This is a genomic window from Nonomuraea sp. NPDC049624, assembly GCF_040675255.1.
GTDB lineage: Bacteria > Actinomycetota > Actinomycetes > Streptosporangiales > Streptosporangiaceae > Nonomuraea.
The window spans coordinates 667138-888306 of record NZ_JBFAOR010000004.1 but is presented as its reverse complement, the minus strand read 5'-3'; the positions used below and the strand labels follow the sequence as shown (position 1 = coordinate 888306).

The window sequence follows — 221169 nt, the reverse complement described above, 5'->3', positions numbered from 1 at the left end:
GGCGTGGGCAAGGCCGCCAGGGCGCCCGTGCGGAAGGAGGGACCACCCGCGTGAGCATCCCGCACGAACCGGGCACGCTGACCACGGCCACCATCCTGTTCACCGACGTGGTCAGCTCCACAGCCATGCGGATCAGGCTGGGCGAGGAACGCGCCAACGTCGTCTTCCGCCGGCTCTACCAGCTCCTGCACTCGGTGGTGACGGCCAGCGGCTCGACGTTCACCAAGAGCCTGGGCGACGGGCTGATGGCGGTGTTCGGCTCGGCCACGGCCGGGCTCGACGCGGTCATCGCCGTCGAGCAGGCCGTCGCGGCCGAGAACGAGCGGGCGCTGGAGAAGATCTCGATCAGGGCCGCGCTGGCGGCGGGCGACGTGTGCTGGGGCGCCGACGACGTCAGCGGGCTGCCCACGGTGGAGGCGGCCCGCCTGGTCGCGGTGGCCGAGGGCGGCCAGGTGCTCTGCACCGACCTGGTGCGCCGCCTGGCCCAGGGCCGCAGCCGGCACGAGTTCAAGGACCTGGGCCGGCTGCCGGGCAAGGGCCTGCGGGAGCCGATGCACACCTACGAGCTCCACTGGCAGAGCGCCGACAACCAGCATGCCGGCGGGCTGGCGCCCTGGCTGGACAGCGGGCACGTGCTGCCGTTCGTCGGCCGGGACGAGGAGCTGCGGGCGCTGGAGGAGGAGCTGGGTGCGGCCGAGTTCGGCAGCGGGCTGGTGATCCTGCAGGGCGATCCGGGGGTCGGCAAGACCCGGCTGGCCTCGGTCGTGGCGCGGCGGGCGCTCAAGCGGCAGTTCACCGTGCTGGCGGGGCGGTGCACCGATCCGGCGCGGCAGGCCTACGAGCCGATCGCCGGGGCGGTCGAGCGGCTGGCCCGCACCTCGCCGGCGCTGTTGTTGCGGGCCGGGGTCGACCAGCAGTGCGGGCAGCTCGTCCGGCTGGCGCCCTCGCTGGCCGCTCCCCCGCTGTCGCTGGCCGTGCCGCCCGCCACCGAGCCGGTCTCCGAGCGTTACCACCTGATGGCCGCGGCCCGTACGCTCATCGAGCGCCTGGCCACCGTGCGGCCGGTGCTGCTGGTGATCGACGACCTGCAGTGGGCGACGCTGGAGTCGCTGCAGATGTTGCACTCCCTGATGTGGGACGCCGACTCGCTGCCGCTGCTGATCCTGGCCACCTCGCGCCCGGTGCCCGTCGAGTCGGCGATGCCCGAGCTGCACAAGCTGACCGCCGACGGCCGCCTGGTGCAGGTCTCCTCCTTCGGCATGGACGAGGTCAGCCGGGCCCTGTCGGAGGTGCGCAGCGACGGCGACCCCGAGCTGCTGTACCGGATCACCGGCGGGAACGCGTTCCTGGTCACCGAGGTGGCCAGGGAGCTGGCCGCGGGCGCCGACCTCGACGCGCTGACCGTCCCCGACTCGGTCACCCGCATGGTCCGGGCGCGTCTGGCGCAGCTCCACCCCGACGCCCGCGACCTGGTCAGCCTGCTGGCCGTGGGCGAGCGCATGGAGTCGGCCGCGCTGCGCCTGGGCCTCGGCCTGGACGAGGCGCGCTTCGTGGCGGCCGTCGAGGAGGCCATGGGCGCGGGCCTGGTGACCATGGCCGACGGCGGCCAGTGCCAGTTCTCCCACGAGCTGACCCGTACCGCCCTGTACGCCACGCTGTCGGCCCCCCGCGCCGGGCTGCTGCACGGCCGGGTCGCCGACGCCCTGTGCCAGGCCGACCCGCAGGCCATGGAGTCGCGCCCGTACGTCGTGGCCACCCACCTGCTGGCCGCCGCCGAGCACGGCCGCGACCCGCGCCGGACGGCCGAGGCCGCCGAGGCGGGCGTGCAGGCGGCCCGCCACGCGCTGGCCGGGCTGGCCCACCGGGAGGCGGTCACCTGGTACCAGCGGGTGCTCGGCCTGCTGGCGGACTTCCCGGGCGCCTCCCCCGAACGGCGCGCCGAGCTGCTGATGGACTGCGGCCGGGCGATGTGGCTGGCCGGGCACCCGGAGGCGCGGGAGACCCTGCACCAGGCCGCCGAGCTGGCCAGGGAGTGCGGGCGCGACGACCTGATCGTGGTGGCCGCGCTCGGCGGCGACCGCGGCTTCTCCAGCATCTCCGCCGCGCCCGACCAGCGCCGCATCGCGCTGCTGACCGAGGCGCGCAAGCTGGTCGACTCGACCGACCTCAGCACCCGGGCGCTGCTGGCCGCCCTGCTGGCCTCCGAGCTGATCTGGGCGCCCGACGGCGAGCGGCGCTTCGCGCTGAGCGACGAGGCGGTCGCGCTGGCCCGCAAGTCGGGCGACCCGCGCACGCTGGCCAGCGTGCTCGGCATGCGCAGCCTGACGATCATCCCGGCCGACCCGCTGCACCAGCGCCACCGCGACGGCGACGAGATGCTGGAGGCGGCCCGCCGCACGGGCGACGACCTGGCGCTGTTCCACGCCTACGTGCAGCGCACCCCGCCGGTGCTGGACAGCGGCGACACCGCGCGTGCCGCGACGCTGCTCGACCAGGCCGACGAGCTGGCCCGCCGGCTGGCCCAGCCGCAGCTCAACTGGCTGATCGGCTACTCCAGGGCGGGCCTGACGCTCATGCAGGGCGACCTGGCCCAGGCCGAGACCGAGGCGCTGTCGGCCATGCGGCTCGGCACCGAGATCGGCCGCCGCCTGGAGGCCGTGGCCATCTACTCCGAGCAGATCTCCGAGATCCGCCGGCTGCAGGGGCGGCTGTGGGAGCTGGGCGACCGGCTGCGCCGCGCCGCCCAGGCGCCCCGGGTCGACCCGGTGCACGCCGTGCTGCGCTACCTGTGCGAGATGGGCGCCGAGGAGGCCGGGCCGCTGCTCGACCGCATCCTGGCCGACCGCGGCGGCGTGCCGCCGCGCAACATGGCCCACCGGCCGGCCCTGGACAACCTGGCCGTGGCCGCGGCGCATCTGCGCCGTCCCGAGCTGGCCGAACGGCTGTACGCGTCGCTGGCCGCCGACGGCGAGACGTTCGGCCACGGCACGGTCGCCCACCACTGCGGCCACCACTACCTGGCCCACCTGTGCGTGACGATGGGCGACCCGGCGCGGGCGAGCGAGCACTTCGAGGCCGCCGCCGAGGTGCACGAACGCAGCGGGGTGCCGCTCATGCTGGCCGAGTCGCTGCTCGACTGGGCCGACCTGCTCGACACCGCCGACGTCGGCGGCCCGCGGCCGGCCGCGCTGCGCGAGTGGTGCGCCTCCCTGCTGCCGGGCCGCGGCGCGCTCCTGCTCGACCGCCGGCTGTCCGCGCACCCCGTTTAACCTGCGGCGACATCGGGCAACCCGGCACGGGGGGCGCGACGAAGGGGTACGGGGTGCACGGATGGCCGGGGGATTTCCACCGATCGGGGCGTACGCGTTCCTGTCGGACTGTCACACGGCGGCGCTGGTCGCGCCCGGCGGGGCCGTGGAGTGGATGTGCGCGCCGCGCTTCGACGGCCCGAGCGTGTTCGCGCGCATCCTCGACCGGGGGCTCGGCGGGGCATGGGAGTTCGACGTGGCCGGCGCGCGGGTCGAGGAGCGCGGCTACGTCGAGGAGACGCTGGTGCTGCGCACCCGCTGGGTCGGCCGCGACTGCGAGGTCGTGGTGCACGACTTCTTCGCCACGTCGCCGCCGGGGACGGGCGGCAGCGGCGTGGTGCCCGTCCGGCTGCTGGTGCGGTGGGCCAGGTGCGAGCGGGGGCGGGCGGTGGTGCGCTCGCGGGTGCTGGCCAGGCCCGACTACGCCACCCGCGAGGCCCGCTGGACGCCGCGCGACGGCGTGCTGGCCGAGGAGTCCGGCCTGCTGCTGACCGGCATGGCAGGGGTGACGGAAGAGGTGACCGAGGGGCCGACGGCACGGCCCATGGCCGAGGCCACGCTCGGCGAGGGCGAGTCGTGGGCGGTCGCGCTCGACTACGCGGGGCAGGGGCACGCGCCCGTCCGCGATCCGGAGCGGCTGCTGGCGGAGACCGTGCGGTCGTGGCGGTCCTGGTCGTCGCGGTCGGCCTACGACGGGGTGGGGGCGCGGCAGGTGCGGCACAGCGCGGTCGTGCTGCGCGGGCTGCTGTTCGACGAGAGCGGCGGGCTGCTCGCGGCGCCCACGACGTCGCTGCCGGAGTGGCTGGGCGGGCAGCGCAACTGGGACTACCGCTACGTGTGGCACCGCGACGCCGCGCTCATGGTGCTGGCGCTGCTGCGGCTCGGCCATCGCGAGGAGGCGGGCCGCTACCTGACGTTCCTGCTCGGGCAGTGCGCGATCCACGAGGGCGACCTGCCGCCGGTGTTCGGCATCGGCGGCGGGCCGGTCGCCGGCGAGACCGTCCTCGGCCATCTGGAGGGGTACGCGGGCTCGCGTCCGGTGCGGATCGGCAACGGCGCCGCCGGTCAGCACCAGCTCGACGGCTACGGCCACGTCCTGGACGCGGCCATGGCCTACCACGGCGTGACCGGCGAGCTGCACGGCGGCCCGGTGTTGTGGCGGCTGGTGGAGCGGGCCCGCGAGCGGTGGCGGGAGCCGGACGCCGGCATCTGGGAGGTGCGCGGCGGCGAACGCCACTGGACCTACTCCAAGCTGTACGCCTGGGTCTGCTTCGACCGTGCGGTCCGGCTGGCGGAGGCGACCGGCGAGCCCGGCCTGCCGCTGGCGCAGTGGCGGGCCGAGCGCGAGGCCGTCCGCGCCGAGCTGCTCGAACGCGGCTACAACGCCTCCGTCGGCGCCTTCACCCAGTCCTACGGGTCCGACCAGGCCGACGGCTCGCTGCTGCGGCTGCCGCTGCTCGGCTTCCTGGACGGCGACGACCCCCGCGTGCTCGGCACCCTCGACCACATCCAGGCCCGCCTGGGCGAGGGCGGCGCGCTCGTGCACCGCTACGACCCCGAGACCACCCGCGACGGCGTGGACGGGCCGGAGGGCGCGTTCCTGATGTGCTCGTTCGAGATGGTCTCGGCGCTGGTGCTGGCCGGGCGGACGGCCGAGGCCCGCGACCGGTTCGAGACGCTGTGCGCGCGGGCCGAGCCGCTCGGGCTGTTCGCCGAGGAGATGACCGGCGACGGGCACATGACGGGCAACTATCCGCAGGCGTTCACGCATCTGGCGCTGATCGAGGCGGCGCTCAACCTCGACGCCTCCGGCACCGTCGAGGCCCTGCACGACTGGGCCGAACGCGGCGGCTGACCCGGGGCCTGCCGGGGCTCCCGGGAGCCTTCGTGAGGGCGGCTGCTAGGGTGCGGCGGGTGAGCGGTCGCGCGGTACTCGTCACGGGAGCGTCCAGAGGCATCGGCAGGGCGGTGGCGATGGCGTTCGCCGCCCAGGGTGACCGGGTCGCGGTCCACCATCGCGACTCGGCGCGGGCGGCCGCTGACGTGCTCGGCGAGCTGCCGGGCACGGGGCACGTCGTCGTCCAGGCCGATCTGGCCGACCCCGAGGGCGTGCGGCGCATGGCCGACGAGGCGGCGGGGGCGCTAAGCGGGCTCGACGTCCTGGTCAACAACGCGGGCGTCTACCATCTCCACCCCATCACCACGACGTCGTACGAGGAGTGGCAGGCCGCCTGGCGCCAGGCGTTCGAGGTGAACCTGATGGGCCCGGCCAACCTGGCCTGGTGCGCCCTGCGCCACATGCGCGCCGGCGGCCGCATCGTGAACGTCAGCTCCCGGGGCGCCTTCCGCGGCGAGCCCGACGCCCCCGGCTACGGGGCCAGCAAGGCCGGCCTGAACGCGATGAGCCAGTCGCTGGCCGTGGCCCTCGCCCCGCACGGCATCGCGGTCGCCGCCGTGGCCCCCGGTTTCGTGGCGACGGACATGACCACCGAGCACCTCAAGCCGCCCGCGGGGGACGCGATCCGCGCGCAGAGCCCGTTCGGCCGGGTCGGGGAGGCCGACGAGATCGCCGCCGCCGTGCTCTACCTGGCCTCGCCGGCGGCCGAATGGGCCAGCGGCACCGTCCTCGACCTCAACGGCGCCTCCTACCTTCGTTAACGCCCGGAAATATCGGAAACCCCCCATTTTTCGGCCTGGCCGGGTAGCTTGCCGCACGGAGATTCCCGAGGACCGAGAGGACGACCGGTTTCGATGAAAACGCGCAAGCACATCGCACGGCTCATCGTCGGCGCGGGCACGCTGGCGGCGGTGCTCACCGTGAACAGCGGGGTGGCCCAGGCCGCCGGACCGTACCCGTACGCGGGGGCGGACGACGTCGGCCGCCGGCTGACGGTGTGCGCGGACGATCTGATGGTCCGCGACTTCGTCGGCACCCTGCACCGGGGCCAGACCTTCACCGTCAAGGGCTTCGACGGCGCTTACAAGGAATGGGTGTACGGCTTCGCCTACGGCAACGTCAACGCCAACGGCGTGGTCGAGAACGGCTGGTTCTGCGACGCCTGACGGCACCCCGTACACCCCGGCCCGTGACCAGGAACGCCCTGGTCACGGGCCTTTTCGCGGCGCCGGTCCGTACGGCGCGGTAGCGCGGCACTACATCCGTCGTCGTAGAGGCGGCCGGCATTTGATCCCTCGGGGGTAGCGGCAGATGAGTCCGCCGGTGGGACGCCACGAAGCCCCGGCCGGACGACGATTACCAGACATGAGATCCCGAGTCAGGTACCTCCAGGGCGCCGCGCTGCCGACGACCGGGCTGCTCGCTGGCGCGTTCGGACACGGCGCGGCCGACGTGGTGCCCACGTTCGCAGCCGTGCCGCCGGACGTGCGCCTGACCTTCCACACCACGATGACGAAGGTCGACGAGCCGGTCATGCGGAGCGCGATGGCCCTGGCCGTCCTGACCACGGCCGCCTTCGTGCTGGTCGTCGTCGCCGCGGTCGCCGCCCGTCCCTCGACCTCGTCCCGTTAGGAGAACCGTCATGTTCCTGCGTATCGCGCTCGCCGCGCAGACCGTCGCCCTGCTGCTGCAGGCCGTCACCGCCGGGCTGCTGCTGAGCACGCCGGGCGGCCGGGCCGCCCACAGCGCCACGGCGCTGGCCGTCGCGGCCGCCGTGCTGCTGTACCTGGTCGCCGCGGTGATGACCAAGCAGCGGGCGGCCATCCTGCCCGCCGTCGGCATGCTGGTGGCGACGCTCGTGCAGATGGCGCTGGGCATGGCGCACGTGAAGGGCGTGCACGTGCCGCTCGGCGTGCTGATGTTCGGCGGCAGCATGGTGCAGACCACGCGGGTCTGGTCCGCCGGCCGTCTCCGGACGACGTCGGCATGAACCGCATGACCGGCGGGACGGGCATGACGGGCATGACCAGGCGGCAGGCGCTGCGGCTGCTCGGCGTGGGCGCGGCGCTGGGCGTCTCGGGCTGCTCGCTGCTGACCCGCACCCCGCTGCCCCAGCTGATGACCAGCGACGCGCCGCTGCCCGCGCCGTACGCCGTGCCGCTTCCGCGGCCCACGGTGGCCAGACCGGCCAGGACGGACGCGGGCGCCGACTACTACGAACTCCTCCAGCGCCCGGCCGAGGTGGAGATCCTGCCCGGCCTGCGCACCCCGGTCTGGGGGTACGACGGGCAGTTCCCCGGCCCCACCATCCGGGCGCGCTCGGGCCGCCGGACCGTCGTGCGCGTCGGCAACCGCCTGCCCGCTCCGACGGTCACCCACCTGCACGGCGGGCACACCCCGCCCGAGTCCGACGGCTTCCCCACCGACCTGGTGCAGCCGGGCGCGCACCGCGACTACGTCTTCCCGCTGGAGCAGCGCGCGGCCACGCTGTGGTACCACGACCACCGCATGGACTACACCGGCCCGCAGGTCTGGCGCGGCCTGGCCGGCTTCTTCATCGTCGACGACGACGAGCAGGACAGGCTGCCGCTCCCGTCGGGCGAGCGGGACGTGCCGCTGCTGATCTGCGACCGCGCCTTCCAGGCCGACGGGACGATGCCCTACCCCGGCAGGCAGGACGGCCCCGGCGCCCGCGAGGCGTTCATGGGCGGCGTGCTGGGGGACGTCATCCTGGTCAACGGCGCGCCCTGGCCCCGGCTCGGCGTGGACCGCGCCCGTCACCGGCTGCGGCTGCTCAACGCCTCCAACGCCCGCACGTACGAGCTGGCCCTGTCGCCCGGCGGCGCCCTGACCCAGATCGGCAGCGACGGCGGCCTGCTGGCGGCGCCGCGCCCGCTCCAGCGCGTACGGCTGGCGCCCGGGGAACGCGCGGACGTGATCGTGGACTTCGCCGCCTACCGGGTCGGCGACCACGTCGAGCTGCGCAACCTGCTCGGGGAAGGGCCGCAGGCCCGGGTGATGCGGTTCACCGTCGAGCGCGACGCCCGCGACGACTCGGCGATCCCCAAGGTCCTGTCCACCGTCGAACGCCTCGACCCGGCCGCGGCCGCGGTGACCCGCGACTTCGAGTTCAGCAGCGGCGACCTGCGCGGCCACACCGGCTGGCTGATCAACGGCAAGCCCTTCGACGTGCGCCGCGTCGATGCCCGGCCCAAGCTCGGCCAGGTCGAGATCTGGCGGGTGACCAGCGACGTCGCCCACCCCGTGCACCTGCATCTGGCGCCCTTCCAGGTGCTCTCGGTCGGCGGCGAACGGCCGGACGGCCCGCCGGAGTGGAAGGACACCGTCGAGCTGCGGGAGGCGCAGACCGTGGAGATCATCACCCGGTTCACCGGCTACCGGGGCCGGTACGTCCTGCACTGCCACAACCTCGAACACGAGGACATGGCCATGATGAGCACCTTCGAGGTGGTCTGACCCCGGGCCGCGATGGAACGCCGTCACTCCCCCGCCAGCACCTCCGCGCCGAACTTCACGAAATAGGCGGCGGTCTCGGCGTCGGCCGGGTAGTACGACTCGATCGAGATCTCGTCCAGCGTGATGTCCATCGGGGTGCCGAACGTGGTGGTGGTCGAGAACAGCCGCAGTTCGGCCGTACCGAACCGGAAGATCATCGGGACGGTGACCTCCGGCTCGACCGGCCGGCCCGCCTCCTCCAGGCCCGGCGTGGAACCCGGGGCGAGCAGTTCCTCGTAGATCGCGTGCAGCTCGGCGTCGGGGGCGACGGCGAGCTGGCGCGAGATCCGGGCCCGCAGGACCGCCCGCACCTCGGCCAGGTTGACGATCCGGGGAGCGAGCCCGCGGCGCTCCAGCCCCAGCCGGACGATGTTGACCGGCGGCCGCAGCAGGTCGGGCGCGACGTCCACGAGGAACGCGTCGACGGCCCGGTTGCTCATCACGATGTTCCACCGGCGGTCGAGGACCACCGCCGGGTACGGCTCGTGGGCGCGCAGCACCCGCGCGACCGCCTCCCCGGCCGTCCCCAGCGCGTCCCCGGTGAGCGGGTGCTCGGCGTACCGGGGGGCGAATCCGGCGGCGAGCAGCAGCCGGTTGCGCTCCCGCAGCGGCACGTCGAGCTGGTCGGCCAGCCGCAGGATCATCTCGGCGCTCGGGTTGGACTTACCGGTCTCCACCAGGCTCACGTGCCGGGCGGAGACGTCGGCGGCGATCGCCAGATCGAGCTGGCTGAGCCGCCGGCGATGCCGCCATTGCCGCAACATGTCCCCGACAGTCCGCATGGCCGCCGAGACTACTGGACGTCCGCCATGAAATCCCTTTTCATCGACATCCTCGGCGGAGCCGACCAGGGTGTTCCCATGACGAACGACAACAAGGCCATCGTGCGGCGCGCGCTGACGGAACTGATCGGGACGGGCGACGTCGACGCGCTCGCGCCCCTGCTGAGCGACGACTTCCGCCATCACCGGCCCGGTTCGGCGGCCTCGACCAAGACCGAATGGCTCGGCGCCGTGCGCGCCGCGCTCGTCCCGCTGGCCGGCATGCGCGTGGAGATCGACCACGTGCTGGCCGACGGCGACCACGTCGTGATGCACTCGCGCCGTCAGGCGCCGGACGGCGGCCCGGAGATCGTGGTCGTGGACATCTGGCGCCTGGACGGCGGCCGCATCGCCGAGGCCTGGGAGATCATCGAACCGCTGTCCCAGGCCGCCGCCAACCTGACCTGGTGGGATCCGCCCGTCCGCTGACGTGCGCCGCGCACCGGCCGGTACGACGAACAACGCCCGCCGTGAGGTACCCAGCCGGAACGTGTCCATGGGGGCATTGCACGTGCTCAGAGCGGTCGACATCGACCCCGCCCAGGTCCAGCGCGACCTGGACCGGCAGCCGTCCGGCGCGGAAGGCGGGGCCGGCGGGGAACGGGGGGAAGGCGGGGCCGGCGGGGACTCGGTGGTGCACTTCAGCGACGCCGCCGCCGGCCAGGTCCTGGGGGCGCTGGGCGCCGAGTCCCGCCTGGTCCGCCGGGCCGTGACGGCGGCCCTGGCCGGCTACGTGCACCTGCGCGCCCAGACGTCGGCCGCCGGCGATCCGGCGCAGGCGCTGGCCGAGGCGGTGCGGCAGCAGCTGCAGCCGCTCATCGAGCGCATCGAACGGCTGGAGCAGAACCTGGGCTCCACGTCCGGGCCCCGGTGACCAGGGCCGGGGACACGCCGATCCGCCGCCGCCGACCCCCGGCACGCCTGGCCCGCGTCCTGATCAGCTCCGTGGCCGTCGCCGTCATCTGGCTGCTGATCCTGCTGCCGCTGCTAGCCGACGGCCGGTGAGGCGGGCGCGCTAGCCCTGGAGCCGCATGAGCTGCCACTGCGCGAACGAACTGACCTCCTCGTCCTTCACCCTGGCGGCGAGGCGCAGCAGCGCCGCGTCGTCCTCGGCCATGCGCGTCGCGGTCGCCGCGGCGAACAGCCGGGCCACCGGGTCGGCCCCCTCCAGCGCGGCGACGACCTCGCCCGGGTCGGGGTCCTCGGTGTCGGCGGCGACCAGCCCGGCCGCGAGCCGTCCGACCTCGGGATCGGCCAGCCGGGACAGCCCCGCCATGAGCTGTTCGGTCGAGGCCATCGCCAGGAAGTGCAGGACCTTCCACCGGATGGCGGTGTCGGAGGTCCGGCTCAGGGCGAGGGTCTGGGCGATGACGCCGGCGTGCCGCTCGTCGGCGGCGAGCAGCACGAACTCGACGGCGAAGAACCGCACCTGGGTCCGCGGATGGGCCAGCAGGGCGGGGACCTCGTCCAGCAGCGGCTCGGCCGGCTCGCCCAGCTCCGACAGCAGCCAGGCGCCGGTCTGCACGGCGTCGTCGTCGCCGCTGCGCAGCAGGATGCGCAGGTTCTCGACGGGATAGCCGTCGAACAGCTCGTTGAGCAGGTCGTTGGCGACCTGGCCGCGGACCTCGTCGTCGGCGGGGCGGGCGAGGATGCGCGCCATCAGGTCGTCGCCCGTCTGTGTCTGCATGTGGTGCTATTTCCCCTCGTTGGCCTTGCGCTCAAGGTCGCGCAGGAGCTGCTGCTCCTGTTCCAGCCGGGCGGCGTGCCCGGAGTCCCTGCCGAGCCGGGCCTCGTTCATCTTCCGCGTCAGGATGCTGTTCTTGACGTCGGCCGCCGCCTGCTTCGCCTGCTCCGGTGTCATCTTGCTGACGTCGTTGCTGCTGGGCAACCTGCCGTGCATGCGCTGCGCGGCGTTGTCGAAGCTCGCCGAGGCGTTCGGGTCGTAGCCGCCGCCCTTCCCGCCCTTCCCGCCCTTGCCGCCCTTCCCGCCGCCCCTGCGCCGCATCTGGAGCATGCCGTCGCGGGCGTGCGGCCGCTTCTCCATCTCCTTCATGATGCGGCGCATGGTCTCGGTCACCCGGCCGCTCAGCACCGGGGCCAGGCCCCTGGCGGTGCCCTCGGCGCCTTCGAGCGCCACCTTGCCCACGGCGTGGCGGGTCATCTGCATGCGCGCGAGAGCGATCATGCCGCCCGCGGCGCCGCCGAACAGCAGCGCCTGGGTGGCGGCGGTCAGTCCGTACGCGGCCTGCGTGCCCACGGCCAGCTTGACCGCGCTGACCACGTTCGCGGTGCCGTCGAGGACGGCCGGCGCGACCCTCGCCGCCGAGGCGGCCTGGGAGATGTGGCCGCCGCCGTCGCCGACCTGGTTCCAGTGGCCGGCCAGGTGCGTGGCCGAGTCGCCCTGGTAGGACTGCGACGCGTTGCGTACCGACTCGTCGGCCGCGGCGCCCTGGGCCGACGACGCGGCGAGGACGACCCGCCAGTCGTCGGCCTCAAGCCGCCACTCGTCCTCGTTGTCGTTCGGCCAGGGGAAACCGATGAGGTTGAGGAAACCCGCCACGTGCGGGTCGAGGGTCACCGCCACCCGGGGCTCTCGAAGCTCTCGACGGTGGCGCTCTCCGCCGCCCGGGTGTTCCTCGCGACCATGCGCAGCCCCTCGCCGGTCTCGGCGATCTGCCCGCCGATGCCCGTCAGCGCGTCGAGCGAGGTCTGCAGGCATTCGTTGTAGGTGGCGATGATGGTGGCGAACAGCCCCTCGCCGCCGAAGGTCCGGGCGCCGCTCCCCCGCTGCCGCAGCCGCGTGACCGCGGCCTCGTAGTTCGCCCCATGGCCGGTGACGTATGCGCCGTCACGGCTCACCGCCCCCGCGGCGATCTCAAATCCCGTCATGCCCAGAAAGCATATCCAGTCAAATCCGGCACAGACGTTTACCTCTACACTGAACGTTCACGTGACTGACTGTCGGAGGTTCGACATGCGTTCACCCGCGCCTGAGGACGACGCCGAGTACCTGCACCAGTACGTCGCCCAGAGCCGCCGCGCCATCCGGGCGCTGCACGACGCGCGGGCGTCCATCGGCCGGGTGGAGGGCCGCGCGGAGAGCGACGACGGGCTGGTCGAGGCGGTCGCCGACGGCAACGGCGTCCCCACCCGCCTGCGCATCGACCCGCGGGCGCTGCGCCTGGACGAGGCCGCGCTCGGCAGGAAGACCGCCGAGGTGCTGCGGGCCGCGCAGGACGACGCCGCGCGCCAAGCGCGGGAGATCGCCGACGGGGTGCGGGACGCCACCGCCGCCGTGCCCGCGCCACTGGACGAGACCTTCGTGCGCGCGCGGGTCGAGCAGGCACTCAACGACCTTTACTAGGAGGCCGAGCGTGTTCGGGCCGGAGATCGACCCCGCCAACATCAGCGAACGCGAGCTGGACGAGGCCGCCCGCCGGGGCGAGCGCATGCTGGCCTGGCTGGAGTCGGCGCAGGAGGAGTTGCGGGCCGTCATCGGCGCCGGCGAGGGCCCGTCGGGCCACGTGCGGGTGACCGTCGACGCCGACGGGCGCGTCCTCGACGTCCGCTACGACCAGCGCGCCCTGCGGCTGGGCGCCCAGGACCTGGCCGAGGAGACGCTGGCGGCGGTACGGGCGGCGGCCGCGGACGTGCAGCGGCGCACGTATGACCTCATGCGCGAGGCCGTCCCCGGCTACGACCCCGACCGGACGCAGGCCGAGCTGGAACGGCTGCTCGGCGCCGAGTGGGCGTGACCTTCCCAGGCGCGCCCGGGAAGGTCACTGAGCGGCCGCCCGGCCTCCGGCGCGCGAGCGCCAGAGCAGCCACACGAAGTACGGCGTGCCGAGCAACGCGGTGACCAGCCCGGCCGGCACCTGGGCGGGCGCGATCACCGTACGGCCCAGCGTGTCGGCCAGGCTGACCAGCACCGCACCGAGCACCGCGGCGGCGGGCAGGAGCCGCACGTGCCGGCCGCCGACGAGCGCGCGGGCGGCGTGCGGGGCGACGAGCCCGACGAACCCCACCACGCCCACGGCCGAGACCGCCGTGGAGGTGACGAGCACGGCGCCGCCCAGCGCGAGCAGCCGCACGGGTTCCAGCGGCACCCCGAGCACCCGGGGCGTGTCCTCGTCGAGCGCGAGCAGGTCGAGGTCGCGCCGCAGCCACGCAGCGAGCGGCAGGAAGAGCGCGAGCGCCACGGCGACCGGCAGCAGCTGGGCCGGAACCCGCCCGTAGGTGGAGCCGGAGAGCCAGGTGAGCGCCTTGGCGGTGTTCCACGGGTCGGACCTGACGATGATCAGCACGGTGACCGCGTTGAACAGCGCGTGCGCGCCGACGCCCATGAGCACGAGCCGGTCCGAGCTGAGCCCGCCGCGCCAGGCCAGCAGGTGGACCAGGGCGAAGGCGGCGAGCGCGCCGAGCCCGGCCGCGCCGGACACCGCGGCGATCCCGGCCGCGGGTACGAGGGTGAGCGTCGCGACGGCCGCCGCGCCCGCCCCCGCGGTGACGCCCAGCACACCCGGCTCGGCCAGCGGGTTGCGGGAGACGGCCTGGAAGGCCGCGCCGGAGACAGCCAGCGCGGCGCCGGCCAGGACCGCCGCGGCGACGCGCGGCCAGCGCTGGTCGAGCACGTACGTCAGCGCCCTGCCGGTGCTGCCCCGCAGCCAGTTGGCGACGTCGCCGAGCAGCAACCAGGTGTCGCCGCCGAGCAGGCCCAGCACGACGGACACGATCAGCAGCGCCGTCCCGGACAGCAGGATCACCGCGAAGGCGGCGCGGCCGGGGCCGGCGGTGCGGACGGTCGGCGGCCGCCGGGCCGGCCCGGCGTCACGGTGCCGGCGGGCCAGCCACATGAGCACGCCCGCGCCCAGCATCGCGGTCACCACGCCCGGCGGCACGTCCACGCCCGCCTGCGCGCCGAGCACGAAGCGCAGCGCGATGTCGGCGGCCAGCAGGACGACCACGCCGGCCAGCGCCGAGAGCGGCACCAGCACGCGGTGCCGGCCCAGCTCGGGCAGCCGCCGGGCCAGCAGCCGGACGACGACCGGCGCGCACAGGCCGACGAACCCGACGGGCCCGGCCACGGTGACCGCGGCGGCCGAGAGCATGACCGCGAGCACGACGACGGTCAGCCGCAGCCGCCGGACGTCCACGCCCAGCACCGAGGCGGTGTCGTCGCCCAGGCCGAGGATGTCGAGGCGGGAGCCGAGCGCGACGGCCGCCCCGATCGCGACCACGATGACCGGGGCCATCTGGGTGACGCCGCCGAGGTCGCTCTGCACGAGCGAGCCGCTGCCCCAGGCGAACAGGCCGGTGTTCTCCTCCTGGAAGAGGATCATGAGCAGGGTGGTCACCGACTGCAGGGCCAGCGCGGTCGCGGAGCCGGCCAGGATCAGCCGCGTCGTGCCGGTCCTGCCGCCCGCCGACAGGGCGAGCACCAGGGCGGCGGCGGCCAGGCCGCCGAGGAAGGACAGGCCGCCGGACAGGAAGGCCGGCAGGCTCAGGCCGAAGGTGGCGGCCAGCACGACCGCCAGGTACGCGCCGTTGCTGACGGCGAGGGTGTCGGGCGAGGCCAGCGGGTTGCGTGCGACCGACTGCAGCAGCGCGCCCGCCGCGCCGAGCGCGACGCCGACGCTGACCGCCGCCAGCAGCCGCGGCAGCCGGGAGGCGACCAGCACGTTCATCGCCTGCTCGTCGAGGGCGAACAGGTCGGTGTCGGAGGTGCCCTGCGTCAGGTGGAGCGCGGCGAGGGCCGCGACGGCGGCCAAGGTCACGAGGAAGGCCCCCGCGACGCCGAGCCTGCGCAGCGGCGTCGCGGGGGCCTCGACTGCGGTGATCACCCGGCGTACGCCTTCACCAGGGCGTCGGCGAACTGCCGGCACGACAGGGGGCCGCCGAAGGTCCAGATGCCGTCGGGCAGCTTGGTGATCTGGTTCCGCTTGACGAAGCTCAGCGACTTCCACAGGGAGTTGCCCGCCAGGCCGGCGAAGACGTCCACGCCGTCGGAGGCGTTGTAGAACAAGCGCAGGTTCTCGTCCTTGACCGCGGTCATGCCCTCGACGTCGGTGCTGCCGAGGCCCCACTGCGCGTCGACCTGGCCGGTCCAGGCGTTGGTGAGGCCGAGCCGCTCGGCCACGTCGGAGACCAGGGCGCCCTTGCCGAACGGGCGGATGGAGATCTTGCTGCCGTCCTTCCAGCCGTCGGCCATCATGAACTTCTGCCCGGCCGAGCCGGAGGCGGCGATCTTGGCCCTGCCGGCGGCCATGGCGGCGTCGAAGTCGGCCATCACCCTGGCCGCCTGCTCCGTCCTGCCGACGGCGGTGGCGAGCAGGGTGAGGTCGTCGCGCATGCGGGTGAGGTTCGCGGCGGCGTCGCTGCCCTTGGCGACGATGACCGGGGCGATCTTCTCCAGCTGGCCGATGAGGGCGGAGTCGTCGGACTCCATGACGACGAGGTCCGGCTGGAGGGCGGCGACGGAGTCGACGCTGGGCTCCTGGCGGGTGCCGACGTCCTTGACGGAGGCGTCGAGCGGGGCCGCGGTGACCCACGTGCCGTAACCCTTGACGTCGGCCGCGCCGACCGGCTGGACCCCGAGGGCGACCAGCATCTCGACCTCCCCCCATTCCAGGCCGACGACGCGGGTCGCGGGCCTGTCGAGGGTGACCTGCTTGCCGCGGGCGTCGGTCACCGTGATCGGGGCCGCGGCGCCCGCCGACGGCTCCTGGGGCGTTGGGGCGGCGGGAGGCTCCGTTGTGCCGCAGGCGGTCAGCAGCATGGCGGCCATGACCGCCAGGAGGGAACGCATGGGGATCTTTCAGCCTTTCATCGCCAGGTGGCGGCCCAGCGGCCTGGTGCGGACCAGTCCGGTGCGGGAATCGATCGTGGCCTCGACGCGGATGCCGTAGGCCTCGGTGAGCAGGTCCTCAGTGAGCACCTCGGGCGGCGCGCCGTCGGCGCGGACCCGGCCGCCCTGGAGCAGCACGATTCGGTCGGCGATCTCGGCGGCCTGGTTGAGGTCGTGCAGGACGACGCCGACGGCCACACCGTGCCGGTCGGCCAGGTCGCGCACGAGTTCCAGCAGCTCGACCTGGTAGCGCAGGTCGAGGAAGGTGGTGGGCTCGTCGAGCAGGAGCACGCCGGCGTCCTGGGCCAGGCAGGTGGCCAGCCACACGCGCTGCATCTCGCCGCCGGACAGCTCGTCGACGGCGCGTGCGGCCATGGCGCGCACGCCGGTCAGCTCCATGGCGTGCTCGATCGCCGCCTCGCCGCCGGGGTCGCCCGCGCGCCAGCGGCCGCGGTGGGGGTGGCGGCCGTAGCCGACCACGTCCTTGACGCGTACGCCGGTCGGGGTGGGACGGCTCTGCGCCAGCAGCGTCACCCGGCGGGCGAAGTCGCGGGCGGACAGGGCCAGGGCGTCGGCGCCGCCGGCCAGCCGGACCTCGCCGGAGTCGGGGCGGTGCAGCCGGGCGAGGGCGCGCAGCAGGGTGGACTTGCCGCTGCCGTTCGGGCCGACCAGGGTGGTGACGGCGCCGGCGGCCAGGCTGATGCAGGCGCCGTCGATGACCGGGCGGCCCGCGTAACCGAGACACAGGTCGGTGCCGGCGAGCGCGGGATCGGTGAGCGTCGAGCCGGTGAGCGCGGGGCCGGAGGGGTCCGGGAGCAAGGGGGCGGTCGTCATGGCGGGCTCACGCGTCCTCGGAGCGGCCCTGACGCCAGTAGCCCATGAAGGCCACGGCCTTGCGGTCCATGCCGCGCTCGGAGACCAGGTGGCGGCGCAGCCGCTTGATCACGGCCGCCTCGCCGGCCAGCCAGGCGTAACAGGGGCCGTCGCCGGTCTCGGGGATCTCCCAGAGGATCTCGGCGTCGGCGTCGACGTCGATCTCCTCCGGTTCGGCGCCCGCCGCGCCCGCGGGCAGGAGCCTGGCGGCGGCCTCCGCGACGGCGGGCTCCAGGCGGGCGCCCCACGGGGCGTCGCCGCGGGCGAGCCAGGTGACCCGCACGCCCGGCGCGCCGGCGACCGGAAGGACGTCCTCCTCGTGCGGCACCTCCAGCAGGGCCTCGCCGGTGACATGGGCGGGCAGCCGCTCCAGGATGCCGACGATCGCCGGGACGGCGGTCTCGTCACCGGCGAGCAGCACGGTGCCGAAGCCGGCGGGCGGACGGAACTCCAGGCCGCCGTGGAAGCCGTCGTACAGGCCGTTCGGGCCGAAGATCGCCGCCTGCGAGCCCGGCTCGGCGGCGGCGATCCAGCGGGCGGCCGGTCCGGCGGGCCCGGCGCAGTCGTCGTGCAGGACGACGTCGATGTCGACCTCGGCGGACTCGGGGCGGACCGCGCGGACGGTGTAGGTGCGCAGCGGGTTGCGCTCGTCGCCCTGGGCGTACCACTGCTTGAACCAGTCGGCGCCGCGCGGGAAGCGCGTCACGCCCGCGCCGGGGGTCGGCAGGACCAGCTTGACGCGCTGGTCGTACCCGTTGTCCGCGAACTCGTGCAGGTCATCCCCGGTGAAGGTCACGCGGAGGAACGACGGGCTCAGCCGCCGTAGGCCCCGAACCTGGACGTCGAAGGCACGAAAAGGATCAACCACCACAGAGCTCCTTAGTTAGGTAAGGCTAACCTACATTGGATCTCCTGGCGGGCAAACCCCGCATCCCCCGACTGAGCGGGCCCAACGCCTTTACAACGTAGATCACAAACTGGCCGGAAAATTCTCGGCCGGAGTTGTCGGATCCCGGCCGCGTCGTTCGTAGCCAGGGTGAACAGTCGTCCAGAGGGACTGTCACGACCAGCCGCTCACGACCAGGGAGACGCCGACCGATGCAGCACCACCACCCGCAGGCCAGGATCCACCGCATGTTCGAGCTCACCGAGCCGATCGCCACCGCCACCTTCTCCGGGGTGGCCAACGAGGCGTTCCTCGCCGTCGGCATGCGCAACTACTGGGACGGCTACTTCGCCGGCCGCGCCGCACCGCTGGGCCTGGCGCCGGCCGAGGTGGTCCACGCGGTCTTCTACAACTTCGCCGACGGCGAGGTGGCCCGCCACATCCCCTGGGTGTGGGGCAAGATCACCCCGCAGGAGGCGATCGCCGTGCGCGAACAGGGCAGCACCGCCGCCCTGCGGCAGCTGATCGGAGAGCTCGCCGGCTCGCCCGGTCTGGCGCGGGCCGCCGACCTCGCCACCCGGGCGGGGCTCAGCGCGCCGACCGCGGGCCGGCCCCTGTACGCCGGGCTGCGGGCGCTCGACGTGCCCGAGGAGCCGGTGGCCAGGCTCTGGCACGCGGCGACGCTGCTGCGGGAGCACCGGGGCGACGGCCACAACGCCGCCCTTGTCGCCCATGGCATCGGCGGCACCGAGGCCCACGTCCTCGTGGCCCTCTCCCTCGGGATGCGGGCGGAGGAGTTCGGCCGGATCCACCACCTGCCCAAGGCCCGGCTGACCGCCGTGGTCGACGGGCTGCGCGACCGCGGCCTCGTGGACGCCGCCGGCGGGTTCACCGACGCCGGCCGGGAGACCAAGCAGCGGATCGAGGCGCTCACCGACGAGCTGGCCGCCCCGGCGTACGACGTGCTCAGCGCGGACGAGCTGGACGAACTGGCCGCGGAGCTCGAACCGATCGCCGCCGCGGCATCGGCGTCCGGCAACTGAAAGAGCCGGCCACGACAGACCTCGCGGTCCACCGGACGGGTGAAAGCCTTCCCCGACGCCCTCTTCGGCGCGCTCACCACCGTCACGGGCCACGCGGCATGGTGGAACCCGGCGTCCGGTCCGTCAGGCATCCGGCCTCACGGGTTCTGGAGGGTGACTTCCGGGTTGGCGGCGGACGGACCGTCCAGCAGGGGCTGCTGCTCGCCGCGGAGGTGCCGGCCGAAGAAGGCGCCGACGTACGACGTGGTGATCTCGCCCGACCGCTTGCCCGACAGGGGCGCGGCAGGATCGACGATCCCGACCTGGGCCCCCAGGATGGGCAGGTCGATGAAGGTGAAGTGGCCGGAGTCGGCCACGGTGAGCCAGCGCTTCCAGCCGTCCAGGCGGGGCCAGTCCCGCGTCCAGGTGGTGTCGGCGGCGCCGGGTGAGTGCTGGACCTTGGTGCCGAGCATGAGGAACGGCCGCCCGCCGAGGCCGGAGGCCGCGACCGGGGCGAAGAACGAGCCGTCCAGGTTCACCCCGGCGCGGACCCGCCGGTCGGCGGCCATGACGCCGGCCGCGGCGTTGCCGCCGAGCGAGTGGCCCGCCGCGCCGATCCGGCGCGGGTCGATCATCTGCCGGTGCCGCCAGGCGGGCGCGGACCGTGCGGGACGGGTCAGCCGGTCGATCACGAAGGACAGGTCGGCCGCCCGGTTGACCGCGGCCTTGGCCATCAGCGCCTTCTCCGCCTCGTCGGAGGGGGCGCTCTCCACCGTCTCGCACGCGACGCAGGTCAGGGTACGGCCGCCGGGGAAGGACGTGCCGAACGACTCGTAGGCGTGATCCACGAGGGCCACGACGTACCCCTTGGAGGCGAGGTCCTCGGCGAGCGTGGTCAGGGTGGCCCGGTTGAGGGTGAACCCCGGGGAGAGCACCACCAAGGGGTGCCGGCCGCCGACGGGACGGGCGTCCAGCTGCGCGTTGGTGCTGACGCCGGCGAGTTGCTCGGGCTTGAAGACGGCGTCGAGCCGCTGCCCCTTGAGCAGCAGCCGCGCCTCCTCGACGGTCATGTACGGCGCGGCGCTCCCGCCGGTGCGCGCCGGGAAGTACACCGAGACCATCAGCTCGCGCGCGGCCGCGGGCATCCACGGGTCGCGGCGGCGGGCGTCGACGAGGTGCAGGGTGTCGCGCCCCACTTCGTACCGGCCCGTGGGCTGCGGGATCGCGACGCGTACGTCGGAGGCGCCCGCGGTGGAGACAGCGGCGGCGGCGGGCGCCGCCGCCGCGGCCGGGAGGGCCAGCGTCAGGGCGAGAAGGAGGGGTGCGGGGTTACGGCGGGTTCTGATCATGCACAGAACTGTAGAAATGACGCCACCACCCCTCACATGCCCGAAAGACAGGCTCGGACCCTTACTTTTGTCAGGGGTCAGGACACATTTGTCAGGCGTCAGGACCGAGCAGGCCGGTCAGCCGGCTTGCAGCGGGCCGTGCGCCTCGATCGAGAGGTCCTGCCAGTCGGCCCAGGTCTGGAGCCGGTCGGCGTAGGCCTGCTGGATCAGCGGATGGAAGCCCTTGCCGAACAGCACCCGCACCGGCGGGTTGGCGGAGTCGACGAGTTTCAGGAGCGCCTGCGCCGCGGCGGCCGGGTCTCCCGCGGGCATCTTCCCCGCCATCGCGCCGAGACGCTCGCGGAGACCGTCGTAGGCCGGGTCGGTCGTGGCCATGTGGCCGTTGGCGAGCGGGTCGGGGTTGTTGCCGTTCCGGGTGGCGAAGCCGCCGGGCTCGACGATGGTCACCTTGACGCCGAACTCGGCGACCTCGCCGGCGAGCGCCTCGTTCAGGCCCTCCAGGGCCCACTTGGAGGCGTGGTAGGCGCCGCCGAGCGGCATGGCGATGACCCCGGCGGCCGAGGACAGCTGGACGATGTGCCCCGAGCGCTGCTCGCGCAGGTACGGCAGCGCGGCCTGGACCACCCACACCGCGCCGAACAGGTTGGTCTCCAGCTGGTCGCGCAGCTCCTGCTCGGTCAGCTCCTCGACCGCGCCGACCTGGGCGTAGCCCGCGTTGTTCACGATGACGTCGAGCCGGCCGAAGTGCTCCTTCGCCCGCCGCACGCTCTCGAAGACCGCTGCCCTGTCGGTCACGTCCATCTCCAGCGGGAGCACCGCGTCGCCATGGGCGTCCACCAGGTCCTTCAGGCTCGCGGTGCTCCGGGCGGTGGCGGCGACCCGGTCACCGCGCGACAGGGCGGCCGCCACGAAGTTGCGGCCCAGGCCGCGGGACGAGCCGGTGACGAACCAGACCTTCTGCATGCTGTGCTCCTTTCAGCTGTTACACCCCCTGGACGAGACAGCCCGGCACGGATGTGAGCTCGGCCGAGTGTGACGTGCGACACTTTGTCGCCTTTGTCCGGCCACGGTGATACCAATGGTCGCCGTGACCCGCACCGAGGAGTTCCAGGAGCTACGGCCGCTGCTGTTCGCGATCGCCTACCGGATCCTGGGCAGCGTGAGCGAAGCCGAGGACGCCGTCCAGGAGACCTGGCTGCGCTACGAGGGCGCCGCGGCCCGGCCCGACTCGCCCAAGGCGTTCCTGTCGGCGACGGTCACCCGGATCTCGATCGACGTGCTGCGCTCGGCCCGCGTCCGGCGCGAGACCTACGTCGGGCCGTGGTTCCCCGAACCGCTGCTGACCGACCCCTACCAGGACCCGGAGCGGTCGGCGGAGCTGGCCGACTCGGTGTCGATGGCGGCGCTGATCCTGCTGGAGCGGCTGAGCCCGCTGGAGCGTGCGGTCTTCGTGCTGCGCGAGGTGTTCGCCTTCAGCTACCGGGAGATCGCCGCCGCCGTGGAGCGGTCGGAGGCGGCCTGCCGCCAGCTCGCGGTGCAGGCGCGCCGCCACATGGACGCGGGCCGCCCCCGCTTCCTGGCCGATCGCCGGTCGCGGGACCAGCTCGCCGGGCGCTTCTTCGGCGCGCTCAGGGAGGGGGACCTCGAAGGGCTGCGGGAACTGCTGGCCGCCGACGTCCGGCTGGTCAACGACGGCGGCGGCAAGATCGGCAGTACGCTGCCCGTCCTCGGCCTGGCGAAGGTGGCCCGGGTGCTGTCCGTCGCCGTCGCGCCGTTCGCCCGGATCGGCGCGGTGCTGGAGGCGCACGAGGTGAACGGCCAGCCGGGCGCGATCATCCGCGACCGCGCCGGCCGGATCGTCAGCATCTGGACGCTCGACATCCTGGACGGACGCATCCAGACCATCCGCTCGATCGTCAACCCCGACAAGCTCCGGCATCTCGGTCCCATCGCCGACGCCCACGCGGTCATCCGCGAGAAGAAGCAGCAGGCACGCGCGGCGGCGCGGGGCGGTGTGCCGGTCACCGGCGTGCCGGACGAGCCCCGGTGACCGGCGGCCTGCCGGCGCAGCGGTCCGCCGGACCGCTGCGCCCGGTGTTCTAGTCGGTGAGCAGGATGTCGTCCAGGCACAGCGTGTACGGCGCGTCCGCGCCGCCCACCTGGAACAACACCTGAGCCTCCGCGTCCGGCGCCTTGGCCGTGGCCGCGTAGGTGAACTTCTTCGGGCTGCCGCCGACGTCGGGGTAGCCGTCCACGATCGCGGCGGGCTTCGTGCCGCCGCCCTGGACCAGCGACCTGATCCTCGTCGTCTTCGTGGCGGTCGCCTCGAAGCTCAACTGGTAGGTCTGGCCGGCCCGGACCTCGATGCCGCTCTGCCCGACCATCGCGGCCCACACGTTGTCACCGCCCGCCGGGACCTGGGCGCACAGCCGCCCGCCCGTCACCTTGATCGGGGTGTTCTTGGACGCCCACCACCCCTTGACCCCGTTGTCCAGGGAGCCGTTCACCACGACGTCGCCGGCGGGCGCAGCGGCGTACGCGGGTGTGGCCGCCGCGGCCATCGCCACGAAGGCGCCCACGGCGATGAGACGCATCGGAAGAGAATTCGTGATCGTGGGTCTTAGGGGGGCGACATCAGCGTCAACCTAGAGCCAATTCCCGGTCATTTGGTTGGGCCAAGTCGCCCCGGACGGCCGTCCCGTCCTGGCGCTCGGGCGGACCCCACCGGCAGGTCAGCGCCGCCGGGCGCAGCGTGAATCATCGGGTGCTCCGGAAGCTCCGGGCCCAGCGGCGCAGCTCGGTGACGGCCTCGTCGCGGGTGAGGGGACCGCGTTCCAGGTGAACCTCTTGGAGGTGCCGGATCGCGGCCCCCACCATCGGGGAGGGCGGGAGGCCGAGCAGCCGCATCACGATCCTGCCGTCGAGCACGACGGGGACGTCGTCACGCCTGGCGTACCGCTCACGGTCGGCGGCGGCGCGGGCGTCGGCCTCCTCCCTGCCGCGGCAGGCGGCCTCCCACGCGTCGTAGCCGGGGGCGCCCAGGGCGTCCAGGCCGGCCCGGCGCCACCCCTCCGGGTCGCGTTCCCGTCCGAGGCCGACGGCGTCGAAGAGGTCGGCCGCGCCGCCTCTGACCGCTCCGAGGCGCGCGAGCACGGCGTTGATCGGCCAGTCGTCGCGCGGCGGTCCGACCCGGATCGACGCGTACGCGGGCCCCAGCTCCGACGGCCGTTCTCCCACAGGGCGGCAGCCTGGCTGCCGTCGCCACCCCAGAAGTCGGCCTCCACGTAGGCGAGGCGGCCGCCGCGGGACCATTCCTCCAGTCTCCCGGCGAACCCCGGGGACATGAGCGTGAACGGCCCGCTCTCCCGCCGCGCGCCGGTCAGCTCGTCGCAGATCTCGTCGGTCACCGGCAGCAGCCCTAAGCGTTGCCCGAGAGGCGCCACCACAGCCTGCGGCACTTCGCCCGCCAGGCAGCGGAGACGGTCGAACTCACCGACGACACCGTGGAGCACGTACGACATGCCCGCACCCTAGATCACCGCCTTCGTGATCCACGTCGCGCACGCCGCCGTGGCCCGGCCCGTCTAGGGTGGGCGCATGGCCGAACGGCGTCCCTTGATCGCGCGCAGGCTGCGGCCGTGACACTGGGTCGCCGTCGACGCGTTCGCCGCCGTCGCCCTGACGATCGGGTTCTCGGTGCCGCCGGTGCTGGTGCCGGAGTCCGCCCGGGTGCCGCTCTTCGTGGCCGTGCCGGGGTCCGCCCAGGTGCCACTCTTCGTGGCCGTGCCGGTGATCGCGCTGGCCTGCCTGCCGACGGCGGTGCGGCGCCGGTGGCCGGTGCCGGTGTGCGCGGTGGTCCTGGTGGCGGCGGTGTGCGCGCCGTTCGCCGGATGGCACGAGGCGTTCGTGCCCTTGGCCGTCGCGCTGCGCGCGGTGGCGCTGCTGCAGGCGCGCCGGACCGCGGTGACGGCGCTGGCGGCCGCGCTGGCGGTGACCGCCGCCGGCGCCGCGATCGGCGCCCCCTCCTGGACGGAGGCCGCCTCGGCGTGCGGGCGGCCACGGGCTGGCCGGGCTGGAAGAGCGGGTGATCCTGCACGGCGGCACGTTCTCGGCGGGACCGGAGCCCGGCGGCGGCTTCGCCGTCCGCGCGAGACTGCCCTTGCCGACCGGTTCCGGGAAGGACGAGAGGTGAGCACGTTCACGGTACTGGTCGCCGACGACCAGGCGTTGCTGCGCGCGGGCCTGCGCAGGCTGATCGACACCGCCCCCGGCCTGACCACCGCCGGCGAGGCCGGCACCGGGCAGCAGGCCGTGGAACTGGCCCGCGACCTGCGCCCCGACCTGGTGCTCATGGACGTCCGCATGCCCGGCCTCGACGGGATCAGGGCCACCGAGCTGATCCGGGCCGACCCGGCGACCGCCGGGACACGGGTGCTGATGCTGACCACGTTCGATCTCGACGAGTACGTCTACAGGGCGTTGCGCGCCGGAGCCAGCGGATTCCTGCTCAAGGACACCGGCCCCGGCGACCTGCTGGAGGCGCTGCGCATCGTCGGGGAAGGGCAGGCGCTGCTGGCCCCGTCGGTCACCACGCGGCTCATCGCGGAGTTCGCCCGGCGCGAGCCCGCCGCGATCCCGGCCGGGCTGGGGGCGGGGCTGGCGGCGGGGCTGGCCCAGGTGTCCGGACGGGAGCGGGAGGTGCTGGTGCTGGTGGCCCGGGGGCTGACCAACCCGCAGATCGCCGAGCGGCTCGGCATCGGGCAGGCGACGGTCAAGACCCATGTCCGCAGCCTGCTGGCCAAGCTCGCCGCGCACGACCGGGCGCAGCTCGTCATCGCCGCCTACGAAGGCGGCGTGGTCACGGCCGGTGGGCGGGCGGCGCCGTCAGCGGCGGTAGGAGACCTCGGGGAAGGCGGCTGACGGGCCGCGCAGCAACGCCTGCGGACGGCCGCGCAGCGTCTGCTCGAAGAAGGCCAGCGGATAGGCGCGCTGGAAGGCCAGCGCCCGCTCGGCCGGGATCGTCCCCACGACCTCCTCCAGTTGCTCCTTCCCCAGCCCCAGCGGCCCGGCCGACAGGGGGATGAGCAGGACGTCGTCGCCGAAGGAGTTGTGCGCCGCCCCCTTGAGCGTCACGTTGAGCCGCCAGCCCCGCAACCCGTCCCAGAAGGCACGCAGGGTCGGATTGGTGGCCATGCCGCCCTTCCCGTCGGTGTCGACCACCATGTAGGGCCGGTCGAGGCCGGACTTCGCCACCTTGCCGAAGACGGCGCCGTCCAGGCCGAGGCCGGCCTTGATCCGCGCGTCGGCGTACATGGCGGAGGAGGTGGCCGCGCCGCCGAGCGAATGCCCGAACATGCCGATCCGCGCCCGGTCGAAGAGCGGCTTCCCGGCACGGCCGGGCACCTTCTCCTCCAGGGCGGGCAGGCTGTCCAGGACGAAACGCACGTCGGCCACCCGGACGTCCACCGCCTTGGCGAAGTCGGTCACCTCGGGCCCCGCCTCCACCCGTCCGCCGGGGAACTCCACCACCGCCGCGTCATAGGGATGATCGACGGTGACCACCGCGTATCCCCGGCTGGCCAGCTCCTCGGCGACGCCGGTCCCGTACGCGCGCGAGGCGTTGGCGCCCGGCGAGTACAGGACGACCGGCAGCTCGCCCAGGCTCGTGTCGGCGGGCGCGCCCTCGTGGCCGTCGGTCCTGTCCAGCAGCACCGAGCCCGGCTCCAGGTCGTTCATCTTCAGGTACCGGTCCGCCGCCGCCCGCGGCATCCAGGGGGCGACCGGATGGGCCTGCACGTCCCGGGCCGGGTACCACAGGCTGACCATCAGCTCCCGCCTCCTGCCCGAGCCGCTCCAGGGATCCGCGCGTGACTGATCCACCAGGTGGACCGAGACGGTGCCCACCGGATGCGGGCCCGTCGGCTTCGGAATCGTCAGGCGCTGCGGCGGGGTGGAGCCGCAGCCGGCCAGCGCGACAGTGAGAGCGGTGATGATGAGTGCACGTTTCACCCTTTTCACGGTGCCAAGCCCGCACGGCCACCACCTCTGGCCTGAGAAGGACCTCCAGCTCAACCCAGAAGGGTAGAGCTCGACGGAACTCGTCTCCAGGGATGACACCCCGCCAGCTGCCGGCGGGGCAGCAGCCACTTCACGGGGCTCATGCCCGTCGCCGCCCGCAGGTCGCGGTGAAGACCGCGGACACTCATACCGGCATGGACGCCCGGCTCCTCGACGGTGAGCGAACGGTCGAGGCGCTCCAGGGCCCAGTGCAGCCGGACGCGATCCCGTCGTCGCTCACCTCGACGGCGTGTTCCACGACCTGAGCCTGGCCGCCAAGCAGCTCAAGGGCCGGATCACCATCTCCGGCGAGAAGCCGACGGGTTGAGATCCAAGTGGGATGGCCCCCGCATTGGCCCTCAAAATGAGAGAAGGGGCTTCGGATGATCTCCGAAACCCCTCCACCTGCACCTTACGAGTGGGCGATACTGGGATCGAACCAGTGACCTCTTCGGTGTGAACGAAGCGCTCTCCCGCTGAGCTAATCGCCCGCCCTGTCGGCGCCTTGCGGTGCTGACGGGGAAAACCATACCGCACTCTCGGGGTGGTGGCGAAACGGAGCGACCGTGGGGCGATCTTCGGGAGCGCCCGGCGCGAGGGATTCGAGCGAAAGGCGGCGGTTGCCCATCGGCGTGGTGGGTCGGTGTCATACCATCGACGTGTCCCGGAAGACACCGATCGCGATCTTTTCGGTAGAAACGTTCTTGGTCGAGCCCGTCGGGGCAGGCTCTACAACAGCAAAACCCTTGCAAATACGACCCGATTGATGCCGTTTAGCCAGGTAGATGCCTAAATGTCCAGCTGTGATGTGCGTTACAGAAGGCCCTTGAGGCGGAATCTTTCCTACAGGTTTCTTCGTTCCGCGTCATAGCTCAGGACGAAGTCCGTCAGAGCAGTGAAAGCCCCGAAGAGGGGACCTACGACGAAAAGGTTTGGCTGACGATGAACAGCACCACCGTCTCCGCCGAGCTTGGCCTTCGGCTAGTGGTCCCCGACCGTACTACCGTCCCCCTGCTCGCCGGACTGAGCTACACAGCCGACGATCCGTATGCCATCCGCATGGCCTTCCACGTAGGGAACGACGAGCCGGTCGAGTGGATCTTTGCTCGTGAACTGCTGACCGTAGGCATCGTGCGGCGGGTCGGCGACGGCGACGTGCAGGTATGGCCCGCACGCGCCGATGGCGAGCGCACCCTGCACATCAGCCTCACCTCGCCGTTCGGGCAGGCGCTGTTCGAAGTGCCGCTGGCCCCCCTCACGGAGTTCCTCCACCGCACGTACGAGAAGGTGCCCGCGGGGCGCGAGACCGACTTCATGGACCTGGACGCCGAGCTCACCAACATGCTCTGGCCGTCCTGAACCGTCGCACCCGAGGCCCCGGCGTCCACCCCGACGCCGGGGCCTCGGCATGTGCGGCGTCAGGACGGGAGGGGCGGCAGGGGCGGGAGGGTGGTCGCGGCCTGGCGCATGCGTTCGATCTCGATGCTCTGACCGGAGTAGACGTCCCTGGCCAGCAGGCGCATGCGGTAGTCGCGGCCGCCGGCCAGCTCCTCCTCCGCCATCTTCACCGCGCCCTGGTGGTGCCGGGTCATCAGGCTCAGGAACAGCCGGTCGAAGGCGGCCCCCTTGGCCGCGCGCAGGGCGTTCAGCTGCTGTTCGGTGGCCATGCCGTAGCCGGCCGCCGCGCCGTGGTCGTGGCCGGCGGGGGCCGGGCGGCCGAGTTCGGCGAGCCAGACGGTCATGGACCTGATCTCGGGGGTCTGGGCGGCGGTGATCGAGCGGGCGAGCGCGCGGATGACCGGGGTGGTCGTACGGGCCTCGACCAGGGCGGTCATCTCCAGGGCCTGCCGGTGGTGGGGGATCATCGCCTCGGCGAAGCGCACGTCGGCGGCGACGGTGGGGGCGGGGCTCGGGCCGACGCGCTCCCCGGGGGTCGCCGTCCTGGCGGGGGCTCCGGGGCTGGCGGGCACCAGGACGGGGGCCTCCGTCCCGACGGCCGGGATGTCCGGGGCAGGCGGCTGAGAACAGGCCGAAAGCGCAAATGTCATCACAACTGTGATGGAGATCGTACGCGGCCACCAACGTGCTGGCATAACTTCCATAGTGGGCCACGAGCGATAAAGGGGACGCGTGTTGATCTTCGCCAAGTTGCGCGGAGCGGTGTTGTGTGCGGCGTTGTTGCTGACTTCGGCGGCGTGCGCGGCGGAAGCGCCGCCGGCCGCTGATCCGCGGCCGCCCTCCTCGGAGGGAAGCGGCACGGCGTCGGGCACGGCGTCGGGCTCTGGCGAGGTGCTGACCAGCGCCAACGTCAAGCACGTGGCGAACGTCCCGCGCTCCGGCCCGTTCGCCGGGGACGACAACTTCAACACCGACCTGGCCTTTCAGGGCGATTACGCGTTCGTCGGGAACTTCGCCGGGTTCACGATCTATGACATCAGCGACCCGGCCAAGCCCAAGACGGTGAGCCAGGTGTCCTGCCCGGCGCAGCAGAACGACGTCAGCGTGCACGGCGACCTGCTGATCCTCTCGGTCGACGAGCCGCGCGACAGCGCGGGCTGCGACTCCAACGAGGAGACCCGCAACTGGGAGGGTCTGCGCCTGTTCGACATCAGCGACAAGAAGCGCCCGCGCTACGTCGGCGCGGTGCTGACGGACTGCGGCTCCCACACCCACACCATGGTCCCCACCGACGACAAGCTGTACGTCTACGTCTCCTCCCCCGGCCCCGAGCCGGACTCGCGGACCTGCTCGCCGCCGCACCAGAACATCCAGATCGTGGAGATCCCGCTGGACGACCCCAAGTCCGCCAAGGTCGTGGCGCAGCCGGACATCTTCCCCCAGCAGCAGAACACCGAGATGTTCGCGGGCTGCCACGACATCACCGCCTACCCGGAGAAGAAGCTCGCCGCGGCGGCCTGCTTCGGCGACGGCGTGCTGCTCGACATCTCCGACCCGGTCAAACCACGGGTGATCCAGCAGATCCGGGACACCGAGAACTTCCAGATCTGGCATTCGGCGACGTTCAACAACGACGCGACGAAGGTCGTGTTCGGGGACGAGCTGGGCGGCGGCAGCCAGGCGACCTGCGACGCCGGCACGCCGCGCACCAAGGGCGCCGACGCGGTGTACGACCTGGTGAACGGCAAGCTGGAGCGCCGTGGCTACTTCAAGATCCCGCGCAACCAGGAGCCGGACGAGAACTGCGTGGCCCACAACGGCTCGCTGATCCCGGTGAAGGGCAAGGACGTCATGGTCCAGTCGTGGTACCAGGGCGGGGTGTCGATCTGGGACTTCACCGACTCGGCCAACCCCAAGGAGATCGGCTTCTTCGAGCGGCGTCCGTACCCGGAGGGCGGCATCGCCGGCTCGTGGTCGGCCTACTACTACAACGGCTACATCTACTCCAGCGACATGCGCGAGGGCCTGGACGTGCTGCGCATCGACGACCCGATCACGGATCCGGCCAAGCAGGTGAAGATGGACGAGTTCAACGTCCAGACGCAGAAGTCGTACTGAGCGGATGAGGGGACAGGGCCCCGGAGGCGGGGCCCTGTCGCCGGCGGGTCAGGGGTTGAGGTCGGCGGCGGCGCGCTCGGCGAAGATCCGCATCGCCTTGGCGGTGATCGGGCCGGGCGCGGTGGGCAGCTCGGTCCGGTCGACCAGCCTGATCGGCTGGATGTCGCGGGTGGTGGAGGTGAGGAACGCCTCCTCGGCCTCGTACAGCGCCTGCAGCGGGACGTCGGTCTCCTCGCCGCCGCACCATTCGAGCACCAGCGCGCGGGTGACGCCGGCCAGGCAGCCGGAGGCGAGCGTGGGGGTGATCAGGCGGCCGTCGCGCACGATGAAGATGTTGGAGCCGGTGCCCTCGCACAGGTCGCCCGCGAGGTTGCCGAAGATCGCCTCCCCGGCGCCCTGGTTCTTGGCGTGCAGCAGGGCCTTGGCGTTGTCGCCGTAGGAGGTGCTCTTGACGCCGGACAGCGCGCCGCGCTCGTTGCGCGGCCACGGGACGACGGCCACGTGGGCGGTCTCGGGGAACGGCTTCTGCTCGTCGACGATGACGATCGAGGTGGTGCCCTGGTTGCCCCGGTCGGAGCCGAGCGGGCCAGGACCGCTGGTGTAGGTGATGCGGATGCGGCCGAGCGGCCAGGCGGGGGCGGCCGCCAGCAGCTTGCCGACGCCTTCGGCGATGGCCTCGACGTCGGGCTCGGGCAGGTCCATGCGCTGGGCCGAGAGGGTGAGCCGGTCGAGGTGCCGGGTGAGCGCGAACGACTCGCCGTCGACGATCTTGATCGTCTCGAAGACGCCGTCGCCGACCATGAGCCCGTGGTCGAACACGGAGACGGTGGCCTGCGCGGGGTCGATCAGTTCCCCGTTGACCCAGACAGGGATGTTCATGCGTTTCCTCCTGAGGATGCCAGTGAGATGAGCCTGGACGCCTTCAGCTCGGTCTCGGACCATTCACGCGCGGGGTCGCTGCCCCACGTGATGCCCGCGCCGGTGCCGAAGCGGATCTCGCCTGCTGAGATCCAGAATGTTCGGATGCCCACGGCCAGCGCCGCCCTGCCCCGGTCGGCGTCGACCCAGCCCACGGCACCACAGTAGGGCCCACGGGGGACCGGTTCGAGCTCATTGATGATGCGCAGAGCGGACGACTTGGGCGCGCCCGTGACAGATCCGGGCGGGAAAGTGGCGGCGAACAGCTCCGGCCAGCCGGCTCCGGGCGCGAGCCTGGCCCGCACGGTGGAGACGAGGTGGACGAGACCCGGATGCTCCTCGACCGCGCACAGGGAGGGCACCTCGACCGAGCCGACCGCCGCGACCCGGCCCAGGTCGTTGCGGACCAGGTCGACGATCATGACGTTCTCGGCGTAGTCCTTCTCCAGCAGGTCGGCGGCGGTGACGCCGGTGCCCTTGATGGGGCCGGACTCCACGACGTCGCCCTCGCGCGACAGGTAGAGCTCCGGCGAGGCCGACACCACGCTCAGCCCGGGCACGTCGACGACGGCGGCGTACGGGGCCGGGTTGCCCTCGGCCAGCCGCACGGCCAGCGCCAGCGGGTCGGCGCCGGGCGGGACGGGTGCGGACAGGACGCGGCAGAGGTTGGCCTGGTAGACCTCGCCCCGCTCGATGTGGTCGCGGATCGCGCGCACGCCGCGTTCGTAGGCGGCGCGGTCGAGCGAGGTACGCCACTGGCCCGGATGTGGACCGTGCCAAGGGCTCCTGGGCGAGGGCAGCGCGGACGGGCGCACGCGGTCGAAGCGGGCGCAGGTCGCCGTGCCCTCGTAGTCGACGACGACGGCCCACCAGCCCTCGCCGTCGAGGGCGGCGAGGTCGGTCGTCACGTCGCGGAGTCCGGTGGCGAGATGACCGTTTAAGTGGGCGAAACCGTCGTACACATCTCCCATTGTCCCAGCATTTCGACCAGTTCCAGCGCGGAGGGCAGGGGAACCTCGGGAAGGGCCGCGTACACCGTGCGGACGGGGGTGGCCTCGCGCAGCGGTTTGAGCACCAGGTTCGGCGGCACCGCCCGCGCGGCCAGCTCGGGCACCAGCGTCACGCCGAACCCGGCGGCGACGAACCCGAACTTGCCCGACCATTCGGCCACCCGCAGCCCGCCGCGCGGCGTGAACCCGGCGGCGGCGCACGCGGCCACCAGCGGCGTCGGCTGCCCGCGCGGCGCGGCCTCGATCCAGCTCTCCTCGGCCAGGTCGCGCAGGTCCACGTCGGGCTCGGCGGCCAGCGGGTGGCCGGCAGGCAGCGCGACGAGCAGCCGGTCCTGGCAGAGCCGGACGAGCCGGGCGTCCTCGGCGGGCAGCCCGGCCGGGTAGTCGCTGATCACGGCCACGTCGAGGGCCCCGGCGTGGAGGCGTTCCATGAGCCGCGGGGTCAGCGCCTCCGTCATCCGCAGCTCGACGCCGGGGTGGGCGGCCAGGAAGCGCTTCAGCGTGGAGGGCATGAGGTCGACGTTGGCGGTGGCGAACGCGCCCACGCGCAGGGTGCCGCCGCGCCCGGCGTGGATGGCGGCCAGTTCCTCGCCGGCGCGGGCCAGCCGGTCGAGCACGGCGACGGCGTGCCGGTGCAGGGCGGTGCCGGCGGGGGTCAGGCGCACGCCGCGCGCCAGGCGTTCGAACAGGGGGCCGCCGCCGGCCCGTTCCAGCGCGGCGATGCGCCGGGAGACCGCCGACTGGGTGTAGCCGAGCAGCTCGGCGGCGGCGGTGAAGGAGCCGCTCCTGGCCACCTCGTCGAAGAGGCGGAGGGCTTGGAGGTCGAAGGCATTCGTCTCATGCATGGCTGCCATGCAATCTAGTCGGTGGTGGAATACCTCGCATCCCTGTTGACTGTTCCCGTGATTGCATTTCTCGGACAGGGACGCATGGGCGTCCCCATGGCTCGGCGACTCGTGGAGGCCGGGCACAAGGTGACGACGTGGCGGCGTGGGACCGGCGTGACGGCCGCCGAGGCGGTGGACGGCGCCGAGCTGGTGATCACCATGCTCAGCGATCCGGCGGCGGTGCGCGAGGTGCTGACGGCCGCGCTGCCCGGCCTTCGGCCCGGTGCGACGGTGGTGGAGATGTCCACGATCGGCCCGGAGGCGGTGCGCGAGCTGCGCGAGCTGCTGCCGGCGTCGGTGGCGCTGGTGGACGCGCCGGTGCTGGGCAGCGTGGGCCCGGCGGCGGACGGCTCGCTGGTGGTGCTGGCCGGTGGCGACGTGTCGGGCTGCCGCGAGGTGTTGTCGGTCTTCGGCGGCGTGCGCGAGACCGGGCCGCTGGGGTCCGGCGCGGCGATGAAGATCGCCGTCATGAGCGCGATCGTGCCCGCGCAGGTGCTGGTCGCAGAGACGCTGGCGTACGGGGCGGCGCACGGCGTGGACCGTGACGCGCTGCTCGACGTGCTGGCCGGCACGCCGCTCGGCCAGGTCGCCGAACGGCTGCGCACGCCCGCCGCCGAGACCCGGTACTCGCTCGGCCTGGCCGCCAAGGACCTGGAGCTGGCCGCGTGGGAGGGCGCGTCGATGGCGACGGCCGCCCGGCGGCGCCTGCAGGAGGCGCGGGCGGCCGGGCTGGGCGAGCGCGACCTGACGGCGGTGGCCGAGCACGTCGGCGGCGGCCCCGACACCGACACCGACACCGGCAGCGGCATCACGCCCGCCGCGCGCGCGGTGCCGCTGAACCTGTCCACGATCCCGGCCACGAACGGCGCGTACTCGCACGCCGTGCGGGTCGGCGACATGCTCTACGTGTCCGGCCAGGCCGCCTTCGACGAGCAGGGGCACGTGGTCGCCCCTGGCTCGCTGAAGGACCAGGCCGAGCACATCTTCGCGGTCACCACGCGCATCCTGGCCGACCAGGGCGCGACCTGGCAGGACGTCGCCTTCATCCGCACGTACCTGACGGACATGGACGACATCCTCCAGCTCAGGGACGTGCGCAGCCGGTACGTCACCGGCACTCCCCCGGCCAGCACGACCGTCGAGGTGTCGAAGTTGTTCCGGCCGGGGCTGGTGATGGAGATGGACCTGATCGTCGCACTCCCCCGCTGAGCGCGGGAGGCTAGTCGAGCGGCCCGGTGACCGACTCCACCGCGGCCACGACGCCGCCCTCGGCCACCAGCCGCACGGCGGATTCGATCTCCGGGGCGAGGAAGCGGTCGGGGCCCGGCGCGGGCACGTTCTCGCGCAGCGCCCTGACCACGGCCGCGGTCGCCGGCGCGGGCTCCAGGGGGGCGCGCAGGTCGAGCGCGCGGGCCGCGGTGAGCACCTCGACGGCCAGCACCCGCGTCAGCCCGTCGACCGACCTGCGCAGCTTGCGCGCCGCCGACCAGCCCATGGAGACGTGGTCCTCCTGCATGGCCGAGCTGGGGATGGAGTCGACGCTGGCGGGCACGGCCAGCCGCTTCAGCTCCGAGACGATCGCGGCCTGGGTGTACTGGGCGATCATGTGGCCGGAGTCGACGCCGGGGTCGTCGGCCAGGAACGCGGGCAGGCCGTGGTTGCGGGCCACGTCGAGGAAGCGGTCGGTGCGGCGTTCGGACATCGAGGCCAGGTCGGCGGCCACGACGGCGAGGAAGTCGAGCACGTAGCCCACGGGCGCGCCGTGGAAGTTGCCGTTGGACTCCACCCGGCCGTCGTCGAGCACGGCCGGGTTGTCCACGGCGCTGGCCAGCTCCCAGCCGGCCACGGTGGCGGCGTGCGCGATCGTGTCGCGGGCGGCGCCGGCGACCTGCGGGGCGCAGCGCAGCGAGTACGCGTCCTGGACGCGGGTGCACGCCTGCGGGTCGCGGTGGCTGGCCATGACGCCGGAGCCGGCCAGGATCCTGGTCATGTTGGCGGCGGACCTGGCCAGGCCGGGATGCGGGCGCAGGGCCTGGAGCTCCGGCATGAAGACGCGGTCGGTGCCGAGCAGCGCCTCCACGCTCATCGCCGCGCTGATGTCGGCGGTCCTGACCAGCCTGGTGAGGTCGGCGATGGCCAGGATGAGCATGCCGAGCATGCCGTCGGTGCCGTTGATCAGCGCCAGGCCCTCCTTGGCGGCCAGTTCGACCGGCTCGATGCCGGCCTGCTTGAGCGCCTCCCCGGCCGGCTGGAGCTGCCCCGCGGCGTCGCGGACGACGCCCTCGCCCATCAGCGTCAGGGCCACGTGGGCCAGCGGCGCGAGGTCGCCGGAGCAGCCGAGGCTGCCGTACTCGTGCACGACCGGCGTGATGCCGGCGGTCAGCAGCGCGGCCAGGGTCTTGGCGGTGCCCGGCCTGATGCCGGTGTGGCCGGTGGCCAAGGTGTGCAGGCGCAGCAGCATGAGCGCGCGCACCACCTCGGTCTCCACCTCCGGGCCGCTGCCCGCCGCGTGCGAGCGCACCAGCGAGCGCTGGAGCTGGGCGCGCAGCGCGGGGTCGATGTGCCGGGTGGCCAGGGCGCCGAACCCGGTGGAGACGCCGTAGGCGGGCACGGGGCTCTCGGCAAGTTCGTCCACCCGCTGGCGGGCGGCCGCCATGGCGGCCACCGCGTCGTCGGTGAGCTGCACGGCGGCGCCGTGGCGGGCCACCTTGATGACGTCGTCGAAGCTCAAAGGCTCGGGGCCGACGTTCACGACTCCGTTGTCGCGCATGATCGTCTCTCTCGCTTTAGGTAACCGGCGTACCCGATGTTAGCTCCTTACTCGGGAAGATCGCCGCCAGCCCCTCCCTGCCCTCGTCGGTGAGCACCACCGCGCGCGGCACCGATCCGCGCCGGTACCAGCCGCGTTCCAGCAGGACGTCGGTGATCGCGGCGCCGAGGGCGCCGCCGAGATGCGACCGGCGCTCGGTCCAGTCGAGGCATTCCGGGGCGAAGCGCCGCCTGGCTCTGCGGGCGCCCTCGACGTCCACGCCCATGCCCGTCAGCAGCCGCTCGCCGTCGGAGGTGAGGTCCTGGCGGTCGTAGAAGCCGCCGTCCCTGAGCCGGTCGAGCAGGGCGACGCCGGCGCGTCCGGCCAGGTGGTCGTAGCAGGTGCGGGCCTCCTCCAGCAGGCGCGCCTGCCGGGACTGCCGCAGGGAGCGCACCGGCGGGCGGGCGCTCACCCTGGCCAGGGTCTCCAGCACCTCGGCGATCTCGTGCCCGGCCAGCCGGTAGTAGCGGTGACGGCCCTGCCGGACGACGTCGACCAGGCTGCCGTCGAGCAGCCGGGCCAGATGGGCGCTGGCGGTCGCGGCGCTCACCCCGGCGACTCTGGCCAGCTCGCCGGCGGCCAGGGCCCGGCCGCCGAGCAGCGCCGTGAGCATGGCGGCCCTGGTGGGGTCGGCGATGAGGGCGGCGACGGGCGCGATGTCGGCGTCACGGGCGATGTGCTCCATGCCCACGACGCTAACGCACCGACATTTCGCCCGGGGACGAAGTGTCAGCCGCTCCCCAGGGCCTTCCTGATGATCTCGCGGGCCCGGTCCATCAGCGCGAGGGGCGTGCCGATCAGCACGTTCTTCGTGGCCGACTCCACGCCGGGACGCGGCCGCAGCGGCCCGACCGCCTCGGCCGCCCGCACCGCCGCCGCCATGGCCCGGCGTTCCACGACGGAGGTGCTGTTGCGGAGCTGGGCGAACTCGTAGCGCTCCTCGCTGCGGGCGTGCATGGTGACCGCCGTGCGCAGCTCGGCCAGCTTCTCCCAGAACGCCGGGTCGTCCACGCCCGCCCGGTCGATCTCGACGAGCAGCCGCTTGGCCCGGTTCTCCTCGGCCAGCCGGTCGGCCACCACGCCGGGGCCGCCGTCCACCTTCCTGCGCGCGTAGGGGTGGACGATCTCCTCCTCGGCGGTCTCGTGCACGGCCAGCAGACGGATCAGCCGCTCGAACGCCTCCTCCACCCGTTCCGGCGGCGCCTGCTCCACCTCGTCGAACAGGTCCCTGATCTGGCCGTGCTGGGCCATCAGCACGTCGATGACATCGTGTTCAGCCACGTCCAGCGGCCTACCCGGGCGCCGGTCGGGCACGCTCCTCCTTACCGAACGCGGATCGTTCGGCGACGCAACGCGGAGGTTGCCCCACCAGGCCGCGGGTAGGCGCAGCGACATGGCCTTCGACCCACTTCAGGAGCGGGGCATCCCGCTGGACGAGCAGCTGCGCGACTGGCGGGAGCTCAACGTCTCGCCCATCGATCCCGACCACGCCGACCCGTACACCCGGTGCCGGATCATCACGATGAACGGCATCGAGACCGAGGCGGTCCTGTTCAGCCACCAGCTCGCCCGCCACTGCACCGACCTGGAGCTGAAGCGGCAGCTCGCCCGGGTGCGCTACATCGAGGCGCAGCAGCAGAAGGCGGTCAACTGGCTGCTGCCCGGCGTCTCGTCGGTGCTGGAGACCACCATCGCCTACGAGCAGGTCGCGGTGGACCTGACGGCGTGGGTGGCGCGCATGGAGCCGGACCCGTACCTGACGCAGGCGTACCAGTTCGGGGTGCTGGAGGACTTCGACCACCTCTACCGGTACGCCAACCTCTACGAGATGATCGAGCACCGCAAGGCCGAGAAGATCGTGGACGGGGTCACCGAGGTCATGCCGGGACGGCCGACGTACCTGCACCACCGGGACCCGGTCGACAACGTGCGCGAGCCGTACGACCGGCACCGCACCGAGCCGCTGTCGAAACTGCACGCCCTGACCGTCATGGCGGCCGAGCAGCAGACCATGAACTTCTACATGAACGTCGGGCCGCTGGCCATGGAGCCGATCGCCCGGCAGCTCTACCAGGAGATCGCCATGGTGGAGGAGGAGCACGTCACCCACTACGAGTCGCTGGTCGACCCGGGCGAGAGCTGGTGGGAGATGCTGCTCAACCACGAGTACAACGAGTGCTACCTCTACCACTCGTTCATGGAGACCGAGTCCGACCCCAGGGTGAAGGCCGTCTGGGAGCTGCACCTGAACATGGAGATCGAGCACCTGCGGCTGGCCTGCGAGCTGTTCAAGCGGTTCGACGGGCGTGATCCCGACCAGGTGCTGGCTCCCGAGCTGCCGCCGCCGGTGACGTTCGAGCCGAACAAGGCGTACCTGCGGGAGCTGCTGGCCACCCAGATCGACTGCACCACGCTGGGCACCGGGTACGTCCAGGAGGCCCACGAGCGGTTCACGCGCATGCAGGAGGCGGTCATGGGCGGGGAGAAGCCGCCGTCGGAGCGGGTCATCGACGACAACCGGGCGGTGTCGGGGCGGGAGTACCGGCTGGAGACGGAGGGGCCGCATCCCGCGGGCATGCAGCTGGGCCGCTGACCGGGGCGCCTGGCTCGTGCCCTGCTCCGGGGCGGGGCGCGGCTGGGCCGGACCCGGGACGACCTGCGCGGAAGCGGTCCGGTTTGGGGACTCGGCGATGATTCGCTAGAGTTCTCTCGTCGCCCGGCACGAGCGGGGCGCACGCGGAAGTGGCTCAGTGGTAGAGCATCACCTTGCCAAGGTGAGGGTCGCGGGTTCGAATCCCGTCTTCCGCTCGGAGCTTCCGGCTCGGTGGCGTGGCCGAGAGGCGAGGCAGCGGCCTGCAAAGCCGTCCACACGGGTTCAAATCCCGTCGCCACCTCTACGAAGGACGATTAGCTCAGCGGGAGAGCGCTTCCCTGACACGGAAGAGGTCACTGGTTCAATCCCAGTATCGTCCACCATCTCTCATCAGCCAGGTCGGCGGGTCGCCGACCTGGCTGTCGCTTTTTCACGGCCCTTCCCCGGCGCGAGGGCCTGGTGTTTTCGCGGCCCTCCTCCGGCGCGCGGGCCTGGCGTTTGTAGCAAGCGTTTGGTTCGATCAGGACATGGACGTTCAGGAGATCGCCGACCGCCTGGAGATCACCGGCCTGCTGGGCCGTTACTCGCTGGCCGTCGACTCCGGCGAGTGGGATCTGCTCGACGAGGTGTTCAGCCCGGAGGCGGTCATCGACTACCGGTCCGCGGGCGGGATCAGGGGCGGGCTGGCGGAGGTCAAGAGCTGGCTCGCCGAGGTGCTGCCGCACTGGCCGGGACGCCTGCACCTGATCGGAGCCGCACGGATCGTCCTGGCCGGGGACGAGGCGCGGGTCAGCGCGCCGTTCACCGACACCCTCGCCCCCACACGGGACATGGTCGCGGCCGACGCCAAGGGGTTCCTGCACGGCGGCGGCTGGTACCACCACCGCATGCGGCGCACCTCGGATGGCTGGCGCAGCCAGGAGCTGGTGGAGGAACAGAGCTGGCGCACAGCCCGCTGACCCGCCCCGAGACGCCCAGCGCCGGGACGGCTTCCTTGCCCCACGGCGTCAGTGTGGCTGTTTGGTGTGGGTCGTGGTGAAGGCGAGGAGGGGGATGGCGGTCTGCTGGGGGTCCTCCAGGATGGGGGTGTGGCCGAGGCCGGGCAGGAACTCGATCTCGGCTCCCGGCACGACGCGGTAATCGGACGCGGACGAGGAGCGCCATCGTCGGTCGTCCGCGCCGAAGATCACCAGCAGCGGCTTGCCCAAAGGCGCCAGCCGGTCAGGGAGGGGCCGTTCGTGCAGGTATTCGCGGGTGCCCTGCATGGTGGCTGCGAGCGTGTGGAGGGTCATGCAACGCACCTCGTCCAGCAGCTCGTCCGGGGGCCGGTAGCCGGGAAGGCTGAAGCCAGGGCTCGCGAACAGGCGGATCTGCTCGTCGGTCGGCGGCCACTGCGAGGGGGCGAACGCGGCCGACGCCGGGGCGATGAAGGCGTCCAGACCAGGGCCGGTGTTGATCAGGACGAGCGCCGTCACCAGGCCGGGACGCCGTTCGGCCAGGGCGGTGGCGACCGCGCCGCCGCTGGAGTGGCCCGCGACCACGGCCTCCCGCACGCCGAGCAGGTCCAGCGCCTCGCCGACCCGGCGTGCCTGGTCGGGGGTGGTGTAGCCGCGGTCGTCCGGTTTGGCGGAGCGGCCGTGGCCGAGCAGGTCGATCCGGATGACGCGATGCGAGCCCGTGAGCAGGGGGACCAACTGGTCCCAGGAGCGGGCCGAGGACGCCGAGCCGTGGATGAGGAGGAGGGCGGGGGCGTCGCGGGGGCCGTCCTGACAGACGTGGAGGTCGCCGTCGTCCAGGGAGAGGATCGTGCTCTCGGTGGCGTCGCCGTGGGAACTGGTCATGGGGCCACTGTGGCGGCCGCCCCTCGCCGGAGGATTGGACGAATGTTCCCCCGGGCCGCTGCCGGGGCTACACGCTCGCTGTCATCGAGAACCAGATGGAGCCGGCAGCGGCCAGCAGCAGGCACACCGCTCCGATCGCCGCGCCCGCCGAAACCGCGAAGATCCGTACGGGCCTGGGCTTCCGTGCCGTGAACGCATACCCGAGGGCGAGGCCGGCGCCAGGGAACACCGCGGCCGCGATGCCGCATTTGACCAGGAGCTCTGTGGACATCCAGTCCAACTGCCAGATGCTCCAGGCCACCAGCCCGTAGCCGGTGAGGGCTGCTGCGCATACCAGGGCCAGCCCGAGGGTGCCGTACTTGCGCGCACTGGGATCAAGGGGGGACGTCACGGGGTGATGATCGCACGGCGTCGCCGCCATCGGTCGACGCACGGGCGGGACCGGCGGGCGGATGGCGGGTGGTGCGTGGCCGGAGGACGATGGGAGGCCGAAGGCGCTGGGAGGCTCGTTAGGCCGCGAGCGGGGGGCTCCGCGGGTGAGCGCTCGGGCCGGGGGCGGAGACGGCAGGTCCACACCCCCCGACACGGAGAAGGCCCAGGCGGAGGGGCGGGGTGGGTGGGACGTAACAGGGCCACGCACCTGCGATGCGGAGAAGGGCAGCGCGGACGCGCCGGGTGGGGAAAGGGTCATGGGCGTGGCAGGGGGCAGTGGGTGGCGTCTGTGGCGTAGGCGAGGAGGAGGTCGCGGGCCGTTTCCGTGTCGAACGGCTGCACCGCGTCCAGCAGGTGCAGCCCCAGCCCGTCCTCCAGCGCCACCAGGTTCCGGGCGATCGTCATGGCGTCCCGGGTCAGCGTGAAGACGCCGGTCGCCGACCCCGCCTCCAGGATCGCGGCGTACAGGGCCACCTGCCGCTCGTACAGCCGGATGTGCTGGGCCGCGTACGCCGGGTCGCGCCGGGCGTGCGCCCCCAGCTCGTACAGCAGCACGCACAGCTCGTCGCCGGGACCGGCGGGCAGGCCGCTGCCGATGGTGATGACCAGGCGCCGCCGCAGGTCGGGCTCGCGGGCGGCGGCGGTCTCGCGGGCGGCGCAGAACCGGTCGACGGCCTCGCGCTGCACCTCCTGCAACAGGCCGGCCATGCTCGGGAAGTAGTACAGCACCGACCCCGCCGACATGCCGGCGACCTCGGCGACGTCGCGCAGCCGCAGGTCGAGGATGCCGCGTTCGAGCACCGCCCGGCGGGCGGCGGAGACGAGTTCGGCCCGCTTCTCCCGGGCCCGGCTTGGTCGCGCCATGGCCGCGATTCTTCATAGACGCTTCAAAAAACGCAAGCCATCCTTGACGAACGCCGCCGATAGTTCTTTGATACTCGCTCAAGGAACCCCCCAAGGAGGCGTCGTGGCATCAACGGCCGCCCATCCACACCTGCACCGGGGACTCAAGCTCCTCGGCACCCTCCTCCTCACCCTGTCCGCCATCACCCCCGCGTCCTCGGTCTTCATCATCGCCCCCGGCGTGATCTCCCAGGCCGGCAGCGGCGCGATCCTCAGCTACCTGGCCGGCGCCGTCGTGGGCGTGTTCATGGCCTTCGTCTACGCCGAGCTGGGCTCGGCGTTCCCGCTCACCGGCGGCGAGTACGCCATCACCGCCCGCACGCTCGGCCGGCTGCCCGGGTTCGTGGTGCTCGGGCTGATCCTCATCACGCAGCTGCTCATCATCGCCGTCATCGCGCTGGGCGTGGGCGCGTACCTGTCGGTCGTCCTCCCGGGGCTGGACGGGCCGCTGGTGGCGGCCGTGACGTGCCTGCTCACCACCGTCGTGGCGGTCTTCGACATCAAGCTGAACGCCTGGGTGACCGGGGTGTTCCTGGCCATCGAGATGATCGCGCTGCTGGTCGTGGCGGCGCTCGGCCTGTTCGGTCCGCAGCGTTCGCCGGTCGAGCTGATCACCCATCCGGTGGTCGCCGGGGACGGCGGCGCGCTGGTGCCCGCCTCGCTGGGCCTGATCGGCGCGGCGACCGCGGTGGCGATCTTCTCCTACAACGGGTACGGCTCGGCGGTCTACTTCGGCGAGGAGGTGCACGACGCGCCGAAGAGCATCGCGCGGACGGTGCTGTGGGCGCTGGGCGTCACCGTGGCGGCCGAGCTGGTGCCGGTGACGGCGGTGCTGGTGGGCGCGCCGTCGCTGGAGGGCCTGTTCGGCGCGGAGAACATGATGCAGTACTTCGTCACCGCCCGCGCCGGTTCCGTGGCCAACACGGTGATCTCGCTGGCCGTCGCGCTGGCCATCCTCAACGCCGTGCTGGCCATCATCCTCATCACCTCGCGCATGTTGTTCAGCACCGGACGCGACCGCGCCTGGCCGGCGCCGGTCAGCCGCCTGCTGTCGTCGATCCACGCCCGGTACGGCTCGCCGTGGGTGGCCACGGTGCTGACCGGCGTGGTCAGCGCGGCCTGCTGCTTCATCGACGAGCGCTTCCTGCTGGTGGTGACCGGCACCTCGATCGTGGCCGTGTACGCGGCGCTGTGCCTGGGGGCGATCGCCGGGCGGCGCAACGGCACGACCGGCCACGCGGCGTACCGGATGCCGTGGTTCCCGCTCGCGCCGGTGCTGGCGCTGGCCGCGCTGGCGTACGTGATCTACTTGAACGCGCTGGACCCGGTGATCGGCCGGCCCAGCCTGTACGTCACCGCCGGGATCGCGGTGGTGTCGGCGGCGTACTATCTGGTGGTGCTGCGGCGGCGCGGCGGGTGGGATCTGGCTGAACCATGAGAGTGATCATCTTCGGGGCGACCGGCATGGTCGGGCGCGGCGTGCTCAGGGAGTGCCTGCTCGACGAGCGCGTGACGGCCGTGCTCACGGTCGGCCGGTCGCCCACGGGGACGGTCCACCCGAAGCTGCGCGAGCTCACCCACGCCGACCTGTCCGACCTGTCGGACATCGAGGACGAGTTGTCCGGCTACGACGCGTGCTTCTTCTGCCTCGGCGTGTCCTCGGCCGGCATGAGCGAGCGGGACTACCGGCGGGTCACCTACGACTACACGCTGGCGGCCGGCACCACGCTGGCCCGGCTCAGCCCGTCCTCGACCTTCGTCTACGTCTCCGGGGCCGGCACCGACGCGCACGGCCGCGCGATGTGGGCCAGGGTGAAGGGCGCGACCGAGAACGCGCTGCTCGCGCTGCCGTTCCACGCCTACATGTTCCGTCCCGGCTACATCCAGCCGATGCACGGCGTGACCTCGCGCACCCGCTGGTACCGGCTGGCCTACGTCGTGGCCGCGCCGCTCTACCCGCTGCTGCGGCGGCTGTTCCCGGCGTCGGTGACGACGACCGAGCGCATCGGCCAGGCGATGATCACCGTGGCCGAGCGCGGCGCGCCCGAGCGCATCCTCGGCCCGGCGGCGATCAACGCCCTGTGACGGCGGCCCGCGGCGCCGGTCGCACGGCCCCCGGCATCAGCGGCACCGCCAGCAGCGAGGCGAGCGCGCCCAGCCCCCACACCGCCTCCCACGAGGCGAGGCCGAGCACCACCGGGACGAGCAGCGGGGTCAGGAAGCCCGAGGCGAAGCAGGCGGTGCCCTCCAGGCCCAGCGCGGTGCCCGCCCTGGCCGCGCCCGCCATGGCGGCGATCTCGGTGTAGGCGATGCCGTGCCAGGAGTTGGCCAGCAGGCCGCCGATCGCCAGGGCGGCGACCGTGAGCGGCGTGGGCGCCGAGGTGAGCACCGCGGCGGCGGCCATCGCGACCCCGGACAGCGTCCCGATGGCCCGGATCCAGGTGCGCCGACCGCCGCGGCGGTCGGTGCGCCGGCCGGTCCAGATGCGCGCCGCGCCGCCGCCGAGCTGGGCGAGGAGCACGGTGAGGGCGGCCAGGCCGGCGTCGGCGCCCTTGACGTCGTGCAGGAAGATCGCGGTGAAGGACAGCACGGCGAACTGCGGCACGGTGAGCAGCCCGCTGGCCAGCGCCACCCGCCACACGTCCCAGCGGCGCAGCGGCGAGGGGCCGGGCTCCGGGGCCGCGGCTGCCGCGGCGGGCGCCGGCTCGTGCAGCCAGCGCCAGGTGGCCGCCGCCGCCAGCAGGCAGAACACCGCCGGTACGGCGTAGACGGCGCGGAAGCCGTACCGCTCGGCGAGCCAGGGCAGCAGGGCGACCCCGAGCGCGCCGCCGACGGGGATGGCCGTCTGGCGGACGCTCATGGCCAGCCCCCGCTCGCCGTCGGCGAACCAGGTCATGACGGCCCGCCCGGAGGCGCCGTTCACGCTGCCGCCCAGCGCTCCGGCGGCCAGCAGGCACGCCGCCAGCAGGGCCACCCCGGCGTGCTCGGCCGGCGTGACGGCGGCGGCCATCACCGCCAGCAGCGCGCCCGTGGCGGTCAGCCCGGCGAGCAGCACCCGGCGGTCGCCCCACCGGTCGGTCAGCATGCCCCACGCGATGTCGGAGGCGGCCACGCCCAGCCCCAGGCAGGACAGGACCAGGCCGAGCGAGCCCAGCGACAGGTGGTAGCCCGAGCGCATGGAGACCGCGGTCAGCGGGATGCCGGAGAACATGGCCGAGAAGCTGGCCTGGGCCCCGACGCCCACGGACAGCACGACCCATCGGTGCCGCAGGCCGAACCGGCGCGTCCCGCCGCGGACGGTGACGAGTGTCGCCACGAATGCCTCCAAAGTAACCGGATTCAATGGTTAGCAACCTTGGCAGCGCCGAAAGTAACTTGTCAACGCGGTTACTATGGTTGCCGTGGACTTCACCTTCGTCAGCGGCAACCTCGGCCTCGACCTCGCCGGCACCATCGGCCACCGCCGGGGCGCGCGCATCGACCTGCTGCCCTCCCCCGCCGACCTGGCCCGCTGGACGGTCGCCGCCGGGCTCCTCGACGAGCCGCCCGAGACCGGCGACGACGACCTGGCGCGGGCGACGGCCCTGCGCGAGGCGATCTACCGGCTGGCCACGGCCGCCCGCGACGGCAGCCCGTACGGACAGGCCGACCGCGACCTGCTCAACGAGACCGCCCGGCGGCCGCCCGCGGACGTCGCGCTCGAAGAGCGCGGCCTGCGGCGCGGCGGCGGCCTGCCCGGCGCGCTGTCCACGACGGCGCGCGCGGCGATCGAGCTGCTCGGCGGCCCGCAGGCGGAGCTGATCCGCGAGTGCGAGGCCGCCCCCTGCACCCGCCTGTACGTCGACGCCTCCCACCGCCGCACCCGCCGCTGGTGCGACATGCGCGGCTGCGGCAACCGCGCCAAGGCGGCGGCCTTCCGCGCCCGCGCGGGCGCCTGACCGGGATGATGGAATAACGGCGGAGGCCGGGACGCTACGGTACCTGTCAAAGATTCAACAGTCATGGATGGTGACTAAAGTGCAGTTCGGAATCTTCAGCGTGGGCGACGTGACCACCGACCCCACCACCGGCAGGACCCCGACCGAGCACGAGCGGATCAAGGCGATGGTGGCGATCGCGCTCAAGGCCGAGGAGGTCGGCCTCGACGTGTTCGCGACGGGCGAGCACCACAACCCGCCGTTCGTGCCGTCCTCGCCGACCACCATGCTCGGCTACATCGCGGCCAGGACCGAGCGGCTGATCCTGTCCACCGCCACGACGTTGATCACGACCAACGACCCGGTCAAGATCGCCGAGGACTTCGCCATGCTCCAGCACCTGGCAGACGGCCGGGTGGACCTCATGCTGGGCCGTGGCAACACCGGGCCGGTCTACCCGTGGTTCGGGCAGGACATCCGCCAGGGCATCCCGCTGGCCGTGGAGAACTACGCGCTGCTGCACCAGCTGTGGCGCGAGGACGTCGTCGACTGGGAGGGCCGCTTCCGCACCCCGCTGCAGGGGTTCACCAGCACGCCGCGCCCGCTGGACGGGGTGCCGCCGTTCGTGTGGCACGGCTCGATCCGCAGCCCGGAGATCGCCGAGCAGGCCGCCTACTACGGTGACGGCTTCTTCGCCAACAACATCTTCTGGCCCAAGGAGCACTTCATCCGCCTGATCAACCTCTACCGCCGGCGCTACGCCCACTACGGGCACGGCACGCCCGAGCAGGCGATCGTCGGCCTGGGCGGCCAGGTGTTCATGCGCAAGAACTCCCAGGACGCGGTCCGCGAGTTCCGCCCCTACTTCGACAACGCCCCCGTGTACGGCCACGGGCCGTCGCTGGAGGAGTTCACCGCCGAGACCCCGCTCACCGTGGGCAGCCCGCAGCAGGTCATCGACCGCACGCTGGAGTTCCGCGAGTTCTTCGGCGACTACCAGCGCCAGCTGTTCCTCATGGACCACGCCGGCCTGCCGCTGAAGACCGTGCTGGAGCAGCTCGACATCCTGGGCGAGGAGGTCGTGCCGGTGCTGCGCAAGGAGATGGCCAAGGACCGCCCGGCCGGCGTCCCGGACGCGCCGGCGCACGCCGCGCTGGTCCAGGCCCGTACGTCCCAGGCCGTCGAGGTCTGACCCCTCCAGGGAAGGAGATCCCCCCATGAAGCTCGTCGTCGTCACGGCCGGCCTGACCCAGCCGTCCTCCACCCGCCTGCTCGCCGACCGGCTGGCCGAGGCCACCCGGCGGCGGCTGGACGGCGCGGCCGAGGCGCGTGTGGCCGAGGTGCGCGTGGTCGAGCTGCGCGACCTGGCCGTGGACATCGCCAACAACCTGGTGACCGGTTTCCCCGGCGCCCGGCTGCGCGAGGTCGTCGAGGCCGTGACGGAGGCCGACGGGCTCATCGCGGTCACGCCGACCTTCAGCGGCTCCTACAGCGGGCTGTTCAAGTCGTTCTTCGACGTCCTGGACAACACGGCCCTGGCGGGCACGCCCGTGCTGATCGCCGCCACGGGCGGCACCGCCCGCCACTCGCTCGTGCTGGAGCACGCGATGCGCCCGCTGTTCGCCTACCTGCGGGCCGTGGTCGTGCCGACCGCCGTCTACGCCGCCTCTGAGGACTGGGGCGGCGGCGGCGACTCCTTCACCGACGGGCTCGGCGAGCGCATCGACCGGGCCGCCGGTGAGCTGGCCGGCCTGCTGGCGGGCCGCGCTCCCCGCCCGGCCCCGGCCGAGGCCGCGGCCGAGGACGAAGACGAGGACGAGGTCGTCCCGTTCGCGGAGCAGCTCGCGGCTTTGCGCCCACTGCGCTAGTTTGCAGCGGTGCTGACCGCTATGTGCCTCTCGCTGTCCCTTGCCGTGACCTGCGTCTCCCCCGCAGACCTCAACAACCCTCACAAGAAGGACATCGCCATGCAGCTGGTGTCCAGCGCGGAGAACTCCTCGCTGGACTGGAAGGCCCAGTACGGCTACATCGAGGACATCAAGGACGAACGCGGCTACACCGCGGGCATCATCGGCTTCTGCTCCGGCACCGGCGACATGCTGGAGCTGGTCGAGCTCTACACCAGGCGCAAGCCCTCGAACGTGCTGGCCAAGTACCTGCCCGCGCTGCGCAAGGTCAACGGCACCGACTCCCACAAGGGCCTCGGCAGGCCGTTCGTCAAGGACTGGAAGAAGGCCGCGGCCGACCCCGTCTTCCGGCGGGCCCAGGACCACGAGCGCGACCGCGTCTACTTCGACCCGGCCGTCCGCCGGGCCAAGAAGGACGGCCTGCGGGCGCTCGGCCAGTTCGCCTACTACGACGCCATGGTCATGCACGGCCCCGGCTCCGACAAGCTGAGCTTCGGCGGCATCAGGAAGGCCGCGCTGGCCAAGGCCGCCTCCCCCGCCCGCGGCGGCGACGAGGTGGCCTACCTCAACGCGTTCCTCGACGCCAGGAAGGCGGCGATGAAGGCCGAGGACGCCCACGACGACACCACCCGGGTCGACACCATGCAGCGCGTCTTCCTCAGGAAGGGCAACCTCGACCTCAGGCCGCCGCTGACCTGGAAGGTGTACGGCGACAAGTACACGATCAAGCACTGATCCGGCGATCAGGGTAGGTTGGTGCACAAGCCGAACAAACGGGGTTAATCATGTCCAACGGTGCCCGTCATGGTCTGGGAGTGGTCGCCGGGCTGCTCCTTCCTCCGCTGATCGCGGCCTGCCTCATGTACGGCATCGGCGAGCTCGGCCTGACCATGGCCACGCGGTACACGGTCTCCTGGCTCGGGCTGGCCGTGATCGCGGTGGCCGGGGCCGGTCTGGCGGTCCTGGCCGGCTCGCGTCTGTCGCCGATCGCCTCGCTGCTCGGCGGCCTGGCCTACACCGCGCTGGGCCTGGTGCCCGCGGTGGAGCTGGGCGCCGGCATCCGCGTCATCCCCGGCGGGCTGGTCACCGGCAGCCTGGGGGCGGGCCTGCAGACCACGATCTACACCGGGGTCATGCTGTTCCTCGGCGTGGCGCTGCTGGTCGTGTCGGCCTTCCCGTCGCGGTGGCGGTCCCCGGCGCGGCCGTCTGCCTACACCGCCTACACCTCCGACTACGGCGCGGCGGGCTCGCCGTACCTGCCGCAGGGCACGCCGCACGACGTCACCAGGCCGATGCACCGCGAGTGAGCCCGGCCGGGCCTGGCAGAATGCGGCCATGCGCGACTCGAAGATCGTCGACTTCCTGGCCGAGCTGGCCGACAAGGTGCCCGCCCCGGGCGGCGGCGCCACCGCCGCCCTGCACGCGGCCCAGTCCGCGGCGCTGCTCGGCATGGTGGCCCGCTACACCACCGGCGAGCGGTACGCCGACCACGCCCAAGCCGTAGCCGCGGTGATCGAGGAGACCGACGCCCTGCGGGCGCGGGCGCTGCGGCTGGCCGAGGAGGACGCGGCCGCCTTCACCGCGGTCGCCGACGCCTACCGGCTGCCCAAGGGCGAGGAGCGCAGCGTCTCCATCGCCCGTGCCCTGGCCGGCGCGGCCGAGCCCCCGGCCCTGGTGGTGGCGGCCGCCATACGCCTGGTCGAGCTCTGCGAGCTGCTGCTGCCGATCGGCAACCGCAACGTCGTCACCGACGTCGCCGCCGCCGCCGAGGCCGCCCGCGCGGCGCTCACCACCGCCCGGGTGAACGTCGAGGTCAACCTGCGGGGCATCAAGGACGAGCAGGTCCGCGAGGAGCTGACGGCCCGCCTGGCGGGCGTCGAGGCGGCCGTCGTCACGGCCGACCGGATCACCGCCGGGGTACGCGAGGAGATCGCCCGATGAGGACGCTGACCGGCCGCGACCTGGCCACCGCGATCAAGGCCCAGACGCAGGCCGAGGCCGCCGCCGGGCGGCAGCCCAGACTGGCCGTCGTGGTGGCCACGGCCGACGAGGCCAGCCTGTGGTACGTCCGCTCGATCGCCAAGGCCGCCGCGGGCGTCGGCGTCGCCTGCGACATCGTCGACCTCGGCGCCGAGGCCGACCCCGGCAGGATCCACGAGACGCTGGCCGGGCTCAGCGCCGACGACGCCGTCCACGGGGTCATGCTCCAGACGCCGCTGCCGGCCGGGGCCTCGGCGCAGGAGCTGGCCTCCGCCATCGACCCGCGCAAGGACGTCGACGGCGCGAACCCGCTCTCGCTCGGCCGCCTGGCCGCCGGGCTGCCCGCGTTCCCGCCCGCCACGGCGGCGGCCGTCATGGCCCTGCTCGACCACTACGAGGTGCCGCTCGAAGGGCGGCGGGCGGTGGTCGTCGGCCGCTCGACCGTGGTCGGCAAGCCGCTGGCCCACCTGCTGCTCGACCGGCACGCCACGGTCACCGTCTGCCATTCGCGCACCCGCGACCTGGCCGCCGTCACCGCCGGGGCCGAGATCCTCGTGGCCGCCGTCGGCCGCGCCGGGCTGATCGGCGCCGCGCACGTCGCGCCGGGCGCGGTGGTGATCGACGTGGGCACCAACCCGACCGACGACGGCGGGCTCACCGGCGACGTCGACTTCGCGGCGGTCTCGCGGGTGGCCGGCGCGCTGACCCCGGTGCCCGGCGGCGTCGGCCCGGTGACGACCGCGCTGCTGCTGCGCCACACCGCCCGCGCGGCGAACCTGCCCTGAGCCCCGACATCCGAGAGTGGAGACCATCGATGGGTGACGTCCTGATCGTGCAGAACAGCAGGAGCGGCGGCCCGAGCCGGCTCGGCGACTGGCTGGAGGAGGCCGGGCTGCGGCTCGACGTGGTGCTCGCGCACGAGGGCGCCCCGCTGCCCGACCGGCTGGACCGGCACGACGCCATGATCATGCTCGGCGGCGGCTACCTGCCCTCCGAGGACGACCGGGCCCCGTGGCTGGCCCCCGCCCGCCGGCTGATGGGCCAGGCGCTGGCGGACGGCGTGCCGCTGTTCGGCATCTGCCTGGGCGGCCAGATGCTGGCCGAGGTGGCCGGCGGCGAGGTGACCGGCGACACCGGCGCGCCGGAGAACGGCAGCCTGCCGGTCACCATCCGGCCCGAGGCGGCCGCGGACCCGCTGTTCCAGGGCCTGCCGCCGGTGGTGCCCGCGATCGAGCACCACAAGGACGCCGTCACCCGGCTGCCGGCCGGCGCGGTGTGGCTGGCCGAGACGCGCGCCTGCCCCTACCAGGCGTTCCGGGTGGGCGAGCGGGCGTGGGGGGTGCAGTTCCATCCCGAGGTGCTGCCCGCGCGCGTGCGCGAGTGGACGCCCGACGGCTTCGACCCCGAGCAGGTCTACGCGGGCGCGGTGGCCGACGAGCCCGTCTCCACGCCGATCTGGCGCGAGGTGGCGACGCGCTTCGCCAAGATCGTCCACGCCTGACCTACCGCCTTCGCAGTCTGAGGCGCTCTGCGGCCCGGCGTGCCCGACGGCCGGGGCGGGTGGGGCGGGCGGTGGCCGGGGCGTGGGAGGAATGGCCCTAATGTGGGGGGAATGCGGGTAGACAGACTTCACCCCTGGCCGGCCGACGCGGCCGAGGCGGAGGCCGTCCAGGACCGGCTGCGCGGCCGCGTCGAGCTCGCCGGGCCCACGGCCTTCCCCCTGGTGGCCGGCCTCGACGTGCACTACCACGGCGACGACGAGGTGACGGCGGCGGTGGTCGTCCTGGACGCGGCGAGCCTGGAACCGGTCGAGCGGGCGGTGGCCCACGGCCGGGCCGCCTTCCCGTACGTGCCCGGCCTGTTCGCCTTCCGCGAGCTGCCCACCCTGGTGGAGGCGCTCGAACGCCTCGCCGTCACCCCTGACCTGCTGGTCTGCGACGGCCACGGCCTGGCCCACCCGCGCGGTTTCGGCCTGGCCTGCCACCTGGGCGTGCTGACCGGCCTGCCCGCGCTCGGCGTGGCCAAGACGCCGTTCGTGGGCGAGCACGAGCCGCCCGGCCGGGAGCGCGGCGACTGGACGCCGATCGTCCACGAGGGCGTCACCGTGGGCAGGGCGCTGCGCACGCGGCGGGACACGAAACCGGTCTACGTCTCCCAGGGCCACCGCATCGGCCTGGACACCGCCACGTCCCAGACCCTGCTGCTCACGCCGCGCTACCGCCTCCCCGAGCCGGTGCGCCAAGCCGACCACCTGGCCCGTCACCCCGGCGGCAGCTGACCGCCCCGACAGCCGGGTCCCGCCGGAGAGCCGACGTAACGGTCAGCGCCGCCAGGCCCAGACGACGAGCCACACGCTGAGCCCGAAGATCGTCATGCCCAGCGGCACGTGCGCGGCCACCGCCCCCGACCCGCCGAGCATCGACTGCAGGAACCCGAGCAGCAGCACCCCCAGGCTGACCAGCGCGGGCCAGCCCGCGCCGCGCCCCGGCCGCCACAGCAGCACGGCCGCGACGAGCTGGAGCAGCCCGAGCAGGTGGACGGCGCCCGCCCCGGCCCCGTGCAGGCCCGCGCCCGCCCCGCTCATCAGCTGCCCCGCCGTGACGGCCTGCAGCAGCACCGACAACATGCTGAGCGTGGCGAGGGCCTTGAACGCGGTCGCATACCCGCTCCCCTTGACGACCTGGGTGACCACTGGACTCTCCTTCGACCTCGGGTGGACGCCCTCAAGGATCGCGCCGCCGCCGGAGCCGGGCATCCGCCGCCCGTCGTCATCCGCACTACGCCTCACGGCGTACGCTCACGCCGGTTCGTGCGCTCCCGAGGAGGCCAGCGGGGGCAGGATCGCCTGGGCGTCCGCGCCGCCGAACCAGAGCCCGATCACGAACGCGGCCGTCGCCTCCAGCTGGACCGCCCGGTCGAGGCCGCCGCCGTCCAGCGGGGTGCAGCCCAGGTCGCGGACCAGGCCCCGGACCAGGTCGAGCGCCCGGGCGTCGTCGCCGCACAGGGGCACCGCCAGCGGGCGGCCGCCGAACACGGGCGGCGTCATCCGCCACACGTCCACGTGGCACAGGTTGAACGCCTTCACCACGTGCCCGCCCGTGAGGTCGGCGATCCGGCGGGCGAGCGGACGCGTGACGTCGTACCTGTCGGGGGCGGCGCCGTTCGTCACGTCGATGATCGGCTTGCCGCGCAGGGCCGGGCCGGCGGCGGCCAGCACGTCGTCCAGTCCCGCCTCCCGGACGCCCACCATCACGACCTCGCCGGACGCGGCCGCCTCCGCCCAGCTCCCCGACCGCGCCCCCGGGCGGCCGGCCTGGGCGTTCATGCTCTCCGCGCGGGCACGGGCGCGCTCGGGGTCGCGTCCGCTGACCGTCACCTCGTGCCCGGCCCTGATCCACTGCGTGCCGAGCGCGTCGGCCATGCCGCCGGCGCCCAGGATCCCGATCTTCATGTCGTCCTCCGTGTTGCGAAAGGGCTTTACTAGGACAAGGACTCTAGAAATCCCGTCACGCACCGATCGGTGCCTATCGGAGGCATTACGTGTTCCTCGCCGACTGCCAGGCCAGACTGGCCTTCGACCTGATCGCCAACACCTGGAACGCGGTCGTCGTCTGGTCGCTGCGCCACGGGCCGCGCCGTCCAGGTGAGCTGCGCGCGCAGATCGGCGGGATCAGCCCCAAGGTGCTCACCGAGACGCTGCGCCGCCTGGAGTTCAACGGGCTGGTCACCCGCCGGGCCTACGCCGAGGCCCCGCCCCGCGTCGAGTACGCCCTGACCGACCTGGGACGCTCCCTGCTCGGCCCGATCGAGGCGTTCGGCGCATGGGCCCACGACCACGCCGAGGACGTCATGGACGCCCAGGACCGGTGGACGGGCTCGCAGTCCCCCGCTTCATGAGGATTCTTTAACGCAGCGTTACTGAGTAATTACTCTGGGTAGCAAGTCGGTGGTTGATTCCACCATTCCCAGGAGGTACTCATGCCTGACGTCCAACGCCGCCGCGCCGCCGTCATCGCAGGCGCGCTCGCCGCGGCCCTCACCGCCACGCTGTTCGCGGCGCCCGCGTACGCCGTCGTCGATCCCGCCACCGCGGTTCCGTGCGCGGCCGAGGCCGCCGCGGGCCTGGCCGCACTGGTGGACCCGGCGGCCCCCCAGGCGCCGACCGAGATCCCCGCGGCGGGCTGCCTGCATCCCTGACCGGCCGGCCACCGCGCGGGCGGTGCGGCGAGCCACGCCGCACCCCCGCCACCGGCCCTCCCCCACCGACAGCTCCGACAGTGCCGACCAGCTCCGACCAGCTCCGACCAGCTCCGACAGCGCAATCCCCGTGCCCGACCAGCAGCAGTCGAGGAGTCCCCATTGAAGTTCCGAATCCTGACCAGCGCAGCGGTCCTCGCTCTGGCGGCGGCGGCCGCCGTTCCCCCAATCGCCCTCGGGTCAGGGGGCCGAAACGATCCGGGGAACATCAATGTCCAGGCCATCGTCGACCGGGTCAACATCTTCACGTCGTAGTGAGGCCACCACAGTTGACCGTGGCCGAGTCCGAGTCCGCTCCCCGGCCACGGAGCACGCTGGAGCGCGTCGGCTACGTCATGTTCCTCAGCCGGTGGATACAGGCGCCGCTCTACCTCGGGCTGATCGTCGCCCAGGTCGTCTACGTGTGGCGGTTCATGGTCGAACTCGCCCACCTGGTCGAACTCGGGTTCGGCGGCAACCCTCCGGAGACCACGATCATGCTGATCGTCCTCGGGCTCGTCGACGTCGTGATGGTCTCGAACCTGCTGATCATGGTCATCATCGGCGGCTACGAGACCTTCGTCTCGCGGCTGCGCATCGACGGTCACCCCGATCAGCCGGAGTGGTTGTCCCATGTCAACGCAAACGTCCTCAAAGTCAAGCTGGCCATGGCGATCATCGGGATCTCGGGGGTGCACCTCCTGCAGATCTTCATCAACGCCGCCCGGCCGGCCATCACCGACAGGGAACTCGTATGGAAAACACTGATCCATCTCACCTTCGTGGTCTCGGCGCTGGCCCTGGCCGTGATGGATCGGATCATGGCGGGCGGGCGGCACGTCCAGCAGGCGCACCGGGACCGGCAGCCCGGCGGCGTCGCGCAGGAGCGGGTCGCCGCCGCCTAGCGATCGCCCTGGCGGCCGGCGCGGGGCTGCTGGCCGGCGTGTGCTGGGCTGCGCCGGCGGCGTACGCCTCGGCGCCTGCCCAGGGGCCGCGGCCGCTCATCGGCGACGTGGTCGTCTTCAACGACGAGATCGTCGAGCCGGTGTCGCTCCCGGTGAGCACCTGCGGCGGCCTGCTGCCGGTGCTCAGCGGCGCGCCCGCCGGGTGCGAGGGCACGTCCCGGGTGTCGGACGACGACGCCTGAGCCCCCCGGCGCCCGCCCGCGGGGGCGGGCGGGCGCCGGACCCCGGCCGGGTCAGCCATGGAGGCGTTCGAGAACCCCGGCCGGGTCAGCCATGGAGGCGTTCGAGAACGTCGGCCGGGTCAGCCGTACAGGCGTTCGAGCACCTCGGCCACGCCGTCCTCGTCGTTGGAGGACGTCCGGTGCCCGGCCGCGGCCAGCACCAGCGGGTGCGCGTTGGCCATCGCGTAACCGGCCCCGGCGAAGGCCAGCACGGCCAGGTCGTTGGGCATGTCGCCGAACGCCACCACCTCGGCGGGCTCGACCCCGCGTGCCAGGCACAGCTCGGCCAGCATGCCCGCCTTGGTCACGCCCAGGGCGCTGACCTCCAGGAGCCCCGGCACCCCGGAGTGGGTCACCTCGGCCAGCTCCCCCACGGCCGCCGCCGCGGCGGCCGACATCTCGTCGAGGGTGTGCGCGGGCGAGAGCACCAGCAGCTTGACGATCGGCTCGCCCGCCTCGCACGCCGAGACCACCTCCCGGTAGTGCTCCGCGTCGTGCTCGACCCGTCTGGTGTAGCCGGCCTCGGTGAGCACGCCCGTTCCGGTCTCGACGGCGAAGGCCGCCCCGGGCAGGGCCGCGGCCAGGCTGTCGGCGACCTCCCTGGCGGCCTGCGGCTCGATCGTGCGGCTGGCGACGATCTCCGCGGCGGCCAGGTCGTACAGCAGGGCGCCGTTGCTGCAGATCGCCAGGCCGGTCAGGCCCGCCTGGCCGGCGATGGCGCGGATGGAGCGCGGCGGGCGGGCCGTGACGAAGACGATCTCCGCTCCGGCGGAGCGGGCCAGGCCCAGGGCCCACCGGGTACGCGGGGAGACGACCCCGGCGGAGGTCAGGAGGGTGCCGTCGAGGTCGGTGGCCACGATGCGGGGCGGGGTGGCGGAGGTCACGTCCCCACCGTAGATCCCGGCCGGGAGGGGCTCGGGGGGTAGGGTGCCCTCGTGTCTACCAATTCGGGGCGTTTCGCCCGGTCCGGGCCGCGTCCGGACGACCGGGTCGCCTCCGCCTTCCGGTTCGCGTCGGAGCTGGTCGCCTGGGTCGCGACGCCGTGGGCGCTGCTTCCCGGTTCGGTGTGGCTGGCCGTGTTGTCGGTCGTGGTGCTGATCGGTCTGCCGACGGTGTTCGCCACGCCCGGCGACAAGCGGAGCGTGCTGGTCGCCGTGCCCGGGTTCGTGACGGTCGGGCTGGTCGCCCTCCAGCTCGTCGTGGGGGTGGCGGCGGCGTGGGTGGCCTGGCACGCGGTCGTGGCGGCGGCGGTCACGGTGCTGGCGGTGGTCACCGTGGTGCTGGAACTGCCGCGCTGGCGCTGGCTGCTGACGGGCTGAGCGGCCGCGCGGCCGGAGGCTCCCTAAAAAGGCGCATCTCGCCGGAGGGTCCCGCAGAGGCGCGTCTCGCCGGAGGGTTCCTCAGAGGCGCATCTCGGTGGGGAGGCGGGTGGCGGCGTGGAGGAGCTCCAGGCCGAGCAGGTCCCCCGAGGCGCCGTAGTCGAGGACGACGTCCTCCGAGACGGTCTGCCGTACCGCCTCACCTGGCACGATTTCGTGCTTCATCGCGATATAGGCGATGTCTTCTTCCTTGTTCCAGCTGACGTACACGGTCCGGGTGAGCTGGCGGTCCGGCGCGGCGTCGTCCGGCTGGAGCAGGCCCTCCTTGGCCTCGTGCGAGCCGGCCAGCGCCGCCCGTACCATGGCCAGCGCCACCTCGACCGCCTCCAGCGAGTCGCGCCCGGTCGCCCGGCGCTCGTGCTCCCACCCGGCCAGCCCGTCGATCCGGTACGGGCACGCCCACTCCCCCGCCTCCTCGTACGGCATGCCGACGGCGACGGTCACCTCGCGCGGCGGGACGGTCTCCAGCACCAGCACCCGCTGGGCGATCTCGTACATGCCGCATCATCTACCCAGACGCCCGCTTCCGGAAGACCCGCGGCCCGAGCCATATCATCCGGGGCCGATGCGTTCCGGCTCCGGCGGCGGCGGGTTAGTGTGCGTTAGGGTCGCAAGGGGGCCTAGATGAACGAGTCGTTCGGCACACGCCTGCGTGCCAGGCTGGACAAATTCGGCCCGCTCTGTGTGGGCATCGATCCGAGCCCGGCGTTGCTCGACGCCTGGGGCCTCGACGACTCACCGGGCGGCCTCGAGCGCTTCAGCCGCACGGTGGCCGACACGATCAGCGACGTGGCCGCCGTGGTCAAGCCGCAGTCGGCCTTCTACGAGCGCTGGGGCAGCCGTGGCGTCGCCGTCCTGGAACGCACCATCGCCGATCTGCGCGAGGCCGGCACGCTGGTGCTGCTCGACGCCAAGCGCGGCGACGTCGACACCACGATGGCCGCCTACGCCGAGGCCTACCTCGACCGGGGCAGCCCGCTGGCCGCCGACGCGGTGACGCTCAGCCCCTACCTGGGGTTCGGCTCACTGGAGGTGGCGATCACCTCGGCGGTGGCCAACGACGCCGGCGTGTTCGTGCTGGCCCGCACCTCCAACCCGGCGGCGGCCGGGCTGCAGCAGCGGGTGGCCGACCTGGTGATCGCCGGGGCCGCCGCGGCCAACGCGGGCCACGAGCCGTTCGGGCCGGTGGGAGTGGTCATGGGGGCCACGCTGCCCGCGCTCGACCACTCCCTGGCCGACCTCAACGGCCCGATCCTGGCACCGGGGCTCGGCGCGCAGGGCGCCTCCCCCGCCGACGTGGCCCGGCTGTTCGCCCCGGTACGCGGCTCCGTCGTGCCGTCGGTCTCCCGGGCCGTGCTGGCCGACCCGCGTCGGCTGCGGTCGAGGACCCTGCAGTACCGGGACGAGTGCGTCATGTACCTGACGTACTGAGCCGGTCGACGGCGGCCAGCACCGCCCGTACCGACGCGGTGAGCACGGAGGTGTCCTGGCCGGCGCCCCAGCCGATCATGCCACCCACGCGGGCCTCCACGTACGCGACGGCGCTGCTGCCCGTCCCCGCGTCCACGGCGTGCTCGGCGTAGTGCAGGACGTCTACCTCGACGCCGTCCGCGGCCAGCGCGGCGGTCAGCGCGGAAAGCGGCCCGTTGCCGGTGCCGCGCAGCACCCGCCCCGACTCCAGGACGCCCTCGAACTCGTGCGTGCCCGGCGCGGTCTCGGCCGTGCGCCAGGAGGCGAACCCGGCGCGCTCGCCGGGCGCGATGTAGGTGGCGTGGAACAGCGCCCACAACTCGTCGGCGGTGATCTCCTCGCCGCTGTCGTCCGTGGCCCGCTGCACCGTCGCGGCGAAGTCGATCTGCAGGCGGCGCGGCAGGTCGAGGCCGTGGCGGGCGCCCAGCAGGTAGGCGATGCCGCCCTTGCCCGACTGGCTGTTGACCCGGATGACCGCCTGGTAGCCGCGCCCCACGTCGGCCGGGTCGATGGGCAGGTACGGCACCTCCCAGGGCGCCTGCTCCGGCGGCATGCCCAGCTCGGCGGCCCGCGCGGCGTGGTGGGCCAGGCCCTTGCGGATGGCGTCCTGGTGGGTGCCGGAGAAGGCGGTGTGGACCAGGTCGCCGGCGTAGGGGTGGCGGTCGTGCACGGGCAGGCGGTTGCAGTGCTCGACGACGCGCCGGATCTCGTCGATGGCGGAGAAGTCGATCATCGGGTCGACGCCCTGGGAGTGCAGGTTGAGCGCGAGGGTCACCAGGTCGACGTTGCCGGTGCGCTCGCCGTTGCCGAACAGGCAGCCCTCCACCCGCTGCGCCCCGGCGAGCACGGCCAGCTCCGCGCAGGCCACGCCGGTGCCGCGGTCGTTGTGCGGGTGCACCGACAGGATCACCGCGTCGCGGCGGTCGAGGTGGCGGTGCATGTACTCGATCTGGTCGGCGTACACGTTGGGGGTGGCGATCTCGACGGTCGCGGGCAGGTTGTGGATCACCGGGCGGTCCGGGGAGGCGTCCCAGAGGGCGGTCAGGTCGTTGCAGATCTCCAGCACGTAGTCGGGCTCGGTGAGGTTGAACACCTCGGGCGAGAACTCGAAGCGCACCGGCAGCCCGTCGGCCAGGCGGGCGATCTGGCCGGCCGCGTCCAGGACGAGCTTGCGCAGGGCGTCGCGGTCGTGGCCGAGCACCACGTCCCGCCAGGTGGGCGCGGTCGCGGTGTAGAGGTGCACGACCACGTCGGGCAGGCCGCGGATCGACTCGAAGGTGCGCTCGATCAGGTCCTGCCGGGCGGCGGTGAAGGCCACCACGGTCACGTCCTCGGGCACCGCGCCGGGCTCGGCCAGCTCCCTGAGGAAGTCGAAGTCGAGCCGGCTGGCCGAGGGGTAGCCGACCTCGATCTCCTTGAAGCCCATGCGCACCTGGAGGTCGAACAGGCGGCGCTTGCGCGCCGGGTCCATCGGCTCGGCCAGCGCCTGGTTGCCGTCGCGCAGGTCGACCGGCACCCAGAGGGGGGCGGCGGTGATGCGGCGCGAGGGCCAGTCGCGCTCGCCGGTCACGGGCACCTCGACCCGCTCGTGGGCGGGCCGGTAGCGGTGGGAGGGCATCGCGCTGGGGCGCTGCCGGTTCCATTCGTACACGTCTTCGTTCCTTCTTCGGCGGTCGGACGACCGGCGGCACCTCGCACACCGCGGCGGGGTGCCGGTCCGGTCAGGCCCCGCCGCGGCGGCCGAGAAGAAGGAGACCGTACGACGACATGGCGGCTACACTAACCACAACACAGGTCCTCAGACAACCTGAGAGGTACGCATGCCGCTCGGCGCCCTCCGCCGCAGCCCCCTGGTCGACCAGGCCGTCCAGCACCTGCGCGAGCAGATCACCGAAGGCCACTGGCCGGTCGGCACCCGGCTGCCCGGCGAGAATGCCCTGGCCAAGACGCTCGGGGTGGGCCGGTCCACGGTCCGGGAGGCGCTGCGGGCGCTGGCCGGGGCGGGGCTGGTGCGGGCGCGTCAGGGCTCGGGGGTGTTCGTCATCGCCGCGGAGCCGGCCGAGGACTGGCCCGCGCGGCTGCGGCGGGCCGCGATCACCGACGTGTACGAGGTCCGCATGATGGTCGAGACGCAGGCGGCCAGGCTGGCGGCGGCCCGGCGTACCGACGAGGACGTCGCGGCGATGGAGGCGGCGCTGCGGGCCCGCGAACGGGCGGCGGGCGAGGACGACGCGGCGTTCGTCGACGCCGACATCGCGCTGCACGCGGCGGTCGTAGCGGCGGCGGGCAACCCGGTGCTCACGGACCTGTTCGCCGAGTTCGCGCCGGCGTTGCGGGAGGGGCTGATCGACATGGTGGGCCTGCTGGAGCTGCGCGGGCACGACCGCAACCCGGGGCACGACGCGCACGCCGCGCTGGTGGCGGCGGTCCGCGACGGCGACGCGGCGGCGGCCGGCGACCTGCTGCAGGCCGAGCTGGAGCAGACCCTCGCCCGGCTGCACGGCAAACCCGGCGCCTGACGACCGCCGAGGCGGGCGGTCCCGCCGACCGGTCCTGGCGGCCGGTCCTGGCGGGGTCAGGCGGGCGGGTCAGGCGGGCGGGTCAGGCGGGTGGGTCAAGCGGGCGGAGTGGTCGGGTGGGTCAGGCGGTGGGGCCGGCGTCGGGGCGGATGACGTCCTCGCCCTCCTCGTCCTCCTCGGGCGGCTCCTCCGGGACGGGCTCCTCCAGCTCGTCGGGCGGGTCCGCGGACAGGGGGCGGCGGGTCCTGGGCGATCCGGAGGCGGACCGCTCGGCGACCACGTCGCTCTCCCCCTCCACGCCTCCCACCGCCGCGGGCAGGTCGTCGGGCTTTCGGCTCATGGCCCCCACCTGCCCGTGACGGCGTCCCTTGACGCCCGGCCGGACGTCAAGGGACGGGCTAGGACAGCTCCCGCAACGCGTCCTCGATCTCGGCCCGGACCGGCATCGACGTGCTGGCCCCCGCCCGCTGCACCGACAGCGCCGCCGCCACCGAGGCGAAGCGCAGCGCCTCGGCCGGCGCCAGCCCCTCGGCCCGCGCGACCGCCAGCGCGCCGACGAACGTGTCACCGGCGGCCGTGGTGTCCACCGCCTTCACCTCGATCGCGGGCACCCGCAGCCGCTCGCCCGAGCGCGCGCCGTAGAGCGCGCCCCGCGAGCCCAGCGTGATGACGGCCTCCTCGACGCGTTCGAGGAGCGCGTCGAGGGCGGCGTCGGGGTCGGCCTGGCCGGTGATGTCGGCGGCCTCGTGCTCGTTGGGGACGATCATGGTGACCGCGTCGAGCAGCTCGTCGGGCAGCGGCTGCGCGGGCGCCGGCGTCAGGACGGCGGGCACCCCGGAGACCCGGGCCGCCTCCGCGGCGGCCACGACGGCCTCCATGGGCAGTTCGAGCTGGAGCAGCAGGGCCCGCGACCCGGCGATCGTGGCCAGATCGCTGCCGGACGGCCCGGTCACGGTGCCGTTCGCGCCGGGCACGACGATGATGGAGTTGCCGCCGGCGTCGTCGACCACGATGTGCGCGATGCCGCTGGGGCCGGGCACCTGGCGCAGGCCGCGGACGTCCACGCCGGCCTCGGCCAGGGTGGAGCGCATCTCGGCCCCGAAGGCGTCGTCGCCGACCGCGCCGAGGAAGGCCACCTGCGCGCCGGCGCGGGCCGCGGCGATGGCCTGGTTGGCGCCCTTGCCGCCGGGCACGGTCCGGAACCGGTGACCGGTGACCGTCTCGCCCCGCTTGGGGGCCTGGGATACGTACGCGACGAGGTCCATGTTGGCGCTGCCGAAAACCGAGATCATGCGGCCATCATCTCCTGAGTACGTCGCGCCAGCTCGCCGAGCCCCACCCCGTCGAAGCCGGTCAGGCTGCTGGCCAGGCTGTCGCGCATGATCCAGCGGTCGGGTACGCCGCCGTTCAGCGCGCCCGCCACGGACCCGGCCGTGGCCCCGGCCGAGTCGGTGTCCCAGCCGCCGGCGACCGCGCCCGCGATCGTGGCGGTGAAGTCGCCCGCGCCGTGGATCAGCGTGGCGGCGACCAGCGCGGCGTTGTTGATCGTGTGCACCCAGTGCAGCGTGCCATGCCGCTGGTGCAGCAGGTCGATGACACGCTCGAAGTCCGGCTCGCGGGCGGCGTCGGCGACGGCCAGGCTGACCGCCGCGTGCAGGCGGGAGTCGCGCGGCACGACCGACAGGCCCGCCTCGACCACCTCCCGCGCCGATCCGGCGACCAGGGAGGCGGCGCACATGGCCGCCACGAACATCGCGCCGTAGATCCCGTTGGCGGTGTGGGTCAGCCGGGCGTCGCGCCAGGCCAGCTCGGCGGCCGTGGCGGGGTCGCCGGGGTTGGCCCAGCCGTAGACGTCCGTCCTGATGAAGGCGCCGATCCACTCGCGGAACGGGTTGCGGCGGGTGGCCGTCTCCGGCGGCTCGAAGCCGTCGAGCAGGTTGCGGTAGGCGACCCGCTCGGCGGTGAACGTGCGGCCGGCCGGCAGCTCGTCCAGCCACAGCTTGGCGACGTCCTCGGTGGTGAAGCCGCGGCCGTGGCGCTCCAGGACGGACAGCGCCAGCAGCGGGTAGTTGAGGTCGTCGTCCTCGGGGATGCCGTCGATGTTCTCGGCCAGCGAGTTGACCGCGCTGCGCCGGTTCCACGGCCACCTGCGCGCGATCTCCTCCGGCAGGCCCTCGGCGGTGAACCAGCCGGTGATCGGCCAGTTGCCGGTGGCCTCGGCGATCTGCCTGATGCCGGCGCGCGGGATCTTCTCCACCGGCTTGCCCAGCACGCAGCCGGCCGCCCGGCCCTGCCAGGCGCCCAGCAGCCGCGCCGGGTCCGCCTTCGCCGCCGTCCCGGCCGACGGCCAGTCGGGGCAGGCGGCGACGATGGCGTCCAGCTCGGAGGGCTCGGCCAGGGGCGAGGGGATCGCGGCCAGCTCGTCCAGCAGGCTCTCGGCCAGGGGGCGCAGCCGGGCCGCGGCGGCCTCGGAGGCCCCGGCGCGCGGCGGCGCGTCGTGGCCGCCCGCCGCGTGCCACCGCGCGGCCAGCTCGCGCAGACGCGGCAGGTCGCCCCTGCCGTCCTCGACGGCCTGGCGCAGCTCGTGGCCGACCAGGTCCTCCGGCTGGACCCAGGTGAGCCTGATCATCGAGCGTCCAGCTCGGCGAAGGCGGCCTCGTGGGCGCGCCGCCGCGCCAGGTCGTCGGCGTGCACCCGGCGCGCCACCTCGGCGATCGCCAGGCCGGGCGCCACCAGGTCGGTACGGCTGGCCGCCCCCACCTGCTCCACCCACTGCGCGGGCACCGCGGACAGCCCCCCGAGGGCGCCCGCGATCGCTCCGCCCATGGAGGCGATCGAGTCGGCGTCGCGGCCGTAGTTCACGCCGCCGAGCACGGTGTCGCGGACGTCACCCTTGGCCGCGACCAGGAAGCCCAGCGCCAGCGGCAGCTCCTCGATGCTGTGCACCCGGCTCGGCCGGCGCGCGCCGAGCCCCTGGTCGCGGTAGGTGTCGGCGACCGTGTCGAAGGGCCGTACGGCGGCGCGCAGCACCTCGAAGGAGCCGTCCCAGTGGCCGACGCCGGCCGCGGCCTCGCAGACCGCCTCGATGGCGGCGCGGGTGCCGTCCTTGGCCAGGCGCAGGCAGGCGGCGACCACGGAGTCGACCGTGGCGCCCGGCCGCATGGCCTCGGCGACGGCGGCGGCCATCACGCCGGCGGCCTCGCGTCCGTAGCTGGACTGGTGGGCCCCGGTCAGGTCGACGGCCTCGGCGTAGGCGGCGTCGGGGTCGGCGGCGTTGACGATGCCGACGGGCGCGACGTACATGGCCGCGCCGCAGTTGACGATGTTGCCGACGCCGGCCTCGCGCGGGTCGACGTGCCCGTAGTGCAGGCGGGCCACGATCCACTTCTCGGCGAGGAAGATCCGCTGCAGCGGCAGCGCCTCGGCCTCCAGCTCGGGGATCCACCGCCGCTCGCCCATCAGCTCCGGCACGAAGTGGTCGGCCATCGCGTACGCGCCCAGGTGCCCGCCGACCTTCTCGTACACGCGGATCAGGGCGTGCGTCATCAGGGTGTCGTCGGTGATGTGCCCGTCGCCCTTGTGGTAGGGCGCGATCGGCCGGGCGTTGCGCCAGTCCTCGTTGTACGGCGGCACGATGCCCTCGACCCGGCCCCCGTACCGCTCCACGATCTGTTCGGGAGTCCAGCCCTCGGTGGCGCCGCCCAGCGCGTCACCGACCGCCGCCCCCGCCACGCAGCCAGTGGCCCTGTCCTCAAGCGGCGTCATGCGATTCCTTTCGTCAGTTCGATCAGATCCTTGCCCGCCAGCTCCGGCAGGCAGCAGCCCGCCAGCGTGCGGGCCGGCGCGAGCCACCCCTCCGGGATCGCGCCGTACCCACTGGCGGCCCCCGCCAGCGCCCCGGTCAGCGCGGGCGCCGAGTCGGCGAGCGCCGGCAGGCAGGCGGCGGCCGGGACGGCGCGGGCCAGGTCGCCCCCCGCCGCCTCGGCCAGCGCCAGGGCGACGGGCACCGTCTGTGCGGCGCCGACGCCGTAGCTGTAGACGTGGTCGAGCAGCGCGGCGTCCAGCGCGGGCACCGCGCCGAACGGGTCGCCCGCCTTCCGCGCCGCGGCCAGCGCCACCCGGGCGTTGTGCCCGATGGCGGTGTCGCCGGGCAGGACGGCGAGCGCCGCCTCCACGGCCTGACCCACCGAGCCCGACGCGACCGCCGCGGCCACGGCGGCGGCCATGGCCTGGGCGCCGAGCAGGCCGTCGCCGGCGTTGGTCACCTGGGCGTCCTCGGTCGGGTCCTGGCCCAGGGCGCCGAACGCGACCGCCCGTACGGCGGCGGCGTCGTCGAAGTGGTGGGGGTTGTCGTGCCCGGAGGCCGGCGGGTCGACGCCCCTGGCCAGGTTGTCCAGCGCGGTGGCCACCGAGATGCGCGCCCGGACGCCGGTCAGCTCCCGGAACGCCGCGGCCCGCGGCCGGTCGATCGTCAGCAGCGTCCAGGCCAGCCATTCGGCGTCGTCGGACGGCCCGACCGCCAGCGGCGCGATCGGCTGGTTGAGCGCGAACGGCACCGGCAGCGTGGTGACCCGGTGCTCCTCGGCGAAGGCGTCCAGCTCGCGGTGCAGGCGCCGGCTCCAGGGCGCGTGCAGGGCGGCGCGGTGCCTGGCCGCGGGCCAGCCGGCGGCGTCGCCCACGGCGAGCCCGATGAAGGCCCCCCTGATTCTGTCCCCCGACATGATGATCTACAGTCCTTCCGCCAGTTCGTCGGCGACGTCCAGCACGTGTCTTCCGGCCACGACGGGCAGGCATTTCCCGCTCACCGGGCCGATCCGGGCGGCCCATCGTCCGGGCACGCCCTGTTCTCCCTGGATCGCGCCGGCGACCGCGCCGGCGATGGCGCCGATCGTGTCGGCGTCCCGGCCCAGGCTGACCCCGAACGTCACCGTGGCCTCCACCTCGCCGCCGCCCGCCAGGACGGCGCCCAGCGCCAGCGCGACGGCCTCGGGCGCGAGGTCGGTCCAGGGGTAGTGCCGGACCACGACGGCCTCGTGCAGCGCCTCGATCAGGGCCAGGTCGTCGTCCGCGCCCGTGGCGAGCACGTCGCGCGCCCTGACGACCGCGCGGGCCGTCCAGGAGTCGGCGGGGATCACCGACAGCGCGGCGGCCACGGCCGCGGCGGGCGTGCCGCCCGCCATGGCGGCGGCCACGGCCGCGGCGACCGCGCGGCCGCCGAGTATGCCCTCGCCCGACCCGCTGACCAGCCCGTCCTGTTCGATCAGGCGGGCCGCCTCGGCCGGGTCGCCGGGGCAGAAGATCCCGTACGGCGCCGCCCGCATGGCCAGCCCGTCGGACCAGCCGTGCTGGTGGACGCGCCCGGTCAGCGGCGGCTCCAGCCCCCGGCGGAGCGCTTCGATGGTGCCCAGCTCGGAGAAGCCGGCGCCGCGCATCGGCCCGGCCACCGACGGGATGATCTCCTGCCGGTACGCCCGCGCGACGTCGGCCGCGGTCAGGGCGTGCCCGTGCCGGACGAGCAGCGAGGCGGCGAAGATGGCGTACTCGGTGTCGTCGGTGCCGCCGCCCTCGATCTCGGTGAGCCGGCCCCACCGCCGCCGGATCTCCGACGGCGACAGGTTCTCGGCGGGGGCGCCGAGGGCGTCGCCGGCCGCCAGGCCGAGCAGGCACCCCCGGGCCCTCAGGCGATGAGTCACTGCTGGTACCGCTCCAAGACCTGGTTGCCGTCCTCGACGAGCCGCTTGGCCGCGTCGTCGATGGTGATCTTATTGGCGAAGTACTCCTGGAGGACCGGCGTGGCGACCTTGCTCTTCCACTCGTCGAAGCCGTTCACCTTCAGGAACGGGGCCACGACCAGGTTCTTGGCGGAGGCGGTGGCGACGTCCCAGCCGTTGTCCTGGGTGGTCATCGCCGGGTCGGCGGCGGCCGTCTGCGAGGTCGGCAGCAGCCAGTCGCCCTTGGCGAGCTTGGCCTGGTTGGCGCCGTTGAGGAAGAAGGAGATGAACTTCATGGCCTCGTCGGGGTGCTTGCTGTCCTGGGCGATCGACAGCGTCTGCGAGACCGCGCCCTGCTGGGCGCTGGTGCCCTTCGGCGCGGGCAGCGTCACCCAGTCGAAGTCGTCCGGGGCCTGCTCGGCGACCTGCTGGCGCAGGTAGACGCCGGCCGGCAGCAGCGCGAACTTGCCCTTGTAGAAGGCGGGCAGCGGGTCGGCGGTGCCCTGGCCGAGCGCGGCCGGGTCGGCGGACTTGTCCTTGTAGAGCTGGTCGTGGATGCGCTGGAGCACCTCGCGCTCCTCCGGCCCGACCTTGACCGTGGTCTTGCCGTCTGCGGTCTGGAAGAACGTGCCGCCGAAGTTGAGCGCCAGGTTGAGCGTCTTGTTGACCGGCGACTTCATCGGCCAGGCCACGCCGAACGTGCCGCCCTTGGTCATCTTCTTGGCGGCCTCGGAGAACTCGTCCCAGGTCCACGGGTTGTCCGCGGTGGGGACGCGCACCTTGGCGGCGTCCAGGAGCTTCTTGTTGGCGATGATGACCTGCGACTCCTGCAGGAACGGCACGCCGTAGATGCCCTGCTCGCCCTTGCCGCCGTTGAAGGTGACGGTGTCCCAGGCGGACTGCGGGATGTCGCTCTTGAGGTCGGCGGGCAGCTTGCTCGTCAGGTCGAGCAGGTAGCCGTCGGAGGCGAACCCGGCCAGCGCCGGCGAGTCGTTGTGGATCACGTCGGGCGCGGTGCCGCCGGCGAACTGGGTGACGAGCTGGTCGTTGACGTTGTCCCAGCTGCCCTGCACGTAGGTGACCTGGGTCTTGGGGTTGGCCTTGTTCCACTCCTCGACGAGCTGCTTGTTGGCCGCGACGGACTCCTTCTGCCAGGCCAGGCTGAGGAAGTTGAGCTTCACCGGCTCGCCGGAGGAGGCGGCCTCTCCGCCGCCCCCTCCTCCGCTGCCGCCACACGCGGCGGCGAACGCGACGACGGCCGCCGCCGCCAATGCGGACTTGATTCGCATATGAGCCTCCTACTAGCCCTTCACGGCGCCGGCCATCAGGCCGGACTTCAGTCGCCGCTGAATGATTGCGAAGAAGATCAGGCTCGGGATCGTCGCCATGAGCGACGCCGCGGCCAGCGGGCCGAGCCTGGCCACCCCCTCGGGGCCGGTGAACCGCACCAGCGTGAGCGGGAGTGTCATCACGTCGGGGTCCTGGAGGATCACGAGCGCGAACAGGAACTCGTTCCACGACGAGATGAACGAGAACAGCAGCGTGGCCACCACGCCGGGCGCGAGCAGCGGCGCCACCACGCTGGCGATCGAGCGCAGCCGCGTCGCGCCGTCGACGGCCGCGGCCTCCTCCAGCTCGCGCGGCACGGCCCGCACGTAGCCCTGGAGCATCCACAGCGCGAACGGCAGCGTGAACGTCACGTGCACGACGACGAGCCCCGGCAGGGTGTTCACCAGCTCCAGATCCCGCAGGATCATGAAGAGCGGGATGATGATCAGGATGAACGGGAAGACCTGGCTGACCAGCACCCACCCGATCGCGACCTTGTTGAGCAGGCTGCGGTAACGGGCCATGGCGTACGAGGCCGGCAGCGAGATCAGCACGGTGATCACGCTGCTGAACAGCGCCACGACCAGGCTGCGGCCGGCCGCGCCGATCAGGTCCTGCTCGCCGAAGGCGTCGGAGAAGTTGGACAGGGTCGGCTCGCGCGGGATCCACGTCGGGTCGGCCAGCGCCATCTCCTGGGGCGTCTTCAGCGCCGTCGACAGCAGCCAGAACAGCGGGAAGGCCAGGAAGACGATGTAGGCGACCAGCGCGAGGTACTGCGGGGCGCGTCTCATCGGGCCTCCCTCATCTGGCGCCACAGGTACAGGCCGAGCACGGCGAGCACGACGATCGCCATGGCCAGGCCGAGCATCGAGGCGTATCCGGCCATCCGGTAGCGGAAGGCCTCCTCGTAGGCGAACAACATCGGCAGCCGGGTCTGGCCGCCGGGCCCGCCCTGGGTGAGCACGTAGACCAGGCCGAACTGGTTGATGTTCCACACGAAGTCGAGCGAGGTGATCGACACGATCACCGGCCGCAGCTGCGGGAGCGTGATGCTCCAGAACCGCCGCCAGCGGCCCGCGCCGTCGACCTCGCCGGCCTCGTAGAGCTCCCTGGGGATGCCCTGGAGCCCGGCGAGCAGGACCACGGTGGTCTGCGGCATGCCGGTCCAGACGCCCACCACGATGATCGCGGGCAGCGCGAGCGAGAAGTCGGCCAGCCAGTTGACGTGCGTGCCGAGCAGGCTGTTCAGGATGCCCGCGTCGGGGTGGTAGACGAGCTTCCACATCAGGCCGATGACCACCGGCGGCATCGCCCACGGCACCACCGCGAGCACCCGGGCCAGGGTCCTGAAGCGCAGGTTCTGGTTGAGCAGCACCGCCAGGCCGAGCGCGGCCAGGAACTGCAGCACGGTCACCGAGACCGACCAGATCGCGCCGATCCGGAAGGAGGCCCAGAAGTCGTCGTCGGTGAGCAGCCGGCCGAAGTTCTCCAGGCCGACGAAGCTGGTCTCGTGGACGCGCGTGTTGCGGGCGTCGGTGAAGGCCAGGCCGATGCCGTACAGCAGCGGGCCGACGCTGAACAGCGCGACGGGCACCAGCGCGGGCAGCATGAGCAGCCACATCTCGCGGTTCCTGCGCGACTTGGGACGCCGCCGGGAAGGCGGGCGCCGGGGCGGTGCCGCCGTCGTCACGGTCGCGGTCACGTCCTGCCTCCCTCATGTCCGTAGGTCTCGCCCGCCGTCGAGGCCCGCACCACCAGGCGCGGCGGGACGGTGATCACGCGCGGCGCGGCGTCGTCGCCGTTCAGCCGGTCGAGCAGCAGCTCGGCGGCGACTTTGCCGCGTTCGGCCGAGCCGAGCGAGACGCTCGACAGCGACGGCCAGGACGCGGCGGCCAGGTCGGTGTCGTCCATGCCGACCACCGCCACGTCCTCGGGCACCCGGCGGCCGGCGGCGCGCAGCACGTCGAGGGCGCCGAGCGCGATCAGGTCGTTGGCGCACATCAGCGCGTCGACGTCGGGCGCCCGGTCCAGCAGCTCGGCCACCGCGCGGCCCCCCTGCGCGCGGTAGAAGTCGCCGATCTGGACCAGGTCGTCGTCGTAGGGCAGGCCGAGCTGCTCCAGCGCCTCGCGGTAGGCCGCGCCGCGCGAGGCGCCCGGCCAGGTGTCGGGCGGGCCGTTGACCAGCGCGATGCGCCGGCGGCCGAGCGCGTACAGGTGGTCCACGGCGAGCTTGACGCCGGTGCGCGAGTCGGCCCGTACGTTGTCCACCGGCGTGCCCTCCGGCACCGTGCCGATGATCACGACGGGCGCCCTGGCCGCGGCCAGCATCTGCAGGTGGGCGTCGGTGACCCGGAGCGGGCTCATGATCAGCCCGTCCACGTACCGCTCGCCCAGGCTGTGCAGCACGTCGATCTCGTCGGCCACGACGGCGTCGGTCGAGTGCAGGACGAGCCGGTAGCCGGCCGCCTTGAGCACCGGCTGGATCTGGCGCAGCATCGCCAGGTAGGCGGGGTTGCCGACGTCGGCCATGGCGAAGGCGACCTGGTGGGTGCGCCGGGACTTGAGCGACCTGGCCACGGCGTTGCGCACGTAGCCCAGCTCGTCGGCGGCGGCCATCACCTTGCGCACGGTCTCCTGCCTGGTCGGCAGGCCGTTGAGGACCCGCGAGACGGAGGCGATCGAGACACCGGCGCGCTCGGCGATCGTGGTGATCGTGGGTCCGTCGGCCAAGGCTGTCCTTCCAAGAACGTAAACGTTTACGGGAAAGTGTCTGTAAACGTTTACCGTGTTTCGCACATGAAACCGGGCCCTCACTTCAGGGTCAAGTCACGATCCCATAACGCCAGGTCAGCGGGCATATGGGTGCAACAAGAGCGCCCGCTCCCCCGGATTCGGGAAGCGGGCGCGTCAGTGGCGGCTCAGGGCCCGGGGACACCCGAGCGGCCACACGGAACGTCCGGCCGCTACGCGGGACGTTCTGTCGCTACGCGGGACGTTCTGCCGGGACGGGGGCGGGCGGCGACTGCCGGGTGAGCAGGCGGATGCCCGGGGCGCCGCTGAGCGCGACGACGGCGGCCAGGACGGCCGGGATGATCAGGGCGACCGGCAGCGACTTCGTGGCCTCGGCCACGTACCCGAGGACCGCCGGGCCGAGCAGCAGCCCGCTGTAGCCGAAGGCCGTCACCATGGCCAGGGCGCGGCCCACTGGACCGCCCGCCGCGCCCACGGCGCTGAACAGCACCGGCACGACCGTGGCCAGCCCCACGCCGGCCAGCGCCCAGCCGGTCCACGCGCACACCACGCGCAGCGGCCCGCCGAGCGCCGGGGCGGCGAGCACCAGGACGTACCCGAGGGTGGCGAAGCCGCCGGCGAGCTGGATCGTGCGCACGGAGCCGAGCCTGGCCCTGATCGGGTCGCCGAGCAGGCGGACGGTCGTCATCGCGACCGAGAAGATCGTGTAGGCCAGCGGCGCGTCGGCCGGGTCGGTGTGCAGCACCCAGCGGGCGTGCAGGGCGGCCCAGTCGATGGCCGCGCCCTCGCTCAGGTGCCCGGCGAAGGCCGCCACCCCGAGCAGCGCGATCAGCGCCCACTTCAGCGTGCCGCCGCCCTCGCCGCCCTCCGCCTGCTCGCCGGCCTGCCGGGCGGCGTCGGGCAGCAGCAGGCGGCAGGCCAGCAGGTACAGGAACGGGACGACGAGCGCCCCCGCCACCAGCAGCGCCTGCGGGTCGACCGACGCCCGCAGCGCGAGGGACGTCAGCACGCCGCCGGCCGCCCCGCCCAGGCTCCACGTGCCGTGGAAGGCCGAGATGATGGGCCGTCCGTAGACCCGCTCGACCTCGACGGAGTGGGCGTTGATGGCGACCTCGACCACCCCCAGCCCCATCCCGAACGCCAGCGCGAGCGCCATCAGCGGCCCGTACGAGGGGGCCAGCGCGGGCCCGAGGAGCAGCACGGCCGACAGCGGCCCGCCGATCCAGGACACCCGCCGGCTCGACCACCTGTCCACCAGCCGCCCGGCCACCAGCATCGACACCAGCGCGCCGCCGGAGATCAGCAACAGGACGGTGCCCAGCCTGGCGGCGCCGAGGCCGAGGCGGTCGTTCAACGAGGGCAGGCCGGCCGCCCACAGGCCCATCACGAATCCACTGAGGGAAAAGAGACCGAAGACTCCGACACGTGCACGTCTGGCATCAATGAGGCTTTTGTTCACGCCTAGAGCATAAGCTGGGAGTTGTGAAAAGTGCTACGACGAGCGGCGAACTTCGCGCGCACAACCGGGTCCGGCTGCTGCGCGCGGTGCACGACTGCGCGGCGACCCGTACCAGGTCGCAGCTCACCCGGGACCTCAACCTGGCCAGGGGCACGGCGTCGGTGCTCGTCGCCGGCCTGGCCGAGGACGCCCTGCTGCACGAGGAGCCCGCCTCCGGGCACACCGCCGGGCACACCAGGGGACGCCCCACCCAGGTGCCCGGCCCCCACCCGCAGGGCCCGCTGGCCCTGGCCGCCGACGTGCGCGAGGACGCCTGGGAGCTGGCGGCGTGCGAGCTGGGCGGACGGGTGAGCGTGCTGGAGGTCCAGCCGCACGACGGCACCCCGGAGGGCGCCCTGGCCTCGCTCGGCCAGGCGGTGGCCGACCACCTGTCGCGGCGGGTGATCGGCCTCGGGGTGGCCCTCGCCGGCCCCGTCCGGCACGACGGGCTGGTGGACATCGCCCACCTGGGCTGGCGGTCGGTGGACGTGCCCCGGCTGCTGGGCCTCGCCTGGCGCCCGGCCGGCCCCGACCCCGTCCTGGTGGGCAACGACACGGGCCTGGCCGCCCTGGCCGAGGCCCGGCGCGGACGGCTGCGCGGCGTGCGGGTGGGCCTGCACCTGCACGTGGACTTCGACCTCGGCGGCGTCCTCGTCGTGGACGGCCGGCCGCTGGACGGCGCGAGCGGGCCGGGCGCCGAGTTCGGCCACATGCCGCTGGGCGGCGGCGACCGGCCGTGCGCGTGCGGCGCGACCGGCTGCTGGGGCCAGGAGGTGGGCGCGAACGCGCTGCTGCGCCACGTGGGCCTGGCCCACGGCGGCGGCCGGGGCCGCGCGCAGGCGGAGGAGGTGCTGGCCGGCAGCCCGGAGGCGGTCGAGGCCGGGGCCCGCGCGCTCGGGCTGGGCATCGCCGCCCTGGTCAACGCGCACGACCCCGAGGTCGTCACGCTCTCCGGGCACGGCGTCGCGCTGCTGGAGCGCGCGGGCGAGGCCCTGGCGGACTCCTGCCGGCCCGCGCTGATGGCCATCCGGCGGGAGCGTCCGCCCCGGATCGAGGCCGCCGCGCTGGGCTGGCGCGCCGCCCTGCTGGGGGCCATGGAGTCGGTGTTCGACGCCTTCCTGACCCCCGAAGGGCTGGAGAGATGGCGCGAAAGGGGCCCCGACCAGGGCGCCGACACGCCCGGATCACGAAATGTGACGCATTCCACCCTGAAGAGGAAAATCTTGCAATAACTTCCGGCAGCACGAGCCCCGACCAGGCGATCTTGCGCCCCCTCCCCCGGCGCTGTACGGATGGAAGGGCCCGGCGCGCTCACGATCATCGACGGGGGGTGGGAACGCGTGGATCTCGAACTCGCGCTCCGCATGACCGAGGCCGCTCTGAAGCAGGCCGTCCGGGAGGGCGCGCTGGTCTCGGTGGCGGTCGTGGACGCGGGCGGACATCTGGTGTCTTTCCAGCGTATGGCGGGTGCGGAGATCGCCGGGCCGGTGCTCGCGCCGGGCAAGGCGTACACGTCGGTGGCCCTTCGCGCGGCCACCGCGGACCTCGCCGCGCTGGTGGCGCCGGGCGGGGAGCTCTTCGGTCTGGCGGGTGAGCGATTCGTCTGTTTCGGGGGTGGCATCCCCCTCTGGGCGGACAACGGCGAAGGGGAACGGGTGGCCGGCGGCGTGGGGGTCAGCGGCGGCACGATCAGCCAGGACGTGGCGTGCGCCGAAGCGGCCGCCCTGGTGTGGCGGACTCGTTGAGCGGGCGCTTTCCGCAACACGAACCGCTGGTATCCGCCATGATTAGCCACTGCACCACGGGAAACAGTTTCCCGAACCCAACTCCCCGAGGAGAGAACGAGATGGCACTTCCCACTCTCACCCCCGAGCAGCGTCAGGCGGCTCTGGCGAAGGCGGCCGAGGCCCGCGCGGCCCGCACGGCCCTGCTCGCCAAGGTCAAGGCGGGAGAGCTGACCTTCGCCCAGCTCCTGGAGCGCGACGACGACATCGCCAAGAAGATCAAGGTGTCCCAGGCCCTGCGCGCCGTCAAGGGCGTCGGCCCGGCCAAGGCCACCGCGCTGATGGAGGAGGCCGGCGTCGACGAGAAGCGCCGTCTCGGCGGCCTCGGCGCCCAGCAGCGCAAGAAGCTGGTCGACGCGCTCGGCTAGGACCGGGCGGCCGGGTCCGCGCGCGCTGTCGCGCGGACCGGCCGGCGACCCCTCGTAGGGCCAGGAGGGGCCGGAGAGCGGCGCACGCTCCACGGCGGGCCCGGCCGAGGGGTCAACCTCAGGCAGCCGGCCTCAGGCAGTCGCAGGCGAGGGTCAGGACCTCGGGCAATGACAGGCGGAGGTCAGGACCTCAGGTAGGCCAGCACGGCGAGCACGCGGCGATGCTGGTCGCTGTCCTCGGCGTAGAGGCCCAGCTTGTTGAAGATGCTCCTGATGTGCTTCTCCACGGCGCCGTCGCTGATGACGAGCTGCCGCCCGATGGCCGGGTTGGACTTGCCCTCGGCCATCAGCCCGAGCACCTCGCGCTCGCGCGGCGTGAGCTGCGCCAGCGGGTCGTCCTTGCGTCTGCGGACCATCAACTGGGACACCACCTGCGGATCGAACACGGTGCCTCCCGCCGCCACCCGCCGCAGGCCCTCCAGGAACTCGTCGACGTCGACGACCCGGTCCTTCAGCAGGTAGCCCACCGCGCCACGGGCGTCGGCGAGCAGGTCGTCGGCGTAGGAGACCTCGACGTACTGCGACAGGATGAGCACCGGGGCGCCGGGCACCCGGCGCCGGGCCTCGACCGCCGCCCGCAGCCCCTCGTCCGTGAACGACGGCGGCATGCGCACGTCGACCACCGACACGTCGGGTCTGTGCTCGACGATCGCCTCCACGAGGGCGTCGCCGTCACCCACGGTGGCGACCACCTCGCAGCCGAACTCCTCCAGCAGCCTGACCAGGCCCTCCCTGATCAGGACCGCGTCATCGGCCACGACTACGCGCACGGCACCTCCGCCACGATCACCGTCGGCCCGCCGTCCGGCGACCTGACGGTGAGCTCCCCGTCGACGGCCCGGAGCCGGTCGGCCAGACCGGCCAGGCCGTGTCCCTTGGCGACGTGTGCGCCGCCGACACCATCATCCCCGATCGTGAGCATGAGGACGTCACCGATGCGGAGCAGCTGAACCGTGCAGATGGTCGCGCGGCTGTGTTTGGCCACGTTGGTCAGGGTTTCCGCGCAGACGAAGTAGATCGCGTTCTCGATCGCCGCCTGGAAGCGGCCCACGATCTGCACGTCGAGGTCGACCGGCACCGTGCAGCGGCCGGCGAGGGCGGCGAGGGCGGGCGCGAGGCCGCGGTCGGACAGGATGGGCGGCGCGATGCCGCGCGAGAGGGCACGCAGCTCGTCGAGCGTCTCGCGGGTGGCGCTGATCGCCGAGCTGATCGTGGCCGAGGCGGCCTCGGGGTCCTTGGCGAGCTGCCGCTGCGCCCTGGACAGCTCCATGGCCAGGGAGACCAGGCGCTGCTGCGGGCCGTCATGGATGTCGCGCTCCAGCTTGCGCAGCGCGTTGGCCTCGGCGGAGACGGCCGCCGCCCGGCCCTCGGCCAGGTCGTCGATGCGCTCCTGCAGCTCGGCGACCCCGGTCAGCAGCGCCCGGCCGAGCCCGGCCCGCACCAGCGCGGCCCCGCGCACCACGAACGGCAGGACGAACGTGAAGACCAGGCCGAGCGAGACGTAGAAGATCGTGTTCACCAGGTAGCCGGAGCCCAGCCCGAGCAGCTCGGGCAGCTCCGCGTTGCCGGGGATGCGCGAGGTGACCACGCCGTAGAGCGGATAGGTCAGCCCGAGGATCGGGATCGCCCAGAACACCACGGTCAGCACGAACGACAGGATGGCGAAGGGGAAGTTCAGGATGCCGTGCAGCAGGTCGAGCCACGACTGGCCGTTGGTCAGCGGGTTGACGATGCGGCGGAAGCGGCCCGCCCCCTCGGGCGCCGGACGGTAACGCGGCCGCACCGGCGGGCGCTTGAGCACGTCGGAGAGCCAGCCGCGCTCGGCGTCGGCGAAACCCCTCGCGACCAGGAGCGTGCCGGCCAGCAGCGGCACGCCGATCCACACGATCGCGGTGCCGACGCCCGCCGCGAAACCGGCGACCATGGTCACGAAGCCGATGACGGCCGTCGGGAAACCGACCAGCGTGTAGCGGGTGTCGAGAAGGACACGCCTCATCAGGGAGCGCATGCAATGAAGGCTAAGTCCCCCGGCGGGCCGGTACGAGCAGGTACGCAGGCGTCCGAGGGTAGGGCTGGCCCTACCCTCCATGGTGGTGTGATCTTGACCTGAAGACGGCGGTCCGCGGCAGTGTGCCCGAGCGTCCGGGACGGAAGCCTTGAGTCATCCGCTCCCCCGCTCGAAACGAGGCTCCCCCATGACCGTCCTGCTCGACCGTCCCGCCCCGGTACGGGCGCCGCGCGCGACGGCCAGGGACCCGTTCATCGACCTGCTGCGCGTGCTCGGCATGGCGCTCATCGTGCTGCAGCACTGGACGATCCCCGTCCTGTCCTACGAGGGCGGCCGGCTGACCACGGGCAACGCGCTGTCCACGCCGGGGGTGTGGGTGGTGACGTGGCTCAGCCAGGTCATGCCGCTGGTCTTCTTCGCCGGCGGCGCGGCCAACGCGATCAGCCGCGGCCGCTCGGCCAAGAGCGACCAGCAGTGGCTGGCCGGGCGGTTGCGCAGGCTCGCCTGGCCGTTGCTGCCGCTGGCGGCGGTGTGGATCCCGCTGCCCCACGTGCTGCTCACGCTGGGGGTGCCGGAGCAGCCGCTGGCGGTGGGCGCCAAGCTGACCGGGCAGCTGCTGTGGTTCCTGGCCGTGTACCTGATCGCGGTCACGGTCACGCCGTACGCGCTGCGCCTGCACCGCAGGTTCGGCGTGCTCGTCCCCGTCGCGCTGGCTGCCGGGGCGGCGCTGACGGACGTCGTGCGCTTCTCGACCGGCCTGGAGGCGGCCGGCTATGTGAACATCGTCTTCGTGTGGCTGGCCGTCCACCAGATCGGCTTCTTCTACGCCGAGGGCCGGGTGCGGATGGCCGCGTTGCTGGCGGCCGGCGGATTCGGCGTGGCGGCGCTGCTGGTCGGGTTCGGCCCCTACCCCGGCAGCATGATCGGCCTGCCCGGCGCCGAGGTGTCCAACATGGCCCCGCCCACGCTGGCCATCATGGCCGTCGGCGTCGGCCAGATCGGCCTGGCCGTGCTGCTGCGCCCCTGGCTGGTCCGGCTGCCCCTGCGCCGCGTCCTGGACTGGGCCGGCCCGCGGATCATGACGGTCTACCTGTGGCACATGCCCGCGCTGTTCGCCGTGACCGGCGTGGTCGTGGTGCTGCTGGGCGTGGAGACGCCGGAGCCGGGCAGCCTGTTCTGGTTCGCCGGGTGGCCGGTGTGGTTCGGGATGTTGTGCCTGGTCATGTGGGGGCTGGTGCGGGCGTTCGCGAGGTTCGAGACGCCGCCGTCGCTGCCGTACGGGACCGCCGGCCGCGGGGTCATGCTGGTGGCCGCGGGGCTGGTCGGGGCCGGGATCCTGACGCTGACCGTGGGCGGCTTCGCGCCGGGCGGCGGCCCGTTCCTGGCGGTGCTCGCGGTGCTCGGCGGCCTGCTGCTGACGGCGCCGAAGGCCCGCGCGTAACACCGGCGAAACGCGTCCCGGCCACAATCGGGCGGCATGACGACGATCCGCGACCTGACCGAGGCCGACCTGCCCGCCGTGACCGCCATCTACGCCCATTACGTCACCGGCGGCGTGGCCACGTTCGACGAGACCCCGCCGGGGGCCGAGGAGTGGCGGGCCAAGGCGGCGGCGCTCGCGGCGGCGGGGCTGCCGTTCCTGGTGGCTCAGGACGACAGCGCGGACAGCGGGGCGGACGGCGGGCCGGTCTCCGGCGCGATCACCGGCTACGCCTACCTCAGCCAGTACCGGCCCAAGCCCGCCTACCGCCACAGCCTGGAGGACTCGATCTACCTCGCGCCCGGCTCCACCGGCCGCGGGCTCGGCCGCCTGCTGCTGGGCGAGCTGGTCCGGCGGGCCTCGGCGACCGACGCGCGCACCCTGATCGCGGTGATCGCCGACGGCGGCGACCCCGCCTCGCTGCGGCTGCACGCCGCCTTCGGGTTCCAGGAGGCGGGACGGCTGAGCAACGTGGGGTTCAAGCACGGCCGCTGGATCGACACCGTGCTGATGCAACTCGACCTCCGCTAGGGGCGGCGGGTTCGACCACCCGGCAAACTTCGGCAGGATAGATACGTGAGCCTTCTCGTTGACCGCCTGCCGGAAGACATCGACGCCGACCCCGACGTCATATTCGACGCGTTCGTCGCCTGGAACGCCGAACGGGGGCTCACGCTCTATCCCGCCCAGGAGGAGGCCCTCATCGAGGTCGTCTCCGGCAGCAACCTGATCCTGGCCACGCCGACCGGCTCGGGCAAGTCGCTGGTCGCCGCCGGGGCCCACTTCGCCGCGCTGACCAGAGACGTCCGCACGTTCTACACCGCGCCGATCAAGGCGCTGGTGTCGGAGAAGTTCTTCGACCTGTGCGCCGTCTTCGGCACCGCCAACGTCGGCATGATGACCGGCGACGCCAGCGTCAACCCGGGCGCGCCGATCATCTGCTGCACGGCCGAGATCCTGGCCAACGTGGCCCTGCGCGACGGCGCGGCGGCCGACATCGGCCAGGTCGTGATGGACGAGTTCCACTTCTACGCCGAGCCCGACCGCGGGTGGGCCTGGCAGGTGCCGCTGCTGGAGCTGCCCAACGTGCAGTTCGTGCTGATGTCGGCCACGCTCGGCGACGTGTCGATGTTCGAGCGCGACCTGACCAGGCGCACCGGGCGGCCCACGGCGGTGGTCAAGCACGCCGAGCGGCCGGTGCCGCTGGTGTACTCCTACCGGATGACGCCGCTGCACGAGACGCTGGAGGAGATGCTCACCACCGGGCAGGCCCCCGTCTACGTCGTGCACTTCACGCAGGCCGCGGCCATGGAACGGGCCCAGGCGCTCATGTCGATCAACATGGCGACCAAGGCCGAGAAGGAGGCCATCGCCGCGATGATCGGCGGCTTCCGGTTCACCACCCGGTTCGGCCGGGCGCTGTCGCGGCTGGTCAAGCACGGCATCGGCGTCCACCACGCCGGCATGCTGCCCAAGTACCGGCGGCTGGTGGAGCGGCTGGCCCAGGCCGGGCTGCTGAAGGTCATCTGCGGCACCGACACGCTCGGCGTCGGCGTCAACGTGCCCATCCGCACGGTCCTGTTCACCGCCCTGTCCAAGTACGACGGCAACAAGGTCCGCCGGCTGCGCGCCCGCGAGTTCCACCAGATCGCCGGGCGGGCCGGCCGCGCGGGCTTCGACACCATCGGCTACGTCGCCTGCCAGGCACCCGAGCACGACATCGAGAACGCCAAGGCGCTGGCCAAGATCGGCGACGACCCCAAGCGCCGGCGCGGCTACGCGCGCAAGAAGCCGCCGGAGGGGTTCGTCGGCTGGAGCGAGGAGACGTTCGAGAAGTTGCAGCAGGCCGAGCCCGAGCCGCTCAACTCCCGCTTCAAGGTGAGCAACGCGATGCTGCTGGCCGTGATCAACCGGCCGGGCGACTGCTTCCAGGCGATGAGACACCTGCTCACCGACAACCACGAAGACCGCAAGTGGCAGCGGCGGCACATCAGCCAGGCCATCGCCATCTACCGCTCGTTGCTGGCCGGCGGCATCGTCGAGCAGTTCGCCGAGCCCGACGAGCAGGGCCGGCGGGCCCGGCTGACGATCGAGCTGCAGGAGGACTTCGCGCTCAACCAGGCGCTGTCCACCTTCGCGCTGGCCGCCTTCGACCTGCTCGACCGCGAGTCGCCCTCGTACGCGCTGGACATGGTCTCGATCGTCGAGTCCATCCTCGACGACCCCCGCCAGATCCTGTCGGCGCAGCTGAAGAAGGCGCGCGGCGAGGCGGTCGCCCAGATGAAGGCCGACGGCCTCGAGTACGAGGAGCGCATGGAGCAGCTCGCCGAGGTCATGTACCCGATGCCGCTCGACGACCTGCTGCTCGGGGCGTACGAGACCTACCGGCGCGGCCACCCGTGGGTCGGCGACTACACGGTCAGCCCGAAGTCGGTGGTGCGCGACATGTTCGAGCGCGCGATGACGTTCGGCGAGTACATCCAGTTCTACGAGCTGGCCCGCTCCGAGGGCACGGTGCTGCGCTACCTGGCCGACGCCTACCGCACGTTGTCGCGCACGGTCCCCGAGCACCTGAAGACCGAGGACCTGGTCGATCTCATCGAGTGGCTGGGCGAGCTGGTCCGCCAGGTCGACTCCTCGCTGATCGACGAGTGGGAGAAGCTGACCAACCCCGAGGAGGCGCTGGAGCGCCAGGCGCAGCTGGAGACCAAGGTGCGGCCGGTCACGGCCAACCCGCGGGCCTTCCGGGTGCTGGTGCGCAACGCCATGTTCCGGCTGGTCGAGCTGTGCGCCATCGAGAAGGAGGACGAGCTGGAGGAGCTCGCCCCCGACGTCGACTGGGGCGCGGCGCTCGACGCGTACTACGCCGACCACGAGGAGATCTTCACCGACGCCGACGCGCGCGGGCCCGCGCTGCTGCGGATCGAGGAGGAGAGCGGCCTGTGGCGGGTACGCCAGACGATCAAGGACCCGGCCGGCGACGGCGACTGGGGCATCGACGCCCAGGTCGACCTGACCGCCTCCGACGAGGAGGGCCGGGCCGTGCTGCACGTGCTCGGCCTCAACCGGCTCTGAGCGGCCGCGGACAGAGAACAAGCCGTGTGCCGGAACGGACTGGCAAGGGCGTTCCGGCACCGGCTTGTCGCTTCATTGTCGGACGGCGAAAGTAGGCGTCCGGTCATGGCGACGTCTCAAGATCGAGACATTCAGCACTCCGCGAGCGTGCAGATCTTGGCGAGCATCGTGCCCGCGTCCTTCCGCTGCCGGCTGAAGTCGGTCTTGGCGGGCTTGCCCCACTCGCCGCCGGCCGTGTAGACGATCAGGGCGTTGGCGCGGCGGGTCACGACGGCCCGCTCGCCGCCGACGGCCGGTTTGCCGTGGTCATAGGCCTGGCCGGTGACCAGCAGGCCCTCGTCGCCGAGCGCGATCCTGGATGCGCCGTACCGGTACGCCGCGGTGCCGCAGGCCCGGACGGCCGCCCTGAGCTCGCCGACCGCCTTGCCCGCCGCCTCCGGCGAGGAGTAGAGGATCACCTGCTCGGACTTGGAGTAGTCGGGCACCGAGGTGTAGACGATCGTCCTGGCCGCTGTGCGACCGGCCTGGCCCAGCCCGGCCTTCTGGCACGGGTTCACGACGAGCTGGGCGTTCTTCTTGCCCGACACCGTCCAGCTGTGCTCGGGGTTGGGGTCCTTCTTGGCGGCGGCCTTCTCGTACAGCAGGAAGTTGCCCGGGATGGCCAGGCCGACGGCGACGAACAGTGCTGCGATCATGGGACAAAATGGTAGGGGTGAGCGACGAAGACCTCAGACGCGTGCTCGGGCTGCTCTGCCAGGAGGACACCCTGCGCGCACTCGCGTCCCTGGTGCTCGGTGACAGCGGCGACCTGCCCCCCAAGACCCTCGACCGCCTGGCCAGCGGCGGCCTGGCCGAGCGCGACGACGACGGCAAGTGGCGGGCGCGGCCGGAGCGCTTCCGCGAGCTGCTGCGGGAGCGGGCCGAGCCGCCCGCGGAGCTGAGCGCCGAGGAGCGGGTGCTGCGCACGTTCCTGGTCGACGGCCGGCTGACCACCATGGGCATGCGCCGCGACAAGCGGCTGATCGTGCTGCGTTACGTCTCGCGGGTGTTCGAGCCGGGCGTGCGTTACCCCGAGGCCGACGTCAACGTGGCGCTGCGGGCCTTCCACGACGACTTCGCGGCGCTGCGCCGCTACCTGGTGGACGAGGGGCTGCTGTCCAGGGAGGGCAACGTCTACTGGCGCAGCGGCGGGCCGGTCGAGGTCTGAGCCGGTCGAGGTATGAGCCGGTCGAGGTGTGGGGCGGGCCGGGGCTGACGGGGGTCAGGGGCGGCGCAGGCGGGCGCGGTAGTCGCGGGGCGGGAGGCCGTACTCGCGCCTGAAGGCGCGGCTGAAGTGGAACGGGCTGACGAACCCCGAGGCGGCGGCGACCTGGCCGACGTCCAGGTCGGTCACCTCCAGCAGGCTCGCGGCGTGCCGCACCCGCGCCCTGCGCACGGCGCCCATCGGGGTCTGGCCGGTCTCGGCCGCGAACAGGTGCGCGAACCTCGACGGCGACAGCGCCACCGCGCGGGCCAGCGAGGCGACCGAGTGCTGGGCCTCGGGCTCGGCGGCGATGAGGTCGAGCACCCGGCGCACCCGCTCGTCGCCGCCCTCGGCCCCGGGGTCGCGAACGGCCCCCGCCGCAGCCGTGGCCAGCACCAGCACCTCCTCCACCGCCCCGAGCACCAGCTCCCGGGCGGGACTCGACATGACGACCGCCGGCGCGGACGGCGGCCCGGCCGGCGCGCCCGGGGCGGTGTGGCCGGGGATCCAGCGGGCGTCCTGGAGCGCCCGGTCGAAGGCCCGGTCGGCGCGGTCGCGCACCCCGGCGGGCACGCCCTCCACGAGGTGGCAGCCGGTGGCCAGGGCGTACGGCGCGAGCCAGGCCGTCCAGGACGGGCGCGGCTGGAAGTGCACCCACCAGAACCGCCATCTCCCCGCGCCCGGCGCGACCCGGTAACGCTGCGGCGAGCCCGGCCCGAGCACCGCCAGGTCCCCCTCCCGCACGGTGAACGACGCCCCCGCCTGCTCGACCCGCCCCTCCCCCGCCTGGGTCCACAGCAGCAGCCAGCTCGGCGAGCCGTGGGGGCGGCGGGTGCCGTACCCGGCCGCCTTGTCGTAGTGGCCGACGATCATCAACTCGGCAGCAGGAACAGACAGGTTCTCAGCGGTCACGGTCATACCGTCCCACGGGCCGGGTGCCTACGGTGAAGGGCATGAGGCTGAACGACTTCCACGACCGGGGGTACGTGCTCGTCCCCGCGCTGCTGGCTCCCGAGGAGGTGGCGGAGCTGCGCGAGGAGTTCATGGCCCTGCACGCCGCCGGCCCGATACCCGGGCATTTCTCGCCCGTCCCGCAGGAGCCGGGCGCGCCCTACGACGTCCTGCGCGACTACCCCCGGATCATGCACCCCCACCAGGTGAACGACGTCGCCCTGCGCTACCTGCTCGACGCCCGCTTCGCCGCGATCCTGCGCGAGCTGCTCAGCGAGGAGCCGATAGCAGCCCAGAGCATGTTCTACTTCAAGCCGCCGGGCGCCCGCGGCCAGGCGCTGCACCAGGACAACTTCTACCTGCGCGTCGAACCGGGCACGTGCGTGGCCGCCTGGGTGGCGCTGGACCGCGTCGACCGCGCCAACGGCGGCCTCGAAGTGGTCCCCGGCACCCATCTGATGGACCTGTTCTGCCCGGAGGAGGCCGACCGGGACCTCTCCTTCACCCGCGAGTACGTCCCGCCCCCGCCGGGCCTGGAGCGGGTGCCCGTGGACATGCAGCCCGGTGACGTGCTCTTCTTCAACGGCAGCCTGGTGCACGGCTCGGAGCCGAACAGCACGGCCGACCGGTTCAGGCGCAGCTTCATCTGCCACTACACCGGCCGCTCGGCCGAGCGCATCTCGTCCTGGTACGAGACGCTGACGATGGACGGCGAGCGCGTGCTCCTGGAGCCGTCGGCCGGCGGCGGCCCCTGCGGCACCGAGGCCACCGGCCCCCACTGACCGCCCCACCGGGACCCGGTCCGTCAGCCGCCGGAGATGTCCGACTCCGCCTCGTCCGGGACCACGCAGTCCCACGGGTCGTCGAGCCACCCGTCAGGCAGTTGCACCTTCTGACGCTCGCCCGACTTGCCCCGGGGCGTGTCGGTGTTCGGCGGCCACGGCTGGTCGTGGTCGAGCTTGGCCAGCCCCTCCCGGAGCCCGTCCAGCGACTCGGCCGTGGCCAGCTCCCGCCGCAGCGCGCTGCCGACCTCGAACCCCTTGAGGTACCACCCGACGTGCTTGCGGAAGTCCGCGATCGCGTACCGCTCGGTGTCGAAGCACTCGGTGAGGCCGGCCGCGTGGCGCTCCATCGTCCCGGCCACCTCGCCGAGCGTCGGCCTGACCCGCTCGGGGCTGCCGTTGAAGGCGTTCTCCAGGTCCTTGAACAGCCACGGACGCCCGAGGCAGCCGCGCCCGACCACGACGCCGTCGCAGCCGGTGCGCGCCACCATGCGCAACGCGTCGTCGGCCGACCAGATGTCGCCGTTGCCCAGCACCGGGATCTCCGGCACGGCCTCCTTCAGGCGCGCGATCGCCGCCCAGTCGGCCACGCCGCCGTAGTGCTGCTTCGCCGTGCGGGCGTGCAGGGCGATCGCCGCGACGCCCTCCTCGGCCGCGATGCGGCCGGCGTCGAGGTAGGTCAGGTGGTCGTCGTCGATGCCCTTGCGCATCTTCATGGTCACCGGCAGCGCCCCCGCGTTCGCCACCGCCGCCCGCAGGATCCGCCGCAGCAGGTTCCTCTTGTACGGCAGCGCCGACCCGCCCCCGCGCCTGGTCACCTTGGGCACCGGGCAGCCGAAGTTGAGGTCGACGTGGTCGGCGAGGTCCTCCTCGGCGATCATCCGGACCGCCCGCCCGACGATGTCGGGGTCGACGCCGTAGAGCTGCAGGCTCCTCGGCCGCTCCGACTCGGCGAACCTGATCATCCTGAGCGTCTTGGGATTGCGCTCGACCAGCGCCCGCGTCGTGATCATCTCGCACACGAACAGCCCGGCGCCCTGTTCCCGGCACAACACCCGGAACGGCGCGTTCGTGATGCCCGCCATGGGCGCCAGCACCACGGGCGGCCATGCCCCAATCGGCCCAATCTTCACTCCGTCAGTTGTAGCGCAGCTCAGGCCGGAAGCGGTATTCGCCTATAGGCTGTGAACGGCATCACCAGGGAGGGATCGATGCTTCTTCGCGTGCGCGTGGCGCTGCCCGACCGTCCGGGGTCTCTGGCCCAGGTCACCAAGGCCCTGGGCACGGCGGGGGCCGACATCACCCAGGTCACCGTGCTCGACCGGGGGGCCGGCTCGGCGGTCGACGACATCACCGTCTTCTGCCCCGAGAGCACCCCGCGGGAGCTGCTGGTCAAGAGCCTGGAGAGCGTCGAGGACGTCCGGGTGGAAGGCGTCTGGACCACCCGCGAGACCGCCGGCACCTACCCCGAGCTGGAGATACTCAAGTACATCACCACGGCGGGCGACCGCGCGCTGACCACGCTCGTCGACTCGCTGCCGGTGTTGTTCAGCGCCGACTGGGCCGCCACCGCCGCCGAGCACGGCGTGATCTACGCGAGCTGGCGCGCCCCGCAGGGCCTGACCGTGCCCAGCCCGGCCCCGCCGCGCCCGGCGGCCCTCACGCTCGACGGGGGCGTGCACGCCATCCACGCCCCGCTCCCGCCGCTCGCCCTGACCTTGCTGCTGGCCCGCTCCGAGGGTCCGGCCTTCCACCGCATCGAGGTCCACCGGCTCACCCGGATCCTGGAGATCTTCCTCAGCCTGCCGGCCACCGAACGCGGCGTCGCCCGCCGGCTCCGCAAGTAGCGGGAAGCATCTGGTCGGAAAAGGCGCTAGAGTTAGGCACGCAACAGCGCGGAAGTGGCTCAGTGGTAGAGCATCACCTTGCCAAGGTGAGGGTCGCGGGTTCGAATCCCGTCTTCCGCTCGGAGTGGTTCGACTCGGTGGAGTGGCCGAGAGGCGAGGCAGCGGCCTGCAAAGCCGTCCACACGGGTTCAAATCCCGTCTCCACCTCCAAGGACGATTAGCTCAGCGGGAGAGCGCTTCCCTGACACGGAAGAGGTCACTGGTTCAATCCCAGTATCGTCCACCACACTCCAAGGCCAGACCCGCGACAACGGGGTCTGGCCTTTCGGCTGTCCGGGCCCCGGGCGCCCGCCCAGCACGCGGGCAAGCCCGCTCCCGAGAAGAATCGTCCTCATGGACATCGAACGTGCCCGCACCGCCCTCGTCGCCGCCTACCGGGAGTTCACGGCCGCGGTGGCCGAGACCGACCCGCTCAGCCCCACCCGGTGCGCCGGTTGGGCCGGGGTGGATCTGCTCTTCCATGTCCTGTGCGACGCCCAGCGCGCCCTCGTCGCGTTCGCCACCCCGGCCGACGGGCCGCCCGACGTGGACCACGTCACCTACTGGAGCTCCTTCCAGCCCGTCCCGGACGCCCCCGAGGGCGCCGGTGGCGCGGACGCCCACGCCTGGTGGGTGCGCAGGTCCGCCTCCGCCTTCACCCGGCCCTCCGGGGTGCTGCGGGTGTGGCAGGACACCGCCCCCGCCGCCGTGCGGGCGGCGCTGGCGGCCGACCCGGCGGGATGCGTCGCCACGCAGGGCCACGTGATCGCCGTGCCCGACTTCCTGGCCACGCTGGCGACCGAGGCCGCCGTCCACCACCTCGACCTGCGGGCCGCGCGGCCGCCCGCCCGGGAGGCGCTGGAACTGGCGGGCGAGACCCTCGACGGGCTGCTCGGCGCGGACCGCCCGTCGCATCTGGATCTGACGACGTACGTGCTGGAAGCCACCGGACGGCTCCCGTCCGCCGACGACCGCTTCCCGCTGCTGGGCTGATCACCGCGGAGCGGAGGGAGGCCGTGCCGTCGTACGCGGCCACGGGGGTCCTCGACACCAACGGGTTCGAGGGCGGCACGATCACCATCGACAGCCGCTTCACCGGGTGGGGCGCCAAAGTGTCCATCAAGGCGCCCGACTCCGACGCGGTGGCCACCGGCACCGGCGAGTGAGCGTCCCTCCCGTCGAGTGTGCAGCAGGGTGGCGGCCGGGCCTGAGGGGTCAGGCGTCGTCCGGGTGCATGCGGAAGTCGTAGCGTGCGGGCAGCGGGTCGGTGGTCAGGCGCGCCCACGTGTCGTGCAGGACGGCCTCGCCCTCCCGCAGGTCCTCGACGTCGAAGCCGGCGTCGAACAGCGCGCGGGCGCCGTCCCGGTCCCCGACGGCGAGCAGGGCGCGGGCGCGCAGCAGGACGGCCCGGCCGGTCGCGGGCAGCGTGTCCAGGACGGCCAGGCACTCGGCGGCCCGGCCGGCCTCCAGCAGCGCGACGACCGCCTCCGCCGCCAGGCGCTCCCGGACGAGTCCGGTCGTCTGGTGGAGGGCCGTGAGGTACAGGGTGGCCCGTTCGTCCGGGTTTGCGGTGGTGTGGGCCAGGCAGCGGGTCGCCCAGGGGTTCGGGCGCAGCTCGGCGGAGCGCCGCCACGCGCGTACGGCCCCCTCGCGGTCCTCCGCGTGCCAGGCGGCCACGCCCCGGTGGTAGGCCGTCACCCAGGTCTGCGGCGCCCGCTCCAGCAGCCGCCGCCACGGCCCCGACACGAGGCTGTGCCCGGGATCCGCGCCGGGAGAAGGCTCGGGACGGGGGAAGGCCCCGGTGGTGAGGAGGGACAGCCAGGGCGACTGGTCAGGACCGAGGGTGGACCCGGGGAACGGGGTGCCGGGCGTGGTGACGCCGGCGCGCGTCACCTCCAGGGCCCCCCAGCCGGACCCCTCCGCCAGGATCCGGACGGGCTCCTGGTCGGCGTGCGGCCGCCACTTGCGCCAGGCGGCGGAGACCTCGGCGGCCGGCAGCCGGGCCGCCAGCTCCTCCTCGGCCGCCCGCACCGCCGCCGTCCAGTCCGCGCCGTGCACGGCGGCGGGGTCGGCGCGCAGCGGTCCGTACGCCTCCAGCCAGGAGAACTCGCCCCCGCCGGGCAGCGGCACGTGTTCGAGCTGGGTACGGGCCAGCCCCGCCTGGATCTCCAGGTAGCCGCCGGCGCCGGGCTCGGTGAGCCAGTCCTGCCAGCGGCGCCCGCCCGGCCCGCGCCCCCACAGGAAGAGCTTGCGGCCGCGCAACGACCGGGTGGAGGTGTGCACGAGTCCCGCGCCGGAGCCGTCGAGCGCGGCGATCCACGGACGGCGGTCGCCGAGCTCGAAGAAGTAGTCGGCGGCGTGCTCCGCGCGGGCCGGGTAGCTTCGGTCCAGGCCGTCCCAGACCGGGATCGGGACCTGTTCGAGCCGCCCGGCGTAGCCGAAGTGCCAGGCCGTGCCGGCCGGGGCGAGCACGCGCGTCCCCCCGGTCTCGGGGACGGCGATGTTCGACCACCAGTACGCCGGCACCTCGTGCGCGTGCGGGTTGCGCATGCGCACGCCCACGTACAGGAAGTCCGACCCGCGCGGCAGCCAGAAGTCGACCTGGTACGGCAGGTCCCGGGTGCGTTCCCACTCCCACACCCGCAGCATCGGCGTGCCGTCGGGCCCCTCGGCCTCCCCGGCGAAGACCGGACGGCAGGTCAGCGTGGTGTGCCCGGTCGAGCCGGAGTTCCACTCCACGCCGCCGGAGAACCAGGCGCCGGTCAGCCCGAAGTTCGCCGGCTGCAGCACCGGGTTCCGGTGGAGCAGCTCGCCGTGGTCGCGGTGGACCAGCGAGTACAGCCGTCCGCCCCAGCCGGGCAGCACGGTCGCGGTCAGCCGGTCGTTGGCGAGCTGGATCGCCTCGACCCGGCGGGGCCGGCGCGCCCGGTCGTAGCCGTCCTGGACCCGGCAGGGCAGCACGGAGGCGAGCCTGCCGTAGGAGAGCTGGAAGGCCATGTCGGGCGGCGCGCCGGCGACCGTGGGCGCGGGCCCGGGGGCGTCGCCGAGGGGCGGCAGCGGGTTGTCCGGGCCGGGCGGGGCGACCGGCAGAGTGATCGTGGTACGTCGGACGGTCGTCGTCATTTTCCCATCCCCAGGGTGATGCCTTCGGTGACGCGGCGTCCCACCCAGGCGAACAGGACCACCATGGGCAGCACGACCACGCAGACGCCGGCGAACATACCGCCCCAGTTCGTGCCGGTGTACTGCTGCTGCTGGGCGAAGCCGATCAGCGCCACCGGCAGCGTCTCCTTCTCGTCGTCCTGCATCAGCACCAGGGCGAGCATGGTCTCGTTCCAGGAGACGATGAGCTGCAGCACGAACACGGTGACCAGTCCGGGCCGGGCGACCGGCACCACGATGCGCAGGAACGTCCGCCACACCCCGGCGCCGTCCAGCGCGGCGGCCTCCTCCAGCTCGCCGGGCAGCGACCGGAAGAAGCCGGTCAGCAGGAAGACGGTGAACGGCATGGCCGTGCCGACGTAGGCCAGGGTGAGGCCGGTCAGGGTGGAGGTGAGCTCCAGGCTGCTCAGCATGAGGAAGATCGGCAGCAGGATGACCTGCGTGGGCACGCCGGTCCCGAGCGCGAACAGCAGCGTCAGCGGCCGTCCGGCGCGGGTCGCCGTCCGGGTGAGCGCGTAGGCGGCCGGCGCGGCGACCACCACGGCCAGCACCGAGGACAGCACCCCCACGACCGCGCTGTTGACCGCGGCCCGGCCGAAGTTCCCGACCTCCAGCGCGGTCAGGTAGTTGTCCAGCGTCGGCGGGATCGGCAGCCGCCAGGGATGATCGAACACGTCGCGGGTGCTCTTCAGCGACGTGATCAGCACCCACGCCAGCAGCGCCACGTCGGCGGCGACGACCGCCCACACGGCCGCCTTCAGGGGCGCCTTCATGGGCGCGAGCCTCGTCGGTCTCATGATCGTCCCCCTTTCAGAACCGGACGGCTTCACGGTCGAGCGCCCGCCGCAGCAGCAGCACCACGGCCGCCGCGATCAGCAGGCTGAACAGCGCGCTGGCGGCGGTCATCCCCAGCTCGGGCGGCGAGCCGGAGCCGCCGTACGTGGCCGCGTAGCTGTAGAGGGCGACGGTCCAGGTGCTGCTCGGCGGGGTGCCCGCGGTGCCGCCGCCGAACACCAGCACCAGCTCGAACACCTTGATCGAGCTGATGGTCCACAGCAGCGCGCAGACGCTGAGCACGTCCCAGGTCAGCGGGATCGTGACGTGCCGCAGCCGCTGCCAGGACGTGGCCCCGAGCAGCGCGCAGTCCTCGTAGAAGGAGGCGGGGATGCGGTCGACGGCGGCCATGATGATCGTGGTGTAGTACCCGACGGCCGCCCAGATCGCCACGATCAGGATGAGCGTGAACGTGTTGTCCACGGCCAGCCACTTCGGCGGGTCGCTCACCCCGAAGACGCCCCTCAGCACGGTGTTGACCAGCCCGTCGGGGTTGAACAGGAAGCCCGCCACGATGGCCGGCACCAGCGCGCTGACGATGTTGGGGAAGAACAGGATGTTGCGCGCGACCAGCCGCCCGCGCATCTCCCTGAGCACCATCGTGAGCGCGAACCCGGCGGCGAACGTCACGCCGCCGCCGACGACCAGCAGCTTCAGGGTGTTCAGCAGCGCGGTGTGGAAGACCGGGTCGCCCAGCAGGCGGGCGTAGTTGCGCAGGCCGACGAAGCGGGAATCGCCGTACCCGGCGGTCTGCTGGAGGCTGATCCACACCGCGTAGCAGGCCGGGCCGAGGACGAAGACGCCCAGCAACGCCAGGGCCGGCCCGACCATGGGGACGAAGGCCCGCTGCCGGGCCCGCACGGCCGGACCGGGCCGCGTCCCGGGTTCGGCCGCCATCAGCTGCCCTGGTTCTTCCAGAAGCCGGCCTGGACCGCGCTGATCTTGTCCACGAACCCCTGCGCGGTGAGCCTGCCGTTGAACAGCTCGCCCACGGTCGGGTAGTAGACCTTGTCGGTCCAGCCCGGCACGCTCAGCCCGGCCGCGAACGGGTAGGTCGCGGGCACGCTGTCGAGCTGCCGCTTCACCCCGGCCAGCGCCTCGGGCACGAACGCGTCCGCGCGCGGCGAGAGCACGGAGGCCGTCCTGGCCAGGTCGTCGGCGAACTCCCTGGTCGTCAGGTACGCGATGAACCGCTCGCCGGCCTCGACGTTCCTGGCCTTGGCGGGCATCGCGAAGCCGAACTGCACGACCTCCTCGCCCTTGGCCGGGCCGCCGACCTCGGGGAAGGGCATGGAGGCCGGCTTGAACCCGGCCCTGGCGTACGAGCCGACCTCGCTGGGCAGCCAGGAACCCATGATCATGAACGCGGCCCGGCCCTGGGCCCAGTTCTTCTGCTGCTCGGGGTATTTGCTCGCGTCGTACCCCTTGAGCAGGTAACCCTCCTTGGCGAACAGCTCGATCTGCCGGGCGGCGGCCAGCACCTCCGGTCTCTTCCACGACTGCCCGGTCCGGTCCTCGGCGATGGCCTTGAGGCCGTCCGCGCCGATCGTCCGGTAGAGGTAGTAGTTCATCCAGTAGGAGTCGGACCAGTACTGTTCGCCGTCGGCGGTGAGCGGGGCCGTCCGGCCGCCGGCCTTGAGCCTGCCGAGCAGCGCCAGGAACGCGGTCCAGTCCTTCGGCGGCGCCTCGGTGAGGGTGGCGGCGTCGTAGAACAGGCCGATGCCGGCCACGCTGTAGGGCACCATGTACGGCTGGCCGTCCGGCAGCCGCAACGCCGGGCTCTGCGAGTACTTGGCCGGGATGACGTCCTTGACCTTCTTGCCCGCCTCGCCGGGCACGTCGGCCTCGTACACCCCGGCCAGTCCCCGGGCCACGCCCGGCGTCACCATGAACGGCCGGATCGTGTCGTCGGACTGGTCGACCACGTCCGGCACCTTGGACGTGGTGAGCGCGGCGGGCAGCTTCTGCTTGACCACGTCGCGGCCGGCCCACTCGACCTTGACCTTGATGCCGGTGGCCCGGGTGAAGCGGGTGATCGCGGCCTGTAGGGCGACCTGCTGGGGTTCGCCCTGCTTCCACATCGACCAGTAGACGAGCTCCTTGCCGGCCGCGTCCTTGGCGCCGCCGCCGCAGGCGGTGACCAGGCCGAGGGCCAGCGCGCCGGCGGCGAGCCCGGCGAACGTCCTGCGGATGGGGAGGGATCGGGATGAGCTCATCGAGCGGCACCGCCTGTCCTGTGAGATTCGGGGGGTGGCCCGGCGGGGCCCGGACGGGGCCCCGCCGGAGGGTGGTCAGCCGACCGTCCAGCGCTGCAGCGCCGAGCCGGTGTCGGCCTGCTGGGTGACGAGCGCGCCGTCGGCGGTGGAGGCCGTGGTGAGCAGCAGCCCGCTCTTCTGCGAGGCGATCCGGTAGCCGCCGGCGGAGGCGGGGGTGACCTGCCAGCGCTGGTTCGCGGCGCCGGTGCACGTCCACTGGATGATCCTGGCGCCGGCGGCGGACGAGCCGCCGCTGACGTCCGCGCAGAGCTTCGACAGGCCGTTGGCGATCTGGTAGGAGCCGTCGGGCTGGCGGGTGAAGATCCAGCGCTGGTTGGCGCCGGTGTTGGGGGCCCAGGTGATGAGCTGGGTGCCGGGGGTGGTGGAGTGGTCGGGGTCGTCCAGGGCCTTGCCGGCGGCGGTCAGGGTGTGGGTGCCGCTCAGGTCGCCGCCGGAGGCGCCGGTGTCGGTCAGCGTCAGGGTCTGCTCGGCGGCCGTGCGGCGGCCGCCGACCGTCCCGCCGGAGGTGTCGCTCCAGTGGCGTACGGGGGTGGTCTCGGCCGGTCGGGACGCGTCCGCCGTCAGGGCGAGCGCGAGGCCGCTGTAGCGGTTGACCAGCCGGTGGCCGCTACCGGCCGGCACCACGAACCACTGCTGGCCCGCGGTGGGCCCGCCGGCGCCGGGCGCGGTGACGACCGGTCTCGCCCCCCAGGCGCGGCCGGCCGTCGTGGCCGCGTCCACGCCGAGCAGCCCGCCGGTCGAGGCGTTGGCGATGCGGTAGGAGCCGTCGCCGCCGGGGGTGAACGTCCAGCTCTCCAGGGGCGAACCGGTCGGGGCGGCGCTGGAGGTGGTCGCCGGGCCGCCGGAGACCTGGGCCAGGACGCGGCCCGCGCCGGTGCCGATCCGGTAGGTCCTGGCCGGGTCCGCCGGGGCGGGGGCGGGCGCGGTGGAGGTGACGGTGAGGTTCGCGTACTCGCCGCTGGAGGACGCGCACTCGATCGAGCAGTACGAGCGGAACGTCCTGCCGACGACGGCCGAGCCGGTCCTGCTGACGTCGTCGAGGAACCAGCGGTACCAGGAGCCGGAGACGTAGGTGCCGGTGTCGCCGATCAGGCGCCATCGCTGGGTCGACAGGTCGTCGGTGACGTAGAGGCGCTGCGGCTGACGGCCGGAGACGACCTCGGGCTCGCCGAGGTACAGGCCGAGGTGGGCGTCGTAGGCGATGTTCATGATGAACAGGTCGGACTTCGGCGGCAGCTCCCCGGCGGCGATCTGCTGGTCGACCGTGCCGGTGTTGGCCGGGTCGTAGTCGGCGCCCACGGGCGTGTAGCCCCGGGGGTTCGCGGCGGTGACCGGGACCATGTTGCTCTCCTTGCCGCCCACGCCGGGCTGCGACCAGGAGCCGTCGTACCACTTGGTCCACGAGCCGGTCGCCATCTTGGCCGACATCGGCGCCCGCGCCACGTGCGCCAGGCCGCCGTTGCCGCCGCCCACGCCGCCCTTCGGGATGATCCGCGAGCCGTAGTAGACGTAGAAGTAGCCCGAGACCGGGTCGGCGAACAGGCGCGGGTCGCCGTCGCCGTAGTCGTAGGTCTGGTGGGGGAAGGCCGCGCCGTCGTTGCGCTTCGTGCTGTACGGCGAGGTGATCGCGTGGCCGAGGATGGTCCACACCCGGCCCTGGTTGCGGGAGACGGCGTAGTCGAGCGAGTCGTAGTGCAGGCCGTCGCCGAAGGGCTGGGGGGTGAACTCGTTGTGCACCAGGCCGTACCAGTCGCCGGTGTCGGGGTCCACCCAGACGCCGACCAGGTCGCAGTAGTTCCTGTGGGCGTACCCCGAGCCCGCGCCGGCGGGGGTCGCCTCGAGGCCGGTCGGGCTGTTGTTGCAGCGCCAGGTCGTGTCGTTGTTGCGGTCGGCGGAGTTGGCCGGGTTGACCGCGTCGCTGATCGCGGCCGAGCGGGTGGCGGTCTCGAAGTTCGCGCCGGTGAAGAAGTCCCAGTAGCGGGGGTCGGAGGGGCCGTAGAGGGCGGCCGACTGCTGGAAGTAAAAGGTGCCGTCCTTGTCGATGTAGGTGGCCGCGGGGGTGTCGGTGGGATGGGCGTAGCGGCCGGTGGAGCCGACGGTGATCGTGTAGGTGGCGTCGGGCGGTGCGGCCGAGGCGGCCGGGACGGGCAGGGAGCCGCCCAGAACCAGCGTCAGGGCCGCGGCGGCAGCGGTGAGCACGTTGCGATGGGGGGACACGGGTGCTCCTTTCTGTGGGGCACGCCACACCTGGCGGGCCCTTGGGGGGAACCACGAGCCGGAACCGCGTGGCCGGACCATACGCCAGATTTGACCGCTCAAACAAGGCCCGATTTCGCGTTCCTGCTCTCTTGTCCGGTCAAAAGGCACGTAATGCGCACGACGGTTGACGAGCTCCGAGCCGGGCGGCTACCTTTCGGGGCGACGTCATTGGACCGGTCAAACCCCCCTTGGAGGCCGCGTGGTCACGATGCAGGACGTGGCCGAGCGGGCCGGAGTCACCAAGCAGACCGTCTCCAACGTGGTCACCGGCCGCGTACGCGTGCGCCCCGAGACCGAGGCCAGGGTGCGCGCGGCCATCGCCGAGCTCGGCTACACCCCCAACCTGGTCGCCCGCTCACTGGCCACCGGCACCACCATGACCGTCGGCCTGTTCGTGCCGACGGTGGCCAGCTCGTTCTACTCGGCCGTGGTCGAGGAGGCCGAGAACGTCCTGGAGGAGCACGGCTACCACCTGCTGCTGTGCACCACCCGCCTCGACGGCGAGCGGGCCCGCCGGCACATCACCGGCCTGACCAGCCGCTCGGTCGACGCCCTGCTGATCGCCGGCGACAACGGCCTGACCGAGCACCTGCCGCTCCTGGCCGACGCGCGCTTCCCGGTGGCGCTGTGCGCGTGGGAGAGCGAGGTGCCCGACACCCTGCCCGTCGTCACGATCGACTACGAGCAGGCCGGTTACCTGGCCGGGCGGCACCTGCGCGAGCTGGGCCACGAGCGGGTCGCGGTGCTGAGCAGCGCGCCGCACGCGCTGCGTGTGCGTGGGTTCCGGCGCGCGTTCACCCGCGACGGGCTCGACGTCCCGGCCGCGGCCGTCTTCACCGCGCCGGAGCCGACGGCGATGGGCGGCTTCACCGCCGCCACCGCGGCCCTGGCCGCCGGCCCCGGCGTGACCGCGCTGTTCTGCACCCACGACATCCTCGCGCTGGGCGCGCTGGAGGCGGCCCGGCTCGGCGGCCGCTCGGTCCCCGGCGACCTGTCGGTGGTCGGCCACGACGACATCGACGAGGTACGGGTGACCCACCCCGCCCTCACCACGGTCGCCGTCCCGAGCAGGGAGATGACCAGGCAGGCCATCGAGCTCCTGCTGCGCGCCCTGGATGAGGGCCGCCCGCCGGTCAACTCCCTGCAGTTGCTGCGCTCGACCCTGATCGTCCGGGCCAGCAGCGGGCCCGCCTGATCTCCTGCGGCGCGGCGAAGGAGGCCAGCGTGCGGCGCAGCCAGCGTCCGCAGCCCCGCGCGCTCCAGCCGGCCGCCGCGCCGACGGCGACCCCGGCCAGCACGTCGCCCGGGTAGTGGGCGCCCACGTACACGCGGGAGGCGGCCACCCCGGCGGCGAGCAGCGTGACCGAGGTGGCGACCGGCAGCGGCGCGTCCCTGGCGACCGCCACCGCGAAGGCGACCGCCGACGCGCTGTGCCCCGACGGCAGCGACGAGGACGCCGGCACCCGGCGGCGCCGGATCACCGGGATGAGGTCGGTGAGCGGGCGCGGCCTGCGGATCGCCTGCTTGACGACCATGCTGGTCAGCGGGCTGGCCAGCGAGATCGCCAGCAGCCCGCGGACGCCCGCCCGCTGCAGCCGCGGCCGGCCCGTCATCATCAGCACGCCCGCCACCAGCCCCCACAGGACCGAGTGGTCGGCCGCCGACGACAGATGCGGCAGCAGGGCGTCGAGCACGGGCAGGTCGGAGCGCGCGACCCGGTCGAAGGCCCGTTTGTCCCAGGCGTCGAAACGTTCGAGCAGCATCATCCAGCCGATCACCTCCGCGACGGACCTACACCTGCCCGCCGAGCACGCCGGTCATGCCCGGGACGGCCTGGCTCCGGTGCTCTCCCTGACCACGAGCTCGGGCTCGACCAGCCGCCGCGCCTCGGGCTCGTGCCCGGCCATGAAGTCGAGCAGCAGGTGGAAGGCGTGCCTGCCGACCTCGCCGAAGTCCTGGCGCACGGTGGTCAGCGGCGGCCAGAAGTAGGCCGACTCGGGGATGTCGTCGAACCCGGCCACGCTGACGTCCTCGGGCACCCGGCGGCCGGCCTCGCGCAGCGCGCGCAGCACGCCGAGCGCCATCTGGTCGTTGGCCACGAACACGGCGGTGACGTCGGGGTTCTCGCACAGGCGCCGGCCGAGCTGGTAACCCGAGCGGGCGCTCCAGTCGCCGCGCAGCACCTCGGGCACCTCCCGGCCGGCGGCCGCCAGCACGCCGCGCCAGCCCTCGATGCGGCCGTTGGCGTCGAGCCAGTCGGCCGGGCCGGCGACGTGCCAGACCGTCTCGTGGCCGAGGCTGAGCAGGTGACGGGTGACCCGCCTGGCGCCCGCCTGCTGGTCGACCTTGGCCACCGGCACGGGGATGTCGTCGCCGGCGTCGACGGCCACCACCGGCATCTCCGGCGGCAGGTGGCGCAGGCCGTCGGCGGCCGACTCGTGCGGCGCCACGATGATCACGCCGTCGACCGCCTGGGCGCGCAGCCGCTGCACGCCCTCCTCCATCGACCTGCGGCTGAGCGAGGGCAGGCTGGCGATGCTGACGTTGTAGCCGGCCCGCCTGGCCGCCTGCTCGATGCAGTAGAGCGTGGAGGCCGGGCCGTAGAGGGTGGTGTCGATGCTGACCACGCCGAGCACCCCGGACCTGCCGGTGACGAGCTGGCGGGCGGCCTGGTTGGGCCGGTAGTCGAGCTCGCGCACCGCGGCCATGACGCGGGCCCTGGTCTCCGCGCGGACCCGGTCGGGCGCGTTGAGCACGCGCGAGACGGTCATGGCCGAGACCCCGGCGAGCACGGCCACGTCCATGAGCACCGCCGGCCTGTCGCCCTTCGCTTTCACCGCCGCCACCTCCTGTCAGCGGTAACGCTAACAGGCCCGGGGCCGCGGCGCGCGACCGCGCGGGAGCCGCGAGCGGCCCCCGCGAACCCGCGGTACGCCTGGTCGGCGGCCTGACGCTGCCAGGTAACTGCCAGGAACGGTAGGTAGTCTGCCTCGCCATGAACTGGCAGCGGCACGTCAACAAAGCGCTGGTCAGGTTCACCGGATTCCAGATCGAGCGAGTCGGGAACACGCCCTCTCCCCCGCCCGCTCCCGAGATCAGACCGCCCGCGGATCCGCTAACCGACCGGCTGCTCGAATCCCCCGTCTTCCTCCTGTCCCCCGTACGGTCCGGCTCCACGCTCCTGCGCGCGATCCTCAACGCCCACCCGGACCTGCACGCCCCGCACGAGCTGCACGTACGCCGGTTGCGGGTGCAGTTCGGCACCCCGCTGGCCGCCAAGGCGATGACCGCGCTCGGGCACAACCAGGCCGACCTGGAACACCTGCTGTGGGACCGGGTGCTGCACCGCGAGCTGGTCCGCAGCGGCAAGCGGTACGTCGTGGACAAGACGCCCGCCAACGCCTTCGCCCACCAGCGCATCGCCGCCTGCTGGCCGGACGCCCGCTTCCTCTTCCTGCTGCGCCACCCCGCCTCCATCGCCACGTCCTGGCACGAGGCGAGCCCGGACCGGCGCACCCCCGAGGAGGCCGCCCTCGACGCCCTGCGGTACATGAAGGCCGTGCAGCGGGCCAGGGCCGCGCTGCCGGGGCTGACCGTCAGGTACGAGGAGCTGAGCGCCGAGCCCGAGCGCGTCACCCGCGAGATCTGCGCGTTCCTCGGCCTGGAGTGGGAGCCGCGGATGCTCTCCTACGGCGAGCAGCAGGTGCTGGAGAAGGGCCTCGGCGACTGGCGGGACAAGATCCGGACCGGGACCGTCCAGCCCGCCCGCGAGCTGCCCTCCCCCGACCGGATCCCCGAGCCCCTCAAGCCCATCGCCCGGACCTGGGGGTACCTCACGTGAAGATCCGCTACCTGATGCTGCACGCCTACGGCATGGGCGGCACGATCCGCACGGTGGTCAACCAGGCGAACGCGATGACCGCGGCCGGGCACGACGTCGAGCTGGTCAGCCTGGTCCGGCGGCGCGAGACCCCGCAGTTCGCGATCGACCCCCGCGTCACCCTCACCACGCTGGTGGACCAGCGCGAGGGCAGGCAGCCCGACTCCGTCGGCCGCAGGGCGTGGCGGCGGATCCGCGGCAAGATCGTGCCGCGCGGCGAGTTCGCCGCCGACTACTTCACCGAGCGGGTGGAACGCGCCGCGATGGACTACGTCTCCGGACTGTCCGGCGGCGTCCTGGTGACGACCAGGCCCGCGCTGAACCTGATCTCCGCCCGGCGCGCCCCCGCCGGCGTCGTCAGGATCGCGCAGGAGCACATGAACCTGTCCGCCTACCCCGACACGATCCGCAGGGAGATCGCCCGCCACTACGGCAGGTTCGCCGCGGTCACCGTGCTGACCGGGACCAACAAGCTCGAATACCAGCGCCTGCTGCCGGACACGCCGGTGGTGGTGATCCCGAACGCCGTCCACCGCGTGGAGCAGGAACGCTCCCGGCAGGTCAACCCGGTCGTGGTGGCGGCCGGGCGGCTGGTGCCGCAGAAGGGGTTCGACCTGCTCATCGAGGCGTTCGCGCAGGTCGTGCGGGTGCATCCGGAGTGGCGGCTGCGCGTCTTCGGCACCGGGCCGCGGCGCGGCCAGCTCACCGGGCTGGTCGCGCGGCACGGGCTGGCCGAGCACGTGACGCTGCCCGGCCGTACCGAGCGGCTGGAGAAGGAGCTGGCCGAGGCGTCGGTGTACGCGCTCAGCTCCCGCTTCGAGGGCCTGCCCATGGTGATGATCGAGGCCATGACGCACGCGCTGCCCGTGGTCGCCTTCGACTGCCCGACCGGGCCGCGCGACGTGCTGACCGACGGCGTGGACGGCGTCCTGGTGCCGCCCAGGGACGTGGACGCGCTGGCCGCGGCGCTGATCCGGGTGATCGCCGACCGGGAGCTGCGGGTGCGGATGGGCGAGGCGGCGGCGGTGACGTCGCGGGCGTACGGGCCGGAGGTGGTGATGCCGATGTGGGAGGAGCTGTTCTCCGGGCTGGCGCGGGGGCATCGGGTGGCGGACAACCTCTGGACGGGCCGCTGAGGCTCCTTCCCGGAAAGATCTACCTGGTGGATCCTCCGACATCGACGGGGTTTCTAACGATTTGGTCACGGATTTTGCCTTAAATCGTTAAACGCACGCCAAAACGGGCGGCAGCCTGGATTGCATGCGTAACCGGAAAGCTCGACTCACCGCGTTCGCAGGCGCCTTCGCCCTGGTCACGGGGCTGGGCGTGCCCGCGTACGCGCAGACCGCGACCCCGACCGTCGCGGCCCCTTCCCTCGCCGCCTCCGCCGACGCCGGGGCGCCCGCCGTGTACGGCCGGGCCGCCTACCTGATGGACGCCCGGTCCGGCGCCGCCCTGTTCGGCAAGGCCGCCGACACCCGCATGCCGATCGCCAGCCTCACCAAGACGATGACGGCGTACGTCGTCCTGCAGTCGGCCAAGCCCACGGACCTGGTCGAGATCGCCCCCCAGGACGCGCGGTACGCCGAGGACGGCGGCGGCACCACCGCCGACCTGCGGCCCGGCGACCGGCTGCCGGTCGGCGAACTGCTCTACGCGCTCATGCTGCCCTCGGGCGCCGACGCCGCCCACGCGCTGGCCCGTACGTACGGGCCCGGCGTGCCGGGATTCGTCGACAAGATGAACGCCACCGCCCGCTCGCTCGGCATGAACGACACCCGTTACGTCAACGCCGACGGGCTGCCCACGTCGGCGGGCGACGGCTGGTCCACCGCCCGCGACCAGGCCGTGCTGGCGGCCAAGGCCCTCCAGGTGCCGCTGATCGAAGGCGTGGCCGGGACCCGGTACCACGAGGTCGCGGCGACGGAGGAGCACGGCGCGTACGGGTGGCGCAACACCAACCGCCTGCTCGCCGAGCCCGGGGTGATCGGGTTGAAGACGGGGTTCACCCGCGCGGCGGGGTACAGCCTGGCCTTCGCCGGCGAGCGGGACGGGCACCGGGTGGTGGGCGTGATCCTGGGCGAGTCGGTCTCCAGCCGCCGCTTCGACACCGCCCAGGCCCTCCTCACCTGGGCCCCCACCCGCACCGCCGCCTGACCTCTCCCCACCCCTCCGCCGCCTGACCTCTTCCCCACCGCCACCGCTGCCTGAACCCCTCCCCCCACCCGCACCGCGGCCCGCACCCTCATGGGCCCCTCCGAGCCCCCCTGAGAGGCGTCGTCTCCTGGGGCGGCGGGGTGTCCGCATGATGGACGCTCGTGATCTGTTGGGTTAGTTTGCCCGGCATGAACGTTCGCATCGCGATGAGCGTGCTGTCCGCGGCGCTCGTGCTCGCCGCCCCGCTCCCCGCCCACGCCGACACCCCCACCCCCGGCCCGGGCCTCGGCTGGGAGCTGAAGGAGACCGGCGTGACCGCCCGCTTCCGCGGTCTCGCGCCCGTGAGCAGGGACGTGGTGTGGGCCGCAGGCACCGGCGGGACCGTCCTGCGCACCGTGGACGGCGGCCGCACCTGGCAGAACGTCTCCCCGCCCGGCACCGAGTCCCTCCAGTTCCGCGACGTGGAGGCGTTCGACGCCCGTCACGCCCTGGTCCTGTCGATCGGCACGGGCACGGACGGCCGCGTCTACCGCACCGAGGACGGCGGCCGCACCTGGACCGAGTCCTTCAGGAACGACGAGCCGAACGCCTTCTACGACTGCATGGCCTTCTTCGACCGCCGCCACGGCCTGGCCATGAGCGACCCGGTGAACGGCAGGTTCCGCCTCCTGTCCACCGACGACGGCGGCCGGAGCTGGCAGGTGCTCCCGTCCAGCGGCATGCCGGACGCGCTGCCCGGCGAGGCCGGTTTCGCGGCGAGCGGCCAGTGCCTGGTGACCGCGGGCGGGCGGGACGCCTGGATCGCCACCGGCGGCGGCGAGCGGTCACGCGTGTTCCGTTCGGCCGACCGCGGGCGTACGTGGACCGTCACCGACACCCCGATCCCGGCCGCCGACCCCGCGAAGGGCGTCTTCGCGCTGGCCTTCCGCGACCGGCACCGCGGGATCGCGGTCGGCGGCGACTACCAGCCCGGCCTCCCCTCCCCGAACGCCGCCGCGGTCACCAGGGACGGCGGCGCCACCTGGCGGACCGCCACGACCCCGCCGCCCGCGTACCGGTCGGGGGTGACGTGGCTGCCGCACCTGCCGTTCGCGGCCATCGCCGTCGGGCCCACGGGCAGCGACGTGACGTACACCGGCGGGGAGCGCTGGGAGACCTTCGACGGCGGCTCGTTCGACACCGTCTCGTGCACCCCGGACCTGTCCTGCTGGGCCTCCGGCGAGCAGGGCCGCATAGCCCGTCTCCGCATCCGCTAGCACGCGGGGCGCGCGGGCACACGGCGGGCGCGCAGGGCCCGGTCAGCGGACGCCGCGGGGTCTGAACTGGATGCTGATGCGCGGCCCCGCGGGCCGGGCGGTCTTGGGGATGGCGTGCTCCCACGTCCGCTGGCAGCTGCCGCCCATGACGATCAGGTCGCCGTGCCCGAGGTCGCGGCGGATCGAGGGGCCGCCGCCGCGCGGGCGCAGCAGGAGCGGACGCGGGCTGCCCACCGAGACGATCGCGACCATGGTGTCCTCGCTGCTGCCCCGGCCGATGGTGTCGCCGTGCCAGGCGACGCTGTCGCGGCCGTCGCGGTAGAAGCACAGGCCCGCGGTGCGGAAGGGCTCGCCCAGCTCCTCGCCGTAGTGGGCGTCGAGCGCCGCTCTGGCCTGGTCGAGGACGGGGTCGGGCAGCGTCTCGCCCTCGTCGTAGAACTTCAGCAGACGCGGGACGTCGAGGACCCGGTCGTACATACGGCGGCGCTCGGCGCGCCACGGCACCGTCTCGGCCAGCCGCGTGAACAGCGTGTCGGCCCCCGTCAGCCAGCCGGGCCGCAGGTCGATCCAGGCTCCGTGGTCGAGGTACGTCCGGCGGACCGTGGCGCCCAGCCGCCCGACGCCGAGCTCCTCGTCGAGACCCAGCAGAGATGCTTGGAACGCGGCTTTCATGAGGCCGAGTCTATGCCATTGTTCAAACACACATTCGACTCGGATGCCGCCTGCGGGTGCCGGGAGGTGCCCGGCCTGTGCGGTACGCAGTCCGTACAGGCCGGGCGGTCGCCGCCGGCGGGCGCTGGACCCTCGCGGGACGATCAACCGACCCCTTCCCCGCCCGAACCACCCCTTAACCCGATCCTGTAACGTCTTGCTGATGTTGACGCGTTACATGGCCGGGGTGGTCGCCGCCCGGACCGGCGACGAGATGTCCGGACCCGCCCTCCTGGTGGCCGGGCTCGCCGCCACCGGGTCTCCGCTGCTGGGGGCGTCGCTGCTGGCCGGGCTGACCGTGTCGGCGGCCGTCGGCGGGCCGCTGCTCGGCGTGCTGCTGGACCGCGCCCGCCGTCCGGGCCGGTTGCTGGCGTGCTGCCTGCTCGGGTACGCGGCCGGCCTGCTGCTGGTGGCGGGCGGCGTCGGACGGGTGCCCGGGACGGCGCTGGTGGCGCTGGCCGTCGTGACCGGGCTCGCGGGCCCCGCGCTGACCGGCGGCTGGACGGGACAGCTCCCCCTGGTCTCCGGGCCCGACCGGGGGCGGCTGGCACGGGCCACCGCGCTCGACGCCATGACGTACAACGTGGCGGGGCTGGCCGGCCCGGCGGCGGTCGGCGTGATCGCCGCCGTGGCAGGCGGAACGGCAGCAGTCCTCGTCTCCGCACTGCTCCTCCTGACCGCCCTCCCCGCCGCCTGGACCCTCCCCGCCCGCACCCCCCACACCCAGCCCACAGGCGACGTGCCCACCCACAACCTGCCCGCCGTTGACGGGGCCGCCCTTGACCAGCCTCCGCTCGGCCAGTCCACGAGCGACAGGCCCGCAAAGGGCCGGCTGAGCGGCGGTGACCTGCTCGCGGGAGACGGGCCACGCGGCGAACGGCGGCGCTTCGGCCGCCTCACCGCGCCGATACGGGCTGCGGGAGCGGTCGCGCGGGAGATGGCGGGCGGGATCCGGGCGGTGCTCGGGAACCCGGTGCTGGGGCGGGCCACCGCCGGGTCGATGGTCTCGTGCGCCGGGGCGGGCATGTTCGTGGTGTCGGCGCCGGTGCTGGGGCTGGAGCTCACGGGCGACAGCAGCCGAGGCACGCTGCTGCTGGCCGTCACGGCGGCGGCCGGCCTGGCCGCGAACGGGCTCCTGGCCTGGCGCGGCGGCCCCCGTCGGCGGAACGCGACACCGGCGTGGGACACGACCCTGGTCTGGTCCACCACGCTGGTCGGCGCGGGCATGGCCTTGGCTGCCACGGCAGGAGCAGCCCTGGTGGGGACGTACTGGATCGCGGTGGTCGCGGCGGGGCTGGTGGGCGCGGGCGAGGGGCCGCAGTTGACGGCGCTGTTCGCGGTGCGGCAACGCGAGGCCCCCGCCGAACTGCGCAGTCAGGTGTTCACGACCGGCGCCAGCCTCAAGATCACCTCGTTCGCCGTCGGATCGGCGCTGGCAGGCCCGCTGAGCACCCACTCGGCCACTGCCGCCCTGCTGACCGGCGCGGCCTTACAGGCCGTGGCCGTCTACGTCCTCCTCCGCCGCCGCCGCGGTTAGCGAGCGTCAGCGGGGGGCTCGGCACCAGCAGGCGGGGGCGGGGGTGTGGTGTCAGGGGGGTGGGGGCGGGCGCGGTGGGCGGCGACGCGGGCGCGGGTGGCGCAGCGGGTGCCGCAGTAGCGGCGGGGGCTGCCGCCGCCCAGGTCGAGGTACGGCCGTCCGCACCCCGCGGCCGCGCACAACCCGCCCGGAACGCGCTGATGGTCGGCGACCAGCACGGCCAGGGCCATCGCCGACGAGGCCAGGAACCACTCGGCCCACGGCGCTTCGTCACCGCTGTCGACGTGCAGGTGCCAGGACGTCGTGCCCCGGTGGCTGGTCAGCCGGGGCGGCCGGGCGGTCTCGGCGAGCAGGCGGTTGAGCAGGCCCGCCGCCTCCCCTGCGTCGCGGGCGCCCAGGACGTCGCGCAGCCGGGCCGCCGCCGCGCGCATGGCGGCCACGTCGGACTCGTCGAGGCCCAGGTCGCCGTGCTCGCCGTGGCGGCGCAGGACGTCCGTCACCGAGGCGGGCGTCGGCTCTTCGTGCAGCAGCGCCACGCACAGCTCGACGGCTCTGACGGCCATCGCCCTGGTCGAGTGAACCTCCACCCGGCAAGCGTATCCACGGCGGGGCTCCCCCTGCCCCGCCGTGGACCGTGCCTGACCGCGGACCGTGCCTGACCGCGGACCGTGCCTGACCGCGGACCGTGCCTGACCGCAGACCGTGCCTGACCGCAGACCGTGCCCCGCCGTAGACGCTGTCCCGCCGTGGACGCTGCGCCGCAGTGGCGCGGGCTCAGCCGCCGCAGGCGGCGAAGACGAAGCTGTCCTTCAGGACGGTGTACCGGTCCCTGACCCGCACGGCGCCCGTCCCGGTGTCGACCTGGACGATGGTCATCCTGGACGAGCCGGACACCAGGTGCAGCGTGACCTGCGTGTCGCCGGTCCAGTCGATCATGTTGAGCTCGCCGTCCGGCAGCTTGATCTTCCTGCGCCCGGTGACCTCGTCGGTGGCGAGGTCGTAGGTGAGCAGTTCGGTCTTCCTGCCGCGGATCAGCACCGCCGCCGTGTGCCCGTCGCCGGCCAGCGCCTGCGGGCCGTTGGCGGCCACGACCTGCGGCGGCGTGACGCGTACGAGGTGCTCGCCCGTCTGGTCGCGCACGACCAGGTCGGTGACGGAGTCGTCGGACTCGATCGTGGACAGCACCTCGTCGCCGTCGCCGCTGAACCCGAGGAGGGTCTCGTCGGCGGGCACGGTGCCGAGCAGGGCGCCGGTCGCGGTGTCGAAGATCTTCGTGGCGGCGGGCCGGTCGTTCTGGATCGCGACGGCCAGCCGCCCGCCGTCGCCGGAGAGCTGCAGCGTCACCTCGTTCTGGGCGACCCGCGGCAGGGCGTCCTTGGGCATCAGCGTGACGCCGCCGCCGAGCACGCGTACGGCCAGCCGCCCGGCCTTGGTGAGGTACGCCACGCGCTGCCCGTCGCCGCTGACCGCGATCGGCGCCGGCGAGGTGACGGTGGACCTGCGCCTGGCGTCGAGCGCGACGACCTGGGCGTCGGGCAGCGTCCTGCGCCCGCCGTCGTGCATGACCAGCCGCCACTGCCCGCAGGGCCTGGACGCGCCGTCCTTGTCCGGGCAGCCCTTGACGGAGGCGTACCGGATGCTGTCGTGATCGTGGTGCGGCGCCGCCTGGGCGGCGGCCGGCACGGCGGTGAGGGCGAGCAGGGCCGCGGTCAGCAAAGGGACGATTCTCACGATGGTCACTCCCCCGGGAACACGATGGTGTGAGGGTCGGGGCCCACCTTGTAGGTGTCGGTACGGCGGGCCTGGCCGGAAGCGGGGTCGACGGTGAGCACCCGTACCACCGTCGACTTCGTGGTGCTGCTGTCGTAGGAGTAGGCGGCGAGCCTTCCGTCAGGGGTCCAGCGGGCGTGGTCGGGCGAGGCGTCGCCGGCCAGGGGGAGGTTCACGCCGTCGGAGAGCCGGGCGCTCTCCAGGTCGTACGTGCGCATCCGGGGCGGGCCGCCACGGCTGCCGCCGGAGCTGAACGCGGCGACGGTGTGCCCGTCGGGGGACAGCGCGAGGGTGACGGCGTTGGCGACGAACTGGGGGGCCGGGCTCCTGAGCACGCGGCCGTCGAGCCCGTAGGAGTACAGCCATCTGGTGCCGTCGCTCAGGTCGCGGGTGGTGAGCACCTCGTCGCCGTCGCCGCTGAAGCCGGCCGGCTCGCCCTTGACGGTCAGGCCGGTGATCCTGCCGGTGGCCACGGTGAGCACCTCGGCGTGGCCCCGGCGGCCGACGAGGACCCGGTCGCCGGCCGATGACAGGTAGAGGGCGTCGTCCGCGCCCGGCCGCAGGGACCTGGGCAGTTCCCTGACCGGGCCGCCGGCCACCGCCCGTACGACCAGGCGGTGGTCGCGGGCCCGCTGGTAGACGATGGTCCGGCCGTCGCCGCTGAGGGCGAACAGGGAGGTCGCGCGGTCCTTGGCACGGGCCGCGGAGTCGCCGACGGTGACCTTGCGGCCGTCACGCAGGAGCAGGCGCCAGGGGCCGCACGGGGACGTGCCCTCGCCGGGCAGCTCGCAGGCGGTGACCCAGGCGGCGCGGGCCTGCGGCGGCCCGGTGTGCGCGGGTGCGGCGGCGGCCGGGAGCCCCAGCCCGCCGGCGACCGCCGGCGCGAGGAGCGCGGCGGCCGCTGAGGATAGCCTCATGAGTGGTGATCCTTTCGCTCACCTGGTTAGACCCATGGGCACGGTGGCGAGTTGGTCACATGTAGGCCACGCTTCAGGGCAGCGGGCGCCGCCCCGCGAAGCCCAGATCCGTACGGTGGTACCAGGCCAGCTCGGGCTCCCCCTCGATCCAGCACAGCCGCACCGACTCCCCGCCGAGCACCGAGGGGAAGTCGATCAGCAGCGGCGCGACGCCCTTGACCTCGATCCCCTGCTCGCTCCACCGGGTCAGCGTCTCCTCGATGCGCGCCTCGATGGCCTTGATCTCGGGCAGCCCGCCGAGCCGCGACCCGCCGGCGGCCTCCCGGTCGAAGGCGATCTCGGCCAGGTCGGCGCGGCCCGCGACGATCTCCCGCGCCTCGGCGATGATGCCGGGCAGCAGGGCGCGCGCCTCGTCCAGGGTGAAGATCCGGTCCATGCGGAAACGCTACCCGTTCGGCTGGTAGGCGTGGATGAGAAGCCGCTCGGCCTCGTCGAAGTAGTCGTCGAGGTAGGCGGCCGCCTCCTCGGTGCGGCCTTCCGCCAGCAGGGCGAGCAGCGCGCGGTTGCGGTCGATGAACGGCTCGTGGAAGGCGCGCGGGTTGTCCATCACGTGGAAGACCAGGCGCAGCTCGGCGAGGAGCTGCCGCATGGTCTCGTCGAGGCGGGGGCTGCCGTGCAGGCCGACCAGGGCCTGGTGGTAGCGGATGTTGGCGGTGCCGACGCCCTGCCAGTCGCCCTGGGCGGCGGCCCGTTCGGCGTCGCGCACGGCCTCTTCGATGAGCGCCAGCGCCTGCCGCGACGCCTCGCGGCGGACGGCGGCCCCTTCGAGCACTCGCCGCATCGTGTAGAGGTCGGAGACGTCCTCCACGGACGGGAGCCGGACGAAGACGCCCCGGTTGAGCCGGTGGTCGAGCAGGCGTTCGTGGCCGAGCAGGCGGAACGCCTCGCGCAACGTGTTGCGCGAGACGCCGAGCCCTTCGGAGATGGCCTCCTCCGACAGCCGCTCGCCCGGCGGGAAGGCGCCTTCGATGATGTTGTCGCGGAGGATGTCGGCCACGCGCTCGGCCGTGCTGCTGCGGCTCAGTCTCGACCGGTGCCGGGCGAGGTCCGCGACCACGTCTTCCACGTTCGCCAGGGAATCATGGAGCAAATCTCTTGTCGAATTGTTCAACAATCCTTACGTTGAAACTATCCCCTCGACCATCTGGGAGCCTTCGATGTCAAGCTCCGCGAACCAGACCCGCCGGGTGATCATCGCCGCCCTCGTCGGCACGTCCCTGGAGTGGTACGACTTCTTCCTCTACACCACGGCCGCGACGCTGGTCTTCGGCAAGCTGTTCTTCCCGTCGCTCGACCCGCTCAACGCGACGCTGGCGGCGCTGACCACCAACGCCGTCGCGTTCGTCGCCAGGCCGCTCGGCGGCGTGGTGTTCGGGCACTTCGGCGACCGGGCCGGCCGCAAGACCGTGCTGGTCGTGACGCTGCTGCTGATGGGCCTGTCGACGTTCCTCATCGGCGTGCTTCCCGGATACGCGAGCGTGGGGGTGGCCGCGCCCGTCCTGCTGGCCGTGCTCCGCTTCGTCCAGGGCTTCGGGCTCGGCGGCGAGTGGGGCGGCGCGGTGATCATGTCGCTGGAGCACGGCGACAGCAGGCGGCGCGGCTTCAACGCGAGCTGGCCGCAGGTCGGCGTGCCCGCCGGGTACGTGCTGGCCACCGGCCTGCTCGCGATCCTGTCCTTCGCCCTGCCGGACGCGGCCTTCCAGTCGTGGGGATGGCGGGTGCCGTTCCTGCTGTCGGGCGTGCTGGTGGTCGTCGGGCTCTGGGTGCGGACGCGGGTCACCGAGTCGCCGTTGTTCTCCCGCGTCGAGAAGCACGGAGCCACGGCCAGGATGCCGCTGGTCGAGGTGCTGCGCACGCATCCGCGGGCGCTGCTGTCGGCGTTCACCGCGCGCATCGGGGTGGACGTGGCCTTCTACACCTTCACCGCGTACATCATCGTCTACCTCACCGGGCAGCTGAAGCTGGACCGGTCGGTGGCGCTGTACGCGGTGCTGATCGGCTCGGTGCTGCAACTGGGCCTGATCCCGCTGTTCGGCGCGCTGTCGGACCGGCTGGGCCGGCGGCCGGTCTACTTCGCGGGCGTGCTGGCGGCGGCCGGGTGGGTGTTCGCGTTCTTCCCGCTGCTGGACACGAAGTCGGTCCCGCTGATCGTGCTGGCGGCGGTGGTCGCGCTGGCCGCCCACGCCGCCATGTACGGCCCGCAGGCCGCGTTCATCGCCGAGTTGTTCAGCACCCGCCTGCGCTACAGCGGCGCGTCCATGGGCTACCAGGTGGCCGGGATCGTCGGCGGGGCGCTGGCCCCGATCATCGCGCTGAAGCTCTTCGACCTGTACGGCACCACCCTCGCCGTGTCCCTGTACGTGGTTGTCGCGCTGGCCGTCACCGCCGTAGGTTTGGCCATCGCCCCGGAAACCCGCGACCTGGACATCGCCGCCGGCGAGCGCGGCACGCCCAGGAGGCTGCCCGGCCAGGTGGGTCCCTTCGCCTGAGCGCGAGGGGAAGGCGGGAACGCCGCGAAGGCGTGGGCGGCGGCTGCCACCGCCGCCCACGCGCGTCCCACTCGCCCAGTCCTCTCAGACGGCGGTCTCGGGCAAGGTGACCCGCGGGCGCCTGCGCCAGTCGCCCTTGAACGCCGCCGTCGAGGCCAGGAACACGACCTGCCCGGCCAGCGCCACGGCGAGCCAGGCGCCCCAGCCGCCCGCGGAGACCACCATGGGCGAGACGACGAGCAGCACCACGATCATGACGCGGACGACCATGCCCCAGATGCCCAGCGCCGAGCCCTGCAGGCGCGACTCGACATCCTCGGCGTTCTCGGAGAAGTTGGCCATCCACGGCACGTACGCGACGCCCATGAACAGGAAGAGCAGCGCGTAGACGGCGGTGACGTGTCCCGGCGAGATGCCGGGGCCGACCATGCTGATGAAGTAGGCCAGGGTGAGGACGGTCAGCGCGGTGCCGGCGGCCGTGAACGGCTTGCGCAACCGGAGCCGGTCGGAGACCCGGCCGACGACGACCACGGCCACCGCGTTGAGCACGATGCCGAGCGCCACCACCCGGTTGGCCCCCGCGGGCTCCAGGCCGAACGCCTCCACCAGGATCGTCTGCCCGAAGATCGCGAACGTCCAGTAGAGCACCTGCCAGCCGGTGTTGCCCAGGACGTGCGCCCACAGGTGGGGGTGCCGGAACAGCTCGCGCACCCGTCCGGCGTCGATCTTCTCCTCCGCCGCGACGGCCTCCTCGGCGTCGAGGACCTGGGCCCGCAGCGCCGCCGACGGCTCGGCGATCTTCCAGACGATGACAGCGCACATGGCCAGCGAGACGACGCCCATGATGATCGCCTGTGACTGCCAGGCGTTGTCGAACAGCGGCAGCGTGAACCCGGCGATGAACGAGGCCAGGAAGGACGCCCCGACCGGCCCCCACGTCCAGAACGCGAACGCCTGGGCGCGGCCGAGGCGCGGGGAGAAGTCGCGGACGAGGGAGGCGGTGATGGTGATCCCGGCGCCCTCGATGAACAACATCAGGCAGCGCACCCAGAACAGGCCCGCCACGGTGTCCACGGTGGCGAGCAGGAAGTTGCAGGCCGCCGTGACGGTGAGGGTGGGCACCAGGAGCGTGACCCGTCCCCAGCGGTCGGACAGGATGCCGCCGACGCCCGCCGACAGGCCGCCGATCAGGACCGACCCCGCGGCGAGCAGGCCGTAGACCGTGAGCGACATGCCCAGGTCCTTCATCAGCAGCGGCAGGATCGTGGCGAGCGTGGTCTCGAAGTTGGCCACCAGGCTCGCCAGCACGGCTATCGCCAGCAGGAAGATCCGCCGGCGGCCGACCGGGTACACGCTCAGCTCGCGGACATAGAACGGCTTCATTCCCATCCTCCGGGGACGGTGTGTGACTGTCGCTCTAGAACGCGTTTCTAGTTGCCTCAGAGTTGCCCTTCTCAGGGGTGTTCGTCAACGGCGGCGGCGGTCACGATGTGATCTCGATCACAGCATTCCCGTTGTGACGGAATCGCTCCCGATTCACAGAACAACCACCCGCGAATAGGCATAAACTGCGCGCCTGTGAGCCTGCCTGTACGTGAACGTTCCCCCCGGCCCGGCGGCGGCCGGCACCGTCGCCCCGTGCCCACGTCCCTGCCGCCGGACGCGCCCATGCTCGTGCTGGCCACCCCCGGCGGCACCGGCGGCGTCGCCGAAGAGATCGCGGCCGTGGTGCGGGTCGACAACCCGCAGATCGAGGTGCGGCTGACCGCCGTCGCCGACCTGGCAGACTCGCTGCCCGCGGGCCGCGACGCCGTCGTGGTGCCCCTGCTCACCTGGGACGACCCGGTCGTCATGGCCGAGATCGGGAAGGCCATCGCGGCCGCCGGCTCCGGCGCGGTCGCCACCGAGGCGCTCGGCCCCCACCCGCTGCTCGCCGAGGCCCTGCACATCAGGCTCGCCGAGCGCGGCCTGGCCAGGGCCGACCGGGTCCGCCTGCTCAACGTCTCCAGCCCCGTCGACGCCGTCATCCTGGGCACGGTGGGCGGCGAGCGCGCGGTGCACGCCGTCCAGGCCACGGCCGTGCTGCTGGCCTCCAGGCTCACGCTGCCGGTCGTCGCCGCCTCGCTGGACAGCGAGCCCGGCGTGGACGTCGCCGCCCAGCGCCTGCGGGCCGCCGGGGCCGAGCGGCTGGCCATCGCGCCCTGCCTGATCGGTCACGAGGCCCCGGCGGAGGTCGTCGAGCGCGCCGCCGCCGCCGTCGAGGCCGGTCACGCCGAGCCGCTCGGCGCGCACAGCGCCGTCGCCGAACTTGTCGCGCGGGCTTACGGCAGTCAGCTGGCGACTTGACACCCTTGTAAAGATCGCTACAGTCGCGTTACCTTCTGCGCATGCGGCGCGTGACGGTCATCGGCGAGCGAATCGGACTTCGTGACCTCACCGACGCCGACGTCGTCCCGCTGCACTCCGTCTACGGCGATCCTGCGGCCACGCAGCACATGCCGTTCGCGCCGCGCAGCGTGCAGGAGGTCGCCGCCCTGGTCGGCCAGGCCATGGAGGCGGCCGCCGCCGAGCCGCGCCGCCTCTACGTGCTGGCCGTCGTGGACGCCGACCGGCGGCACGTGATCGGCGTGGCCCGCCTGAAGATCGACCCCGACCTGCCCCACAGCGCCGAGATCGGCTTCGGCCTCCATCCCGACCAGTGGGGCCGCGGCATCGGCACCGACCTGGTGCGGCTGCTGCTGTCGTTCGGCTTCAAGCAGCTCGGGCTGCACCGCGTCTGGGGCGCGAGGTCGCCGGCCAACCTGCCCGCCCAGCTCGCCATGCTGACGGCCGGCATGGTCGAGGAGGGACGGATCCGGCACCACGTGCACACCCCGCACGGCTGGCGCGACTCCATCGTGCACGCGGCGATCCAGGACGAATGGACCGAGCGCTAGCGGCGCCGAGCGGCCCGGGCGGTGGACGGTGAGTGGCGCCGAGCGGCCCGGGCGGTGGACGGTGAGTGGCGCGCCGCGGAATTGTCGGTGGCACGTCCTACGATGAGCCTCCTCACGGAGGGATAGCCGCATGCCTGACTCGCTGATCGTGCCCCTGTTCGTCACCACCGACCTCCCGCCGCACGCGGACCTGGCCGAGTTCGGTGAGCTGCTGGCCCGCACGGCGCGGATGCTCGGCCCCGGCGGCAGCGAGGCGGTCCTGTCCGGCACGGTGTTCTGGCTCGACCGGCCGGTGCTGCCGGGGCAGCGGCCCGCCGCCGACGACGAGCTGCGCTTCGCCGGGATGCTCGGCCATCTCGTCACGTCCGGGCCCGGCGTCCGCGAGGTGGTGGCCGGCGTGCGGCGGGCGATCGGCGCGGCGGTGACCGAGCGCTACGGCGACGTGGGCGCGGCGCCCGCCGTGTTCGCGATCCGCGACCGCGACGTGCGCGAGCGCACCCCCGACTCGGCCCTCCCGATCGACAGCCGGCGGGCCGCCGAGCTGGTCGGCGCGGCACGGTGAGGACCACCCCGCGCGGGGTAGTCCAGAGGCATGCTCTATGGCAAGGAACACGTGCAGCGCTATCAGGCCACCGACGGCGCGGAGGGGCACGACTGGAACAACACCACCGTCCTCCTCCTGACCACCAAGGGGCGTAACTCCGGCAAGCCGTACACCACGCCGCTGATCTACCAGCGGTTCGGCGACGACTACCTCGTGGTCGCCTCCAAGGGCGGCGATCCCGAAGATCCCCAGTGGTACAAGAACCTGCTGGCCCATCCCGACGTCGAGGTGCAGGTCAAGGGCGACAGGTTCAAGGCTCGCGCCCGCACCGCCTCGGAGGAGGAGAAGCCCGAGATGTGGCGGACGATGACCCGCACCTGGCCCCAGTACGACGAATACCAGGAGAAGACCGACCGCCGGATCCCGGTGGTCGTGCTCGAACGCGCCACCTAGGCGTCAGTCCTCCAAGGGCACCAGGGCCTCGTCGGCCTCGGGGAGCCAGGAGCCCGGCGGGCGGCGCAGCCAGTGGCGGGCCCGTCCCAGCGCGGCGAGGCCCGGGTGCCGCAGGCCCTTGGGATGAACCAGGTTCTGCAGGCCGAGCGGCACGGGCTCGGCCAGCGGCCTGTTCACCGCGCCCGGGATCCCGCCGATCCCCACACTGGCCAGCACCGGCTCGCGATGGCGGCGCAGGTAGTGCCCCATCTCCGCGGCCCCCTCGGGCGCGGCGTGCGGCCGGGCCAGCCGCAGCCCGAACGCCTCGGCCAGCCGCTCCCCCAGGTCGCTCCACTCCCGCGTGCCGGCGTTCCCGGCCATGACGTCCAGCGGGAAGGCGGCCAGCGCGCCGAGCGGCACGGCGTCCAGCTCCGCCAGCGGGTGGTCCCGCGGCAGGAGCACGGCCAGGGGCTGCAGGCGCACCGGGACCTGGGCCAGCCGGGCGCGCACGTCCGCGGGCAGCCCGGCGAAGCGGCCGAACGACACGTCGAGCCGTCCGTCCAGCATCGCCGCCGCGCCCGCGGCCAGGCCACCGTGGAAGCGGGCCAGCATCTCGGCGCCGGGGGCCAGTTCCCGGGCTCTGACCAGCGGCTCGGGCAGGTCGGGGCCCTGCATGGGGACGTCCACGAGCAGCGGGCGACCGGCGCCGGCCACGTCGGCGACGACCTCGTCGTGCAGCGCCAGCAGCCGCCGTGCCCCGCTCCGGCCCAGGTCCGCGCGCTGTTCGGGCTGCCGCAGCCGCCCGGCGCGTGCGGCTGCCTGCTCGACCTCCCGCACGACCCTTCCGCCCACCCGCCGGGGCCCTGAGCCCGGGGCGGAACGCGGGAGCCCGTCCCGTTCGTTGGCCGGGCATGGCTGACATCCCCTACGACCGTAAAGAGCAGTTCAAGCAGATCGAGAGCGGCCTGCTCCCCGGCGAGCAGATCATCGCCGTCTACGACGCGATCGGGGCGGGCACCGGGTTCCTGGGGCTCACCGACCGGCGGGTGATCGTGCAGGACAAGTCGTTCGTGGGCAAGCGGATCGCGATCACCAGCATCCCCTACTCCAAGATCTCGGCGGTGAGCGTCGTCAGCAACAAGTCGCTGGCCGGCGGGTTCTTCTCCTCGGGCGCCATCGCCATCCACGTCGGCACGCACACCTACGAGGTGGACTTCCGCGGCGACAACAAGGCCCACCACGTGCACAACGTCATCCTCCACTACATTTCGCAGGGCTGATCGGCGTCACGCGTGGTCTCCTGGGCAGGGTGAGCGTATTCTGCCGATGATCACGAAGGGGGCGAGGTGCGGCGTTCCGTACGTGCCCGCGTGGCCGGTCTCGGCGTGCTGCTGACGCTTCCGGCCTGCGCCGGGCCTCCCGGGCGGGACGTCCCGTCCGCTCCAGCGGTGAGTCTCACGGTCCAGGCCCGCTGCCCCCGGCCCGGCGGCGACGACCTGCGCGCCGAGCCCGTACGGTCCCCGTGGCGGACGGTCCCGGCGGGCGACGGGCACGGCACGCTCGACCGGCTCGCGGTCGCCCCCGACGGGGCGGTGTGGGCGGTGCGTTCCGTCCAGCGCGAGACGTCCGCCGGGATGGAGACGACGTCCGGCGGGCTGGGCCGGTGGGACGGCGCGCGCTGGCGCACGTACGCGCTGCCGTCCCGGATGACGGTCACCGCGGTCGGGGCGGTCTCGGGCGAGCGGGCGTGGGCGTTCGGGACCGGCGACGACGAACGTCCCGGCCTGGTCGCCGCCGTCGCGGACGACGACGTGAGCGCCGCCACGCCGCTCAAGGAGGGCTCCTCGGCCATCGGCCTGCACGGCACCGCGGCGAGCGGCCCGTGGGCCGTGTCCGGGCGCGACGCGCTGCGCTGGGACGGCTCGGCCTGGCGCGCGTACCGGCTGCCCGCCCCGGCGCGGGCTCTCGGCGGCGAGGGCGCGGACGTGTGGACGGTCGGCCAGACCGCGCACGACCCCGCCGCCCGCTGGAACGGCGTCGCGTGGCAGGCGGTGCACCTGCCCGAGCCAGGCGCGCCCGACGGCGCGCGGTCGGCCCGCACGGAGCTCGGCGACGTGGCCGTGCTCGGGCCGGACGACGTGTGGGTGGTCGGCGGGGTCTCCTGGTTCCCGCCCGACGAGTACGACGAGCAGGGCGAGCCCCTGGAACGCCGCCGCCCGCTGGCGCTGCACTGGGACGGATCGGCCTGGCGGTGCCGCTGGGGCCCGGAGGGCGCGGCCTTCACCGAGGCCGAGCCCGACGGCCGGGCGGGCCTGTGGGTGCTCGACTCGACCCGCTCCCGGCTGCACCACTACGCGGCCGGCCGCTGGACGACGACGACCGTGCGCGGCACGGTCACCGCCCTGGCCCGCCGCCCCGGCACGACCGAGGTGTACGCGGCGGGCTGGACCGGCCCCGAGGGCGACCTGACCAGGCCCGCCCTCTGGCTCACCCGCTGACCCGCCGCCACCCCCTACATGCAGGTGAAGCCGTTGGGGGCGGCCCGGCAGAAGTCGCGCAGGTCGCGCAGCCAGGAGGCGGTCGCCGAGTAGTTGAGCGCCAGGTCGTCGCGGTGGAGGCGGTGGTCGTCGGGCTCCTCGGTCACCTCGCCGTCGAGCCGGACCCGCCCGTGCTCGGGCAGGCCGTCGAGGTAGTCGTCGAGGAAGGCCGCGATGCGGCTCGCGTCGGCGCCGGTGAGCGTCATGCGGCCGTTGAAGCCGAGCAGGCACGCGGTCTCGGGGTCGAGCACCCGCGCCTCCTCCAGCAGGGACAGGGTCGGACGCCAGTTCCAGGCGTTGACGCTCAGGCAGCCGCCCTCGGGGGTCTCCAGATCCCAGCCCAAGACGTTCAGTCCCGGCGCAGCGAGGCGTAGAGGTCGAGAGTGCGCCGGGCGATGCGCTCCCAGGAGAAGTGCTCGACGGCCCTGGCCCGCCCGGCGCGGCCCATCTCGGCGGCCCGCGCCGGGTCGGCCAGCAGCGCGTTGACCCGCTCGGCCAGGTCGGCGGCGAACGCCTCGGGGTCGTGCGGGGTGCCGTCGGGGCCCTGGTCGATCGGCACCAGCAGGCCCGTCTCGCCGTCGGCGACGACCTCGGGGATGCCGCCGGTCGCGGTGGCCACCACCGGCGTCTCGCAGGCCATGGCCTCCAGGTTGACGATGCCCATCGGCTCGTAGACCGACGGGCAGACGAAGACCGAGGCGTGCGTGAGGAGCTGGATGACCTCCGGCTTGGGCAGCATCTCCGAGATCCACAGCACGCCGTCGCGGTCGAGGCCGCGCACCAGCCCGGTCACCTCGGCGGCGATCTCCGGCGTGTCCGGCGCGCCCGCGCACAGGACGAGCTGGGCCGCCGGGTCGAACGAGCGGGCGGCGTGCAGGAGGTGCACCAGGCCCTTCTGCCGGGTGATGCGGCCGACGAAGATCACGTAGGGCCGGTCGGGGTCGACGCCGTGCTTCTTCAGCACGTCGAGGCCGGGGTCGGGGGCGTACTGGGCGGTGTCGATGCCGTTGTGGATGACGGTGACCCGGCCGGGCGGGATCTCGGGGTAGGCGGCCAGCACGTCGCGGCGCATGCCCTCGCTGACCGCGATCACCGCGTCGGCGGCGGCCAGGGCGGTGCGCTCGGCCCACGACGAGACCGTGTAGCCGCCGCCGAGCTGCTCGGCCTTCCACGGGCGCAGCGGCTCCAGGCTGTGGGTGGTGACGACGTGCGGCACGCCGTGGAGCATCTTGGCGACATGCCCGGCGAAGTTGGCGTACCAGGTATGGGAGTGGACGACGTCCGCGCCCTCGCAGGCGGCGGCCATCTCCAGGTCGACGCCGAGCACCTGGAGGGCGGCGTTGGCCCGCTCCAGGCCGCCGGGCACCCGGTAGGCCGACACGCCGGGCTCCTCGCGATCGGCTCCGAAGCAGCGCACCCGGACGTCGGCCAGCTTGCGCAGCTCCCTGGCCAGGTACTCCATGTGCACCCCGGCGCCGCCGTAGACGTCCGGCGGGTACTCCCTGCTGAGCAGATCAACACGCATGCCCACGACCTTACGACGCGCCGGGCCCGCCACCCGCCAGCGAGCGGCATGTTTTGCGCCGACCATCAACTCCGGCACCGCACTTGTGAACCGTCGCAAGCATAGGGAACACATCGATACAGCCCAATGTCGGTAAGTCCGGCCCCTGCTCAACGCGGATAAGTCAGGACACGGCGGCACAGCACAGTGCGCGGTTTCGTCGATAGATCGGCCATTTACGGGTAGCGTCCTGGACATGAGGTCCCGGAGGGTGCTTGCGGTTGTGCTGGCAGGTGGAGAGGGCAAGAGGCTCATGCCGCTCACGGCGGATCGGGCCAAACCGGCGGTGCCGTTCGGGGGGATGTATCGGCTGATCGACTTCGTGCTGTCGAACCTCGCGAACGGCGGCTTCCTGAAGATCGTGGTGTTGACCCAGTACAAGAACCACAGCCTCGACAGGCACGTCTCCCGTACCTGGCGGCTGTCGGCGATGCTGGGCAACTACGTCACGCCCGTGCCCGCCCAGCAGCGGCTCGGGCCGCGCTGGTTCTCCGGTTCTGCGGACGCGCTGTTCCAGAACCTGAACCTGATCTACGACGAGATGCCCGAGCACGTGATCGTGTTCGGCGCCGACCACATCTACCGCATGGATCCGCGGCAGATGGTCGAGCAGCACGAGGACTCGGGCGCGGACGTGACGGTGGCGGCGATCCGCCAGCCGCTGTCGCTGGCCGACCAGTTCGGCGTGATCGAGACCGATCCCGAGGGCCGCCGCATCGTGGCCTTCAGGGAGAAGCCGAAGGACGCCGTGGGCCTGGCCGACTCCCCCGACGAGGTCTACGCCTCGATGGGCAACTACGTCTTCAAGACCCAGGCCATGATCGACGCGCTGCGCGAGGACGCGCTCGACCCGACCAGCAAGCACGACCTGGGCGGCAACATCATCCCGATGCTGGTCAAGTCCGGCGGCGCGGACGTCTACGACTTCAAGAACAACATCGTGCCCGGCTCCAGCGAGCGCGACCGCGGCTACTGGCGCGACGTGGGCACCCTCGACGCCTACTACGAGGCCCACATGGACCTCATCTCCGCCCACCCGATCTTCAACCTGTACAACGACAAGTGGCCGATCTTCACCGGGCACGACCCGCTGCCCCCGGCCAAGTTCGTGCACAATGACGGCGACCGGGTGGGCCGGGCGATCGACTCGCTGGTCTCCCCCGGCGTGATCGTCTCGGGCGGCATGGCGATGCGCTCGATCCTGTCGCCGAAGGTCGTGCTCCACTCGCACTCGCTGGTGGAGGACTCCGTGCTGATGGAGAACGTCAAGGTGGGCCGGGGCGCGATCGTGCGCAAGGCGATCATCGACAAGAACGTGGTGATCCCCGACGGCGCGCGCATCGGCTTCGACCTCGACTACGACCGCACCCGCTTCGCGCTGACCCGCGGCGGGGTCGTGGTCATCGGCAAGAACGAGATCGTCGACCGTTAGGGCGCGGGCGGGCCGGTCCCCGCCCGGGGCCGGCCGGGTACCGGGCGGCGGCGGTCCGGATCAGCCCCGGCCGCGCGCGAGTGTGCTCATCGCGTGGGTGGACGGGGTCCGGGCCCCGGCCGGTCGGCGGGGGCGTGGCAGCGCCGGGCGCCGCGGGGCGCCCGGCAACGCAGGATCCCGGGCCGCGCACGGCGCGGCCCGGGTCAGGAGATGCGACCTCAGATGCCGGCGCCCACGCCCAGGCCGTACGCCCAGCCGCCCGGCCAGTAGCCGCGGCCCGGCCAGTAGCCCCAGTTGTAGCCGTCGTGGGGACGCCCGTAGTAGTCCCTGTGGTGCTCGCAGGCGTCGGCGTCACGGTGTCCGGCGGACACGCCCCACGGCGTGATGCGCAGCGCGGTCGAGTCGTCGGACGTGCTCAGGTCGCACTTCTCGTGGTGGACGTTGGCGTTGGCCGCCCCCGCCATGCCGAACAGCGCGGCGACGGCGAAGCCGCCGGCCACGATGAGCTTGGCTTTCATGATTCCCCCTGGATCACGAAGTGACATCGCTGATCACTGTACGTAATCGCCTCCGTACCGCCGTGTAACGCCACGCCAGGAAAGGACTCGGCGCTTTCCGGTGCCACCCCGGCGAAGTCCGGCCTTCTCCGGCCACTCCGGAAGCCCCGCCGCGGCGCCAGAACCCGGCTTTCTCCGGCGGAAGCCCCGCCGCGCCCCCTGGAAGGCCCGTCGGCGGGCCGGGACGCGTAGTCTGCTCCGCACGCCCGTCCGTTCACGGCGGGGTCGCCGTGAACCGTCCGGAGAGGACCTCATGCCGCCCACACCGCCCGGCCCCTTCACCGGCCGCTCCGTCACCGACCTGGCCCGTGACCTGCGCGCCGGCCGGACCACCGCCGCCGAGCTGGCCAGGCTGGCGCTCGACGCGGCCGTCACCCTGGACCCCGCGCTCGGCGCCTTCGTCACCGTGGACCCGGTGGGCGCGGCGGCCGCCGCCCGGCGGGCGGACCAGGAGCTGGCCGCGGGCGCCGACCGCGGCCCGCTGCACGGCGTGCCGGTCGCCGTGAAGGACCTCATCGACGTCGCGGGGCTGCCCTGCACGATGGGGTCGCGGCACTTCGCCGGCCACGTCGCCGAGTCCGACGCCGCCTGCGTGACGCTGCTGCGCCAGGCCGGGGCGGTGATCGTCGGCAAGACCACGACCCACGAGTTCGCCTACGGCCCCACCGGCGACCGCTCGGCCAACGGCCCCTCGCGCAACCCGCGCGACCCCGGGCGCATGTCCGGCGGGTCGAGCGGCGGCAGCGCGGCGGCCATGGCGGCGGGCATGGTGCCGCTGGCGATCGGCACCGACACGGGCGGGTCGGTGCGCATCCCGGCCGCCCTGTGCGGGATCGCCGGGTTCAAGCCCGCCTACGACGCGATCCCGGCCGCCGGGGTGTTCCCCCTGTCCCGGACGTTCGACCACGTCGGCGTGCTGGCCGCCGGCCCGCTGGACTGCCTGATCGCCTACCGCCAGCTCGCGACCGGCGGGCCGCCGCCCGCCCGTGACGGTGCCGGTGAGGCGGCGGTGCGGGTGGGGTGGCTCGACCCCGCCGTCCTGTCGCCCTGCGATCCGCGCGTCGTGGAGGTGGCGCGGGCGGCGGCGGGCGCGGGACCGGCGGAGGTCCGGCTGCCCGGGGAGCTGGCCGAGGCGCTGCGGGAGACGTACGCGACGGTGCAGGGCGCGGAGGCGTCCGCCGTGCACGCCGACCGGATGGCCAGGGCGCCCGAGCTGTTCGACCCCGAGGTGCTCGACCGGCTGCGCGCGGCCATGGACCTGCCCGCCTGGGCCTACGTCAAGGCCCTGGACGAGCGGCCCGCGCTGGCCGCCGCGGCGGAGTCGCTGTTCGACGACCATGACGTGCTGGCGCTGCCGGCCGTGCCGCTCGTCGCGCCGCCGCTGGAGCAGCGCCAGACCGAGCTGGACGGGCGGGCCGTCGCCGTCCGGGCCGCGCTGCTGGCCCTGACCAGCCCGTGGAACGTGCTCGGCCTGCCCGCGCTGACCGTGCCGGCCGGCTCGGTGGACGGGCTGCCGGTCGGGTTGCAGCTCGTCTGCCGGCCCGGCCGGGAGGAGCTGCTGTTCCGGGTGGCCGGCTCACTGGCCGGCTGAGGAGAAGGGTGAGCCCCGGGCCGGCCCGGCGCAGGCCGGACCCGGGGGCGGGGGCTCGTGTCCGGCCGGGGGGCGCCATTCCCGTCGGCCAGGCCGAAGCCCACGGCCCTTTTCTTTCAGGGCCGTACGTCCGAGTGGCAGGATTCGAACCTGCGGTGCTCCTGCTCCCAAGGCAGGCGGGCTGACCAAACTGCCCCACACTCGGCCATGAAATCAACGAAGCCGCCCCGGCGGAGGCCCGGGACGGCTTTCCTGGTCGATTCTCCGCGGAATCACCGGAAAAGCCTTGGCCGCAGCTCAGGCCGGTTGCCGGACGGCCTGGAGTGCCGAGGTCCGCGCATGGCCGCCGCCTTTCTCGTGGTTTCGTCGAATGTCGCTCCGGAACGAGATCAACGGTAGACCGGGGGCCGCCGGAAATGCCACGTATTTATCGCCGGTCGCGGTCCTGGTCGTTGGTCCAGGCCACCCCGGCGCGCGTTTCCGGGGCCTCGACGCGGAACCGGGGAAGGGCGTCCGGGTAGTTGTCGCGGACGAAATTGACGAGGAATTCGCGGACGTCGCACTTGAGGTCCCAGGAGGAGGGCGAGTCGGCGGCGCTCATCAGGGCGCGCAGCTCGACCAGGCCGTTGGGCAGCACGTCGGTGACCTGGAGCGTCCAGTCCTTCTGGTCCCACAGCGGGTTGCCCTGGAGGAACTCGTACAGGGCCTCGCGCAGTTTGGGCACCGGCACCGCCCAGTCGACCCGCAGGAACACCACGGCGAGCACCCGGCTGCCGTGCCTGGTCCAGTTCTCGAACGGGTTCTGGGTGAAGTAGGAGACGGGCAGCACCAGCCGCCGCTCGTCCCACAGGCGCAGCACCACGTACGTGAGCGTGAGCTCCTCGATCCTGCCCCACTCCTCCTCCACCACGACCACGTCGTCCAGCCGCAGCGCGTCGCTGAAGGCCAGTTGCAGCCCGGCCAGCATGTTGCCGATGGTCGGCTGGGCCGCGATGCCGACGATGGCGCCGGCGATGCCGGCCGAGGCCAGCAGCCCGGCGCCGAGCGCCCGCACCTGCGGGAAGGAGAACAGCATGGCGCCGAGCGCGATGACGATGATGACCGCGGCGGCGATGCGGCGCACCAGCGCGATCTGCGTCCTGATCCGCCGCGCCCGGCGGTTGCGCTCGCCCTCGACGAGCACCAGCCGGTCGAGCACGACGTCCGTCAGCGCGTACGTGGCCTGGATGATCAGCCAGGTCACCGTGCCGATGGTGGCCAGGCCGATGACCCGGTCCACCGACTGGGCCAGGCCGCGCTCGTCGGCGGTGTCGCCGAAGATGCCGGGGGCGAAGACCAGGTTGCAGGCCACCGTGGCGGCCACGCAGAACGCCGGCCAGGTGCAGTGCTCGACCAGGTGGCGGGCCAGCGCCCATTTTCGTCCTACCCGGATCAGCACCCGGCGGACCACCTCCACCAGGAGCACCGCTCCGATCACCGAGATGACGAGGATCGGCCAGGCTGCCGGCGACTGCACGTTTCGCGCCCCCTATGTCGTAGAACGTCGCTTCAAGGTCACATTGCCCTCAAGCGCCACTCCATACGCACGGACACGCCGTTTCGGCTAGTGGCCGTTGCCGCAACTGCCCCAGCACGTCGTGGCTCTGGTGCTGGCCAGCAGCCCGAGATCGCGCAGCACGGCCTGGGTGCGCTCGACCTCGGAGGTCAGCCAGAGCCGGAAGTCGTCCCCGCTGAGGGGGATCGAGATCCACCCCGCCCTCCGGCACGCCCGCCGCCACGAGGCCGAGGAGGTCACCTCGTCGCACATGCGCACGGCCGACTCCCTGCTGTCCTCCGGCATGTTCTCGGGCCCGACGGCCGCGGCCCAGTCCGCGAAGTCCACCCGGACGCCCGACTCCAGCAGGGTCGGCACGTCGAGCCCCGGCACCCGGCGGGCGCAGGAGACGGCCAGGGCCCTGACCCGGCCGCCGCCGATGGCCGCGCGCCAGTCGCCGAGCAGGCCGGCCGCGGCCGCCGCCTTGCCGCCGAGCAGCGCCGAGACGGCTTCGTGGCTGCTGGGGTAGCCGGTGTAGTCCATCTGCCTGGTGTCGGCCCCGAGCCCCTTGGCGATCAGGCCGAACAGCAGGTGGTCCGGCTCGCCCTGCGGCCCGCCGGCCAGCATCGTCCCGCTCGGGTCGGCCCGCAGGTGGGCGCCGAAGTCGTCGAAGTCGGCGAAGCGGGAGTTGGCGGGCACGACGACGACCTCGACGTCGCCGGTGAGCCTGGACAGCGGGGTCGAGGTGTCGAGCAGCGTCTGCCCGTTGTTCAGCTCGGAGGCCGCCAGCGCGGGCAGGCCGGTCACGGTGATCCGCGTGCCGGTGGGCGACGCGCCGACGCCCGAGGCGCGCGCGGCGGCGGCGAACGCCTCGCCGACCCGGGCCCAGCGGTCGCCGCCCGCGACGATCGAGAACCGCCCCCTCGCGCCGGCCGGGCCGCCGGCGACGTGTTCCGTCCCGCATCCGGCCGCGCACGCCGCCGCGCCCAGGGTCCATGCCAAGAACCGCCGACGGCGCATCCGCCCTCCCCCGACCTTCGCGAGTACCGCCATTACCTGAAGTTATTGACAGTTCACTCGCTGTTACACATCGGGATACGGTTAACCGAAATTTCGGCCTATACCGGAGTCAGTCCTGCTTCGTGGCCACCCCGGCCATCAGGGACGACGGCAGCGACCAGTCGCCCACCAGCTTGGGCCGGTCCGGCCGCCAGTCCACGGCCTGCACCAGTCCGGGCGGGTCGAGCGCGAAGCCGCCGAAGAACGCGCGGATCTCGGCCGGGCTGCGGTCGGCCCCGCCCGAGCCGGACGAGCCGCGCCGTTCCCTGCGCGGGCTCTCCTCCTCCGACAGGCGTCCCATCGAGGTGGCGTGGGAGATCACCAGACGGCTGCCGGGCGCGACCGCCTCGCGCAGCGCCGCCACCGCGCCCTGCGGATCGGCCGCGTCGGGCAGGAAGTGCAGGATCGACACCAGCACGATCGCGACCGGCCGCGACAGGTCCAGGAACCGGCCCGCGCGGGCCAGCACCTCCTCGTGGTCGAGCAGGTCGGCTTCCAGGAAGGCGGCCCGGTCCGTGCCGGCGAGCAGGGCCCTGGCGTGCGCGGCGACGACCGGGTCGTCGTCGACGTAGACGACCCTGGCCGACGGCGCGACCTCGTGCACGCTGCCCTGCGTCGGCAGCCCGCTGCCCAGGTCGATGAACTGGGTGATCCCCGCGGCGGCGACGTAGCGCACGGCACGCTGGAGGAAGGCCCGGTTCGCGCGGGCCAGCGGGACCGCCTCCGGGACCAGCTCGGCGAGCTGGTCGATCGCCAGGCGGTCGACCGCGAAGTTGTCCGTCCCGCCGAGCATGTAGTCGTACATGCGTGCGAGATTCGGAGTGTGGGGGTCGAACTGCCGCACAGTAATGAATTTATGTGGTAAGCAGCCAGATAACACTACCCTGCGAGGATTGTGGCGGAATTTATTCCACAGTCACGCTCTTGGCGAGATTGCGAGGCTTGTCCACGTCCCTGCCGAGGGCGACCGCCGCGTGGTAGGCCAGCAGCTGGAGCGGGATCGTCAGCAGCAGCGGGTCGAGCTCGATCTCGTTCTTCGGGATCACGATCACGTCGTCGGCCAGCTTGGCGTCGGGCTCGCGGTGGCCGACCATGAGCACCTGGCCGCCGCGGGCACGGATCTCGCCGAGCGTGGTGAGGTTCTTGTCGAGCAGCTCGTCGTCGGGGACGATCGCGACCGTCGGCATGTCCGGGCCGATCAGCGCGAGCGGGCCGTGCTTGAGCTCGCTGGCCGGGTACGCCTCGGCGTGCACGTACGAGATCTCCTTGAGCTTCTGCGCGCCCTCGCGGGCCACCGGGTAGCCCCTGACCCGGCCGACGAACATCATGCTCGGGTGCTTGGCGTACTTCTGCGCCAGCTCGGCGATCTTGTCGCCCTGGGCGAGGATCTCCTCGATCTGGCCGGGCAGCCGGCGCAGGCCCTCCACGATGCGCCGCCCGTCGGCCGGCGACAGGTCGCGCACCCGGCCCAGGTGCAGCGCCAGCAGCGCGAAGGCGACCGAGGTCGAGGTGAACGCCTTGGTCGAGGCGACCGACACCTCGGGCCCGGCGTGCAGGTAGATGCCGCCGTCGACCTCGCGGGCGATGGCGCTGCCCACGGCGTTGACGATGCCGATCACCCGGCCGCCCTTGCGCTTGAGCTCCTGGACGGCGGCCAGCGTGTCGTAGGTCTCGCCCGACTGGCTGATCGCGACGTAGAGGGTGTCGGGGTCCACGACGGGGTTGCGGTAGCGGAACTCGCTGGCCGGCTCGGCGTCGGCCGGGATGCGCGCCAGCTCCTCGATGAGCTGCGCGCCGATCTGCCCCGAGTAGTACGCCGACCCGCAGCCGATGATCTTCACCCGGCGGAACGAGCGCGTCTCGCGGGCGTCCATGTTCAGGCCGCCGAGGTGGGCGACGTGGAAGCGCTCGTCGAGGCGGCCGCTCATCGTGCGGGTCATCGTCTCGGGCTGCTCGGAGATCTCCTTGAGCAGGTAGTGCTCGTAGCCGCCGGTGTCGTAGTGGCCGGCGTCCCAGTCGACGGTCAGCGGCTCCTTGGCGGTCTCGCGGGCGTCGCTGGCGAAGGTGTGGAAGCCGTCGGCCTTGAGCACGGCCAGCTCGCCGTCCTCCAGGTGCACGACCTGGCGGGTGTAGCGGACCAGGGCGGCGACGTCGGAGGCGGCGAACATCTCCTTCTCGCCGATGCCGAGCACGATCGGGCTGCCGTTGCGCGCCACGACCACCTCGCCCGGCCGCTCGGCGTCGATCACCGCGATGCCGTACGTGCCGACGATGGTCTTGAGCGTCTTCCTGACCGCCTCCTCCAGGGAGTCGTTCTCGTCGGCGGCGCGGGCGATCAGGTGGGCCAGGACCTCGGTGTCGGTCTCGGACAGGAACTTCACGCCGTCGGCCTCAAGCTTGGCGCGCAGCTCGCCGGCGTTCTCGATGATGCCGTTGTGCACGACCGCGATGCGCTGGTCGGCCGACAGGTGCGGATGGGCGTTCTCGTCGCTGGGCACGCCGTGGGTGGCCCAGCGGGTGTGGCCGATGCCGTGGTTGCCCTTGAACCGCACCGGCACGACCTTGGCCAGGTCGGCGACGCGGCCCTTGACCTTGCGGACCTTGAGTCCCTTGTTCGACACCACGACCCCGGCGGAGTCGTAGCCCCGGTACTCAAGCCGCTGCAGCCCTTCCAGCAGGATGGGCGCCGCGTCCTTGGGGCCCACGTAGGCCACGATTCCGCACATCGAGGTCTCCTCTTTATCCGTAGACGATCCTGCGGAGCTGCCGCAGCGACAGCTCTGGTGCCGCTACCCGGCGTGCGGGTAACTCGGCGGCGATCCGGGGGAAGATCTCGTCGTTGGTCAGGCCGCGGGCCTTGAGCTCGCCGTGACGGCGGCGTACGAACTCCTCGACCGGCTCGGAGAAGTACGACAACACGTCGGCGACCACGCGGGCCGCCTCTCCTGGGTCGAGCGCGCTCGTCCGGGTGAGATGGGCGATGAGGTCTTCGTAGGGATGCCGCGCCGTGGACACAGACGAGGACATTACGCACCTGGAGCGAGACACGCCAACATCCTGCCCGGAATCGGGCAGGATTTAACTTCAGGACGCTTCGCTTCTCCCCCTGCCGATCTCCGGGCGGCGGGCCAGCGATTCTCATCCGTATCATCCGACCCGTCTGACACATCCCTTTCTGGGAATGGTTACGTTTGGTGATCGAGCAGTGCCTTTCCGTGGGGAGATGTCATGCAGCTTCGGCTTGCCGCCGTCCTGGCCGCCAGCTTGTCCGCCGGGGTGGGCGTCGTCGCCGGCGGCCCGGTCGTTCCGGCCGCGCCCGCCGTCACGGGCGGCGCGGGCGGCGCGGGCGTCCGTGAGCAGGGGCGGCAGGCCGACTTCGCGGCGGCCGCGGCGGAGTTCGGGGTGCCGGTGAGCGTGCTGCTCGGGGTGTCGTACCTGGAGTCCCGGTGGGACGCCAACGGCGGCCGTCCCAGCACGGCGGGCGGATACGGCCCGATGCACCTGGTGGACGTCGTGGCCGCCGAGCAGGCGGGCCCGGCCCCGGAGGGCTTCGCGCCGGGCGACGCCAGAGGCGACGACAGCCGCCCGCTCCCCCGCTCGGCGGCGCGGTCGGCGGCGCGGTTGATGGCGGGGGCCGGCACGTCGGCGGGCGTGGTGCCGGAGGCGACGCTTGCCCTGGCCGGGCGGCTGGCCGGGGTCGCGCCGCGGGCGCTGCGCGCGGACCCGCGCGCCAACATCAGGGGCGGCGCCGCCCTGCTCGCCTCCTACCAGCGCCGTCCCAGCCCCGACCCGGCCGACTGGTACGGGGCCGTCGCCCGCTACTCGGGCACGCGCGACCCGCTCGCCGCGCGGTCGTTCGCCGACGAGGTGTTCGCGGTGCTGCGCGAGGGCGTCGCGCGCCGCACGGACGACGGCTTCGACGTGCGGCTGGACGCCGTGCCCGGCCTGCGCCCGCCCGCGGCCCCGGCCAAGAGCGCGACCGGCGACGACTCCGACGAGGACGACGACCCGTTCTTCTTCTCCGACATGGAGCCCGAGGGCGACGACGACTCGGAGTCGGCCGACGAGTCCGACTGGGACGTGCCCGCCCAGGACGAGCAGCCGCTGACCGCCGCCGACTCCGCCGGATCGTCGGCCGAGTGCCCGAGCAGCCTCAGGTGCGAGTGGATGCCGGCCGCGCACGAGAGGTACGGCAGGAAGAAGGACCGCGGCTACGGCAACCACGACCGGGTCGCGGGCCGCCGCCAGGTCGACTACATCGTCATCCACGACACCGAGGGCGGCTACCAGGGCATTCCGTCGATGGTCGGCAACCCGAGGTACGTGAGCTGGCACTACACGGTCCGCTCCCGGGACGGGCACGTCGCCCAGCACGTCCCGACGAACGACATCGCCTGGCACGCCGGCAACTGGGACTTCAACGCCCGCTCGATCGGCATCGAGCACGAGGGCTACCTGGCCAGGGGCTCCTGGTACACCGAGGCGATGTACCGGTCGTCGGCCAGGCTGGTGCGCTACCTCGCCGGCCGGTACGGCATCGCGCTCGACCGCGCCCACATCCTGGGCCACGACAACGTGCCGGGCGCCACGGCCCAGGCGGTCGCCGGCATGCACGAGGACCCCGGCCCCTACTGGGACTGGGCGCACTACTTCGAGCTGATGAACCACCCGATCAAGGGCGACGGGACGGGCTCGTCGGTGATCATCCGGCCGTCCTACGAGGACAACCGGCCGTACTACACCGGCTGCGTCAGCACCAAGCCCGGCCGCCGGTGCCCGGAGCACGGCGCGGCCAGCGTGTGGCTGCACACCCGGCCGAGCGAGAGCGCCCCGCTGGTCACCGACGCCGGCAAGCACCCCGGGAAGCCGAGCACGTACAGCGTCTACGACCACAGCGCGCGCGCCTCGACCGGGCAGCGGTTCGCGGTGGCCGGACGGCAGGGCGACTGGACGGCGATCTGGTACCTGGGGCAGCGGGCCTGGTTCCTCAACCCGTCCTCCGCCCCCACGGCCGTGCCGGCGAAGGGCCCGCTGGTCACGCCGCTGGCCGCGGGCACCAAGGTGTACGGCCGCGCCTACCCGGAACGGTCGGCCTACCACGGGGGCGGGGTCCAGCCGCTGACGCCGCTGCAGTACCGGATCGGGCCGGGGCAGTCGTACTCGCTGGGCGGCACCTTCACCGGCTCCTTCTACTCGGCCGGCGCCTTCAACCCGGCCAGGCACGTGCGGGTCACGGGGTCCGTCCGGTACCACCAGATCCAGCTCGGGCATCGTGTCATGTTCGTCCAGGCCAAGGATGTGCGCGTCATCCGCTGAATTTCGCCCCACGGGGCTCGGGCTGCGCACGGGCACTCCGCGAAGACGATATGGTTTTCCCGTGGCCCCGCGAGTTCGCGGGGGATTCACGCGGAAGTGGCTCAGTGGTAGAGCATCACCTTGCCAAGGTGAGGGTCGCGGGTTCGAATCCCGTCTTCCGCTCGGAGTCATACTCCTGGTGGAGTGGCCGAGAGGCGAGGCAGCGGCCTGCAAAGCCGTCTACACGGGTTCAAATCCCGTCTCCACCTCGGTGGTACAACGGACTCTCCTGGGTCCGGTAAAGTTAAGTGCGCCATGCGGAAGTGGCTCAGTGGTAGAGCATCACCTTGCCAAGGTGAGGGTCGCGGGTTCGAATCCCGTCTTCCGCTCTGAGTGACAACTCAACAAGGACGATTAGCTCAGCGGGAGAGCGCTTCCCTGACACGGAAGAGGTCACTGGTTCAATCCCAGTATCGTCCACTCACGCTCTTCGGAGTCAGGCCGGGTTTCGGTCCGGTCCGGACAGCGGTCAAGCCCCAGCGGACGGCAGATGCCGGACGACTGGGGCTTCTTCGTTTCGACGACCGGGCCGCCGGCCTCCTCCCAGGCACCAAGACCACCCTGCCTTTCCCGGCGAAGCCCGCCCGCGGCTGCGGAAGCCCGTCCCCAGGCCGTCGGACCGCCGGCCCCGGGGACTGTACGGAGTTCGGACCTCCAGGCCGGCCGGCCGCTCGTCCTCGCCCGGCAGGTCACGTCCCCCAGGTCGTCGGTACGAAACCGCCGCGTCACCGTGTTGCCCAGCCGGCGCAGATCCGGCCTCGGGCCGCGCTCGCCCAGCGGTGAGCGCGGCCCGATCAGGGACCGTTCTTCGTCGGCGAGGTCTCCCCCATGTTCGACGGCCTGCCAGGGCCGCCGGCCACAGCCCCGGGCTGTCGCGCGGCCTGCGGCCAGTGCCCTGATGTCGGGAATTCGATGTATCGCGGACGTATCGAAAAGCGCATACGCCACCGCAACAGTCCTCCCTCTTCAGTAGTGCCACCGGCCACATGGTGGTGATCGGCTGCCGACGGCGGGCGCGGTCAGACCTGCAGCGGTCGGTTCGTCGTCAGGAAAGGACCGTGATCATGGACTCTGCAGGTGGCGTCGGCCGGCGGCGGCTGCTCGGGTGGAGCGGGCTCGCGGCGGCCGGCGTGGTGGCGGCCGGCGCGCCGCTGGCAGGCGGGCGGCCCGGCAACCGGCAGCGCCGTCCGGCCGCGACCGGCCCCGGCATCCCGCCGGACACCCGTCCCGGCGGAGACTACGACCGGTACGTGGCGAAGCTGGCCGCGGACGGCAGGTTCTCCGGCGTGGTGCTGCTGTCGCACCGGGGCCGGACGGTGCTGTCCCGCAGCTACGGCATGGCGGACAAGGAGAAGGGGATCCGCATTCACGAAGGCACCGCGTTCAGCCTCAGTTCGGCGGGCAAGCCGTTCGGCGCGGTGGCCGTCCTGCAGCTGGTGCAGCAGGGCAAGGTGAAGCTGTCGGACACGGTGGGCACCCACCTGACCGGCTACGCCAAGGACGTCGCCGAGCAGGTGACCGTCCATCACCTGCTCTCCGGCACCTCCGGGCTGAGCACCCCGGAGGAGGACCCGCAGCGCATCTTCCGGAGCCGGGAGGAGGTGCACGAGTTCTACGAGCGGTGGGCCCGGAAGGCGAAGCTGGTGGCCGCCCCTGGCACCCCCACCGACCACGCCGGCGCCGACGTCGTCATCCCGGCGCTGATCGTGGAGGCGGTGACCGGCAGGACGTACTGGGACTACGTCGAGGAGAACATCTTCAAACGCTGCGGCATGACCGGCTCGGCGTTCTACACCAGGCGGCAGTGGCTCACCGATGCGCACATCGCGCACCCTCACATGACGCTGGCTGACGGCAGTGTGGTGGACGCCGTCCGCAACCTGGGCAAGAGCAGCTCGAACCGGTCCACGCCGGGCAAGAACCCGGGCCGCGGCTTCATCGACGCCCCAGGGGACGGGGGCTTCGCCACCGCACCGGATCTGGTCCGGTTCGCGCACGCCCTGAGCGAAGGCACGGTGCTGGAACGGCCCTGGGCCGAGGTGCTCACCGCGCCCAGGTCCCCCCACGGGCCGCAGTCGTTCGGGGCCTACCACATGCCGGTCCGCATCGTCAGCGGTCAGTGGGTGCACGGGCGCGCCGGCGCCAACCCCGGTGTCGGCGCCAGCTGGAACATCTACCCGTACACCGGCTGGGTCGGTGTCATCCTCAGCAACACCGACGGCGGGACGCTGCAGGAGCTGACCGGGCGGGAGATACAGGCTGTCACCGGCGGCACGCCTGGCGGGGGCGGGGGCGGGGGCGGCTGAGGTGGTCCGGCGGTCGACACGAGGAGAACGGAGCTCCTGACGTTTCCTGTGGCCACCGCAGCCCGATGCCGGCCGGTCACGGCGCAGGGGACGTCGCCGCCAGGTGATCGACTCCGCGGCCACACCTTTGAGAGGCCCTTCGAGCGAGCGAGGAGTTGGTCATGGATCGCATGGTGGAGATCGCCATTCCGGTCTACAACGAGCAGCATGTGCTGGCGTGCAGCGTGCGCAGACTGCACACCTATCTGGCAGAGACGTTCCCCTACCGGTTTCGGATCACGATCGCCGACAACGCCAGCGTCGACGAACGTGGCAGGTCGCGCAGGAGCTGGAGAACTACGCGGCGTTCAGCTTCGCCAAGGGGGTGTTCCACCCGTACTACACCACGTCGCTGGCCCCCGCGATCGCCGCACTGGCCGGAGTGGGCGGGGTGTTGTTGTACGGCGCGTACCGGGGGCCGGTCCGGTGGTCGTGGGTGCTGCCCGGGGGCGTCGCTGTCACGGGGGCGTGGTCGTTCGCGCTGCTGAACCGGACGCCCGACTGGATTCCATGGCTGCGCTGGGTGATCGTGGCGGGGAACGGTCAGGCCGGGAACGGTCAGGCGCCGCCCCAAGGGCGGGGCGGCATGCTCGTGGTGACGACCGGCGAGCCGGTGATCGCGATGGGCGGCTTCACCGGGCAGGACCCGGCGATGACGGTGGCCAGGCTGCAGGAGTACGTCCGCCGAGGCGAACTGCGCCACATCGTGATCGGCGGGCCGGGCCGGAGCGGCCCCATGAGCGGCGACCCCGCCATCGCCCAATGGGTGCGGCAGCACGGCACGAGGGTTCCCGCGAGCACATACGGCGGCACGTCCGGCGAGGGCGGCGGTGAACTGTACCGGCTCGGCTGAGGGAGCAGGATGAAGCCCCGGCGACCGGCCGTCCGGCGGATCAGTCAGCGATCGGCGCCCGCGTCGAGTGATCGCAGGGCCGCCCGGGTTCTGGCGATCAGCTCGAGGTCGCCTCCGGCCGTGCGCAGGGCGAGGGCCTCCTGCAGCACCTCGCGTGCCTCCTGCGTGCGGCCCAGGTCGGCCAGGGTCTTGCCGAGATGCTGGAGCGAGAAGCACACCATCTCCGGCACCTCCTTCCTGGCGAGGGCGAGCATCGCGCGGCACAGGGCTTCCGAGGCTGCCGCGTCCCCTGCGTACCGATGGGCGTCGGCCAGGTTGAGCGACGCGGCGATCCGCCTGCCGCTCGTGTCCGCCAGGTCGAGCGCACGGTTCAGGTGGCGGATCGCGTCGCCGTACTCGCCCAGAACCAGCAGCCCGATCCCGAGCGCGCGCAGCGTGGTGTGGTCGGCGGGGTCCCGGGCGCGGGCCGCGTCGACGAGTGCGGTGAGCAGGCCGCGGTCGCGGGGGACCATCCGCTGGCGTTCGTCGTAGGTGACGAGCCGGTTGACTGCCTGGAACAGGCCTGGGTGGCTCACAGGTACTCGTGGGGGCCGGTGGGCACGGGTTCGGCGGCGGGCGGGTCGTCGTCGGACAGGCCGGTGAGGATGACGGCGAGTTCGGCGCGGGTGTGGATGCCGAGCTTGCGGTAGATGCGGGCCAGATGGGTGTCCACGGTGCGCTTGCTGATCGACAGCGTCGTGGCCACCTCCAGGTTGCTCATCCCGCGCAGCACCAGGTCGGTGACCCGGCGTTCGCCGACGGTCAGCACGTGGTCGTCCTGGCCGGGGGTGAGGGTGGCGACGCGGGCCGGGGCGGTGGCGGCGCGGTGCTTGTCGGCCAGCGCGGCCAGGCGGCCCGCGCCGCAGTCGGCGGCCAGCCGCAGCGCCAGGGCCAGCGTCTCGTGGGCCTTGCCGTCGTCGCCGGCCTGCCGCTGGGCGATGCCGAGGCGCAGCAGGGCCCTGGCGTGTTCGAGCCGGGCGCCCCGGCTGCCCAGCAGGGCGACGGCCTCGTGCAGCATGTCGAGCCGGACCCGGCCCTCGTGGGCGAGGCTGCCCGCGCTGAGCGCGCGGGCGACGACGGTGGGCGCGCCCCAGGCGCGGGCCAGCTCCAGCTCCCGTTCGGCCACGATGCGGGCCGCCGAGCGCTCCCCGGACAGGACGTAGGCCAGGATCGAGTTCGTGCCCCAGGGCACGCAGGCCGGGTTGGTGATGCCGGCGGCGGTCAGGCGGCGGCCGCACTCCAGCAGGGTCAGCAGGCCGTCGCGCGGGCGGCCCTGCGCGAGCCGGAGGCGGCCCAGGGCGTCGAGGGCCTGTCCGGAGATCAGGGGGTGCCAGTCGCCGTAGGGGGCGACCGACTTCAGCGCGGACTCCGCGGCCTCCAGGTCGCCGAACTCCACCAGCACCCGGGCGGCGCAGGCGGCGGCGGCCACGTGGAAGCCCTCGGCCTGGCACTCGCGCGCGCTGGCGACGGCGGCCTCGGCGTCGGCCAGCCCGGCCTCCAGGCTGCCGAGCTGGTAGCGCACCTCGGCCCTGGTCAGCAGCGCCAGCGCCAGGCCGGTGCCGGAGCCGGCCTCCTGGGTCTCGCTGACCAGGCGTTCGGCCCAGTAGGAGGCCTCGTCGAGGCGGTCGCCCCACACCAGCGGCAGCACGGCGGCCGCCGGCACCGGGCCCTGGCCGTCGAGGCAGCGCCGGGTCTGGGCGAGCGTGCGCGGCAGGCTGCGGCCCCGCGCGCCGGTGGCCAGGGCCAGCACGCTGAGGAACTCCCGGGCCGCCGGGCTGACCAGCGTGCCGAGGGAGCGTCCGAGCCGGCGCAGGCCGAGCCGTCCGGCCGAGCGGCCCCACAGCAGCGCCTGGGCGGCGAACACGAGCAGCAGGTCGGCCCCGCCGAACTGCGGGGCGGCGGCGGCGCTCTCGGCCGCGCCGGCGAAGACCTCGGCGGCCTCGGCGGAGTTCGCGGTGACCAGGATGTCGGCGAACGGCGCCAGCGACATCAGGGCGTGCGGGGCCGTCCTGACCCGGCCGTAGGCCGTGCGCAGGTGGCGCAGGCAGGCGGGCAGGTCGCGGTGCTTCTCCACGGCGCCCAGCTCGGCGGTGACCTCCAGCACGGTGTCCTGGTCGTCGCTCTCGGCCAGCGCGCGGTGCAGGTAGCCGGTCGCGTCCTGCCACGAGTGCCTGGCGGCGGCCTCGCCGGCGGCCTCGCGCAGCACGGTGACGGTGAGCGGGTCGCCGGTCGGGCCGGCCGACATCAGGTGGCGGGCCGAGCGGCGCAGCGGCGCGCCCAGCCGGTACAGCAACGCCGCGGTACGGCGGTGCAGCCGGTCGCGCTCGCCCGGGTCCATCCCGGCCAGCACCGCCTGCTGGATGCGCGGATGGGCGAAGCGGTCGGGCGGCGTGCCGGTGACCAGCCCGGCGCGGCGCAGCGTCTCCCCCGCCGCCCTGGCGGTGTCCTGGCCGTGCCCGGCGATCATGGAGGCGACCTCCATGCCGTCCTCGGGCGCCACGATGGCCAGGCTGCGCAGCAGGTCGACGCCCGCGGCGTCCACGCCGGAGCCGCTGCCGGACAACCAGCCGAGCGCGGTCTCGGTCAGCGCCAGCGCGCCGATCTCCAGCACCCGGGGCAGCTCGCCGCTCACCGGGCGCACGCCGGACCGGCCGAGCCGCCCGGCCAGCTCCCGCAGCAGCAGCGGGTTGCCCTGGGTGAGCCGGTGGCAGGCGGCGGCGACGTCCTCGCCGATCTCCTCCCCGGTCTCCCTGCCGCCGCCGAGCACGGACTCCATGAGCCGGGCGGCGCACTGGGCGCACAGGGGCGCGGGCCGCAGCAGCCGCGTGTACGGCAGCGCCGCCAGGTCCCTGACCAGGTCGTCGGGGCCGCCGGAGTCGGCGCCGGCGCCGGCGGTGGTGAGGACCATCGCGATGGGCAGGCCGTCGAGCCGCCGGGCGATGTAGGAGCACCACTGGGAGGACTGCGGATCGGTGTGGTGCACGTCGTCGACGGCGATGATCAGCGGCCGGTCGCCGGTGAAGGAGCGGGTGGCCCGGTAGAGGCCGTGCAGCAGGTCGGGGGTGACGGGGTGGCCCCGGTCGAGCCCGCCGCCCAGGTCGGGGCCGACGACGGCGCTCCCGCCGGACGGCGGCGCGCGCCCGGCGGTCATGAGCGGTTCGAAGAGCTGGCGGACCACGCCGAACGGGTGGTCGCGCTCGGTGGGGTGGCCCCGGGCCATCAGCAGCAGCGCCCCCACCTCGCCCCTGGCCGCCAGCGCGGCGTTGAGCAAGGTCGTCTTGCCCATGCCCCGGGCCCCCTGGATCAGCAGGACGGAGGGGCCGCCGGCACGGACCCTCGACAACGCCTCCCGCATCGCGGCGGTCTCGACGTCACGGTGTAGCAGCGGCTGTCCCGAAGACATCGCCACTCCCCACAGTTCGGCCCCCCTGAAACTGTCCACCAGGATCATGCCGCCTCAGGCGGGCGGGCTGTCAATACCTGGGCGCACGAATCCGACTAATCCGGACTATTGGCACCAGGTTCAACAGTCGGCCCATGCCGCGGCACATGCGCATTCCCGACGGACCAATACGTATTTTCGCCCGTCGTACCGGTGAAATGCGTACGCCGGAATTACGTCTTTACACCGGATCCGGCCCGATGCGACTCTGCGATCAACCGATATGGACCCGACACGGGGAGGGCCATGGACCGCCCACGTCTCAAGGCGCACTTCACACCCCAGGTCATCGACGGGTCGAAGGTGTTTCTCCTGGCCGAGGGTCAGCACTACCTCGTCCGGTCGGCGGGGGCCGGGAAACTCCTTCCCTACCTGGACGGACGGCGTACCGTCGCGGAGATCGCGAGCGCGCTGAGCGACGAAGTGCCGCTGCCGCAGACGCTGATCGCCATTCGCAAATTCGCCGCATTCGGCCATCTCGCCAATGGCCGCCCGGATTGGCCGGACAGCACGCTGGCATTCTGGGACGCGCAGGGAATTGACCCGGTCCACGCCCATGAGGCGCTCTCCCGCGCCGAATTCACCGTCGTGCCCTGCGCGGGGGCCGATGCCGCGGCGCTGCTCCCGGTGCTGCGCGAGCACGGACTACGCATACGTACGGCGAGCGTGGAGGAGGCGGCCGCCGAGCCCGGCGGGACGATGTCGGTCGTGGTGGCCGGCGACTACCTCGATCCGGCGCTCGACCGGCTCAACGCCGCCTACCTGGCCGCCGGGCACCCGTGGGCGCTGGTGAAGCCGGGCGGGATCACGCTGTGGGTCGGCCCGGTGCTCCAGCCGGGACGTACCGGCTGCTGGGCCTGCCTGGCGCAGCGGCTGACCGGGAACCGGCAGGTCGAGCGGTACCTGGCGGGCAAGCGCGGCGGCGGGGCGCCCTTCCACCCGGCGCGGGAGTCGGCGCCCGCCGGTCCGGCCGTGGCGGGCGGGCTGCTGGCCGTGGAGCTGGCGCGGATCGCCGCCGGGGCGGCCCCCTCGCGGCTGGAAGGCCGGATGACCACCGTCGACCTGCGCACGCTCGGCGTCATGGAGCACACCCTGGTCCGGCTGCCGCAGTGCCCGGCCTGCGGCGATCCCACGCTGATCAGCCAGCGCAGCCCCAAGGTCGCGCTGTCGGCGCGCAGCGCCCGGCACGTCACCGACGGCGGCTACCGCATCGAGCCGCCCGCGCGCACGTACGCCCGGCTGGAGAAGCACATCAGCCCGCTGATCGGCGCGGTCACCCGGCTGCACACCTTCGCCGAGCAGGACAACGGCGTCACCTACAGCTTCACCGCCGGCCACAACTTCGCCATGATCGGCGACAACATGGACCTGCTGCGGCGCAACCTGCGGGGGCAGAGCGGCGGCAAGGGCCGGACCGAGGTGCAGGCCAAGGTGAGCGCGCTGTGCGAGGCCATCGAGCGCTACTCGGGGGTCTGGCGCGGCGAGGAGCCGGTCACCGAGGCCGCCTACGCCGACCTCGACCCTGCGGTGGCCGTCCACCCCGAGTCGCTGCTGCACTTCTCCGACGCCCAGTACGCCGGCCGCGAGGAGTGGAACAAGGACCCCGCGCACCGGCTGCACCTGGTGCCCGAGCGGTTCCGTACGGACCTGCCGATCGACTGGTCGCCCGCCTGGTCGCTGACCGAGGAGCGGGAGCGGCTGGTGCCCGCCGGCTACGCCTGGTACGGCCACCCCGACCTGGAGCGCCACTTCTACTGCGTGGGCGACTCCAACGGCAACGCCTCGGGCAACTCGATCGAGGAGGCCGTCCTGCAGGGCTTCTGCGAGCTGGTCGAGCGCGACGCGGTGGCCCTGTGGTGGTACAACCGGGCCCGGCGGCCGGCCTTCGACCTGGACTCGCTGCGCGACCCGTACGTCGACACCGTGCGCGAGTTCTACCGCGGCATGGACCGCGACCTGTGGCTGCTCGACATCACGACCGACCTCGGCATCCCGGCGTTCGTCGGGGTCTCGCACCGGCTTGGGCACCCGGTGGAGGACGTCATCGTCGGGTTCGGCGCGCACCTGGACCCGCGCATCGCCGCCATCAGGACGCTGACCGAGGTCAACCAGTTCCTGCCCTCGGTGGAGCGGCGCGACGAGCACGGCGAGACGCTCTACCTGGACGACGACGTCGCCACGCTGGCCTGGTGGAAGGAGACCAAGCTGGCCGCGGAGCCGTGGCTGGTGCCCGACCCCGCCGCGCGTCCCCGCACCCTGGCCGACTACGCCCGCTCGGACGGCGGCGACCTGGCCGGTGACGTGCAGACCTGCGTGGCCAGGGCCGCCGCGGCCGGGATCGAGGTCATCGCGCTCGACCAGAGCCGTCCGGACCTGGAGCTCAGCGTGGTCCGGGTGATCGCGCCCGGCATGCGGCACTTCTGGCGGCGGCTCGGCCCCGGCCGGCTGTACGACGTGCCGGTCGCGCTCGGCTGGGTCCCCGAGCCCCGCGCCGAGGACGAGCTCAACCCGACCAGCGTCTTCTTCTGACCGGTTCGCGGGGCCCCTGGTGACGGAGAGGAGCGGGCCATGGACGAGACCAAGCTGCGGCTGCGGCGGGACGCGGAGCTGACCGAGGCGGACGGCGAGGTGCGCGTCTCCACGCCGGCCGGCTCGCTCGGCCTGCGCGGGCTCGACGCCGGCGCCGCGGCCGCCCTGCGGATCCTGGCCGGCGGCGACGCGGGCGAGACCGCCCTGGCGGCGATGGTGGGCGAGGCCGGGCTGCTGCGCTGGAACCTGCTGGTACGCCGCCTGTCCAGGGCCGGCCTGCTGGAGTACGCCGCGGCGGGGGCCCGGCTGCGCCCGGTCGGCGCCGGGAACGTGGAGCCCGCGCCCGCGCCGGCGGCGGACACGCCGATCAGGTTGTCGCGCTTCGCCGTCGTCACCGCCGGGGAGGGCGTGCTGACCGTGCGCTCCCCGCGCAGCCCGGCGGCGGTCGAGCTGTCGCCCGCCGCCTGCGGGCTGCTCGGCGCGCTGGCGTCCTGGACGACCCCGGCGGAACTGGCGAACGACGGCGGCCAGGGGCGGGCGCAGGTGCTGCGGTTCCTGGCGGCGGCGGGCGTGCTCGCCACCGGCCCGGAGGACGACGACCTGCGCCAGGCCCAGTGGCACCCGCGCGACCTGTGGCTGCACGCCCACAGCCGCGGCCCCCGCTGCACCGGCCGCTACGGCGGCACGTACGCCTTCACCCCCCGCTTCGGCCCGGTGCCCGCCGATCCCCCGCCGTTCGCCGGCGAGCGGATCGAGCTGCCGCGCCCCGATCTGGAGCTGCTGGCCAAGACCGACCCCAGCCTCACCGACACGCTGGAACGCCGCCGCTCCCTGCGCGAGCACGACCCGGACGCGCCCATCACCCTGACCCAGCTCGGCGAGCTGCTCTACCGGACGATGCGGCGGCGGGCCGTGTTCACCTCGCCGGACGGCCAGGAGCTGACCGACCGGCCCTACCCCTCCGGCGGCTCGGTGCACGAGCTGGAGGTCTATCCGCTGATCGTGTCCTGCCAGGGGGCCGAGCCTGGGCTGTGGCACTACGACACCGCCGGGCACGCGCTGGAACTGGTCTCGCCGCCCGCCCCCGCCGTGCGGGCACTGGTCGAGCGCGCCAGGTCGGCGGCCCAGCTCACCGGCGACCCGCAGGTGGTGCTGACCGTCACCGCCCGCTTCGGCCGGGTGATGTGGAAGTACGAGACGATCGGCTACTCGCTGGTCCTCAAGCACGTGGGCGTGCTCTACCAGACGCTCTACCTGGCCGGCACGGCCATGGACCTGGCCGTGTGCGCGCTGGGCGGCGGGGACGCCGCCGACTTCGCGCTGGCCAGCGGCCTGGACTACCTGACCGAGGGCAGCGTCGGCGAGCTGATCGTCGGCAGCCGGCGGTGATGGGCACATGACGGCACGACGGCGGCCCGGCGGCCGCTCCCAGGGGACGGCGTGATGAAGTTCCGGTTCAAGGCGTTGCAGCGCATGCGGGAGCCCGACGAGCTGGACTCGCCGACGCTGCTGGCCTCTCCGCGCGGGTGGATCGCCACGTTCGTGGTGCTGATCATCGTGATGGCCGCGGGGGTGTGGTTCTTCGCCGGACGGCTGCCGGTCACGGTGCCCGCGGCGGGGCTGCTGACGCATCCCGGCGGCACGGCGCGGCTGCAGAGCCCGTACGGCGGGACGGTGCGCTCGATGCTCGTCCAGCCGGCCGAGGCGGTGCGGCAGGGCCAGGCGGTGGCGGTCATCGCCGCCGACGGCGGGTCGGAGCAGGTGGTGCGCAGCCCGTTCGGCGGGCGGGTGGTCGCCGGCTCCGCCGTGCCGGGGCACGTGGTCAGGGAGGGCGAGGAGCTGCTGCTCATCGAGCGTACGGACGCGCCGGGCGACCGGCTGGTGGCGATGTTGTTCGTGCCGGTCGACCGGGCGATGGGCGTGGTGCCGGGCAAGCCGGTCGATCTGGCGGTCTCCTCGGCGCCGCCCGGCGCGTACGGGCTGCTGCGCGGCCGGGTCGCGTCGGTCAGCGCCTACCCCGTGATGACCGAGCAGGCCGCCGACCTGGTGGGCGGCGAGGACCCGGCGCGCGGCTACCTGCGCGGCACGCCGTCCAGGCTGGTGATCGTGGACCTGGTGCGCGACGCCGGCACGCCGTCCGGCTACGCCTGGTCGACCAGGACGGGGCCGCCGGTGGGCCTGCAGTCGCAGGTGTCCGTCAGCGGCGCGATCGGGCTGGGCAGCCAGACGCTGTTCGACCTGCTGCTCGGGCGTTGAGGTGGGCCGCGTGAAGTGCGCCGCCGCCCGGCCGGAGGAGGGATGCGTGACCACGACCAGCGCCCCCGGGAGGGACGTGTGACCACCACCGGCGTCCCCGAGCAGGGGCATGCGGACCGCCCCGGGGAGGCCGCCGCGCCCGCTCCCCCGGCGGCCCCCGTACGGCGGCGGCGACGGTGGAGGTGGCGGCGGCGCACGCCGACGGTGATCCAGATGGAGGCCGTGGAGTGCGGGGCCGCCTCGCTGGCGATGATCCTCGGCTACCACGGCAAGTTCGTGCCGCTGGAGGAGCTCCGCTCGGCCTGCGGCGTCTCCCGCGACGGCGCCAAGGCCTCCAGCGTGGTGGCCGCCGCCCGCCGGTACGGGCTGATCGCCAGGGGCTTCCAGATGGAGGCCGCGGACCTGCGCTCGCTGACCGAGCCGGCCATCGTGTTCTGGGCGTTCCAGCACTTCATGGTCCTGGAGGGGGTGCGCAGCCGGTTCGGCAGGAAGGCCGTCGCGGTCAACGACCCGGCGAGCGGCCCCCGGATGATCGACTGGGACGACTTCGACTCCGGCTTCACCGGCGTGGTCCTGACGTTCGAGCCGGGGCCGGACTTCCAGCCCGGCGGCCGGCCCGCCCGGGTCGGGCAGGCCCTGCTGGCCCGGCGGATGCCGTCGGGCCGGGCGCTCCCGCTGGTGCTGCTGGCCAGCCTGCTGCTGGTCGTGCCGGGCATCATCGGGCCGGCGTTCAGCCGGGTGTTCATCGACCGGATCCTGACCGGGCGCGACCCCGGCTACCTGGTGCCGCTGCTGTTCGCGATGGGGGTCACCGCGGTCGTGGTGTTCGTGCTGACCTCGGTGCAGCGGCACTACCTGCTGCGGCTGGAGATCCGGCTCGGCCTGGTCAGCTCGGCCCGCTTCTTCCGCCATCTGCTGCGGCTGCCGGTGGAGTTCTTCCTCCAGCGCCGTCCGGCCGAGGTGGCCAAACGGGTGCAGGCCAACGACGGCGTGGCCGAGATCCTGTCCCGGGACCTGGCCGTCACGCTGGTGAACCTGGTCCTGGTGCTGTTCTACGCGGCCGTGCTCATCCGCTACGACCTGCTGCTCGGGCTGGTCGGGGTGTCGATGGCGCTGCTGAACATCGCGGTCCTGCGCCAGGTGTCGCGGGCGCGGACGGACGCGGTGGCGGCGCTGCGGGCCGACCTGGGGAACCTGACCTCCACCACGTTCAACACGCTGCAGCTCGTGGAGACCGTCAAGGCGACGGGCGCCGAGCCGACGGCGTTCCAGCGCTGGGCCGGGTTCCTGGCCAAGGCGGTCACCGCCAAGCAGCGGCTGGGCGTGGCCACGGCGACGCTGACCGTCGTGCCGCCGCTGCTGGCCGGCGTCAACAGCGGGCTGATCCTGCTGATCGGCGGGCTGCGCGTGGTGGACGGGGTGATCAGCGTCGGCATGCTGGTGGCGTTCCAGACGCTGCTCACCGCCCTGTCCAGGCCGGTCACCCAGCTCACCAACCTGGGCGGCCAGTTGCAGGACATCTCGGCCGACATCTGCCGCCTGTACGACGTCGAGAAGTACCCGATGGCCAGAACGTTCGAGCGGGCCGCCGGCGGCGGCGAGCAGGCCGACCCGGGCGGGCGCCTGGACGGGCGGCTGGAGTTCGCCGACGTGACCTTCGGCTACAACGCGCTCGCCGCCCCCGTGATCAGGAACCTGTCGTTCACCGTGGTGCCGGGCCGCCGGGTGGCGATCGTCGGCAACTCCGGCAGCGGCAAGTCCACCGCCGGCAAGCTGGCCGCCGGCCTGTACACGCCGACCGGCGGCCGGGTGCTGCTGGACGACCGGCCGCGCGACGACCTGCCGCGGGCCGTCGTGGCCGCCTCCGTCGCCTACGTGGACCAGGACATCACCCTGTTCGAGGGCACCGTGCGCGACAACCTGACGTTGTGGAGCGACGACGTGCCCGACGAGGTGGCGGTCTCGGCGCTGCGCGACGCGGCGCTGTTCGACCTGATCGCGGCCCGGCCCGGCGGCCTGAACAGCCGGGTGCTGGAGGGCGGCAGGAACCTCAGCGGCGGCCAGCGGCAGCGGCTGGAGCTGGCGCGCGCCCTGTCGATCCAGCCCACGCTGCTGATCCTGGACGAGGCGACCAGCGCCCTGGACCCCGAGACCGAGCGGACCATCGCCGACAACCTGCGCAGACGCGGCTGCGGCTGCCTGATCATCGCGCACCGGCTGTCCACCGTGCGCGACGCCGACGAGATCATCGTGCTCGACCGCGGCGAGGTGGTCGAACGCGGCAGGCACGCCGAGCTGCTGGCGCTCGACGGCCACTACGCCGAGCTGCTCAGGAGCTCGCGCAAGAACGGCGACGCCGGATGACGGGACGGATGACAGGGCGGATGACACGGCGCATGACACGGAGGGTGGCGCAGTGCTGAAGGTGGCCGGTTTCGCCCCGTTCTTCACCGACGCCGCCACGCCGGTGGACTACTCGGCGGAGAACCTGTTCGTGGTGTCGGGCGTGCACGAGGTGCTGCTGGTGGAGGAGGGCGCGGTCGACCTGTTCGCGGTGCGGCTGGAGGGCGGCCGTCCGGTCGGCCGGTGGCACTACCTGTGCCGGGTCCGGCAGGGCACGCTGCTGCCGGGCTCGCCCAAGGGGCCCCGGCACGGCATCGTGGGCCGTCCGGTGCTCGGCACCCGCGTCTCGCGCCTGCCGCTGGCCAGGCTGGGCGAGCTGTCGGGCACCAACCGGTCGGCGACGATGTCCACCGCCGAGTACGGGCTGGCCGTGCGGCAGTTCGTCCGCGGGCTGGAGGCGGGGATGATCGCGCTGGCCACCGCCCTGCGCGACGCGCTGCCGCCGCGCGAGTTCGTCCCGCTGCTGCCCGACGCGGTGACCGAGCTGCCCGCCGGGCGCGCGGCCCGGTCGGTGGACGGCGTGCGGTGGATGACCGTCGAGGCGGGCGCGGTCGAGATGCCCGACGGGGTGGCCGGCGTGCTGACCGCGGGCGCCGAGCTGGCGGTGACCGAGCGGGACTGGCTGGTCGCCGACGCGCCCGCCCGGCTGCGCGCCCGTTCGACCTGGCAGTTGCTGGCCGACGAGACGATCTGGGCCCGCTGGGTCGAGCACGCCATCCGTTTCCTCTACACCGTGGACCGCCGGGTCGAGCGGCGGCGGGCGCAGGAGCTGGAGGCGTTGCGGCGGCGCAAGGAACGCGAGGCCGGCACGACGCGGGCGGCCCGCCGCGGCTTCGACACGCTGCTCCGCGACACCGAGGCCAAGGTGCGCCTGGCCGACGTCACCGCCGACCCCCCGACGCTGGCCGCGGCCAGGCTGGTGGCCTCGCACGGCGGGTTCACCGTGACCGCGCCGCCGCCCGGCCAGGCCAGGGGGGCCGACCCGCTGCAGGCCGTCGCGCTGGCCTCCGGGGTGCGCACGCGCTCGGTCCGGCTGGACGACGGCTGGTGGAAACGCGACATCGGGCCCATGGTGGGCTACCGGTCCGACGACGGGACGCCGGTGGCCCTGCTGCCGATCGGCTCCCGGTACGTGGTGGCCCAGCCGGGCCACAGCCGGGTCACGCCGGTCACCAAGGCGGTGGCCGCCACGCTGAGCGGCAAGGCCGACGTGCTGTACCAGCCGCTGCCGCGCGAGGTGCGGACCGTGGCCGGGCTGCTGCGCTTCGGCCTGGCCCGCAACGGCCGCGACCTGTGGGTGCTGGCCTCCCTGGGCACGCTGGTGGCGGTCATCGGCCTGCTGGTGCCCGCGATGACCGGGCTGGTGCTGGGGACGTTCGTGCAGCGGGCCGAGCGCGACCTCATCGTGCAGGGCGCGGCGCTGGTGATCGGCGGCGCGCTGGTGGCGGGGGCGCTGTCGATCGTGCAGAACGTCGCGGCCCTGCGCATCGAGGGCCGTTCGTCGGCCCGGGTGCAGGCGGGCGCGTGGACGCGGCTGCTGTCGCTGCCCGTCACGTTCTTCGGCCGGTACTCCACCGGCGAGCTGGGCACGACCGTGCTGGGCGTGAGCGCGGCGCAGGAGACGCTGTCGGGCGTGATGACCACGGCGACGCTCGGGCTGTTCGGCGGGCTGGCCAACCTGGCGCTGGTGTACTTCTACGACGTCGGCCTGGCGCTGCTGGCGACCCTGCTGGTGCTGGCCGGCGTGCTGGTGTGCGCGGTCGCCGGCTTCTTCGAGGTGCGCCTGCAACGCCGCCTGTACGAGCAGGAGCAGCGGCTGTCCTCGCGAGTGTTCCAGCTGCTGTCGGCGGTGCCCAAGCTGCGCGTGGCGGCCGCGGAGGACCAGGCGTTCGGCGTGTGGACGCGCGACTTCATGGCCACCAGGACCACCTCGGCCGCGGCCCGGCGGCTGCAGAACGTGGTGACCACCTTCAACGCCGGGTTCCCGCTGGTCTGCTCGGTCGTGATCTTCGCCGTGGCCGCCGGGCCGCTGCGCGGGCAGCTCCCGATCAGCGCGTTCCTGGCCTTCTTCGCCGCGTTCAGCCTGCTCATCGCCTCGGTGCTGCAGTTCACCGGGGCGGCCATCACGGCCATGGGCGTCGTGCCGATGCTGGAGAAGCTGGCGCCGGTGCTGGAGGCCGAGCCGGAGGACCACGCGGGCAAGGCCGACCCCGGTGACCTGTCGGGCCGCGTCAGCCTGTCGCGGGTCTCCTTCCGCTACGGCGAGGACGGCCCCGCGGTGCTCACCGACATCGACCTGTCGATCGAGCCCGGCGAGTTCGTCGCCATCGTGGGCCCGACCGGCAGCGGGAAGTCCACGATCCTGCGCCTGCTGCTCGGCTTCGAGCAGCCCGACGTCGGCTCGGTCCTCTACGACGGCCAGGACCTGGGCGAGCTGGACCTCGGCGCGGTGCGCCGGCAGTGCGGCGTGGTGCTGCAGAACGGCGCCCTGCTGGCCGGCGACATCAGGCAGAACATCGTCGGCAGCACGAACCACACCGTCGACGACGCCTGGGAGGCGGCGGCGATGGCCGGCATCGCCGACGACATCACGGCCATGCCGATGGGCATGCACACCGTCCTGTCGGAGGGCACGAACACGCTCTCCGGCGGCCAGCGGCAGCGCATCATGATCGCCAGGGCGCTGGTCTCGCGGCCCCGCATCGTCTTCTTCGACGAGGCGACCAGCGCCCTGGACAACCCCGCCCAGAACGTCATCGCCGAGAGCACGCGGCGGCTCAACGCCACGCGTGTGGTCATCGCCCACCGGCTGTCCACCATCCGGGACGCCGACAGGATCCTGGTGCTCGACGGCGGGCGCATCGTCCAGCAGGGCACCTACGACGAACTGCTCACCGAGGAGCAGGGGCTGTTCGCGCGGCTGGCGCGGCGGCAGATGTGAGCGCACGGGAGGAGCCGTCATGGAGTTCGCGCTGCTGATCCACGGGCCGGAACGGGCCTGGGCAGAGCTGCCGGAGCAGGACCGCGCCGCGCTGTTCGCCGCCTACCTCGACTTCGGGCGGCAGCTGCGGGAGTCCGGCGTCACGGTGCTGTTCGGCGCGCGGCTGGCCCGCCCGGACGCGGCGAAGGGGGAGCCGCGCGAGGACGGCCGTCCGGAGCTGGGCGGCATGTGGATCCTCGACCTGCCCTCGGAGGAGGCGGCGCTGGAGTGGGCCGGACGCCTGCCGGCCGGGCCCGGCGACCGGGTCGAGTTACGGCGCTGCGACCGTGGAAGGATGTCACGATAGTGCCGACCGGGGCTCTGCCCGCACCCCACCACGCCTTTGGGGCAGAACCCACAGGGAGGTAGACGACTCATGGACTTCGTGCTGCTGATCCACGGCGACGAGACGCTCTGGGACGCCTTCAGCGAGAGCGAGCGGGAGCGGATGGCCGAGGCCCACCGCCAGTTCGGCCGGGCGATGGCGATGGCGGGGGTCAAGGTGAAGTACGGCGCGGGGCTGACCAGGTCCAGGGAGGGCAAGCTGGTCAGGCCGGACGGGCCCGCCGTCGACGGGCCGTACGCGGTCGGGCGGGAGCAGATCGGCGGCATCTGGGTCATCGAGGTCCAGTCGGCCGAGGAGGCCGAGTCGTGGGCGCGCAAGATGCCCTACGCGCCCGGCGACATCGTCGAGGTGCGTCCCTGCGACCCGGCCTCCTGAGGGGCCGGGCCCCGGGCCGCCCTCAGTAGCGGGCTCTGCGGCTGAGCAGCACGCCCACGGCCAGGAACAGCAGGCCGGCGGCGCCGTACACGATGGCCAGCGAGGTCGAGGGCGGCTTCTCGCTGGCGTTCACGACGGCCAGCCCGAGGCCCACGATCGCGCTGATGTAGCTGAAGATCGCGATGAAGATCTTCCAGAACGGACTCATGACGTGCTTCCTTCCGACGGGTGCTGAGCCGGTCCGTACGGTGCGGTCCCGGCGACGACGAAGCCGAGCAGCATGACCCAGGCGTCCGGGTCGGCCAGGAAGCGCCGCCAGCGGTCGGCGGCCAGGGCCAGCCCCGCCATCGGCAGCGCGCCCGAGGCGACGAGCGGCGCCAGGCGTTCGGGCCCCAGGTGCGGGGCGAAGGCCGCGGTGGGGTGGGTGTCGTTGGTGGTGGCGAACGGGCGCAGCACCACGTCGGCGAACCCGCCGCGGCGCAGCAGCCGGGTGAGCTTCCTGCCGATCCGCCGGTCGCCCCCGGCGCCGCGCTGGGCCTGCGCCATGGTGGCGTGGACGGAGGCCAGCTCCGGGTACATCGGGTCGGTCAGCCCCCACAACATGCTGTCCACCTCGACGACCACGATCCGGCCGCCGGGACGCAGCACGCGCAGCGCCTCGGCCAGCATCGGCGCCGGGTCGCCCACGTGCTGCAGTACGTACCGCAGCAGCACGCCGCCCACGCTGCCGGTACGCAACGGCAGCCGGGCGCCGTCGGCGGTGACCAGCGGCGCGCCGCAGCCGCCCGCGTTGCGCAGCAGGGCGGCGTCCACGTCGAGCGCGATGACCGGCAGTCCGGGCTCGGCGGCGCGCAGCCTCCGGGTGACCGCGCCGGAACCGGCGCCGAGCTCCAGCAGCGGGCCCTGGCCGGTCAGTCCGAGGTCGCGCATGATGCGCAGCTCCTCCTCGAAGGAGAGCGCCGCCTGGGCCTCCAGCCGGGCCAGTTCGCCCGCCACGCCGCCCCAGGTGGTGTTGGCGGCGTCGTAGGAGCCGGTCGGGCGGTCCTTCAGCGGGCCCTTCACCGGGGCCTCGGGGTCATCATCAGGCCGTGCCGGGGCCGCAGCGTGACCAGCGCCTCCGGCTCGACGGGGAAGCCCGGCACCAGCTCCATGCGCAGCCCGCGCAGGATCACCGCGAGCACGAGCGTGGCCTCGGCCAGCGCGAAGTGCCGTCCGACGCAGATGCGCGGGCCGCCGCCGAAGGGCAGGTACTGGTGGCTGAGCAGCCGGGCGGCCCGGTCGGGGTCGAACCGCTCCGGCCGGTACGCCTCCGGCTCCGCCCAGTACCTCGGATCCCGGTGCAGCACCCACGGGCTGACGCACACCAGCGACCCGGCCGGTACGTCATAGCCGTCCAGGACGTCGTCGGCCGTCCCGCGGCGCGAGATCAGCCAGACCGGCGGGTAGAGCCGCATGGCCTCCTGGACGGCCTGCCGGCATTGCCGCAGCCTGGGCAGGTCGGCGGCGGTGGGCGAGCGGCCGGCCAGCACCTCGTCGATCTCGGCGTGCACGGCATCGGCCGCCTCCGGGTTGCGGTCGAGCAGGTGGAGCGTCCAGGTCAGCGACTTGGCGGTGGTCTCGTGCCCGGCCATGACGATGGTCAGCACCTGGTCGCGCAGGTCGGCGTCGGACATCGCGTGCCCTTCGGCCAGCAGCGCGCCGAGCAGGTCGTCGCCCGCGCCGCCGGCCCGGCGGGCGGCGATGATGAGCCTGGTGACCCGGTCGAGGAAGGCCCGCGCGCGCAGGAAGCCGGCGTGCCGGGCGGCCGTGTCGGCCGGGTCGGGGTCGTCGCCGGGCACGTAGTGGCCGATGAAGCGGTTGACCGCGTCCACGGCGCGGCCGAAGCCCGCGCCCGCGACGCCGATGTCGGTGCCCAGCATGGCCTTCACGATCACGGTGAGGGTGAGCGAGGTCAGGTCGTGGTCGACGCGTACGGGCCGGCCGCCGGCCCAGTGGGCCACCAGGTTCTCGGCCGCCTCCACGATGACCCGGTCGAACCGGTCCACCTCCGCGGGCCGGAACGCGGGCGCGCACATCCTGCGCTGGGCCGCCCACTCGGCGCCGTCGCTGGTCAGCAGGCCGTTGCCGAGCAGGGGGCGGAGCATGTCGTCGTCCGGCGTGCGTTCCTTGGTGTAGGCGGCGCCGTTCTCCTTCAGCACGTGCCTGGCCAGGTCGGGGCGGTTGAGCATGTAGACCGGCTCGCCGTCGGCGTCGTGGCGGGTGACGTCGCCGAGGGCCGCCATGGCGGTGACGAACTCCAGCGGAGCGTCGCGCATGGCCCTCAGGCTCTGGGTTCCGGCGGGTCCCGGCGGCACCCGGGGGGATACGTACGTCCCGGACATGGGTTCTCCCGATGGCTTACGCAGACGAATATTCTCGATACGCATTTCCGGCCATCGAATACGTATATCGCTTCGTATTGTTCCGGTCGGCGTATTTGCAGAGTACCTTTTAAGCAGAGGGCTCTCAATACTTAATCCAGGGCCCCGGAAATTAAGTCTAGGCACTGCGAATTCGGCTGTGTAAGACTCCGTTCCGAGACGGCGCACCGCGCCGAAGGGGAAAAGCTCCAGGAGGACGCAATGGCCCTGAACCCCAGAGAGCGGACCGAATTCGTCAACGCCTACACCCGAGTCCTGATCACCGCGTGGTCGAGCGAGGAATTCTCGGCGAAACTGGACGGCAACCCCCGTGAGGCGCTGGCCGAGGCCGGCCTCGAGGTTCCCGCGGGCGCCCAGATCACCCTCGTGCGCAACGTTCCCGACGGCCACCACGACACGAACCTCGACGTGCAGGTCTCGCTGTGGGAGCGCGGGCTGGAGACCGGGACGTTCGAGTTCCACATCCCCGAGACGCCGCAGATCGACATGGCCGAGCTGAGCGAGGGCGACCTCGACTCGATCGCGGCCGGCGTCGACGTCAACTGCTGCTGCTGCCCCTGCTGCTGCTGCACCTGACGCCGGGAGCCACGCACGCCAAGAGGAGGTAGAGGAGATCATGTCCGACGACCAGGCGAACCCCGTCCACGTACGGGGGCTGCGCAAGCAGTACGGTCCCGCTCTCATCCTGCAGGGTGTGGACCTGGACGTTCGTCCCGGAGAGGTGTTCGCCTTACTCGGCCCCAACGGCGCGGGCAAGACGACCACGGTCGAGATCCTCGAAGGCGTGCGCAGGCGTTCGGGCGGCGACGTGCGAGTCCTCGGCCGTGACCCGGCCGAGGACGCCCCGCAGTGGCGGGCGCGGCTCGGCATCGTGCCGCAGACGACGGGCGCCTACGCGGACCTGACCGTCCGCGAGGTCGTCGAGCACTTCGCCGCCTTCTACCCCGCGCCGCTGCCCGCGGCGCAGGTGATCGGCATGGTGGGCCTCGGCGCCAAGGAGCGCAAGCAGGCCCAGACCCTCTCGGGCGGCCAGCTGCGCCGCCTGGACGTGGCCGTCGGCGTCGTCGGCGACCCCGACCTGATCTTCCTCGACGAGCCGACCACCGGGCTGGACCCGGAGGCCCGGATGGAGGCGTGGGACCTGGTCCGCTTCTTCGCCGACCAGGGCAAGACGACCGTGCTGACCACCCACTACCTCGACGAGGTGGAGGCGCTGGCGCAGCGCGCGGCCGTGATCGTGGCCGGCCGGATCGTCGAGACCGGGCCGGTGAGCGAGCTGGGCGGCCGGCGTGACACGCCCGCCGCGGTGAGCTTCACACTCACTCCCGAGCTGAGCGCGGCCGGCCTGCCGGACCTGCCCGCGGGCACCGCGCTCGACCCGTCCTGCACGCCCGGCGTGCCCGGCGGCACGCTCACGCTGCTCACCCACACGCCCACGCGGGCCCTGGCCGCGCTGCTGCCCTGGGCCGCGCACGCGGGCGCCGACGAGCTGCCCGACCTGCGCGTCCACCGGCCCACGCTGGAGGACGTCTACCTCAAGCTGATCCGCGAGAACCAGGGGGCCCAGGCATGACCAGCTCGAACGCGATCGTGGCCGAGCAGGGCCGTCCCGTGCGCGCGCCGGGCGGCGGGTCGGGGCTGTGGCGGGCGTCGGCGGCCCGTTCGTCGGTGGAGCTGAAGTCGTTCTTCCGCAACCGGCAGTCGTTGTTCTTCACGCTGCTGCTGCCGATCGTGCTGCTGCTGGTGCTCGGCTCGATCTTCTCCGGCACGGTCCCCGGCACGCACACCGACTTCAAGCAGATGTTCGTGGCCGGGATCATCGCCTGCGGCATCATGAGCGTCAGCTTCAACGGCCTGGCCATCAACATCGCGATCGAGCGGGACAACGGCATGATCCGCCGCCTGGCCTCCTCGCCGATGCCGAAGACGGCGTACTTCGTCGGCAAGATCGTCCGGGTGGTGGTGACCGGGGTGCTGGAGGCGGCGATCCTGCTGGGCGTCGGCGTCGCGCTGTTCCGCCTGCCGCTGCCGCCCGACGCCGGGCACTGGCTGACCTTCGCCTGGGTGCTGCTGCTCGGGGCGACGTCCTGCTCGCTGCTGGCGGTGGCCTTCAGCGCGATCATCCCGAACGCCCGCTCGGCCGCGGCGATCGTCACGTTGCCGTTCCTGGTGCTGCAGTTCATCTCCGGGGTGTTCTTCCCCTACAGCGAGCTGCCGGCCTGGATGCAGAGCCTGGCGGCGTTCTTCCCGCTGAAGTGGATGACGCAGGGCCTGCGCTCGGTGTTCCTGCCGGCCGACTTCGCGGTGGTGGAGCCCGCCGGCGCGTGGGAGCTGGGCAGGACCGCCGCGGTGCTGGGCGGCTGGTGCCTGGCGGCGCTGCTGCTGAGCCTGCTGACCTTCCGCTGGCGCGGCGCCAACGTCCGCTGACCGGGGAAGGGGCTCAGATGGCGAGGGTGAAGCCGGTCAGCCTCCTGGGCACCAGGCCCGGCGCCCAGGCGGGCGGCTTCCCCGTGCGGCGCAGCCCGGGATACCGCTCCAGCAGCCCGCTCAGCAGCAGCCCGCCGGCCTGCCTGACCAGCGGCGCGCCCAGGCACAGATGGGTGCCCGCGCCGAAGGCCAGATGGGGGTTGGGCGAACGGGTGACCAGCAGCTCGTCGGGCCGGTCGAAGACCGCCGGATCGCGGTTGGCCGCCCCGACCAGGGCCAGCACCCTCGCCCCGGCCGGGATCACGCCGCCGTCCAGCGGGACCGCCTCGGTGGTCACCCGGGCGGTGAACGGGATCGGCGACTCCAGCCGCAGCAGCTCGTCGACGGCCGCCTCGGCCGCCTGCGGGCCGCCGTCCCTGATCAGGCCGGCGGCCTCTTGGCGCGGCAGCAGCCAGTGGAGCGCGTTGCCCACCATCTCGGCCAGCGGCTTCCATCCGCCGACGACCGTGAGCGCGGCGATGCCGAGCATCTCGGCCCTGGTCAGCCGGTCGTCGGCGGCCAGCCGCCCGAACGGCGAGCCGCCCGGCCCGTTCCCGGCGGCTCCCGCGGCTCCGGCGGCTTCTGCGGCCTCTGCGGCCTCTGCGGCTCCGGCGGCTTCTGCGGCGGCGTCGGCGCGCTCGCCGAGGAAGCGGGTGAGCTCGCCCATCGCGGCCCGCCCGGCCGCGGCGGCCTGCGGCCCGGCCAGCGGGTCGAGGTTGACCGACACGCGGGCGGCCAGCCCGGCGAAGGCCGGCACGTCGGCGGCCGGCAGGCCGAACAGCCTGGCCAGCACGCCGGTGGCCATCGGCTCGCCGAGGTCGGCGGTGGCCTCGAACTCCTCCCGGCCGGCCAGCCCGTCGAGCACCGCGCCGATCCCGGCCTCGATGTCGCCGGCGATGCCGCGGATCGCGGCCGGGCCCATCAGCAGCGCGCCGGGCGAGCGCAGGCGCTGGTGCTCGGGGGGATCGGTGGTCAGCATCGACGGCGGCAGCTCGTCGTCCCTGACCCGCTCCCGCTGCCCGAGCGCGGCCGAGAAGCGCGGGTCGCGCAGCGCGAGCGCGCAGTCGGCGTGCGCGGTCAGCAGCCACATGCGCGAGGTGACGTCGAAGTGCACGGGATCGTGCTCGCGCAGCCAGCGGTACGCCGGATACGGGTCGAGCCGCCCGCGAGGAGAGAACGGGTGCGCCAGGTGGCCGGGCAGCGTTCGGGGTGCCGTCATGGCGTCTCCTCGTGATCAGGCCGAGGACAAACTACTACAGAGGATGTGCCGGTGGCAGAGCTTGACGTCGTCGTGATCGGCGCCGGGGTGAGCGGGCTGGCGGCGGCCGCGCGGCTGGCCGCCGCCGGGCTGGCGGTCACGGTGCTGGAGGCCAGGGAGCGGGTGGGCGGCCGGATCCGCACCCACCGGCCGACCCTGCTGGAGCTGGGCGCGCAGGTGATCCACGGCGACCGCAACCCGATCGCGGCGCTGCCCGGCCTGGCGGCGCCGGTGCCGGTGCCGCGGCGCGCGGCCCGGGTGCTGCTGCCCGGCGGGCCGCGCCCGCTGACCGCGCTGCGGCCCACGCCGCCGCTGCTGGAGGAGCGGCTGACGTCGGGCGCGGCCCGGGAGCCGCTGCGCCGCCTGGCGGGCGCGAGCCCCTGGGACGTGCCGGTCGCGACGTGGCTCAAGGAGGAGACCGCGCAGTGCCCGCAGGCCCTGGAGCCGGCGGCGGAGTGGTTCCGGCAGAACTGGGCGGCCGAGCCGGAGGCGCTGAGCGCGCCCGCGCTGGCCGCGCTGCGCCGGGCCGACCGGTCGGGGCGGGGCGAGTTCGCGCTGCCCGGCGGCTTCGACCGGCTGCCCGCGCGGCTGGCCGAGGGGCTGCGGGTGCGGCTCGGCGACGCGGTCGTCCGCCTGTCCTGGAGGCCGGGCCGGGTGCGGGCGCTGACCGCCGCGGGGCGGGCGGAGAGCGCCGCCGCCGCCGTGGTGACCGTGCCGCCGCCGGTGGTCGCCGAGGGGCGGCTCGTGCTGGACGACCTGCCGGTGCGCAAGCAGGCGGCGGCCTACGAGCTGCGGCCCGGCGACGCCTGGTGCGGGCTGGCCGTCCATCCCGTGGCCGCCCCCGAGTCCGTCGTGGTCTTCGACGCCGGCGGCCGTCTGGGGTTCGTCAGCACGACCGCCGGGCGGCCCGAGGTGCTGGTGATGGCCAAGGGCCGGGCCGCCGCGGCGGCCCGGAGCGCGTGGGCCGAGCCGGGCGGCCTGGCCGCGCTGCTGGCCCGCGCCCTGCCGTGGACCAAGGGGCTGAAGGCGGAGGTGGTGGTGTCCGACTGGGGCGCCGACCCGTGGGCGGGCGGCGCGTACACCTACCCGGGTGTGGGGACGTTGTGGGCGTCCCCGGCCTGGGCCGAGCCGCTGGGCGGGACGGTCTTCTTCGCCGGGGAGGCCACCGTCGGCCTGTCCGGCCCGCCCATGGCGCACATGGCGATGGCCAGCGGGGAGCGCGCGGCCACAGAGGTGATTGGGGCGCTGGAGAGATGACGGCCGGCAACGGGGAGCTGCACGGCGGGTGGTTCCTGCTCGCCCTCGACGACGAGATCGGCCCGGGGATCACCCCGCTGCGGCTGGGCGGCGCGCGCCTGATGGCGGTGCGCGACGGCGAGCGGATCCGGGTGTTCGAGGCCACCTGCCCCCACCGGGGCGCCCATCTGGCCCACGGCGGCAAGCTGGACGGCGACTGCGTGATCTGCCCCTTCCACGGCAAGCGCGTCTCGCTGGGCGACTCCGGCCGCCGCTGGTCGGTGGGCGAGCTGCGGACGCTGCGGGCCGGGGCGGCGCTGTTCGCCCGGCTGTCCGGCGACCCCGGCGACGACCGCGGCTTCGAGCAGGTGATCAAGCAGGCGGCCGAGGACCTGGTGATCGTGGCGGCGGTGAACCAGCCGGTGACGGTCCCGGCCGAGTACGTCGTCGAGAACGCCTTCGACGCCCAGCACTTCGGCGCCGTCCACCTGGTGCCCTCGGTGCGCGGCATGCGGGTCAGCATGGGCGGGCACGACGAGCTGGTCATCGAGGGCGAGTTCCGGACCAAGGCGCCGCCGTGGGAGCGGGAGCGGCGGCTCGACTTCGCCTCCCGGTTCGTGGCCCGCGCCTACAGCCCGCACCTCGTGGTGACCGAGCTGGGCACGGAGTCGGCGCCGTACACGATCGTCACCGGCGCGGTGCCGGACGGGACCGGCTGCGTGGGACGGGTGGCCATCGGCGTGCGGCCGGACCGGCGGGACTCGCTGCCCGCGCTCGTGCACGGCGCCCGCTACGCCTTCGACCAGGACCGCGTCGTCTGGGACCACCTGGACACCGGCGCCCCGCAGCGGCTGGACGCCGGCGACACCCCGGTCATCGCCTTCCGCCGCTTCTGCCAGGGCTTCGCCCCCGTCCCCGCTTCCGCCGGAGCGTCCTCATGAGCCTGTACGTGCGCTCGACCGGCGAGGGCCGGGCCGTGTTGTGGATCCACGGCTACACGATGGACGCCTCGGTGTGGGAGCCGCTGTGGAACCTGCTGCCCGGCTGGCGGCACGTCGGCGTGGACCTGCCGGGACACGGGCGGTCCGGGCCGCTGCGGCCGGGCACGTCGCTGCCCGCGCTGGCGGCCGAGCTGGCCGGGCTGGCCAGGGCGGAGTCGGCCACGCTGGTGGTGGCCGAGTCGATCGGCTCGATGATCGCCCTGCAGCTGGCCGTCGACCACCCCGGCGACGTGCGCGGGCTGATCGTCGGCTCCCCGACCATCGCCGGCGCGCCTCCCGAGCCGGGCACCGCCGAGCGTTACCGGGCGCTGGCCGGGCTGGCCCGGATGGGCGCGGACGGCGAGCAGCTCGCCGACCTGTGGATGTCCTCGCCGCCCGACATCTTCCGCGGCACCGAGGACCATCCCGGGCTGCGGGCCGGGCTGCGGGCGATCGTGGCCCGGCACTCGTGGCGGGAGCTGCGCGACGGCGCGATGCACGGGCTGAGCAGGCACGTGCACACGGTGGAGGACCTGCGCGGCATCCGGGCGCGCACCCTGGTGGTCGTGGGCGACCGGGACATGCCGACGTTCCGGGCCGGCGCGGCGCTGCTGCGCGAGTCGGTCCCCCGGTGCCGCACGGTCACCGTCCCCGGCGCGGGACACCTGTGCCTGATCGAGCGGCCCGAGGTCGTGGCGCCGCTGGTCGCCGCGCACCTGCGGCTGTCGGCCCTGGGAACCGACGAGACGGAGGAGGCCGGGCGTGCCGATTCACGAGCACTATGAGCCGGGCGAGCCGTGCTGGGTGGACTACGGGGCGCTCGACCCGGCCGGCGCGCGGGCCTTCTACGGGGAGCTGTTCGGCTGGACCTTCCGCGAGGAGGGCGGCTACTCCTTCGTCGAGCTGGGCGGCCGGGTCGTGGCCGGTTTCGGCCGGGTGCCGCCGGGCCTGCCCGCCTCCTGGAACACCTACCTGGCGGCCCCGGACGTGGACGCCCTGGCCGTACGGGTGAAGGAGCTGGGCGGCAGCCTCGTCCTCGGCCCGATGGCGGCCGGCGAGGACGGGCGCGTGCTGTTCGCGACCGACCCGGCGGGGGCGGCCGTCGGCTTCTGGGAGGGGCGCCGGCCGGCCGGGATCGTGCTGGCCGGCGAGCCCGGCACGTGGTGCGCCCACGAGTTGTGGTCGGCCGGCGCCGCGTTCTACCGGGACCTGCTCGGCGCCGCGCCCGCGGTCCGCGAGGGGACGGGGGCGCGGCCGCGGTGGATGACGTTCTTCGCGACCGCCGACCGTGCCGCGACCGCCGCGGCGGCGGCCCGGCTGGGCGCCACGACCGCCCCCGGGCATCCCCGGGCGACGATCGTGCGCGACCCGTGGGGGGCCCTATTCGCGCTGACGTGACCGGCCGGACAACACGAAGAACAGGGCCACGAGGACGGCGCCGGCGATGACGACCACCGAGCCGACCGTCTTGCCGATCAGGAAGGCCACGACCACCGCGGCGGCGTAGACCAGGGGAACGACCAGCCGGAGGTTCAATCCCATGCGCGCTCCTTGCAGAAAGACGGAACGGAACTCAGACGCATCATCGGACAGGCCGGGCCGGCGGTCCAGAATAACGCCGGAATATACGTATCGGCCTACGTATTGGGCCCCGCACGCCGGGCCCGTCGCTGCGTAATACGTATCGATTATCGGAAGGGCTCGTGATGACCAGGGTATTAGTGATCGGCGGCGGCCCGGCGGGCTCGATCGCCGCGACTCTGCTGGCTCGTAATGGAATGGACGTCCGGCTGCTGGAACGCGAACGTTTTCCGCGTTACCACATCGGCGAGTCCGTCTCGCCGTCCTGCCGGACGATCATCGACTACGCCGGGGCGCACGAGAAGGTCGAGGAGCGCGGCTATCCCGTCAAGGAGGGCCTGCTGCTGCGCTGGGGCGCCGAGCGCGACTGGACGGTGAACTGGGCGGCCACGTTCGGCCCCGAGGTGCGTTCCTGGCAGGTGGACCGGGACGACTTCGACCAGGTGCTGCTGGACCACGCCGCCTCCCAGGGCGTGGAGGTGATCCAGCAGGCCAGGGTCAGGCGCGTGCTGTTCGAGGACGGCCGCGCCTGCGCCGCCGAGTGGGACCGCGGCCTGGAGCGCTTCGATCACCTGGTCGACGCCTCCGGACGCGCCGGGGTGCTGTCGGCGCAGCACTTCCGTGACCGGCGACCGCACGACGTCTTCAGGAACGTCGCGATCTGGGGCTACTACCAGGGCGGCGGCCTCCTTCCCGGCACGCCGGGCGGCGGCATCAACGTGATCTCCGCGCCGGAGGGCTGGTACTGGGTGATCCCGCTGCGCGGCGAGGTGTTCAGCGTCGGCTTCGTCACCCACCAGACCCGCTTCCTGGAGCGGCGCCCCCACCACCGGTCACTGGAGGAGATGTTCCACGCGGTGGTGGCCGAGTCGCCGGCCGTGGCGGGGCTGATCGGCAGGTTCACCGGCCCGGTGCGCGTCGAGCAGGACTTCTCGTACGCGGCCGGCTCCTTCTGCGGCCCCGGCTACCGCATCGCCGGCGACGCCGCCTGCTTCCTCGACCCGCTGCTGTCGACCGGGGTGCACCTGGCCATGTACAGCGCCCTGCTGGCCGCGGCCTCGATCACGGCCGCCGAACGCGGCGAGGTGAGCGAGCAGGAGGCCCTGGGCTTCTACGAGTCCCTGTACCGCAACGCCTACCAGCGGCTGCTGACCATGGTCTCGTCGGTCTACCGGCAGTACCGCGGCCGGGCCAGCTACTTCTGGCTGGCCCAGCACCTGGTCAGGGGCGAGCGGTCCGGCCACGCGTTCGCCGCGATCACGGCCGGGCTGTCCGACCTGACCGACGCCACCACCGCCGGCGGCACCGCGCCGATGAGCGAGCTGGTGGCCGCCGCCCACGACGCTGGGCTGCGCGCCCTGCGCGACGTCACGCCCGCCGGCAGCACCCTGGCCCCCATGCGCATGGACGCCAACGACCTGTACGACGCCGCCACCGGCCTCTACCTGACCGCTCACCCCCGGCTCGGCATCAGCCGCTCACTGACGAGGACGCCTCGATGAAGTCACTGGTCCGCCTGCTCCTGCCGCTCGCCTTGCTGGTGGCCCTGCTCTCCCCCGGCCCTGCGACGGCCGCCCGCACGTCCACCGCGCCGGTCGGGCAGGCGGAGGCCATGCGGCGGCTGTCGTTCATGATCGGCACGTGGGCCGGGACGGGGTGGACCGTCACGCCGTCCGGCACCCGGCAGGAGTTCCTGCAGACCGAGCGGGTGCGCTGGCAGGCGGGCGACCTGGTGATCTCGGTCGAGGGCCAGGGCCGCGACATGGCCGACCCGCGCACGATCGTGGACAGCGCCCTGGCGGTGATCAACTACTCCGAGGCGACCGGCCAGTACCGCTGGGAGGCGTTCTCCCGCGGCTACGTCACCACGGTGGTGCCGGTGGTCGGCGACGACACCTTCCAGTGGAGCCTCCAGACGCCCGGCTACACCAGCCGCTACACGCTGACGTTCACCGGCACCGCCTGGCACGAGATCGGCGAGACCACCGTGGACGGCGGCCAGACCTGGCACCAGAACTTCCAGATGGACCTGCGCCGGCTCTCCTGACCCCTGCGCACACTTGTACAAATGTAACACTGAGCGAAAATTTGGTAGCAATGAGTGCATAGTCCCAGTTCAGCCGGGTACCGCGACTCCATGAGCTCCTCGTTTTGGAGGAAACCGTGGACATCAATATTGGCCAAGGCCTGACGGACGCCTGGCGACAGGTCGCCACGTTCGTGCCCAGGCTGGTCGCGTTCCTGGTGATCCTGATCATCGGGTGGATCGTGGCGAAGGCGCTGCAGAAGCTCGTGGACAAGATCCTCGACCGCGTCGGGTTCGAACGCGCGGTGCAGCGCAGCGGCGTCCAGCGCTGGCTCGAAAGCAGCCGGTACGACGCCAGCGGGCTGCTCGCCAAGCTCGTCTACTACGCGATCCTGCTGATCACCCTGCAGATCGCCTTCAGCGTCTTCGGGCCCAACCCGATCTCGGCGCTGCTCAACGGGGTGGTGGGCTGGCTGCCCAAGGCCGTGGTCGCCATCGTGATCATCGTGATCGCCGGGGCGATCGCCCGGGCCGTCCGGGATCTCGTCGACGGCGCGCTCGGCGGGCTGTCCTACGGGCGCTGGCTCGGCATCGCGGCGGCCGTCTTCATCTGGGCGCTGGGCATCATCGCCGCGCTCAACCAGATCGGCGTCGCCACGACCGTCACGACCCCGGTGCTCATCACCGTCCTCGCCACCATCGGCGCGATCATCGCGATCGGGCTCGGCGGCGGGCTCGTCCGCCCGATGCAGCAGCGCTGGGAGCGCTGGATCGGCCGGATCGAGGCGGAGGCGCCGCAGGCCAGGGCGCACGCCGAGGCGTACCAGCGGGGGCGTGAGGACGCTCGCACGATGGCCCGTCCCGCCGAACCGGCCCGCACCACACCCGGCGCGCCCGGCACGACCGGCCCGACCGGCCCGACCGCGGGCCCGACCGGCGGGGCCACCCGCGCGGACCTCCCGCCGGAGACCTGAGCTCCGTGTGACCGGGACAAGCGCCCGGTCACGCGGACCCCTCACGGACGGCCGACCGGCGGGCCTGAGCCCGGCGGCCCTGCCGTGAGCGGCGCGGCCGGCGAGCGTGAGCCTCGCGGGCCGGCCGGGAGCGGGGCCCGGTGCCGGGTGGTGGCCGTCTGAGCGCGGGGCGTCCGGCGCGGGGTCAGGCGGGTTCGGCGAGGAAGCCCTGTTCGCGGGCGAGCCAGCAGACCGCCGTCAGCCGCAGCGCGGGCGCGTCGTGGTCGCCGCTGAAGATCCAGCCACGGTGGCGCAGCTCGTCGAGGAAGCCCAGCAGGTAGTCGCCGAGGGTCTCGCGGTCGAGCGGGATCGCGTCACGCAGCAGCGCCGCGTGCTGATCCACGGCCGCGACCAGCGCCGGCTCGGACTCCATCCTGGCGAGCTGGGCATGGCCCAGCGTGTCCATCAACCACCGCAGGGGCGAACGCGCCCAGCCCTCCTCGAAAACCACGCGCCAACCTTAAGGCATCGCCCGAGGTCAGCCCGCCCAGGGGCGGTCGCGCGGCCGTCGCGCGGTCAGTCGAAGGGCAGGCCGACGTAGTTCTCCGCCAGCGTGGTCGCCGCCGCCTCCGAGGAGGTGACGTAGTCCAGGTAGGAGGTCTGGAGCCGCCGTCCGTACGCGTCGTCATCGTCGAAGGTGTGCAGCAGCGTCGTCATCCACCACGAGAAGTGCTGCGCCCGCCACACCCGCTTCAGGCACGCCGTCGAGTAGCCGTCGAGCAGCTCCGTCGAGCCGTGCTCGAAGAAGGCCGCCAGCGCCTCGGTCAGCACCCGGACGTCGGCCACGGCCAGGTTCAGCCCCTTGGCGCCGGTCGGCGGCACGATGTGGGCGGCGTCCCCGGCCAGGTAGAGCCGCCCGTACTGCATGGGCTCGGCGACGAACGAGCGCATCGGCGTGACGCCCTTCTCGATGATCTCGCCCGTGGCCAGTTGGAAGCCGGGGACGGTCTCCAGGCGGGCCTTCAGCTCGGCCCAGACGCGCTCGTCGGGCCACTGCGCCACGTCGGCGTCGGCCGGGACCTGGAGGTAGAAGCGGCTGACCGTGGGCGAGCGCATGCTGTGCAGCGCGAATCCGCGCTCGGTCCTGGCGTAGATCAGCTCCTCCGACGAGGGCGCCACCTTCGCCAGGACGCCCAGCCAGGCGAAGGGGTACTCCCGCTCGAACACCTCCAGGGCCCCGTCCGGGACGCTCGGCCGCGAGACGCCGTGGAAGCCGTCGCACCCGGCGATCACGTCGCAGTCGAGCCGCTGCCCGCCGAAGGTGAGGTACGGCCCGGACTCCGGGGAGTGCACCTCGACGTCCTCGACCTCGAACCGCAGGTCGCCGCCCGCCGCCAGCCGGGCCGCGATCAGGTCCTTGACGACCTCCTGCTGCCCGTAGACGGTGATGGCCCGGCCGGGGACGAGCTCGTCGAAGGCGATGCGGTGGCCCGCGCCGCCGTACCGCAGCTCGATGCCGTGGTGGGGCAGGCCCTCGCGCAGCAGGCGCGCGCCGACGCCCGCCTCGACGAGCGTGTCCACCGTGCCCTGCTCCAGGACGCCCGCGCGGACCCGCCGCTCGACGTAGGCGCGGCTGCGCTTCTCCAGCACCACCGAGGAGATGCCGCGCAGGTGGAGCAGATGAGACAGCAGCAGGCCCGCGGGGCCCGCGCCGATGATCCCGACCTGAGTTCGCATGAGGGAAGTCTGCTGCCTGCCGGCCTCCGGAGCCGAGTAGCCTCTTCCACTGAGTGGAAGATGTGCGCAGGAGTGTGGTCATGTCCGGAGGAGCCCGGCGTCCGGGGCAGACGGTGACGTCCAAGGTGCTGGCCATCCTGGGCGCGTTCGACGCGGCCCATCCGCAGCTCACGCTGACCGACCTGGCCAGGCGGAGCGGGGTGCCGCTCAGCACGGCCCACCGGCTGGTGGCCGAGCTGGAGGAGTGGCAGGCGCTCAGCCGCTCCCCCGACGGGCGGCTGCGGGTGGGGCTGCGGCTGTGGGAGCTCGGCCAGCTCGCGCCCGGCAGCCTCCAGGGCCGCGCGCACCCCTGGCTCCAGGAGCTGTTCGCCACCACCGGCGAGAACGTGCACCTCGCCGTCCGCGACGGCCTGGAGGTCCTGTACGTGGACAAGGTGTACGGCAGGCGGGCCGTGCCCATCGTCTCGCGCACGGGCGGGCGGCTGCCGATGCACCCGACCGGGGTGGGCAAGGCGCTGCTGGCCCACGAGCCGGAGTGGTTCGTGCAGGCGTACCTGGCCCGCGCGCTCGAACGGCCCACGCCGCACACCGTCACCGAGCCGGGCCGGCTGGCCAGGGAGCTGGCGGCGGTGCGGGCGCAGGGCTACGCGCTGACCCACGAGGAGATGACGCTCGGCTCGTGCTCGGCGGCGGCGCCGGTCGTCGTGGACGGGCGGGCGGTGGCGGCCGTGGGGATCGTGCTGGCCTCGCGGCGCGCCCGCGAGCTGCCCCGGCTGGTGGACCCGCTGCTGGAGACCGCCGCCCGGATCGCCGCCGCCTGCCGGTCCTCGTGACCGGCCCCCGGCGGGCGGTCAGTCGGTGAACTTCTGGATGCGGTCCTTGAACAGGGTGGTCGCGATGGCCGCCTTGTGCGGCTGCCCCTTCAGGAACGCCTGGGCGAAGCTCTTGGCCTGGTCGTAGGAGACCTTGCCGGGCATGGGCGGCTCGTTCGGGTTGACGTCCACGTCCACCAGGGCGGGGCCGTCGTGGGCGAGCGCCTGCCTGATCGCCGCGGCCACGTCCCCGGACTTGGTGACCTTGGCGCCGAACCCGCCGCACGCCCTGGCCCAGACCGAGTAGTCGGCCTCCGGCTGGGCGAAGCGCACGCCGTGCTCGGGGTAGCCGAGGACCATCTGCTCCCACAGGATCTGGCCGAGCGAGTTGTTGTTGTTGATGACGACCTTGACCGGCAGCCGGTGCTGGGCGGCGGTCAGGAACTCGGCCATCAGCATCGCGAAACCGCCGTCGCCGACGTAGGCGATGACCTGCCGGCCGGGGAAGGCGTGCTGCATGGCGATGGCGTACGGCAGGCCGGGCGCCATCGTGGCCAGCGTGCCCGACAGGTAGAACTCGCGCCCGCCGCGGATCGTCCAGTGGCGGGCGGCCCAGGTGGCGATCGTGCCGCTGTCGCAGGTCAGGATGGCGTCGTCGGCGGCCAGGTCGTCCAGGACGGACATGGCGTACTGGGGGGCGATCGGGTCCCTGTCGGGGTTCTCCAGGCTGTCCATGTCGGAGCGCCACTTGGCCATGAGCTTCTGGTACTTGGCCAGGTGCCCGCCGCCGTCGCGCCGGGTGAGCAGCGGCAGCAGCTCGCGAAGGCCCTCCTTGGCGTCGCACACCACGGGCACGTCGGTCGGCACCCGCGCCCCGGCCCTGGTCGGCTCGGCCTCGAACTGCACCACCCGCGCCTTGCCCGGCTCGGGGAGGAACTTCGAGTAGGGGAAGTTCGTGCCGATCATGAACAGGACGTCGGCCTCGTCCATCAGCTCCTCGCTCGGCTTGGTGCCGAGCAGCCCGATCCCGCCCGTCGTGTACGGCGAGTCGTCCGGGACGACGGCCTTGCCGGGCAGCGTCTTGACCACCGGCGCGCCCAGCGCCTCGGCCACGGCCAGCACCTCCTGCCGGGCGTGCAGCGCGCCCTGCCCGGCCAGGATGGCGGGCCGTTCGGCGGCGTTGAGCACCTCGGCGGCCCGTGCCAGGTCCTCCTGGCGCGGCAGCCCCGGAGGCCGCAGGTAGATCGGCGCGGTCTCCGGCGCGCGCACCGGCGCGACCGTCCGGTACGGGTCCTCCCCCGCCTCGGCCACCTGGATGTCGTTGGGCAGCGTGAGATGGGCGACGCCGCGCCGCGCGTAGGCCGTCCGGACGGCCAGGTCCACCAGCGAGGGCAGCTGGGCCGGGTTGGTGATCATCATGTTGTACTCGGCCACGTCGGCGAACAGCTTGTCGAGGTGGACCTCCTGCTGGTAGCCGGTGCCGAGCACAGCGGTCTCCTGCATGCCGGTGATGGCCAGCACGGGGACGTGGTCGAGTTTGGCGTCGTAGAGGCCGTTGAGCAGGTGGATGCCGCCGGGGCCGGAGGTGGCCAGGCAGACGCCGATCCGTCCCGTGGCCTTGGCGTAGCCGGTGGCCATGAAGGCGGCGGCCTCCTCGTGGTGCACCAGCACGAACCGCACCCGGTCACGATGACGGCGCAGCCCCTCCATGATGCCGTTGATGCCGTCGCCCGGCAGGCCGAAGACGGTGTCCACGCCCCACTCGGCGAGCCGTTCGATCAGGGATTCGGATGCGATACGAGCCATATTGGCGGCTCTACCCCGCACCGCCGTCCACAGACCTCGTCACGAAAATCATTGTCATCTCTGGGGATTCGGGGGTATGGACCGGGCATGCGCATTCTGGTCACAGGAGCCACCGGCACCCTCGGCAGGGCCCTGGTGCCCGTCCTGCTCAAGGCGGGACATCGGGTACGGGCGCTCAGCCGTACCCGGCACGAGGACCGCGGGGGCGTGGAGTGGGTGTGGGGCGATCTGGCCTCGGGCAAGGGCGTCGCCGAGGCCGTCCGGCAGGTCGAGGCCGTCGCGCACCTGGCCACCGGCGGCCGGCAGGGCCGCGCCCAGGTGGACCTGGCCGGCACCCGCACGCTGACCGCGGCGGCCCGCGCGGCCGGGGCCGCGCACCTGCTGCTGCCCTCGATCGCCGGCGCGGACCGCGCGCCCGGCCACCGGCACAAGCTGGAGGCCGAACGGCTGGTCAGGGAGAGCGGCATGGCCTGGACGGTCGTCCGCGCCACCCCGTTCCACCAGTCGGTGGACCGGCTGCTGCGCGACCTGGCGGCGCTGCCCGTGCTGCCCGTGGACCGCTCGCTGCTGTGGCAGCCGGTGCACGTGGACGACGTCGCCGCCCGCCTGGCCGCGCTGCTGGCCGGCGGCCCGGCCTGCGCCGTCGTCGAGTACGGCGGCCCGCAGGTCCTCGGCACCGAGGAGCTGACCAGGACCTGGCTGGACGCCCGCCGCCTGCGCCGCCTGTGCCTGCCGGTGCGCATCCCGGGCCGGCTGGCCGCCGCGCAGCGCGCGGGCGCGTTCACCGTCGAGGCCGATCCCAAGGGCCGGATCACCTGGCACGACTACCTGTTCCCGCCGCCGCCCGTGCCCTCCGACGACTTCGCCGAGGAGCACACCGCCTCGCCGACCAGCCCTGCCACGCAGCCCGAGCGGGACCCGTCGGTACGCGTCTACGGCGGCGACGAGGGCTACCAGCGGCCGACCCGCGGCTGACCCACAGCCGATCCGCAGCCGATCCGCGCCGGTCCGCGGCTGGGACCGGTTACCGATTCGTTAGGCACCCCCCTCTTGCTGGGCTTTCTCCGCCGTCGGTACCGTCACTGAACAACTTGTTCAGCCTGACCGATCGAGAGGTTCGATGACGGACCTGGGCACCCGCATCCGGGTCTACCGAGGCATGCGCGGCATGACCGTGCGCGCCCTGGCCGGCGAGGCCAAGGCGAGCCCCAGCTTCATCAGCCAGCTCGAACGCGGGCAGACCAGCGCGAGCATCGGCATGCTGCGCCGGATCGCCTCCGCGCTCGGCATCACCGTGGCCGACCTGTTCAACGAGGACGACGAGCCCGCCCACCGGGTGGTGCGCCGCGCCGAGCGTCCCGAGCTGGCCACCGCGCCGGGCACCCGCAAGTTCCTGATCTCCCAGCGCCCGCTGCGCACCGTGGAGATGTACGCCGGCGAGTTCGACCCCGGCGCCTCCACCGGCGACGAGCCGTACACGCACGGCGACTCGCAGGAGATCTTCCTCGTGCTGCGCGGCAGCCTCACGCTCTGGCTGGGCCCCGCCGGGTCCGCCGCCGCGCACCCGCTGGGGCCCGGCGACAGCGTGGAGTACCGCACGTCGGTCCCGCACCGGGTGGTCAACGACGGCGACGAGACCGCCGAGGTGCTCTGGGTGATCAGCCCGCCCACCCCGTCCGCCGGGGAGACAGCGGACGCGCAAGCAGCAGCCGTGGAGGCAGAACAGTCATGACAGGCATCCCGCTCACCGACGACTACGCCAACGGGGGCGTCTCGTTCTGGTACCGGCAGATCGGCCTGCCCGCCAGGCGGCCCGCGCTGCCCGGCTCCCGCGAGTACGACGTGGCGATCGTCGGCGGCGGCTACACCGGCCTGTGGACGGCGTACTACCTGAAGAAGGCCCAGCCCGACCTGCGGATCGCGATCCTGGAGAAGGAGTTCGCCGGGTTCGGCGCCTCCGGGCGCAACGGCGGCTGGCTGTCGGCCGAGTTCGCCGGCTCCCGCGAGCGGCACGCCCAGGCCCGCGGCCGGCAGGCCATGATCGACCTCCAGCACGCCATGTTCCGCGCGGTGGACGAGGTCATCGACGTCACCCGCGCCGAGGGCATCGACGCCGACGTGCACAAGGGCGGCCTCGTGCACGTGGCGACCAACCCGGCCCAGCGGCGGCGGCTCCGCGAGGAGGTCGCCGACCTGCGCTCCTGGGGCTACGGCGAGGACGACATGCGGCTGATGGACCGCGACGAGCAGCGCGAACGCGTCCAGGTGGCGGGCACGCTGGAGGCCGCGTACTCGCCGCACTGCGCCCGCGTGCAGCCGGCCAAGCTCGCCGTCGGGCTGGCCTCGGCCGTGGCCGCGCTGGGCGTGGACGTCTTCGAGGGCACGACGGTGACCGAGATCCGGCCGCGCGTGGGCGGCGGCAAGGCGACCGCGCACACGCCGCTCGGCATCGTCTCGGCCGACTACGTCATCCGCGCCACCGAGGGCTTCACCGCGTCGCTGGCCGGGCAGCACCGGCAGTGGCTGCCGATGAACAGCTCCATGATCGTCACCGAGCCGCTGCCCGCCGAGGTGTGGAAGCACATCGGCTGGGCCGGGCACGAGCTGCTCGGCGACCAGGCCCACGCCTACGTCTACGCCCAGCGCACGGCCGACGACCGGATCGCGATCGGCGGGCGCGGGGTGCCGTACCGGTTCGGGTCGCGTACCGACCACCGGGGGGCCACCCAGGCGCGGACGGTGGCGCTGCTGTGGCGGATGCTGGTGAAGCTCTTCCCTGCGGCGGCCGACGCGCGGGTGCAGCACTCGTGGTGCGGCGTGCTCGGCGTGCCGCGCGACTGGTGCTCGACCGTGCACCTCGACCACGCGAGCGGGCTGGGCTGGGCCGGCGGGTACGTCGGCAGCGGCGTCACCACCACGAACCTGGCCGGGCGCACGCTGCGCGATCTGGTGCTGCGGCGGGACACCGAGCTGACGGCGCTGCCGTGGGTGGGCCGGCAGGTGCGGCAGTGGGAGCCGGAGCCGCTGCGGTGGGCGGGCGTGCAGCTCATCTACACGCTGTTCCGGGCCGCCGACCGCCACGAGAACGACCGCGGCACCGGCACCTCGCTCTACGCCCGCCTCGGCAACCTGGTCTCCGGCCGCTGACCTCCGCTTGTCGGTGAGAGGTCAGGAGCCGCCCGCGCCCTGCCAGGGGTCGTAGTCGGCCTCCAGCGGCTCCTGCGCCGGCCGCTCGCCCTCCGGCACGTGCTGGAGGTTGACCCGGATCCGGTACCACACGCTGCTGCGCCCGCGCATGCCGTCGACCAGCACGTCGGCGGGCTCCAGCAGGGCCGCGACCTCGGGGTGGCGGGCCTTCCAGCGGTCGAGCCCGGCCAGGGCCTCCTCCTTGTGCTGGGCCCTGGCGATCTCGATGACCGGCATGGTCTGCTGCCTGCGCCCGCTGCCCTTGGGCGGCTTGGGCGCGGGCCCGAGCTCCTCGGCCAGCTCCAGCAGGCCGTCGAGCGAGCCGGCGTGCAGGTCCATGTCCTCCCACGGGTCGCCGAGCTCGGCCAGCCGCTTCGGCACGCTGTCGAGGGTGAACTCCTCGGGCCGGCAGCCGGGCACCTCCTCCCAGCTCAGCGGGGTGGAGACGCGGGCGTCGGGCACCGCGCGCACCGAGTACGCCGAGGCCACCGTGCGGTCGTAGGCGTTCTGGTTGAAGTCGACGAACACGCCGTGGCGCTCCTCCTTCCACCACCGGCTGGTCGCCAGGTCGGGGGCCCGCCGCTCGACCTCGCGCGCCACGGTCTCGGCCGCCTTGCGCACCTGGGCGAACGACCACCGCCGGTCGATCCGGGCGTAGACGTGGAACCCCCGCGACCCGGACGTCTTGGGCCAGGCGACCAGCCCGTGGTCGGCCAGCACCTCGCGCGCCACCTGCGCGGTCGCCAGCACGTCGGCCCACTCGACGCCGGGGACGGGGTCGAGGTCGATGCGCAGCTCGTCGGGCCTGGCCAGGTCGTCGGCGCGGACCGGATGGGGGTTGAGGTCGACGCACCCGAGGTTGACCACCCAGAGCAACTGCGCCAGATCGGTGCAGACCACCTCTTCGGCGCTCAGCCCGGACCGGTAGCGCAGCTCGGCCACCTCGATCCAGTCGGGCCGCTTGGCCGGCGCGCGCTTCTGGAAGAACGCCTCCTGCTCGATGCCGTGGACGAACCGCTTGAGCACCATCGGCCGCCCGTGCACGCCGCGCAGCGCCGCCTCGCCGACCGCCTGGTAGAACCGGATCAGGTCGAGCTTGGTGTGGCCGGACCGCGGGAAGACCACCTTGTCGGGGCTGGTGACGCGGACGGAACGGCCCGCGACCTCGATGTCAGGCATGAGATCACGATACGCGGCGGGTCCGACAGTCAGCCGGGACGCCACCCCCGGCTGCGCGCCTCCCAGTACGTCAGCCCGAGCCGCCGGTGCAGCTCGACGGCGGCCTCGTTGTGCTCGCGCGCCTCCCGTCCGCGGCCGAGCCGCCGGGCCAGCTCGGCCAGCACGTCGTGCACCGAGCCCCAGGCGGCGCTGCCCATGCCCATGACGATGAGCTGGCCGGCGCTGGGCAGCAGCCGTTCGTACAGCTCGGCGGGGTCGGGCGTGCCGAGGCGGGCGGCCACCAGCCCCCAGACGGGGTGCAGGAAGTCCGCGGCCCAGTCCTCGCGCAGCTCCACCCCCCAGCGGCCGATCAGCTCCCTGGCCAGCTCCGGCCGACCGGCCTCCAGCGCCGCGAGCACGGCCAGTGGCCGCACCGGGCTCATCAGCGGCCGCTCCCCCGCCGCCACCAGCTCCTCCAGCAGCTCCGCGCCCCGGCCCTGGCCGCGCCTGCAGGTGTAGAGGGCGGCCAGGCGGCGCGCCTCGATCCCCCACAGGCTGCCGCCGAACGCGAGCCCGGGGAAGCGGCCGAGCAGGGCCTCGGCCTCGTCCCAGCGGGCGTGCAGGGTGTGCGCGGCGGTCTGGGAGACGCGGACCATGGCCTCCAGCTCGGGCCGGGCGACCTCGTGCAGGAGCTGCTCGCAGCGGTCCAGGTCCCTGGCCCACTCGGCCAGGTCGCCCGCGCGCAGCAGGCACGACATGCGCAGGACGCGCCCGACCAGCCGGGCCTCCCTGGGCAGGCCGGGCACGGCCAGCATCTCCTCGGCCGCCCGGCGCCGGGCGTCGTTGCGGCCCGGGACGAACCCGGCGATCAGGTAGTTGTTCAGCGCCCTGGCCAGCAGCATCGGGTCGTCCAGGCCGCGGGCCAGCTCGACGGCCTCCAGCGCCAGCCGCTCGCCCTCCGCGCGGCGCGGGCCGTAGTGCAGCTCGATGCCGAGCGTGCCGAGCAGCGCCGCCCTGGACGCCGGGTCCAGGCCGCCGGCGAGCAGGTCCTCCAGCACCGCGACCATCGTCTCGTCCACGACGCCGTACGGCCGCCAGTTCCACACCGACAGCCCGCCGAACACCGAGACGGCGGCCACCAGCGCGTCCCTGTCGCCGAGCCGCTGGGCCTGGGCGACGGCCTCGTCCAGGTCGCGGTGCGCGCCGGCGGCGTCGCCCAGGCTGCGGCGGGCCCGGCCCAGCTCGGTGAGCAGCCGGCAGCGCCGCGGCGAGTCGCCGGGCGGGAGGTGGGCCAGCGCCAGCTCCCACAGCTCGACGGCCTCCTGGTGACCGTGCCGGGCGGCGGCCTGGGCGGCGGCCTCGCAGGCGTGCGTGACGGCCTTGGGCGCGCCGCCCAGCCTGGCCGCCGCGGCGAAGTGGCCGGCCAGCAGCGCCGGGTCGGCGCCGGGCACGCTCTCCAGGTGCAGGCCGGCGCGCAGGTGCAGCCGGGCGCGGGCGAGCGTGGTCAGCCCGGCGTCGAGGGCCTGGCGGACGAGGGCGTGCGAGAAGCGGTAGCCGGCGGCCTCGGTCAGCAGCCCGGCGGCCAGGGCCGGCTCCAGGCCGGTCATGACGTCCTCGACCGGCTGCTCCACGAGCGCGGCCAGCAGGTCCACCTCGACCTCGCGGCCCGCGACGGCGGCGGCCCTGAGCAGGTCCAGCGTCGGCCCGGGCAGCCTGGCGAGCCTGCGGTCGATCACGTCGCGTGCGCCGGGCGGGACGAGATGGCGTTCGCGTTCGGGCAGCCGCAGCAGCTCGGTGAGGTAGAACGGGTTGCCGCCGGAGCGGTCGAGCAGTTCCTCCGGGTCGGCGGTCACCTCGCGCAGGCGCAGGAAGTCGCGCACCCCGTCGGCGTCGAACGGCGCGAGCGGCAGCCTGCGGCCCTCCCTGGACAGGGCGGCCAGGGTCTCGCGGAGCTGGGCCGGGTGGCCGGCGGGCTCGGGCCTGAGCGTGGCCAGCACCAGAGCGGACGTGCCCGCCAGCTCGCCGGCGACGTGGCCGAGCAGCTTCAGCGAGGAGGCGTCGGCCCAGTGCAGGTCCTCCAGCACCAGCAGCAGCGGGCCGCCGCGCAGCGCGTCGAGCACGCCGTCGTAGAGGTCGAACAGCTCGGCGTGCGGCGACGGCGGGATCATGCCCGCGCGGGTCCACGGCCAGAACGCCGGGGCCCTGGCGTCGTCCAGGCACCTGCCCCACTCCACCCGGAAGCCGCGGGCGGCGGCCAGCTCGGCGGCGGCCCTGGCCAGGCTGGTCTTGCCGATGCCGGGCTCGCCGGTGACCAGCGCCAGGCCGCCGCGCCCGGCCCGCGCCGCGCCCAGCACCTCCTCCAGGGTCCGCAGCTCCGCCTCCCGTCCCACCAGCCGCTCCCCGGCGCTGCGGCCCGCCACCGGCGACGGCTCCGGGGCGGCCTCCGTATGCTCCGTGCCCCGGTGCGCCGCCGGGCGGGCGGGCGTCGCGCCGGGGGCCTCCAGGGCCGGGGACTGGTCGAAGACGGCCTGTTCCAGACGTCTGAGCTCGGGTCCCGGCTCGATGCCGAGCTGCCCGGCCAGCAGGCCGCGCACCCGGCGCAGGGCGGCCAGCGCGTCGGCCTGCCGGCCCGCCCGGTAGAGCCCGAGCACCAGCAGCCGCCACGCCCGCTCCCGGTACGGGTACGCCTCGGCCAGCGCCTCCAGGTCGGGCACGGTGGCCTCGCCCAGTTCCAGCCGCGCCTCCAGCCGGTCCTCCTCGGCCGCCAGCCGAAGCTGCTCCAGCCGGGCCGGCACCTCGGGCGCGAGCCCGGGGAACTCGGCCAGCGGCTCGCCGCGCCACAGGCCGAGCGCCCGGTCGAGCACCCGCGCCGCCTCGCCGTGCCGTCCCTGCCGCACCAGCCGGGCGCCGTCGGCCGTCCAGGAGGCGAAGCGGGCGACGTCCGTCTGGCCGGGCGCGATGTCCAGCAGGTAGCCGGGCTCGCGGGTGAGCAGCACGCGGGGCGGCGTGCGCGGCCTGCGTCCGGGTTCGAGCACCCGCCGCAGGTGCGACACGTACGCCTGGAGCGTGGCGGTGGCCCTGGCCGGGGCCTCCCCCGCCCACAGCTCGTCGATCAGCCGGTCGAGCGGCACGATGCGGCCCGGTTCCAGCGCCAGCATGGCCAGCACCGCGCGTTGCTTGCGGGTGCCGAGGTCGAGGCGGACGCCGTCGGCGTCGTCCACCTCAAGCGGCCCGAACAGTTTGAACTCCACAGACCTCAAGTCAACCCCAATTCCCACGCAAGTGGGACAACGCATCATTAAGCACATGAACGAACTGCGGAACATGACGACCGGTCCGGTGCTGCTCCCCGGCGACGAAGGCTTCGACCAGGCGCGGCGCCCCTGGAACCTGGCGGTGGACCAGCCGGTGCGCGCGGTGGTCGAGGCGGCCGACGCCGACGACGTGGCCGCCGTGATCGGCTACGCCCGCCTGAACGGCCTGGCGGTGACCGCGCAGCCGAGCGGCCACGGCGCGTCCGGCGACACCGAGGGGACGATCCTGCTGCGTACCGGCCGGCTGGGCGGGGTGGAGATCCGCGACGGCGTGGCGCGCGTCGGCGCGGGCGTGAAGTGGGGCGAGGTGCTGGCGGCCGCGAGCCCGCTCGGGCTGACCGGCCTGGCGGGCAGCTCGCCGGTGGTGAGCGTGACCGGTTACACCCTGGGCGGCGGTCTGAGCTGGTTCAGCCGCAAGTACGGCTTCGCCGCCGACGCCGTGCGCGCCGTCGAGGCCGTGGACGCCGACGGCGGCCGGGTCAGGGTGACCGCCGAGCGCGACCCCGACCTGTTCTGGGCCCTGCGCGGCGGCGGCGGCGACTTCGCAATCGTGACGGCGCTGGAGTTCGACCTGCAGCCCGCGCCCTTCCTGTACGGCGGCCGCATCATCTGGCCGGCCGACCGCGCCGAGCAGGTCATGGCAGCCTTCCGCGAGGTCACCGCCGGCGCGCCGGAGGAGCTGTCGGTGTGGTTCCAGCTGCTGACGCCGCCCGGCGCCCCCGGCTTCGTCATGGCCGACTGCACCTACCTCGGGGCCGACCCGGGGGCGCTGCTGCGGCCGTTCGAGGCGGTGGGCGGGGCGATCGCCGACACCAGGCGGCGGCTGCCGGTGGCCGAGCTGGCCTCGATCTGCGACGAGCCGGTCGATCCGAGCCCGGGCGTGGGCCACACCGAGCTGCTGACCAGGCTGGACGACGAGGTCGCCGGCGTGCTGGCCGGCGAGCCGATCGAGCCGCTGCTGGCGGTGCAGGTCCGGCACCTGGGCGGGGCCGTGGCCAGGCCGGCCGAGGGCGGGGGCGCGGTGGAGCGGCTGGCGGAGCCGTACCTCGTGCACGCGCTGGGCCTGCCGTCGCCGGAGGTGTCGGAGCGGATGGAGCGGCTCGGCAAGTCGCTGGTGCCGTTCAGCAGCGGGCGGCGTCCGTTCACCATGCTGCACGGCGGGGAGCAGGCGGCGGCGGCGTTCTCGCCGGAGACGCTGGCCCGGCTGCGCGACCTCAAGCGCGCCCGCGACCCGCTGAGCGTCATCAGGTCCAACTTCCCGGTGCTGGGCTGAGCGGCCTACGGTTCGTCGAGGACCAGGTCGCACGTCGCCCGAGGCTCCAGGAAGGCGCACAGCCGGACGGCCTCGGCCAGCAGGGCGTCACGATCGGCACGGCGCAGCGGGGTGAGCGGCCGGATGCGCAGCGTCCGGTCCCGGATCCGCCAGGTGCCCTGCCACATGCCGTCGACCAGGAAGGTGCCGGTGGTCGCGCCGTTGCCCGGGGGGAGCGGGACGGGGCGGTCGCCGGGGATCACCCGGCTCCGGTCCTTGTGTGACAGCAGCAGATTGTCGTATTCGGGGAGGAATCTGGGCGGGGCGGGCACGTCCTCGGCCGGGCGGGGCGCGTCGGGCAGGTCGTACAGCACCTGCCGCTCCTCCCCGCGGAACACCCGCAGGGGCAGCCGTTCCACCACCTCGCGCAGCCGGGTCAGCCCGGACCACAGCTGGACGTCCGCGACGCTCGCCGGGCCGAACGCGCCGAGAAAGCGCAGCACCAGCGCGTCCACCGGCGCCGGGCGCAGCGGCGCGCCCAGCCAGCTCTCCACGGGCGTCCACACGGCGGGGCCGGTGCCGCCCCAGACGCCCCGCGGCGGCACCTGGCACAGCGCGAGGTGATGCGTGACCGCGTAGGCCAGCGCGCTCGGATCGGCGCCCGGCCGGCTCCGCGCGAGCAGCCTGCCCAGCTCGCCGCGGGTGCGCGGCCGCTCGGCCAGCAGCCGCCCGGCCTGTTCGAGCAGCGCCTCGCGGTCCGCGTCGCCGAGGCCGTCACGGAAGTGCGCGCGGAAGCCGGCGGCGTGCAGCGGACCGAACAGCGCGCGCCAGCCCAGGCAGTCGCGCGCGCTGACGAGGTGCACGGTGTTGCGCATCAGGTGCAGCCGCACCACCTGGCGCCGCTCGGTCAGCGCCGACAGCTCGTCCGGCGCGAAGCCCTGCAGACGCGTCCACAACCCCACGTACGGGGCCAGCGGCGCCTGGGACTGCATGCCGGCCAGATGCTCGATCGCGTCGATCGCCCGCTCCGGCGCGCGTTCCAGCAGGTACTGGCGGGCCAGCGTGGCCCGGTTGAGGCGACGCCGGCTCAGCACGTCGCTCATCGCAGCGGCCCGAAGAAGGCCTGCAGGTCGGCCGCCAGCAGGGCGGGGGCCTCCATCGCGGGGAAGTGCCTGCCGCGCTCGAACTCGCTCCAGTGCGCGCCGGCCGGCGCGGGCACCAGCCTGCGCACGGTCTCGTCGGCGCCGAAGACCGCGAACCCCTGCGGCACGGCGGGCGGCGCGCCCCAGTCGGCGGAGTGGGCCTGCTCGTACAGGGTGTGCGCGGCGGAGGCGCCCGAGCCGGTGAACCAGTACAGGCTGACCGTGGTGAGCAGCTGGTCGCGGTCGACCGGCAGGTCGGTCCACTCGTGGACCTTCTCGGCGATCCAGGCGAGTTGCAGCAGCGGCGAGTCGGCCAGGCCGTAGCCGATGGTCTGCGGCCTGGTGTTCTGGATGGCCAGGTAGCCGGAGCCGTCCTGCTGGAAGGCGTGCATCCGGCTCAGGATCAGCTTGTCGACCGGGTCGCCGGCGTCGAGCCGGTCGGCGATCCCCGGCATGAAGGTGGCGACGTTCGCGGCGGTGAACGGATCGGTCACCACGTGCACGCCGACGACGTGCTCGCCGTCGAGGCCGGCGACCAGGCCGGACACGCCCGCGCCGACGTCGCCGCCGTGCACGCCGTACCGCTGGTAGCCGAGCCGGGCCATCAGCTCGGCCCAGGCGCGGGCGGTGCGCCCCATCGACCAGCCGGTCCCGCCCAGCGGCGTGGAGAAGGCGTAGCCGGGCAGGGACGGCGCGACGACGTGGAAGGCCGGGCCCTCGTCCGGGTCGACCAGCGGCTCGATCAGGTGCAGGAACTCGGCGACGGAGCTCGGGTAGCCGTGGGTGATCAGCAGCGGCCTGGCGTCGGGGCGGTCGGACCGGACGTGCAGGAAGTGGATGCGCTGGCCGTCGATCTCGGTGGTGAACTGCGGGTACTGGTTGAGCCTGGCCTCGTGGGCGCGCCAGTCGTACTGCGTGCGCCAGTGTCCGGCGAGCTCCTTCAGGTGGCCGAGCGGCACGCCGCGGGTCCATCCGACGCCGGGCAGCTCGGCGGGCCAGCGGGCGTGGGCGAGCCGGTCGTGCAGGTGGTCGAGGTCGGCCTGGGGGATCTCGACGCGGAAGGGCTGGATGTCGTCGCGCACGGCGCTTCTCCTCGTGAACGGCTCGGCCATGAGTGCTCTTGCGCTCATGCGGAGAACACTAGGAACATTCGCGGAAAGGATCGTTCCTAGATTGTCGTCAGGATCGAAGAATGCTGGAAACCTCGGCGCGGCTGCTGCGCCTGCTGTCCCTGTTCCAGGCCCGGCGCGACTGGACGAGCACCGAGCTGGCCGCCCGGCTCGGCGTCACCACCCGCACCGTCCGCAACGACGTCGGCCGGTTGCGCGCGCTCGGCTACCCGGTCGACGCGCGGCCGGGCGTGGCCGGCGGCTACCGGCTCGGCTCGGACGGCGCCCTGCCGCCGCTGCTGCTGGACGACGACGAGGCGGTGGCCGTCGCGATCGGCCTGCGCACCGCCGCGAGCGGCTCGATCGCGGGGATCGAGGAGACCTCGATGCGGGCGCTGGCCAAGCTGCAGCAGGTGCTGCCCGCGCGGCTGCGGCACCGGGTGAGCGCCTTCCAGTCGTACGCGCTGCCGATGCCGTCGCGCGGCTCGCAGGTGGATCCGGACGTGCTGACCGTGATCGCGAGCGCGTGCCGCGACCATGAGCGGCTGCGGTTCGACTACCGGGCGCATTCCGGGGCGGCCGGCAGGCGCTCGGTGGAGCCGTACCGCCTGGTGCACGACCGGCGGCGCTGGTATCTGGTGGCCTGGGACCTCGACCGGGACGACTGGCGCACCTTCCGGGCCGACCGGATCGAACCGCGGACGCCGACGGGCCCGCGTTTCACGCCCCGCGAGCTGCCGCCCGACCACGAGATCACGGCGCGGGTGGCCCGCGGGGCCGGCGAGGCGACCTGGCGCTACCGCGCGCGGGTGATCGTGCACGCGCCCGCCTCGCACGTGCGCGACCGGCTGCCGATCCCGGTTGACGTGCGGCCGCTGGGCGAGGACCGGTGCGTGTTCGAGCCGGGCTCGGACCACCCGGAGATGCTCGCCCTCCACCTGGGCATGCTGGAGGCGGACTTCACGGTCGAGGACTCGCCGGAGCTGGTGGCCGCGCTCCGCACGCTGACGACCCGCTACCAGCGCGCGATCGACGCCGCCGACCAGCCACCCGGCACGCCTTAGAAGGCCGCGCCCGGCCAGGCGACGCCCGCCGGTGCCGTGTCAGGCGGGGGCGCCGTGGCGGCCGGCGCCGGCGGCGAATCTGGCGGCGCCCTCCGCCGCGTCCGGCAGCGAGACCAGGCCGTGGCGCAGCTCGTTGCGCATGGCCTCGTCCTCCGGCAGGCCGTGCTGCTCCAGCAGCGACATGCGGTCGCCGCGCAGGCACGCCTGCGGGAACGCGGCGATCCGCGCGGCCAGCTCCTCGGCCTCCCGCCGGGCCGTGCCGGTGGGCACCAGGCGGTTGACCAGGCCCATGTCACGGGCCTCCGGGGCGCTCACCGCGCGGCCGGTCAGGATCATGTCCATGGCGCGGGAGGCGCCGACGAGCCGGGGCAGCCGCACCGTGCCGCCGTCGATCAGCGGCACGCCCCAGCGGCGGCAGAACACGCCGAACACCGCGTCCTGCTCGGCCACCCGCAGGTCGCACCAGAGGGCGAGCTCCAGCCCGCCGGCCACGGCGTGCCCGGCGACGGCCGCGATCACCGGCTTGGACAGGCGCATCCTGGTGGGCCCCATGGGGCCGTCGCCGTCCTCGCCGACGTGGTTGTCCAGCGCCTTGAGGTCGGCCCCGGCGCAGAACGTGCCGCCCTCGCCCCACAACACCGCCACGGCCGCGTCGGAGCGCTCGAAGCCGGCGAACGCGTCGGTGAGCGCGTCGGCGGTCTTCCTGTCCACCGCGTTGCGCGCCTCCGGCCTGCTGATGACGACGGTGGTGACGGGCCCCTCGCGCTCGACGCGTACGGTCATGCGACCCTCCTCCGGGGAACGTGCGGCTTCGCCTCGGGGAACTCGGGGAAACTCGGGGAAACCTGCCGAGCGTACCCTCAGGCGAGGGCCCCGGCCAGCAACGTGTCGAAGTGGTCGGCGGCCGGGGCGTCGATGCCGCGCAGCGGGCCGCGCTCGGCCAGGTGCGCCTCGGCGTACAGGCGGGCGACCAGGGCCTTGCGCCCGTCGTCGAGGCCCCAGCCGGCCTGGTCCTCCAGCAGGGCGGCGGCGTAGACGTCGGCCATGAACTGGGCCAGCGGGTAGAGGCGTTCCTCGGCGAGCGCCGGGTCGAGCCCGTGCCAGGCCGCGACGGCCTTGGACAGGTCGTCGATCCGCGCGTGCACCAGGTCGGAGGTGGCCAGGGCGCGCAGCCGGGCCAGGAGCGGCACGTGCGCCTCCTCGCGGAGCATGGCGCGGCGCACGTCCAGGCACAGGATGTTGTCGCCGCCCTCCCAGATCGGGTTGACCTGGGCGTCGCGCAGCAGCCTGGCCACCGGCCACTGCTCGATGTAGCCGTTGCCGCCGTGCACCTCGATCGCGTCGCTGGCCGCCGTCAGGCCGAGCCGGGCGGCGCGCAGCTTGATCAGCGCGGGCCCGAGCCGCAGCCGGGGGCCGACCAGGCCGTCGAACACCATCGCCTGGGCGGCCTCGACCTCGACGATCAGCTCGGCCAGCTTGCGGCGCATCAGGGGCTGGTCGATGAGCGGACGGCCGAACGCCTCGCGGGAACGCGCGTAGCAGACGGACTCGACCAGGGCCCGCCTGGCCACGCCGACGCCCATCATGGCCACGCCCAGGCGGGAGGCGTTGGTGAGCTTCATCATCGTGCCGAGCCCGGAGCCGGAGCCCCGGCCGGCCAGCAGGAACGCCTCGGCGTCGGTGAACTCGACCTCGGCCGAGGCGACCGAGCGGGTGCCCAGCTTGTCCTTCAGCCGCCGGATGCGCACCCCGTTGCGCGAGCCGTCGCGCCGCTCCCACAGCGCCAGGAACGGCGCCACCGACCCGTCGGGCGTGCGGGCGAGCACCACGAACGCCGAGCCGTTGGCGTTGGAGGCGAACCACTTGAACCCGGTCAGCCGCCACGCCTCCCCGTCGGGCTCGGCCCACGCCTCCAGGGCGGCCAGGTCGGAGCCGCCGGTGCGTTCGGTGAACATCTGGGCGGCCTCGCCGGAGTAGTAGCCGTCGGCGAAGATCTCCCGGACCCGGTCGCGTACGTCCGGCGGCGCGTGCTTCTCGGCCAGCGAGACCACCATGTCCCCGCCGGTGCCGAGTGCGCAGCCCATCCCGATGTCGGCCTGGTCGAGCAGGTACGTCCAGGCCGCCGCCAGCGCGGCCGGGTCCGCCCCGTTCGCCCGTGCCTCCTCGGCGAACGCCGGCGAGGTGAAGTTGTCCTCCATGAGCGCCGCGCGCGCGGCCTGGAAGGACGGCGGCATGACGACCCGGCTGACGTCCCTGCCCCACTTGTCGTACTTCTCCAGGCGGGGCGGGTTGCGGTCGGTCTCCTCGGCGCACTCGGCGACCAGGCCGCCCATCAGCGCGCCGAGCCGTTCGAGGCGGGGCTCGGCCCAGGCGAAGCCGTCGCCGAGGTGGCGCCGCATGAGCAGGCGCAGCGTGGGGTCGCAGGTCCACCAGTTGCGCCCGGCCGCCCCCTGGTAGCGCTCGGTGGCGTAGCGGTCGCTGTGGTCGAAAGGTTCGATGAGATACCGGCCCATACTCGCGAGTGTTACATATAATCAACACGCGATGGAAGACCGTAACACCTCACTCAGCGCCCGGTCGGCGGTGCTGAGCGCGCTGCTCGGCAGCCACCCGCCCCGGCTGCCCGCCCGTCACCTGGTGCGCATCGGCGCGCTGTTCGGCATCGCCGAGGGCACGGTCCGGGTGGCGCTGTCGCGCATGGTGGCGGCCGGCGACCTGACGCAGCAGGGCGGCCGCTACACGCTGTCCGAGCGGCTCGTCGAGCGCCAGGCCCGGCAGGACGAGAGCCGCGACCCGCACACCAGGCCGTGGGACGGCACCTGGGAGGTGGCGGTGGTCACCGCCGAGCGCCGCGCCCCGGCCGACCGGGCCGCGTTCCGGCACACGATGTCCGCGCTGCGCATGGGCGAGCTGCGCGAGGGCACCTGGCTGCGTCCGGCCAACCTGGTGCGCGAGTGGCCCGAGACCGTCACCGCGCAGTGCACCCTGATCGACGGCCGCCCGCACGGCGACCCCACCCCGCTGCTGTGGGACCTCGACGGCTGGGCGGCCGAGGCGGCCCGGCTGGAGCGGGCGCTCGATCGGGCCGACGGGCTGGCCGAGGGCTTCCTGGTCTCGGCCGCCGTGCTGCGCCACCTGCTGGCCGACCCGCTGCTGCCCGCCGAGCTGCTGCCCGCGGGCTGGCCGGGAGCCGCCCTGCGGGCCCGCTACGACGCCTTCGACCGCCGCTACCGCGAGGTCCTGCGCGCCCACATGGAAGGCTGAGCCCTGCTGAATCAGAGCTCGACGCCGAAGACGATGCGCTTGTTCCTGAACTCGGTGACGCTCCACACCTTGCCGCCGCGCACCGTCAGGTCCTCGGGCCCGATCGGGTAGGGCCTGGTCAGCAGCTTGTCGCCGCTGTGGACGAGTAGTTTGCCGTTGGTGGCGGCGTCGGCCGCCTGGCTCAGGTACCACTTGCCGCCCCACGAGACCGCGCCCTGGATCTTGGGGTGGCCCATGACGAAGGCGTCCTTGGGCGTGCCGTCCGTCAGCGGCAGGTTCCAGCGGGCGACCCACCCGCCGGGGTCGTTCTCCCGGTACTCGCCGGCGACCAGCGCGGGCGTGCCGCCGCTGCGGTCGACCGACAGGAACGAGAAGTGCGGCCCGCCGCGCACGAGCTTCCAGCAGTCGGTCTGCGGGAGCAGGTAGCGGTAGCCGAAGGCGTGGAACCGGCCGCCGGAGCGCCCGATGCGCGCGGGGTCGCCCAGGTCGGGCTGGGCGGTGCGCAGGTCGAGCAGGTTGCCCAGGTCGAAGACGCGCAGGCCGTTGAAGGTGTCGGCGACGTAGAGCAGGTCGCCGTGGCAGGCCAGGCCGCCCGCGTGCACGTCGATCGGCCCGTACGAGCCGTCGGGCCTGGCCTCGACCAGCAGCGCGTGCTGGTACTTCAGCGTCCGGGGGCTCAGGAACGACACCCTGATCCCCCGCTCGCCCGCCGCCGGCTTGAAGTACCAGCTCACCAGCAGCACCGGCACGCCGATGGCGCCGGACTCCTCGCCGCAGGTCACGCCCTGCGGGTACCAGTCGACCGTGTCCTGGTCCTTCGCGTCGAAGGCGTACCAGTCCGCCGGCCTGGGCCGCATCGAGCCCAGCGCCGCCGTCGCGCCCTTGTGGACGGCGGTCCTGTTGGCGTGCGCCAGCAGGGCCTCGACCCCGGTCGCGCCGATCTCCCCGGCCAGCTTCGCCGCCCCCGTGGCCAGCGTCCCCGTGGCCCGCGTTAACGCGTAGGGCGCCTTGTCGGCCGGTGCCATCCCCGTCGCCGCCATTTCTGCCTCACTTCGTCCGTCTCTCGGAGTAGTTTGACGGACGTGCGGCGGCATTTGTTGGCGTTCAGTGCCAGTTCAGTCCCGTTCAGTCCCACAGGTGCACCGGCAGGCCCGACAGGGCCAGCTCGCGGTAGCGGCGCACGAGCCGTTCCCGGTCGCCGCCGAAGCGCGCCAGCGCCTCGCGCTGCCAGACCGCGCCGGTGCGCCGCAGCCGGGTGCGCTGGGCGATGACGTCCAGGGCGGTGTCGGCGTCGTGCGGGGTCACCCCGGCCGCCAGCAGCGCGGCCCGCGCCTCGGGCAGCAGCCTGAGCACCAGGTCGGCGGCCTCGAACTCGCCGTCCAGGCCCGGCCAGGTCAGCTTGGCCTCCAGCCCGTCCTGGGCGGCGCGGTAGAAGTTCTGGTACGCCTCGGCGAACCGGTAGCCGGTCAGGTCCCGCTCGGCCTGCGACAACGTCAGCCCCAGCAGGAACGCCGTGTTCGCGGTCATGTCCGCGCACGAGGGCCCGGCGGGCAGCGCGCGCATCTCGACCCGCAGGTGGCCGCCGTCGGCCGGGTCGTAGACGGGCCGGTTCCACTGCCAGATCGTGCCCTGGTGCAGCCGCAGCTCCGGCACCTCGTGCGGCTCGGCGTCGTCGGACAGGTCGGGCACGATCGGCTCGTAGTCCTGGACGTACCGCTCGAACAGCTCGTGCGCGCCCTCCCGCACCCAGTCCGAGCCGAACGTGACCCGCCCGTCCCTGCGCCCGCGCCGCTCCACGTCACGGTCGTCGGCCGCCTCCTCCATCAGCGCGATCCGCGTCTCCGCCCACAACTGCCTGCCCAGGAAGAACGGCGAGTTGCCGCACGCGGCCAGCACCGGCCCGATGGCGAGCTGGGCGGCGTTGAACAGCCGGGCGAAGCGGTCGGGCGGCGTGCGGATGTGCACCTGCCAGGAGGTGTTGGCGCTCTCCAGGATCACGTCCTCCACCGACAGCTCCAGGTCCTCGATCTTGACGAGGAACGGTTCCAGCCGCAGCCGCCTGATGCCCCTGCTCATGGCCCGGTAGCGGTTCTGGTCGCTCATCGCGCCGATGGTGAAGTCCTCGGCGGCCAGCGTGGGCAGGATGCCGATCGGCAGGGCGCCGCCGCCCTCGACGGCGGCGTCCACCTTGGTCACCGTCTCCTGGATCTCGGCCCCCATGCGCTCGAAGGGCGCGCCGGCCAGCGGCATCGGGGTGAGGTTGACCTCGATGTTGAAGCGGCCCAGTTCGAGCACGACGCGCGGGTCGTCGAGCCTGTCCCGCACCTCGTCGTTGCGCGGCAGCGGCCGTCCTTGCTCGTCAATGAGGAACAGCTCCAGTTCGGCCCCGATGGTGGCCGGCCCCTGGCCGAAGCCAGGGGTTTCGAGCAGCTCGCGAAGAGTGCCGAGCTGCTCCCGGATGCGTTCTCCGAAGCGCGCGTACTCCGCCTCGGAGAACCGCTCTTTGTCCAGATCTCGTCCCATCGCCCCCTTCTGTCCAGTACGCAAGTGTCCACACCTCACCAGCCGATCGATCCCGCGTCCTCCAGGTAGGCGCCGGTCGGGCCGTCGGCGTCCAGGGTCGCCAGCCGGACGACGATGGCCGCGCCCTGCTCGGCTGTGCGGAAGCCGGTGTGGGCGTTGAGGTCGGTTTGGCGCCCGTGATCAGGGCAGTCGTCGTCATGGCCCAACGTTCTCCCAGGCCGCAGCGGCGACGGGAGAGACCCGCGGAAGCTGGGATCAGCGGTACCACCTTCGCGCGCCCGCTCACCTGGCCTCAGGACGGAGGATGGAGGCATGAACCGCGACGAACTGGCCGGCTTCCTGCGCAACAGGCGCGCCCGCGTCACCCCGTCCGACGTGGGCCTGCCCGGCGGCGGACGCCGGCGCACGCCCGGCCTGCGGCGCCAGGAGGTGGCCCAGCTCGCCGGGATGTCGATCGACTACTACATCCGGCTGGAGCAGGGCCGGGGGCCGCACCCGTCGCGGCAGGTGCTGGGCGCGCTCGGCCGGGCGCTCATGCTGGACCAGGACGAGCGCAACGTGATCCGCTGGGTGTTCATGTCGCCCGGCATCGCCGAGCACCTGTCGGACGAGGAGAAGGGCCGCTTCGCCCGCGCCTCGGTCGCCGACCTGCGCGTGGCCGCCGGCCGCTACCCCGACGACCGGGCGCTGCGGGCGCTGGTGGCCGAGATGCCGGCGCTCAGCCCCGAGTTCGCCGAGCTGTGGGCCCGGCACGAGGTGGAGGTGCGCAGGGAGCAGCGCAAACAGGTCATCCATCCGGTCGTCGGCACGATCGACGCCATCTGCCAGGTGCTCCCGGTGCCCGACCGCGACGACCTGCGGCTGGTGCTCTACACCACCGAACCCGGCTCGCCCTCCCACCGGGCCTTGCGCGACCTGCGGCGACTCACTCTAAGCTCATGAGATGCGAGCGGTTGCCTTTGACGTCTTCGGCGGGGAGCTCGACCTGCGCGAGCTGCCCGATCCCACCCCCGCGCCCGGCGGGGCGGTGATCCGGGTCGAGGCGACCGGGCTGTGCCGCTCCGACTGGCACGGCTGGCAGGGGCACGACCCCGACATCAAGGTCCTCCCCCACGTGCCCGGCCACGAGCTGGCGGGCGTGATCGAGGCCGTGGGCCCCGACGTGCGGGGCTGGCTGCCGGGGGCGCGGGTCACCGTGCCGTTCATCTGCGCCTGCGGCACCTGCGCGGCCTGCGCCACGGGCGAGCAGCAGGTGTGCGAGCGGCAGACCCAGCCGGGCTTCACCCACTGGGGCTCCTTCGCCGAGTACGTCGCCGTCGACCACGCCGACGTCAACCTCGTCCCGATCCCCGAGGAGATGGCCTACGCCACCGCCGCCGGGCTCGGCTGCCGCTTCGCCACCGCTTTCCGGGCGGTCGTCCAGGTGGGCGAGGTGCGTCCGGGAGAGTGGGTGGCGGTGCACGGCTGCGGCGGGGTCGGGCTGTCGGCGGTGATGATCGCGGCGGCGTCCGGGGCGCGGGTGGTGGCCGTGGACATCAGCGCCGACGCACTGGAACTGGCCGAGCTGGCCGGGGCCACGCACTTCGTCGACGGTTCGGCCGGCGACGCGGCGGCCCAGGTCAGGGAGCTGACCAGGGGCGGCGCGCACGTCTCGCTCGACGCGCTGGGCAGCCCCCGCACGTGCGCGGCCTCGGTCGAGAGCCTGCGCAGGCGGGGGCGGCACGTCCAGGTCGGCCTGCTGCCGGGCGGCGCGACGCCGGTGCCGATGGACCGCGTGATCGGCCACGAGCTGCGGCTGCTGGGCAGCCACGGCATGGCCGCGCACGCCTACCCGCCCATGCTGGAGCTGATCAGGGCCGGGATCCTGCACCCCGACCAGCTCGTCACCCGGACGATCGGCCTGGCCGACGCGGGCAAGGCGCTGGCCTCGATCGGCTCGGTCCCGGGCGTGACGATGATCCTCCCCCGGGCGGGCGCGTGAGGGCCGCGTACAGATGAGTGAGGGGGGCTCACTCCTCCAGCTGCACGCGGAACGCCCTGAGCACCAGCGCCAGCATGGCGTAGTGCGCGACCAGGACGACCAGCTCGATCCTGCGCACCTCGTCGTAGCGGTCGCACAGGGCGGCCCAGGTGGCGTCGGTGAGGTCGCCCGCGTAGTGGAGGTCGTCGGCCACCTGTAACACCAGGCGGTCCTCGACGGGCCAGAGGGCGTCGAGCTGGCGGACCGACTCGATCTCCACGTCGGTCAGGCCCACCTCGCGGGCGATGCGGGCGTGATGGGCCCATTCGTAGGCGCTGCCGCTGTGGAAGGCGGTGCGCAGGATGGCCAGCTCGCGGTCGCGGGCCGGCAGCGTGCCGTTGAGCAGCGCGCCGCCGAAGCGCAGCCAGCCCTGGTAGAGCGCGGGGTGCCGGCCCAGCGTCGTGAAGACGTTCTGGGGGTTCGCCTGCTGAAAGTCGTCCCATTCCGCAGGAGGCAGGGGCTTCACTCGAGGCTTCATGGCCTTGAGCATTCCCCAAATGAGCGTCCACTTGTCGGCGGCGGCTTTACCGTCACTTAGGAGGACTTTCCACAGTGCGGGCTTTACGTCAGGATTGAGTGGCCCGCAGGACGTTGCAAGCCTGGTCGACCGCAAGGACCCCATGGTGATTCGAACGTTGCTCGCTGAGGACATGAACCTGGTACGAGGGGCGCTCGTGGCCCTGCTGGCCTACGAGGAGGACATCGAGGTCGTCGCCGAAGTCGAGCGGGGCGACCGCATCCTGGCCGCCGCCCAGTCGTGCCGTCCGGACGTGGCGGTGCTCGACATCGCCCTGCCCGGCATGGACGGGCTCGCCGCGGCCGGCGAGCTGCACGAGAAGCTGCCCGGCTGCGGCGTGCTGATCCTGACCGGCGTCGGCACCCCCGGGCTGCTGAAGCAGGCGCTGGAGGTGCACGTACGGGGGTTCATGGCCAAGGACGCGCCGCCCGAGCGGCTGGCCGACGCCATCCGCCGGGTCGCCGACGGCGAGCGGGTCATCGACTCGGAGCTGGCCATCGCGGCCATGCGCCCGCCGGAGCCGCCGCTCACCCCCCGCGAGCTGGACGTGATCGGCGCGGCGGCCGACGGCGCCTCCATCGGCGAGATCGCCGCGTCGCTGTTCCTGGCCGAGGGAACGGTCCGGAACTACCTGTGCCGGACGACGGCCAAGCTGGGCGCGCGCAGCCGCATAGACGCCATCCGCATCGCCCGCGAGTCCGGCTGGATCTGACCTCCCGCCGCCGCCCCCGCCCGGCTCAGGCGCGGGTGTGGGCGGCCAGGAAGGCCAGGACGTCGGCGGCGAGCGCGATGGACCGGCTGACGGCGCGGGCCCCGTGGCCGACGTCGCGCTCGTGGCGCAGCAGGACGGGACGGGAACCGGCCCCCCTGCTCCCCTGGGCCCACTGCATGGCCGCGCACATCTTGCGGGCGTGCATCGGGTCCACCCGGGTGTCGGCGGCCGAGACGGTGAACAGCGTCGCCGGGTAGTCGGCGTCCGGCCGGACGTGGTGGTAGGGCGAGTAGGCCATCAGCCAGTCCAGGTGGTCGGGGTCGGCGGGGTCGCCGTACTCGCCGGTCCAGGACGGGCCGAGGCCGCTGAGGTGGTAGCGGGCCATGTCCAGCAGCCCCGCCGAGCAGACGGCGGCGGCGAACAGGTCGGGGCGCTGGGTGAGGGCCGCGCCGACGAGCAGGCCGCCGTTCGACTCGCCCCAGATGCCGAGCTGCTCCGGGGTCGTCCAGCCGTCGGCGACCAGTTTCTCGGCCGCGGCGACGAAGTCGTCGAAGACGTTCTGCTTGCGCTCCAGCATGCCGTCGCGGTGCCAGGACTCGCCCTCCTCGCCGCCGCCGCGCAGGTTCGCGATGGCCAGCACGCCGCCCGACTCCACCCAGGCCAGCGAGTCGGCCGCGTAGCCGGGCATGAGCGGGATGCCGAAGCCGCCGTACCCGTTGAGTATCGCCGGGCGGGGGCCCGAGCCGGCGGAGAGCGCGACCACGACCATGCGCACGGGGGTGCCGTCGGCCGAGGTGTACTCGACGTGGTGGCTCTTCACGTCGGGCAGCGCGACGCGGCCGGGCGGGGCGGCCCACAGGGTGGCGGCGCCGGTCCGGGCGTCGTAGCGCCAGATCTCGGCGGGGGTGACGGCGTCGGTGTAGGTGAACCAGGCCTCGTGGCCGCCTTCGGGCCGGGAGCTGAGCGAGGCGATCGAGCCGCTGCCGGGCAGGGGCACCTCGCCCAGCCGCTCGCCCGTCCTGGCGTCGTGCACGGCGATCTCGCCGACCGCGTGGCGGGTCCTGGAGACCAGCAGGCGGTCGCCGTCCAGCAGGGTGAACGCGCCGAGCACCGCCCGGGGGTCCTCGGGGACCAGCTCGCGCCACACCTCGGGCTCGGCCGGGTCGGCCACGCACAGCCGGCGCCGGGGGGCGTTGCGGTCGGTGAGCAGGTACAGGCGGCCGTCGGAGGCCACCGCGCCCGCCGTGCGCACGTGCGCCCCCTCCTGGACGACCCGCAGCTCCGGCCGGGCCGGGTCGCCGCCGGCCAGATCGGCCAGCCAGAGCGAGTTGCCGGCCGTGCCGCCCGCGGAGATCGTCAGCCAGCGGCCGTCCGCGCTGAGCTGCACGCCGTAGGAGACCGGCCCGCCGATCAGGACCGGGACGTCGTCGGGGACGCCGAGCCGGTGCAGGTGCACACCCTCGTGGAAGCGCACGTAGTAGAAGCCCTCGCCGCCGGGCAGCCAGGCGACCGGCGAGTAGCGGCAGCCGCCGATGGGGCCGTCCACGAGCTTGCCGGTGTCGACCTCCTCGACGTACAGGTCGGCCTTCTCGTCGCCGCTGCTGGAGATCTGGTAGGCGATCAGGCGGCCCTGCGGGTCGGGTTGCCAGTCGTCCAGGGTGGTCAGGCCGCTGGGGTCGCGCTCGGCCGGGTTCAGGAAGGGCCGGTCGTCGCAGTACAGGACCGGGTGCTCCTGACAGCCGGTCTGCCGCAGGTGGAAGCGCCGGCCGCCGCGCCACACGGGCGGGGTGACCAGGCCGGTGACGCTCAGCTCGGTGAGCCTGGCCAGGAAACGCTCGCGGTCCGGCAGGCGCGCGGCGGCCTCCCGCCACAGCCGGTCCTGGGCGGCCAGCCATTCCCCGGTCCGCGGGTCGAGGGGGTCCTCCAGCCAGCGGTACGGGTCGGGGACGTCCCGCCCGTGGAGGCGGTCGGTGACCGGTTGACGTTCGGCGGGCGGGTACTCGTCTGCAAATGTCATGACACGGGCTCCGGTTGCCAGTGGCCGGCCAGGTCGGCGTACAGGGGCGAGACCCGGATCAGCTCGTCGTGCGTGCCGATCGTGATCCGGGGTCCGTCCATGAGCAGGACGCGGCGGGCGCGCAGCGCGGAGGTGAGGCGGTGCGCGACCACGATGAGCGTGCCGCCCCTGGCCGCGAAGGCGTTCTCGGCCAGGGCTTCGGCGGCGGGGTCCAGGTGACAGGTGGCCTCGTCCAGGATGACCAGCGGGGCCCGGGTCAGGTGGGCGCGGACGAGGGCGATCAGCTGGCGCTGCCCGGCCGACAGCGCCGCCGGGTCCAGCGTGGCGTCGTACCCGCCCAGGCTCTCGACCAGGCCCGTGGCGCCCAGGGCGGCCACGGCCTCGTCCAGGCGGCCGGCCCCGGGCGCGAGGTAGGCGAGGTTGTCGCGCAGCGTGCCGCGGAAGACGTACGCCTCCTGGGGGATGAGCACGCGGGCGGCGGGGTCGGCCCGGTCGGCGGGCACGCCGCCGACCAGCACCTCGCCCTCGCCGGGGCGCAGGATGCCGTTGATCAGGGCGGCGAGCGTGGACTTGCCCGCCCCGCTCGGGCCGACGACGGCCAGGTGCTCGCCCTCGGGGACGGTGAGGTCGAGGCGGTCCAGGACCGGCGCCGAGTGCGGGCCGTAGGCGAAGGTGACCGACCGCAGCATGACGTCGCCGCCGGACGGACGGACCTTCGGCGGGGCCGGCGGCTGGGGCGGCGCGGCGGCGGCGATGCGGCGCAGCGTGGCCACGAGCCGCACGCCGCTCACCCCGAGCCCCTGGACGAGCCCGCCGAGCGCGGGCGCCAGCGACTGGGTCACGTAGGCCAGCGCGCCGACGATCACGCCGGGCCGGGCGCCGCCGTCGAGCAGCCAGGGTGTGCCGGCGAGCAGCAGGACGACGGGCAGCCAGCCGCCGACGGCCAGCGCGGCGGTGCGCACCGAGGTCACCCTGGCCAGGGCGCGGGCGGCGTCGCGCTGCGCGCCGACCTGGCGGGACAGCCGCTCGTCCTCGCGGTCCTGCAGGCCGCACGCCTCGATGTCGCGCAGCCCGGCGGCCGTCGCGGTCATCGACCGGGCCAGCTCCTCGTCGGCCAGCAGGAACGCGCGCTGCCGCCGGGCCAGCGCGGGCAGCGAGGCCAGGAAGAACGCCAGCGCGGCCGCGAACGGCGGCAGCACCAGCACGAGCGTGCCCGGCGCCAGCGTCAGCAGCCCCAGCACCACGCTGACCAGCGTGAACGCGAACCCCCTGACCGTGGTGACGACGGCGGCGAAGGCGTCCCTGGCCAGCTCGACCTGGAGCCCGGCCCGCGCGGTGGCCGCGCTGTCGGGCCGCTCGTCGAGCGGGCGGCGCAGCGCTCCCTGCACCACCCGCGTCAGCAGGTCGTCGCGGAACGGCTCGGCCACGGCGGCCACGGCCAGCACCACCTGGCGGGCGCCGACGGCCGAGACCAGCCACGCCACGCCGAGCGCCGCCAGCCAGGCCAGCCCGGTCAGCGGCCGGGCGCGGGCGAAGCCGTCCTCGATGGCGCGGGCGACGGCGTGCCCGACGAGGAAGGCGGGCGCGGCCTCCAGCACCGACCAGAGCAGGATGGCGACCAGCCGCCGCGGGTCGCGGACGAGCGCCCGCCGGAACCCGGCCGGCGCGTCGGGGACCGCGGGGACGCCGGAGGCGCCGGGAGCCGCGGGGACGCCAGGGGCGGAGGTCATGGGCGGGCCTCCCGGACGGTGGCCGGGCGCGCGGGGGTCATGGGCCGGACGGTGGCCTGGCGCGCGGGGGTCATGGGCCGGACGGTGGCCTGGCGCGCGGGGGTCATGGGCGGGCCTCCTGGAAGACGGCCCGGTAGGCGGGGTCGCGCCACAGCACCTCGTGCGGGCCGGCGGCGCGCACCCGGCCCTCCTCCAGCCAGACGACCTGGTCGGCGCGGGCGGCGGTGGCCAGGCGGTGGGCGGTGATCAGGCGGGTGCGGCCCCTGGGGTCGCCGGTGAGCGCCCGGCTGACCTCGCGTTCGGTGACGGTGTCCAGGCTGGAGGTGGCGTCGTCGAGCACCAGCAGCCGATCCCCCCGCGCGAACGCCCTGGCCAGGCCGAGCCGCTGCCGCTCGCCGCCGGACATGGGGGTCTCGGCCAGCGGCGTGTCGTAACCGGCGGGCAGCCGGCGGACGAACCCGTCGGCGCGCGCCGCCATGGCGGCCTCCCGTCCCGCCTGGGAGCCGGGGACGGCGCTGATGGCCTCGCCGACGGTCTCGCCGACCAGGACCGGCCGCTCGAAGGCGTAGCCGATGGCCGAGCGCAGGCCGTCGCGGGTCAGCTCCCGTAACGGGACGCCGTCGAGCAGCACGTCCCCGCGTTCCGGGTCGGTCAGGCGGCCGGCGAGAGCGGCCAGCAGGGACTTGCCCGAGCCCGACCGTCCCACCACGGCGGTGACGGTGCCGCCGGGGATCGTCAGGTCGCCCACGGTGAGCCCGTCGGCGGCGACGTCGCGGAACTCGACCGTGCCGGGGCCGGGCGGCAGCGCGCGGGCGCCGTGGCGGACCGGGGGCAGGGTGAGGACGTCGGCGACGCGGGCGGCGGCGGCCCGTGCCCTGGCCAGGCCGCCGACGTAACCGAGCGAGGTGCTGAGCGCGGCGCCGAGGGCGGCGTAGCGGGCGGCGGCGTACAGGTCGCCGACGGTGAGCCGCCCGGCGGCCAGCATGAACCCCCCGGCGGCCAGCACGGCGACCTCCAGCAGCGGGATCATCAGCCCCGACCGGACCCCGGCGGAGGCGTTCGCCCGCCACAGGGCCATGCCGTGCGCGCGCAGCCGGGGCAGGGGCGCCAGCACCCGCCGGGCCTCCTGGCCGGCGGTCCCGGCGGCGGCGATGGTGCGGGCGCCGTCGAGGGCGTCCACGAGGCGGGCCGCGATCTCGCCCTGGACCTCCTGGTAGCCGCCGGAGATGACGGTCGTGGCGCGCAGGAAGGCGCGCAGGACGAACACGATGAGGACGATGCCGGCCCCGAGCGTGAGGGTCAGCAGCGGATGGATGAGGGTGAGCGCGACCAGCGCGCCGGCGGTCGGCACCAGCAGGGCCAGGGCGCCGGTGACCGTCTCGGGGGCCCGTCCGGCCTCCTCGGCGTTCAGCCCGGCCCGGGTGACGAGGTCGCCCTCGGGGAAGCGCCGGGTGGCGGCCCGGCCGACGCCGAGCACGTGCCGCAGCACGCCGAGCCGCAGCCGGGCGGCCGCGTACGCGCTGCTCGCCCCTCTGGCCCAGCCGCCGAGGCTCTCGCAGAGCACCACCACGGCGACCACGCCCGCGCACAGCGCCAGGGCGGCGGCGGCCGCCGGCGAGCGGGCGAGGAGCAGGTCGAGCGTGCGGCCGACGAGGAACGGGACGGCCAGCTCACCGGCCGCGCCGGCGACGGCGGTGAGCGCCAGCACGGCGGGCCACGGGCCGCAGCGCCGTACGGCGTCCGTCACCAGGCGGTCTCCCGGTCCCACCTGCCGGCCTCCTTCGGACTCGGGAGGTCCCCGCGCCACCACGAAACGGCGCGGGGACCCTGTCAGCTATCAGTGGCAGAGAGCGACACTGAGGTTGCTCGGGTGACCCGAGTGACACGTGAGAGCAGTGAGCGAGCTGCCGCCGCTGGCCACGTCGCTGGCCGCGGGAGCCTCCAGACCCTGCAGGTCGAGAAGAACCATGTTCTTTACACCTCCTTCCGCGGTTGATCGTGCGCAGGCCGCTCTGGTGCGGCCTCCAGGAACGGCAGGCGTGCCGGCTGGTCTCCCAGCACCGCCCCGAGGGCGAACAGCACGCCGGCCGTACCGGTCGCGAAATCCATGGACAGGCGCAGCAGCCCGTCGCCGGGGAAGGCCAGGCCGCCGCCGTAGGGCATGGCGTGCCAGGTCAACCCCTTGATCAGCTCGCGGGCCACCGGATCTCCGGCGAGTGCCGCGATGATGCCCGCGCGGCCGGTGAACAGACCCGGCTGGACGAAGAACCCGGAGCGGGCGACCAGCTTGAGCCGGTCGAGCTCGGCGGCGAGTTCGTCGTCGTCGCGGTGCGCGAGAAAACGTCCGAGCACCATGGCGATGCCCACGGAGCCCTCGTCCAGGTAGGGCAGCATCCGCCAGCCCTGGTTCACCTGGAGCGAGCCGTCCTCCGAGGCCCGGCAGCGCCGCAGGTCCTGCCTGAGCGCGATCTCGGCCAGGTCGAGCAGCGCCCGGTCGCCGGTGTGCTCGTAGGCGTGCAGGAAGAGCAGGGCGGAGCCGGACGAGCCGTACATCAGGCCGGCTCTGGGGTTGCTGCCGCCGCTGATCTCGGGCACGTCCTCGGGGCCGCCGAGGCGGTCGGCGCAGATGTCCACCGCGCGCATGGCGTGCCCGGTCAGGGCGGGCTCGGTCCGGCCGAGGCGCAGGAGGTTCAGCCCGATGCCGGGCAGGCCGGAGAACAGGGCCGTCTCCAGGCGGTCCCACTGCTCGCGCAGGGCGATGTCGACGACGTCGAGCGCGTCCTGGCGGTGTCCGAGCCGGTCGAGGACGTGGGCGATGCCGTGCAGGCCGTCGTACAGGCCGATGCCGGAGCCGGCGGCGGGGCGCAGGGCGCGCTCGCGCAGCCAGGTCTCGTACTCGGGGAAGGGCCCGAGGCCGGTGGCCGACAGGGCGAGCAGCACGCCGGCCGCGCCGGTCGCCACGTTGAGGCCGCCGCCGGGCTTGAACTGGGCGACGTCGCCGGGGAAGAGGCGGTCGTCGCGCTCGGGGGTCGCGCTGGCCCGGATGGCCCGGCACATCGCCTCCCGCAGCTCGGCCCAGGTGGCCGTCCCCGGCATCGGCACGGGGGTCTCCACGGCCTGGTCACCCGCGATGGTCGCGGCGGCGGTGTCCATGAAGGCACCGGGGACGGGGAAGGTCTCCTTGACGATCCGCGCGAGCTGGAGGATCTTCGGCCGGTGGATCGGCAGCATGATCGTGCACTGCGGGGCGAACAGGGCGAAGCGCAGGCAGGCCAGCGCGTACCGGTCGACCTCGACGCCGTGGCGGTCGCGGGGGGCGGCGAAGGCGGGATGCGCCAGCGCGGCCCTGGCCCGGTCCGCGGCGAGGGTGGCGACCTCGTAGTCGATGAGCACGACCCGGCCGTCCTCGGTGAGCAGGATGTTGTCGGGGTGCAGGTCGCCGAAGACGACGCCGCGTCCGTGCAGCGACTCGACGGCCTCCTCGACGCTCTCCAGGGTCGTGGTGGCCCAGGCGGTGTAGTCGGCGAGGTCCTGCTCGTCGCAGGTGGCCCGGGTCAGCGGGAAGCGGCGCACCAGCCGCCGCTGGAGCGGGGTGCCGTCCACGAACTCCTGGACGAGGAAGTGGTGGCCGCCGATGGTGAAGTAGTCGCGCAGCTCGGGGGCGGCGGGCAGGCCGGCCAGGCGGCGCAGCATGTCGCGCTCGTGTTCGAGCCTGGCGACCGCGTCCCGGCCGGCCACGTCGAGGCCGGCGTGCGGCCTGCCCTCCTTGAGCACCATCCGCTCGTCGGTGCGGGTGTCGCGGGCCAGGTAGACGCCGCCGCCGTTGGAGAAGTGCAGCACGCTCTCGATCCGGTACGGCAGCCCTTCCATGGTCACCGCGTTGCGCGCGGCCAGGTGGGGTTCGAGGAACTCGGGCAGCGTCGTCCAGGGCGGCACCGAGAACGTCGCGCCGCGCACGTCGGGGATCAGCTTGCCGTCGCCGTCCTCCAGGGCCAGCACCCGCTCCCCGGACGGGGACAGGCAGTGCCGCTCGGCGAACCCGCCGTACCGGACGAACATCGGCCCGTCGCCGTAGCGCAGGTCGCTCAGGATGTACGGCCCCTCGACGCCGCGCAGCAGCTCGTCGAGCTCCTTGAGCACGAGTTCGAGCTGCCCCTCGTCCCGGGGGTAGATGGTGACCAGCTTGCCGCTGGAGGCCCGGGAGGCGGCCTTGGAGTTGACCATGACCAGCACCGCCGGGCCGCGCAGGAACTTGAAGGCGACCCCGCGGGGCACGCAGTAGTCCCACACGGTGTCGACGACCTTCTCGGCGTCCTCGACGCGGGCCGACACGTGGATCTTCCAGCCCTGGGCCGGCAGGGGCGCCTCGCCGGTGGGCATGTAGTACGCCCAGGTGTCGCTGAGGTCGTGGGCCCAGCCGTCGGGGACGGGCCGGCGCAGGTGGGCGAAGTCGACGTCCGCCGCCGTGCTGTGGTCGGGAGTGTCGTAGAAACACTGGTCCACAAGGCAGTAGAGCTCGTACTTGTCCATTTGGCGCGGCCCTCCGAGGCGGTGTGCTTGAAGCTTGCCGCACCCGCGCCGGGTCGGACTAGTAACACGCAACATGCGCCATATATGGCTATGAAATGTGCATTGATGCGTTTTTCACAAATGGTAATTATCTGCGCGGGGCATAAACGCTGAACGAGAATTCCCCGCTGCGCGACGTGGACGCCTCCAGCCAGCCGCCCAGCGCCGAGACGCGTTCGGCCAGGTTGAGCAGGCCCTGACCGGCGTCTCCCGGCCGGCGCGGCGGGCGTACGCCGTCGTTCCTGATGGTCAGGCGGACCACATTGTCGCGTTCCATGAGCTGGATCCAGCACTGCCCGGCCTCGGCGTGCCGCAGCACGTTCGTCACCCCCTCGCGCAGCACGTGGGTGAGGGCCTCCTCCACGTCGGGGTGCAGGTCACGGCAGGCCACCCTGATCTGGCAGCGCACCCGCGCCGACTCCAGCAGCGCCCGCGCCGAGCCCAGCTCGGCCGCCAGGGAGGAGCTGCGCAGCCGGCCGTGCGCGACGGCCCGGACGTCGGCCGACAGGTCGCGCAGCAGTTCGAGCGTCTCCCCCACCTCCTGCCGGGCCTTCTCGTCGCCCTCGGCCACCAGGCGCTGGATGAGCTGCGCCTTCAGCGTCAGGACGGTCAGCCGGTGCCCGACCAGGTCGTGCAGGTCGCGGGTGAAGCGGCGGCGTTCCAGCGTCACGGCCTGGCGCATGACGTCGGTACGGGCCCCCGACAGCCGGCGCACCCGGGCCAGCAGGCTCAGCAGCGCGAACTCCACCACGCCGATCAAGGGGGTGACCAGCGCCCACACCGGCTCGACCCGCCAGGAGCCCGGCGCGGCCAGCAGCACCGGCCCGCACGCCAGCGCCAGCACCACCAGCACGACCGACCTGATCCGGGACGCGACCACGAGCAGCGCGCCGGCCAGCAGCCCGCACACCGGCGTCCAGGCCGGCCCGAGCACCGCGAGCGGCACGTACGTCAGCCACGCCTGGACGGCCACCAGCCACCACGAGCCGGCGCGGCGCACGGGCTCCTCCAGGACGAACCTGACGTGCAGCGTGAGCAGGACGGCCAGCGCCACCGACCCCTCGACCACCAGCCCCGACCCGGCCAGCCCGGCCTGCACCGGGATCACCAGCCCGACGCCCCCGGCCGCCAGGCCGAGCCCGCCGGCCCAGCCGGGGGACGTCAGGACGTGCGCCCTGGAACGTAATCGGGGCGCCGGGCCACGGCGTGTGGCGTCCACCTCACCCCCCGCATGCGGTTGACGTGACGGGACAGTACGCGTGGCGAGTGCGCTCACCGCTCCCTCGTTCCTCTAATCGACCTGACACGGCGACCTTGTGTAAAGACCGAGGCCGCTTCCGGACACGCTGACTTCCCACCCCACAAGGGGTTAGGCAGTTCATATCAGTCATAGGGTGTCGGTATGGATTACATGCGACTTGGCACCACGGGTATGAAAGTTTCTCGCATCTGTTTGGGGATGATGAGCTACGGCGATCCGGCCCGGCAGGAATGGGCATTGCCGGAGGAACAGGCCGAACCGATCATCCGGCGGGCCGCCGACGCGGGCGTGACGTTCTTCGACGCCGCCGACATCTACAGCCGCGGCCAGAGCGAGGTCGTCACCGGCGCCGTGCTGCGCCGGATCTTCCCCCGCCGCGAGGACTACGTGCTGGCCACCAAGGTCTACTTCCCGATGGGCCGGGGCGCCAACGACGGCGGCCTGTCGCGCAAGCACATCCTCGCGGCCGTCGACGCCTCGCTCGCCCGGCTCGGCACCGACTACGTGGACCTGTACCAGATCCACCGGTGGGACGACGAGACGCCCATCGAGGAGACCATGGAGGCGCTGCACGAGGTGGTCAGGTCGGGGCGGGCCCGCTACATCGGCGCGTCCACGATGTGGGCCTGGCAGTTCGCCAAGGCCCAGCACGGCGCCGAGGCCAACGGCTGGACGCGGTTTGTCTCGATGCAGAACCACTACAACAAGCACTTCACTTCATGCAGCATGAGGAGCAGGCTCGCTCTAGCTGCTTGATCAAGCTTCGTCAACCGTTTGAGCTGCACCTTTGCCGCTACAGAGCCGAGCGCGTGAGTCCATTCCTGATCGGCAAGGGCCTCGACGGCGACAACTTTCTCTACAGAGTCAAGGCGTCGGCGCTGCGCGCCGCCGCGCGGGCGGCAGGACGGCCGCCCTCCCCGCCGGGCGTGCGGCCTGGGGGCCGGTCCCGGCGGGAGCGGCCAAGCCGCCCGCAGTCAGGCGTAAGGGCCGAGACGCCCCACTTCGGACCGCCCTCACGATCGCCAGAACCGGGCTGAGCTGCGGTCCGGGCCGGGGGGCGATCGACGGTCCAGGACTTCGTTCCTCAGCCCTGGCCCACCGCACCACCTGTCGATCTGCTAGCGAATCTCTGAGCGGGTGATCTCAAGCCTCGTCCACTCGTCGAACGAGAGCTTGTAGACGGAGGAAAGCGCCTCCAGGCTTTGGGCGCTCGGAACGGCCAGCGCACGCTCGAAGTCGTTGATCGTCGCTTGAGCGATCCCCGCCTGGGCGCCGGCCTCATTCTGCGAAAGGCCGATTTTCTCGCGCGCGTCACGAAGCTGCGCGGCCAGCCTTCCTTCAGGACCCACTGGGAGCTTGGACGGCCTGGGGGTTGCCGACTGCGACTTCTTGCTCGTCTCGGAGGCGACCGGCGAAGAGTTCAGAAAGGCCGCGACTCCGCCGGACAGCAGCCCGAGGACAAGCAACAGCAGCACCAGTGAGAGCACACCAGACCAGCCGGCGTCGGAACCGACGGCAGGTGCGGGAGCGGCAGCGGCGGAACCGCGTCGCGTGTGGGCTCTAACCCGAACGATCTTGCCGCTCCTGAGACGCCGCAAGTGGGACCGGACGGAAACCATGGTGCGAGGGTAAGTGGCGTCTCCGACATTTCTCGCAAGGAACCGCAAGGGGTAAGTAAGGTGCATCTACCTGGAGGGCCGCACCTTACTTTACAGAGAGCATCGGGCGTGTTATGGAGCGCCCTCTAAGGCGATTAGGGCACACCTGGATGATGCGATCGCCCTTCCAGGTCCCGTTTCCTGGTCCCTGACTCGCCGTACGGCCGCGAAAGCTCGGTGAGGTCATCCCAGTGGATCATCCAGCGTCTTGTCCCCTGCGGCAGATCAGGCTTCGGCCCGTCGAGTCGGACGAGGGCGAAGCGGCCGTCACGCATGACGCAAATCACTACGCCCGTGCGACAGGCCATCAGCGATCCGAACACCCGTGTCGTCATCGGACTGTGCTCCATGCTGGAGATCACGACGCGGGTCGGCGGGGCCGTCCGGTCCGTCAAGTCTGACCACCGCATGGAAGTGGACCAGGCCGCGCGCCTGGTACTCGCGCCGACCTTGGCGTAGGAGAGGCGGGCCGTCCGGCGCAGTTCCTTCCGGGTGAGGCCGAGCAGGCGGGCGAGGACGCTCGGCATGGTTCTGGTGAACTCCCGCCAGAGTGCTCCCGCGTGCGCGTTCCAGAGAACGGCTCCGACATAGTCGTAGCAGTCCACGCACAACGGCTGCCCGACCTGGGAATCGTCGCGCTCATGCCGCACCCCGCAACCTTCCGGTCGTCCGTGCGCGCAGACAGGGCGGTCCCGTCGTGGACGACAGGGCAGAGTACGGCCGGCCTTCTGGCGGTGGGCATGGACCGCACCGAAGGACGGCGCAGTGAAGGTGACGAACGCGCGGGGATGAAGGCCGACCTCCTCAGGGACACCTTTGCCGCCACGCAGGCCGGTGATGATCAGGTGGTACGTGTCGTCCTTGTAGACCGCCGAACAGGCCGGACATCTGGACACGCGCCGGTTTCCGCACGCGGTGAGCAGGAAACCGGTGGGCTCGTCGGTGGTCCGGTACACGTCGAGCACCTCACCCGTCCGGCTGTCCAGGGTGTATCTCTCGCCGTGCAGCCGGATCGGTTGGGCACAACCGCCCGTGGCGTAGACCATGCGTTGCCAGCGGGCGAAGTCGGGCATGGCCGCACGTTGGACGGCGGCCAGCATGTCAGATGACAGGGAGGGGAGGTCACTCACGCGGCGTCTCTCCCTGTCACATGAGGCACGGCCGCGTCCTCGGCGAACTCCAGATGGAATACGGCGGCAACGCGCCGCCACTTGTCGGGATGCCACCGGGGAGACTCGGCGGCCTTGCGCTTGCCCCACTCCTGGGCTTGTGCGAACAAAGGTGTCAGGGGGACTCCTCTCCTCGGAGGGAAGCCACCGCCCACGAGCACGGTTCAGGTAAGAGCGAGAGTTATTGGAGTGTTTTCTGTTTTTGCGCGACTTCTTATATACCGGACGGCACTATGCGGATTGCCCGCTTTGTCATGCCTGCGCTGGTCGCGTTCCGGTCCTCGCCGTCCCTGCCGTCGGCCGTGTTCGGTGACCGTCTGTGGCACCAGTAGTACCACTCGTACAACGACTTCATGCAGGCCAGCGGTTCCACACGGGAACGCAAGGATATGTCACAAGACGTCCGATGGAGTCCGCCAGAGTCCACAGACGTCCAGCCATGTGCAGCCATTCCTCTACAAAAGAAAGGGGCCGTAGCCTGAAAGTAAGGACGGTCCCCATTCGCGAACAGAAACGTCTCGGACGTCCCAAATCAGTTTTCCCGCCAAATAGGGTCGAGCTTGTCCGGATCGAACTTCTTGTTTCCCTTGCCGGCGGGGTACATGATCACAGCGTGCAGCGCCTCGCGAATGTACGTGCGTTTCGTCGAGATCGGCAGACCGCCCTCGTCCTCAAGCCGGTACCACCGCTTCCGGATCTTCTCGACGTCGGTCGCCTTTCGTGCCTGCCGGAGCTGGGCGGACGCGTCGTGCTTGGTCTTCTCCGTGCGATAGTCGGCGATCTCCTTTTCCAAGCCGGGCGCGAGCGAGAAGAACAGCTCGTTACCGATCGCCTTCGCCTGCCACTGCCTGGTCAGCTCGTCCAGGCGGCTGATGGAGTCCTGGAGCAGTTCCTCCTTGTCCCACTCCCCACTGTCCGACGCGTCGACCAGCGCGCCCTCTTCGAGCGTCGCCAGGACCGCCTCGGAGACGAAGAGGTCCACCAGGTCGCCGCGCCTGGAGACGCCCCCGCAACCTCCCTCGGCCTTGCTCAGGCACGTGTATACGTGGTGAGGTGCGTCCTTGCCCCTGTTGACCCTCAAGGGCGTGTTGCAGAGGTTGCCGTCCGGCAGCGTGTTGCCACAGCGCAGGATGCCCGACAGGAGATAGGTCGGGTCCCGGTAGTCGCTGGGATGCCGCTTGCCGATCTTCCCGTCCCTCCCGATGAAGTGCCCCTTGCGTGCCCCGAACACAGCCCGGATCGCCTTCCACTCGTCGCCGGTGATGATCGGAGCCCACTGGCCTTGCACGGGTTCGCCGCTCGCGTCCCGGACGAGTTCCCCGTCCAGCTCGCGCCAGCCACAGATACGCGGATTCAGTAGCGCGACCTTCAAGGACCGCACGCTCCAGTCGTTACCGAGCGAGGTCCTGATGCCCTTGTCCTGCCACTCCCTGACGATCGAGTGCAGGGAGCGCCCAGTGAGAAAGTCGGCCGCCGCCTGCCGCAGGAGATCGGCCTCGTCCTTGTCGAGGGTCAGCCGGTCGAGCTTCCAACCGAAGGGGCGTGGCCCGCCTGACGGCCTGCCCTCCTCTGCCCGAGCCCGATGGGAGCGGCGCATACGGCGCTGCATCTTGCGGACCTCCATCTTGGAGATGACGGCCCCGAACAGGCCCATGCTCTCCACGTCCTCGCTGTACAGGTTCTTGGCGCCCCGGGCGTCGGCGAACACGCGCCCGTCGTGGTGCGTGAACGCCTCCACGAAGCGTTCGTAGTCACCCGGACGGCGGGTCAGCCGATCGTCGGCGAGGACCACGATGCCCGAGACCGGTTTCCCGTCGGGGAGCTTGCCCGCCTTCAGTGCCTTCAGCATGGCCTCGAAGTCGCCGCGCACGACGTCCGCCTTCGCCGCCGACTTGTCGTTGTCGGTGAACTCGTGGACGACCGTCCATCCGTACCTCGCGGCGGTCTCAGAGTTGACCTTGTGCTGGTCCCGTACCCCGTGTTCGTCGCCCTTGCAGTCGGCCGAGATGCGAGCGTAGGAGACGACAGGGATGGGGGGTGCTGTCTGGCTCATGGGCAACATCTTGCATGAAATGCAGAGCTATAACCTGCTCTACCGCGAGGAGGAGCGCGAGATGCTGCCCCTCTGCGCCGACCAGGGCGTGGGCGTGATCCCGTGGAGCCCGCTCGCGCGCGGCGTGCTGGCCAGGGCGGGCGCGGCCGGCCCGGCGGCCTCCGCGACCGCCAGGACCGGCTCCGACGCGCGCATCGACTTCCTGTACGACCCCGACAACGACCGGCGCATCCTCGACCGGGTCGCCCAGCTCGCCGCCGAGCGGGAGCTGCCGCCGGCCCAGATCGCCCTGGCCTGGCTGCTGCACCAGCCGGGCGTCACCGCGCCGATCGTCGGGGCCACCAAGGACGGCCACGTGGACGACGCCGTGGCGGCCGTCGGGGTGGAGCTGTCGGACAAGGAGCTGGCGTTCCTGGCCGAGCCGTACCGGCCGCGGGAGGTCAAGTTCTGAGCACCGGGATTGTCGGCCGGAGATCCTAAGGTAGGGGCATGCGGGCTAATGAGGAGGCGGCGGCGGCGCTGCAGGAATACGCGGAGCTGTTCGCGCTGAGCGGCGGCGACGCCTTCCGGGTGCGGAGCTACCAGAAGGCGGCCAAGGCGATCGCCGGGTTCCCCGAGGACATCTCGGAGGTCGACGTGCGCGGCGTCCCCGGCGTCGGGGAGGCCATCGCCAAGAAGATGGAGGAGTTCCTCCAGCGCGGCAGCTTCCGGCAGCTCGACGACCTGCGGGGCCGCGTGCCCGAGGGCGTGCGGCGGCTCACCCGGGTGCCCACGCTCGGCCCCAAGACGGCCATCATGCTGTTCGAGGACTACGGCATCGACTCCACGGTGGCGCTGGGCGAGGCCATCACCTCCGGCCGGCTCGACGGCGTCAAGGGCCTCGGCCCCAAGACCCTGGCCAACCTGCTCAAGGGCATCGAGCAGCTTGAGCAGGCGGGCCGCCGGGTGCACATCGGCGTCGCGATGGCCCTGGCCGAGCAGGTCATCGGCTCGCTCGAGACCGAGCGGGTCGCGTACGCGGGGTCGCTGCGGCGGATGAAGGACACGATCGGCGACATCGACATCCTGGCGGTGGCGCCCGAGTCGATCATGGCCGACTTCCGCGCGCAGCCCTACGTCGCCGACGTGATCGCCGCGGGCGAGAAGAAGACCTCGATCCGCACGACCTCCGGCGTCCAGGTCGACCTGCGCCTGATCCCGGCCGGGTCGTGGGGCGCGGCGATGCAGTACTTCACCGGCTCCAAGGAGCACAACGTGGCCATCAGGGAGATGGCGGTGAAGAAGGGCTGGAAGCTGTCGGAGTACGGGCTGTTCGAGGGCGAGCGGGTGATCGCCGCCGAGTCCGAGGAGGACATCTACGAGGCGCTCGGCATGCAGTTCGTGCCACCGCCCATGCGGGAGGACGGCGGCGAGGTCAAGGCGGCGCTGCGCGGCGAGCTGCCGGTGCCGGTGGAGCTGGCCGACCTCAAGGGCGACCTGCACACCCACACCGACCTCACCGACGGCATCGCGTCCCTGGAGGACATGGTGGCCGCCGGCGCCGCGCGCGGCTACTCCTACTACGCGGTCACCGACCACGCGCCCGACCTGGCCATGCAGCGCATGACCCTGGACAAGGCGCTGGAGCAGCGCGGGCGGGTGGCCGAGCTGCAGAAGAAGTACCCGCACATGCGCATCCTGCACGGGTCGGAGCTCAACATCGCGCCCGACGGGTCGGTCGACTGGCCGGGTGAGGTGCTGCGCGAGTTCGACGTGTGCGTGGCCTCCGTCCACTCGCACTTCGGCATGTCGCGGGAGGAGATGACCCGCCGGTTCATCACCGCCTGCGAGAACCCGTATGTGGACATCATCGGCCATCCGACCACCCGGAAGATCGGCAAGCGCCCGCCGGTCGACGCCGACTGGGACGCCGTCTTCCGGGCGGCCGCCCGTACGGGCACCGCGATGGAGATCGACTCCTACCCCGACCGCTCCGACCTGCCGGCCGACCTGGTGCGGCTGGCCAAGCACCACGGGGTGAAGTTCTCCATCGACAGCGACTCGCACGCGATCCCCCATTTGGCCCACCAGCGGTTCGGGGTCGGGATCGCGCAACGGGCCTGGCTGACGGGCGACGACGTCATCAACACCTGGCCCCTCGACCGCCTCCTGGCCTTCCTCGGCCGCTGACCCTCCCCCGTCCCGGGTCGGGGCGGGAGACGGGCGCGGCCCACACAGAAGTGGCGGTCGGGCGCGGCCCGCCAGAGGTGCCGGTCGGGCGCGGCCCGCACCCAGCGCGGGCCGCACCCGAGCCTCGACGGGGGCATCCGCCGCAGATGGTCGCGGCCCTTCTCCAGAAGCGGGCATCCACAGACTTACTACTCCCAAATCCGCACTTAACACCCAAACCGGGACATTTGCTGCAACCTGGGAGCGGCTCCGCTCCTTGAAGAGCGGGCCGGCGCACACACCCGGCGCCCGGCCGAGCGCCACGCACCGCCCCCCTCCGACGGACAACACGCTCACGACTCCGCCGCGCGGGCGACGCCCCAGACCCTTCTGACGCCCGCCCGGCCTACGTGCACATGAACCCCGCAGGCAGCAGGCCCCACCCGCGGACGGCGTACCCAGGCGCCTCCCGACGCGCACACAGGCCCCTCCCACGGACCCCTGCCTACGGCCCCCACCCACAGGCAGCGCGCGCACGACCCCACCCCGCAGACGGTGTGTGCAGCCCCTCCCCTGGCTGGCCGCCGTACCTGGATGGCTTCAGTCGGTCAGGCGTGCCCGGACGACGCCGTCACTCGCCGACTCGGCCGCCGGCCGGGCTCCGGGCCGCAGGACCGGCAGCCCGGCCCGCAGCCGCTCCAGGAATTCGTCGACGTCCAGGCAGCGGCCCTCCGCGTCGACGACCTCGGGCACGAACGCCTCGACGATGCCGTCCCCGACGGCGAATTCGGCATCGTCGTCATCGTCGTCGTAATTGTTCACCCAGCGCCCGCCGGGGGCGTACACGTCCATGGCGTGGTCGTAGTCGATCACCCAAGGGGTGTCGACGGTCCCGGTCCGCAGAGAGCCGTGGTTGTACCAGCCGTAGACCAGGTGGGTGAAGGCGCCGTCGTGGATGCAGATCTCCGCTTCGCCGCCCTCCAGGGTCTCCGCCTCGGTGTGACCGCCGACGTACAGGCCGGGCCGGTCCTCGTAGAGCGCGATCGGGCCGTTGACCTTCAGGTCGCCGGTGACCACGATCAACTCGACGTCGCCGCCGCGCAGTTGCTTGACGGCATCCAGGAAATCCCCGTCGAGGGTGAGGTCGCCGTCGAAGAACAGCACCTCACGGTAGCCGGGCGACGCTCCCGCACCCTCGAACACGGCGGACAACGTGCCGCCCAGGCGGGCATCGGCTTCGGCATAGGACAGGGACGCGGGGATGGCGGAGATCGACATGGGGAAGAGCGTAGGTCCGTGTACTGACAGTCCGGCACGCGCGACAAGGTTCTTAAACACGGCCTGGTGCACGACAGATGGCGCAGCGCAGGGCCGTCTCGGCAAGACGACCCGCACAGGAGCCCTTCTGCGGCCCGTGCGCCGGACAGCCGGTCCCGGCAGTCTGCGCAGCACCCGTCCGGTGGAAGGGGACAGGGGGCGGCCGGTGGCGGGACAGCGCCCGGCCGTTGGCGGGTGTGCGCGTAGATTCTTCTGCTTCGCTAGCTTGGACGCCGATGGAGGACAACCAGCCCCCGCGCCCCGTAGCCCCGGACCCGGCCTCTGTGCCCAGGCCCGTCGACTCCGCCGCCGGGACACCCCGAGATCCAGCCGCCCCTCCCGCCGCCGCGCCTGATTCCAGCAAGGATCCCGCCGCCGCCGTTGACTCCAGCAACGATCCCACCGCCGCTGGTTCCAGCAACGGTCCCGCCGTCGGGGTGCCGGGCGGTCCTGTCGGGGCGTCCGCGCCGCACCTCAGGACGGGGCGTCGGAGACGGCGGGTGTGGAAGGTTGTCGTCGGCGCGCTGGTCGGGCTGGTGTTCGCCGCCGTCGGCGGGGTCGCCCTGGCCTACCCCTCGCTGGCCGCCACCACCTGCCCCGGCTGCTACGGCCTGACCGAGCTGAGCCCGGGGGTGCACGTCGAGGACGGCCTGACCCCCGCCCAGCGCGCACGAGCCGGCGAGGTGGCCGACCAGGCCGCCCGCCGGGTCACCGCCTTCTACGGCGACCGCCGCAGCTCCCCCGACCTGCTGGTCTGCCTGACCGAGGCGTGCTACCGGCGCATCGGCGGCGGCCAGGAGCGCGGCGTCGCGGTGCTCAACCGGTCGGTCATGCTCTCGCCGCGCGGCCTCGACCCGGTGATCGCCTCCCACGAGATGTCCCATGTCGAGTTGCACGCCAGGCTCGCCTCCTCCGCCGAGGTGCCCCAGTGGTTCGACGAGGGGCTGGCGGTGGTGGTCTCCGGCGACCCCCGCTACCTGGCCCCGGAGTCCGCGCCGGACCGCTGCCTGGTGGCGCCGTCCGGGCCGCTGCCGGTGACGCTGGAGGAGTGGCTGCGCACGGCGAGCGCGGACCCCGCCACGTACGCCAGGTCGGCCTGCCGGGTGAGCCGCTGGCTGGGCGAGAACGGCGGCCGTGCCGCGCTGCTCGGCCTGGTGACCAGGCTCAACGCCGGCGAGCCGTTCTCCGCCCTCGTCCGGACGCGCTGACGAACCACCCCGAAAGGCACGGTTGCCGCACCCGTGCCGCTGGGTAGGTCTTCGTACGGCTGGAACGGTCCCAGGATCGGGACAGCATTCGGCAAGCACGCGCACGCGGAGACAGCGCGAGGAGATTAAATGGTTTCCAGGTAGGAAATACGTCTTGCGAGAGGTGGCTCCCATGAAGCAAGTCGCGGCGACGATCGTCAAGCCGCTGCCCGACCACCTGTTCCGGGTGCACGACGGGAACGCGGAGATGCGGTGGGAGGCGATGTCCGGGGTCGGCTACCACACGCCGAACGACCGCTTCTTCGTCAGGAACCACACCGCCACCCCGCTGATCGACGCCGCCGGCTGGCAGCTCCACCTGCACGGCGCCGGGCTGCGCGGGCCGCGCGCCTTCACCTACGACGAGCTGCTGTCGATGCCCTCGCGCACCCACGACGTGGCCATCGAGTGCGCCGGCAACGGCCGCGCCTTCTACGGCACCCAGCAGGGCGACCCCGCGCCCGGCACCCAGTGGGGCCTGGGGGCCGTCGGGGTGGCGAGGTGGCGCGGCGTGCCGCTGCGCCACCTGCTCGCCGAGGCCGGCCTGCGTCCCGAGGCCGTGGACGTGCTGCCCACCGGCCTCGACGCGCCCTTCGAGGACCACGGCCACGTGCGCCGCCCGCTGCCCGTCGCCAAGGCGGTGCACGACGTGCTCGTGGCGTACGAGATGAACGGCCGGCCGCTGCCGCCCGACCACGGGTTCCCGGTGCGGCTGGTGGTGCCGGGATGGGTGGGGATCGCCTCCATCAAGTGGCTGGGCGACATCGAGGTCTCGACCAGCAGGCTGTTCACGCCGTGGAACACCGTCTTCTACCGGGACGTCGCGGCGCAGCCCGTGAAGAGCGCCTTCGAGCTGCCCTGGGACGCCCGGCTGCCGATCCGCGGCCCGCACGCCTGGCGCGGCCGTCCGGGGCCGCACGTGCTGCGCGGCCGGTCGTGGTCGGGGCGCGGGCGGATCGTCGCGGTCGAGGTCAGCTTCGACGGCGGGCAGTCCTGGCAGCCGGCCGAGCATCACGGCCCGCACCTGGTCGGGGCGTGGTTGCCGTGGCACGTCCAGTGGGCGCCGAAGCACACCGGGCCCGCCGTGCTGATGGCCAGGGCCACCGACGAGACCGGCGCCACCCAGCCGCTGCGCACGCCCAAGCACCCCTTCGGGTACTCCTTCGACGCGGTCGTGCGGCATCCGGTGCAGGTGGTCAACGGATAGATAAGTGTCACGAACACGGCTGAGCTGGCCGTTCATCCGAAAGTGGTCCGGAGGTGTGCATTTCATCTGAAAGACTCTCGCGGAAACGTTACGGAAATGACACCGTGCGAGGCTTTCGCACAAGACGAAGCACGCATCGAAGCACTCAGTGAAGAACGCCACGAAGGAAGAAGGGAGAGCAGATGCGCCAGCTGACCCCGTTGGACGCCCAGTTCCTCCATGTCGAGTCCGAGACCACCGCGGCGCACGTCGCCGGGCTGGCGGTCCTCGACCCGGCCGGCGGCGCGGTGGACCGGGACGCGCTGGCCGAGCTGCTGCTGGACCGCGTCCATCTCTCCCCCGCGCTCAGCCTGCGTCTGGTCGAGGTGCCGTTCGGGCTCGACCGTCCCTACTGGTGCGCCGACCCGGACTTCGACCTGGCCAACCACCTGTTCGAGACGACGCTGCCGGCGCCCGGCGACGACGCCGCGCTGGCCGGGGCGGTGGCCGCGATCCACGAGCGCCGGCTCGACCGGTCGCGTCCGCTGTGGGAGATGCACCTGATCAAGGGGCTGGCGGGCGGCCGGGTCGCGGTCTACACGAAGGTGCACCACGCGGCCATCGACGGCGTGTCGGGCGCGGAGACCCTGGCGACCTTGCTCGACCTGACTCCGGAGGGCGTGCGGGAGCCCGGGCCGCGCCCGGCGCCGCACCGGCAGGACCCGCCGGGCCTGGTGGAGATGCTGGCCGGGGCCGCCGTGCGCTCGCTCACCCATCCGGTGCGCGCCGCCCGCTCGGTGGTCAGGGCCGCGGGCGACCTCGACGCGATCCCGCTGGCCGGCGCGCTGCCCGGCGCGCAGGCGATCGCCAGGGCCGCCCGGCTGGTGACCGGCGACCAGAAGCAGCGCCCCGAGCTGCCGGGGCTGACCGCGCCGCGCACGCCGTTCAACGGGCCGATCAGCGCGCGGCGCGAGTTGTCGTTCGGGTCGGTGCCGCTGAAGGAGGTCAAGAAGGTCGCCAAGGCCAACGGCATCAGCGTCAACGACGTGGTGATGGCGCTGTGCGCCTCGGCGCTGCGGTCGTGGCTGGACGAACGGGACGCGCTGCCCGCCGAGCCGCTGGTGGTGGCCGTGCCGGTGTCGGTGCGTACGGGCGGGGCCGCGGACGTGGTCGGGAACCAGATCTCGGCCATGGTGGCGCCGATGCCGACGAACGTACCCGACGCCGGGGAACGGCTGCGGGCGGTCGGCGAGACCATGAGCAGGGCCAAGCGGCGCTTCGCCGTCGCGCCGGCGAGCTGGCTCGGCGAGCTGTGCTCGCTGCTGCCCGCGCCGGTCACCAGCCTGGCCACCCCGGCGATCTTCCGGCTGGCCGGGACGGCGTTCCCGCCGATCAACCTGATCATCAGCAACGTGCCGGGCCCGCAGTTCCCGCTCTACATGTGCGGCGGCCGGGTGCTGGCCTACTACCCGCTGTCGGTGCTGACCGACCTGTCCGGCGGCGTGAACATCACCTGCTTCTCCTACGACGGCATGCTCGACTTCGGCATCGTGGCCTGCCCCGAGCGCGTGGACGACGTGTGGGGCCTGCTCGGCCACCTGCGCGACGCCCTCGACGAGCTGCTAGCCGAGGGCGTGGGCGATGAGTTCGGCGACGGCGTCGGGGTCGATCTGGTGACCGGTTAGCTGGCACAGGTTCTCCTGGTAGAGCAGCACGGCGGCGAACGTCGCCGCGGCCACCTCCAGGCGGGCCGCGTCGCCGCGGGCGCCGGGCAGCGCCAGCTCCAGCGCGAACCTGGCCCTGCTGATCAGCTCGCCGTTGAGCCTGCCGAGCCGCTCCTTGACCGAGCCGTGCGTGTCGGCCTCGCGGAACAGGATGCGCCGCATCGCCGGTGAGGCCCGCAGCGGCAGCCCGCGTGCCAGCCGGGCCAGCGTGCCGGCCGGGTCGCCGGGCACGGCTTCGACCTCACGGCCCTCCTCGACCAGCGTGCGCTCGTCGACGAGGGCGACCAGCACGTCGATCTTCCGCGGGAAGTAGTGGAAGATCAGCCCTTTGGGGACTCTCGCGAGCCTGGCGATCACCGCGGTCGGAGTGGCTTCGTAGCCGCTGCCCGCGAACAGTTCCTCGGCCGCGTCCAGGATGCGCGTGCGCGCGTCACCGATCGACACAGCTCGCACCCTAGCGCCACCTGCGGCTTCATCGCCATCCCGCCGGGGCGAGAGCCTGCTGCCCTCCGGCCGGAGGGTAGGATTGAGACGTAAATGTCTCATATTTGACGGAGTTGTCTCATGGTGGTGAGCCGGGAGCAGATCATGACCGCGGCGATCCAGCACCTCAACGAGCATCCGGCCGCCTCGATGGCCCAGCTCGCCGAGGCGGTGGGGATCAGCAGGGCCACGCTCCACCGGCAGTTCAGCAGCCGGGAGGAGCTGATGACGGCGCTCGGCCACCGCGCGCACGACCGGTGGCACGACCTCCAGGTGCGCGCGGACGTGCCGGCCGCCGCCGCCTCCGGGGACCCGGGCGAGCTGCGCCGGGCCCTGGAGATCCTGCTGGAGGGGTGGATCGAGGTGGCCGACGAGTACGGATTCGGCCTCACCGACCACGCGATGGCCGTGCACCCGGAGCTGCTGCGCCGCGCGGAGGAGCTGGAGGAGCGCGAGATCGTGCTCTTCGCCGCCGCCCAGCGGGCCGGGCTGCTGCGCGCCGACCTGCCTCCCCGCTGGATCAGCAACACGGTCTACGGCCTGCTGGTGGCCGTCCGGGAGAGCCTGCGCCGCGGCGACGTCGCCCGCCGGGACGTCGCCAGGCTGCTGCGGGAGACGTTCCTGGCCGGTGCGGGCGCAGGGGGGTGGTCGTGATGACGGCCACCGGCCTGTCGGCGCGCCGGCGGTGGGCGGGCCTGGCCGTGCTGTCGGCCAGCGTGCTGCTCGTGGTCATGGACATGACCGTGCTGAACGTCGCCCTGCCTGCGATCACCGAGGACCTGCGGCCGACGTCGGTCGAGCTGCTGTGGATGGTCGACGCGTACTCGCTGGTGCTGTCCGGGCTGCTGGTCACGGCGAGCGCGCTCGGCGACCGGTGGGGGCGCAAGCGCATGCTGCTGGCCGGGTTCACCGTGTTCGGGGTGGCCTCGACGGCGGTGCTGCTGGCCGGCTCGGCCGCCGAGGTGATCGCCGTACGGGCGCTGCTCGGGGTGGGCGGTGCGATGATCATGCCGTCCACGCTGTCGATGATCCGGAACCTGTTCACCGATCCGGGCGAGCGGGCCAGGGCGCTCGGCGTCTGGTCGGCGATGGCGGCGATGGGCGCGGCGCTCGGCCCGATCCTGGGCGGGTTCCTGCTGGAGCACTTCTCCTGGCAGTCGGCTTTCCTGGTGAACGTGCCTGTCATGGCGGCGGCCGTCGTCGCCGGGCTGCTGCTGCTGCCCGAGACGCGCAACCCCCGGCCGGGCCGGTGGGACGCGCTGGGTACCGTCCTGTCGATGGCGGGCATGGCCGCGCTGCTGTACGCGGTCAAGACGTTCGGCAAGGACGGCCTGACCTCGCCCGCCGCCCTGGCCGCCACCGTGGTCGCGGCGGTCGCGCTGGGCTGGTTCGTGGTGCGGTGCGCGCGCAGGCCCGATCCGCTGCTGGAGATCAGGCTGTTCCGCAGCGCGCCGTTCTCGGCGGGCGTGGTGACGGCGCTGACCACGTCGATCGCGATGGCCGCCGTGCTGCTGCTGCTCGCGCAGTGGATGCAGCTCGTCCAGGGGTACGCGCCGCTGGAGACGGGCGTGCGGCTGCTGCCGGCCGCGCTGGCCGCGCTGATCGCCTCGCCGCTGGCGCCGGTGCTGGCCGAGCGCGTCGGCGCCCGGGTGGTGCTGACCGGCGGGCTCGCGGTGACGGGGCTGGGGTTCCTGCTGGTGTGCCTGGCGCCGCAGCCGCTGGGCTACTGGCCGGTCGCCGCCGCGCTGGCGCTGATCGGCGCGGGCAACGGCGCGCTGGCCATCGCCTCCGCGGTGATCATGGCCGGTTCGCCGCCGGAGAAGTCGGGCAGCGCGGCGGCCATCGAGGAGACCAGCTACGAGGTGGGCGCGGCGCTCGGCGTGGCCGTGCTGGGCAGCGTGGCCGCCGCGGTCTACCGGAACGGGCTGGACTACGCGGGCGCCGGCGCGGACGCGGCCGGCGAGTCGCTGGGCGGCGCGCTCGACGTGGCCGCCGAGCTCGGGGCCCAGGGTGCGCGGCTGGTGGAGACGGCCAGGGCGGCCTTCACCGACTCGCTGGCGCTGACCTCGGGCGCGGGGGCGGCGCTGATGCTGGCCGGCGCGCTGGTGGTCTGGCTGCTCACCCCGCGCGCCCTCGACCTGGCCTCCGTGGAGCACTGACCGCACGTCCGCGACGAGGCACGGACGTGACCGGGGCGCCGTCCGTGCCTGCCCGCCGGCGGTGCGGATAATGGCCGCATGAGATCAATAGGCACGACGGACCTGTCCGTGTTCCCGATATCGCTCGGCACCAACGTCTTCGGCTGGACCGCGGACAAGGAGACCTCGTTCGCGGTGCTCGACGCCTACGTCGAGGGCGGCGGCAACTTCATCGACACGGCCGACGTCTACCCCCACTGGGTGACCGGCGAGTCCACGTCCGAGCTGATCATCGGCGAGTGGATGGCCGCCCGCGGCAACCGGGACTCGGTGGTGGTGGCCACCAAGGTCGGCATGCTGGAGGGGCTCGAAGGGCTGGCCCCGGCCACCATCCGGACGGCCGTCGAGGACTCGCTGCGCCGCCTGCGCACCGACTACATCGACCTGTACTGGGCGCACGTGGACGACCACGACACGCCCCTGGTGGAGTCGCTGGCCGCCTTCGACGCCCTGGTCAAGGAGGGCAAGGTGCGCCAGATCGGCGCGTCCAACTACGGCCCGGCCCGGCTGGCCGAGGCCCTGCGGATCTCCCGGGACGAGGGGCTGGCCGCGTACGTGGCGCTGCAGCAGCCGTACAACCTGGTCGACCGGGGGTACGAGGGCGAGCTGCGGGACGTGGTGGCCTCGGCCGGCCTGTCGAGCACGCCGTACTTCGGGCTGGCCCGCGGGTTCCTGACCGGCAAGTACCAGCCGGGCGTCACGGTCGACAGCCCGCGGGCCGGGAAGGCGGCCGAGTACCTGGAGACCGAGCACGGGCGCAGGACGCTCGAAGGGCTGCTGAAGGTGGCGGCCGAGCGCGGCGCCGAGCCCGCCTCCGTGGCGCTGGCCTGGCTGGCCGCCCAGCCCACGGTCACCGCGCCGATCGCCAGCGCGCGCGACCCCCGCCAGCTCAAGCCGCTGCTGGCGGCGGCGGAGCTGGAGCTGAGCGAGGAGGAGCTGGTCCTCCTCGACGAGGCCTCCCGCCCCTGACGCCCCCCGGGCCCGCGCCGGGCATGGGCCGGGCATGGGCCGGGTCAGTGGCTGCGGTTGGTGACCGAGACGCACAGGGCGCGCAGGGCGGCGGCGCGGGGCAGGTGCTCGTCCATGACGGCCAGCGCCGCCGACAGGTGACCGGCGGCCACCTCCTCGGCCAGGGCCCGGCCGCCCGCCTCCTCGACGAGGCGGGCGGCCCGCCGCGCGGTCTCCTCGTCCCCCGCGCCCTTCGCCAGCACCGTGGCCAGCTCCTCGGCGGCGGGCCCGCCGGCCGCGAGCGCGGCCAGCACGGGCAGGGTCTTCTTGTCGCGCCGCAGGTCGCTGTGCACGGGCTTGCCGGTCACCCGCGGATCTCCCCAGATGCCGAGGACGTCGTCGGCGATCTGGAAGGCGATCCCGAGGTCGAGACCCATCTCCCACATGCGGTCGGACAGCGCGGGCGCACCGCCGAGCGCCGTGCCCACCGCCGCCGCGGCGGCCAGCAGGCTGCCCGTCTTGCCCGAGGCCATCCGCGTGTACTCCGCCACGGTGACCTCCTCTGGACCGGTCCACGGGCGGGTCTCGAACGTCATGTCGGCCGTCTGCCCCCGCACCAGCTCCGTGAGGGCCGCCGACAGGTGGCGCATCGCCTCGCCCCGGCCGCTCAGGCGGCTGACGGCCAGCGCCAGCAGGGAGTCCCCGGCCAGCACCGCCGGGCCGACGCCGTACGCCTTCCAGAGCGCGTCCCGGTGCCTGCGCCGCTCGTCGCGGTCGATGATGTCGTCGTGCACGAGCGAGAAGGCGTGCACGAGCTCGACCGCGACCGCGCCGGGCAGCGCCTGCTCGGCGGTGCCGCCGACGGCCTCGGCGCTGAGCATGGCGATGGCGGGCCGGAGGATCTTGCCGCCGTTACCGGAATTGCCCGGTGTGACCGGGTCGGCGCCGTCGCCGACGTCGGGCCAGCCGAGGGCGAAGGAGGCCATCCGGGCGCCCCACGGCTGCAACTCGGAGACGGCCTCGCGGAGGGCGGGTTCGAGCAGGGAACGGCAGCGCGCGATCACGTCGTCGTCGCGTCGTGCCGCCGGCCGGCCGGGATCCATCGCCGCTCCACCCCCAAGTACGATCTTGAGCCTGCCCGGAAGACCGCACCGTCCCGCGGGCAAGCGCCCAGGTCGGATGAGGGGCAGGCCGTCAGCGAAGTGTACGGCCCCGGCCGCGCGCCCCCACGACGCGGCTCGCATGATCCCACAAGAAGCACAACCGTATCATCGTGCCCAACCTTGATCACGGGCGGATGATCATGCCATAATCACGCAAAAAGTCACATATGGCGATATAGCCACTCTTGCCTTCAGCGTCATCCTCAGGATCGGGGCTCCCCCCAATGCCGCCACCCCCCGCGAGCAACCCCAGAACGCTTCCCCTTCACCGAGTGGTCCCGCGGCTGATCAAGGATCCGGTCAGCGAACTCGCGAAAATGGGGACGGAGGCGGACGGGCGGATCGTGCGGCTCGATCTGGGCCCGTTCCGCCCGTACCTGATCTCGCATCCCGACCACGTGCAGCAGATCCTCAAGACCGACGCGGCGAACTTCGTCCGCGAGGGCACGCTCTGGCAGGCCGTGCGCCGGGTGACCGGCCACGGCATCCTCAGCGAGGGCGACACCTGGTCGGTCACCAGGAAGATCCTCCAGCCGCTGTTCACCGTGAAGCACACGGCCTCGCTGGCCGAGGACATGACCGAGCTCATCGACGACTACCTGCGCGCCTTCGACGACCACGCCCGCACGGGCCGGCCGGTGGACGCCGGGCGCGAGATGACCACGATCATCAACCAGGCCGTCGCCCAGGTCCTGTTCGGCGGCCGGATCTCGCGGGAGACGGCCGCGGTGCTGGCCCCCGAGTTCGCCACCTGCGCCACGTCCATCGCCTTCCGGCTGCTCCTGCCGTTCGTGCCGGACTCCGTGCGGCTGCCCGGGGACCGCGCGTTCCTCAGGGCCAAGAAGAAGATCGACGAGATCGTCTACCCGCTGATCGAGCAGGCCGTCGCCGAGACCCCGGACGACGGGGCCACCGACGTGCTGGCCGCCCTGGTCAGGGGCAGGCGCGGCCCGGACGGCGCGGTCGACGTCCACCAGGTGCGGCACGACCTGGTCAGCGTCTACGGCACGGCCACCGAGACCACGGCGATGTCGCTGACCTGGCTCTGGGGCCTCCTGCACGAGCACCCCGAGGTGGCGGCCCGGCTGCGCGCGGAGATCGCCCGCCTCGACGTGGCCGGCCCGGTACGCCCGGCCCAGGTCGCCGAGCTGCCCTACCTGCGCATGGTCCTGCAGGAGCTGCTGCGCATCTACCCGACCGCGTGGATCGTGCCCCGCCAGACGGTGGCCGACACGGAGGTCGGCGGCGTCCGGATCAAGGCGGGCACGCACGTGCTGATCAGCCCGTTCAGCACCCACCGGCTGCCGGAGTTCTGGGACCGGCCGCTGGAGTTCGACCCGGACCGCTGGGCCGACGGCAAGGGCGAGCGGCGGCACCGCTACGCCTTCATCCCCTTCGGCGCGGGCCCGCACATCTGCCTCGGCCAGCACCTGTTCTACGTCGAGGCCCCGCTCGTCGTCGCCAACCTGCTGAGCCGGTACCGGCCGGAGCTGACCAACCCCCAGCCGCTGACGGCCCTGCCCGGCGCCTCGACCCGGCCCAAGGAGAAGCTGATGCTGAGGCTGCACCCGATCGAGCGGACCGCACGCGCGTGACCCCGACGAGCATCGCCGCCGGCGCGGCGGCGGACATCACCGCGCGCGCGGGCGAACTGATCTCCAGCCTCATGCTCCGCCCATGGGGACAGGTCTCCACGTCGGTCTACGAGACGGGCCGGCTGGTCTCCCTCGCCCCCTGGCTGATCGGGCACCGGGAGCGGCTCGACCACCTCCTCACGGCCCAGCACCAGGACGGCTCCTGGGGCGCCCCCGACGGCTACGGGCTCGTGCCGACGCTGAGCGCGACCGAGGCGCTGCTGGCCGCGGCGCGCCGGGGCGACCCCGACGTGGACCACGACGCGGCCGCGCTGGCGGCGGGACGCGGCCGGGACGCCCTCTCGATCCTGCTGTCCGGGTCGTCGTCCGGGGCGCTCAGCCTGCCCGACATGCCGGCCATCGAGCACATCGTCCCCTCGCTGGTGTCCCTCATCAACGGCTACGACGGGCACCCGCCGCTGCCCCTCCCCGCGGGGATGGGCTACCGGAGCCTGGACGCGGTCAGGTCGCTGGTCGCCTCCGGACAGGACGTCCCGGACAAGTTGCTGCACGCCCTGGAGATCGCGGGAGAGGCCGCCCGGGGCGCGGCCGGGGCGCGTCCGACGGCCATCGGCACGGTCGGCGCCTCGCCCGCCGCGGCCGCCGCCTGGCTGGGCGGCCGGGTCGCGGGCCCGGTCCTGGACCATCTGGAGGCCGTCGTGCGCATCCACGGCGGCCCGGTCCCGGTCGGGCTGCCGATCACCGTGTTCGAGCGCGGCTGGGTGCTGAGCTGGCTGGTCCGCGCGGGGGTGCCGGTCGAGGTGCCGCCGGAGATGATCGCCGACCTGCGGGCGGCGATCGGGCCCGAGGGCACCCCGGCCGGGCCGGGCCTGCCGGCCGACGCCGACACCACCTCCGTCGCGTTGTACGCGCTGGCGCTGCTGGGCTCGCCGTACGAGCCGGACTGCCTGTGGCAGTTCCACGACGGCGCCCACTTCGCCACCTGGCCCGGCGAGCAGGGCGTGTCGATCAGCGTGAACGCGCACGTGCTGGACGCCTTCGGCCAGTACGCCGCCCGCCGCCCCGACGCCGCGCCGCGCTACGGCGAGGCGATCGCCGGCCTGTCCGCCTGGCTGCGCGACCGGCAGGACCCGGACGGGTTCTGGACCGACAGGTGGCACGCCTCGCCGTACTACGCGACCGTGAGCTGCGCGCTCGCGCTGGCCGACTTCGGCGGCCCGGAGTCGGCGCGGGCGGTGGCGGCGGCCGTCCGCCGGGTCCTGGACACGCAGCGTCCCGACGGCTCGTGGGGCCGCTGGACGGGCACCAGGGAGGAGACGTCGTACGCGATGCAGACCCTGCTGCTGACGCCGGGCCGCGCCGAGCCCCGGCGGCGGGCGGCCGTGGAACGGGGGCTGGCGTACCTGACGCGCGCGGCGAGCGAGCGGCACGTACCCCTCTGGCATGACAAGGACCTGTACGTGCCGGTCGCGGTGGTGAGGTCGGCCGAGCTCGCCGCGGCCCACCTCGCGCGTTCCGCCTAGCCGCCGTGCGCCCCGGCGTCCCCCGTCAGCTCGCGGACCGTGTAGGCGTGCGTGTCCCTGGCCAGGTACCAGGCGCCGTTGAAGGACACGCTCCTGCGCTGCCCCTCGGCGATCCCCGCCAGCTCGGGGGGCAGCTCGGCGAGCGCGTCCAGGAAGCGCGCGTTGAGCTCGGCGATGTGGGCGGCGACGCGGGCGACCGCGGCTTCGGTGTCCGTGCCGGCGTGCTCCAGGATGAGGACGGAGTTCGGCTTGCCCTCGCCGCGCTCCCGTTCGAACGTCCTGATGTCGTTGGCCAGCCGCATGCAGGTCGCGCCGAGGTGGGTGGCGGGCAGGACGGCCCGCCAGTGCCGGTCGTGCGCGGGCTCGGGGCCGCGGACGCCGAGGCCGGCCACCCACCACGTCCTGTACAGGATCGTCTGGGTGCCGTTGTCGACGTACGTCGCGTAGTCCGGCCACGGTTCGCGGCCTTCGGCCCACACCCGCTCGCGCGCCATGGCCGCGCCCGCCAGGTCGAGCTGCTCGGCCAGGACGGGCGCGTACGCCGCCATGCCGGGGTGGGCGCCGATCCGCGTCCACCAGTCCCGCCAGGCGCTTACGGCCTCGCCTACCGGCCCCTCGCCGGGCTCGGTCTCCTGCCCGCGCAGGACGGCGGACAGCAGGCCGAAGATCCGCACGATGTCGTCCGGGGTCCAGGAGCCGGCGATGTTGTCGGCTATGTCGTCCAGACCGAAAAGGATCGCGGTGAGTGTGCCGAGTTCGGCGACTTCGTCACGCCCCGCTTGCGGAAACGTGGCCGCGGCGGACAGGCAACTGAAGGCCAGCCTGCTCGCGGAGCTGTCGCCGTCGGCGAACAACGCGGAGTAGGGCCGCAGGAATCCCGCCGCCACCGGGACGGCCTCCAAGGCGTTGCCGAGGACCGCGGCCCGGTCGGGTTCGGGCACGCCGGCGAGCTGGTCGGACTGCTTGAGCAGGGTATTTCTGATGCCGAAGTAAGCGGGGGAAGCGGAGTCAGACATCAATAAAGGGTACCCATTTTGCCCGTTTTTGACGACCAGAGTCAAAAATGGGATATAAGTACAGATAGTGCCTAGTGTTGCTTGAGGGACGGTTTGAAACTGCGCTAAAGTTTCGTGATCGACAGCGTCGATATGCCATGACGTGTCCGGATGAGCAAGCGAAATGACTTTCACAGGGTGGGTATAATGGGCTTCCGCAATACGAGCCTGCGGACCAAAGTCACTGCTCTACTGCTCTCCCTCACGGCACTGTGGGCGTTCGCTGCGTGGGTCACCCTGCGCGAGGGTGTCAACCTGCTCTGGGTCTCCCAGGTCGACTCCAGCGTAGTGGGCCCCAGCGAGCCCTTGCTCATCGAGCTCCAGCGGGAGCGCCGGATCTCCGTCGTCAAGCTCAGCGACCTGTCGGGCGGCCCGCGCCGCGACCTGGAGCAGCAGCGCAGGCAGACCGACGGCCTGCTCGCGGCCTTCCGCGAGGCGGCCGGCGGCGGCCTGGTGAGCTGGGCCGTCGACGACGAGGGCAACGCGCGGCTGCAGGAGGTGCTCGCCGGTCTCGGCACGCTCAAGGAGACCCGCAAGGCCATCGACGCGGGCCGGCTGGACAAGCTCCAGGCCACCGCCGCCTACAGCGAGCTGATCGACTCCGTCTTCACCCTCTACGGCTCGCTGGCGACCGTCGACGACAAGACCGTCGCCAAGGACATCCGCACGCTGCTGGCCCTGAACAGGTCCCGCGAGGTGCTCGCGCGTGAGGACGCCCTGCTCGCCGGCGCGCTCGTCCAGGGCCGGATCACGGCCGAGGAGCAGGCGCAGTTCACCCGGACGGTCGGCGCCTGGCGCGTCCTGGCCGAGCAGGCCGGGGACGAGCTGCCCGACTCCGAGCAGGCCGCCTTCGACAAGCTGATGAAGGGCGAGTCGCTGAGCAGGCTCCAGATCATGGAGAACCTGATCGCCGACCGGGGCCCGCAGGCCGGAGCGCTGCCGTTCGGCGCGGCGCAGTGGAAGACCACGGCCGACCGGGCGCTGGCCGACTTCAGCACCCTGGTGCTCGCCGCCGGCGACCGCCTGGTGGACCGGGTCGTGCCCGTCGCGGCCGGGGTCATCGTCCGGCTGGTGCTGGCCGCCGGTCTCGGGCTGGTGGCCGTCGTCGCCTCGATCATCCTGTCCATCACCACCGCCCGCTCCCTGTTCGCCCAGTTGCAGAAGCTGCGCGACGCCGCCCACGAGCTGTCCGACGACCGCCTGCCCGGCATCGTCGAGCGCATCGGCCACGGCGAGGTGGTGGACGTCGCCAAGGAGGCGCCCGCGCTGGAGTTCGGCGACGACGAGATCGGCCAGGTGGGCCAGGCGTTCAACACCGTGCAGCGCACGGCGATCAGCGTCGCGGCCGAGCAGGCGGAGCTGCGCCGCAGCATCCGCGACATCCTGCTCAGTCTCGCCCGCCGCACCCAGGGCCTGGTGCACCGGCAGCTGACCGTCCTCGACGTGATGGAACGCCGGGAGACCGACCCCGAGGAGCTGAAGGAGCTCTTCCGCCTGGACCACCTGGCCATCCGGATGCGGCGCAACGCCGAGAACCTGATCGTCCTGTCCGGTTCGTCCCCTGCCCGTACGTGGCGGCGGGCCGTCCCCATGGTGGACGTCGTGCGCGGCGCGCTGGCCGAGGTCGAGGACTACACCCGGGTCACGCTCATGCCGATGGGCGAGGTGGTGCTCGTCGGCCGGGCCGTCGGTGACGTCATCCACCTGCTGGCCGAGCTGATCGAGAACGCCGTGTCGTTCTCGCCGCCGTACACGAACGTGCAGGTCAGCGGCCAGCTCGTGGCCAACGGGTACGTCATCGAGATCGAGGACCGCGGGCTCGGCATGAAGCCCGAGGACCTGGAGGCGGCCAACGAGCGCATCGCCGACCCGCCCGAGTTCCGCATCTCCGGCACCGCCCGGCTGGGGCTCTACGTGGTCAGCCAGCTCGCCCGGCGGCACGACATCCAGGTCGTGCTGAAGCCCTCCCCGTACGGGGGGACCACGGTCGTGGTGCTGCTGCCGCAGGAGCTCGTCGAGCTCGACCCGGCGCCGCGGCACCCGGAGGGCGACACCCGGCCGAGCCTGCCGCGCCGGACGAGCACCGGAACCACGCTGGCGACGGTCGCGCGGCCCGCCGAGAACGTGCGCACCCTGACCCCGCCGCGTCCCGCCCCCGCCCAGCTCCACGCGGTGGCCACCCCCTTCCCGGCACCAGCACCCTCGCCTTCACCTGAACCAGAACCGCCCGCGGAACCGGAGCAGCAGCCTGTGACCGAGTTCACGCCGTCCGGCCTGCCGTTCCGAGTCCCTCAGGCCAACCTGGCGCCAGCGCTGCGGGACGACACGCCGACGCAGCCCGACTTCGAGGAGGACGATGACGAGCGCTCGCCCGAGGAGATCCGCGCCATGATGGGATCCCTGCAGTCAGGCACCCGTCTTGGCCGCACGGAGGCGGCCAGGCTGATGGAAGAGCAGCCGGGAGGCGAGGCATGAGCGCCGCGGCCCGGCTCCCGACGGGAGGCCCGACATGACGCCCACCGCGGGCACCGACCTCAACTGGCTGCTCGACGACCTGATCGGCCGGATCAAGGAGGCCGAGCACGCCATCGTGCTGTCCTCCGACGGCCTGCTCATGGCCTCGTCGGCCGGTCTGCAGCGCACCGACGGGGAGCACCTGTCGGCCGTCGCCTCCGGCCTGCAGAGCCTGGCCAAGGGCGTCGCCGACCACATCGCCGCCGGCGCGGTGCGGCAGACGGTCGTGGAGTGGAAGTCGCAGTTCCTGATCGTGACGACCGCCGGCGAACGCGCCTGCCTGGCCGTGCTGTGCGCCCAGAACGCCGACATCGGGCTGGTGGCCTACGAGATGGCGATGCTGGTGGCGCGGGTCGGCCAGTACCTCACCTCCGGCGCGCGCAACGCCGAGGCCGTGGCCAGGAGCGACCGGTGAGCACCACGGGTGAGTCCACCGACGAGCACTGGATCGATCCGGAGATCATCCGGCCCTACGTCGTCACGCGCGGGCGGACCCAGCCCGCGCACGGCAAGTTCGACCTCATCTCCATGGCGCTGGCGGTGGGTCCGCCGCCGGGCCCCGACGCCGGGCTGGACCCCGAACACCTGCGCATCCTCCAGCTCTGCCGCGAACCCAAGTCCGTCGCCGAGATAGCCGCGCACCTCAACCTGCCGGCCGGCACGATCCGCGTGCTGCTCGGCGACCTGTTCGACCGCGAACTCGTCTCTGCCCAGGAACCGCAATCCGAGGTGGACATGCATGACATGAAGATGTACAGGGCGGTGCTCGATGGTCTTCGCTCGCTCTGAGCGCCCGCGCCTCCCGACGGCGATCAAGATCCTCATCGCCGGAGGGTTCGGGGCGGGCAAGACGACGATGGTCGGAGCCGTGTCCGAGACCCGGCCGTTGCGCACCGAGGAGGTGCTGACCGACCGCAGCGTGGGCGTCGACGACCTGACCTCCGTGGAGGCCAAGCGCACCACCACGGTGGCCATGGACTTCGGGCGCATCACCCTGGGCACCGACTACGTCCTGTACCTGTTCGGCACCCCCGGGCAGGAACGCTTCTGGTTCGTGTGGGACGAGCTGGCCGAGGGCTCCCTGGGGGCCGTCATCCTGGCCGACACCCGCCGCCTGGCCGACTGCTTCCCCTCGGTCGACTACTTCGAGCGGCGCGGGACGCCGTTCGTCGTGGCGGTCAACTGCTTCGAGGGGTCGCCGACGTTCGAGCTGGACGAGGTGCGGCTGGCGCTGCAGCTCAACCCGTCGATCCCGATCGTGATGTGCGACGCGCGCAAGCGGGACTCCAGCCGCGAGGTGCTGATCACTCTGGTCAAGCACTCGGCCCGGCTGCGCGCGGAGCCGGTCGGAAGCTGATTCGCCCGCCTTCCGGGCCGGTGCCGCACCGGGCCGGCCCGGAGGGCGGCGCGACTCATCTGCCGCCCGAGGTGGCGATGCCCTTGACGAAGTGCTTCTGGCCGAGGAAGAACAGCACGATCATCGGGATCGTGGTGAGCACGCCGGCGGTCATGACGATCTCCCAGTGCCACTCGCCGCCGAACCCGTACTGGTCGAGCAGGGCCTTCAGGCCGCGCGGGACGGTGAAGGTGCCGGAGTCGCGCAGGTAGATCAGCGGCCGCATCAGGTCCGTCCAGGCCATCTGGAACTCGAACAGCAGCGTCACCACGACGGCGGGCCGGCACAGCGGCAGCGCGATCCTGGAGAAGATTGTCCAGTTGTCCGCCCCGTCGATCCTGGCCGCCTCGAACGGCTCGCGCGGCAGCGTGAGGAAGAACTGCCGCAGCAGGAAGATGTAGAAGGCGCTGCCGAACAGGTTCTGGGCCCACAGGGGCGTGAGGGTGCCCACCATGCCGAGGGAGTTCCAGATGAGGAACACCGGGATCATGGTGACCGCTCCGGGCAGCATCATCGTGGCCAGCACGAGCCCGAACAGCGGCCCTCTGGCGGGGAAGCGGAAGTAGGCGAACCCCCAGGCCACCATGGCGCTGCTGAACGTGACCGCGACCGCCGCCAGTACGGTGACCAGCAGCGTGTTGGCCATCCAGAGCGCGAGCGGCGCCTCCTGCCAGACCTTGATGTAGTTGTCGAAGGTGAAGGTTTCGGGCAGCAGCCGGTTGTCGAACACCTCGCCGCGCGGCTTGAACGAGGCGCTCAGCAGCCACACGAACGGGTAGATGAACACGCCGGCGAACGCGGTCAGCGCCGTGAACGCGGCGACGCGCCGCAGGCGTCTCACGGCTGTCCCCCTTCGTAGTGCACGTACCGCCTGGTCACCAGGATCTGCACGGCGGTGATCAGCATGATCACGATGAACAGCAGCCAGGCCAGCGCCGAGGCGTACCCCATGTGCAGGAACTCGAAGGCCTGCTGGAACAGGTAGATCACGTAGAACAGGGCGGCGTCGTTGCTGTAAGTCGTGTTGCCCGCGCCGAAGAAGGCCGTGTACGCCTCGGTGAAGGACTGCAGGGCGTTGATGGTGTTCACGATGAACAGGAAGAACAGCGTCGGGCTGATCAGCGGCACGGTGATGCGCAGCGTGCGGCGCCACCAGCCGGCGCCGTCCACCAGCGCGGCGTCGTGCAGCTCCTGGGGGACGCCGCGCAGGGCGGCGAGCAGGATGATCACCGACGAGCCGACGGTCCACAGGTGCATCAGCACCAGGCCCGGCTTGACCCAGTCGGGATCGGTGGTCCAGGCCGGGCCGTCGATCCCCAGCAGGCCGAGCGCGCCGTTGATCAGCCCGTTCTGGCCGTTGAACAACATCAGCAGCAGGATGCCGACCGCCACCGGCGGCGTCATCTTGGGCAGGAAGTAGGCGGTGCGGAAGAACCCGGTGGCCCGCGCCGCCGTGTTGAGCAGCAGGGCGAGCCCGAGCGCGACGACGATGTGGGCGGGCACGGACAGCGCGGTGTAGAGGAAGGTGTTCCACAGCGCGAGTCCGACCTTCGGGTCGGCGAAGAGCTGCCGGTAGTTGTCGAGGCCGACGAAGTCCGGGTCGTTGATGACGTCGTAGTCGGTCAGCGACAGGTAGGCGCTGTTGATGATCGGCCAGGCGGTGAAGATCAGGAAACCGGCCAGCCACGGGCTGATGAACAGCAGCGCCGCCCGGGTCTCGACGAAGCGCGCGCTGCGGATGCGGGTGCGGGCCATGTCAGTCGGTGCGCTTCGTCCACCCGGCCCACGCCTTGTCGAGTGCGGCCTGGGCGTCCCGCTGGGCCTCGTCGAGCGCCTGCCGGGGCTGCTCCTGGCCGTTCAGCACCCGGTTCACCGCGCCCTGCCAGGCGTCCTTGAACTCCTTGTCGGCCGGGTTGGCCGGCAGGCTGAAGGTGTGCTCGCTGGCCTCGTAGAACGCCTTGACGCCCGAGTCCCAGGGCTCGCCGCCCGAGGTGACCATCTTCCGGATCTCCTTGTCGGCCCGCACGTTGCCGGTCAGCACGCCGGTGAACGGCTTGCCCTGGCCCTTGCGCTTGTCCAGCCGGGCGCGGGCGGCGGCCGTCCAGGTGTCCACGAGGGTCATCGTCCTGGCGAAGCGGCAGGCGGCCGCGGCGTTCCCGGCCCCCTTGGGGATGGCCCAGGCCGATCCGGACGAGTAGGCCAGCGGCTCGCCCTGCGGCGTGCGGAAGGCGTCGAAGGCCAGCGACGCCCTGGGCGAGAC

At 73.2% G+C, this 221169-nt stretch carries 214 protein-coding genes, 12 tRNA genes and 1 pseudogene (2 of these 227 cut by a window edge); 120 read left to right on the top strand and 107 right to left on the bottom strand.

Annotated elements, in window-relative coordinates; all coding sequences use genetic code 11:
* The 8 genes from AB0J76_RS20565 to AB0J76_RS20530 all read left to right on the top strand — a co-directional run.
* On the top strand, positions 1-54 hold the end of the coding sequence (locus AB0J76_RS20565; protein WP_352327788.1) for an oxygenase MpaB family protein. It extends 1266 nt beyond the left edge of the window; the window shows 54 of its 1320 coding nt (coding positions 1267-1320); its start codon lies off the left edge, out of view; the stop codon is at positions 52-54.
* Entirely contained in the window at positions 51-3269 is a 3219-nt protein-coding gene (locus AB0J76_RS20560; protein ID WP_352327789.1) for an AAA family ATPase, read from the top strand. Before AB0J76_RS20565 ends, AB0J76_RS20560 begins: the two co-directional genes overlap by 4 nt.
* Before the next feature lie 61 nt (positions 3270-3330).
* Entirely contained in the window at positions 3331-5163 is a 1833-nt protein-coding gene (locus AB0J76_RS20555) for a glycoside hydrolase family 15 protein (protein WP_352327790.1), read from the top strand.
* Between the two features lie 59 nt (positions 5164-5222).
* Complete coding sequence (locus AB0J76_RS20550; protein WP_352327791.1) at positions 5223-5966, top strand: SDR family oxidoreductase; 744 nt, start codon at positions 5223-5225, stop codon at positions 5964-5966.
* A gap of 93 nt (positions 5967-6059) precedes the next feature.
* Complete coding sequence (locus tag AB0J76_RS20545; protein ID WP_352327792.1) at positions 6060-6371, top strand: hypothetical protein; 312 nt, start codon at positions 6060-6062, stop codon at positions 6369-6371.
* Positions 6372-6570: 199 nt separating this feature from the next.
* Entirely contained in the window at positions 6571-6837 is a 267-nt protein-coding gene (locus tag AB0J76_RS20540; RefSeq protein ID WP_352329313.1) for a hypothetical protein, read from the top strand.
* Positions 6838-6847: 10 nt separating this feature from the next.
* On the top strand, positions 6848-7195 hold the full coding sequence (locus AB0J76_RS20535; RefSeq protein ID WP_352329311.1) for a hypothetical protein: 348 nt from the start codon (positions 6848-6850) through the stop codon (positions 7193-7195).
* Positions 7192-8682 (top strand): multicopper oxidase family protein, encoded by a 1491-nt coding sequence (locus AB0J76_RS20530; RefSeq protein ID WP_352329310.1) that lies wholly within the window; start codon positions 7192-7194, stop codon positions 8680-8682. The genes AB0J76_RS20535 and AB0J76_RS20530 overlap by 4 nt, the downstream gene beginning before the upstream one ends.
* Positions 8683-8705: 23 nt before the next feature.
* Here the strand turns inward: AB0J76_RS20530 and AB0J76_RS20525 are convergent, their stop codons facing one another.
* Complete coding sequence (locus AB0J76_RS20525) at positions 8706-9503, bottom strand: helix-turn-helix transcriptional regulator (protein ID WP_352329308.1); 798 nt, start codon at positions 9501-9503, stop codon at positions 8706-8708.
* Positions 9504-9581: 78 nt separating this feature from the next.
* Here AB0J76_RS20525 and AB0J76_RS20520 point away from each other — a divergent pair, with 78 nt between their 5' ends.
* From AB0J76_RS20520 to AB0J76_RS20510, 3 genes are all read left to right on the top strand, one after another.
* Positions 9582-9971 carry a nuclear transport factor 2 family protein gene (locus AB0J76_RS20520; RefSeq protein ID WP_352329306.1) on the top strand — a complete coding sequence of 130 codons (390 nt, stop codon included), beginning with the start codon at positions 9582-9584 and terminating at the stop codon, positions 9969-9971.
* A 67-nt stretch (positions 9972-10038) separates the two neighbouring features.
* Positions 10039-10416, top strand: a complete 378-nt coding sequence (locus AB0J76_RS20515) for a hypothetical protein (RefSeq protein ID WP_352329304.1) — start codon at positions 10039-10041, stop codon at positions 10414-10416.
* The gene (locus AB0J76_RS20510) at positions 10413-10547 is read left to right on the top strand and encodes a hypothetical protein (protein WP_352329303.1); all 135 of its coding nucleotides are present in this window, start codon (positions 10413-10415) and stop codon (positions 10545-10547) included. The genes AB0J76_RS20515 and AB0J76_RS20510 overlap by 4 nt, the downstream gene beginning before the upstream one ends.
* A gap of 10 nt (positions 10548-10557) precedes the next feature.
* Here the strand turns inward: AB0J76_RS20510 and AB0J76_RS20505 are convergent, their stop codons facing one another.
* From AB0J76_RS20505 to AB0J76_RS20495, 3 genes are read right to left on the bottom strand one after another with little or no spacing between them, the layout of a single operon-like run.
* The gene (locus AB0J76_RS20505; protein WP_352329301.1) at positions 10558-11229 is read right to left on the bottom strand and encodes a hypothetical protein; all 672 of its coding nucleotides are present in this window, start codon (positions 11227-11229) and stop codon (positions 10558-10560) included.
* Positions 11230-11235: 6 nt separating this feature from the next.
* Positions 11236-12126, bottom strand: a complete 891-nt coding sequence (locus tag AB0J76_RS20500) for a hypothetical protein (protein WP_352329299.1) — start codon at positions 12124-12126, stop codon at positions 11236-11238.
* Positions 12117-12431 (bottom strand): hypothetical protein, encoded by a 315-nt coding sequence (locus AB0J76_RS20495; RefSeq protein ID WP_352329297.1) that lies wholly within the window; start codon positions 12429-12431, stop codon positions 12117-12119. Before AB0J76_RS20495 ends, AB0J76_RS20500 begins: the two co-directional genes overlap by 10 nt.
* Positions 12432-12516: 85 nt before the next feature.
* On the opposite strand from AB0J76_RS20495, the gene AB0J76_RS20490 reads away from it, so the two are divergent.
* Together AB0J76_RS20490 and AB0J76_RS20485 are read left to right on the top strand one after the other, a co-directional pair.
* Positions 12517-12906 carry a YbaB/EbfC family nucleoid-associated protein gene (locus tag AB0J76_RS20490; protein WP_352329295.1) on the top strand — a complete coding sequence of 130 codons (390 nt, stop codon included), beginning with the start codon at positions 12517-12519 and terminating at the stop codon, positions 12904-12906.
* 10 nt (positions 12907-12916) lie between these two features.
* A complete protein-coding gene (locus AB0J76_RS20485) occupies positions 12917-13297 on the top strand; it encodes a YbaB/EbfC family nucleoid-associated protein (RefSeq protein ID WP_352329293.1) in 381 nt (126 codons plus the stop codon).
* 24 nt (positions 13298-13321) lie between these two features.
* Here the strand turns inward: AB0J76_RS20485 and AB0J76_RS20480 are convergent, their stop codons facing one another.
* From AB0J76_RS20480 to AB0J76_RS20465, 4 genes are read right to left on the bottom strand one after another with little or no spacing between them, the layout of a single operon-like run.
* Positions 13322-15382 carry an iron ABC transporter permease gene (locus AB0J76_RS20480; RefSeq protein ID WP_352330424.1) on the bottom strand — a complete coding sequence of 687 codons (2061 nt, stop codon included), beginning with the start codon at positions 15380-15382 and terminating at the stop codon, positions 13322-13324.
* Positions 15379-16347, bottom strand: a complete 969-nt coding sequence (locus AB0J76_RS20475; RefSeq protein ID WP_352330422.1) for an iron-siderophore ABC transporter substrate-binding protein — start codon at positions 16345-16347, stop codon at positions 15379-15381. Before AB0J76_RS20475 ends, AB0J76_RS20480 begins: the two co-directional genes overlap by 4 nt.
* A gap of 9 nt (positions 16348-16356) precedes the next feature.
* Entirely contained in the window at positions 16357-17220 is an 864-nt protein-coding gene (locus AB0J76_RS20470; RefSeq protein WP_352330420.1) for an ABC transporter ATP-binding protein, read from the bottom strand.
* A gap of 7 nt (positions 17221-17227) precedes the next feature.
* Positions 17228-18127 carry a siderophore-interacting protein gene (locus AB0J76_RS20465; protein ID WP_364390110.1) on the bottom strand — a complete coding sequence of 300 codons (900 nt, stop codon included), beginning with the start codon at positions 18125-18127 and terminating at the stop codon, positions 17228-17230.
* 230 nt (positions 18128-18357) lie between these two features.
* On the opposite strand from AB0J76_RS20465, the gene AB0J76_RS20460 reads away from it, so the two are divergent.
* The gene (locus AB0J76_RS20460; RefSeq protein ID WP_352327851.1) at positions 18358-19188 is read left to right on the top strand and encodes a MarR family winged helix-turn-helix transcriptional regulator; all 831 of its coding nucleotides are present in this window, start codon (positions 18358-18360) and stop codon (positions 19186-19188) included.
* Positions 19189-19325: 137 nt separating this feature from the next.
* Here the strand turns inward: AB0J76_RS20460 and AB0J76_RS20455 are convergent, their stop codons facing one another.
* Together AB0J76_RS20455 and AB0J76_RS20450 are read right to left on the bottom strand one after the other, a co-directional pair.
* Entirely contained in the window at positions 19326-20516 is a 1191-nt protein-coding gene (locus tag AB0J76_RS20455; RefSeq protein ID WP_352327852.1) for an alpha/beta hydrolase, read from the bottom strand.
* 117 nt (positions 20517-20633) lie between these two features.
* Positions 20634-21479, bottom strand: coding sequence for an SDR family NAD(P)-dependent oxidoreductase (locus tag AB0J76_RS20450; RefSeq protein ID WP_352327853.1), 846 nt, complete (start codon positions 21477-21479; stop codon positions 20634-20636).
* A gap of 124 nt (positions 21480-21603) precedes the next feature.
* Between AB0J76_RS20450 and AB0J76_RS20445 the strand changes: the two genes are divergently transcribed.
* Positions 21604-22566, top strand: a complete 963-nt coding sequence (locus tag AB0J76_RS20445; protein WP_352327858.1) for an RNA polymerase sigma-70 factor — start codon at positions 21604-21606, stop codon at positions 22564-22566.
* A 49-nt stretch (positions 22567-22615) separates the two neighbouring features.
* Here AB0J76_RS20445 and AB0J76_RS20440 read toward each other — a convergent pair whose 3' ends face one another.
* Together AB0J76_RS20440 and AB0J76_RS20435 are read right to left on the bottom strand one after the other, a co-directional pair.
* A complete protein-coding gene (locus tag AB0J76_RS20440) occupies positions 22616-23110 on the bottom strand; it encodes a carbohydrate binding domain-containing protein (protein WP_352327854.1) in 495 nt (164 codons plus the stop codon).
* Between the two features lie 163 nt (positions 23111-23273).
* Positions 23274-23753, bottom strand: a complete 480-nt coding sequence (locus AB0J76_RS20435; RefSeq protein ID WP_352327855.1) for a hypothetical protein — start codon at positions 23751-23753, stop codon at positions 23274-23276.
* 459 nt (positions 23754-24212) lie between these two features.
* Here AB0J76_RS20435 and AB0J76_RS20430 point away from each other — a divergent pair, with 459 nt between their 5' ends.
* Positions 24213-25436, top strand: coding sequence for a response regulator transcription factor (locus AB0J76_RS20430; protein ID WP_352327856.1), 1224 nt, complete (start codon positions 24213-24215; stop codon positions 25434-25436).
* Here AB0J76_RS20430 and AB0J76_RS20425 read toward each other — a convergent pair.
* Together AB0J76_RS20425 and AB0J76_RS20420 are read right to left on the bottom strand one after the other, a co-directional pair.
* Positions 25401-26525 (bottom strand): lipase, encoded by a 1125-nt coding sequence (locus AB0J76_RS20425; protein WP_352327857.1) that lies wholly within the window; start codon positions 26523-26525, stop codon positions 25401-25403. The two genes, AB0J76_RS20430 and AB0J76_RS20425, sit on opposite strands and share 36 nt — an antisense overlap.
* A 467-nt stretch (positions 26526-26992) precedes the next feature.
* Positions 26993-27064, bottom strand: a tRNA-Val gene (locus tag AB0J76_RS20420).
* Positions 27065-27515: 451 nt separating this feature from the next.
* Between AB0J76_RS20420 and AB0J76_RS20415 the strand changes: the two genes are divergently transcribed.
* Entirely contained in the window at positions 27516-27932 is a 417-nt protein-coding gene (locus tag AB0J76_RS20415; RefSeq protein WP_020547189.1) for an SsgA family sporulation/cell division regulator, read from the top strand.
* 59 nt (positions 27933-27991) lie between these two features.
* Here the strand turns inward: AB0J76_RS20415 and AB0J76_RS20410 are convergent, their stop codons facing one another.
* Positions 27992-28621 (bottom strand): DUF305 domain-containing protein, encoded by a 630-nt coding sequence (locus AB0J76_RS20410; protein WP_364390106.1) that lies wholly within the window; start codon positions 28619-28621, stop codon positions 27992-27994.
* A gap of 85 nt (positions 28622-28706) precedes the next feature.
* On the opposite strand from AB0J76_RS20410, the gene AB0J76_RS20405 reads away from it, so the two are divergent.
* Positions 28707-30089 (top strand): hypothetical protein, encoded by a 1383-nt coding sequence (locus tag AB0J76_RS20405; RefSeq protein ID WP_364390148.1) that lies wholly within the window; start codon positions 28707-28709, stop codon positions 30087-30089.
* Between the two features lie 48 nt (positions 30090-30137).
* On the opposite strand, the gene AB0J76_RS20400 is transcribed toward AB0J76_RS20405, so the two are convergent.
* From AB0J76_RS20400 to AB0J76_RS20390, 3 genes are read right to left on the bottom strand one after another with little or no spacing between them, the layout of a single operon-like run.
* On the bottom strand, positions 30138-30968 hold the full coding sequence (locus AB0J76_RS20400; RefSeq protein WP_352329206.1) for an aminotransferase class IV: 831 nt from the start codon (positions 30966-30968) through the stop codon (positions 30138-30140).
* The gene (locus AB0J76_RS20395; RefSeq protein ID WP_352329204.1) at positions 30965-31915 is read right to left on the bottom strand and encodes a chorismate-binding protein; all 951 of its coding nucleotides are present in this window, start codon (positions 31913-31915) and stop codon (positions 30965-30967) included. The genes AB0J76_RS20400 and AB0J76_RS20395 overlap by 4 nt, the downstream gene beginning before the upstream one ends.
* 29 nt (positions 31916-31944) lie before the next feature.
* Entirely contained in the window at positions 31945-32862 is a 918-nt protein-coding gene (locus tag AB0J76_RS20390; protein WP_352329202.1) for a LysR family transcriptional regulator, read from the bottom strand.
* Between the two features lie 21 nt (positions 32863-32883).
* Between AB0J76_RS20390 and AB0J76_RS20385 the strand changes: the two genes are divergently transcribed.
* Positions 32884-34113 carry an NAD(P)-binding domain-containing protein gene (locus AB0J76_RS20385; protein WP_352329200.1) on the top strand — a complete coding sequence of 410 codons (1230 nt, stop codon included), beginning with the start codon at positions 32884-32886 and terminating at the stop codon, positions 34111-34113.
* A 10-nt stretch (positions 34114-34123) separates the two neighbouring features.
* Here the strand turns inward: AB0J76_RS20385 and hutH are convergent, their stop codons facing one another.
* From hutH to AB0J76_RS20370, 3 genes are read right to left on the bottom strand one after another with little or no spacing between them, the layout of a single operon-like run.
* The gene (gene hutH, locus AB0J76_RS20380) at positions 34124-35674 is read right to left on the bottom strand and encodes a histidine ammonia-lyase (protein ID WP_352329198.1); all 1551 of its coding nucleotides are present in this window, start codon (positions 35672-35674) and stop codon (positions 34124-34126) included.
* A gap of 16 nt (positions 35675-35690) precedes the next feature.
* On the bottom strand, positions 35691-36398 hold the full coding sequence (locus AB0J76_RS20375; RefSeq protein ID WP_364390102.1) for a helix-turn-helix transcriptional regulator: 708 nt from the start codon (positions 36396-36398) through the stop codon (positions 35691-35693).
* Between the two features lie 44 nt (positions 36399-36442).
* Positions 36443-36994 carry a hemerythrin domain-containing protein gene (locus AB0J76_RS20370; RefSeq protein WP_352331522.1) on the bottom strand — a complete coding sequence of 184 codons (552 nt, stop codon included), beginning with the start codon at positions 36992-36994 and terminating at the stop codon, positions 36443-36445.
* A gap of 112 nt (positions 36995-37106) precedes the next feature.
* Here AB0J76_RS20370 and AB0J76_RS20365 point away from each other — a divergent pair, with 112 nt between their 5' ends.
* The 5 genes from AB0J76_RS20365 (at position 37107) to AB0J76_RS20345 (ending at position 39265) form a co-directional block, all read left to right on the top strand.
* Positions 37107-38306, top strand: a complete 1200-nt coding sequence (locus tag AB0J76_RS20365; RefSeq protein ID WP_364390100.1) for a hypothetical protein — start codon at positions 37107-37109, stop codon at positions 38304-38306.
* 143 nt (positions 38307-38449) lie between these two features.
* Positions 38450-38521: transfer RNA gene (locus AB0J76_RS20360), tRNA-Gly, on the top strand.
* A gap of 15 nt (positions 38522-38536) precedes the next feature.
* A tRNA-Cys gene (locus AB0J76_RS20355) sits at positions 38537-38607 on the top strand.
* Positions 38608-38614: 7 nt separating this feature from the next.
* Positions 38615-38689: transfer RNA gene (locus AB0J76_RS20350), tRNA-Val, on the top strand.
* A gap of 144 nt (positions 38690-38833) precedes the next feature.
* A complete protein-coding gene (locus tag AB0J76_RS20345) occupies positions 38834-39265 on the top strand; it encodes a nuclear transport factor 2 family protein (RefSeq protein WP_352326708.1) in 432 nt (143 codons plus the stop codon).
* A 48-nt stretch (positions 39266-39313) separates the two neighbouring features.
* Here the strand turns inward: AB0J76_RS20345 and AB0J76_RS20340 are convergent, their stop codons facing one another.
* The 3 genes from AB0J76_RS20340 to AB0J76_RS20330 form a co-directional block, all read right to left on the bottom strand.
* Positions 39314-40147 carry an alpha/beta hydrolase gene (locus AB0J76_RS20340; RefSeq protein WP_352326710.1) on the bottom strand — a complete coding sequence of 278 codons (834 nt, stop codon included), beginning with the start codon at positions 40145-40147 and terminating at the stop codon, positions 39314-39316.
* A 67-nt stretch (positions 40148-40214) separates the two neighbouring features.
* On the bottom strand, positions 40215-40538 hold the full coding sequence (locus AB0J76_RS20335; protein ID WP_352326711.1) for a hypothetical protein: 324 nt from the start codon (positions 40536-40538) through the stop codon (positions 40215-40217).
* Positions 40539-40834: 296 nt separating this feature from the next.
* Positions 40835-41443: a TetR/AcrR family transcriptional regulator gene (locus tag AB0J76_RS20330; protein WP_352326713.1), complete on the bottom strand. Its 609-nt coding sequence runs from the start codon at positions 41441-41443 to the stop codon at positions 40835-40837.
* Between the two features lie 103 nt (positions 41444-41546).
* On the opposite strand from AB0J76_RS20330, the gene AB0J76_RS20325 reads away from it, so the two are divergent.
* Positions 41547-42920, top strand: a complete 1374-nt coding sequence (locus tag AB0J76_RS20325) for an APC family permease (RefSeq protein ID WP_352326715.1) — start codon at positions 41547-41549, stop codon at positions 42918-42920.
* A complete protein-coding gene (locus AB0J76_RS20320) occupies positions 42917-43567 on the top strand; it encodes an NAD(P)H-binding protein (RefSeq protein ID WP_352326717.1) in 651 nt (216 codons plus the stop codon). Before AB0J76_RS20325 ends, AB0J76_RS20320 begins: the two co-directional genes overlap by 4 nt.
* On the opposite strand, the gene AB0J76_RS20315 is transcribed toward AB0J76_RS20320, so the two are convergent.
* The gene (locus AB0J76_RS20315) at positions 43554-44798 is read right to left on the bottom strand and encodes an MFS transporter (RefSeq protein WP_352326718.1); all 1245 of its coding nucleotides are present in this window, start codon (positions 44796-44798) and stop codon (positions 43554-43556) included. The two genes, AB0J76_RS20320 and AB0J76_RS20315, sit on opposite strands and share 14 nt — an antisense overlap.
* A gap of 85 nt (positions 44799-44883) precedes the next feature.
* Here AB0J76_RS20315 and AB0J76_RS20310 point away from each other — a divergent pair, with 85 nt between their 5' ends.
* From AB0J76_RS20310 to AB0J76_RS20270, 9 genes are all read left to right on the top strand, one after another.
* Positions 44884-45420 (top strand): CGNR zinc finger domain-containing protein, encoded by a 537-nt coding sequence (locus AB0J76_RS20310; RefSeq protein WP_352326720.1) that lies wholly within the window; start codon positions 44884-44886, stop codon positions 45418-45420.
* 79 nt (positions 45421-45499) lie between these two features.
* Positions 45500-46591 carry an LLM class flavin-dependent oxidoreductase gene (locus tag AB0J76_RS20305; protein ID WP_352326722.1) on the top strand — a complete coding sequence of 364 codons (1092 nt, stop codon included), beginning with the start codon at positions 45500-45502 and terminating at the stop codon, positions 46589-46591.
* A gap of 25 nt (positions 46592-46616) precedes the next feature.
* Positions 46617-47267 carry an FMN reductase gene (locus AB0J76_RS20300; protein WP_352326724.1) on the top strand — a complete coding sequence of 217 codons (651 nt, stop codon included), beginning with the start codon at positions 46617-46619 and terminating at the stop codon, positions 47265-47267.
* A gap of 9 nt (positions 47268-47276) precedes the next feature.
* The gene (locus AB0J76_RS20295; RefSeq protein WP_352326725.1) at positions 47277-48041 is read left to right on the top strand and encodes a chitosanase; all 765 of its coding nucleotides are present in this window, start codon (positions 47277-47279) and stop codon (positions 48039-48041) included.
* A gap of 50 nt (positions 48042-48091) precedes the next feature.
* Positions 48092-48613 (top strand): hypothetical protein, encoded by a 522-nt coding sequence (locus AB0J76_RS20290; RefSeq protein WP_352326726.1) that lies wholly within the window; start codon positions 48092-48094, stop codon positions 48611-48613.
* Between the two features lie 28 nt (positions 48614-48641).
* Positions 48642-49247, top strand: a complete 606-nt coding sequence (locus AB0J76_RS20285) for a cyclodeaminase/cyclohydrolase family protein (protein ID WP_352326727.1) — start codon at positions 48642-48644, stop codon at positions 49245-49247.
* Positions 49244-50071, top strand: coding sequence for a bifunctional 5,10-methylenetetrahydrofolate dehydrogenase/5,10-methenyltetrahydrofolate cyclohydrolase (locus AB0J76_RS20280; protein ID WP_352326729.1), 828 nt, complete (start codon positions 49244-49246; stop codon positions 50069-50071). Before AB0J76_RS20285 ends, AB0J76_RS20280 begins: the two co-directional genes overlap by 4 nt.
* Positions 50072-50100: 29 nt before the next feature.
* Complete coding sequence (locus tag AB0J76_RS20275; protein ID WP_352326731.1) at positions 50101-50787, top strand: type 1 glutamine amidotransferase; 687 nt, start codon at positions 50101-50103, stop codon at positions 50785-50787.
* A gap of 111 nt (positions 50788-50898) precedes the next feature.
* Positions 50899-51564 (top strand): endonuclease V, encoded by a 666-nt coding sequence (locus AB0J76_RS20270; protein ID WP_352326733.1) that lies wholly within the window; start codon positions 50899-50901, stop codon positions 51562-51564.
* Between the two features lie 42 nt (positions 51565-51606).
* Here AB0J76_RS20270 and AB0J76_RS20265 read toward each other — a convergent pair whose 3' ends face one another.
* Positions 51607-51978, bottom strand: a complete 372-nt coding sequence (locus AB0J76_RS20265) for a hypothetical protein (protein ID WP_352326735.1) — start codon at positions 51976-51978, stop codon at positions 51607-51609.
* A 105-nt stretch (positions 51979-52083) separates the two neighbouring features.
* On the bottom strand, positions 52084-52737 hold the full coding sequence (locus AB0J76_RS20260; RefSeq protein ID WP_352326736.1) for an NAD(P)-binding domain-containing protein: 654 nt from the start codon (positions 52735-52737) through the stop codon (positions 52084-52086).
* Between the two features lie 89 nt (positions 52738-52826).
* Between AB0J76_RS20260 and AB0J76_RS20255 the strand changes: the two genes are divergently transcribed.
* From AB0J76_RS20255 to AB0J76_RS20240, 4 genes are all read left to right on the top strand, one after another.
* The gene (locus tag AB0J76_RS20255; protein ID WP_352326738.1) at positions 52827-53183 is read left to right on the top strand and encodes a helix-turn-helix domain-containing protein; all 357 of its coding nucleotides are present in this window, start codon (positions 52827-52829) and stop codon (positions 53181-53183) included.
* Positions 53184-53264: 81 nt separating this feature from the next.
* Entirely contained in the window at positions 53265-53483 is a 219-nt protein-coding gene (locus AB0J76_RS20250; RefSeq protein ID WP_352326739.1) for a hypothetical protein, read from the top strand.
* A gap of 335 nt (positions 53484-53818) precedes the next feature.
* On the top strand, positions 53819-54427 hold the full coding sequence (locus AB0J76_RS20245; protein ID WP_352331531.1) for a TIGR00645 family protein: 609 nt from the start codon (positions 53819-53821) through the stop codon (positions 54425-54427).
* Positions 54428-54465: 38 nt separating this feature from the next.
* Positions 54466-54669, top strand: coding sequence for a hypothetical protein (locus tag AB0J76_RS20240; RefSeq protein WP_364390092.1), 204 nt, complete (start codon positions 54466-54468; stop codon positions 54667-54669).
* 119 nt (positions 54670-54788) lie between these two features.
* Here the strand turns inward: AB0J76_RS20240 and AB0J76_RS20235 are convergent, their stop codons facing one another.
* Positions 54789-55592 (bottom strand): HAD hydrolase family protein, encoded by an 804-nt coding sequence (locus AB0J76_RS20235; RefSeq protein ID WP_352329806.1) that lies wholly within the window; start codon positions 55590-55592, stop codon positions 54789-54791.
* 51 nt (positions 55593-55643) lie between these two features.
* Between AB0J76_RS20235 and AB0J76_RS20230 the strand changes: the two genes are divergently transcribed.
* Positions 55644-56027: a hypothetical protein gene (locus tag AB0J76_RS20230; RefSeq protein WP_352329808.1), complete on the top strand. Its 384-nt coding sequence runs from the start codon at positions 55644-55646 to the stop codon at positions 56025-56027.
* Between the two features lie 81 nt (positions 56028-56108).
* Here the strand turns inward: AB0J76_RS20230 and AB0J76_RS20225 are convergent, their stop codons facing one another.
* Positions 56109-56585 carry a DUF2283 domain-containing protein gene (locus AB0J76_RS20225; RefSeq protein ID WP_352329810.1) on the bottom strand — a complete coding sequence of 159 codons (477 nt, stop codon included), beginning with the start codon at positions 56583-56585 and terminating at the stop codon, positions 56109-56111.
* Between the two features lie 126 nt (positions 56586-56711).
* On the opposite strand from AB0J76_RS20225, the gene pyrF reads away from it, so the two are divergent.
* Positions 56712-57518, top strand: a complete 807-nt coding sequence (pyrF, locus tag AB0J76_RS20220; RefSeq protein WP_352329812.1) for an orotidine-5'-phosphate decarboxylase — start codon at positions 56712-56714, stop codon at positions 57516-57518.
* Here pyrF and AB0J76_RS20215 read toward each other — a convergent pair.
* Positions 57499-59175 carry a 2-isopropylmalate synthase gene (locus AB0J76_RS20215; RefSeq protein WP_352329815.1) on the bottom strand — a complete coding sequence of 559 codons (1677 nt, stop codon included), beginning with the start codon at positions 59173-59175 and terminating at the stop codon, positions 57499-57501. The genes pyrF and AB0J76_RS20215 overlap by 20 nt on opposite strands.
* Before the next feature lie 202 nt (positions 59176-59377).
* Here AB0J76_RS20215 and AB0J76_RS20210 point away from each other — a divergent pair, with 202 nt between their 5' ends.
* On the top strand, positions 59378-60076 hold the full coding sequence (locus AB0J76_RS20210; protein WP_352329814.1) for an FCD domain-containing protein: 699 nt from the start codon (positions 59378-59380) through the stop codon (positions 60074-60076).
* Positions 60077-60197: 121 nt separating this feature from the next.
* On the opposite strand, the gene AB0J76_RS20205 is transcribed toward AB0J76_RS20210, so the two are convergent.
* The 11 genes from AB0J76_RS20205 to AB0J76_RS20155 all read right to left on the bottom strand — a co-directional run bounded on the left by AB0J76_RS20205 (position 60198) and on the right by AB0J76_RS20155 (position 71326).
* Positions 60198-60416 carry a hypothetical protein gene (locus AB0J76_RS20205; RefSeq protein ID WP_364390089.1) on the bottom strand — a complete coding sequence of 73 codons (219 nt, stop codon included), beginning with the start codon at positions 60414-60416 and terminating at the stop codon, positions 60198-60200.
* A gap of 58 nt (positions 60417-60474) precedes the next feature.
* Positions 60475-61368, bottom strand: a complete 894-nt coding sequence (gene rbsK, locus AB0J76_RS20200) for a ribokinase (protein WP_364390088.1) — start codon at positions 61366-61368, stop codon at positions 60475-60477.
* On the bottom strand, positions 61365-62705 hold the full coding sequence (locus tag AB0J76_RS20195; protein ID WP_352328142.1) for an ADP-ribosylglycohydrolase family protein: 1341 nt from the start codon (positions 62703-62705) through the stop codon (positions 61365-61367). Before AB0J76_RS20195 ends, rbsK begins: the two co-directional genes overlap by 4 nt.
* Entirely contained in the window at positions 62702-63841 is a 1140-nt protein-coding gene (locus tag AB0J76_RS20190; protein WP_352328141.1) for an ADP-ribosylglycohydrolase family protein, read from the bottom strand. Before AB0J76_RS20190 ends, AB0J76_RS20195 begins: the two co-directional genes overlap by 4 nt.
* A complete protein-coding gene (locus AB0J76_RS20185; RefSeq protein ID WP_352328140.1) occupies positions 63838-64797 on the bottom strand; it encodes an ADP-ribosylglycohydrolase family protein in 960 nt (319 codons plus the stop codon). The genes AB0J76_RS20190 and AB0J76_RS20185 overlap by 4 nt, the downstream gene beginning before the upstream one ends.
* Before the next feature lie 6 nt (positions 64798-64803).
* Positions 64804-65769 carry an ADP-ribosylglycohydrolase family protein gene (locus AB0J76_RS20180; RefSeq protein ID WP_352328139.1) on the bottom strand — a complete coding sequence of 322 codons (966 nt, stop codon included), beginning with the start codon at positions 65767-65769 and terminating at the stop codon, positions 64804-64806.
* Positions 65766-67076, bottom strand: coding sequence for a sugar ABC transporter substrate-binding protein (locus tag AB0J76_RS20175; RefSeq protein ID WP_352328138.1), 1311 nt, complete (start codon positions 67074-67076; stop codon positions 65766-65768). Before AB0J76_RS20175 ends, AB0J76_RS20180 begins: the two co-directional genes overlap by 4 nt.
* 12 nt (positions 67077-67088) lie before the next feature.
* Positions 67089-67907, bottom strand: a complete 819-nt coding sequence (locus tag AB0J76_RS20170; protein WP_352328137.1) for a carbohydrate ABC transporter permease — start codon at positions 67905-67907, stop codon at positions 67089-67091.
* Positions 67904-68818, bottom strand: coding sequence for a sugar ABC transporter permease (locus tag AB0J76_RS20165; protein ID WP_352328136.1), 915 nt, complete (start codon positions 68816-68818; stop codon positions 67904-67906). Before AB0J76_RS20165 ends, AB0J76_RS20170 begins: the two co-directional genes overlap by 4 nt.
* Positions 68815-69846 (bottom strand): LacI family DNA-binding transcriptional regulator, encoded by a 1032-nt coding sequence (locus AB0J76_RS20160; protein WP_352328135.1) that lies wholly within the window; start codon positions 69844-69846, stop codon positions 68815-68817. The genes AB0J76_RS20165 and AB0J76_RS20160 overlap by 4 nt, the downstream gene beginning before the upstream one ends.
* 253 nt (positions 69847-70099) lie before the next feature.
* Positions 70100-71326: an MFS transporter gene (locus tag AB0J76_RS20155; protein WP_352325179.1), complete on the bottom strand. Its 1227-nt coding sequence runs from the start codon at positions 71324-71326 to the stop codon at positions 70100-70102.
* Positions 71327-71349: 23 nt separating this feature from the next.
* Between AB0J76_RS20155 and AB0J76_RS20150 the strand changes: the two genes are divergently transcribed.
* The 3 genes from AB0J76_RS20150 to mihF all read left to right on the top strand — a co-directional run bounded on the left by AB0J76_RS20150 (position 71350) and on the right by mihF (position 73517).
* Positions 71350-72597, top strand: a complete 1248-nt coding sequence (locus AB0J76_RS20150; protein WP_352325178.1) for an ROK family protein — start codon at positions 71350-71352, stop codon at positions 72595-72597.
* 108 nt (positions 72598-72705) lie between these two features.
* A complete protein-coding gene (locus tag AB0J76_RS20145; RefSeq protein ID WP_352325177.1) occupies positions 72706-73110 on the top strand; it encodes a heme-binding protein in 405 nt (134 codons plus the stop codon).
* Between the two features lie 101 nt (positions 73111-73211).
* Positions 73212-73517: an integration host factor, actinobacterial type gene (mihF, locus tag AB0J76_RS20140; RefSeq protein WP_043641121.1), complete on the top strand. Its 306-nt coding sequence runs from the start codon at positions 73212-73214 to the stop codon at positions 73515-73517.
* A 182-nt stretch (positions 73518-73699) separates the two neighbouring features.
* On the opposite strand, the gene AB0J76_RS20135 is transcribed toward mihF, so the two are convergent.
* On the bottom strand, positions 73700-74347 hold the full coding sequence (locus tag AB0J76_RS20135) for a response regulator transcription factor (protein ID WP_352325176.1): 648 nt from the start codon (positions 74345-74347) through the stop codon (positions 73700-73702).
* Positions 74338-75585 (bottom strand): sensor domain-containing protein, encoded by a 1248-nt coding sequence (locus tag AB0J76_RS20130; protein ID WP_364390085.1) that lies wholly within the window; start codon positions 75583-75585, stop codon positions 74338-74340. The genes AB0J76_RS20135 and AB0J76_RS20130 overlap by 10 nt, the downstream gene beginning before the upstream one ends.
* A 187-nt stretch (positions 75586-75772) precedes the next feature.
* On the opposite strand from AB0J76_RS20130, the gene AB0J76_RS20125 reads away from it, so the two are divergent.
* Genes AB0J76_RS20125 through AB0J76_RS20115 form a run of 3 tightly spaced genes read left to right on the top strand, consistent with a single transcriptional unit; the run spans position 75773 to position 80140 of the window.
* Positions 75773-77026, top strand: coding sequence for an acyltransferase (locus tag AB0J76_RS20125; RefSeq protein ID WP_352325174.1), 1254 nt, complete (start codon positions 75773-75775; stop codon positions 77024-77026).
* Positions 77027-77062: 36 nt separating this feature from the next.
* Positions 77063-77596, top strand: a complete 534-nt coding sequence (locus AB0J76_RS20120; protein ID WP_352325173.1) for an N-acetyltransferase family protein — start codon at positions 77063-77065, stop codon at positions 77594-77596.
* A gap of 45 nt (positions 77597-77641) precedes the next feature.
* Positions 77642-80140, top strand: coding sequence for a DUF3516 domain-containing protein (locus tag AB0J76_RS20115; RefSeq protein WP_352325172.1), 2499 nt, complete (start codon positions 77642-77644; stop codon positions 80138-80140).
* A 131-nt stretch (positions 80141-80271) separates the two neighbouring features.
* Here AB0J76_RS20115 and AB0J76_RS20110 read toward each other — a convergent pair whose 3' ends face one another.
* The gene (locus AB0J76_RS20110; protein WP_352325171.1) at positions 80272-80835 is read right to left on the bottom strand and encodes a hypothetical protein; all 564 of its coding nucleotides are present in this window, start codon (positions 80833-80835) and stop codon (positions 80272-80274) included.
* 8 nt (positions 80836-80843) lie between these two features.
* On the opposite strand from AB0J76_RS20110, the gene AB0J76_RS20105 reads away from it, so the two are divergent.
* Positions 80844-81347: a DUF2087 domain-containing protein gene (locus tag AB0J76_RS20105; RefSeq protein ID WP_352325170.1), complete on the top strand. Its 504-nt coding sequence runs from the start codon at positions 80844-80846 to the stop codon at positions 81345-81347.
* A gap of 54 nt (positions 81348-81401) precedes the next feature.
* Here AB0J76_RS20105 and AB0J76_RS20100 read toward each other — a convergent pair whose 3' ends face one another.
* Entirely contained in the window at positions 81402-82295 is an 894-nt protein-coding gene (locus AB0J76_RS20100) for a helix-turn-helix domain-containing protein (RefSeq protein WP_352325169.1), read from the bottom strand.
* A gap of 41 nt (positions 82296-82336) precedes the next feature.
* On the opposite strand from AB0J76_RS20100, the gene AB0J76_RS20095 reads away from it, so the two are divergent.
* On the top strand, positions 82337-83116 hold the full coding sequence (locus AB0J76_RS20095; protein WP_352325168.1) for a phytanoyl-CoA dioxygenase family protein: 780 nt from the start codon (positions 82337-82339) through the stop codon (positions 83114-83116).
* Between the two features lie 23 nt (positions 83117-83139).
* Here the strand turns inward: AB0J76_RS20095 and dusB are convergent, their stop codons facing one another.
* Positions 83140-84249 (bottom strand): tRNA dihydrouridine synthase DusB, encoded by a 1110-nt coding sequence (gene dusB, locus AB0J76_RS20090; RefSeq protein WP_352325166.1) that lies wholly within the window; start codon positions 84247-84249, stop codon positions 83140-83142.
* A gap of 78 nt (positions 84250-84327) precedes the next feature.
* Here dusB and AB0J76_RS20085 point away from each other — a divergent pair, with 78 nt between their 5' ends.
* From AB0J76_RS20085 to AB0J76_RS20060, 6 genes are all read left to right on the top strand, one after another.
* Positions 84328-84963, top strand: coding sequence for an ACT domain-containing protein (locus AB0J76_RS20085; protein ID WP_352325165.1), 636 nt, complete (start codon positions 84328-84330; stop codon positions 84961-84963).
* A gap of 48 nt (positions 84964-85011) precedes the next feature.
* Positions 85012-85083, top strand: a tRNA-Gly gene (locus AB0J76_RS20080).
* Positions 85084-85099: 16 nt separating this feature from the next.
* Positions 85100-85173 (top strand) — tRNA-Cys (locus AB0J76_RS20075).
* Position 85174: 1 nt separating this feature from the next.
* A tRNA-Val gene (locus AB0J76_RS20070) sits at positions 85175-85249 on the top strand.
* 107 nt (positions 85250-85356) lie between these two features.
* On the top strand, positions 85357-85995 hold the full coding sequence (locus AB0J76_RS20065; RefSeq protein ID WP_352325164.1) for a maleylpyruvate isomerase N-terminal domain-containing protein: 639 nt from the start codon (positions 85357-85359) through the stop codon (positions 85993-85995).
* Between the two features lie 23 nt (positions 85996-86018).
* Positions 86019-86168: a hypothetical protein gene (locus AB0J76_RS20060; RefSeq protein ID WP_352325163.1), complete on the top strand. Its 150-nt coding sequence runs from the start codon at positions 86019-86021 to the stop codon at positions 86166-86168.
* Positions 86169-86217: 49 nt separating this feature from the next.
* On the opposite strand, the gene AB0J76_RS20055 is transcribed toward AB0J76_RS20060, so the two are convergent.
* The 5 genes from AB0J76_RS20055 to AB0J76_RS20035 all read right to left on the bottom strand — a co-directional run bounded on the left by AB0J76_RS20055 (position 86218) and on the right by AB0J76_RS20035 (position 93491).
* The gene (locus AB0J76_RS20055) at positions 86218-88125 is read right to left on the bottom strand and encodes a DUF5107 domain-containing protein (protein ID WP_352325162.1); all 1908 of its coding nucleotides are present in this window, start codon (positions 88123-88125) and stop codon (positions 86218-86220) included.
* The gene (locus tag AB0J76_RS20050) at positions 88122-88961 is read right to left on the bottom strand and encodes a carbohydrate ABC transporter permease (RefSeq protein ID WP_352325161.1); all 840 of its coding nucleotides are present in this window, start codon (positions 88959-88961) and stop codon (positions 88122-88124) included. The genes AB0J76_RS20055 and AB0J76_RS20050 overlap by 4 nt, the downstream gene beginning before the upstream one ends.
* 13 nt (positions 88962-88974) lie before the next feature.
* Positions 88975-89895 (bottom strand): sugar ABC transporter permease, encoded by a 921-nt coding sequence (locus AB0J76_RS20045; protein ID WP_352325160.1) that lies wholly within the window; start codon positions 89893-89895, stop codon positions 88975-88977.
* Complete coding sequence (locus AB0J76_RS20040) at positions 89895-91214, bottom strand: ABC transporter substrate-binding protein (RefSeq protein WP_352325158.1); 1320 nt, start codon at positions 91212-91214, stop codon at positions 89895-89897. Before AB0J76_RS20040 ends, AB0J76_RS20045 begins: the two co-directional genes overlap by 1 nt.
* A 75-nt stretch (positions 91215-91289) precedes the next feature.
* Complete coding sequence (locus tag AB0J76_RS20035) at positions 91290-93491, bottom strand: RICIN domain-containing protein (RefSeq protein ID WP_364390078.1); 2202 nt, start codon at positions 93489-93491, stop codon at positions 91290-91292.
* A gap of 250 nt (positions 93492-93741) precedes the next feature.
* Between AB0J76_RS20035 and AB0J76_RS20030 the strand changes: the two genes are divergently transcribed.
* A complete protein-coding gene (locus AB0J76_RS20030; RefSeq protein WP_352327489.1) occupies positions 93742-94728 on the top strand; it encodes a LacI family DNA-binding transcriptional regulator in 987 nt (328 codons plus the stop codon).
* Here AB0J76_RS20030 and AB0J76_RS20025 read toward each other — a convergent pair.
* Complete coding sequence (locus tag AB0J76_RS20025) at positions 94667-95311, bottom strand: phosphatase PAP2 family protein (protein ID WP_352327486.1); 645 nt, start codon at positions 95309-95311, stop codon at positions 94667-94669. The two genes, AB0J76_RS20030 and AB0J76_RS20025, sit on opposite strands and share 62 nt — an antisense overlap.
* A 39-nt stretch (positions 95312-95350) precedes the next feature.
* On the bottom strand, positions 95351-96337 hold the full coding sequence (locus AB0J76_RS20020; RefSeq protein ID WP_352327488.1) for a LacI family DNA-binding transcriptional regulator: 987 nt from the start codon (positions 96335-96337) through the stop codon (positions 95351-95353).
* Positions 96338-96528: 191 nt separating this feature from the next.
* Between AB0J76_RS20020 and AB0J76_RS20015 the strand changes: the two genes are divergently transcribed.
* The 4 genes from AB0J76_RS20015 to AB0J76_RS20000 all read left to right on the top strand — a co-directional run bounded on the left by AB0J76_RS20015 (position 96529) and on the right by AB0J76_RS20000 (position 100826).
* The gene (locus tag AB0J76_RS20015; RefSeq protein ID WP_352327485.1) at positions 96529-97374 is read left to right on the top strand and encodes a sulfotransferase; all 846 of its coding nucleotides are present in this window, start codon (positions 96529-96531) and stop codon (positions 97372-97374) included.
* Complete coding sequence (locus AB0J76_RS20010) at positions 97371-98549, top strand: glycosyltransferase family 4 protein (protein WP_352327484.1); 1179 nt, start codon at positions 97371-97373, stop codon at positions 98547-98549. Before AB0J76_RS20015 ends, AB0J76_RS20010 begins: the two co-directional genes overlap by 4 nt.
* A 124-nt stretch (positions 98550-98673) precedes the next feature.
* Positions 98674-99570 (top strand): D-alanyl-D-alanine carboxypeptidase family protein, encoded by an 897-nt coding sequence (locus AB0J76_RS20005; RefSeq protein WP_352327483.1) that lies wholly within the window; start codon positions 98674-98676, stop codon positions 99568-99570.
* A 188-nt stretch (positions 99571-99758) separates the two neighbouring features.
* Positions 99759-100826 carry an oxidoreductase gene (locus tag AB0J76_RS20000; protein ID WP_352327482.1) on the top strand — a complete coding sequence of 356 codons (1068 nt, stop codon included), beginning with the start codon at positions 99759-99761 and terminating at the stop codon, positions 100824-100826.
* 42 nt (positions 100827-100868) lie between these two features.
* On the opposite strand, the gene AB0J76_RS19995 is transcribed toward AB0J76_RS20000, so the two are convergent.
* Positions 100869-101498, bottom strand: coding sequence for an alpha-ketoglutarate-dependent dioxygenase AlkB (locus tag AB0J76_RS19995; protein ID WP_352327481.1), 630 nt, complete (start codon positions 101496-101498; stop codon positions 100869-100871).
* A gap of 202 nt (positions 101499-101700) precedes the next feature.
* Here AB0J76_RS19995 and AB0J76_RS19990 point away from each other — a divergent pair, with 202 nt between their 5' ends.
* Complete coding sequence (locus tag AB0J76_RS19990) at positions 101701-103074, top strand: MFS transporter (RefSeq protein ID WP_352327480.1); 1374 nt, start codon at positions 101701-101703, stop codon at positions 103072-103074.
* Here AB0J76_RS19990 and AB0J76_RS19985 read toward each other — a convergent pair.
* From AB0J76_RS19985 to AB0J76_RS19965, 5 genes are all read right to left on the bottom strand, one after another.
* Positions 103071-103661 (bottom strand): CGNR zinc finger domain-containing protein, encoded by a 591-nt coding sequence (locus tag AB0J76_RS19985; RefSeq protein WP_352327479.1) that lies wholly within the window; start codon positions 103659-103661, stop codon positions 103071-103073. The genes AB0J76_RS19990 and AB0J76_RS19985 overlap by 4 nt on opposite strands.
* A gap of 187 nt (positions 103662-103848) precedes the next feature.
* Positions 103849-104805 (bottom strand): hypothetical protein, encoded by a 957-nt coding sequence (locus AB0J76_RS19980; RefSeq protein WP_352328305.1) that lies wholly within the window; start codon positions 104803-104805, stop codon positions 103849-103851.
* 5 nt (positions 104806-104810) lie between these two features.
* Positions 104811-105761 (bottom strand): hypothetical protein, encoded by a 951-nt coding sequence (locus AB0J76_RS19975; protein WP_352328304.1) that lies wholly within the window; start codon positions 105759-105761, stop codon positions 104811-104813.
* A gap of 73 nt (positions 105762-105834) precedes the next feature.
* On the bottom strand, positions 105835-106197 hold the full coding sequence (locus AB0J76_RS19970) for a DUF2203 domain-containing protein (RefSeq protein ID WP_352328303.1): 363 nt from the start codon (positions 106195-106197) through the stop codon (positions 105835-105837).
* Between the two features lie 9 nt (positions 106198-106206).
* Positions 106207-106887, bottom strand: coding sequence for a GntR family transcriptional regulator (locus AB0J76_RS19965; RefSeq protein WP_364390073.1), 681 nt, complete (start codon positions 106885-106887; stop codon positions 106207-106209).
* Between the two features lie 91 nt (positions 106888-106978).
* Between AB0J76_RS19965 and AB0J76_RS19960 the strand changes: the two genes are divergently transcribed.
* Positions 106979-108310: an MFS transporter gene (locus AB0J76_RS19960; RefSeq protein ID WP_352329875.1), complete on the top strand. Its 1332-nt coding sequence runs from the start codon at positions 106979-106981 to the stop codon at positions 108308-108310.
* A gap of 84 nt (positions 108311-108394) precedes the next feature.
* Here AB0J76_RS19960 and AB0J76_RS19955 read toward each other — a convergent pair whose 3' ends face one another.
* A complete protein-coding gene (locus tag AB0J76_RS19955; protein ID WP_352329877.1) occupies positions 108395-109693 on the bottom strand; it encodes an MFS transporter in 1299 nt (432 codons plus the stop codon).
* A 255-nt stretch (positions 109694-109948) separates the two neighbouring features.
* Here AB0J76_RS19955 and AB0J76_RS19950 point away from each other — a divergent pair, with 255 nt between their 5' ends.
* From AB0J76_RS19950 to AB0J76_RS19935, 4 genes are all read left to right on the top strand, one after another.
* Entirely contained in the window at positions 109949-110656 is a 708-nt protein-coding gene (locus tag AB0J76_RS19950) for a hypothetical protein (protein ID WP_352329878.1), read from the top strand.
* A 41-nt stretch (positions 110657-110697) separates the two neighbouring features.
* Complete coding sequence (locus AB0J76_RS19945) at positions 110698-111246, top strand: GNAT family protein (protein ID WP_352329880.1); 549 nt, start codon at positions 110698-110700, stop codon at positions 111244-111246.
* A gap of 130 nt (positions 111247-111376) precedes the next feature.
* Complete coding sequence (locus tag AB0J76_RS19940) at positions 111377-111808, top strand: hypothetical protein (protein WP_352329882.1); 432 nt, start codon at positions 111377-111379, stop codon at positions 111806-111808.
* Between the two features lie 30 nt (positions 111809-111838).
* Complete coding sequence (locus AB0J76_RS19935) at positions 111839-112243, top strand: nitroreductase family deazaflavin-dependent oxidoreductase (RefSeq protein ID WP_364390070.1); 405 nt, start codon at positions 111839-111841, stop codon at positions 112241-112243.
* Between the two features lie 3 nt (positions 112244-112246).
* Here the strand turns inward: AB0J76_RS19935 and AB0J76_RS19930 are convergent, their stop codons facing one another.
* Entirely contained in the window at positions 112247-113059 is an 813-nt protein-coding gene (locus AB0J76_RS19930) for a LysR family transcriptional regulator (RefSeq protein WP_364390068.1), read from the bottom strand.
* A gap of 74 nt (positions 113060-113133) precedes the next feature.
* Between AB0J76_RS19930 and AB0J76_RS19925 the strand changes: the two genes are divergently transcribed.
* Positions 113134-113502, top strand: a complete 369-nt coding sequence (locus tag AB0J76_RS19925; protein ID WP_352329854.1) for a PH domain-containing protein — start codon at positions 113134-113136, stop codon at positions 113500-113502.
* Between the two features lie 66 nt (positions 113503-113568).
* A complete protein-coding gene (locus AB0J76_RS19920) occupies positions 113569-114720 on the top strand; it encodes a hypothetical protein (protein ID WP_352329856.1) in 1152 nt (383 codons plus the stop codon).
* Between the two features lie 14 nt (positions 114721-114734).
* Here the strand turns inward: AB0J76_RS19920 and AB0J76_RS19915 are convergent, their stop codons facing one another.
* Positions 114735-115103 (bottom strand): hypothetical protein, encoded by a 369-nt coding sequence (locus tag AB0J76_RS19915; RefSeq protein ID WP_352329858.1) that lies wholly within the window; start codon positions 115101-115103, stop codon positions 114735-114737.
* A gap of 5 nt (positions 115104-115108) precedes the next feature.
* Positions 115109-116284 carry a glycogen synthase gene (gene glgA / locus AB0J76_RS19910; protein ID WP_352329860.1) on the bottom strand — a complete coding sequence of 392 codons (1176 nt, stop codon included), beginning with the start codon at positions 116282-116284 and terminating at the stop codon, positions 115109-115111.
* A 235-nt stretch (positions 116285-116519) separates the two neighbouring features.
* On the opposite strand from glgA, the gene glgC reads away from it, so the two are divergent.
* Entirely contained in the window at positions 116520-117755 is a 1236-nt protein-coding gene (glgC, locus tag AB0J76_RS19905; RefSeq protein WP_352329862.1) for a glucose-1-phosphate adenylyltransferase, read from the top strand.
* Between the two features lie 218 nt (positions 117756-117973).
* On the opposite strand, the gene AB0J76_RS19900 is transcribed toward glgC, so the two are convergent.
* Positions 117974-118273, bottom strand: a complete 300-nt coding sequence (locus AB0J76_RS19900) for a hypothetical protein (RefSeq protein WP_352331161.1) — start codon at positions 118271-118273, stop codon at positions 117974-117976.
* 292 nt (positions 118274-118565) lie between these two features.
* Between AB0J76_RS19900 and AB0J76_RS19895 the strand changes: the two genes are divergently transcribed.
* Positions 118566-119903: an amidase gene (locus tag AB0J76_RS19895; RefSeq protein ID WP_364390065.1), complete on the top strand. Its 1338-nt coding sequence runs from the start codon at positions 118566-118568 to the stop codon at positions 119901-119903.
* 129 nt (positions 119904-120032) lie between these two features.
* Here AB0J76_RS19895 and AB0J76_RS19890 read toward each other — a convergent pair.
* The 6 genes from AB0J76_RS19890 to AB0J76_RS19865 form a co-directional block, all read right to left on the bottom strand.
* Positions 120033-120108, bottom strand: a tRNA-Pro gene (locus AB0J76_RS19890).
* A 222-nt stretch (positions 120109-120330) separates the two neighbouring features.
* Positions 120331-121419, bottom strand: coding sequence for a mechanosensitive ion channel domain-containing protein (locus tag AB0J76_RS19885; RefSeq protein WP_352328432.1), 1089 nt, complete (start codon positions 121417-121419; stop codon positions 120331-120333).
* A gap of 87 nt (positions 121420-121506) precedes the next feature.
* Complete coding sequence (locus tag AB0J76_RS19880; protein ID WP_352328431.1) at positions 121507-122457, bottom strand: tripartite tricarboxylate transporter substrate-binding protein; 951 nt, start codon at positions 122455-122457, stop codon at positions 121507-121509.
* A 109-nt stretch (positions 122458-122566) separates the two neighbouring features.
* Entirely contained in the window at positions 122567-123340 is a 774-nt protein-coding gene (locus AB0J76_RS19875) for an SAM-dependent methyltransferase (RefSeq protein ID WP_352328430.1), read from the bottom strand.
* Positions 123341-123401: 61 nt separating this feature from the next.
* Positions 123402-125222, bottom strand: coding sequence for a glutamine--fructose-6-phosphate transaminase (isomerizing) (gene glmS, locus AB0J76_RS19870; protein WP_352328429.1), 1821 nt, complete (start codon positions 125220-125222; stop codon positions 123402-123404).
* Positions 125223-125235: 13 nt separating this feature from the next.
* On the bottom strand, positions 125236-125523 hold the full coding sequence (locus AB0J76_RS19865) for a hypothetical protein (RefSeq protein ID WP_352328428.1): 288 nt from the start codon (positions 125521-125523) through the stop codon (positions 125236-125238).
* Between the two features lie 201 nt (positions 125524-125724).
* On the opposite strand from AB0J76_RS19865, the gene AB0J76_RS19860 reads away from it, so the two are divergent.
* The 7 genes from AB0J76_RS19860 (at position 125725) to AB0J76_RS19830 (ending at position 131049) form a co-directional block, all read left to right on the top strand.
* A complete protein-coding gene (locus AB0J76_RS19860; protein WP_352328427.1) occupies positions 125725-127812 on the top strand; it encodes an N-acetylmuramoyl-L-alanine amidase in 2088 nt (695 codons plus the stop codon).
* A gap of 90 nt (positions 127813-127902) precedes the next feature.
* Positions 127903-127974, top strand: a tRNA-Gly gene (locus AB0J76_RS19855).
* A gap of 15 nt (positions 127975-127989) precedes the next feature.
* Positions 127990-128060, top strand: a tRNA-Cys gene (locus tag AB0J76_RS19850).
* 48 nt (positions 128061-128108) lie between these two features.
* A tRNA-Gly gene (locus AB0J76_RS19845) sits at positions 128109-128180 on the top strand.
* A gap of 19 nt (positions 128181-128199) precedes the next feature.
* Positions 128200-128271: transfer RNA gene (locus AB0J76_RS19840), tRNA-Val, on the top strand.
* A gap of 644 nt (positions 128272-128915) precedes the next feature.
* Complete coding sequence (locus AB0J76_RS19835; RefSeq protein WP_352328312.1) at positions 128916-130157, top strand: serine hydrolase domain-containing protein; 1242 nt, start codon at positions 128916-128918, stop codon at positions 130155-130157.
* Between the two features lie 364 nt (positions 130158-130521).
* Positions 130522-131049 carry a hypothetical protein gene (locus AB0J76_RS19830; protein WP_352328313.1) on the top strand — a complete coding sequence of 176 codons (528 nt, stop codon included), beginning with the start codon at positions 130522-130524 and terminating at the stop codon, positions 131047-131049.
* Between the two features lie 44 nt (positions 131050-131093).
* Here the strand turns inward: AB0J76_RS19830 and AB0J76_RS19825 are convergent, their stop codons facing one another.
* Complete coding sequence (locus AB0J76_RS19825) at positions 131094-131624, bottom strand: tetratricopeptide repeat protein (RefSeq protein ID WP_352328314.1); 531 nt, start codon at positions 131622-131624, stop codon at positions 131094-131096.
* On the bottom strand, positions 131621-134491 hold the full coding sequence (locus AB0J76_RS19820) for an AAA family ATPase (protein WP_352328315.1): 2871 nt from the start codon (positions 134489-134491) through the stop codon (positions 131621-131623). The genes AB0J76_RS19825 and AB0J76_RS19820 overlap by 4 nt, the downstream gene beginning before the upstream one ends.
* A gap of 285 nt (positions 134492-134776) precedes the next feature.
* Between AB0J76_RS19820 and AB0J76_RS19815 the strand changes: the two genes are divergently transcribed.
* The 7 genes from AB0J76_RS19815 (at position 134777) to AB0J76_RS19785 (ending at position 145419) form a co-directional block, all read left to right on the top strand.
* On the top strand, positions 134777-137059 hold the full coding sequence (locus AB0J76_RS19815; protein ID WP_352328316.1) for a TOMM precursor leader peptide-binding protein: 2283 nt from the start codon (positions 134777-134779) through the stop codon (positions 137057-137059).
* A gap of 39 nt (positions 137060-137098) precedes the next feature.
* The gene (locus AB0J76_RS19810; RefSeq protein ID WP_364390060.1) at positions 137099-138448 is read left to right on the top strand and encodes a SagB family peptide dehydrogenase; all 1350 of its coding nucleotides are present in this window, start codon (positions 137099-137101) and stop codon (positions 138446-138448) included.
* A gap of 54 nt (positions 138449-138502) precedes the next feature.
* Positions 138503-139315: an HlyD family efflux transporter periplasmic adaptor subunit gene (locus AB0J76_RS19805; protein ID WP_352326172.1), complete on the top strand. Its 813-nt coding sequence runs from the start codon at positions 138503-138505 to the stop codon at positions 139313-139315.
* A gap of 42 nt (positions 139316-139357) precedes the next feature.
* Positions 139358-141679, top strand: coding sequence for an NHLP family bacteriocin export ABC transporter peptidase/permease/ATPase subunit (locus AB0J76_RS19800; RefSeq protein WP_352326171.1), 2322 nt, complete (start codon positions 139358-139360; stop codon positions 141677-141679).
* A gap of 52 nt (positions 141680-141731) precedes the next feature.
* Positions 141732-144659 (top strand): NHLP bacteriocin export ABC transporter permease/ATPase subunit, encoded by a 2928-nt coding sequence (locus AB0J76_RS19795; protein ID WP_352326170.1) that lies wholly within the window; start codon positions 141732-141734, stop codon positions 144657-144659.
* A gap of 19 nt (positions 144660-144678) precedes the next feature.
* On the top strand, positions 144679-145005 hold the full coding sequence (locus AB0J76_RS19790) for a YciI family protein (RefSeq protein ID WP_352326169.1): 327 nt from the start codon (positions 144679-144681) through the stop codon (positions 145003-145005).
* Between the two features lie 69 nt (positions 145006-145074).
* Positions 145075-145419 carry a YciI family protein gene (locus AB0J76_RS19785; RefSeq protein ID WP_352326167.1) on the top strand — a complete coding sequence of 115 codons (345 nt, stop codon included), beginning with the start codon at positions 145075-145077 and terminating at the stop codon, positions 145417-145419.
* Positions 145420-145441: 22 nt separating this feature from the next.
* On the opposite strand, the gene AB0J76_RS19780 is transcribed toward AB0J76_RS19785, so the two are convergent.
* Genes AB0J76_RS19780 through AB0J76_RS19770 form a run of 3 tightly spaced genes read right to left on the bottom strand, consistent with a single transcriptional unit; the run spans position 145442 to position 147734 of the window.
* Positions 145442-145627, bottom strand: coding sequence for a hypothetical protein (locus AB0J76_RS19780; protein ID WP_352326166.1), 186 nt, complete (start codon positions 145625-145627; stop codon positions 145442-145444).
* Positions 145624-146481: a methyltransferase domain-containing protein gene (locus tag AB0J76_RS19775; RefSeq protein ID WP_352326165.1), complete on the bottom strand. Its 858-nt coding sequence runs from the start codon at positions 146479-146481 to the stop codon at positions 145624-145626. The genes AB0J76_RS19780 and AB0J76_RS19775 overlap by 4 nt, the downstream gene beginning before the upstream one ends.
* Positions 146478-147734, bottom strand: a complete 1257-nt coding sequence (locus AB0J76_RS19770) for a cytochrome P450 (RefSeq protein WP_352326164.1) — start codon at positions 147732-147734, stop codon at positions 146478-146480. The genes AB0J76_RS19775 and AB0J76_RS19770 overlap by 4 nt, the downstream gene beginning before the upstream one ends.
* 306 nt (positions 147735-148040) lie before the next feature.
* On the opposite strand from AB0J76_RS19770, the gene AB0J76_RS19765 reads away from it, so the two are divergent.
* The 3 genes from AB0J76_RS19765 to AB0J76_RS19755 are packed head-to-tail and all read left to right on the top strand — an operon-like array spanning position 148041 to position 150266.
* The gene (locus tag AB0J76_RS19765) at positions 148041-148415 is read left to right on the top strand and encodes a hypothetical protein (RefSeq protein WP_352326163.1); all 375 of its coding nucleotides are present in this window, start codon (positions 148041-148043) and stop codon (positions 148413-148415) included.
* A gap of 40 nt (positions 148416-148455) precedes the next feature.
* Complete coding sequence (locus AB0J76_RS19760; RefSeq protein ID WP_352326162.1) at positions 148456-149412, top strand: ABC transporter ATP-binding protein; 957 nt, start codon at positions 148456-148458, stop codon at positions 149410-149412.
* On the top strand, positions 149409-150266 hold the full coding sequence (locus AB0J76_RS19755) for an ABC transporter permease (RefSeq protein WP_352326161.1): 858 nt from the start codon (positions 149409-149411) through the stop codon (positions 150264-150266). The genes AB0J76_RS19760 and AB0J76_RS19755 overlap by 4 nt, the downstream gene beginning before the upstream one ends.
* Before the next feature lie 13 nt (positions 150267-150279).
* Here AB0J76_RS19755 and AB0J76_RS19750 read toward each other — a convergent pair whose 3' ends face one another.
* The gene (locus tag AB0J76_RS19750) at positions 150280-151524 is read right to left on the bottom strand and encodes a cytochrome P450 (RefSeq protein WP_352326160.1); all 1245 of its coding nucleotides are present in this window, start codon (positions 151522-151524) and stop codon (positions 150280-150282) included.
* Positions 151525-151575: 51 nt separating this feature from the next.
* Here AB0J76_RS19750 and AB0J76_RS19745 point away from each other — a divergent pair, with 51 nt between their 5' ends.
* The 4 genes from AB0J76_RS19745 to AB0J76_RS19730 are packed head-to-tail and all read left to right on the top strand — an operon-like array spanning position 151576 to position 155177.
* Complete coding sequence (locus tag AB0J76_RS19745) at positions 151576-152820, top strand: FAD-dependent oxidoreductase (protein WP_364390054.1); 1245 nt, start codon at positions 151576-151578, stop codon at positions 152818-152820.
* Positions 152817-153740 (top strand): Rieske 2Fe-2S domain-containing protein, encoded by a 924-nt coding sequence (locus tag AB0J76_RS19740; protein ID WP_352329719.1) that lies wholly within the window; start codon positions 152817-152819, stop codon positions 153738-153740. Before AB0J76_RS19745 ends, AB0J76_RS19740 begins: the two co-directional genes overlap by 4 nt.
* Complete coding sequence (locus tag AB0J76_RS19735; RefSeq protein ID WP_352329721.1) at positions 153737-154564, top strand: alpha/beta hydrolase; 828 nt, start codon at positions 153737-153739, stop codon at positions 154562-154564. The genes AB0J76_RS19740 and AB0J76_RS19735 overlap by 4 nt, the downstream gene beginning before the upstream one ends.
* Positions 154542-155177 carry a VOC family protein gene (locus AB0J76_RS19730; protein WP_352329723.1) on the top strand — a complete coding sequence of 212 codons (636 nt, stop codon included), beginning with the start codon at positions 154542-154544 and terminating at the stop codon, positions 155175-155177. Before AB0J76_RS19735 ends, AB0J76_RS19730 begins: the two co-directional genes overlap by 23 nt.
* Here the strand turns inward: AB0J76_RS19730 and AB0J76_RS19725 are convergent.
* Positions 155160-155321 carry a hypothetical protein gene (locus tag AB0J76_RS19725; RefSeq protein WP_352329725.1) on the bottom strand — a complete coding sequence of 54 codons (162 nt, stop codon included), beginning with the start codon at positions 155319-155321 and terminating at the stop codon, positions 155160-155162. The two genes, AB0J76_RS19730 and AB0J76_RS19725, sit on opposite strands and share 18 nt — an antisense overlap.
* Positions 155322-155485: 164 nt before the next feature.
* On the opposite strand from AB0J76_RS19725, the gene AB0J76_RS19720 reads away from it, so the two are divergent.
* From AB0J76_RS19720 to AB0J76_RS19710, 3 genes are all read left to right on the top strand, one after another.
* Positions 155486-156862 carry an NAD(P)/FAD-dependent oxidoreductase gene (locus AB0J76_RS19720; protein ID WP_352329727.1) on the top strand — a complete coding sequence of 459 codons (1377 nt, stop codon included), beginning with the start codon at positions 155486-155488 and terminating at the stop codon, positions 156860-156862.
* The gene (locus AB0J76_RS19715; RefSeq protein ID WP_352329729.1) at positions 156859-157407 is read left to right on the top strand and encodes a hypothetical protein; all 549 of its coding nucleotides are present in this window, start codon (positions 156859-156861) and stop codon (positions 157405-157407) included. The genes AB0J76_RS19720 and AB0J76_RS19715 overlap by 4 nt, the downstream gene beginning before the upstream one ends.
* Before the next feature lie 116 nt (positions 157408-157523).
* The gene (locus AB0J76_RS19710) at positions 157524-158360 is read left to right on the top strand and encodes a hypothetical protein (protein ID WP_352329731.1); all 837 of its coding nucleotides are present in this window, start codon (positions 157524-157526) and stop codon (positions 158358-158360) included.
* A 184-nt stretch (positions 158361-158544) separates the two neighbouring features.
* On the opposite strand, the gene AB0J76_RS19705 is transcribed toward AB0J76_RS19710, so the two are convergent.
* Together AB0J76_RS19705 and AB0J76_RS19700 are read right to left on the bottom strand one after the other, a co-directional pair.
* Positions 158545-158850 carry a DUF6401 family natural product biosynthesis protein gene (locus tag AB0J76_RS19705; protein ID WP_364390050.1) on the bottom strand — a complete coding sequence of 102 codons (306 nt, stop codon included), beginning with the start codon at positions 158848-158850 and terminating at the stop codon, positions 158545-158547.
* Between the two features lie 65 nt (positions 158851-158915).
* Positions 158916-160076, bottom strand: a complete 1161-nt coding sequence (locus tag AB0J76_RS19700) for a 4-hydroxybenzoate 3-monooxygenase (protein WP_352330257.1) — start codon at positions 160074-160076, stop codon at positions 158916-158918.
* A gap of 80 nt (positions 160077-160156) precedes the next feature.
* Between AB0J76_RS19700 and AB0J76_RS19695 the strand changes: the two genes are divergently transcribed.
* On the top strand, positions 160157-160909 hold the full coding sequence (locus tag AB0J76_RS19695) for an IclR family transcriptional regulator (protein ID WP_352330259.1): 753 nt from the start codon (positions 160157-160159) through the stop codon (positions 160907-160909).
* 18 nt (positions 160910-160927) lie between these two features.
* On the opposite strand, the gene AB0J76_RS19690 is transcribed toward AB0J76_RS19695, so the two are convergent.
* Positions 160928-162694, bottom strand: coding sequence for a thiamine pyrophosphate-dependent enzyme (locus AB0J76_RS19690; RefSeq protein WP_352330261.1), 1767 nt, complete (start codon positions 162692-162694; stop codon positions 160928-160930).
* 87 nt (positions 162695-162781) lie between these two features.
* Between AB0J76_RS19690 and AB0J76_RS19685 the strand changes: the two genes are divergently transcribed.
* The 3 genes from AB0J76_RS19685 (at position 162782) to AB0J76_RS19675 (ending at position 165841) form a co-directional block, all read left to right on the top strand.
* A complete protein-coding gene (locus tag AB0J76_RS19685) occupies positions 162782-163669 on the top strand; it encodes an SDR family oxidoreductase (protein WP_364390048.1) in 888 nt (295 codons plus the stop codon).
* Positions 163670-163814: 145 nt separating this feature from the next.
* Positions 163815-164426 carry a cupin domain-containing protein gene (locus tag AB0J76_RS19680; protein ID WP_352324237.1) on the top strand — a complete coding sequence of 204 codons (612 nt, stop codon included), beginning with the start codon at positions 163815-163817 and terminating at the stop codon, positions 164424-164426.
* Positions 164423-165841 carry an FAD-binding oxidoreductase gene (locus AB0J76_RS19675; RefSeq protein ID WP_352324236.1) on the top strand — a complete coding sequence of 473 codons (1419 nt, stop codon included), beginning with the start codon at positions 164423-164425 and terminating at the stop codon, positions 165839-165841. Before AB0J76_RS19680 ends, AB0J76_RS19675 begins: the two co-directional genes overlap by 4 nt.
* Before the next feature lie 21 nt (positions 165842-165862).
* Here AB0J76_RS19675 and ligD read toward each other — a convergent pair whose 3' ends face one another.
* The gene (gene ligD, locus AB0J76_RS19670; RefSeq protein ID WP_352324235.1) at positions 165863-167059 is read right to left on the bottom strand and encodes a non-homologous end-joining DNA ligase; all 1197 of its coding nucleotides are present in this window, start codon (positions 167057-167059) and stop codon (positions 165863-165865) included.
* 29 nt (positions 167060-167088) lie between these two features.
* The gene (locus AB0J76_RS19665) at positions 167089-170289 is read right to left on the bottom strand and encodes a BTAD domain-containing putative transcriptional regulator (protein WP_352324234.1); all 3201 of its coding nucleotides are present in this window, start codon (positions 170287-170289) and stop codon (positions 167089-167091) included.
* A gap of 55 nt (positions 170290-170344) precedes the next feature.
* Here AB0J76_RS19665 and AB0J76_RS19660 point away from each other — a divergent pair, with 55 nt between their 5' ends.
* Entirely contained in the window at positions 170345-171625 is a 1281-nt protein-coding gene (locus AB0J76_RS19660) for an FAD-binding protein (protein ID WP_352324233.1), read from the top strand.
* 5 nt (positions 171626-171630) lie between these two features.
* Here the strand turns inward: AB0J76_RS19660 and AB0J76_RS19655 are convergent, their stop codons facing one another.
* Both AB0J76_RS19655 and AB0J76_RS19650 read right to left on the bottom strand, forming a co-directional pair.
* Positions 171631-172707, bottom strand: a complete 1077-nt coding sequence (locus AB0J76_RS19655; protein WP_352324231.1) for a winged helix DNA-binding domain-containing protein — start codon at positions 172705-172707, stop codon at positions 171631-171633.
* Positions 172704-173876, bottom strand: coding sequence for an epoxide hydrolase (locus tag AB0J76_RS19650; protein ID WP_352324230.1), 1173 nt, complete (start codon positions 173874-173876; stop codon positions 172704-172706). The genes AB0J76_RS19655 and AB0J76_RS19650 overlap by 4 nt, the downstream gene beginning before the upstream one ends.
* 62 nt (positions 173877-173938) lie before the next feature.
* On the opposite strand from AB0J76_RS19650, the gene AB0J76_RS19645 reads away from it, so the two are divergent.
* Positions 173939-174919: a YafY family protein gene (locus tag AB0J76_RS19645; protein WP_352324228.1), complete on the top strand. Its 981-nt coding sequence runs from the start codon at positions 173939-173941 to the stop codon at positions 174917-174919.
* Positions 174920-174958: 39 nt separating this feature from the next.
* On the opposite strand, the gene AB0J76_RS19640 is transcribed toward AB0J76_RS19645, so the two are convergent.
* Together AB0J76_RS19640 and AB0J76_RS19635 are read right to left on the bottom strand one after the other, a co-directional pair.
* Positions 174959-175702: a crotonase/enoyl-CoA hydratase family protein gene (locus AB0J76_RS19640; protein ID WP_352324227.1), complete on the bottom strand. Its 744-nt coding sequence runs from the start codon at positions 175700-175702 to the stop codon at positions 174959-174961.
* Positions 175703-175779: 77 nt separating this feature from the next.
* Positions 175780-177432, bottom strand: coding sequence for an acyl-CoA dehydrogenase family protein (locus tag AB0J76_RS19635; protein WP_352324225.1), 1653 nt, complete (start codon positions 177430-177432; stop codon positions 175780-175782).
* 31 nt (positions 177433-177463) lie between these two features.
* On the opposite strand from AB0J76_RS19635, the gene AB0J76_RS19630 reads away from it, so the two are divergent.
* Positions 177464-178183: a PaaX family transcriptional regulator C-terminal domain-containing protein gene (locus tag AB0J76_RS19630; protein WP_352324224.1), complete on the top strand. Its 720-nt coding sequence runs from the start codon at positions 177464-177466 to the stop codon at positions 178181-178183.
* An 11-nt stretch (positions 178184-178194) separates the two neighbouring features.
* On the opposite strand, the gene AB0J76_RS19625 is transcribed toward AB0J76_RS19630, so the two are convergent.
* The 3 genes from AB0J76_RS19625 to AB0J76_RS19615 form a co-directional block, all read right to left on the bottom strand.
* Entirely contained in the window at positions 178195-179223 is a 1029-nt protein-coding gene (locus tag AB0J76_RS19625; protein WP_352324223.1) for a hypothetical protein, read from the bottom strand.
* Positions 179224-179308: 85 nt separating this feature from the next.
* Positions 179309-180706 carry a glutamate--cysteine ligase gene (locus AB0J76_RS19620; protein WP_352324222.1) on the bottom strand — a complete coding sequence of 466 codons (1398 nt, stop codon included), beginning with the start codon at positions 180704-180706 and terminating at the stop codon, positions 179309-179311.
* A 35-nt stretch (positions 180707-180741) separates the two neighbouring features.
* The gene (locus AB0J76_RS19615; RefSeq protein ID WP_352324221.1) at positions 180742-180912 is read right to left on the bottom strand and encodes a hypothetical protein; all 171 of its coding nucleotides are present in this window, start codon (positions 180910-180912) and stop codon (positions 180742-180744) included.
* 106 nt (positions 180913-181018) lie between these two features.
* On the opposite strand from AB0J76_RS19615, the gene AB0J76_RS19610 reads away from it, so the two are divergent.
* Together AB0J76_RS19610 and AB0J76_RS19605 are read left to right on the top strand one after the other, a co-directional pair.
* A complete protein-coding gene (locus AB0J76_RS19610; RefSeq protein WP_352324220.1) occupies positions 181019-181648 on the top strand; it encodes a helix-turn-helix transcriptional regulator in 630 nt (209 codons plus the stop codon).
* 1 nt (position 181649) lies between these two features.
* Positions 181650-182687, top strand: coding sequence for a zinc-dependent alcohol dehydrogenase family protein (locus tag AB0J76_RS19605; protein ID WP_352324219.1), 1038 nt, complete (start codon positions 181650-181652; stop codon positions 182685-182687).
* Positions 182688-182715: 28 nt separating this feature from the next.
* On the opposite strand, the gene AB0J76_RS19600 is transcribed toward AB0J76_RS19605, so the two are convergent.
* Positions 182716-183204, bottom strand: coding sequence for a carboxymuconolactone decarboxylase family protein (locus AB0J76_RS19600; RefSeq protein ID WP_352324218.1), 489 nt, complete (start codon positions 183202-183204; stop codon positions 182716-182718).
* 142 nt (positions 183205-183346) lie between these two features.
* Between AB0J76_RS19600 and AB0J76_RS19595 the strand changes: the two genes are divergently transcribed.
* A complete protein-coding gene (locus AB0J76_RS19595) occupies positions 183347-183955 on the top strand; it encodes a response regulator transcription factor (protein WP_352324217.1) in 609 nt (202 codons plus the stop codon).
* A gap of 25 nt (positions 183956-183980) precedes the next feature.
* Here AB0J76_RS19595 and AB0J76_RS19590 read toward each other — a convergent pair whose 3' ends face one another.
* The 6 genes from AB0J76_RS19590 to AB0J76_RS19565 form a co-directional block, all read right to left on the bottom strand.
* The gene (locus tag AB0J76_RS19590) at positions 183981-185972 is read right to left on the bottom strand and encodes a prolyl oligopeptidase family serine peptidase (protein ID WP_352324216.1); all 1992 of its coding nucleotides are present in this window, start codon (positions 185970-185972) and stop codon (positions 183981-183983) included.
* Positions 185969-187702 carry an ABC transporter ATP-binding protein gene (locus tag AB0J76_RS19585; RefSeq protein ID WP_352324215.1) on the bottom strand — a complete coding sequence of 578 codons (1734 nt, stop codon included), beginning with the start codon at positions 187700-187702 and terminating at the stop codon, positions 185969-185971. Before AB0J76_RS19585 ends, AB0J76_RS19590 begins: the two co-directional genes overlap by 4 nt.
* A gap of 103 nt (positions 187703-187805) precedes the next feature.
* The gene (locus AB0J76_RS19580; RefSeq protein ID WP_364390040.1) at positions 187806-189470 is read right to left on the bottom strand and encodes an ABC transporter ATP-binding protein; all 1665 of its coding nucleotides are present in this window, start codon (positions 189468-189470) and stop codon (positions 187806-187808) included.
* A 69-nt stretch (positions 189471-189539) separates the two neighbouring features.
* Complete coding sequence (locus tag AB0J76_RS19575; RefSeq protein ID WP_352327332.1) at positions 189540-189671, bottom strand: SapB/AmfS family lanthipeptide; 132 nt, start codon at positions 189669-189671, stop codon at positions 189540-189542.
* 5 nt (positions 189672-189676) lie between these two features.
* Positions 189677-192232, bottom strand: a complete 2556-nt coding sequence (gene lanKC / locus AB0J76_RS19570; RefSeq protein WP_352327331.1) for a class III lanthionine synthetase LanKC — start codon at positions 192230-192232, stop codon at positions 189677-189679.
* A gap of 127 nt (positions 192233-192359) precedes the next feature.
* Positions 192360-193490 (bottom strand): histidine kinase, encoded by a 1131-nt coding sequence (locus tag AB0J76_RS19565; RefSeq protein WP_352327330.1) that lies wholly within the window; start codon positions 193488-193490, stop codon positions 192360-192362.
* A 183-nt stretch (positions 193491-193673) separates the two neighbouring features.
* Here AB0J76_RS19565 and AB0J76_RS19560 point away from each other — a divergent pair, with 183 nt between their 5' ends.
* Entirely contained in the window at positions 193674-194288 is a 615-nt protein-coding gene (locus tag AB0J76_RS19560; protein ID WP_352327329.1) for an aldo/keto reductase, read from the top strand.
* A gap of 362 nt (positions 194289-194650) precedes the next feature.
* Here AB0J76_RS19560 and AB0J76_RS19555 read toward each other — a convergent pair whose 3' ends face one another.
* From AB0J76_RS19555 to AB0J76_RS19540, 4 genes and pseudogenes are all read right to left on the bottom strand, one after another.
* Complete coding sequence (locus AB0J76_RS19555; RefSeq protein WP_352327328.1) at positions 194651-195007, bottom strand: helix-turn-helix transcriptional regulator; 357 nt, start codon at positions 195005-195007, stop codon at positions 194651-194653.
* Positions 195008-195457: 450 nt separating this feature from the next.
* Complete coding sequence (locus tag AB0J76_RS19550) at positions 195458-195799, bottom strand: replication initiator (RefSeq protein WP_352327334.1); 342 nt, start codon at positions 195797-195799, stop codon at positions 195458-195460.
* Positions 195694-196236 (bottom strand): annotated as a pseudogene (locus AB0J76_RS19545) (replication initiator); the annotation flags it as partial. The pseudogene AB0J76_RS19545 and the gene AB0J76_RS19550, both read right to left, overlap by 106 nt.
* A 655-nt stretch (positions 196237-196891) precedes the next feature.
* Positions 196892-198412, bottom strand: coding sequence for a recombinase family protein (locus AB0J76_RS19540; RefSeq protein WP_352327327.1), 1521 nt, complete (start codon positions 198410-198412; stop codon positions 196892-196894).
* Positions 198413-198431: 19 nt separating this feature from the next.
* Here AB0J76_RS19540 and AB0J76_RS19535 point away from each other — a divergent pair, with 19 nt between their 5' ends.
* On the top strand, positions 198432-198863 hold the full coding sequence (locus AB0J76_RS19535; RefSeq protein WP_352327326.1) for an aldo/keto reductase: 432 nt from the start codon (positions 198432-198434) through the stop codon (positions 198861-198863).
* 38 nt (positions 198864-198901) lie between these two features.
* Positions 198902-200581 carry a DNA polymerase/3'-5' exonuclease PolX gene (gene polX, locus AB0J76_RS19530; protein ID WP_352327325.1) on the top strand — a complete coding sequence of 560 codons (1680 nt, stop codon included), beginning with the start codon at positions 198902-198904 and terminating at the stop codon, positions 200579-200581.
* Between the two features lie 579 nt (positions 200582-201160).
* Here the strand turns inward: polX and AB0J76_RS19525 are convergent.
* Positions 201161-201838, bottom strand: a complete 678-nt coding sequence (locus AB0J76_RS19525) for a hypothetical protein (RefSeq protein ID WP_364390036.1) — start codon at positions 201836-201838, stop codon at positions 201161-201163.
* A 539-nt stretch (positions 201839-202377) separates the two neighbouring features.
* Between AB0J76_RS19525 and AB0J76_RS19520 the strand changes: the two genes are divergently transcribed.
* The 3 genes from AB0J76_RS19520 to AB0J76_RS19510 all read left to right on the top strand — a co-directional run bounded on the left by AB0J76_RS19520 (position 202378) and on the right by AB0J76_RS19510 (position 205995).
* Positions 202378-203085 (top strand): hypothetical protein, encoded by a 708-nt coding sequence (locus AB0J76_RS19520; protein ID WP_352328353.1) that lies wholly within the window; start codon positions 202378-202380, stop codon positions 203083-203085.
* A gap of 172 nt (positions 203086-203257) precedes the next feature.
* Entirely contained in the window at positions 203258-204331 is a 1074-nt protein-coding gene (locus AB0J76_RS19515) for a sulfite oxidase (RefSeq protein ID WP_352328354.1), read from the top strand.
* Between the two features lie 182 nt (positions 204332-204513).
* A complete protein-coding gene (locus tag AB0J76_RS19510) occupies positions 204514-205995 on the top strand; it encodes a wax ester/triacylglycerol synthase family O-acyltransferase (RefSeq protein ID WP_352328355.1) in 1482 nt (493 codons plus the stop codon).
* On the opposite strand, the gene AB0J76_RS19505 is transcribed toward AB0J76_RS19510, so the two are convergent.
* Entirely contained in the window at positions 205933-206478 is a 546-nt protein-coding gene (locus AB0J76_RS19505; protein ID WP_352328356.1) for a TetR/AcrR family transcriptional regulator, read from the bottom strand. The genes AB0J76_RS19510 and AB0J76_RS19505 overlap by 63 nt on opposite strands.
* A gap of 120 nt (positions 206479-206598) precedes the next feature.
* Here AB0J76_RS19505 and AB0J76_RS19500 point away from each other — a divergent pair, with 120 nt between their 5' ends.
* The 3 genes from AB0J76_RS19500 to AB0J76_RS19490 all read left to right on the top strand — a co-directional run bounded on the left by AB0J76_RS19500 (position 206599) and on the right by AB0J76_RS19490 (position 209684).
* Positions 206599-207171, top strand: coding sequence for a TetR/AcrR family transcriptional regulator (locus AB0J76_RS19500; protein ID WP_352328357.1), 573 nt, complete (start codon positions 206599-206601; stop codon positions 207169-207171).
* A complete protein-coding gene (locus AB0J76_RS19495) occupies positions 207171-208676 on the top strand; it encodes an MFS transporter (protein WP_352328358.1) in 1506 nt (501 codons plus the stop codon). The genes AB0J76_RS19500 and AB0J76_RS19495 overlap by 1 nt, the downstream gene beginning before the upstream one ends.
* A gap of 78 nt (positions 208677-208754) precedes the next feature.
* Positions 208755-209684: an aldo/keto reductase gene (locus tag AB0J76_RS19490; RefSeq protein WP_352328359.1), complete on the top strand. Its 930-nt coding sequence runs from the start codon at positions 208755-208757 to the stop codon at positions 209682-209684.
* 44 nt (positions 209685-209728) lie between these two features.
* Here the strand turns inward: AB0J76_RS19490 and AB0J76_RS19485 are convergent, their stop codons facing one another.
* Positions 209729-210766, bottom strand: coding sequence for a polyprenyl synthetase family protein (locus AB0J76_RS19485; protein ID WP_364390032.1), 1038 nt, complete (start codon positions 210764-210766; stop codon positions 209729-209731).
* Between the two features lie 284 nt (positions 210767-211050).
* Between AB0J76_RS19485 and AB0J76_RS19480 the strand changes: the two genes are divergently transcribed.
* Together AB0J76_RS19480 and AB0J76_RS19475 are read left to right on the top strand one after the other, a co-directional pair.
* On the top strand, positions 211051-212421 hold the full coding sequence (locus AB0J76_RS19480) for a cytochrome P450 (protein ID WP_352324447.1): 1371 nt from the start codon (positions 211051-211053) through the stop codon (positions 212419-212421).
* Complete coding sequence (locus AB0J76_RS19475) at positions 212418-213944, top strand: prenyltransferase/squalene oxidase repeat-containing protein (RefSeq protein WP_352324448.1); 1527 nt, start codon at positions 212418-212420, stop codon at positions 213942-213944. Before AB0J76_RS19480 ends, AB0J76_RS19475 begins: the two co-directional genes overlap by 4 nt.
* On the opposite strand, the gene AB0J76_RS19470 is transcribed toward AB0J76_RS19475, so the two are convergent.
* Positions 213941-214960 (bottom strand): terpene synthase family protein, encoded by a 1020-nt coding sequence (locus AB0J76_RS19470; RefSeq protein ID WP_352324449.1) that lies wholly within the window; start codon positions 214958-214960, stop codon positions 213941-213943. The two genes, AB0J76_RS19475 and AB0J76_RS19470, sit on opposite strands and share 4 nt — an antisense overlap.
* A gap of 186 nt (positions 214961-215146) precedes the next feature.
* Here AB0J76_RS19470 and AB0J76_RS19465 point away from each other — a divergent pair, with 186 nt between their 5' ends.
* The 4 genes from AB0J76_RS19465 to AB0J76_RS19450 are packed head-to-tail and all read left to right on the top strand — an operon-like array spanning position 215147 to position 218870.
* A complete protein-coding gene (locus tag AB0J76_RS19465) occupies positions 215147-217474 on the top strand; it encodes a nitrate- and nitrite sensing domain-containing protein (protein WP_352324450.1) in 2328 nt (775 codons plus the stop codon).
* A gap of 34 nt (positions 217475-217508) precedes the next feature.
* Positions 217509-217928: a roadblock/LC7 domain-containing protein gene (locus AB0J76_RS19460; RefSeq protein ID WP_352324451.1), complete on the top strand. Its 420-nt coding sequence runs from the start codon at positions 217509-217511 to the stop codon at positions 217926-217928.
* On the top strand, positions 217925-218302 hold the full coding sequence (locus AB0J76_RS19455; RefSeq protein ID WP_352324452.1) for a DUF742 domain-containing protein: 378 nt from the start codon (positions 217925-217927) through the stop codon (positions 218300-218302). The genes AB0J76_RS19460 and AB0J76_RS19455 overlap by 4 nt, the downstream gene beginning before the upstream one ends.
* Positions 218283-218870 (top strand): ATP/GTP-binding protein, encoded by a 588-nt coding sequence (locus tag AB0J76_RS19450; RefSeq protein WP_352324453.1) that lies wholly within the window; start codon positions 218283-218285, stop codon positions 218868-218870. Before AB0J76_RS19455 ends, AB0J76_RS19450 begins: the two co-directional genes overlap by 20 nt.
* 55 nt (positions 218871-218925) lie before the next feature.
* Here the strand turns inward: AB0J76_RS19450 and AB0J76_RS19445 are convergent, their stop codons facing one another.
* The 3 genes in view from AB0J76_RS19445 to AB0J76_RS19435 are tightly spaced (at most 1 nt apart) and all read right to left on the bottom strand, a layout consistent with a single transcriptional unit that may run on beyond the window.
* Positions 218926-219750 carry a carbohydrate ABC transporter permease gene (locus tag AB0J76_RS19445; RefSeq protein ID WP_352324454.1) on the bottom strand — a complete coding sequence of 275 codons (825 nt, stop codon included), beginning with the start codon at positions 219748-219750 and terminating at the stop codon, positions 218926-218928.
* On the bottom strand, positions 219747-220664 hold the full coding sequence (locus AB0J76_RS19440) for a sugar ABC transporter permease (RefSeq protein WP_352324456.1): 918 nt from the start codon (positions 220662-220664) through the stop codon (positions 219747-219749). The genes AB0J76_RS19445 and AB0J76_RS19440 overlap by 4 nt, the downstream gene beginning before the upstream one ends.
* A 1-nt stretch (position 220665) precedes the next feature.
* Positions 220666-221169, bottom strand: the 3' portion of a protein-coding gene (locus AB0J76_RS19435; protein WP_352324457.1) for a hypothetical protein. Its footprint extends 888 nt past the window's final position; the window shows 504 of its 1392 coding nt (coding positions 889-1392); the start codon falls outside the window, past its right edge — the gene reads right to left on this strand; the stop codon is at positions 220666-220668.

Excerpts from the sequence above, each read along its gene's own strand:
- AB0J76_RS20555 (WP_352327790.1), top strand. The coding sequence starts at position 3,331 with ATGGCCGGGGGATTTCCACCGATCGGGGCGTACGCGTTCCTGTCGGAC.
- AB0J76_RS20545 (WP_352327792.1), top strand. The coding sequence starts at position 6,060 with ATGAAAACGCGCAAGCACATCGCACGGCTCATCGTCGGCGCGGGCACG.
- AB0J76_RS20540 (WP_352329313.1), top strand. The coding sequence starts at position 6,571 with ATGAGATCCCGAGTCAGGTACCTCCAGGGCGCCGCGCTGCCGACGACC.
- AB0J76_RS20535 (WP_352329311.1), top strand. The coding sequence starts at position 6,848 with ATGTTCCTGCGTATCGCGCTCGCCGCGCAGACCGTCGCCCTGCTGCTG.
- AB0J76_RS20530 (WP_352329310.1), top strand. The coding sequence starts at position 7,192 with ATGAACCGCATGACCGGCGGGACGGGCATGACGGGCATGACCAGGCGG.
- AB0J76_RS20525 (WP_352329308.1), bottom strand. The coding sequence starts at position 9,503 with ATGCGGACTGTCGGGGACATGTTGCGGCAATGGCGGCATCGCCGGCGG.
- AB0J76_RS20520 (WP_352329306.1), top strand. The coding sequence starts at position 9,582 with ATGACGAACGACAACAAGGCCATCGTGCGGCGCGCGCTGACGGAACTG.
- AB0J76_RS20515 (WP_352329304.1), top strand. The coding sequence starts at position 10,039 with ATGGGGGCATTGCACGTGCTCAGAGCGGTCGACATCGACCCCGCCCAG.
- AB0J76_RS20505 (WP_352329301.1), bottom strand. The coding sequence starts at position 11,229 with ATGCAGACACAGACGGGCGACGACCTGATGGCGCGCATCCTCGCCCGC.
- AB0J76_RS20495 (WP_352329297.1), bottom strand. The coding sequence starts at position 12,431 with ATGACGGGATTTGAGATCGCCGCGGGGGCGGTGAGCCGTGACGGCGCA.
- AB0J76_RS20490 (WP_352329295.1), top strand. The coding sequence starts at position 12,517 with ATGCGTTCACCCGCGCCTGAGGACGACGCCGAGTACCTGCACCAGTAC.
- AB0J76_RS20475 (WP_352330422.1), bottom strand. The coding sequence starts at position 16,347 with ATGCGTTCCCTCCTGGCGGTCATGGCCGCCATGCTGCTGACCGCCTGC.
- AB0J76_RS20470 (WP_352330420.1), bottom strand. The coding sequence starts at position 17,220 with ATGACGACCGCCCCCTTGCTCCCGGACCCCTCCGGCCCCGCGCTCACC.
- AB0J76_RS20460 (WP_352327851.1), top strand. The coding sequence starts at position 18,358 with ATGCAGCACCACCACCCGCAGGCCAGGATCCACCGCATGTTCGAGCTC.
- AB0J76_RS20455 (WP_352327852.1), bottom strand. The coding sequence starts at position 20,516 with ATGATCAGAACCCGCCGTAACCCCGCACCCCTCCTTCTCGCCCTGACG.
- AB0J76_RS20450 (WP_352327853.1), bottom strand. The coding sequence starts at position 21,479 with ATGCAGAAGGTCTGGTTCGTCACCGGCTCGTCCCGCGGCCTGGGCCGC.
- AB0J76_RS20440 (WP_352327854.1), bottom strand. The coding sequence starts at position 23,110 with ATGCGTCTCATCGCCGTGGGCGCCTTCGTGGCGATGGCCGCGGCGGCC.
- AB0J76_RS20415 (WP_020547189.1), top strand. The coding sequence starts at position 27,516 with ATGAACAGCACCACCGTCTCCGCCGAGCTTGGCCTTCGGCTAGTGGTC.
- AB0J76_RS20410 (WP_364390106.1), bottom strand. The coding sequence starts at position 28,621 with ATGACATTTGCGCTTTCGGCCTGTTCTCAGCCGCCTGCCCCGGACATC.
- AB0J76_RS20400 (WP_352329206.1), bottom strand. The coding sequence starts at position 30,968 with ATGAACATCCCTGTCTGGGTCAACGGGGAACTGATCGACCCCGCGCAG.
- AB0J76_RS20390 (WP_352329202.1), bottom strand. The coding sequence starts at position 32,862 with ATGCATGAGACGAATGCCTTCGACCTCCAAGCCCTCCGCCTCTTCGAC.
- hutH (WP_352329198.1), bottom strand. The coding sequence starts at position 35,674 with ATGCGCGACAACGGAGTCGTGAACGTCGGCCCCGAGCCTTTGAGCTTC.
- AB0J76_RS20375 (WP_364390102.1), bottom strand. The coding sequence starts at position 36,398 with ATGGAGCACATCGCCCGTGACGCCGACATCGCGCCCGTCGCCGCCCTC.
- AB0J76_RS20365 (WP_364390100.1), top strand. The coding sequence starts at position 37,107 with ATGGCCTTCGACCCACTTCAGGAGCGGGGCATCCCGCTGGACGAGCAG.
- AB0J76_RS20345 (WP_352326708.1), top strand. The coding sequence starts at position 38,834 with ATGGACGTTCAGGAGATCGCCGACCGCCTGGAGATCACCGGCCTGCTG.
- AB0J76_RS20340 (WP_352326710.1), bottom strand. The coding sequence starts at position 40,147 with ATGACCAGTTCCCACGGCGACGCCACCGAGAGCACGATCCTCTCCCTG.
- AB0J76_RS20330 (WP_352326713.1), bottom strand. The coding sequence starts at position 41,443 with ATGGCGCGACCAAGCCGGGCCCGGGAGAAGCGGGCCGAACTCGTCTCC.
- AB0J76_RS20320 (WP_352326717.1), top strand. The coding sequence starts at position 42,917 with ATGAGAGTGATCATCTTCGGGGCGACCGGCATGGTCGGGCGCGGCGTG.
- AB0J76_RS20300 (WP_352326724.1), top strand. The coding sequence starts at position 46,617 with ATGAAGCTCGTCGTCGTCACGGCCGGCCTGACCCAGCCGTCCTCCACC.
- AB0J76_RS20290 (WP_352326726.1), top strand. The coding sequence starts at position 48,092 with ATGTCCAACGGTGCCCGTCATGGTCTGGGAGTGGTCGCCGGGCTGCTC.
- AB0J76_RS20285 (WP_352326727.1), top strand. The coding sequence starts at position 48,642 with ATGCGCGACTCGAAGATCGTCGACTTCCTGGCCGAGCTGGCCGACAAG.
- AB0J76_RS20280 (WP_352326729.1), top strand. The coding sequence starts at position 49,244 with ATGAGGACGCTGACCGGCCGCGACCTGGCCACCGCGATCAAGGCCCAG.
- AB0J76_RS20275 (WP_352326731.1), top strand. The coding sequence starts at position 50,101 with ATGGGTGACGTCCTGATCGTGCAGAACAGCAGGAGCGGCGGCCCGAGC.
- AB0J76_RS20270 (WP_352326733.1), top strand. The coding sequence starts at position 50,899 with ATGCGGGTAGACAGACTTCACCCCTGGCCGGCCGACGCGGCCGAGGCG.
- AB0J76_RS20260 (WP_352326736.1), bottom strand. The coding sequence starts at position 52,737 with ATGAAGATCGGGATCCTGGGCGCCGGCGGCATGGCCGACGCGCTCGGC.
- AB0J76_RS20250 (WP_352326739.1), top strand. The coding sequence starts at position 53,265 with ATGCCTGACGTCCAACGCCGCCGCGCCGCCGTCATCGCAGGCGCGCTC.
- AB0J76_RS20225 (WP_352329810.1), bottom strand. The coding sequence starts at position 56,585 with ATGTACGAGATCGCCCAGCGGGTGCTGGTGCTGGAGACCGTCCCGCCG.
- pyrF (WP_352329812.1), top strand. The coding sequence starts at position 56,712 with ATGAACGAGTCGTTCGGCACACGCCTGCGTGCCAGGCTGGACAAATTC.
- AB0J76_RS20215 (WP_352329815.1), bottom strand. The coding sequence starts at position 59,175 with ATGCCCTCCCACCGCTACCGGCCCGCCCACGAGCGGGTCGAGGTGCCC.
- AB0J76_RS20210 (WP_352329814.1), top strand. The coding sequence starts at position 59,378 with ATGCCGCTCGGCGCCCTCCGCCGCAGCCCCCTGGTCGACCAGGCCGTC.
- AB0J76_RS20205 (WP_364390089.1), bottom strand. The coding sequence starts at position 60,416 with ATGAGCCGAAAGCCCGACGACCTGCCCGCGGCGGTGGGAGGCGTGGAG.
- rbsK (WP_364390088.1), bottom strand. The coding sequence starts at position 61,368 with ATGATCTCGGTTTTCGGCAGCGCCAACATGGACCTCGTCGCGTACGTA.
- AB0J76_RS20195 (WP_352328142.1), bottom strand. The coding sequence starts at position 62,705 with ATGATCAGGCTCACCTGGGTCCAGCCGGAGGACCTGGTCGGCCACGAG.
- AB0J76_RS20190 (WP_352328141.1), bottom strand. The coding sequence starts at position 63,841 with ATGACGCCGCTTGAGGACAGGGCCACTGGCTGCGTGGCGGGGGCGGCG.
- AB0J76_RS20185 (WP_352328140.1), bottom strand. The coding sequence starts at position 64,797 with ATGTCGGGGGACAGAATCAGGGGGGCCTTCATCGGGCTCGCCGTGGGC.
- AB0J76_RS20175 (WP_352328138.1), bottom strand. The coding sequence starts at position 67,076 with ATGCGAATCAAGTCCGCATTGGCGGCGGCGGCCGTCGTCGCGTTCGCC.
- AB0J76_RS20170 (WP_352328137.1), bottom strand. The coding sequence starts at position 67,907 with ATGAGACGCGCCCCGCAGTACCTCGCGCTGGTCGCCTACATCGTCTTC.
- mihF (WP_043641121.1), top strand. The coding sequence starts at position 73,212 with ATGGCACTTCCCACTCTCACCCCCGAGCAGCGTCAGGCGGCTCTGGCG.
- AB0J76_RS20130 (WP_364390085.1), bottom strand. The coding sequence starts at position 75,585 with ATGCGCTCCCTGATGAGGCGTGTCCTTCTCGACACCCGCTACACGCTG.
- AB0J76_RS20125 (WP_352325174.1), top strand. The coding sequence starts at position 75,773 with ATGACCGTCCTGCTCGACCGTCCCGCCCCGGTACGGGCGCCGCGCGCG.
- AB0J76_RS20120 (WP_352325173.1), top strand. The coding sequence starts at position 77,063 with ATGACGACGATCCGCGACCTGACCGAGGCCGACCTGCCCGCCGTGACC.
- AB0J76_RS20110 (WP_352325171.1), bottom strand. The coding sequence starts at position 80,835 with ATGATCGCAGCACTGTTCGTCGCCGTCGGCCTGGCCATCCCGGGCAAC.
- AB0J76_RS20105 (WP_352325170.1), top strand. The coding sequence starts at position 80,844 with ATGGTAGGGGTGAGCGACGAAGACCTCAGACGCGTGCTCGGGCTGCTC.
- AB0J76_RS20095 (WP_352325168.1), top strand. The coding sequence starts at position 82,337 with ATGAGGCTGAACGACTTCCACGACCGGGGGTACGTGCTCGTCCCCGCG.
- AB0J76_RS20085 (WP_352325165.1), top strand. The coding sequence starts at position 84,328 with ATGCTTCTTCGCGTGCGCGTGGCGCTGCCCGACCGTCCGGGGTCTCTG.
- AB0J76_RS20065 (WP_352325164.1), top strand. The coding sequence starts at position 85,357 with ATGGACATCGAACGTGCCCGCACCGCCCTCGTCGCCGCCTACCGGGAG.
- AB0J76_RS20055 (WP_352325162.1), bottom strand. The coding sequence starts at position 88,125 with ATGACGACGACCGTCCGACGTACCACGATCACTCTGCCGGTCGCCCCG.
- AB0J76_RS20050 (WP_352325161.1), bottom strand. The coding sequence starts at position 88,961 with ATGAGACCGACGAGGCTCGCGCCCATGAAGGCGCCCCTGAAGGCGGCC.
- AB0J76_RS20045 (WP_352325160.1), bottom strand. The coding sequence starts at position 89,895 with ATGGCGGCCGAACCCGGGACGCGGCCCGGTCCGGCCGTGCGGGCCCGG.
- AB0J76_RS20040 (WP_352325158.1), bottom strand. The coding sequence starts at position 91,214 with ATGAGCTCATCCCGATCCCTCCCCATCCGCAGGACGTTCGCCGGGCTC.
- AB0J76_RS20030 (WP_352327489.1), top strand. The coding sequence starts at position 93,742 with ATGCAGGACGTGGCCGAGCGGGCCGGAGTCACCAAGCAGACCGTCTCC.
- AB0J76_RS20020 (WP_352327488.1), bottom strand. The coding sequence starts at position 96,337 with ATGGACGTGGCCGTGCTCGCCGGGGTCTCGGCCATGACCGTCTCGCGC.
- AB0J76_RS20015 (WP_352327485.1), top strand. The coding sequence starts at position 96,529 with ATGAACTGGCAGCGGCACGTCAACAAAGCGCTGGTCAGGTTCACCGGA.
- AB0J76_RS20005 (WP_352327483.1), top strand. The coding sequence starts at position 98,674 with ATGCGTAACCGGAAAGCTCGACTCACCGCGTTCGCAGGCGCCTTCGCC.
- AB0J76_RS20000 (WP_352327482.1), top strand. The coding sequence starts at position 99,759 with ATGAACGTTCGCATCGCGATGAGCGTGCTGTCCGCGGCGCTCGTGCTC.
- AB0J76_RS19995 (WP_352327481.1), bottom strand. The coding sequence starts at position 101,498 with ATGAAAGCCGCGTTCCAAGCATCTCTGCTGGGTCTCGACGAGGAGCTC.
- AB0J76_RS19990 (WP_352327480.1), top strand. The coding sequence starts at position 101,701 with ATGTTGACGCGTTACATGGCCGGGGTGGTCGCCGCCCGGACCGGCGAC.
- AB0J76_RS19975 (WP_352328304.1), bottom strand. The coding sequence starts at position 105,761 with ATGAGGCTATCCTCAGCGGCCGCCGCGCTCCTCGCGCCGGCGGTCGCC.
- AB0J76_RS19970 (WP_352328303.1), bottom strand. The coding sequence starts at position 106,197 with ATGGACCGGATCTTCACCCTGGACGAGGCGCGCGCCCTGCTGCCCGGC.
- AB0J76_RS19960 (WP_352329875.1), top strand. The coding sequence starts at position 106,979 with ATGTCAAGCTCCGCGAACCAGACCCGCCGGGTGATCATCGCCGCCCTC.
- AB0J76_RS19955 (WP_352329877.1), bottom strand. The coding sequence starts at position 109,693 with ATGAAGCCGTTCTATGTCCGCGAGCTGAGCGTGTACCCGGTCGGCCGC.
- AB0J76_RS19945 (WP_352329880.1), top strand. The coding sequence starts at position 110,698 with ATGCGGCGCGTGACGGTCATCGGCGAGCGAATCGGACTTCGTGACCTC.
- AB0J76_RS19940 (WP_352329882.1), top strand. The coding sequence starts at position 111,377 with ATGCCTGACTCGCTGATCGTGCCCCTGTTCGTCACCACCGACCTCCCG.
- AB0J76_RS19935 (WP_364390070.1), top strand. The coding sequence starts at position 111,839 with ATGCTCTATGGCAAGGAACACGTGCAGCGCTATCAGGCCACCGACGGC.
- AB0J76_RS19925 (WP_352329854.1), top strand. The coding sequence starts at position 113,134 with ATGGCTGACATCCCCTACGACCGTAAAGAGCAGTTCAAGCAGATCGAG.
- glgA (WP_352329860.1), bottom strand. The coding sequence starts at position 116,284 with ATGCGTGTTGATCTGCTCAGCAGGGAGTACCCGCCGGACGTCTACGGC.
- glgC (WP_352329862.1), top strand. The coding sequence starts at position 116,520 with ATGAGGTCCCGGAGGGTGCTTGCGGTTGTGCTGGCAGGTGGAGAGGGC.
- AB0J76_RS19900 (WP_352331161.1), bottom strand. The coding sequence starts at position 118,273 with ATGAAAGCCAAGCTCATCGTGGCCGGCGGCTTCGCCGTCGCCGCGCTG.
- AB0J76_RS19895 (WP_364390065.1), top strand. The coding sequence starts at position 118,566 with ATGCCGCCCACACCGCCCGGCCCCTTCACCGGCCGCTCCGTCACCGAC.
- AB0J76_RS19880 (WP_352328431.1), bottom strand. The coding sequence starts at position 122,457 with ATGCGCCGTCGGCGGTTCTTGGCATGGACCCTGGGCGCGGCGGCGTGC.
- glmS (WP_352328429.1), bottom strand. The coding sequence starts at position 125,222 with ATGTGCGGAATCGTGGCCTACGTGGGCCCCAAGGACGCGGCGCCCATC.
- AB0J76_RS19865 (WP_352328428.1), bottom strand. The coding sequence starts at position 125,523 with ATGTCCTCGTCTGTGTCCACGGCGCGGCATCCCTACGAAGACCTCATC.
- AB0J76_RS19860 (WP_352328427.1), top strand. The coding sequence starts at position 125,725 with ATGCAGCTTCGGCTTGCCGCCGTCCTGGCCGCCAGCTTGTCCGCCGGG.
- AB0J76_RS19835 (WP_352328312.1), top strand. The coding sequence starts at position 128,916 with ATGGACTCTGCAGGTGGCGTCGGCCGGCGGCGGCTGCTCGGGTGGAGC.
- AB0J76_RS19820 (WP_352328315.1), bottom strand. The coding sequence starts at position 134,491 with ATGTCTTCGGGACAGCCGCTGCTACACCGTGACGTCGAGACCGCCGCG.
- AB0J76_RS19815 (WP_352328316.1), top strand. The coding sequence starts at position 134,777 with ATGGACCGCCCACGTCTCAAGGCGCACTTCACACCCCAGGTCATCGAC.
- AB0J76_RS19810 (WP_364390060.1), top strand. The coding sequence starts at position 137,099 with ATGGACGAGACCAAGCTGCGGCTGCGGCGGGACGCGGAGCTGACCGAG.
- AB0J76_RS19805 (WP_352326172.1), top strand. The coding sequence starts at position 138,503 with ATGAAGTTCCGGTTCAAGGCGTTGCAGCGCATGCGGGAGCCCGACGAG.
- AB0J76_RS19800 (WP_352326171.1), top strand. The coding sequence starts at position 139,358 with ATGCGTGACCACGACCAGCGCCCCCGGGAGGGACGTGTGACCACCACC.
- AB0J76_RS19790 (WP_352326169.1), top strand. The coding sequence starts at position 144,679 with ATGGAGTTCGCGCTGCTGATCCACGGGCCGGAACGGGCCTGGGCAGAG.
- AB0J76_RS19785 (WP_352326167.1), top strand. The coding sequence starts at position 145,075 with ATGGACTTCGTGCTGCTGATCCACGGCGACGAGACGCTCTGGGACGCC.
- AB0J76_RS19780 (WP_352326166.1), bottom strand. The coding sequence starts at position 145,627 with ATGAGTCCGTTCTGGAAGATCTTCATCGCGATCTTCAGCTACATCAGC.
- AB0J76_RS19770 (WP_352326164.1), bottom strand. The coding sequence starts at position 147,734 with ATGCGCGACGCTCCGCTGGAGTTCGTCACCGCCATGGCGGCCCTCGGC.
- AB0J76_RS19765 (WP_352326163.1), top strand. The coding sequence starts at position 148,041 with ATGGCCCTGAACCCCAGAGAGCGGACCGAATTCGTCAACGCCTACACC.
- AB0J76_RS19760 (WP_352326162.1), top strand. The coding sequence starts at position 148,456 with ATGTCCGACGACCAGGCGAACCCCGTCCACGTACGGGGGCTGCGCAAG.
- AB0J76_RS19755 (WP_352326161.1), top strand. The coding sequence starts at position 149,409 with ATGACCAGCTCGAACGCGATCGTGGCCGAGCAGGGCCGTCCCGTGCGC.
- AB0J76_RS19750 (WP_352326160.1), bottom strand. The coding sequence starts at position 151,524 with ATGACGGCACCCCGAACGCTGCCCGGCCACCTGGCGCACCCGTTCTCT.
- AB0J76_RS19740 (WP_352329719.1), top strand. The coding sequence starts at position 152,817 with ATGACGGCCGGCAACGGGGAGCTGCACGGCGGGTGGTTCCTGCTCGCC.
- AB0J76_RS19735 (WP_352329721.1), top strand. The coding sequence starts at position 153,737 with ATGAGCCTGTACGTGCGCTCGACCGGCGAGGGCCGGGCCGTGTTGTGG.
- AB0J76_RS19725 (WP_352329725.1), bottom strand. The coding sequence starts at position 155,321 with ATGGGATTGAACCTCCGGCTGGTCGTTCCCCTGGTCTACGCCGCCGCG.
- AB0J76_RS19720 (WP_352329727.1), top strand. The coding sequence starts at position 155,486 with ATGACCAGGGTATTAGTGATCGGCGGCGGCCCGGCGGGCTCGATCGCC.
- AB0J76_RS19715 (WP_352329729.1), top strand. The coding sequence starts at position 156,859 with ATGAAGTCACTGGTCCGCCTGCTCCTGCCGCTCGCCTTGCTGGTGGCC.
- AB0J76_RS19700 (WP_352330257.1), bottom strand. The coding sequence starts at position 160,076 with ATGCGAACTCAGGTCGGGATCATCGGCGCGGGCCCCGCGGGCCTGCTG.
- AB0J76_RS19695 (WP_352330259.1), top strand. The coding sequence starts at position 160,157 with ATGTCCGGAGGAGCCCGGCGTCCGGGGCAGACGGTGACGTCCAAGGTG.
- AB0J76_RS19690 (WP_352330261.1), bottom strand. The coding sequence starts at position 162,694 with ATGGCTCGTATCGCATCCGAATCCCTGATCGAACGGCTCGCCGAGTGG.
- AB0J76_RS19685 (WP_364390048.1), top strand. The coding sequence starts at position 162,782 with ATGCGCATTCTGGTCACAGGAGCCACCGGCACCCTCGGCAGGGCCCTG.
- AB0J76_RS19680 (WP_352324237.1), top strand. The coding sequence starts at position 163,815 with ATGACGGACCTGGGCACCCGCATCCGGGTCTACCGAGGCATGCGCGGC.
- AB0J76_RS19675 (WP_352324236.1), top strand. The coding sequence starts at position 164,423 with ATGACAGGCATCCCGCTCACCGACGACTACGCCAACGGGGGCGTCTCG.
- ligD (WP_352324235.1), bottom strand. The coding sequence starts at position 167,059 with ATGCCTGACATCGAGGTCGCGGGCCGTTCCGTCCGCGTCACCAGCCCC.
- AB0J76_RS19660 (WP_352324233.1), top strand. The coding sequence starts at position 170,345 with ATGAACGAACTGCGGAACATGACGACCGGTCCGGTGCTGCTCCCCGGC.
- AB0J76_RS19655 (WP_352324231.1), bottom strand. The coding sequence starts at position 172,707 with ATGAGCGACGTGCTGAGCCGGCGTCGCCTCAACCGGGCCACGCTGGCC.
- AB0J76_RS19650 (WP_352324230.1), bottom strand. The coding sequence starts at position 173,876 with ATGAGCGCAAGAGCACTCATGGCCGAGCCGTTCACGAGGAGAAGCGCC.
- AB0J76_RS19645 (WP_352324228.1), top strand. The coding sequence starts at position 173,939 with ATGCTGGAAACCTCGGCGCGGCTGCTGCGCCTGCTGTCCCTGTTCCAG.
- AB0J76_RS19640 (WP_352324227.1), bottom strand. The coding sequence starts at position 175,702 with ATGACCGTACGCGTCGAGCGCGAGGGGCCCGTCACCACCGTCGTCATC.
- AB0J76_RS19635 (WP_352324225.1), bottom strand. The coding sequence starts at position 177,432 with ATGGGCCGGTATCTCATCGAACCTTTCGACCACAGCGACCGCTACGCC.
- AB0J76_RS19630 (WP_352324224.1), top strand. The coding sequence starts at position 177,464 with ATGGAAGACCGTAACACCTCACTCAGCGCCCGGTCGGCGGTGCTGAGC.
- AB0J76_RS19625 (WP_352324223.1), bottom strand. The coding sequence starts at position 179,223 with ATGGCGGCGACGGGGATGGCACCGGCCGACAAGGCGCCCTACGCGTTA.
- AB0J76_RS19620 (WP_352324222.1), bottom strand. The coding sequence starts at position 180,706 with ATGGGACGAGATCTGGACAAAGAGCGGTTCTCCGAGGCGGAGTACGCG.
- AB0J76_RS19610 (WP_352324220.1), top strand. The coding sequence starts at position 181,019 with ATGAACCGCGACGAACTGGCCGGCTTCCTGCGCAACAGGCGCGCCCGC.
- AB0J76_RS19605 (WP_352324219.1), top strand. The coding sequence starts at position 181,650 with ATGCGAGCGGTTGCCTTTGACGTCTTCGGCGGGGAGCTCGACCTGCGC.
- AB0J76_RS19600 (WP_352324218.1), bottom strand. The coding sequence starts at position 183,204 with ATGAAGCCTCGAGTGAAGCCCCTGCCTCCTGCGGAATGGGACGACTTT.
- AB0J76_RS19595 (WP_352324217.1), top strand. The coding sequence starts at position 183,347 with ATGGTGATTCGAACGTTGCTCGCTGAGGACATGAACCTGGTACGAGGG.
- AB0J76_RS19590 (WP_352324216.1), bottom strand. The coding sequence starts at position 185,972 with ATGACATTTGCAGACGAGTACCCGCCCGCCGAACGTCAACCGGTCACC.
- AB0J76_RS19585 (WP_352324215.1), bottom strand. The coding sequence starts at position 187,702 with ATGACCTCCGCCCCTGGCGTCCCCGCGGCTCCCGGCGCCTCCGGCGTC.
- AB0J76_RS19575 (WP_352327332.1), bottom strand. The coding sequence starts at position 189,671 with ATGGTTCTTCTCGACCTGCAGGGTCTGGAGGCTCCCGCGGCCAGCGAC.
- lanKC (WP_352327331.1), bottom strand. The coding sequence starts at position 192,232 with ATGGACAAGTACGAGCTCTACTGCCTTGTGGACCAGTGTTTCTACGAC.
- AB0J76_RS19560 (WP_352327329.1), top strand. The coding sequence starts at position 193,674 with ATGGATTACATGCGACTTGGCACCACGGGTATGAAAGTTTCTCGCATC.
- AB0J76_RS19540 (WP_352327327.1), bottom strand. The coding sequence starts at position 198,412 with ATGAGCCAGACAGCACCCCCCATCCCTGTCGTCTCCTACGCTCGCATC.
- AB0J76_RS19535 (WP_352327326.1), top strand. The coding sequence starts at position 198,432 with ATGCAGAGCTATAACCTGCTCTACCGCGAGGAGGAGCGCGAGATGCTG.
- polX (WP_352327325.1), top strand. The coding sequence starts at position 198,902 with ATGCGGGCTAATGAGGAGGCGGCGGCGGCGCTGCAGGAATACGCGGAG.
- AB0J76_RS19525 (WP_364390036.1), bottom strand. The coding sequence starts at position 201,838 with ATGTCGATCTCCGCCATCCCCGCGTCCCTGTCCTATGCCGAAGCCGAT.
- AB0J76_RS19515 (WP_352328354.1), top strand. The coding sequence starts at position 203,258 with ATGAAGCAAGTCGCGGCGACGATCGTCAAGCCGCTGCCCGACCACCTG.
- AB0J76_RS19510 (WP_352328355.1), top strand. The coding sequence starts at position 204,514 with ATGCGCCAGCTGACCCCGTTGGACGCCCAGTTCCTCCATGTCGAGTCC.
- AB0J76_RS19500 (WP_352328357.1), top strand. The coding sequence starts at position 206,599 with ATGGTGGTGAGCCGGGAGCAGATCATGACCGCGGCGATCCAGCACCTC.
- AB0J76_RS19495 (WP_352328358.1), top strand. The coding sequence starts at position 207,171 with ATGACGGCCACCGGCCTGTCGGCGCGCCGGCGGTGGGCGGGCCTGGCC.
- AB0J76_RS19490 (WP_352328359.1), top strand. The coding sequence starts at position 208,755 with ATGAGATCAATAGGCACGACGGACCTGTCCGTGTTCCCGATATCGCTC.
- AB0J76_RS19485 (WP_364390032.1), bottom strand. The coding sequence starts at position 210,766 with ATGGATCCCGGCCGGCCGGCGGCACGACGCGACGACGACGTGATCGCG.
- AB0J76_RS19480 (WP_352324447.1), top strand. The coding sequence starts at position 211,051 with ATGCCGCCACCCCCCGCGAGCAACCCCAGAACGCTTCCCCTTCACCGA.
- AB0J76_RS19470 (WP_352324449.1), bottom strand. The coding sequence starts at position 214,960 with ATGTCTGACTCCGCTTCCCCCGCTTACTTCGGCATCAGAAATACCCTG.
- AB0J76_RS19465 (WP_352324450.1), top strand. The coding sequence starts at position 215,147 with ATGGGCTTCCGCAATACGAGCCTGCGGACCAAAGTCACTGCTCTACTG.
- AB0J76_RS19460 (WP_352324451.1), top strand. The coding sequence starts at position 217,509 with ATGACGCCCACCGCGGGCACCGACCTCAACTGGCTGCTCGACGACCTG.
- AB0J76_RS19450 (WP_352324453.1), top strand. The coding sequence starts at position 218,283 with ATGGTCTTCGCTCGCTCTGAGCGCCCGCGCCTCCCGACGGCGATCAAG.
- AB0J76_RS19440 (WP_352324456.1), bottom strand. The coding sequence starts at position 220,664 with ATGGCCCGCACCCGCATCCGCAGCGCGCGCTTCGTCGAGACCCGGGCG.